General features: G+C 62.0%; 181 protein-coding genes, 3 pseudogenes and 2 riboswitches (1 of these 186 cut by a window edge). Of the genes and pseudogenes, 66 read left to right on the top strand and 118 right to left on the bottom strand.

Features of this window, described 5'->3' with window-relative positions:
• Together FIV39_RS13720 and FIV39_RS13715 are read right to left on the bottom strand one after the other, a co-directional pair.
• Positions 1–846 carry the 5' portion of a metallophosphoesterase gene (locus FIV39_RS13720; protein WP_390620699.1) on the bottom strand. It extends 129 nt beyond the left edge of the window, so only the first 846 of its 975 coding nucleotides appear in the window; the start codon lies at positions 844–846; the stop codon falls past the left edge of the window.
• The gene (locus FIV39_RS13715) at positions 843–1,733 is read right to left on the bottom strand and encodes an NAD(+) kinase (RefSeq protein ID WP_003217892.1); all 891 of its coding nucleotides are present in this window, start codon (positions 1,731–1,733) and stop codon (positions 843–845) included. Before FIV39_RS13715 ends, FIV39_RS13720 begins: the two co-directional genes overlap by 4 nt.
• A gap of 146 nt (positions 1,734–1,879) precedes the next feature.
• On the opposite strand from FIV39_RS13715, the gene FIV39_RS13710 reads away from it, so the two are divergent.
• Positions 1,880–2,830, top strand: a complete 951-nt coding sequence (locus FIV39_RS13710; protein ID WP_090405287.1) for a DUF1853 family protein — start codon at positions 1,880–1,882, stop codon at positions 2,828–2,830.
• Between the two features lie 122 nt (positions 2,831–2,952).
• Here FIV39_RS13710 and FIV39_RS13705 read toward each other — a convergent pair whose 3' ends face one another.
• The 4 genes from FIV39_RS13705 to cobW all read right to left on the bottom strand — a co-directional run bounded on the left by FIV39_RS13705 (position 2,953) and on the right by cobW (position 9,557).
• Positions 2,953–3,555: a vWA domain-containing protein gene (locus FIV39_RS13705; protein WP_090410029.1), complete on the bottom strand. Its 603-nt coding sequence runs from the start codon at positions 3,553–3,555 to the stop codon at positions 2,953–2,955.
• A gap of 53 nt (positions 3,556–3,608) precedes the next feature.
• Positions 3,609–4,607: an ATP-binding protein gene (locus FIV39_RS13700; RefSeq protein ID WP_090405290.1), complete on the bottom strand. Its 999-nt coding sequence runs from the start codon at positions 4,605–4,607 to the stop codon at positions 3,609–3,611.
• Positions 4,608–4,730: 123 nt separating this feature from the next.
• Entirely contained in the window at positions 4,731–8,492 is a 3,762-nt protein-coding gene (gene cobN, locus FIV39_RS13695; RefSeq protein ID WP_090405295.1) for a cobaltochelatase subunit CobN, read from the bottom strand.
• Positions 8,493–8,495: 3 nt separating this feature from the next.
• Complete coding sequence (gene cobW / locus FIV39_RS13690) at positions 8,496–9,557, bottom strand: cobalamin biosynthesis protein CobW (RefSeq protein WP_090405297.1); 1,062 nt, start codon at positions 9,555–9,557, stop codon at positions 8,496–8,498.
• Between the two features lie 93 nt (positions 9,558–9,650).
• Positions 9,651–9,850, bottom strand: a riboswitch (cobalamin riboswitch).
• A 42-nt stretch (positions 9,851–9,892) separates the two neighbouring features.
• Positions 9,893–10,097: riboswitch (cobalamin riboswitch) on the top strand.
• A gap of 97 nt (positions 10,098–10,194) precedes the next feature.
• Here cobW and FIV39_RS13685 point away from each other — a divergent pair.
• From FIV39_RS13685 to cobM, 4 genes are all read left to right on the top strand, one after another.
• Positions 10,195–10,383: a CbtB domain-containing protein gene (locus tag FIV39_RS13685; RefSeq protein ID WP_090405301.1), complete on the top strand. Its 189-nt coding sequence runs from the start codon at positions 10,195–10,197 to the stop codon at positions 10,381–10,383.
• 11 nt (positions 10,384–10,394) lie between these two features.
• Positions 10,395–11,099 (top strand): CbtA family protein, encoded by a 705-nt coding sequence (locus tag FIV39_RS13680; protein ID WP_090405305.1) that lies wholly within the window; start codon positions 10,395–10,397, stop codon positions 11,097–11,099.
• Positions 11,096–11,488, top strand: a complete 393-nt coding sequence (locus FIV39_RS13675; RefSeq protein WP_090405308.1) for a cobalamin biosynthesis protein — start codon at positions 11,096–11,098, stop codon at positions 11,486–11,488. The genes FIV39_RS13680 and FIV39_RS13675 overlap by 4 nt, the downstream gene beginning before the upstream one ends.
• A gap of 70 nt (positions 11,489–11,558) precedes the next feature.
• Positions 11,559–12,305 carry a precorrin-4 C(11)-methyltransferase gene (cobM, locus tag FIV39_RS13670; protein ID WP_090405312.1) on the top strand — a complete coding sequence of 249 codons (747 nt, stop codon included), beginning with the start codon at positions 11,559–11,561 and terminating at the stop codon, positions 12,303–12,305.
• Between the two features lie 776 nt (positions 12,306–13,081).
• On the opposite strand, the gene nfuA is transcribed toward cobM, so the two are convergent.
• Both nfuA and FIV39_RS13660 read right to left on the bottom strand, forming a co-directional pair.
• Positions 13,082–13,666 (bottom strand): Fe-S biogenesis protein NfuA, encoded by a 585-nt coding sequence (gene nfuA / locus FIV39_RS13665; protein ID WP_027606479.1) that lies wholly within the window; start codon positions 13,664–13,666, stop codon positions 13,082–13,084.
• 93 nt (positions 13,667–13,759) lie between these two features.
• Entirely contained in the window at positions 13,760–16,054 is a 2,295-nt protein-coding gene (locus FIV39_RS13660; RefSeq protein WP_090405315.1) for a fatty acid cis/trans isomerase, read from the bottom strand.
• 166 nt (positions 16,055–16,220) lie between these two features.
• Between FIV39_RS13660 and metH the strand changes: the two genes are divergently transcribed.
• Together metH and FIV39_RS13650 are read left to right on the top strand one after the other, a co-directional pair.
• Positions 16,221–19,931: a methionine synthase gene (gene metH, locus FIV39_RS13655; RefSeq protein WP_090405318.1), complete on the top strand. Its 3,711-nt coding sequence runs from the start codon at positions 16,221–16,223 to the stop codon at positions 19,929–19,931.
• A gap of 52 nt (positions 19,932–19,983) precedes the next feature.
• Positions 19,984–20,202: a DUF2970 domain-containing protein gene (locus FIV39_RS13650; RefSeq protein WP_090405321.1), complete on the top strand. Its 219-nt coding sequence runs from the start codon at positions 19,984–19,986 to the stop codon at positions 20,200–20,202.
• On the opposite strand, the gene FIV39_RS13645 is transcribed toward FIV39_RS13650, so the two are convergent.
• Complete coding sequence (locus tag FIV39_RS13645; RefSeq protein ID WP_090405324.1) at positions 20,199–21,266, bottom strand: ABC transporter substrate-binding protein; 1,068 nt, start codon at positions 21,264–21,266, stop codon at positions 20,199–20,201. The genes FIV39_RS13650 and FIV39_RS13645 overlap by 4 nt on opposite strands.
• A 422-nt stretch (positions 21,267–21,688) precedes the next feature.
• Between FIV39_RS13645 and FIV39_RS13640 the strand changes: the two genes are divergently transcribed.
• Together FIV39_RS13640 and FIV39_RS13635 are read left to right on the top strand one after the other, a co-directional pair.
• A complete protein-coding gene (locus FIV39_RS13640; protein WP_090405327.1) occupies positions 21,689–23,347 on the top strand; it encodes a nitrite/sulfite reductase in 1,659 nt (552 codons plus the stop codon).
• On the top strand, positions 23,331–23,825 hold the full coding sequence (locus tag FIV39_RS13635) for a DUF934 domain-containing protein (RefSeq protein WP_003235539.1): 495 nt from the start codon (positions 23,331–23,333) through the stop codon (positions 23,823–23,825). The genes FIV39_RS13640 and FIV39_RS13635 overlap by 17 nt, the downstream gene beginning before the upstream one ends.
• Before the next feature lie 538 nt (positions 23,826–24,363).
• Here FIV39_RS13635 and FIV39_RS13630 read toward each other — a convergent pair.
• Entirely contained in the window at positions 24,364–24,768 is a 405-nt protein-coding gene (locus FIV39_RS13630; protein ID WP_090405329.1) for a MerR family transcriptional regulator, read from the bottom strand.
• Between the two features lie 71 nt (positions 24,769–24,839).
• Between FIV39_RS13630 and FIV39_RS13625 the strand changes: the two genes are divergently transcribed.
• Both FIV39_RS13625 and poxB read left to right on the top strand, forming a co-directional pair.
• On the top strand, positions 24,840–26,072 hold the full coding sequence (locus tag FIV39_RS13625) for an NADH:flavin oxidoreductase/NADH oxidase family protein (protein ID WP_090405333.1): 1,233 nt from the start codon (positions 24,840–24,842) through the stop codon (positions 26,070–26,072).
• A 77-nt stretch (positions 26,073–26,149) separates the two neighbouring features.
• Positions 26,150–27,874: a ubiquinone-dependent pyruvate dehydrogenase gene (poxB, locus tag FIV39_RS13620; RefSeq protein ID WP_090405336.1), complete on the top strand. Its 1,725-nt coding sequence runs from the start codon at positions 26,150–26,152 to the stop codon at positions 27,872–27,874.
• A gap of 54 nt (positions 27,875–27,928) precedes the next feature.
• Here poxB and FIV39_RS13615 read toward each other — a convergent pair whose 3' ends face one another.
• Positions 27,929–28,486 (bottom strand): NADPH-dependent FMN reductase, encoded by a 558-nt coding sequence (locus tag FIV39_RS13615; RefSeq protein WP_090405338.1) that lies wholly within the window; start codon positions 28,484–28,486, stop codon positions 27,929–27,931.
• 226 nt (positions 28,487–28,712) lie between these two features.
• Here FIV39_RS13615 and FIV39_RS13610 point away from each other — a divergent pair, with 226 nt between their 5' ends.
• Positions 28,713–28,949, top strand: a complete 237-nt coding sequence (locus FIV39_RS13610) for a hypothetical protein (RefSeq protein ID WP_090405341.1) — start codon at positions 28,713–28,715, stop codon at positions 28,947–28,949.
• 63 nt (positions 28,950–29,012) lie between these two features.
• Here the strand turns inward: FIV39_RS13610 and FIV39_RS13605 are convergent, their stop codons facing one another.
• Complete coding sequence (locus tag FIV39_RS13605; RefSeq protein ID WP_090405344.1) at positions 29,013–29,357, bottom strand: hypothetical protein; 345 nt, start codon at positions 29,355–29,357, stop codon at positions 29,013–29,015.
• A gap of 182 nt (positions 29,358–29,539) precedes the next feature.
• On the opposite strand from FIV39_RS13605, the gene FIV39_RS13600 reads away from it, so the two are divergent.
• Positions 29,540–30,433, top strand: a complete 894-nt coding sequence (locus FIV39_RS13600; protein WP_090405347.1) for a LysR substrate-binding domain-containing protein — start codon at positions 29,540–29,542, stop codon at positions 30,431–30,433.
• Here FIV39_RS13600 and FIV39_RS13595 read toward each other — a convergent pair.
• The 5 genes from FIV39_RS13595 to FIV39_RS13575 all read right to left on the bottom strand — a co-directional run bounded on the left by FIV39_RS13595 (position 30,430) and on the right by FIV39_RS13575 (position 35,540).
• On the bottom strand, positions 30,430–31,011 hold the full coding sequence (locus FIV39_RS13595; RefSeq protein ID WP_090410031.1) for a GNAT family N-acetyltransferase: 582 nt from the start codon (positions 31,009–31,011) through the stop codon (positions 30,430–30,432). The genes FIV39_RS13600 and FIV39_RS13595 overlap by 4 nt on opposite strands.
• 8 nt (positions 31,012–31,019) lie before the next feature.
• The gene (locus tag FIV39_RS13590; RefSeq protein ID WP_090405350.1) at positions 31,020–33,275 is read right to left on the bottom strand and encodes an Orn/Lys/Arg family decarboxylase; all 2,256 of its coding nucleotides are present in this window, start codon (positions 33,273–33,275) and stop codon (positions 31,020–31,022) included.
• Positions 33,276–33,476: 201 nt separating this feature from the next.
• Complete coding sequence (gene dnaQ / locus FIV39_RS13585; protein ID WP_167361152.1) at positions 33,477–34,217, bottom strand: DNA polymerase III subunit epsilon; 741 nt, start codon at positions 34,215–34,217, stop codon at positions 33,477–33,479.
• A gap of 81 nt (positions 34,218–34,298) precedes the next feature.
• Positions 34,299–34,751 (bottom strand): ribonuclease HI, encoded by a 453-nt coding sequence (gene rnhA, locus FIV39_RS13580; RefSeq protein WP_003173571.1) that lies wholly within the window; start codon positions 34,749–34,751, stop codon positions 34,299–34,301.
• A gap of 30 nt (positions 34,752–34,781) precedes the next feature.
• Positions 34,782–35,540: a class I SAM-dependent methyltransferase gene (locus tag FIV39_RS13575; protein ID WP_090405355.1), complete on the bottom strand. Its 759-nt coding sequence runs from the start codon at positions 35,538–35,540 to the stop codon at positions 34,782–34,784.
• A gap of 65 nt (positions 35,541–35,605) precedes the next feature.
• On the opposite strand from FIV39_RS13575, the gene gloB reads away from it, so the two are divergent.
• From gloB to FIV39_RS13535, 8 genes are all read left to right on the top strand, one after another.
• Positions 35,606–36,373, top strand: a complete 768-nt coding sequence (gene gloB, locus FIV39_RS13570) for a hydroxyacylglutathione hydrolase (protein WP_090405358.1) — start codon at positions 35,606–35,608, stop codon at positions 36,371–36,373.
• 98 nt (positions 36,374–36,471) lie between these two features.
• Positions 36,472–37,884 carry a lytic transglycosylase domain-containing protein gene (locus tag FIV39_RS13565; RefSeq protein ID WP_090405361.1) on the top strand — a complete coding sequence of 471 codons (1,413 nt, stop codon included), beginning with the start codon at positions 36,472–36,474 and terminating at the stop codon, positions 37,882–37,884.
• Positions 37,885–38,094: 210 nt separating this feature from the next.
• Positions 38,095–39,924, top strand: a complete 1,830-nt coding sequence (locus tag FIV39_RS13560) for an extracellular solute-binding protein (RefSeq protein ID WP_090405364.1) — start codon at positions 38,095–38,097, stop codon at positions 39,922–39,924.
• On the top strand, positions 39,921–41,765 hold the full coding sequence (locus FIV39_RS13555; protein WP_090405368.1) for an extracellular solute-binding protein: 1,845 nt from the start codon (positions 39,921–39,923) through the stop codon (positions 41,763–41,765). Before FIV39_RS13560 ends, FIV39_RS13555 begins: the two co-directional genes overlap by 4 nt.
• On the top strand, positions 41,766–42,842 hold the full coding sequence (locus FIV39_RS13550) for a microcin C ABC transporter permease YejB (RefSeq protein WP_027606500.1): 1,077 nt from the start codon (positions 41,766–41,768) through the stop codon (positions 42,840–42,842). It begins immediately after the preceding gene.
• A 1-nt stretch (position 42,843) separates the two neighbouring features.
• Positions 42,844–43,863, top strand: a complete 1,020-nt coding sequence (locus FIV39_RS13545) for an ABC transporter permease (RefSeq protein ID WP_053134921.1) — start codon at positions 42,844–42,846, stop codon at positions 43,861–43,863.
• Between the two features lies 1 nt (position 43,864).
• Complete coding sequence (locus FIV39_RS13540) at positions 43,865–45,478, top strand: ABC transporter ATP-binding protein (protein ID WP_090405371.1); 1,614 nt, start codon at positions 43,865–43,867, stop codon at positions 45,476–45,478.
• Positions 45,479–45,619: 141 nt separating this feature from the next.
• Positions 45,620–46,507 carry an AraC family transcriptional regulator gene (locus FIV39_RS13535; RefSeq protein ID WP_090405374.1) on the top strand — a complete coding sequence of 296 codons (888 nt, stop codon included), beginning with the start codon at positions 45,620–45,622 and terminating at the stop codon, positions 46,505–46,507.
• On the opposite strand, the gene FIV39_RS13530 is transcribed toward FIV39_RS13535, so the two are convergent.
• Both FIV39_RS13530 and FIV39_RS13525 read right to left on the bottom strand, forming a co-directional pair.
• Positions 46,449–47,036 (bottom strand): LysE family translocator, encoded by a 588-nt coding sequence (locus FIV39_RS13530; protein WP_090405376.1) that lies wholly within the window; start codon positions 47,034–47,036, stop codon positions 46,449–46,451. The genes FIV39_RS13535 and FIV39_RS13530 overlap by 59 nt on opposite strands.
• Positions 47,037–47,134: 98 nt before the next feature.
• A complete protein-coding gene (locus FIV39_RS13525) occupies positions 47,135–48,019 on the bottom strand; it encodes an NAD(P)/FAD-dependent oxidoreductase (RefSeq protein ID WP_090405379.1) in 885 nt (294 codons plus the stop codon).
• Positions 48,020–48,163: 144 nt separating this feature from the next.
• Between FIV39_RS13525 and FIV39_RS13520 the strand changes: the two genes are divergently transcribed.
• Positions 48,164–48,601 carry an Rrf2 family transcriptional regulator gene (locus FIV39_RS13520; RefSeq protein ID WP_090405382.1) on the top strand — a complete coding sequence of 146 codons (438 nt, stop codon included), beginning with the start codon at positions 48,164–48,166 and terminating at the stop codon, positions 48,599–48,601.
• Here FIV39_RS13520 and FIV39_RS13515 read toward each other — a convergent pair.
• Together FIV39_RS13515 and FIV39_RS13510 are read right to left on the bottom strand one after the other, a co-directional pair.
• Entirely contained in the window at positions 48,598–49,227 is a 630-nt protein-coding gene (locus tag FIV39_RS13515) for a ribonuclease T2 family protein (protein WP_090405385.1), read from the bottom strand. The two genes, FIV39_RS13520 and FIV39_RS13515, sit on opposite strands and share 4 nt — an antisense overlap.
• A gap of 36 nt (positions 49,228–49,263) precedes the next feature.
• Positions 49,264–50,244: a Gfo/Idh/MocA family protein gene (locus FIV39_RS13510; protein ID WP_090405389.1), complete on the bottom strand. Its 981-nt coding sequence runs from the start codon at positions 50,242–50,244 to the stop codon at positions 49,264–49,266.
• A gap of 127 nt (positions 50,245–50,371) precedes the next feature.
• Between FIV39_RS13510 and FIV39_RS13505 the strand changes: the two genes are divergently transcribed.
• On the top strand, positions 50,372–50,734 hold the full coding sequence (locus tag FIV39_RS13505) for an NUDIX hydrolase (RefSeq protein ID WP_090405392.1): 363 nt from the start codon (positions 50,372–50,374) through the stop codon (positions 50,732–50,734).
• Between the two features lie 100 nt (positions 50,735–50,834).
• Here FIV39_RS13505 and FIV39_RS13500 read toward each other — a convergent pair whose 3' ends face one another.
• Genes FIV39_RS13500 through FIV39_RS13485 form a run of 4 tightly spaced genes read right to left on the bottom strand, consistent with a single transcriptional unit; the run spans position 50,835 to position 52,654 of the window.
• The gene (locus FIV39_RS13500; protein WP_090405396.1) at positions 50,835–51,308 is read right to left on the bottom strand and encodes a periplasmic heavy metal sensor; all 474 of its coding nucleotides are present in this window, start codon (positions 51,306–51,308) and stop codon (positions 50,835–50,837) included.
• Complete coding sequence (locus tag FIV39_RS13495) at positions 51,305–51,736, bottom strand: hypothetical protein (protein ID WP_090405398.1); 432 nt, start codon at positions 51,734–51,736, stop codon at positions 51,305–51,307. Before FIV39_RS13495 ends, FIV39_RS13500 begins: the two co-directional genes overlap by 4 nt.
• Positions 51,733–52,311: an RNA polymerase sigma factor gene (locus FIV39_RS13490; protein WP_090405401.1), complete on the bottom strand. Its 579-nt coding sequence runs from the start codon at positions 52,309–52,311 to the stop codon at positions 51,733–51,735. The genes FIV39_RS13495 and FIV39_RS13490 overlap by 4 nt, the downstream gene beginning before the upstream one ends.
• Positions 52,312–52,342: 31 nt before the next feature.
• Positions 52,343–52,654 carry a YXWGXW repeat-containing protein gene (locus FIV39_RS13485; protein ID WP_090405404.1) on the bottom strand — a complete coding sequence of 104 codons (312 nt, stop codon included), beginning with the start codon at positions 52,652–52,654 and terminating at the stop codon, positions 52,343–52,345.
• A 56-nt stretch (positions 52,655–52,710) separates the two neighbouring features.
• On the opposite strand from FIV39_RS13485, the gene FIV39_RS33420 reads away from it, so the two are divergent.
• The 3 genes from FIV39_RS33420 (at position 52,711) to FIV39_RS13480 (ending at position 53,433) form a co-directional block, all read left to right on the top strand.
• The gene (locus FIV39_RS33420; RefSeq protein ID WP_261384947.1) at positions 52,711–52,842 is read left to right on the top strand and encodes a hypothetical protein; all 132 of its coding nucleotides are present in this window, start codon (positions 52,711–52,713) and stop codon (positions 52,840–52,842) included.
• Between the two features lie 34 nt (positions 52,843–52,876).
• Positions 52,877–53,017: a hypothetical protein gene (locus tag FIV39_RS33010; RefSeq protein WP_167361120.1), complete on the top strand. Its 141-nt coding sequence runs from the start codon at positions 52,877–52,879 to the stop codon at positions 53,015–53,017.
• Between the two features lie 116 nt (positions 53,018–53,133).
• Positions 53,134–53,433, top strand: coding sequence for a hypothetical protein (locus FIV39_RS13480; protein ID WP_090405406.1), 300 nt, complete (start codon positions 53,134–53,136; stop codon positions 53,431–53,433).
• A 264-nt stretch (positions 53,434–53,697) separates the two neighbouring features.
• Here the strand turns inward: FIV39_RS13480 and FIV39_RS13475 are convergent, their stop codons facing one another.
• On the bottom strand, positions 53,698–53,958 hold the full coding sequence (locus FIV39_RS13475) for a hypothetical protein (protein WP_090405409.1): 261 nt from the start codon (positions 53,956–53,958) through the stop codon (positions 53,698–53,700).
• 93 nt (positions 53,959–54,051) lie between these two features.
• The gene (locus FIV39_RS13470; protein WP_090405411.1) at positions 54,052–55,119 is read right to left on the bottom strand and encodes an AbrB family transcriptional regulator; all 1,068 of its coding nucleotides are present in this window, start codon (positions 55,117–55,119) and stop codon (positions 54,052–54,054) included.
• A 109-nt stretch (positions 55,120–55,228) separates the two neighbouring features.
• On the opposite strand from FIV39_RS13470, the gene FIV39_RS13465 reads away from it, so the two are divergent.
• The gene (locus FIV39_RS13465; protein ID WP_090405414.1) at positions 55,229–56,128 is read left to right on the top strand and encodes a LysR family transcriptional regulator; all 900 of its coding nucleotides are present in this window, start codon (positions 55,229–55,231) and stop codon (positions 56,126–56,128) included.
• Between the two features lie 13 nt (positions 56,129–56,141).
• On the opposite strand, the gene FIV39_RS13460 is transcribed toward FIV39_RS13465, so the two are convergent.
• The gene (locus tag FIV39_RS13460; RefSeq protein WP_026136677.1) at positions 56,142–56,471 is read right to left on the bottom strand and encodes a hypothetical protein; all 330 of its coding nucleotides are present in this window, start codon (positions 56,469–56,471) and stop codon (positions 56,142–56,144) included.
• Between the two features lie 91 nt (positions 56,472–56,562).
• Positions 56,563–59,064, bottom strand: a complete 2,502-nt coding sequence (locus FIV39_RS13455) for a TonB-dependent siderophore receptor (RefSeq protein WP_090405417.1) — start codon at positions 59,062–59,064, stop codon at positions 56,563–56,565.
• A 253-nt stretch (positions 59,065–59,317) separates the two neighbouring features.
• Between FIV39_RS13455 and FIV39_RS13450 the strand changes: the two genes are divergently transcribed.
• Together FIV39_RS13450 and FIV39_RS13445 are read left to right on the top strand one after the other, a co-directional pair.
• Entirely contained in the window at positions 59,318–59,503 is a 186-nt protein-coding gene (locus FIV39_RS13450) for a hypothetical protein (protein ID WP_090405420.1), read from the top strand.
• Positions 59,504–59,505: 2 nt separating this feature from the next.
• On the top strand, positions 59,506–59,991 hold the full coding sequence (locus tag FIV39_RS13445; RefSeq protein WP_167361085.1) for a DUF6896 domain-containing protein: 486 nt from the start codon (positions 59,506–59,508) through the stop codon (positions 59,989–59,991).
• A gap of 38 nt (positions 59,992–60,029) precedes the next feature.
• Here the strand turns inward: FIV39_RS13445 and FIV39_RS13440 are convergent, their stop codons facing one another.
• Positions 60,030–60,467: a DUF3995 domain-containing protein gene (locus FIV39_RS13440; RefSeq protein ID WP_090405423.1), complete on the bottom strand. Its 438-nt coding sequence runs from the start codon at positions 60,465–60,467 to the stop codon at positions 60,030–60,032.
• Between the two features lie 92 nt (positions 60,468–60,559).
• On the opposite strand from FIV39_RS13440, the pseudogene FIV39_RS33415 reads away from it, so the two are divergent.
• Positions 60,560–60,785, top strand: a pseudogene (locus tag FIV39_RS33415) (DUF2946 family protein); the annotation flags it as partial.
• A 405-nt stretch (positions 60,786–61,190) separates the two neighbouring features.
• Here the strand turns inward: FIV39_RS33415 and FIV39_RS13430 are convergent.
• Positions 61,191–62,207 (bottom strand): ABC transporter substrate-binding protein, encoded by a 1,017-nt coding sequence (locus tag FIV39_RS13430; RefSeq protein ID WP_090405426.1) that lies wholly within the window; start codon positions 62,205–62,207, stop codon positions 61,191–61,193.
• A gap of 132 nt (positions 62,208–62,339) precedes the next feature.
• Complete coding sequence (locus FIV39_RS13425; protein WP_078048042.1) at positions 62,340–62,810, bottom strand: hypothetical protein; 471 nt, start codon at positions 62,808–62,810, stop codon at positions 62,340–62,342.
• 395 nt (positions 62,811–63,205) lie between these two features.
• Between FIV39_RS13425 and FIV39_RS13420 the strand changes: the two genes are divergently transcribed.
• The 3 genes from FIV39_RS13420 to FIV39_RS13410 all read left to right on the top strand — a co-directional run bounded on the left by FIV39_RS13420 (position 63,206) and on the right by FIV39_RS13410 (position 64,129).
• The gene (locus tag FIV39_RS13420) at positions 63,206–63,475 is read left to right on the top strand and encodes a hypothetical protein (RefSeq protein WP_090405429.1); all 270 of its coding nucleotides are present in this window, start codon (positions 63,206–63,208) and stop codon (positions 63,473–63,475) included.
• 114 nt (positions 63,476–63,589) lie between these two features.
• Entirely contained in the window at positions 63,590–63,820 is a 231-nt protein-coding gene (locus FIV39_RS13415) for a hypothetical protein (RefSeq protein WP_090405432.1), read from the top strand.
• Between the two features lie 72 nt (positions 63,821–63,892).
• Positions 63,893–64,129 (top strand): DUF2789 domain-containing protein, encoded by a 237-nt coding sequence (locus FIV39_RS13410; RefSeq protein WP_027606523.1) that lies wholly within the window; start codon positions 63,893–63,895, stop codon positions 64,127–64,129.
• A gap of 109 nt (positions 64,130–64,238) precedes the next feature.
• On the opposite strand, the gene FIV39_RS13405 is transcribed toward FIV39_RS13410, so the two are convergent.
• The 13 genes from FIV39_RS13405 to FIV39_RS13350 all read right to left on the bottom strand — a co-directional run bounded on the left by FIV39_RS13405 (position 64,239) and on the right by FIV39_RS13350 (position 79,546).
• Positions 64,239–65,471, bottom strand: coding sequence for a methyl-accepting chemotaxis protein (locus FIV39_RS13405; RefSeq protein WP_390620698.1), 1,233 nt, complete (start codon positions 65,469–65,471; stop codon positions 64,239–64,241).
• A gap of 546 nt (positions 65,472–66,017) precedes the next feature.
• On the bottom strand, positions 66,018–66,422 hold the full coding sequence (locus FIV39_RS13400; RefSeq protein ID WP_003191666.1) for a TraR/DksA family transcriptional regulator: 405 nt from the start codon (positions 66,420–66,422) through the stop codon (positions 66,018–66,020).
• Between the two features lie 325 nt (positions 66,423–66,747).
• Complete coding sequence (locus FIV39_RS13395) at positions 66,748–67,770, bottom strand: ABC transporter permease (protein ID WP_146371534.1); 1,023 nt, start codon at positions 67,768–67,770, stop codon at positions 66,748–66,750.
• Between the two features lie 58 nt (positions 67,771–67,828).
• Positions 67,829–69,382: a sugar ABC transporter ATP-binding protein gene (locus tag FIV39_RS13390; protein ID WP_090405439.1), complete on the bottom strand. Its 1,554-nt coding sequence runs from the start codon at positions 69,380–69,382 to the stop codon at positions 67,829–67,831.
• A 65-nt stretch (positions 69,383–69,447) separates the two neighbouring features.
• On the bottom strand, positions 69,448–70,383 hold the full coding sequence (locus FIV39_RS13385) for a sugar ABC transporter substrate-binding protein (protein ID WP_090405442.1): 936 nt from the start codon (positions 70,381–70,383) through the stop codon (positions 69,448–69,450).
• A gap of 48 nt (positions 70,384–70,431) precedes the next feature.
• On the bottom strand, positions 70,432–70,608 hold the full coding sequence (locus FIV39_RS33005) for a hypothetical protein (protein WP_167361121.1): 177 nt from the start codon (positions 70,606–70,608) through the stop codon (positions 70,432–70,434).
• Between the two features lie 127 nt (positions 70,609–70,735).
• Positions 70,736–71,764 carry a Gfo/Idh/MocA family protein gene (locus tag FIV39_RS13380; RefSeq protein ID WP_090405445.1) on the bottom strand — a complete coding sequence of 343 codons (1,029 nt, stop codon included), beginning with the start codon at positions 71,762–71,764 and terminating at the stop codon, positions 70,736–70,738.
• A gap of 154 nt (positions 71,765–71,918) precedes the next feature.
• A complete protein-coding gene (locus FIV39_RS13375) occupies positions 71,919–72,944 on the bottom strand; it encodes a Gfo/Idh/MocA family protein (protein WP_090405448.1) in 1,026 nt (341 codons plus the stop codon).
• Between the two features lie 19 nt (positions 72,945–72,963).
• Positions 72,964–74,895: a 3D-(3,5/4)-trihydroxycyclohexane-1,2-dione acylhydrolase (decyclizing) gene (iolD, locus tag FIV39_RS13370; RefSeq protein WP_090405451.1), complete on the bottom strand. Its 1,932-nt coding sequence runs from the start codon at positions 74,893–74,895 to the stop codon at positions 72,964–72,966.
• Positions 74,896–74,905: 10 nt separating this feature from the next.
• Positions 74,906–75,721: a TIM barrel protein gene (locus FIV39_RS13365; protein ID WP_090405454.1), complete on the bottom strand. Its 816-nt coding sequence runs from the start codon at positions 75,719–75,721 to the stop codon at positions 74,906–74,908.
• 23 nt (positions 75,722–75,744) lie between these two features.
• Complete coding sequence (iolB, locus tag FIV39_RS13360; RefSeq protein WP_090405457.1) at positions 75,745–76,533, bottom strand: 5-deoxy-glucuronate isomerase; 789 nt, start codon at positions 76,531–76,533, stop codon at positions 75,745–75,747.
• Complete coding sequence (gene iolE, locus FIV39_RS13355) at positions 76,530–77,423, bottom strand: myo-inosose-2 dehydratase (RefSeq protein WP_090405459.1); 894 nt, start codon at positions 77,421–77,423, stop codon at positions 76,530–76,532. Before iolE ends, iolB begins: the two co-directional genes overlap by 4 nt.
• Before the next feature lie 185 nt (positions 77,424–77,608).
• Positions 77,609–79,546: a bifunctional 5-dehydro-2-deoxygluconokinase/5-dehydro-2-deoxyphosphogluconate aldolase gene (locus FIV39_RS13350; protein WP_090405461.1), complete on the bottom strand. Its 1,938-nt coding sequence runs from the start codon at positions 79,544–79,546 to the stop codon at positions 77,609–77,611.
• A 283-nt stretch (positions 79,547–79,829) separates the two neighbouring features.
• On the opposite strand from FIV39_RS13350, the gene FIV39_RS13345 reads away from it, so the two are divergent.
• On the top strand, positions 79,830–80,738 hold the full coding sequence (locus FIV39_RS13345) for a MurR/RpiR family transcriptional regulator (protein ID WP_017136418.1): 909 nt from the start codon (positions 79,830–79,832) through the stop codon (positions 80,736–80,738).
• A gap of 224 nt (positions 80,739–80,962) precedes the next feature.
• On the opposite strand, the gene FIV39_RS13340 is transcribed toward FIV39_RS13345, so the two are convergent.
• Positions 80,963–81,868 carry a hypothetical protein gene (locus tag FIV39_RS13340; protein WP_090405464.1) on the bottom strand — a complete coding sequence of 302 codons (906 nt, stop codon included), beginning with the start codon at positions 81,866–81,868 and terminating at the stop codon, positions 80,963–80,965.
• Between the two features lie 882 nt (positions 81,869–82,750).
• Here FIV39_RS13340 and FIV39_RS13330 point away from each other — a divergent pair.
• Together FIV39_RS13330 and FIV39_RS13325 are read left to right on the top strand one after the other, a co-directional pair.
• Positions 82,751–83,434, top strand: a complete 684-nt coding sequence (locus FIV39_RS13330; protein WP_090405470.1) for a response regulator transcription factor — start codon at positions 82,751–82,753, stop codon at positions 83,432–83,434.
• Positions 83,412–84,806, top strand: a complete 1,395-nt coding sequence (locus FIV39_RS13325) for a sensor histidine kinase (RefSeq protein WP_090405473.1) — start codon at positions 83,412–83,414, stop codon at positions 84,804–84,806. The genes FIV39_RS13330 and FIV39_RS13325 overlap by 23 nt, the downstream gene beginning before the upstream one ends.
• Positions 84,807–84,900: 94 nt before the next feature.
• Here FIV39_RS13325 and FIV39_RS13320 read toward each other — a convergent pair whose 3' ends face one another.
• The 3 genes from FIV39_RS13320 to FIV39_RS13310 are packed head-to-tail and all read right to left on the bottom strand — an operon-like array spanning position 84,901 to position 87,163.
• Positions 84,901–85,317: an SRPBCC family protein gene (locus FIV39_RS13320; RefSeq protein ID WP_090405476.1), complete on the bottom strand. Its 417-nt coding sequence runs from the start codon at positions 85,315–85,317 to the stop codon at positions 84,901–84,903.
• Between the two features lie 28 nt (positions 85,318–85,345).
• Positions 85,346–86,143 carry an SDR family NAD(P)-dependent oxidoreductase gene (locus FIV39_RS13315; protein ID WP_090405479.1) on the bottom strand — a complete coding sequence of 266 codons (798 nt, stop codon included), beginning with the start codon at positions 86,141–86,143 and terminating at the stop codon, positions 85,346–85,348.
• Between the two features lie 15 nt (positions 86,144–86,158).
• Positions 86,159–87,163, bottom strand: coding sequence for an aldo/keto reductase (locus FIV39_RS13310; RefSeq protein ID WP_090405483.1), 1,005 nt, complete (start codon positions 87,161–87,163; stop codon positions 86,159–86,161).
• Between the two features lie 113 nt (positions 87,164–87,276).
• On the opposite strand from FIV39_RS13310, the gene FIV39_RS13305 reads away from it, so the two are divergent.
• Positions 87,277–88,170 carry a LysR substrate-binding domain-containing protein gene (locus FIV39_RS13305; protein WP_090405486.1) on the top strand — a complete coding sequence of 298 codons (894 nt, stop codon included), beginning with the start codon at positions 87,277–87,279 and terminating at the stop codon, positions 88,168–88,170.
• A 137-nt stretch (positions 88,171–88,307) separates the two neighbouring features.
• On the opposite strand, the gene FIV39_RS13300 is transcribed toward FIV39_RS13305, so the two are convergent.
• Genes FIV39_RS13300 through FIV39_RS13290 form a run of 3 tightly spaced genes read right to left on the bottom strand, consistent with a single transcriptional unit; the run spans position 88,308 to position 92,066 of the window.
• Entirely contained in the window at positions 88,308–89,600 is a 1,293-nt protein-coding gene (locus tag FIV39_RS13300) for an NAD(P)/FAD-dependent oxidoreductase (protein WP_090405489.1), read from the bottom strand.
• Positions 89,597–90,685: a polyamine ABC transporter substrate-binding protein gene (locus FIV39_RS13295; protein ID WP_090405491.1), complete on the bottom strand. Its 1,089-nt coding sequence runs from the start codon at positions 90,683–90,685 to the stop codon at positions 89,597–89,599. The genes FIV39_RS13300 and FIV39_RS13295 overlap by 4 nt, the downstream gene beginning before the upstream one ends.
• A 22-nt stretch (positions 90,686–90,707) precedes the next feature.
• Positions 90,708–92,066, bottom strand: a complete 1,359-nt coding sequence (locus tag FIV39_RS13290) for a glutamine synthetase family protein (RefSeq protein WP_090410033.1) — start codon at positions 92,064–92,066, stop codon at positions 90,708–90,710.
• A gap of 138 nt (positions 92,067–92,204) precedes the next feature.
• Here FIV39_RS13290 and FIV39_RS13285 point away from each other — a divergent pair, with 138 nt between their 5' ends.
• Complete coding sequence (locus tag FIV39_RS13285; protein WP_090405494.1) at positions 92,205–93,101, top strand: helix-turn-helix domain-containing protein; 897 nt, start codon at positions 92,205–92,207, stop codon at positions 93,099–93,101.
• A gap of 114 nt (positions 93,102–93,215) precedes the next feature.
• On the opposite strand, the gene FIV39_RS13280 is transcribed toward FIV39_RS13285, so the two are convergent.
• Genes FIV39_RS13280 through FIV39_RS13270 form a run of 3 tightly spaced genes read right to left on the bottom strand, consistent with a single transcriptional unit; the run spans position 93,216 to position 96,339 of the window.
• Positions 93,216–94,319 carry an acetoin dehydrogenase dihydrolipoyllysine-residue acetyltransferase subunit gene (locus FIV39_RS13280; protein WP_090405497.1) on the bottom strand — a complete coding sequence of 368 codons (1,104 nt, stop codon included), beginning with the start codon at positions 94,317–94,319 and terminating at the stop codon, positions 93,216–93,218.
• Complete coding sequence (locus FIV39_RS13275; RefSeq protein ID WP_027606544.1) at positions 94,316–95,335, bottom strand: alpha-ketoacid dehydrogenase subunit beta; 1,020 nt, start codon at positions 95,333–95,335, stop codon at positions 94,316–94,318. Before FIV39_RS13275 ends, FIV39_RS13280 begins: the two co-directional genes overlap by 4 nt.
• A gap of 26 nt (positions 95,336–95,361) precedes the next feature.
• The gene (locus FIV39_RS13270) at positions 95,362–96,339 is read right to left on the bottom strand and encodes a thiamine pyrophosphate-dependent dehydrogenase E1 component subunit alpha (RefSeq protein WP_065927960.1); all 978 of its coding nucleotides are present in this window, start codon (positions 96,337–96,339) and stop codon (positions 95,362–95,364) included.
• A gap of 309 nt (positions 96,340–96,648) precedes the next feature.
• Between FIV39_RS13270 and FIV39_RS13265 the strand changes: the two genes are divergently transcribed.
• The gene (locus FIV39_RS13265; RefSeq protein WP_090405502.1) at positions 96,649–98,508 is read left to right on the top strand and encodes a sigma-54-dependent Fis family transcriptional regulator; all 1,860 of its coding nucleotides are present in this window, start codon (positions 96,649–96,651) and stop codon (positions 98,506–98,508) included.
• A gap of 279 nt (positions 98,509–98,787) precedes the next feature.
• Here the strand turns inward: FIV39_RS13265 and FIV39_RS13260 are convergent, their stop codons facing one another.
• Positions 98,788–99,567 (bottom strand): acetoin reductase, encoded by a 780-nt coding sequence (locus FIV39_RS13260; protein ID WP_090405505.1) that lies wholly within the window; start codon positions 99,565–99,567, stop codon positions 98,788–98,790.
• A 191-nt stretch (positions 99,568–99,758) separates the two neighbouring features.
• Here FIV39_RS13260 and FIV39_RS13255 point away from each other — a divergent pair, with 191 nt between their 5' ends.
• Complete coding sequence (locus tag FIV39_RS13255; protein ID WP_090405508.1) at positions 99,759–101,906, top strand: TonB-dependent siderophore receptor; 2,148 nt, start codon at positions 99,759–99,761, stop codon at positions 101,904–101,906.
• Between the two features lie 230 nt (positions 101,907–102,136).
• On the opposite strand, the gene FIV39_RS13245 is transcribed toward FIV39_RS13255, so the two are convergent.
• Both FIV39_RS13245 and FIV39_RS13240 read right to left on the bottom strand, forming a co-directional pair.
• Positions 102,137–102,574 (bottom strand): carboxymuconolactone decarboxylase family protein, encoded by a 438-nt coding sequence (locus FIV39_RS13245; protein ID WP_090405511.1) that lies wholly within the window; start codon positions 102,572–102,574, stop codon positions 102,137–102,139.
• A 107-nt stretch (positions 102,575–102,681) separates the two neighbouring features.
• Positions 102,682–103,152 (bottom strand): Lrp/AsnC family transcriptional regulator, encoded by a 471-nt coding sequence (locus tag FIV39_RS13240; RefSeq protein ID WP_090405514.1) that lies wholly within the window; start codon positions 103,150–103,152, stop codon positions 102,682–102,684.
• A gap of 123 nt (positions 103,153–103,275) precedes the next feature.
• Here FIV39_RS13240 and FIV39_RS13235 point away from each other — a divergent pair, with 123 nt between their 5' ends.
• Positions 103,276–104,520: a methionine gamma-lyase gene (locus tag FIV39_RS13235; RefSeq protein ID WP_090405516.1), complete on the top strand. Its 1,245-nt coding sequence runs from the start codon at positions 103,276–103,278 to the stop codon at positions 104,518–104,520.
• 76 nt (positions 104,521–104,596) lie between these two features.
• On the opposite strand, the gene FIV39_RS13230 is transcribed toward FIV39_RS13235, so the two are convergent.
• The 23 genes from FIV39_RS13230 to pvdP form a co-directional block, all read right to left on the bottom strand.
• Positions 104,597–105,694, bottom strand: a complete 1,098-nt coding sequence (locus tag FIV39_RS13230) for an OmpA family protein (protein WP_090405519.1) — start codon at positions 105,692–105,694, stop codon at positions 104,597–104,599.
• A gap of 23 nt (positions 105,695–105,717) precedes the next feature.
• A complete protein-coding gene (gene tssE / locus FIV39_RS13225; protein WP_090405522.1) occupies positions 105,718–106,158 on the bottom strand; it encodes a type VI secretion system baseplate subunit TssE in 441 nt (146 codons plus the stop codon).
• A 3-nt stretch (positions 106,159–106,161) separates the two neighbouring features.
• Complete coding sequence (gene tssJ, locus FIV39_RS13220) at positions 106,162–106,698, bottom strand: type VI secretion system lipoprotein TssJ (protein ID WP_090405525.1); 537 nt, start codon at positions 106,696–106,698, stop codon at positions 106,162–106,164.
• On the bottom strand, positions 106,679–107,776 hold the full coding sequence (gene tssG / locus FIV39_RS13215) for a type VI secretion system baseplate subunit TssG (RefSeq protein ID WP_090405528.1): 1,098 nt from the start codon (positions 107,774–107,776) through the stop codon (positions 106,679–106,681). Before tssG ends, tssJ begins: the two co-directional genes overlap by 20 nt.
• Entirely contained in the window at positions 107,740–109,509 is a 1,770-nt protein-coding gene (gene tssF / locus FIV39_RS13210; RefSeq protein ID WP_090405530.1) for a type VI secretion system baseplate subunit TssF, read from the bottom strand. The genes tssG and tssF overlap by 37 nt, the downstream gene beginning before the upstream one ends.
• A gap of 24 nt (positions 109,510–109,533) precedes the next feature.
• Positions 109,534–111,120: a type VI secretion system protein TssA gene (gene tssA, locus FIV39_RS13205; protein ID WP_090405533.1), complete on the bottom strand. Its 1,587-nt coding sequence runs from the start codon at positions 111,118–111,120 to the stop codon at positions 109,534–109,536.
• A complete protein-coding gene (locus FIV39_RS13200; protein WP_244176354.1) occupies positions 111,117–114,473 on the bottom strand; it encodes an ImcF-related family protein in 3,357 nt (1,118 codons plus the stop codon). The genes tssA and FIV39_RS13200 overlap by 4 nt, the downstream gene beginning before the upstream one ends.
• The gene (locus tag FIV39_RS13195; protein WP_090410037.1) at positions 114,460–115,476 is read right to left on the bottom strand and encodes a hypothetical protein; all 1,017 of its coding nucleotides are present in this window, start codon (positions 115,474–115,476) and stop codon (positions 114,460–114,462) included. The genes FIV39_RS13200 and FIV39_RS13195 overlap by 14 nt, the downstream gene beginning before the upstream one ends.
• A gap of 107 nt (positions 115,477–115,583) precedes the next feature.
• Positions 115,584–115,847: a PAAR domain-containing protein gene (locus FIV39_RS13190; RefSeq protein ID WP_090405536.1), complete on the bottom strand. Its 264-nt coding sequence runs from the start codon at positions 115,845–115,847 to the stop codon at positions 115,584–115,586.
• The gene (locus FIV39_RS13185; RefSeq protein ID WP_090405539.1) at positions 115,847–118,192 is read right to left on the bottom strand and encodes a T6SS phospholipase effector Tle1-like catalytic domain-containing protein; all 2,346 of its coding nucleotides are present in this window, start codon (positions 118,190–118,192) and stop codon (positions 115,847–115,849) included. The genes FIV39_RS13190 and FIV39_RS13185 overlap by 1 nt, the downstream gene beginning before the upstream one ends.
• Complete coding sequence (locus FIV39_RS13180) at positions 118,180–118,689, bottom strand: DUF3304 domain-containing protein (RefSeq protein ID WP_090405547.1); 510 nt, start codon at positions 118,687–118,689, stop codon at positions 118,180–118,182. Before FIV39_RS13180 ends, FIV39_RS13185 begins: the two co-directional genes overlap by 13 nt.
• 133 nt (positions 118,690–118,822) lie before the next feature.
• The gene (locus tag FIV39_RS13175; protein ID WP_090410039.1) at positions 118,823–119,344 is read right to left on the bottom strand and encodes a DUF3304 domain-containing protein; all 522 of its coding nucleotides are present in this window, start codon (positions 119,342–119,344) and stop codon (positions 118,823–118,825) included.
• A gap of 55 nt (positions 119,345–119,399) precedes the next feature.
• Entirely contained in the window at positions 119,400–119,828 is a 429-nt protein-coding gene (locus FIV39_RS13170; RefSeq protein WP_143513887.1) for a YceK/YidQ family lipoprotein, read from the bottom strand.
• Positions 119,829–119,899: 71 nt separating this feature from the next.
• Positions 119,900–120,655 (bottom strand): DUF4123 domain-containing protein, encoded by a 756-nt coding sequence (locus tag FIV39_RS13165; protein ID WP_090405552.1) that lies wholly within the window; start codon positions 120,653–120,655, stop codon positions 119,900–119,902.
• A 9-nt stretch (positions 120,656–120,664) separates the two neighbouring features.
• Complete coding sequence (locus tag FIV39_RS13160) at positions 120,665–123,043, bottom strand: type VI secretion system Vgr family protein (protein WP_090405555.1); 2,379 nt, start codon at positions 123,041–123,043, stop codon at positions 120,665–120,667.
• A gap of 2 nt (positions 123,044–123,045) precedes the next feature.
• On the bottom strand, positions 123,046–125,712 hold the full coding sequence (gene tssH / locus FIV39_RS13155) for a type VI secretion system ATPase TssH (RefSeq protein WP_090405557.1): 2,667 nt from the start codon (positions 125,710–125,712) through the stop codon (positions 123,046–123,048).
• Between the two features lie 136 nt (positions 125,713–125,848).
• Positions 125,849–126,340: an Hcp family type VI secretion system effector gene (locus FIV39_RS13150; RefSeq protein WP_053135395.1), complete on the bottom strand. Its 492-nt coding sequence runs from the start codon at positions 126,338–126,340 to the stop codon at positions 125,849–125,851.
• A 23-nt stretch (positions 126,341–126,363) separates the two neighbouring features.
• Entirely contained in the window at positions 126,364–128,085 is a 1,722-nt protein-coding gene (locus FIV39_RS13145) for an OmpA family protein (protein ID WP_090405560.1), read from the bottom strand.
• A gap of 7 nt (positions 128,086–128,092) precedes the next feature.
• Positions 128,093–128,764 (bottom strand): type VI secretion system protein TssL, short form, encoded by a 672-nt coding sequence (tssL, locus tag FIV39_RS13140; RefSeq protein WP_090405563.1) that lies wholly within the window; start codon positions 128,762–128,764, stop codon positions 128,093–128,095.
• Entirely contained in the window at positions 128,761–130,116 is a 1,356-nt protein-coding gene (gene tssK / locus FIV39_RS13135; protein WP_090405566.1) for a type VI secretion system baseplate subunit TssK, read from the bottom strand. Before tssK ends, tssL begins: the two co-directional genes overlap by 4 nt.
• A gap of 23 nt (positions 130,117–130,139) precedes the next feature.
• On the bottom strand, positions 130,140–131,678 hold the full coding sequence (gene tssC, locus FIV39_RS13130) for a type VI secretion system contractile sheath large subunit (RefSeq protein ID WP_090405569.1): 1,539 nt from the start codon (positions 131,676–131,678) through the stop codon (positions 130,140–130,142).
• Positions 131,679–131,710: 32 nt separating this feature from the next.
• Positions 131,711–132,211 (bottom strand): type VI secretion system contractile sheath small subunit, encoded by a 501-nt coding sequence (tssB, locus tag FIV39_RS13125; protein ID WP_090405572.1) that lies wholly within the window; start codon positions 132,209–132,211, stop codon positions 131,711–131,713.
• A 541-nt stretch (positions 132,212–132,752) separates the two neighbouring features.
• Positions 132,753–134,384: a pyoverdine maturation tyrosinase PvdP gene (gene pvdP / locus FIV39_RS13120; RefSeq protein WP_090405575.1), complete on the bottom strand. Its 1,632-nt coding sequence runs from the start codon at positions 134,382–134,384 to the stop codon at positions 132,753–132,755.
• Between the two features lie 142 nt (positions 134,385–134,526).
• On the opposite strand from pvdP, the gene pvdM reads away from it, so the two are divergent.
• Genes pvdM through pvdO form a run of 3 tightly spaced genes read left to right on the top strand, consistent with a single transcriptional unit; the run spans position 134,527 to position 138,070 of the window.
• Positions 134,527–135,876: a pyoverdine-tailoring dipeptidase-like protein PvdM gene (gene pvdM, locus FIV39_RS13115; RefSeq protein ID WP_090405579.1), complete on the top strand. Its 1,350-nt coding sequence runs from the start codon at positions 134,527–134,529 to the stop codon at positions 135,874–135,876.
• 18 nt (positions 135,877–135,894) lie between these two features.
• Positions 135,895–137,166, top strand: coding sequence for a pyoverdine-tailoring periplasmic protein PvdN (pvdN, locus tag FIV39_RS13110; protein WP_090405582.1), 1,272 nt, complete (start codon positions 135,895–135,897; stop codon positions 137,164–137,166).
• Positions 137,167–137,197: 31 nt separating this feature from the next.
• Positions 137,198–138,070 (top strand): dihydropyoverdine dehydrogenase, encoded by an 873-nt coding sequence (gene pvdO, locus FIV39_RS13105; protein WP_090405586.1) that lies wholly within the window; start codon positions 137,198–137,200, stop codon positions 138,068–138,070.
• 122 nt (positions 138,071–138,192) lie between these two features.
• On the opposite strand, the gene FIV39_RS13100 is transcribed toward pvdO, so the two are convergent.
• Positions 138,193–139,023, bottom strand: coding sequence for a N(5)-hydroxyornithine transformylase PvdF (locus FIV39_RS13100; RefSeq protein WP_090405590.1), 831 nt, complete (start codon positions 139,021–139,023; stop codon positions 138,193–138,195).
• Between the two features lie 200 nt (positions 139,024–139,223).
• Between FIV39_RS13100 and FIV39_RS13095 the strand changes: the two genes are divergently transcribed.
• Both FIV39_RS13095 and FIV39_RS13090 read left to right on the top strand, forming a co-directional pair.
• Entirely contained in the window at positions 139,224–140,876 is a 1,653-nt protein-coding gene (locus tag FIV39_RS13095; protein WP_090405594.1) for a cyclic peptide export ABC transporter, read from the top strand.
• Positions 140,877–140,986: 110 nt separating this feature from the next.
• Positions 140,987–143,422, top strand: coding sequence for a TonB-dependent siderophore receptor (locus FIV39_RS13090; protein ID WP_090405597.1), 2,436 nt, complete (start codon positions 140,987–140,989; stop codon positions 143,420–143,422).
• 144 nt (positions 143,423–143,566) lie between these two features.
• Here the strand turns inward: FIV39_RS13090 and FIV39_RS13085 are convergent, their stop codons facing one another.
• The gene (locus tag FIV39_RS13085) at positions 143,567–155,416 is read right to left on the bottom strand and encodes a non-ribosomal peptide synthetase (protein ID WP_090405600.1); all 11,850 of its coding nucleotides are present in this window, start codon (positions 155,414–155,416) and stop codon (positions 143,567–143,569) included.
• 3 nt (positions 155,417–155,419) lie between these two features.
• On the bottom strand, positions 155,420–169,453 hold the full coding sequence (locus FIV39_RS13080) for a non-ribosomal peptide synthase/polyketide synthase (RefSeq protein ID WP_090405604.1): 14,034 nt from the start codon (positions 169,451–169,453) through the stop codon (positions 155,420–155,422).
• A gap of 256 nt (positions 169,454–169,709) precedes the next feature.
• Between FIV39_RS13080 and FIV39_RS13075 the strand changes: the two genes are divergently transcribed.
• Positions 169,710–169,916, top strand: coding sequence for a type II toxin-antitoxin system HicA family toxin (locus tag FIV39_RS13075; protein ID WP_090405607.1), 207 nt, complete (start codon positions 169,710–169,712; stop codon positions 169,914–169,916).
• The gene (locus FIV39_RS13070) at positions 169,913–170,263 is read left to right on the top strand and encodes a type II toxin-antitoxin system HicB family antitoxin (protein ID WP_090405610.1); all 351 of its coding nucleotides are present in this window, start codon (positions 169,913–169,915) and stop codon (positions 170,261–170,263) included. The genes FIV39_RS13075 and FIV39_RS13070 overlap by 4 nt, the downstream gene beginning before the upstream one ends.
• 38 nt (positions 170,264–170,301) lie before the next feature.
• Here FIV39_RS13070 and FIV39_RS13065 read toward each other — a convergent pair whose 3' ends face one another.
• From FIV39_RS13065 to FIV39_RS13055, 3 genes are all read right to left on the bottom strand, one after another.
• Complete coding sequence (locus tag FIV39_RS13065) at positions 170,302–171,474, bottom strand: MFS transporter (protein ID WP_090405613.1); 1,173 nt, start codon at positions 171,472–171,474, stop codon at positions 170,302–170,304.
• A 40-nt stretch (positions 171,475–171,514) separates the two neighbouring features.
• Complete coding sequence (locus FIV39_RS13060) at positions 171,515–172,870, bottom strand: MATE family efflux transporter (RefSeq protein ID WP_090405616.1); 1,356 nt, start codon at positions 172,868–172,870, stop codon at positions 171,515–171,517.
• 140 nt (positions 172,871–173,010) lie between these two features.
• Complete coding sequence (locus FIV39_RS13055) at positions 173,011–173,841, bottom strand: IclR family transcriptional regulator (RefSeq protein ID WP_090405618.1); 831 nt, start codon at positions 173,839–173,841, stop codon at positions 173,011–173,013.
• Between the two features lie 241 nt (positions 173,842–174,082).
• On the opposite strand from FIV39_RS13055, the gene FIV39_RS13050 reads away from it, so the two are divergent.
• The 7 genes from FIV39_RS13050 to FIV39_RS13020 are packed head-to-tail and all read left to right on the top strand — an operon-like array spanning position 174,083 to position 180,522.
• Positions 174,083–175,111 (top strand): ABC transporter ATP-binding protein, encoded by a 1,029-nt coding sequence (locus tag FIV39_RS13050; RefSeq protein ID WP_090405621.1) that lies wholly within the window; start codon positions 174,083–174,085, stop codon positions 175,109–175,111.
• Positions 175,108–175,953 (top strand): ABC transporter permease, encoded by an 846-nt coding sequence (locus FIV39_RS13045; protein ID WP_146371532.1) that lies wholly within the window; start codon positions 175,108–175,110, stop codon positions 175,951–175,953. Before FIV39_RS13050 ends, FIV39_RS13045 begins: the two co-directional genes overlap by 4 nt.
• A gap of 4 nt (positions 175,954–175,957) precedes the next feature.
• Positions 175,958–176,752: an ABC transporter permease gene (locus FIV39_RS13040; RefSeq protein ID WP_090405626.1), complete on the top strand. Its 795-nt coding sequence runs from the start codon at positions 175,958–175,960 to the stop codon at positions 176,750–176,752.
• The gene (locus FIV39_RS13035; protein WP_090405627.1) at positions 176,752–177,042 is read left to right on the top strand and encodes a (2Fe-2S)-binding protein; all 291 of its coding nucleotides are present in this window, start codon (positions 176,752–176,754) and stop codon (positions 177,040–177,042) included. The genes FIV39_RS13040 and FIV39_RS13035 overlap by 1 nt, the downstream gene beginning before the upstream one ends.
• Positions 177,039–178,382, top strand: coding sequence for an FAD/NAD(P)-dependent oxidoreductase (locus FIV39_RS13030; RefSeq protein ID WP_090405630.1), 1,344 nt, complete (start codon positions 177,039–177,041; stop codon positions 178,380–178,382). Before FIV39_RS13035 ends, FIV39_RS13030 begins: the two co-directional genes overlap by 4 nt.
• Positions 178,379–179,476 (top strand): NAD(P)/FAD-dependent oxidoreductase, encoded by a 1,098-nt coding sequence (locus FIV39_RS13025; RefSeq protein ID WP_090405632.1) that lies wholly within the window; start codon positions 178,379–178,381, stop codon positions 179,474–179,476. The genes FIV39_RS13030 and FIV39_RS13025 overlap by 4 nt, the downstream gene beginning before the upstream one ends.
• Positions 179,477–179,490: 14 nt before the next feature.
• Positions 179,491–180,522, top strand: coding sequence for an ABC transporter substrate-binding protein (locus FIV39_RS13020; RefSeq protein WP_090405636.1), 1,032 nt, complete (start codon positions 179,491–179,493; stop codon positions 180,520–180,522).
• 45 nt (positions 180,523–180,567) lie between these two features.
• Here FIV39_RS13020 and FIV39_RS13015 read toward each other — a convergent pair whose 3' ends face one another.
• Together FIV39_RS13015 and FIV39_RS13010 are read right to left on the bottom strand one after the other, a co-directional pair.
• A complete protein-coding gene (locus FIV39_RS13015; RefSeq protein ID WP_244176358.1) occupies positions 180,568–181,047 on the bottom strand; it encodes a hypothetical protein in 480 nt (159 codons plus the stop codon).
• Positions 181,044–181,967 carry an NAD synthetase gene (locus tag FIV39_RS13010; RefSeq protein ID WP_090405639.1) on the bottom strand — a complete coding sequence of 308 codons (924 nt, stop codon included), beginning with the start codon at positions 181,965–181,967 and terminating at the stop codon, positions 181,044–181,046. Before FIV39_RS13010 ends, FIV39_RS13015 begins: the two co-directional genes overlap by 4 nt.
• 185 nt (positions 181,968–182,152) lie before the next feature.
• Between FIV39_RS13010 and FIV39_RS13005 the strand changes: the two genes are divergently transcribed.
• On the top strand, positions 182,153–182,641 hold the full coding sequence (locus FIV39_RS13005) for an Hcp family type VI secretion system effector (RefSeq protein WP_090405643.1): 489 nt from the start codon (positions 182,153–182,155) through the stop codon (positions 182,639–182,641).
• On the opposite strand, the gene nadE is transcribed toward FIV39_RS13005, so the two are convergent.
• Genes nadE through FIV39_RS12990 form a run of 3 tightly spaced genes read right to left on the bottom strand, consistent with a single transcriptional unit; the run spans position 182,631 to position 185,321 of the window.
• Entirely contained in the window at positions 182,631–183,443 is an 813-nt protein-coding gene (gene nadE, locus FIV39_RS13000) for an ammonia-dependent NAD(+) synthetase (protein ID WP_090405645.1), read from the bottom strand. The genes FIV39_RS13005 and nadE overlap by 11 nt on opposite strands.
• 1 nt (position 183,444) lies before the next feature.
• The gene (gene pncB, locus FIV39_RS12995; RefSeq protein WP_090405648.1) at positions 183,445–184,662 is read right to left on the bottom strand and encodes a nicotinate phosphoribosyltransferase; all 1,218 of its coding nucleotides are present in this window, start codon (positions 184,660–184,662) and stop codon (positions 183,445–183,447) included.
• Between the two features lie 11 nt (positions 184,663–184,673).
• Positions 184,674–185,321, bottom strand: a complete 648-nt coding sequence (locus tag FIV39_RS12990; RefSeq protein ID WP_090405652.1) for a nicotinamidase — start codon at positions 185,319–185,321, stop codon at positions 184,674–184,676.
• 146 nt (positions 185,322–185,467) lie between these two features.
• Between FIV39_RS12990 and FIV39_RS12985 the strand changes: the two genes are divergently transcribed.
• Positions 185,468–186,160: an NUDIX hydrolase gene (locus FIV39_RS12985; protein ID WP_090405655.1), complete on the top strand. Its 693-nt coding sequence runs from the start codon at positions 185,468–185,470 to the stop codon at positions 186,158–186,160.
• A 139-nt stretch (positions 186,161–186,299) separates the two neighbouring features.
• Here the strand turns inward: FIV39_RS12985 and FIV39_RS12980 are convergent, their stop codons facing one another.
• Together FIV39_RS12980 and FIV39_RS12975 are read right to left on the bottom strand one after the other, a co-directional pair.
• On the bottom strand, positions 186,300–187,073 hold the full coding sequence (locus FIV39_RS12980; protein ID WP_090405658.1) for an L-iditol 2-dehydrogenase: 774 nt from the start codon (positions 187,071–187,073) through the stop codon (positions 186,300–186,302).
• A 21-nt stretch (positions 187,074–187,094) separates the two neighbouring features.
• On the bottom strand, positions 187,095–188,405 hold the full coding sequence (locus tag FIV39_RS12975) for an ABC transporter substrate-binding protein (RefSeq protein ID WP_090405661.1): 1,311 nt from the start codon (positions 188,403–188,405) through the stop codon (positions 187,095–187,097).
• A 211-nt stretch (positions 188,406–188,616) separates the two neighbouring features.
• Between FIV39_RS12975 and FIV39_RS12970 the strand changes: the two genes are divergently transcribed.
• The 3 genes from FIV39_RS12970 to FIV39_RS12960 all read left to right on the top strand — a co-directional run bounded on the left by FIV39_RS12970 (position 188,617) and on the right by FIV39_RS12960 (position 191,701).
• Positions 188,617–189,555 carry an AraC family transcriptional regulator gene (locus FIV39_RS12970; protein ID WP_090405664.1) on the top strand — a complete coding sequence of 313 codons (939 nt, stop codon included), beginning with the start codon at positions 188,617–188,619 and terminating at the stop codon, positions 189,553–189,555.
• Positions 189,556–189,710: 155 nt separating this feature from the next.
• Positions 189,711–190,658, top strand: coding sequence for a nucleoside-specific channel-forming protein Tsx (locus FIV39_RS12965; RefSeq protein ID WP_090405665.1), 948 nt, complete (start codon positions 189,711–189,713; stop codon positions 190,656–190,658).
• A gap of 14 nt (positions 190,659–190,672) precedes the next feature.
• Positions 190,673–191,701, top strand: a complete 1,029-nt coding sequence (locus tag FIV39_RS12960; protein ID WP_090405668.1) for a purine-nucleoside phosphorylase — start codon at positions 190,673–190,675, stop codon at positions 191,699–191,701.
• A 16-nt stretch (positions 191,702–191,717) separates the two neighbouring features.
• Here FIV39_RS12960 and FIV39_RS12955 read toward each other — a convergent pair whose 3' ends face one another.
• The 3 genes from FIV39_RS12955 to FIV39_RS12945 all read right to left on the bottom strand — a co-directional run bounded on the left by FIV39_RS12955 (position 191,718) and on the right by FIV39_RS12945 (position 193,727).
• The gene (locus tag FIV39_RS12955) at positions 191,718–192,677 is read right to left on the bottom strand and encodes a quinone oxidoreductase family protein (protein ID WP_090405671.1); all 960 of its coding nucleotides are present in this window, start codon (positions 192,675–192,677) and stop codon (positions 191,718–191,720) included.
• A 30-nt stretch (positions 192,678–192,707) separates the two neighbouring features.
• On the bottom strand, positions 192,708–192,881 hold the full coding sequence (locus tag FIV39_RS12950) for a DUF1427 family protein (protein WP_017849167.1): 174 nt from the start codon (positions 192,879–192,881) through the stop codon (positions 192,708–192,710).
• 69 nt (positions 192,882–192,950) lie between these two features.
• Entirely contained in the window at positions 192,951–193,727 is a 777-nt protein-coding gene (locus tag FIV39_RS12945) for an AraC family transcriptional regulator (protein WP_090405674.1), read from the bottom strand.
• Positions 193,728–193,843: 116 nt separating this feature from the next.
• Here FIV39_RS12945 and FIV39_RS12940 point away from each other — a divergent pair, with 116 nt between their 5' ends.
• Together FIV39_RS12940 and FIV39_RS12935 are read left to right on the top strand one after the other, a co-directional pair.
• On the top strand, positions 193,844–194,086 hold the full coding sequence (locus FIV39_RS12940) for a DUF6555 family protein (protein WP_090405677.1): 243 nt from the start codon (positions 193,844–193,846) through the stop codon (positions 194,084–194,086).
• Positions 194,087–194,102: 16 nt separating this feature from the next.
• Positions 194,103–194,366: a hypothetical protein gene (locus tag FIV39_RS12935; protein WP_090405680.1), complete on the top strand. Its 264-nt coding sequence runs from the start codon at positions 194,103–194,105 to the stop codon at positions 194,364–194,366.
• A gap of 61 nt (positions 194,367–194,427) precedes the next feature.
• On the opposite strand, the gene FIV39_RS12930 is transcribed toward FIV39_RS12935, so the two are convergent.
• From FIV39_RS12930 to FIV39_RS12920, 3 genes are all read right to left on the bottom strand, one after another.
• Positions 194,428–194,598: a metallothionein gene (locus FIV39_RS12930; protein WP_090405683.1), complete on the bottom strand. Its 171-nt coding sequence runs from the start codon at positions 194,596–194,598 to the stop codon at positions 194,428–194,430.
• Positions 194,599–194,686: 88 nt separating this feature from the next.
• Positions 194,687–195,139 (bottom strand): DMT family transporter, encoded by a 453-nt coding sequence (locus FIV39_RS12925; RefSeq protein WP_027607512.1) that lies wholly within the window; start codon positions 195,137–195,139, stop codon positions 194,687–194,689.
• A gap of 4 nt (positions 195,140–195,143) precedes the next feature.
• Complete coding sequence (locus tag FIV39_RS12920; RefSeq protein WP_090405685.1) at positions 195,144–195,632, bottom strand: DMT family transporter; 489 nt, start codon at positions 195,630–195,632, stop codon at positions 195,144–195,146.
• Between the two features lie 118 nt (positions 195,633–195,750).
• Between FIV39_RS12920 and FIV39_RS12915 the strand changes: the two genes are divergently transcribed.
• Positions 195,751–196,683: a LysR family transcriptional regulator gene (locus FIV39_RS12915; RefSeq protein ID WP_090410043.1), complete on the top strand. Its 933-nt coding sequence runs from the start codon at positions 195,751–195,753 to the stop codon at positions 196,681–196,683.
• 58 nt (positions 196,684–196,741) lie between these two features.
• A pseudogene (locus FIV39_RS33410) lies at positions 196,742–196,870 on the top strand (PIN domain nuclease); the annotation flags it as partial.
• Between the two features lies 1 nt (position 196,871).
• Here the strand turns inward: FIV39_RS33410 and FIV39_RS12905 are convergent.
• The gene (locus FIV39_RS12905; protein WP_090405688.1) at positions 196,872–198,191 is read right to left on the bottom strand and encodes an Nramp family divalent metal transporter; all 1,320 of its coding nucleotides are present in this window, start codon (positions 198,189–198,191) and stop codon (positions 196,872–196,874) included.
• A gap of 41 nt (positions 198,192–198,232) precedes the next feature.
• The gene (locus tag FIV39_RS12900) at positions 198,233–199,786 is read right to left on the bottom strand and encodes a DUF726 domain-containing protein (RefSeq protein WP_090405692.1); all 1,554 of its coding nucleotides are present in this window, start codon (positions 199,784–199,786) and stop codon (positions 198,233–198,235) included.
• Positions 199,787–200,101: 315 nt separating this feature from the next.
• Between FIV39_RS12900 and FIV39_RS12890 the strand changes: the two genes are divergently transcribed.
• Together FIV39_RS12890 and FIV39_RS12885 are read left to right on the top strand one after the other, a co-directional pair.
• On the top strand, positions 200,102–201,910 hold the full coding sequence (locus FIV39_RS12890; RefSeq protein ID WP_090405695.1) for a monovalent cation:proton antiporter-2 (CPA2) family protein: 1,809 nt from the start codon (positions 200,102–200,104) through the stop codon (positions 201,908–201,910).
• 72 nt (positions 201,911–201,982) lie between these two features.
• Complete coding sequence (locus tag FIV39_RS12885) at positions 201,983–202,537, top strand: DcrB/PsbP domain-containing protein (RefSeq protein WP_090405697.1); 555 nt, start codon at positions 201,983–201,985, stop codon at positions 202,535–202,537.
• Between the two features lie 131 nt (positions 202,538–202,668).
• Here FIV39_RS12885 and FIV39_RS12880 read toward each other — a convergent pair whose 3' ends face one another.
• The 16 genes and pseudogenes from FIV39_RS12880 to FIV39_RS12805 all read right to left on the bottom strand — a co-directional run.
• A complete protein-coding gene (locus FIV39_RS12880; protein ID WP_090405698.1) occupies positions 202,669–203,388 on the bottom strand; it encodes an alpha/beta hydrolase in 720 nt (239 codons plus the stop codon).
• An 11-nt stretch (positions 203,389–203,399) separates the two neighbouring features.
• Positions 203,400–204,155, bottom strand: coding sequence for a precorrin-6A synthase (deacetylating) (gene cobF, locus FIV39_RS12875; RefSeq protein ID WP_090405701.1), 756 nt, complete (start codon positions 204,153–204,155; stop codon positions 203,400–203,402).
• Between the two features lie 45 nt (positions 204,156–204,200).
• Positions 204,201–204,755: a histidine phosphatase family protein gene (locus tag FIV39_RS12870; RefSeq protein ID WP_090405702.1), complete on the bottom strand. Its 555-nt coding sequence runs from the start codon at positions 204,753–204,755 to the stop codon at positions 204,201–204,203.
• 118 nt (positions 204,756–204,873) lie between these two features.
• Positions 204,874–205,851: a LysR family transcriptional regulator gene (locus tag FIV39_RS12865; protein WP_090405705.1), complete on the bottom strand. Its 978-nt coding sequence runs from the start codon at positions 205,849–205,851 to the stop codon at positions 204,874–204,876.
• 51 nt (positions 205,852–205,902) lie between these two features.
• Complete coding sequence (locus FIV39_RS12860; protein WP_090405708.1) at positions 205,903–206,844, bottom strand: peptidylprolyl isomerase; 942 nt, start codon at positions 206,842–206,844, stop codon at positions 205,903–205,905.
• Positions 206,841–207,302, bottom strand: coding sequence for a YbjN domain-containing protein (locus tag FIV39_RS12855; protein WP_090405711.1), 462 nt, complete (start codon positions 207,300–207,302; stop codon positions 206,841–206,843). Before FIV39_RS12855 ends, FIV39_RS12860 begins: the two co-directional genes overlap by 4 nt.
• A 20-nt stretch (positions 207,303–207,322) precedes the next feature.
• Positions 207,323–207,949: a DNA repair protein gene (locus FIV39_RS12850; protein WP_090405714.1), complete on the bottom strand. Its 627-nt coding sequence runs from the start codon at positions 207,947–207,949 to the stop codon at positions 207,323–207,325.
• 18 nt (positions 207,950–207,967) lie between these two features.
• On the bottom strand, positions 207,968–209,668 hold the full coding sequence (locus tag FIV39_RS12845) for a putative porin (RefSeq protein WP_090405717.1): 1,701 nt from the start codon (positions 209,666–209,668) through the stop codon (positions 207,968–207,970).
• 55 nt (positions 209,669–209,723) lie between these two features.
• Complete coding sequence (locus tag FIV39_RS12840) at positions 209,724–210,428, bottom strand: energy transducer TonB family protein (protein ID WP_090405720.1); 705 nt, start codon at positions 210,426–210,428, stop codon at positions 209,724–209,726.
• 3 nt (positions 210,429–210,431) lie between these two features.
• The gene (locus FIV39_RS12835) at positions 210,432–210,857 is read right to left on the bottom strand and encodes an ExbD/TolR family protein (protein WP_010211136.1); all 426 of its coding nucleotides are present in this window, start codon (positions 210,855–210,857) and stop codon (positions 210,432–210,434) included.
• Positions 210,858–210,868: 11 nt separating this feature from the next.
• A complete protein-coding gene (locus tag FIV39_RS12830; RefSeq protein ID WP_090405723.1) occupies positions 210,869–212,668 on the bottom strand; it encodes a DUF2341 domain-containing protein in 1,800 nt (599 codons plus the stop codon).
• 24 nt (positions 212,669–212,692) lie between these two features.
• On the bottom strand, positions 212,693–214,282 hold the full coding sequence (locus tag FIV39_RS12825) for a ShlB/FhaC/HecB family hemolysin secretion/activation protein (protein ID WP_090405726.1): 1,590 nt from the start codon (positions 214,280–214,282) through the stop codon (positions 212,693–212,695).
• Positions 214,283–214,547: 265 nt separating this feature from the next.
• A pseudogene (locus FIV39_RS33915) lies at positions 214,548–214,644 on the bottom strand (transposase); the annotation flags it as partial.
• 1,558 nt (positions 214,645–216,202) lie between these two features.
• Positions 216,203–228,466, bottom strand: coding sequence for a filamentous haemagglutinin family protein (locus FIV39_RS12815; protein WP_090405735.1), 12,264 nt, complete (start codon positions 228,464–228,466; stop codon positions 216,203–216,205).
• A 205-nt stretch (positions 228,467–228,671) separates the two neighbouring features.
• Entirely contained in the window at positions 228,672–229,853 is a 1,182-nt protein-coding gene (locus FIV39_RS12810; protein ID WP_090405738.1) for a substrate-binding domain-containing protein, read from the bottom strand.
• Between the two features lie 474 nt (positions 229,854–230,327).
• Positions 230,328–230,686 (bottom strand): type II secretion system F family protein (locus FIV39_RS12805; RefSeq protein ID WP_186731524.1); only part of this gene is annotated, 359 nt, incomplete at its 5' end.

Here is a 230,686-nt window from a genome sequence, read left to right as displayed (position 1 = left end):
GTTCGGGCGGATCGGCGCCGGTTTGCCGCTGCGCCAGTAATGGCCGACGAACAGCAAGGGTTCGTCGGCGCCGTAGCGCAGCAGGGAGTTTTTTTCATGGGGCGACAATGGCGTGCGCGCCACCGGCTCCGGCAGTGCGTCGGGCTGGAATACGATGTCGCCGTAGGTCTTAGGGTCGTCTTCCCAGAACTTGGTGCGGAAGAACGAGCGCGTCAGGCCATCGCCACCGGTCAGCGTCAGGCCGTCCGGCAGGCGCATATCGGTGCCGCGCAACAGGCGGTCGAAGGCGTTGCAGGCAAAACTGCCGGGCACGGCGGCGGCCTGCAGGAAGTGCTGGTCGATGCAGCCATCCGGGAACGTCGCGCGCAGCGGCTGGATAAAGCCGTCGTCCCAGCACGCATGCACTACGCGGAAACGCCCGGCGTCGACAAACAGCGGCATGTCGTAGAACCAGCCGAGGAAGTCGTGCCAGTCGGCCGGGTGGTGCTCGAACTGGGTCAGGGTTTCGTGGATCAGGCGCTCATGCCGTGGGGTGTGCTCACGCACGAACTGCTTGCCACTGCCCGGCGGCGCCGGCGTGGCCCAGCCCAGGGCATTGAACTCGTGGTTACCCATGATGCACAGCGCCTGGCCGGCTTCGGCCATGTCGTGGACGATATGCAGCGCCTCACGAATGCGTGGGCCACGGTCGATGATGTCGCCGAGGAACACCGCCATGCGCGACGGATGGCGCCAGGTGCCGGCCTGCTTGTGGTAGCCCAACTGCTCGAGCAAGTGCTCAAGGGTATGAGCGCAACCGTGCACGTCACCAATCAGGTCGTAGCTACGCGCGGGATCGAGCATCAGTCGCCTCCACCCCCCAAGCGGCTGCCCCAGCCCAACTTGGTGCGGCACACTTCGTAGTAGTTGTGGTCCAGCGGGTGGATCAAGCGCAACTTCTGTGCTTTCTTGCTCACGGTGATGGTGTCACCGGGGGCGCAGGTGAAATGGTTCTGCCCGTCGCAGGAGACTTGCGGGTAGATCTGCATGTCTTTGGACACCACGATTTTCAGCTCACTGTTGCCATCGACCACAATCGGCCGGCTGGACAACATATGGGGGTACATCGGCACGATCACAATGGCATCGAGCTTGGGATGCATGATCGGGCCGCCGGCCGACAGCGCGTAGGCGGTGGAGCCGGTCGGCGTGGCGACGATCAGGCCGTCGGCCTTCTGGCTGCACACGAACTGGCCGTCGATATACAGCTCGAATTCGATCATCCGCGTGGATTTGCCTGGGTGCAGCACCACGTCATTGAGCGCATCGCCCTGGCCGATGGCTTCGCCGTGGCGGCGCACTTCGGCCTGCAGCAGGAAGCGGTTTTCCACCAGGTAATGGCCGTCGAGCACCTTGGCCACTTCGACTTCCAGCTCATCGGGGCGAATATCGGTGAGAAATCCCAGGCTGCCGCGGTTGATCCCCAGCACCGGCACGTTATGCCGCGCCAGGGCCCGGGCCGCGCCGAGCAGGCTGCCGTCGCCGCCGACCACGATGACCATGTCGCAGACTTCGCCGAGCATCTTGCGCGAGGAAGTTTGCAGGCCGTGGCCGGGGAGAATTTCGGCGATGGTGTCTTCGAGGATCACATGCAGGTGGCGTTCCAGCAGGAATTTTTTCAGCCGGCGGACGGTGTCCAACACCTGGGTACTGCCCAGGCGACCGATGATGCCGATATTGCGAAATTGCTCCATGGGGCTCCTGCGGGATTGGGGGTGTGGCAAAAAAGAAACGATTATGGGCGAAAGGCCGCGTCAGGCAAAATCCTTTGTCGCCGTGAAGCCTTGATGACAACGGTTCTCAGCCACCTGCGCCACGGTTAAAAGGCTATGCTCGGACCATGACTGTGTTCCCGGATTTGCACAACCTGCCCCGCCAACTGCGCCACCCCGAGGTGCGCGACTTGGCGTGGGTGATGCTTGCCCCGCCGATGCTCGCGCAGACGCCCTGGCCACAGCGCCACCCGCTGGCGGGCAGCGACTGGGTGCAGGCGCCCGAACGCCTGGAACACTGGCTGCGCGCACTCGACCGGGACAGCCGCGTCTTGCAGCATTGGCTGAGCCTGTCACGCACGCGGCGCCTGGGCTTGTACTACGAGCGTCTGTGGCAGTTCGCCGTGCAGCATGCGCCGGGCGTGGAACTGCTCGCCGCCAACCTGCCGATCCGCCGCGCCGGGCACACCCTGGGCGAGCTGGACATGCTGCTGCGCGACCGCGATGGCGTGCACCACCTGGAACTGGCGATCAAGCTCTATCTCGGCCCGCAGGACGGCGACGGCCAGGACACCGCGCAGTGGCTGGGCCCAGGCTGCCATGATCGGCTGGACCGCAAGCTGGCGCACCTGGCCCAGCATCAACTGCCGATTTCAGCGCGGGCGGAAAGCCGTGAAGTGTTGGCGGCCCTGGATATTCAGCAGTTTGACGCGCACCTATGGCTTGGCGGGTATTTGCTCTATCCGTGGCCTGGACTGGCCGAATCGCCCCACGGCGCCCATCCGCAGCATTTGCGTGGGCGCTGGTTGCATCAACGGGATTGGCAGGCGTTTGTCAGCGGCAGCGCGCCAGGCCGCTGGCAACCGTTACCCCGGCATGCGTGGCTGGCGCCGGCGCATTACCCGGCGGATGAAGTGTGGAGTGAAGAACAGATGCAGGCCTGGCTGGCAGACCTTGATCCGATGGCCCCCGCGCAGTTGCTCGTGCGCATGCTGCAGAACGGCGAGGACTGGGAGGAAGCCGAGCGGTTGTTCCTGGTGGCGGATCTTTGGCCGAATGTGCCGGGGGCTGGCGGATAGATCGTGTGGTGTATTGAGGGCCTCATCGGGGGCAAGCCCCCTCCCACACTGACCGCATTCAAAAGGGGTGTACTCGGTAAAATGTGGGAGGGGGCTTGCTCCCGATAGCGGCGGCACCGGCACTACAACTCATCGATATGCCGATAATCCAACTGCAACCCAGCCGCCAACGCCTGGGCGCGCCCCAACCTGATCGGCCCGCGCTCGATATCCACCAGCAACCCCGCACACGCCAATAACGGCAATCCGGCGATGTCCTTGAGCCGCCCATCCGTGATCACCAGCACGCGCTGCTGCTCAGCCGGATAACGCTTGCGTCGCGCCACCAGCCAATGCCCGGCCTCGGTCAGCGCCGCCAGCAACGGCGTACCACCGCCCGCGCCCAACTGATCCAGCCAGCCCGCCAGGCTTTTCGCCGCCTTGAGCCCCTGCACCTGCCATTTGGGCGACTGCCCGCTGGCCGTCAGCAATGCCATGCGTGCGCGCTGTCGGTAAGCATCATCAAACAGCTGCGCCAGCAAGCCCTTGGCATCGCTCAACGCCTGGTGCCGCCGAGTGGAGGCCGACGCGTCGACAATCACCAGCCACAACGCATGGGCCGAGCGGCTGCGCAGGTGATAGCGCAGGTCTTCACGGGCGTGCGGCCGACCGCCAAGCAAGGTGCCCGGCCAGTTGATCGAACCCTGCTGCGCACTGCGCGCCTTGCCCTGCCTGCCGTTGTCCAGTCGCCCCGCCTTGGGACGGGCATCCGCCCCCGCGTCAGGTCGGGGGCGAATGCCTAGGGCTTTTTTGGCCAGCTGGGCACATCTCGGCGCGTGCCTGTGGGCAGGGCCGGTGCGGGCATATCGCCCCATTGGCCTTGGCCGGGCGACGTGTCCGAGGGTTTCGGCGCCTGCCCCTGATTGGGTGGACTGGCCGGTGGGGATTGCTCCTGGCGACGGTGGCGCAAGGCAAAGTCCGCGACTGCTTCGATGTCTTCTTCGGCAATTTTATCCGCGCCCCGCCACGCCGCATGGGCGCGGGCGCCGCGCAGCCAGACCAGGTCAGCACGCAAACCGTCGACCCCTGCGGCGAAGCAACGCTCGGTGATCTGCGCCAAGGCCTGATCATCCAGCTCGATACTGTCCAGCCGCGCCCGCGCCTGGGTGCAGCGTTCGCGTAACGCCGCCTGCTGTTCGGCCCACTGCGTGCAGAAAGCGGCGGGGTCACTGTCGAAATCCAGGCGACGACGAATGATCTGCCCGCGCTCGGCAGGCACCGTCTGCCCGCCCAGCGCCACGTTGAAACCGAAACGGTCCAGCAGTTGCGGGCGCAACTCGCCCTCCTCCGGGTTCATTGTGCCGATCAGCACAAAGCGCGCCGAATGGCGATGGGAGATGCCGTCGCGTTCGATCAGGTTGGTGCCACTCGCTGCCACATCCAACAGCAGGTCCACCAGGTGATCGGGCAACAAGTTGACCTCATCCACATACAACACGCCACCGTCCGCCTTGGCCAGCACGCCAGGGGAAAACTGCGCGCGGCCTTCGCCCAGCGCGGCGTCGAGGTCCAGGGTCCCGACCAGACGCTCTTCGGTGGCGCCCAGCGGCAAGGTGACGAATTGCCCGCTGGCCAGCAGATCCGCCAGACCACGGGCCAGGGTGGATTTGGCCATGCCGCGCGGGCCTTCAATCAGCACGCCACCGATCTTCGGGTCGATGGCGGTCAGGCACAGCGCCAGTTTCAGGTCGTCGGCGCCGACCACGGCGGACAGCGGGAAATGGGGAATATCGGTCATCCGGTCTCTCTTTAAATTCTGCTGTACACGTAATCACCCTGTCATGAGCGGGCTTCTTGTGGCTGTGGCGAGCGGGCTTGCCACAACAAGTCCACTTGCCAAAACTGCTCCCTATCTCGTGCTCTAACTGTCTTCTTCTATATCCAGCAACAGGTTTTCCAGCGCCTCGCGATACGCCCCCGGTTCCTGCCACAGGCCTCGCTGCTGGGCCTCCAGCATGCGTTCGGTCATGTCGCGCAGCGCCGCGGGGTTGTGCTGCTGCACAAAGGCCCGGGTATCGGGGTCCAGGAGGTAGGCGTCGGCGAGCAATGCATATTGATGATCGTCAATCAGCTCCGTGGTGGCATCGAAGGCGAACAGATTGTCCACGGTCGCGGCCATTTCGAACGCACCTTTATAACCATGGCGCTTCACCCCTTCGATCCACTTGGGGTTGGCGGCGCGGGAACGGATCACCCGGTTCAGCTCTTCCTTCAAGGTGCGAATCCTCGGCAGGTCCGGCTGGCTGTGGTCGCCATGGTAGCTGGCGGCCTTGTCGCCGCTCAGGGTTTCCACGGCGGCGAGCATGCCGCCCTGGAACTGGTAGTAGTCGTTGGAGTCGAGCAGGTCGTGCTCGCGGTTATCCTGGTTCTGCAACACCGCCTGCACCTGGCTCAGGCGCTGGGCGAACTGCATGCGGGCGGCGGTGCCTTCATCGGAACCGCCATAGGCGTAGCCGCCCCAGTTCAGGTAGACCTCGGCCAAGTCCTCGCGGCTTTGCCACAGGCGCCCGTCAATGGCGCCCTGCACGCCCGCGCCATAGGCACCCGGCTTGGCCCCGAAAATACGCCAGCCGGCCTGTTTTGCCGCCGCTTCTTCATCGAGGCCGGATGCCTGCAACGCCGCGCGCTCACTGCGCACCTTGGCGGCCAGCGGGTTCATGTCGTCCGGCTCATCCAGGGCCGCCACCGCTTGCACCGCTGCGTCAAACAAGCGGATCAGGTTGGCGAACGCATCGCGGAAAAATCCAGACACTCGTAGCGTGACGTCCACACGCGGGCGGTCCAGCAGGCTGATCGGCAGGATTTCGAAGTCATCCACCCGTTGACTGCCCGTGGCCCACACCGGCCGTACGCCCATCAGCGCCATGGCCTGGGCGATGTCGTCGCCACCGGTACGCATGGTGGCCGTGCCCCACACCGACAGGCCGAGTTGGCGCAGGTGGTCGCCGTGGTCCTGCAAGTGCCGCTCAAGCATCAGGTTGGCCGACTGGAAGCCGATGCGCCACGCGGTGGTAGTGGGCAGGTTGCGCACGTCGACGGTGAAGAAATTGCGCCCGGTCGGCAGCACATCCAGGCGCCCCCGGCTCGGCGCGCCGCTTGGGCCGGCCGGCACAAAGCGCCCGCCGAGGGCATCCAGCAAGCCGCGCATTTCCGCCGGGCCGCAGGCATCCAGGCGCGGCGCGACCACAATGCGCAGGCTTTCGATCACCGCCTTCACATCCTCCCAGCCGGGCTCTTCCAGCTGTTCCAGCGGCCCTTCCAATGCCTGCTCGATGAGTCGCGCGGCGTACAGCTCAAGTCGCTCGCGAGTGTCCCCGGCGGTGCGCCACAACTGCGTATCGATGTTCTGCAACACCGCCGGGCGGCGGCCGGTCCACGGCTCGGCCAGGGCGCAGTCCAGCGGATCAAAGCCCAATTCGAAGGCTTTGGCCAACACGCGCAGCAGGCTCGATTGCGGGCCACGGCCATCGCCACGGGGGATGCGCAACAAGGCCAGCAAGGTGTCGATACGTAAGCGCCCCTGGGGCGACTCACCAAAGATATGCAAGCCGTCGCGGATCTGCGATTCCTTCAAGTCACACAGGTAAGTGTCCAGGCGCGGCAGCCAGACCGCCGCATCGACGTCGCCGCCCAGTTCAAGCTCTTGGTCGATACGGGTTTCGCGCACCAACTGGAGGATGTCTTTTTGCAGTTCGCGGGCCCGGCGTGGGTCGAGCAGTTGGGCTTCGTAGTATTCGTCCGCCAACAGCTCCAGATTTCGCAACGGGCCGTAGGTTTCGGCGCGGGTCAGCGGCGGCATCAGATGGTCGATGATCACCGCCTGGGTGCGCCGCTTGGCCTGGGCGCCCTCGCCCGGGTCGTTGACGATAAACGGGTAGATGTTCGGCAGCGGCCCCAGCAACGCATCCGGCCAGCAGTTTTCCGAGAGCCCAACGCCCTTGCCCGGCAGCCACTCCAGGTTGCCGTGCTTGCCCACATGGATCACGCCATGGGCGCCGTAGGTGTGGCGCAACCAGAAGTAGAACGCCAGGTAGCCATGGGGCGGCACCAGGTCCGGGTCGTGATACACCGCGCTGGCATCTACCTGGTAACCCCGGGCCGGCTGGATGCCGACGAAGGTCAGGCCCAGGCGCAGGCCGGCGATCATCAGGCGGCCGTCGCGGAACATCGGATCGTTATGCGGAGCGCCCCAACGCGCCAGCACCGCCTGCCGATTGGGCTCAGGCAAGCGCTTGAACATCGCTTCGTAGTCGTCCAGGCCGAGGCTTTGATGGCAGGGGCGCAGGTCGAGGCTGTCAAGATCGTTGGTGACGCCGCCGAGCAGGTCATGGATCAGCGCAGTGCCGCTTGCGGGCAGTTGAGCCGGCACCGGATAACCTTCGGCTTGCAGGGCACGCAGGATATTCAGCGCGGCAGCCGGGGTGTCCAGGCCCACGCCATTGCCGATGCGGCCGTCGCGGGTCGGGTAATTGGCGAGGATCAGGGCGATGCGTTTATCCGCATTCGGCACCCGCGCCAGTTCGACCCAACGGCGCGCCAGCTCGGCAACAAAATCCATGCGTTCGGGGGCTGCGCGGTAGCACACCACGTCCGACTGGCTGCGCTCGCTGCGCCAGGCCAGATCCTTGAAGCTGATCGGCCGGCTGATAATCCGCCCGTCCAACTCGGGCAAGGCAATGTGCATCGCCAGGTCGCGAGGGCCAAGGCCTTGCTCGCTGGCCTGCCAGCCTGGCTGGTTGTCCTGGGCGCAAATCGCCTGGATCACCGGGATATTGCGGCGAAATGGGCGCAAATGTGGGGCTTCGGGGCTGGATTGGGCAAACCCGGTGGTGTTCAGGATCACCGCCGCGCCGACCTCATCCAGCAGGTCCTCGACCACCGTCAGGCAGCCGGGTTCTTTCAAGCTGGCCACCGCCATCGGCAACGGATTAAGACCCGCCGCCTGCAAACGCTGGCAGAACACGTCGATAAAACCGGTATTGGCCGCCTGCAAGTGCGAGCGGTAGAACAGCACCGCCGCCACGGGCCAATCCGTGTGCCAATCCGTCTGCCAGTCATTGAGGCGAGGATTGGCTTTATGCGGGTGATAAATCGCCGTGCGCGGCAGGGTTTGCGGCTCGGCCCAGGCATAGTTACGCCCCAGGTAGGCGCTGGCCAGGCAGCGATAGAAGTCCAGGGCATTGCCCAAACCGCCCTGGCGCAGGAAGTGCCACAGGCGGTCGCGCTGTTCGGCATTCACCGTGCTCAGGCCGCTGAGTTCCGGGTCCGGGCGATCATCCCCCGGCACCAGGATCAGGGTGACGCCGCGCTCGGCCAGCGCCACCAGACGCTCGATGCCGTAGCGCCAGTAACCGATGCCGCCATGCAGCGAAATCAGGATGACCTTGGCGTGGCGCAGCACCTCATCCACATACAGGTCGACCGACGCGTGGTTCTGCACCTGCATCGGGTTGGCCAGGCGCAGGCTGGGGTAGTCCTCGGGCAACTGCTGGGCCGCTTCGGCCAGCAGCGCCAGGCTGGAATCGCCGCTGCACAGGATCACCAGCTCGGCGGGGGTTTGGCCAAGGTCGGCAATATTGTCGTCCGCGACGAAACCACCGGGCTGAGTCCTGAGCAGGTGCATGGGTTAAACGCTGAGGGCGGCGCGCAGTTGCGCTTCGAGGCCCGCCGCGTCCAGCTCCTGGCCGATCAGCACCAGCCGCGTGATGCGCGCTTCATCGGCGCCCCAGGCACGGTCGAAGTGCTTGTCGAAACGCGTGCCCACGCCCTGGATCAGCAGGCGCATCGGCTTGTTCGGGATGGCGGCGAAGCCCTTGACGCGCAGGATGCCGTGCTGAACCACCAACTGAGTCAGGGCATCGAGCAGCAGCGCCTCGTCGGCTTGGGGCAGGTCGATGGAGATCGAATCAAACGCGTCGTGATCGTGGTCGTCTTCACCTTCATGGTGATGATCGTGATGGCTGTGGCGAGCGTCGATGTGCTCCTCGGAGCCGGCACCCAAGCCGATCAGCACGTGCAGGGGCACGCGACCGCTGCTGGCTTCGATGACCTTCACCGCCGGCGGCAGCTCCTCGGCAACTTCCAGGCGTACACGGGCCAGGTCTTCGGCGCTGATCAGGTCGGATTTATTGAGGATCACCAGGTCGGCGCTGGCCAGTTGGTCGGCAAACAGCTCGTGCAGCGGCGATTCGTGGTCGAGGTTCGGGTCGAGTTTGCGCTGGGCATCGACCTGATCCGGGAACGCGGCGAAGGTGCCGGCGGCCACGGCCGGGCTGTCGACCACGGTGATGACCGCATCAACCGTGCAGGCGCTGCGGATTTCCGGCCATTGGAAGGCCTGTACCAAGGGTTTTGGCAGGGCCAGGCCCGAGGTTTCGATGAGGATATGGTCGAGGTCGCCGCGACGGGCGACCAGTTCGCGCATCACCGGGAAGAATTCTTCCTGCACGGTGCAGCACAGGCAGCCGTTGGCCAGCTCGTAAACACGGCCGTTGGCCTCTTCTTCGGTGCAACCGATGGAGCACTGCTTGAGGATCTCACCGTCGATGCCCAGCTCGCCGAACTCGTTGACGATCACCGCAATACGACGCCCCTGGGCGTTGTCGAGCATATGGCGCAGCAAGGTGGTTTTGCCCGAGCCGAGGAAGCCGGTAACGATGGTGACGGGAAGTTTGGCCAGTGTTTTCATCGGATGCCCTTTGGGGCGGGCATACGGGACGATAGGCCCTGCGACGGCGCGCAGCAGCAGATTTCGTCACCGGATCACCCCGCCCGGTTGAATTGGAAAATCGGTAGCGAGGCAGGTCTCCTGGCTTGGGGCTTGCGGGTCTTGCGACCGGCGCCGACTGCGCCTTCCCGCCGCAGTGGCAGTGGCGTGGCAGTCAGATAAACCCTTCACAGTTGCGGGGGCAGCCGCGGCTTGAACCGCGTTCCCTTCTTAGCTTCGGCCTGGGCCGAAGAACCTCGAAGGTGCAAGGCTACAGGGGCTTGCCGCATTTGACTACCGTCCCCGGCCCATGCTCTCCTACACATCTTGTTTCGGGTGCCCTTCACAGGGTGAAACGGGAAACCGGTGAATCATCGCGTGATGACGAGTCCGGTGCTGCCCCCGCAACGGTAAGCGAGTGAAGCGTCAGATCCACTGTGCCTGTAGGGCATGGGAAGGCGACGCTTTATAGACCCAGTGTCCCTCGCAAGCCCGGAGACCGGCCCGAATAACATCCAATAACAAACCCGCGGTGGGCGGGCGCTGTTAAAACCCTGCGTGCCTGGCTCGCGGGGTTTGCATGCGCTCGTTTCACCCTGATACCTGAAAGGGACGCGCCATGTCGATCATCAGCAGCACCTCGCACACCGCCAGCAGCTCCGCCACCCTCAGCCAACGCCTGGCCGCCGCCATCGGTGCGTCGATCCTCGGCGCGTGCCTGGTGTATTTCGCCGGCTTCTCGCACATCGAGGCGGTGCACAATGCGGCCCACGACACGCGCCACAGCGCCGCGTTCCCGTGCCACTGAGGCCTGCCGACATGATCAAGCGTATTGCGCAAACCGCAGGATTCACCGGCTTGCTGGCCGCCCTGTTGCTGACCCTGCTGCAAAGCTTCTGGGTCGCCCCGCTGATTCTGCAGGCGGAAACCTTTGAAAAAGCCCCGGCCGCGACCGAAGTCGTGCACGAGCACGCCGCTGGCGCCGCCGCGCACACCCACGATGCCGAAGCCTGGGAGCCGGAAGACGGTTGGCAGCGCGTGCTGTCGACCACCGGCGGCAACCTGGTAGTCGCCGTCGGTTTCGCCCTGATGCTCGCCGGCCTCTATACCCTGCGCGCCCCGACCCGCACGGCCCAGGGTTTGCTGTGGGGCCTGGCCGGTTACGCGACCTTTGTGCTGGCGCCCACCTTGGGCCTGCCGCCGGAGCTACCGGGCACTGCCGCCGCCGACCTGGCGCAACGGCAAATCTGGTGGATCGGCACCGCCGCCTCGACGGCTGCCGGAATTGCCTTGATCGTGTTTGGTCGCAACTGGCTGCTGAAAGTGTTGGGCGCGGCGATCCTGGTGGTGCCGCATGTGATCGGCGCGCCGCAGCCGGAAACCCATTCGATGCTGGCCCCGCAAGCCCTCGAAACGCAGTTCAAGATCGCTTCGCAGTTGACCAACGTGGCGTTCTGGCTGGCCCTCGGCCTGATCAGTGCCTGGCTGTTCCGCCGCAACCACGACGACCAATACTCGGCATGACCCTGGTAGTCGGCCTGGGCTGCCAGCGGGGTTGTGATGTAGACACCCTACTGGGCCTGTTTGACACCGCCCTCGCCGAGGGCGGGATCGAGCGCCAGCGTGTCACGGCGCTGGCCAGCATTGACCGTAAACGGGACGAGCCTGGGGTGCTCGCCCTGGCCCGCTTGCTCAATCTGCCATTGCAGTGCTTCAGCGCCGCACAACTGGCGGCGTATGAAGACCGGCTGAGCCACAAATCCACGGTCGCGTTTGCCCATACCGGCTGTTACGGCGTCGCCGAAAGTGCCGCCCTGGCCCTGGCCGAACAGCTCTGCGGCGGTCCTGCCCGCTTGCTGATCACCCGCCGGAAAACCGCCCAGGCCACCTTTGCATTGGCCTGCGCCGGCTAAAATCCCGATAATCGCCCTTCCCGATCATGAGCAATCTTCATGCTCGCCCGTTTTTTGACAGGAATTCTCCATGACCGTCTACTTCATCGGCGCCGGCCCCGGCGATCCGGAATTGATCACCGTCAAAGGCCAACGCCTGATCCGCAGTTGCCCGGTGATCATCTATGCCGGCTCGCTGGTGCCGGCGGCGGTGCTGGAAGGTCATCAGGCGCAACAGGTGGTCAACAGCGCCGAACTGCACCTGGAACAGATCATCGAACTGATCAAGAGCGCCCACGCCAACGGCCAGGATGTGGCCCGCGTGCACTCCGGCGACCCGAGCCTGTATGGCGCGATTGGCGAGCAGATCCGTTACTTGCGTGAGTTGGGCATCCCCTTCCAGATCATTCCCGGCGTTACGGCGGTGGCCGCCTGTGCAGCCTTGCTGGAGGCCGAACTGACCCTGCCGGACATCGCCCAAAGCGTGATCCTGACCCGCTACGCCGATAAGACCAGCATGCCGGCCGGCGAAGACTTCGACAGCCTGGCCCGGCATGGCACGACCATGGCGATTCACCTGGGGGTCAATCATCTGGAGAAGATTGTCGCCGAGCTGCTGCCGCACTATGGCGCGGACTGCCCGATTGCGGTGGTGCACCGGGCGACATGGCCGGATCAGGATTGGGCCGTCGGCACCCTCAGCGATATTGCCGACAAAGTCGCCGCCAAGGGCTTCCGGCGTACGGCGCTGATTGTGGTGGGCCGGGTGCTGGCGAGTGATAGTTTCAGTGAGTCTTCGTTGTATCGGGCGGGGCATGCGCACCTTTATCGATCTTGATTATTCACTTCAAAAAGTCACAGCAATACACTGATTTAAATTAAGAAATATAAAATATCTTGAAGGCGGGATTGCCCCCCCCATGGCGGTGCATCAGCCTACTCACGAGGCGACTGACATGCCGCTATCGGGGCATAGGTATCTACACATCTTGAGCCGAGCCCCCTGCGTAGATACCGTCTTATCCAGCACCGCGTAAAACCCCGTAGCAGCTGTCGAGCCCCGTCGAGGCTGCGTCGGCCGCGACTCGAGCTTGAATCGGCAGCGCGTCTGACGCAGCCTCGCTTGCGCTCGGCAGCTGCTACGGGAGGAGGCCTTGATGTGGATTGGCTTTCGTAGCTGTCGAGCCTTGGCGAGGCTGCGTTGGTGTTGTGTCAGACGCGCCGCAAACGCAGCCTCGCCAAGGCTCGACAGCTGCGCGTTATCCTACTGAAGTTGTGTAGATACTTATGGCTATCGGGGGCAAGCCCCCTCCCACATTTGACCTTCCTTGCCAGGGAGATAGCGTCAGCATTCGAATTTGATTTTTTAATTCACAATTCATCAACAACCCACTGATTTAACTGAATAAATAAAAATCAAAATGTGGGAGGGGGCTTGCCCCCGATGGCGACGTGTCAGCCTGCTCATGAGGCGACTGAGGCACCGCTATCGGGAGCAAGCCCCCTCCAAAACTTGATCTTCTTTGTTAGATAGACAGTGTAACTACTTGAATTTAAGAATAAAAAAACGGCGCTCACGGGCGCCGTTTTTTCTGTTCGCAGTGAACACCTTACTCAGTAGTAGGCGTTTTCTTTCTGCGTGTGGTCTGTCACGTCACGGACGCCCTTGAGCTCCGGAATACGCTCCAGCAGGGTCCGCTCGATGCCTTCACGCAGGGTCACGTCCGCCTGGCCACAGCCCTGGCAGCCGCCGCCGAACTTCAACACGGCAATGCCGTCATCGACGACGTCGATCAAGCTGACCTGACCGCCGTGGCTGGCGAGCCCCGGGTTGATCTCGGTTTGCAGGTAGTAGTTGATGCGCTCGTTGACCGGGCTGTCGGCGTTGACGTTCGGCACCTTGGCGTTGGGCGCCTTGATGGTCAACTGGCCGCCCATACGGTCGGTGGCGTAGTCGACCACGGCATCGTCCAGGAAGGCTTCGCTGAAGTTGTCGATATACGCAGTGAAGCTTTTCAGCCCCAGGGCGGTGTCTTCAGGTTTCTCTTCACCGGGCTTGCAGTAGGCAATGCACGTCTCGGCGTACTGGGTGCCAGGCTGGGTGATAAAGACGCGGATGCCGATACCCGGGGTGTTCTGCTTGGACAGCAGGTCAGCCAGGTAATCGTGGGCGGCGTCGGTAATGGTTATGGCAGTCATGGAAACTCCTCACAGGCTTGCCGGCAGTTTACGCCAAAATATTACGCAGGTACAAAGTCCTAGTAATTTTGTCGGAAAAGACTCTCGCTCCCGTCAGAGGTTTTCATAACGGTTCATATCCAGCACCCCCTCTTCCACTGGCGTGGTTTCGCGAATGTACTCGGACAAATCGTGGAAATACTGCCAGAACAACGGATGGCTACGGCGTATACCCCAGTGATCGACGATTTTCTCGAACTGCGCGGCGTCCTTGGCCTGCTCCATCTGCGCGACGAACGCCGGCACTTCCCGCGCCGGAATATTGAACATGAAGTTCGGGTAGCTGCTGAGCACGCCAGGGTAGATGGTCAGCGTGTCCAGGCCCGGCTGATAGCGGTAGGCCTCACCCAGCAAAAACGCAACGTTACTGTGAGCGCGGTTGCGCAGCAGGCTGTAGACCTCACGTTTGCCACTGCTGGTTTCGACGCGCAGCACCGTGGCTTCGGGTAACTGGTCGATCACCTTGAGCCCCGCCGCCGGGCGTGAGGTCAGGCGGCTGAGCGCCTGCTCCGCATCCTGCAACGCGGGCTCGATGCCATCACGCGAGCAATACGCCCCGGTGCAACGGTTGATCGGGTCCGGGCTGGCATTCAGGTCGCCGTAGCGGGTGAGCAACTGGTTGGCAAAGTCCCGCTTCGGGTCTTTTTCATCCAGATGCAGGCCGGTGGGCTTGTCGTTATCAATAGCCTCGTAGTCCAGCCACAGCTTGATCTTGCCGCTGTTCTGGTACCAATCGTCCAAAAAGGCGTCGCGGCTATCGGCCGGCATCAGGCGCAGGAAGTTCTGCTCGGCGCCGTTGCGGATCAGGTCGAAGTACAGCCGGGTCTGGGCCTGGTGCGACACGTTGCCAAACACATCGAAGTTGACCACCAACTGGTAATACGTGCGTTCGAGCAACGGAAAGTCGAACAACCACATCGTCTGCGGGACTTCACCGATCAGGCCTTTATTGACCGAGGCGCTGTCAAAGTGGCGAAAAATACTTAACAGCGCGTTGTCGTTGCCGGCCCATAGCGTCGACCAACTGGGCGCTGGCAGCTCGGCATAGCTGTCTCGCCGCAGCGCTTCGTACTGGTTGCGCTTATCGCGGTACTTGAGCCACAGGCTGAGCACACTGCCCACGTCGTCATTCTGCCCTGGCATCGCCAGCAACGGCGTGGTCTGGCCGCGATAGCGAGCATCGGTGATGTACAGGTCGTGCTCGGGCGCCTGGAACAACGCCCAGAAATTGTCGCGGATCACATCCGTGGCAATTTGCCCGCGGCACACCGGCCCGCGAATAAAGGTACGCACAAAGTACTCGGCGTTATCCAGCATGAACTGGTAGCGCGCCTGGGCGGGAATCGCCTCGAATGTCTCGAAAGGGTTGGCGCGGCGGCCGGGGCCGTAGCCCGGCAAGGCACTGACCTGCCAGTCACCGCTGTAGAACAAGGCTTTGACCCGCGCCATTTTCTCTGCGCTGAGGGGGTATGTGATGTGAGTCTTGTGGACGATCACCCCTTGTACGGGCCACAGGCGGTAGTACACGCGGGTGCCGGGATCGTCATTGGGACGACGGGTGTTGATCAGGTCAATCGGCTGGCCGCTGGGGGTACGCGAGCGCACCCACTGGAAGAAATGCCCCGGTTCACCGCCTTCGAAATACAGATGCGCAATAAACAAATGCTCGAACAGCCAACGGGCTACCAGGCTTTCCCGGGCGCCGGGGGCGTTGAACAGGTTTTCCCATTGCAGCACTTGCGCGGCTTCCTGGGCACTGGGGGCCACACCTTGCTCGTCAATCGGTGCACCGGAGGCCAGCCAGCGTTGCAGCGTCTGGTATTGCTGGTCGCTCAAGCCAGTTACAGCCAGAGGCATGCCCTCATTGGGGTGCGCACCGGCGTAAGCGTCGAACTCTCCCGGCAACGGGCACATATTCTCGCGGTTAAGACCCAGCACAATATCAGCTGGCAACTTGGCGTTGGGTTGCAACGGCGCGCGGCGATGACCGAGTTCGAGCATGCGCGCCATCAGCGCAGCCTGGCTGCCTTGGGCGTCGAGTACTGAGCTGAAGCCTTCGCGCTGCCAGGCAGCTTTGCCGAACGCGTCATAGAACAGGCGGGTCGGCTTGGTCGCCTGGCTGCGCTCCCCGTCGTACACCGGCACTTTGCTCGCCCCGCGCGCCGCGCCCTCGGCACTGCCCAGGTTCAGTTGGCAGGCCGAGTCGTAGCACGCATGGCAAGCCACACACTTTTCGGTGAAGATCGGTTGAATATCGCGGGTATAAGAGATCGCCGAGGCGGGACCTTCTGCCTGGGCAGTGCTGGCTATCAAGGCCAGGACGGCGCTGACAATAAGACGAAGTGACATGTATCCGGTCCCGATTGAATGCAGGCGATATGGAAGTGGCGGCGATTCTACCGGGCCACACCCCTCATCAACATGAGCGATATTCATGCAAAACCCGGACATGCCGCAAATCCGCACAGGTTTGTTATGATCCACGCCCTCCGTAATGCCTGACCAGAGTAGTCCCATGTCCGATCGTAGCGCTCGTCTGCAAGCCCTTCACCACGCTCTCAAGGAACGCATCCTGATCCTCGACGGCGGCATGGGCACGATGATCCAGAGCTATAAACTGGAAGAACACGACTACCGCGGCAAACGTTTCGCCGACTGGCCGAGCGACGTCAAGGGCAACAACGACCTGCTGGTGCTCACCCGCCCGGACGTGATTGGCGGGATCGAGAAGGCGTACCTGGATGCCGGTGCCGACATCCTCGAAACCAACACCTTCAACGCGACCCGCATCTCCATGGCCGACTATGGCATGGAAGAGCTGGCCTATGAACTGAATGTCGAAGGCGCCCGCCTGGCGCGCAAGATCGCCGATGCCAAGACCGCCGAGAACCCGGCCAAGCCGCGCTTCGTTGCTGGCGTCCTCGGCCCGACCAGCCGCACCTGCTCGCTGTCGCCCGATGTAAACAACCCCGGCTACCGCAACGTCACCTTCGATGAACTGGTGGAGAACTACACCGAGGCCACCAAGGGCCTGATCGAGGGCGGCGCCGACCTGATCCTGATCGAGACCATCTTCGACACCCTCAACGCCAAGGCCGCGATCTTCGCCGTGCAGGGGGTGTTCGAAGCGCTTGGCATCGAATTGCCGATCATGATCTCCGGCACCATCACCGACGCCTCCGGCCGTACCCTCTCGGGCCAGACCACTGAAGCCTTCTGGAACTCGGTCGCCCACGCCAAGCCGATTTCCGTGGGCCTGAACTGCGCCCTCGGCGCCAGCGAGCTGCGCCCGTACCTGGAAGAGTTGTCCAACAAGGCCAACACCCACGTGTCCGCGCACCCCAATGCCGGCCTGCCCAACGAATTCGGCGAATACGACGAGCTGCCATCGGAAACCGCCAAGGTCATCGAAGAATTCGCCCAGAGCGGCTTTCTGAACATCGTCGGCGGTTGCTGCGGCACCACACCGGGCCATATCGAAGCCATCGCCAAGGCCGTGGCCGGTTATGCGCCGCGCCCGATCCCGGACATCCCCAAGGCCTGCCGCCTGTCGGGCCTGGAGCCGTTCACGATTGATCGCAGCTCGTTGTTCGTCAACGTCGGCGAGCGCACCAACATCACCGGTTCTGCGCGTTTCGCCCGCCTGATCCGTGAAGACAACTACACCGAAGCCCTGGAAGTGGCCCTGCAACAGGTGGAAGCCGGCGCCCAGGTGATCGACATCAACATGGACGAGGGCATGCTCGATTCGAAGAAGGCCATGGTGACCTTCCTCAATCTGATTGCCGGCGAGCCGGACATCTCCCGCGTACCGATCATGATCGATTCCTCCAAGTGGGAAGTGATCGAAGCCGGCCTCAAGTGCATCCAGGGCAAGGGCATCGTCAACTCCATCAGCATGAAGGAAGGCGTCGAGCAGTTCATTCACCACGCCAAGCTGTGCAAGCGCTACGGCGCCGCCGTGGTCGTGATGGCCTTCGACGAAGCCGGCCAGGCCGACACCGAAGCGCGCAAGAAGGAAATCTGCAAGCGTTCCTACGACATCCTGGTCAATGAAGTCGGCTTTCCGCCGGAAGACATCATCTTCGACCCGAACATCTTCGCGGTCGCCACCGGTATTGAAGAACACAACAACTACGCCGTCGATTTCATCAACGCCTGCGCCTACATCCGCGACGAGCTGCCGTATGCGCTGACCTCCGGTGGCGTGTCCAACGTGTCGTTCTCGTTCCGCGGCAACAACCCGGTGCGCGAGGCGATCCACTCGGTGTTCCTGCTGTATGCGATCCGCAACGGCCTGACCATGGGTATCGTCAACGCCGGCCAGTTGGAGATCTACGACCAGATCCCGGCCGAGCTGCGCGATGCCGTTGAAGATGTAGTCCTCAACCGCACCCCGGAAGGCACCGACGCCCTCCTCGCCATCGCCGACAAGTACAAGGGCGATGGCAGCGTAAAAGAAGCCGAGACCGAGGAATGGCGCGGCTGGCCGGTCAACAAGCGCCTCGAGCACGCGCTGGTCAAGGGCATCACCACCCATATCGTCGAAGACACTGAAGAATCGCGGCAGTCGTTCGCGCGCCCGATCGAAGTGATCGAAGGCCCGTTGATGTCCGGTATGAACATCGTTGGCGACCTGTTCGGCGCCGGCAAGATGTTCCTGCCCCAGGTGGTGAAATCCGCCCGCGTAATGAAGCAGGCCGTGGCCCACTTGATCCCGTTCATCGAACTGGAAAAAGGCGACAAGCCGGAAGCCAAGGGCAAGATCCTGATGGCCACGGTGAAGGGCGACGTGCATGACATCGGCAAGAACATCGTTGGCGTGGTGCTCGGTTGCAACGGCTATGACATTGTCGACCTCGGCGTGATGGTGCCGGCCGAGAAGATCCTGCAGGTGGCCAAGGAGCAGAAGTGCGACATTATCGGGCTGTCCGGCCTGATCACACCGTCCCTGGACGAGATGGTGCATGTGGCCCGCGAGATGCAGCGCCAGGACTTCCACCTGCCGCTGATGATCGGTGGCGCGACCACCTCCAAGGCACACACGGCGGTGAAGATCGAGCCCAAGTACAGCAACGACGCGGTGATCTACGTCACCGACGCCTCCCGCGCGGTGGGCGTGGCCACGCAGCTGCTGTCCAAGGAATTGAAGGCCGGCTTCGTCGAGAAGACCCGCCTGGAATACATCGATGTCCGTGAGCGCACCTCCAACCGCAGTGCGCGCACCGAACGCCTGAGCTATCCGGCGGCCATCGCCAAGAAGCCGCAGTTCGACTGGAGCACCTACACGCCGGTCAAGCCAACCTTCACCGGTTCCAAAGTGCTGGACAATATCGACCTCAACGTTTTGGCCGAGTACATCGACTGGACCCCGTTCTTTATCTCCTGGGACCTGGCCGGCAAGTTCCCGCGCATCCTTACCGATGAAGTGGTGGGTGAAGCCGCCACCGCGCTGTACGCCGACGCCCGGGAAATGCTCAAGAAGCTGATCGACGAAAAACTCATCAGTGCCCGCGCGGTGTTCGGTTTCTGGCCGACCAACCAGGTGCAGGACGATGACCTGGAAGTCTACGGCGAAGACGGCCAGCCGATTGCCAAACTGCACCACCTGCGCCAGCAGATCATCAAGACCGACGGCAAGCCGAACTTCTCCCTGGCCGACTTCGTCGCGCCCAAGGACAGCGGCGTGACCGACTACATCGGTGGCTTCATCACCACCGCCGGCATCGGCGCCGAAGAAGTGGCCAAGGCCTACCAGGACGCAGGTGACGACTACAACTCGATCATGGTCAAGGCCCTGGCCGACCGCCTGGCCGAGGCCTGTGCCGAGTGGCTGCACCAGCAGGTGCGTAAAGAACACTGGGGTTACGCCAAGGACGAGCAACTGGACAACGAGGCGCTGATCAAGGAGCAATACAGCGGCATCCGCCCTGCCCCAGGTTACCCGGCGTGCCCGGATCACACCGAGAAAGCCCAGTTGTTCCAACTGCTCGACCCCGAGGCCCGCGAAATGCACGCCGGCCGCAGCGGTGTGTTCCTCACCGAACACTACGCAATGTTCCCGGCGGCGGCGGTCAGTGGCTGGTACTTTGCCCATCCGCAGGCGCAGTACTTTGCCGTGGGCAAGGTCGACAAGGACCAGGTGGCCAGCTACACCGCGCGTAAAGGCCAGGACCTGGCCGTGACCGAGCGCTGGCTGGCGCCGAACCTGGGTTACGACAACTAAGCCGGCCTGGATTGTCTATGCTGTCCCTCACACACCTTGTGTCGAGGGACGTATGGACGATCCAGCCAACAACAAGCCCCCTACCTTCTGGCAGATGCTCCACAGCGTGGTGGCCGCTGCATTTGGCGTGCAGAGCGGCAAGAATCGCGCCCGCGACTTTACCCATGGCAAGCCCAGTCATTTCGTGGTGCTGGGCATCCTGTTCACTGCCGTGTTTGCGTTGACCTTGTTTGGCATCGTCAAGCTGGTGCTGCACCTGGCCGGCGTCTAGCGGAGCAACAGCCGCAGGCTGAACGGGTAGCGATAGGACACGGGTTTGCCCTGGGCGGACAGTGCGCGAAAATTCACCGCGGGTGTCGGCCCCAACAAGCGCCGCGCCTGGCTGGCATCGATCAACTGGAACAACGCCAACTGACGGTCGCGCCCACCATAGGCGCCAATGTCCAGGCCTTTGGCATCATCATGGACCAACACCATGGCCCAGCCGCCGACGGTGAAATGCCCGGCGACCAGGCTCGATAAACGCCCCTCCAGGCGCGCCTGCAGAATTTCCGGCGAACTGTTGACCGCGCTGAACAGCACGTCCTTACCCGGTAACCGTCCACTGTCCTGCAACGCCTGCATGGCGCCCAACGCCATCTGATCACTGGCCGACCACACCAGCGCCGTCTGCGGGTAGCGCTTGAACAGTTGCGTCGCTTGCTCGAAGGCGCGCTCGCGGCTCCACTCACCGTAGACCAACTGACGCAGGCGCACCTCGGGATGCTCGGCCAGCGCCCGACGCATGCCCCGCTCACGCAATTGCGCAACCGGCGTGGTCTTGACGCCGGAAAAGGCCAACAGGTCGAGGGATTGACCCGGCGCAACCGGGCCGTGCTGGCGCAGCAAGTCGCGGAGCATCAGGTAGCCAGCCTCTTCATCGTCAGCGACCAGGCTGCCGATCAAACGGATGCCACTGCGGGTTCCCAGCAATTGCATCTGATCCGGGGTCAGCGCGCTGTTCACCACCAGTAGCTTGACGCCACTGCCCTCGGCCATGCGCAGGATCTGCGGCGCAACGTACTGCTCATTCGCCAGTACCAGGTAATCAGGCCGCTGACTGCCTTGCAGCACCTCACGCGCCTGGAGCAGTGTGTTGTCGGCATCGCGCTCGCCATAACGCACACGCAATTCCAGGCCGAGGTCCTTGGCGGCGGCCTGCATGAATTGCGTGTAGCTGACCCAGAAAGTTTCCGTCGACATGCCAGGATTGAGAAACACCACCGAGGTGGCATGGGCCATCACCCCATACGTCGATCCCAGCAACCAGACACACGTAATCAACACCTTCAACATGGATGCTTGAGCCTCGAAAATAGGCCGCCATGATAGTGGCAATGCCCAAACCAATCGAGGCTCAATCAACGTCCTTTATTGATGGCTGACCCAGAATACGGCGGTTCCCACCACCAGAATAATCAAGAACAGAATGGCCCAGGCATCCACGGTACTGTCAGGTTTACGAGCTTTGGTCGGATTGCTCATTGCATCGCCTCTTGTCGGTTTTATAGGTGATTGCACTCAAACACGCTCACAGTAAAGTTCACGATTGCCCGCATGACAAATGTGGGTATCACGATAACCTTTCTCATTAGTCATTTTGGTTATGTGCATATACTCAAACATCACTTTTGCGCATAAACGCAAACTGGTATCGTGCGCCGGCTCCGTTGGGAGTGCGCGGCCGTGCGCGCAGATTTGCCGAGAACAGGACCTATATGTACGTATACGACGAATACGATCAGCGCATCATCGAGGACCGCGTCAAGCAGTTCCGTGATCAGACCCGACGCTACCTAGCAGGTGAACTGAGCGAAGAAGAGTTCCGCCCTCTGCGCCTGCAAAATGGCCTTTATGTTCAGCGCTTTGCGCCGATGCTGCGGGTGGCCGTGCCTTATGGCCAACTGACTTCGCGCCAGACCCGCATGATGGCCAAGATTGCCCGCGACTTCGACAAAGGCTATGCCCACATCAGCACCCGCCAGAACGTACAGTTCAACTGGCCGGCGCTGGAAGATGTGCCGGACATCCTGGCTGAACTGGCCACCGTGCAGATGCACGCCATTCAGACCAGCGGTAACTGCCTGCGCAACGTGACCACCGACCAATTCGCCGGGGTTGCCGCCGACGAGCTGATCGACCCACGCCCGTGGTGTGAAATCGTCCGTCAGTGGACCACCTTCCACCCGGAATTCGCCTACCTGCCGCGCAAGTTCAAGATCGCCATCAATGGCTCGACCTCGGACCGTGCCGCCATCGAAGTGCACGACATCGGCCTGGAGCCGGTGTACAACGCGGCCGGCGAGCTGGGTTTCCGTGTACTGGTGGGTGGCGGCCTCGGCCGTACCCCGGTGGTGGGTGCATTCATCAACGAGTTCCTGCCGTGGCAGGACCTGTTGAGTTACCTCGACGCGATCCTGCGGGTCTATAACCGCTACGGCCGTCGTGACAACAAATACAAGGCCCGGATCAAAATCCTGGTCAAGGCGCTGACCCCTGAGGTGTTCGCCCAGAAAGTCGACGCCGAGATGGAACACCTGCGCGGCGGCCAGACCACCCTGACTGAAGCCGAAGTGCACCGTGTGGCCAAGCACTTCGTCGATCCTGAGTACAAGGCCCTGAACAATCAGGACGCCGAGTTGGCAGCGCTCGACCAGCAGCACCCAGGCTTCGCCCGCTGGCGCACCCGCAACACCCTGGCGCACAAAAAGCCGGGCTATGTGGCGGTGACCCTGTCGCTGAAACCGACCGGTGTTGCACCGGGCGACATCACCGACAAGCAGCTGGACGCCGTCGCCGACCTGGCCGAGCGCTACAGCTTCGGCCAGCTGCGTACCTCCCACGAGCAGAACATCATCCTTGCGGATGTTGAGCAGAGCCAACTGTTCACCCTGTGGGGCGAGCTGCGCGAAGGCGGTTTCGCCACGCCGAACATCGGCCTGTTGACCGACATCATCTGCTGCCCGGGCGGCGACTTCTGCTCCCTGGCCAACGCCAAGTCGATCCCGATTGCCGAATCGATCCAGCGCCGTTTCGACGACCTGGACTACCTGTTCGACATCGGCGAGCTGGACCTGAACATTTCCGGTTGCATGAACGCCTGTGGTCACCACCACGTCGGCCACATCGGCATCCTGGGCGTGGACAAGAAAGGCGAAGAATTCTACCAAGTGTCCCTGGGTGGCAGCGCCAGCCGCGATGCGAGCCTGGGCAAGATCCTTGGCCCATCCTTCGCCCAGGAAGCCATGCCTGAGGTGATCGGCAAGCTGATCGACGTGTACATCGAACAGCGCACCGAAGATGAGCGTTTCATCGACACCTACCAGCGCATCGGCATTGACCTGTTCAAGGAGCGCGTCTATGCAGCGAATCATTAAGAACAACGAAGTCCTCGACGAAACCTGGCACCTGCTGCCCAAGGACGCGAGCTTCGACGGCATTTCCAACTGTGACGACCTGATCGTGCCGCTGGCCCTGTGGCGCGAACATGGCCACGCGCTCAAGGCCCGTGACGGCGGCCTGGGTGTGTGGCTGGACGCCGATGAAGAAGCCGAGGAGATCGGTGCGGACGTGGAACACTTCCAGGTCATCGCCCTGAACTTCCCGGCCTTCACCGACGGTCGCAACTACTCCAACGCACGTTTGCTGCGTGACCGCTACGGTTACAAAGGCGAGCTGCGGGCGATTGGCGACGTGTTGCGCGACCAGTTGTTCTACCTGCGCCGTTGTGGGTTCGATGCCTTCGCCTTGCGCGCTGACAAGGACCCGTACGAAGCGCTGGAAAGCCTCAAGGACTTCTCGGTGACGTACCAGGCAGCTACGGATGAGCCGTTGCCGCTGTTCCGTCGTCGCTGAGTATCACATGCGGGGTGGGGGTTTGCTCCCGTGACGGCTCGGGAGCTGACGACTCTCTAACTGATGCCCCGCGCTAAATGTGGGAGGGGCGGTGCGACGATTCGACTTGCCCCCGATGGCGGCCTCTGGGCCGACCATGTGCTTGGGTTGGAATGAGTACATATCCGTTGCTGCGGTAACGGCTACTTAGGGTTCCGCTCTTACAGCGGGTCACTTTTGGAAGAGCGCCAAAAGTAACCAAAAACGCTTCGCCCCACCACTCGGCACCTCGCCCAGGCTCGGTGTGCCCGTAATCCGACAGTGATTTGGGGGGCCGCCGCCACGCGCCATCCATGGCGCGGGGCGGCTAAACCGGCATCCCTGCCGGTTTACCCCCCAAATCACTATCGAATTCCGGCCAGCGTGGTTTAACGGGGCGCCTGAGATCAAGATCTAAAGCAAGATCAAGGGCGGCTCGCTTCGCATCGTGGTTAGCTTTAGCGGCTACACAGTTGCGTAGATACCTTTGGATCTGCTTGCTCTGCAACTCGGCGCTTTTTCAGGCACCGGCCTTAATCGACGCCAGCACTTGCTTCTGCCCCATGGAGCACGGCACGCCTTCCGGCTGCGCCCGGACCGCCTCGATCACGCCCAGCAACTGCGCCTTGCTATGAGCCAACTGCGCCTGCATCGCCTCGATCTGCGTCACCTTGCGCTCCAGGGCCTCGATCAACTCCTCGCGCTTGTGCTCCCCCGGCGCGGGCATTAACGCCTTGAGTTCCTGCAAGGTAAACCCGGCCTGCTGTGCGCTCTGAATCAGTTGCAGCGTTTGCAGGGCATCGGGTGCATAGCGCCGATACCCATTGGCCTGGCGCCCTACCTGGCTGATCAGCCCCTCGGATTCATAGAAGCGGATACGCGACGCCGCCAACCCACTCTGCTTTGCCAGCTCACCAATATTCATCAAACCACCTGCTTGACATTAAAGTTAACTTTAAGCTTAGCCTGAGGCCTCCCCCGTTCCGGAGTCAACTCATGTCACCCTTTGAACCCTTGCAACTGCCCAATGGCCAGGTCCTCGCGAACCGCATCGCCAAGGCGGCTATGGAAGAGAATATGGCGGACGCCGATCAAGCGCCTTCCCGTGAACTGAAGCAGCTGTACACCGCCTGGGCAGACGGCGCGCCCGGCCTGCTGCTGACCGGCAACGTGATGGTCGACCGCCGCGCCATGACCGGTCCCGGCGGCGTTGCCCTCGAAGACGAACAGCATCTGGACAGCTTTCGCGAATGGGCCAACGTGGCCCGCGACAAGGGCGTCCACTTCTGGGTACAGCTCAGTCATCCGGGGCGCCAAACCATGGCCAACCTCGGCCAGCAGGCCCTGGCGCCCTCCGCGATTGCGCTGGACCTGGGCAGCTTTTCGAAGATGTTCGCCAAGCCCAGGGCGATGACCGAGGACGACATTCAAGACGTGATCAAACGCTTCGCCACCAGCGCGCGCCTGGCCGAGAAAGCCGGGTTCACCGGGGTGCAGATCCACGGCGCGCACGGCTATCTGCTCAGCCAGTTTCTCTCGCCGTTGAGCAACCACCGCACTGACCGCTGGGGTGGCTCGCTGGAGAACCGGGCGCGGCTGCTGCTGGAGGTGATCCATGCGGTTCGCGCCAGCGTCAGCCCGTCCTTTTGCGTCGCGGTAAAGCTCAACTCGGCCGACTTCCAGCGCGGTGGATTTGCAGAGGCCGATGCGTGTGCGGTGGTGAAGCTGCTCAACCCATTGCCCATCGACCTGCTGGAATTGTCCGGAGGCAGCTATGAATCACCGGCCATGCAAGGTGATGCGCGGGATGGTCGCACCCTGGCCCGTGAGGCGTACTTCCTGGAGTTTGCCAGGGAGCTGGCGACCATCGCCCAGATGCCGCTGATGGTCACCGGCGGCATTCGCCGCCTGCCGGTCGTGCAACAGGTACTGGACAGCGGCATCGCCATGGCCGGCATTGCCACCGCCCTCACCCTGGAACCGCAACTGATCAAACACTGGCACGAGGGCCGCGACCTCAACCCGCAACTCAAACCGATCAATTGGCAGCGCAAACCCTTGGCCGCTCTCGCCACCCTGGCCGTGGTGCGTGACCAGATGCGCCGCCTGAGCCGCGGCCGCTTGCACGATGCCAAGGTAGCACCGTGGCTGGCGCTGGTGCGCGACCAGTGGTTTATCGCCCGGCGCACCCGGCAATACCGCGCGTCCATGACGCAATCTTCACATTAAAGGCGGAGCATTCGCCGTGATCGAACTGTCCCCTATTGATCAGCAGTTTTTAACCTCACTGACGATTGGAGTTCTTCATGGCGAAAATCAACCTGGCCCAGCAATTGGCGACCACCCTTGAACAGGCGGGCATCAAGCGTATCTGGGGCCTGACCGGCGACAGCCTCAACGGCCTCACCGACGCCCTGCGCACCATGGACAGCATCGAGTGGATGCACGTGCGCCACGAAGAAGTCGCCGCGTTCGCTGCCGGGGCCGAAGCTGCAGCCACTGGCGAACTGACCGTATGCGCCGGCAGTTGCGGGCCGGGCAACCTGCACTTGATCAACGGCCTGTTCGACTGCCATCGCAACCATGTGCCGGTGCTGGCGATTGCGGCGCAAATCCCCTCCTCCGAGATCGGCCTGAACTACTTCCAGGAGACCCATCCCCAGGAACTGTTCAAAGAATGCAGCCACTTTATCGAGCTGGTCACCAACCCCGAGCAAATGCCCCACGTGCTGCACCGCGCCATGCGTTCGGCGATCCTCAACCGCGGCGTGGCGGTGGTGGTGATTCCGGGGGACGTGTCGTTGCTGGAAGTCGAGGACAAGCTCAAGCCCTGGCCTGCCCTCCACGCACCGCGCACCTTGCCGGCGGAACAGGACCTGCAGCGCCTCAGCCAAATGCTCGAAAGTAGCAAGAAGGTCACCCTGCTCTGCGGCAGCGGTTGCGCCGGTGCCCACGATCAAGTGGTGGCCCTGGCCGACACGCTGGGGGCGCCGGTGGTGCATGCCCTGCGCGGCAAGGAGCATGTGGAGTGGGATAACCCGTTCGATGTCGGCATGACCGGCCTGATCGGCTTCAGCTCCGGTTACCACGCCATGCTCGACTGCGACACGCTGATCATGCTCGGCACTGACTTTCCGTACCGCCAGTTCTACCCGACAGACGCCAAGATCATTCAGGTCGACCGCAACCCACAGGCCCTGGGCCGTCGCGCCACGCTGGACCTGGGCATCGCTGCGGATGTGGGCGAGACCATCGACGCACTGCTGCCGCGCCTGACCCGCAAGACCGACCGCAGCTTCCTCGACACCTCGCTGAAGCACTACGAAAAAGCCCGCCAAGGCCTGGACGACCTGGCGCAACCGTCGAAGGCCAACCGGCCGATCCACCCGCAATACGTGGCACGTTTGCTCAGCGAACTGGCGAACGAGGATGCGATCTTTACCGCCGACGTTGGCTCGCCGACCGTGTGGGCCGCGCGCTACCTGAAAATGAATGGCAAGCGCCGCCTGATTGGCTCGTTCAACCACGGCTCCATGGCCAACGCCATGCCCCAGGCGATTGGCGCGCAGGCGGCGTTTCCTGGGCGCCAGGTGATCTCGATGTCCGGCGACGGCGGGTTTGCCATGCTGATGGGGGATTTCATTTCACTGGCGCAGTTGAAATTGCCGGTAAAGGTGATCGTGTTCGATAACTCGTCCCTGGGCTTTGTCGCCATGGAAATGAAGGCTGCGGGCTATCTGGATGCCGGCACCGAGCTGAAAAACCCGGACTTCGCCGCCATGTCCAACGCCATGGGCATCCTCGGCATTCGCGTGGAGCAATCCGAAGACCTGGAACCGGCCCTGCGCCGCGCCCTGGCCCATGATGGCCCGGTGCTGGTGGATGTGGTGACGGCCACCCAGGAGCTGGTGATGCCGCCGAGCATCAAGCTGGAACAAGCCAAGGGCTTCAGCCTGTACATGCTCAAGGCGGTGATGAGTGGGCGTGGTGATGAAGTGATCGAGTTGGCGCGGACTAACTGGCTGCGCTGATCCAATACTGTGGGAGGGGCTTGCGCCCTCCCACAATGGACAATGAGTGCCGATTCAAGCGCTCTGTTTTTCTACCCATTTACCGTAGGCATCAATGAATGCCCGCAGGAATGGCCGGGTCTTTTCCGACACCTTGCCGGCGTCGTCGAACAGGCTGCCCGCACCGCCCACGTACGCTTCCGGCTGCTGCATGCACGGCACATCGAGGAACACCAGGGACTGGCGTAAATGGTGGTTGGCACCAAAACCGCCAACAGCGCCCGGCGATACACTGATGATCGCCCCCGGCTTGCCGCTCCAGGCGCTTTGGCCATAGGGACGGGAGCCTACGTCAATCGCATTCTTCAACGGTGCGGGTACGGAGCGGTTGTACTCCGGTGTCACAAACAACACCGCGTCGGATGAACGTACTTGCTGACGGAAAGTACTGTAGGCTGCGGGCGGTGATGCCCCGTCGATGTCCTCGTTGTAGAGCGGCAAATCGCCAATTTCCACAATGTTCAACTTCAGGTTGGCAGGGGCCAGCTCGGCCAATGCCAGGGCGACCTTGCGGTTGATCGAGTCTTTTCTCAAGCTGCCAACCAGAACGGCAATCGTGTAGACCTTGCTCATTGGGTTTCTCGACGTCTGACTAAGGAAGCTTGTAGTTATAAAGGCTTCGCAGCGCGTTCACCAGAAGGTTTTGATAATCCTCCAGACGTTTGGCCCGCGATTTGATGCGTAGGAACCGTCTGAAAATGTCAGCGAATAGTATTTTTTTTCAATAGGTAAACTCCGCCTCTTTATGACGGTCTATAGCACCGCATATCGAGTGTTTATCTCCAGAGGTTCTAAACAGATGGCAGCAGTACTAGTCGGACAGTTTCATGCCAGAGACGCAGAAGGACGCGTGTATTCGGTGCATGAGTTCCAGGAATCCAACCCGGCGCAAGGCGACCTGGCTGGCTCGGCAACCACCACCACCTACAAGCTGGCCATTGGCGACCGTGTAGAAAAACTGGAAGGCGATGAGTTCAAGCTGATCCAGTCGGGGACCATTATCGTCCGCGAATCGCAGACCACCCTCGCCTCATAAGCTTGATCGCCCGGGCGCACCTGCTCAGTCCTGGCCATTGACGGCATTGACTGAGCTGGGCGGTCACGGGTTGCGAATCTCCGTCACTTCCAGTCCCTGCCCGCCGTCCACCTGCTTGAGCGTCACCATCAACCTGCCCCGCTCGCCTTCCACCTCGTACATCAAGCGTTTATAACCCGGCGCATTGTAGCCAGGGTACGCCACCATCTGCTTGACCAGCGTCATACCCAGCACCGTGCCGACATGCTCGACTACCTGTTCCTGGGAAAGAATAAACGCTTCGAGTTCGAGGTTTTCCGGCGTGTTGTCGTCGTGATTGCTGAAGAGATAAGCCGCCGCGCCGCCAACGATCACGAGGATCGCGAGTTGCTTGGCCGTTATCCCGAAGAATATCGAGGGAATAGGCATTCGAGACCAGACCTGTTTTTGTTGTAAGTGCCGAGTACCCGGCATTGGTCGTTGATGATCAGACGAGCCATTCTAGTGAGGTCCTGGCTGAACGCCAGCGACATAGGCGACCCACATAGTCTTTTTTGCGCACGACGGCGCGCACCATTGAATCCCCACCGCGCTGCACATAGACTCCGGCCATGCGTTTACGTCATATCGAAGTGATTCAAGCCATCCTGCAGACCGGACACCTCGGCACCGCCGCCGAATGGTTGCAACTCCCCGTGGGCGAGGTAGACGCGGCACTCAAGGATGCCGAGCAGCAATTGGGCTTCATGCTGTTTGCCAGTGTGCGCGGGCGCTTGCAAGCGACGCGCGAGACCCTGGAGTTGCAGGCCGAAATCGCTCATGTGTACGAAGCCCTGGAACCGGTGCAACGCCTGGCCAGCCGCTTGAAACACCATCACGCTCCCGCGTTGCGCGCCCTGTGCACGCCGCCACTGGCCAACCAACTGCTGCCACAGAGCATTGCGCTGCTGCGTCGACGGTTCCAGGACACGCCGTGCAACCTGTCGAGCCAGCCGACCCGGGAAATCGTCCGCAGCCTGCTGCTGCACGAGGCCGACGTGGGCCTGAGCCTGCATGACCCGGAACACCCGCAAATCCACAGCACGGTGCTGGCCCAAGGCAAATTGCAATTGCTCGCGCCCCATGGCTGGCTCAAGCCCAAGCAGAAGTACATTGCGCTGCAAGACCTGGCCGGGCAGGCGATGATCGGGCTTGAAGGGCAAGACCCGCTCAGCCGCCTGCTGGACGCCAAGCTGCAAGCCCTGCGCCCGCTGCCAGTGGTGCAGACGCGAGTGCAAACCTACCAGATGATGCGCAGCATGGTGGAAGCCGGCGAAGGCCTGGCGATTGTCGACCCGTTCACTGCGTTTGGTGCGCGCGAGGCAGGTTTGGATGCATGCCCGGTGTCGCCGCCGATCATGGTCAGCCTGTACGCGCTGACCCTCAAGGATAGCGTGACTGCCCCTGCGCTGAATGCACTGCTGGAGATCGTCACGCAAAAGGCCCAAGGCCTGCTGGCGAGTTAAAACCGCTCGGCTTCGGTCTTGAACAACCGATACCAGAAAATCGCCACTTCACGGGTCTGCGGGTCGATGCCGCGATAACGCAGGTGGTCGATCCCGCCCATCACATAGCCGCAACGCTCATACAAGCGGCAGGCGCCGAGGTTGTTGTTCTGGGTTTCGAGCATCATGCCCGGCAGGTTTTTCTTGCGGCTCCAGAACTGCGCCACATCCAACAGCGACTTGGCCACCCCATGCCGGCGGGCGGGCAAGGCCACCGCCAGTTCGTCAACGTGGGCAAAGCCATTCCAATTAGTACTGACCACGATATGCCCGACGGCACGGTCGTCCAGGTAGGCCATGAAGATCGCACTGTCCGGTGCATCGCGGAAACTGGCGAACTCTTCCGGGTCGATGCCATAACACTTGCGGTAAGGCACGATGCGCTCCACGGGCCATTGATCGACTCGCTTGCCCATCTCCGGCACGCCATAGGCGTTGACCTCAAAGCTGAAATCATTACCCCATACGTAGGCGTCGAAGCCCTCGTCGGCGACCCGCACACTGAGCCCTGGATACTTCGGGTTCATTACAGCTTGCATAAACATCCTTAACCCTTGATGCAATCGACGGTGTAACAACGACCACTGCCGTCATCTTCGTGTTGTAACCCGTGAACATCGGCAACAAAACCGGGGAAACTGCTATCGAACGTCCGGGCAAACGCCAGGTAGTCGATGATCGACCGCGTCGACTCGGTAAAGCGCTCGCCCGGCATGATCAACGGAATGCCCGGCGGATAAGGCACCAGCATCACGGCTGCAATGCGTCCTGGCAAGACGTCTATGGACACAGCCTCCACTTCTCCCCTTACCAATTGGTCATAGGCGTCGGCCGGTTTCATCGCGATTTCCGGCAACACCGTGTACATGCGCTTGAGGTGCTTGGCGGTGGCGTTGCTGCGGTAACAGCTGTGCAATTGATCGCACAGGTCGCGCAAACCCAGGCCCTGATAACGCGCCGGGCCCTGGGCAAACACCGATGGCAAACAACTGGCGAGGCTGACATTCGCGTCGTAACTGCGCTTGAACTCCAGCAACTCGGTGAGCAAGGTACTCCATTTGCCTTTGGTGATGCCCATGGAAAACAACACGAGGAACGAATACAACCCGGTCTTTTCCACCACCAGCCCACGTTCCCAGAGGAATTTGCTGACCACGGCGGCGGGAATCCCACAATCGCTCAAGGCGCCGCCGGCAGTGAGGCCCGGCATTACCAGGGTCACTTTGATCGGGTCCAGTAGCACGTAGTCTTCGGCCACGTCACCAAAGCCGTGCCAGTCATCCTGCGGCTGCAACAGCCAATCCGCGGTGGCGACGCGGTCGATGCCCGCTACCGATGGCGGCTGCCAGATAGAGAACCACCAGTCTTCGGCGGCAATATGCTGACGCAGGTTGGCCAGGGCGCGGCGAAAACTCAGCGCCTCGTCGAACATTTCCTGCAGCAGCGAGCGCCCGGCCGGGCCTTCCATCATCGCCGAGGCTACGTCCAGCGAAGCGATGATGCTGTACTGCGGCGAGGTGGAGATATGCATCATGAAGGCTTCATTGAAACGGTCGCGATCCAGTTGGCGCGCGCCGCCGTCCTGCACGTGGATCATCGAGGCCTGGCTGAACGCCGCCAGCAGCTTGTGGGTGGAGTGGGTGGTGAACACCAGCGGGCTGTCCGGGGTACGCGAGGTGCCCATGCCGTAGCGCCCGGCAAAGAACTCGTGGAACGCCGCGTAGGCATACCAGGCCTCGTCGAAGTGCAGCACCTCGACACTGTTGCCCAATTGTTGCTTGATCAGCTCGGCGTTGTAGCACAGGCCGTCATAGGTGGAGTTGGTGACCACGGCCAGTTTCACCTTGGGTTGCCGGCCACGGGTCAAGGGACTGGCGTCGATCTTGGCGCGGATCGACGCGGGGCTGAACTCACTCAGGGGAATCGGACCGATGATACCCAGCTCATTGCGTTCCGGGCACAGGTACAGCGGGATGGCGCCGGTCATGATGATCGAATGCAACACCGACTTGTGGCAGTTGCGGTCCACCAGCACCAGGTCATCGCGGCCCACCATGGAATGCCAGACGATCTTGTTGGCGGTGGACGTGCCGTTGATCACGAAGAAGGTATGGTCAGCGCCGAAGTTGCGCGCGGCACGGGCCTCGGCTTCGGCCAGGGGCCCGGTGTGGTCCAGCAGCGAGCCCAACTCGGGCACCGACACCGACAAATCCGAGCGCAGGGTGTTTTCCCCGAAGAACTGGTGAAACGCCTGCCCCACCGGGCTTTTGCGATAGGCCACGCCACCGCCATGACCAGGGGTGTGCCAGGAATAATTGGAGTCGGCGGTGTGTTGCACCAGCGCTTTGAAAAAAGGCGGCAACAGCCCATCGAGGTAAGTACGGGCAGCACGGGCCACCTGGCGGGCGAGAAACGGCACGGTGTCCTCGAACAGGTAGAGAATGCCGCGCAGTTGGTTGAGTTCGCTCATGGCATCGGCCGGGGCGTTTTCCAGGGTGACCTGCTCGCCCAGGGCAAAGATCGGCAGGCTCGGCGCCCGCAGGCGTGCCAGGCGGATCAGCTCGACCATGTTTTGCAGCAGGTGGGTATTCTCACCGGCGCCTTCGGCGGCGATCAGCATGCACGCCAGGCCGTGATGGGTAGACGCCACCAACCGGCCTTCGGCGTAGTCCACGGCAGAAAAGATACTGAAGCCCTCTTGTTCCAACTCTCGGGCGATGCCTCTAACCCGGTCACCGGCAACGGTGTCGGCCTTGATGTCGCGGTGCACGATAAGAACGGGGAACTTCAGGTCTTTGTACATGAGGGCTTGTAGTCCTGAGGGCTATGCACTCAAGGGTAGAAGCTCGGGGACGATGACGCGAATGAAGATTTTGAAAGCTATGGAGATCAACTGTGAGAGGGGGCTTGCTCCCGATGACGGTATGTCAGCTCATAGTTGATTGGCTGATACACCGCTATCGGGGCAAGCCCCCTCCCACATTTTGATCGTACCCTCGCCGGGCTATTGCTGTGTTAACTGGGTCCATAACGCCGGCGCACCCGCCGACTTGGCGATGGCTTCCAAGCGCGCCACATGCTCGGCCATATCCTGCTCGCTGGCGCGGATGATGGTCGTGGGCTTGCGATCGGCCGGCAGGCGGCGGATTTCCGAAGGGCGGTTGCCCGAGCCTTCCGCCGAGCCACTGCCGTCGGAGGCATTCCCGGCCAGGGACAGGCTGGTCTGCCCGCCGGTCATGGTCAGGTAAACGTCGGCGAGAATCTCGGAGTCGAGCAAGGCACCGTGGAGTTCACGGCCGGAGTTGTCGACGCCATAACGCTTGCACAAGGCATCGAGGCTGTTGCGCTGGCCCGGATGACGCTCACGAGCCATCATCAAGGTGTCGAGGATCGAGCAGTGCTGGGAAATGTCCGCGCGATCCGTCTGCCCCATCAGGGCAAATTCGTTATTGATGAAGCCGACGTCGAACGCCGCGTTATGGATGATCAACTGGGCGCCGTTGATGAATTCGAAGAACTCATCGGCCACTTCGGCGAAACGCGGCTTGCCCTTGAGGAACTCGTCGGTGATGCCGTGGACGCCGATGGCGCCTTCGTCGCTGTCGCGGTCCGGTTGCAGGTAGACGTGGAAGTGACGACCGGTGAGGCGCCGACCCATGAGTTCGACACAGCCGATTTCAATGATCCGGTGGCCGTCGGTCACCGGCATGCCGGTGGTTTCGGTATCGAGTACAACAGATCGGATGGCCATCAGGGTTCAGCTCTCAACGGTGTGGTGTGCAGTGTGGTGTGAGTCAGGGGCGTGATGTTAACACGTGAGCCGGCATCAGCTCTGCTTGTAGCCCCGCACTTCGTCCACGCCTCTATTGGCAAGCTGGTCGGCGCGCTCGTTACCCGGGTGGCCGATGTGCCCGCGCACCCATTTCCAGGTGATGTCATGGCGGTTGCATTGCTCATCGAGCAATTGCCACAGGTCGGCATTCTTGACCGGCTCCTTGGCCGCGGTCTTCCAACCGCGCTTCTTCCAGTTGACCATCCACTCGTTGATGCCTTTCATCACGTATTGCGAGTCGGTCACCAGCAGCACGTTGCAGCGGCGCTTGAGCTCTTCCAGGCCGCGAATGGCGCCCATCAGTTCCATGCGGTTGTTGGTGGTGTTGGCTTCGCCGCCCCACAGTTCCTTCTCGACGCCTTTGCACACCAGCAAGGCGCCCCAGCCGCCGGGGCCCGGGTTGCCCTTGCAGGCGCCATCGGTGAAGAGTTCTACGCTGTCAGTCATCGGTTGCTCGGTCTGAAATCAAAAAAGGTTTTACGGTTCGCTTTGCTTGCGGTTGACCTTGGCCATTGGCATCGGCACCAGCTTGCCCATGGGCTGGCGCAGCACCTGGCGCACCGGCCGCAGGCCGACCACAATCTTGCGCGCCACTAATAAATAGAAGCCGCCACCCGACAATTGCCAAGCCCCTGCGCGGCGTTCCCAGCCGGCCAGGCGGCCCTGCCACTTGGCCGAGGCAAGCGGCGGACGATAGCACCCGAAGCGGCGTTTCTCCAGCGCGAAGCCCAGCAGGTTCAGCCAGTCCCCCACCCGTGATGGCGAGATGCAGCGCGCCTGGCGCAGGCCATCATGGGCGAACACATGGCGCAGGCCCCAACTGCTCCACGGGTTGATACCGATAATCAGCAAATGGCCACCAGGGCGCACGCTGCTCGCCGCTTCGCGCAGCAAACCGTGGGGCGACAGGCAGAAATCCAGGCCATGCTGCAACACCACCACATCCGCGGCGTGTTCACTCAAGGGCCATGCCTGTTCCTCGCAGACAATCTCCACCCCCGGCAACGGCGCGCCCAGGCGCACATTGCGTTGCACCTGGGGCGCGGCGGGTGGGGTCTGGGCCGACGGGCCGTAATGCACCAGGTAGCCGCCAAAGAAACGGCCCAACTCGTCTTCGAGCATGTGCCGTTCTTCATCCAGCAGAAATTGCCCGATGGGCCCGGACAGCCATTCACGGGCCGCGCTGATCAGGGCCAGCCACTCAGGATCGGCCTGGGCGAACGCTTTATCAGTCATTGCATTCTCCAACTCGCCTAGACGTTCTAAGATGCACCAATGTGTTCAGCTTGGCGAATCGAAGAATGATACAGATCAGTGCCCTGCCCGCCTTTACCGACAACTACATCTGGTTGTTGCAGGACCAGCAAACCCAACGTTGTGCCGTGGTCGATCCCGGCGATGCCGCGCCGGTACTGGCCTGGCTCAAGCAAAACCCGACGTGGACCCTCAGCGACATCCTGATCACCCACCATCACCACGATCATGTCGGTGGCGTCGAGCAACTCAAGCGTGTGACCGACGCCAAGGTGTATGGCCCGGCCAACGAGACGATCCCGGCGCGGGACATCGCCCTGCAGGATAACGACCGCATCAGCGTGCTGGGCTGGAACTTCGACGTCTATGCCGTGCCCGGCCATACCCTGGGCCATATCGCCTTCTATCACCAGGGCGTGCTGTTCTGTGGCGACACCCTGTTCGCCGCCGGCTGTGGTCGCCTGTTCGAAGGCACGCCGGAGCAGATGTACATCTCCCTCGAGCGCCTGGCCGCCCTGCCCGCCGACACCTTGGTGTACTGCACCCACGAATACACACAAAGTAACCTCAAGTTTGCCCAGGCGGTGGAACCGCAGAATACCGACATCTCCGAACGGGTGGAAAACGTCCGTCAACTGCGGGCCCGCGGCGAGATAACACTGCCTTCCAACCTGGCCCTGGAAAAGCGCACCAACCCCTTCCTGCGCACCTCTGAAACATCCGTTAAACAAAAAGCGGACGAACGGAATGGCCGCGACAACCGCTCTGGGGCCGAGGTGTTTGCTAGCTTGAGGGCGTGGAAAGATAAGTTCTAAGACGACGCAATCTGATACGTAATTTCTGAATGGTTGACCGGAACCAAAGCGCTTTCTAGAATCGCCCGACATTTTTGCCCGGAACTTACTTCCAGCCAATGTCGTCATCTATTCGTAAATCCAACCATTCAGACGCATTGACCCGCCTGGCTCAAGCTGTGGCGGTGGCTGTGTCCGCAACACTGGCGGGCTGCCAATCGACAAATTTCGCTGCACAATCCACCGTGCAACCCAAACCCAATCTTGCCGCCAAAATCAAGCAAAAACCCCTCTGGCTCTCGGAGAAACCCAGCCCTGAAGTCCCCCAGGACGTCTGGGAACGCATGCGCCGGGGCTTTCAATTGCAGGACAACGTGGGCGTTAACCCGCGCATCGAGCAACAGCGCCTGTGGTTCGCCAGCAACCCCTCCTTCCTGGAGAACGCCGGTGAACGCGGCAGCCTCTACATTCATTACATCGTCGAGCGCCTTGAAGAACGCAACATGCCCCTGGAGCTGGCGCTGCTGCCAGTGATCGAAAGTGCCTACAACCCGATGGCCTATTCGCGCAGCGATGCGGTCGGCTTGTGGCAGTTCATTCCCTCCACCGGGCGCTACTTCAACCTGCGCCAGACCCGCGCCTACGACGGCCGCCGCGACATCACCGCCTCCACCACCGCCGCCCTGGACTACCTGACCCGTCTGCACGACATGTTCAACGGCGACTGGTTGCTGGCCCTGGCTGCCTATAACGCCGGCGAAGGCACAGTGAGCCGGGCCATCGAGCGCAACGAGAAGCTTGGCCTGCCCACCGACTACTGGAACCTGCCCCTGCCCCAGGAAACCAAGGACTACGTGCCCAAGTTCCTGGCGTTGTCCCAGGTAGTGCTGGCCCCCGAGGCCTATGGCGTCAACCTGAACCCGATTGCCAACACGCCGTACTTCGAAGTGGTTGAAGTCAAGCAAAGCATGGACCTGTCACGGGTTGCCGCGCTGGCCGAGATCGACGAAGACGAACTGTTCCAGCTCAACCCGGCGCTCAAGCAACGCACCACCCTGGATGGCCCGCAGCACCTGCTGGTACCGAGCTCCAAGGCGCAATTGCTCACCAGCACTCTTTCGACGATGAAGCCGGAAGAGTTGCTGGCGATGCGCCCGAAAAAGCAGGTGTTCGACGAAGTTGAGACCGCACGGGTGGCCGGCCGTACCCGCAGCTACAAGGTGCGCAATGGCGACAACCTCACGCTGATCGCCAAGGCGAACAAGGTCGACGTGCACGACCTTCAGCGCTGGAACAAGCTCAACGGCCAGGCCCTCAAGGTCGGCCAGACCCTGGTGATGCAGGACACCCGCAAGCTGGTGGCCAAGGCCGACAGCAAGAAACCGGTGCAGTACAAGGTCAAGAAAGGCGATTCGCTGTACATCGTCGCCAAGCGCTTCAACGTCGAGATGCAACATCTCAAGCGTTGGAACCCGCGTACTGGCCAGGCGCTGAAGCCGGGGCAGATGCTGGTGGTTTCCGGGCCGCGCTAAGGCTTCAAGAACCCTGGAGAACCAATGTGGGAGGGGGCTTGCCCCCGATAGCAGTGTGTCAGCCACCACATTCACTGGCTGATACACCGCTATCGGGGGCAAGCCCCCTCCCACATTGGATCTACATCATCCCAACCAGCTTTTTCCAACCGGAACAAGCTGTTACTGTACCGATCATAAAGCCCAAGCCGCCTGGATCGGATCCCTTACTTGAAGCGTCCCCTCCTTCTATTAATAAGTCTGGCCTTGAGCTTTGGTGCGAACGCGACGATTACCGAGAGCCACGGTTATACGCAGTTCGGCACGCTCAAGTACCCGGCCAAATTCACCCACTTCGATTGGGTAAACCCTGCAGCGCCGAAAGGCGGGACCTTGCGGGTCATGGCATTTGGCACTTTCGATACCCTCAACCCCTACACGTTCAAGGGCTCAAGCCCGGTTTCCACGCCTAATTTCCTGCAATACGGCGTCAATGAGCTGAATGAGCCGTTGATGGTCGGCACCGGTCAGTACGCGCCGTCCGGCGATGAACCGACCTCCAGCTATGGGCTGATTGCCCAGTCGGTGGAATACAGCGAGGACCGCAGTTGGGTGGTGTTCAACCTGCGTCCGCAAGCGCGCTTCCATGATGGCAAGCCGATCACCGCGTATGACGTGGCGTTTTCCTATCGCACCCTGCTGACTGAAGGCCACCCGCAGTACCGCACCAACCTGCAGGAAGTGGCGCGGGTGGACATCCTCAACCGTCACCGCATCCGCTTTGTGTTCAAGCGCGCCGGCAACCCGTTGCTGATCCTGCGCCTGGGCGAGTTGCCGGTATTGCCCCAGCACTATTGGAAAAACCGCGACTTCAAGGCAACCACCTTCGAACCGCCCCTGGGCAGCGGGCCGTACCGCATCAGCAAAGTCACTCCAGGGCGCCAGTTGGTGTTCGAACGGGTCAAGGATTACTGGGGCAAGGACTTGCCGGTCAACCAGGGCTTCTATAACTACGACAAGGTCGAAGTGGAGTTCTACCGCGACAGCGACGTGGCCTTCGAAGCGTTCAAGGCCGGCGAGTTCGATATTTACATCGAACACCAGGCCAAGAACTGGGCCAATGGCTACAACTTCCCGGCGATCAACCGTGGCGAGGTGATCAAGGCGCAGATCGCCCACCAGATCCCGACCCAGAGCCAGGGCCTGTTCATGAACACGCGCCGGCCAACCTTCGGCCAGACCAAGGTGCGGGAAGCCCTGGGGCTGATGTTCGACTTCGAGTGGACCAACCGCACCCTGTTCAGCAGCGCCTACAAACGCACGCTCAGCTACTACCCCAACAGCGAATTCGCCGCGACCGGGGTTCCAACCGGCCATGAATGGCTGATGCTCTCCCCCTACCGCGAGCAGCTACCGCCCAACCTGTTTACCCAAGCCTTCAGCCTGCCCCAGACCGATGGGCGCGGCATCCCCCGCGAAACCCTGCGCCATGCCCTTACGCTGCTCGGCGAAGCCGGCTGGAAGTTGTCGGGCCAACGCCTGCTCAACAAGGACGGGCAACCGCTGCGCTTCGAGATCCTGCTGGTCAACCCGAACCTGGAGCGCATCCTGCAGCCCTATGTCGAGAACCTGATCAGCATCGGCATCGACGCGCGCCTGCGCACCGTCGACCGCGCGCAGTACAAGCAACGCCTGGATCAATTCGACTTCGACATGATCCTGATCACCCTCAACCAGACCTTGAGCCCCGGCCTCGAACAGTGGCAGTACTTCCACTCCAGCCAGGCCGCGATCAAGGGCAGCAAGAACTATGCGGGCATCGCCAATCCCATCGTCGATCACCTGCTCGAACAACTGCTGGCGGCGCAGACCCGCGAAGAACAACTGGCCGCCGGCCGCGCCCTGGACCGGGTGCTGCTGTGGCAGCACTACAGCATTCCCAACTGGTACCTCAACTATCATCGCCTGGCGTACCGTAACCGGTTCGCCTTTGTCACCACGCCGCCCTATAGCCTGGGCCTGAGTGCGTGGTGGCTGAAAGCTTCGGAGAAAGCCCAATGATGTATTTGCGCAACGCACTGCTCGGCAGCCTGCTGCTGTGCACCACGGCCCACGCCGCCCCGCAACACGCGCTGACGCTGTACAACGAGCCGCCGAAATACCCCGCCGACTTCAAGCACTTCGACTATGTCAACCCGGATGCGCCCAAGGGCGGCACCTTCCGCGAGTCGAGCATGGGCGGCTTCGACAGCCTCAACCCGTTTATCAGCAAGGGCGTGCCGGCCGACAATGTCAGCCTGATCTACGACACCCTGGCCATGCAGAGCCTGGACGAACCCATCACCGAATATGGCCTGGTCGCCGGCAAGATCGAAAAAGCCCCGGACAACAGCTGGGTACGTTTCTACCTGCGCCCCGAAGCGCGTTTCCACGACGGCCACCCGATCCGCGCCGAAGACGTGGTGTTCACCTTCCAGGAACTGATGAAGGAAGGCTCACCGATCTACCGCACCTACTACGCCGATGTCGATGAAGTGGTCGCCGAAGACCCGCTGCGGGTGCTGTTCAAGTTCAAGCGCACCAACAACCGCGAATTGCCGCTGATCCTCGGGCAACTGCCGGTGCTGCCCAAGCATTGGTGGGCCACGCGGGACTTCGCCAAGGGCAACCTGGAGGTGCCGCTGGGCAGCGGGCCGTACAAGGTGGCCGAGGTCAAGGCCGGGCGCATGATCCGCTACGAGCGGGTCAAGGACTACTGGGCCAAGGACCTGCCGATCACCAAGGGTTTCTACAATTTCGATAACCGCATCACCGACTACTACCGCGACAGCACCGTGTCCCTGGAAGCGTTGAAGGCCGGGCAGTTCGACTACTGGTTGGAATTCAGCGCCAAGAACTGGGCCAACGCCTACAACATTCCGGCCGTGACCGAGGGTCGCTTGATCAAGGAAGAAATCCCCAACGGCAACCCGACGGGCATGCAAGGTTTTGTGTTCAATACGCGCAAGGCGATGTTCCAGGACGTGCGCGTGCGCAAGGCCATCAGCCTGTTGCTGGATTTCGAGTGGAGCAACAAACAGCTGTTCAACGGCGCCTACACCCGCACCCGCAGTTACTTCGAAAACTCTGAAATGGCCGCCACCGGCCTGCCTGGCCCGGATGAGCTGAAGATCCTCGAGCCGCTGCGCGACAAGATCCCGGCCGAAGTCTTCACCCAGGCCTTCGAGCCGGCCAAGACCGACGGCAGCGGCATGATCCGCACCCAGCAGCGTGAGGCCTACCAACTGCTGCAGGAAGCCGGCTGGCGCATCGTCGACGACAAGATGGTCGACACCACGGGCAAACCGGTGACCATCGAGTTCCTGCTGGCACAGACCGAGTTCGAACGCATCCTGCTGCCCTTCAAGCGCAACCTGGCCGACCTCGGTATCGACCTGGTGATCCGCCGGGTGGACGTCTCGCAGTTCGTCAACCGTATCCGCTCGCGGGACTTCGACATGGTGGTGGGCAGCTTCCCGCAATCCACCTCGCCGGGTAACGAGCAGCGGGAATTCTGGAAGTCTTCCAGCGCCGACAAGCCCGGCAGCCGCAACTACATGGGCCTCAAGGACCCAGCGGTCGACCAACTGGTGGAAGAACTGATCGACGCCGACTCGCGCAAAAGCCTGATCGCCCATGCCAAGGCCCTGGACCGTGTGCTGCAGTTCGGCTACTACGTGATCCCCAACTGGCACATCAAGACCTTCCGCGTGGCGTACTGGGACCATCTCGGCCATCCGAAAACCCCGCCGCGCTATGACGTGGGCACCGCCACCTGGTGGGCAAAACCCAACGTAAAACCTGCCGTCACCTCAGACGCGAACACAAACACGAGCGCCGATCCGGCGAGCGGAGGCGATTAAATGCTGGCCTATATTGTTCGCCGCCTGTTGCTGATCATCCCGACACTGTTCGGGATCCTGCTGATCAACTTCATCATCATCCAGGCCGCCCCCGGTGGCCCGGTGGAACAGATGATCGCCAAGCTCGAAGGCTTTGAAGGTGCCACCAGCCGCATTGCCGGCGGCGGTGCCGAAGTCTCGGTGGCCGGTTCCAGCAGCTACCGTGGCGCCCAGGGCCTGGACCCGGCGCTGATCAAGGAAATCGAAAAGATGTACGGCTTTGACAAGTCGGCGCCGGAACGCTTGTGGATCATGGTCAAGAACTACGCCCGGCTGGATTTCGGCGACAGCTTCTTCCGTGACGCCAAGGTCATCGACCTGATCAAGGAGAAGATGCCGGTGTCCATCTCCCTGGGGTTATGGAGCACATTGATCATGTACCTGGTGTCGATCCCGCTGGGGATCGCCAAGGCCACGCGACACGGCAGCCACTTCGATGTATGGACCAGTTCGGCAATCATCGTCGGCTATGCGATCCCGGCGTTCCTGTTTGCGATCCTGCTGATCGTGGTGTTTGCCGGCGGCAGCTATTTCGATTGGTTCCCCTTGCGCGGGCTCACGTCCAACAACTTCGATGAGTTGAGCTGGGGCGGCAAGGTGCTCGACTACTTCTGGCACCTGGCGCTGCCCATCACCGCACTGGTGATCGGCAACTTCGCGACCATGACGCTGCTGACCAAAAACAGCTTTCTCGACGAGATCAACAAGCAATACGTGATCACCGCCAAGGCCAAGGGCCTGACCAACCACCGCGTGCTCTACGGCCATGTGTTCCGTAACGCGATGCTGCTGGTGATCGCCGGGTTCCCGTCGGCGTTCATCGGGATTTTCTTCACCGGCTCGTTGCTGGTGGAAGTGATCTTCTCCCTCGACGGCCTGGGCCTGATGAGCTTTGAAGCGGCGATCAACCGCGACTACCCGGTGGTGTTCGGCACGCTGTTTATCTTCACCCTGCTGGGGCTGGTGGTGAAACTCATCGGCGACCTCACCTACACCCTGGTCGATCCGCGTATCGACTTCGCCAGCCGGGAGCATTGAGATGAACCTGTCCCCCCTCAATCGCCGCCGGTTCGAGCGGTTCAAGGCCAACAAGCGCGGCTGGTGGTCGCTGTGGCTGTTCCTGATTTTGTTCGGGCTGAGCCTGGGCGCCGAGCTGATCGCCAACGACAAGCCACTGGCAGTGCACTACGACGGCGACTGGTATTTCCCGGCGCTCAAGCGCTACCCGGAAACCACCTTCGGCGGCGAATTCCCGCTGGAGGCCAACTATAAGAGCCCGTATATCCAGGAACTGCTCAAGGCCAAGGACGCCTGGACCTTGTGGGCGCCGATCCCGTTCAGCTACCAGAGCATCAACTACGACCTGAAGGTACCGGCTCCCGCGCCGCCTTCGAGCGTCAACCTGCTGGGCACCGACGACCAAGGCCGCGATGTGCTCGCGCGGGTGATCTATGGCTTCCGTGTGTCGGTGCTGTTTGCCCTGACGTTGACCGTGCTCAGCTCGATCATCGGCGTGATCGCCGGGGCCTTGCAGGGCTTCTATGGCGGCTGGGTCGACCTGGCCGGGCAGCGCTTCCTGGAAATCTGGTCCGGCTTGCCGGTGCTGTACCTGCTGATCATCCTTGCCAGCTTCGTGCAGCCCAACTTCTGGTGGCTGCTGGGGATCATGCTGCTGTTTTCCTGGATGAGCCTGGTGGATGTGGTGCGCGCCGAGTTCCTGCGCGGGCGCAACCTCGAATATGTGCGCGCGGCCAGGGCCCTGGGGATGCAGAACGGCGCGATCATGTTCCGCCATATCCTGCCCAATGCCATGGTCTCGACCATGACGTTCATGCCGTTCATCCTCACTGGCGCCATCGGCACCCTGACTGCCCTGGATTTCCTCGGCTTTGGCCTGCCGGCCGGTTCGCCTTCGCTGGGCGAGCTGGTGGCCCAGGGCAAATCCAACCTGCAAGCGCCCTGGCTGGGCATGAGCGCGTTTGCCGTGCTGGCAATCATGTTGAGTTTGCTGGTGTTTATCGGCGAGTCCGCTCGCGATGCCTTCGACCCGAGGAAATGAGATGAATCAGGACAATCTGATCGAAATCCGCGACCTCTCCGTCGAGTTCGTCACGGGCGAGCATCACCACCGCGTGGTCAACAACGTCAGCTTCGATATCAAGCGCGGCGAAACCCTGGCCCTGGTCGGCGAAAGCGGCTCCGGCAAATCGGTGACCGCGCACTCGATCCTGCGCCTTCTGCCCTACCCGCTCGCCCGGCACCCGTCCGGCACCATCGCCTATTCCGGGCAAGACCTACTGACCCTCAAGGAAAAGACCCTGCGGCATATTCGCGGCAACCGCATCGCGATGATCTTCCAGGAGCCGATGACCTCGTTGAACCCGCTGCACTGCATCGAAAAGCAGATCAACGAAGTGCTCGGCCTGCACAAGGGCCTGACCGGCAAGGTCGCGACCCGGCGCACGCTTGAACTGCTGGAACTGGTGGGCATCCCCGAGCCGCACAAACGGCTCAAGGCCCTGCCCCACGAACTGTCGGGCGGCCAGCGCCAGCGGGTGATGATCGCCATGGCCCTGGCCAATGAGCCGGAACTGTTGATCGCGGATGAGCCCACCACCGCCCTTGATGTCACTGTGCAGTTGAAGATCCTGGAACTGCTCAAGGAGTTGCAGGCGCGCTTGGGCATGGCCCTGCTGTTGATCAGCCATGACCTGAACCTGGTGCGGCGCATTGCTCACCGCGTGTGCGTGATGCAGCAAGGTTGCATCGTCGAGCAGGCGGAATGCGAGACGCTGTTCCAGTCGCCCCAGCACCCTTACACCCAGGAACTGCTGGCGGCGGAACCCAGCGGTGGGCCGGCCACCAACGAGGTCGGGCCGCCGTTGCTGGAAGTCGATGACCTGAAAGTCTGGTTCCCGATCAAGAAGGGTTTTTTGCGCAACACCGTCGATTACGTCAAGGCGGTGGACGGCATCAACTTCAGCCTGCCCCAGGGCCAGACGCTGGGCATCGTCGGCGAAAGCGGCTCGGGCAAATCCACCCTGGGCCTGGCGATCTTGCGCTTGATCGCCAGCAAGGGCGGGATCCGCTTTGAAGGCCAGCAACTGGACAAGCTGACCCAGCAACAGGTGCGCCCGTTACGCCGGGAAATGCAGGTGGTGTTCCAGGACCCGTTCGGCAGCCTGAGCCCACGCATGTGCGTCAGCGAGATCGTCGGCGAAGGCCTGCGCATTCACAAAATGGGCACGCCGGCCGAGCAGGAAGCGGCGATTATCGCGGCGCTCAAGGAGGTGGGCCTGGACCCGGAGTCCCGCCATCGCTACCCCCACGAATTTTCCGGCGGCCAACGCCAACGCATCGCCATCGCCCGCGCGCTGGTACTCAAGCCGCGCCTGATCCTGCTGGACGAACCGACCTCGGCGCTGGACCGCACGGTACAACGCCAGGTCGTGGAACTGCTGCGCAGCCTGCAGGCCAAGTACAACCTGACCTACCTGTTCATCAGCCATGACCTGGCGGTGGTGAAGGCGCTGAGTCACCAGTTGATGGTGGTCAAGCATGGACAGGTGGTGGAACAGGGCGATGCGCAGGCGATCTTTGCTGATCCGCAGCATGCGTATACGCGTCAACTGCTGGAAGCGGCCTTTCTGGTGCCGTGCCCAGAGCCCCTCTGAGCGATCAGCACGCCCACGTCCTGCGTGGGTGTGCCGCACAATCGGATCACTGCGTGCCCCCCTGCCAAGCCAACGGCTACACAAACGCCAGGGTCTGTGCAACGATCCGTTACTGATCTTGATTGCCCTGGAGTCGTGCCCATGACGCTGACCGACCTGTGCCCCGCCGCACCGCGCTTCTGGCGCGACGAGCGCCTGCCGTTCATCGAAGCGCGCACCATCGCCGACGGGCGCAAGGTCACTTATACCCGTCACGCCCATGAGCATTTTTCCATCGGCGCGATCACCACCGGGCGCAGCTATTACCTTTACGGCGCCGATACGTTCCTGATCAGCGCCGGCACCGTGGTACTGATGAACCCGGGCGATGTGCATGCCTGCAACCCTATCCACGACCAGCCATGGTCCTATCACATGCTCTACCTCGACACGCCCTGGCTGACCGAATTGCAGTACCAATTGGGCTTCAGCACCGACCAGGGTTATCGCGCTTTCAATACGCCGCATACCCGTGACCCACTGCTGTACAGCGGCTTGCTGGCGTTGTACCGGATGCTGGTGAATGAGCAGGCCGAGCTCCTGCAAAAGCAAAGCGCGTTGGTGAGTTACTTCAGCGAAGTCCAGCAGCGCCTGAACCCTTCACCCACACCAATGCGCGAGGTCAACCACAAGCTGGAACGGGCCGCCGAGTACATCCGTGTGCACTGCACCGAGGCGTTGAAACTCGAAGACATCTGCCTGGCCGCCGAGCTGTCGCCGTCGTACCTGATCCGCGCCTTCAAGCAGTATTACGGGCTGACGCCCCATGCCTTCCTGGTCAACCAGCGCATCCAGTTTGCCCGCACCCGGCTGCGCAATGGCGAGTTGATCGCCGATGTGGCTCTCGCTGCGGGATTTGCCGACCAGGCGCACTTCCAGCGCACCTTCAAACAGCATTTTGCCGCCACCCCAGGGCAATACCGCGAGGTGCTCAAGCCATCAGCAAATAACCCACACTGGCCACCAGCAACGCGGCCATTGAGCGGTTGAACAGGCGCACGCCCTGGGGATTGCCCAGGTAGCGGCGCAGAAAGGTCCCGGCATAGGCCCAGCACGCCACCGACACGTAGCAGATCACCAGGTAGAGGCTGGCAAACAACCAGATTTGCCGCGCGTCGCCATCGGCCGCAAACAAGCCCATGCCCGCCACACAAGCCAGCCAGGCCTTGGGGTTGAGCCATTGCATGATCGCGCCGTAGAGCATCGACGGCGCAGTTGCGGCGCCGTCCGCGTCCAACCGGCCGTCGTCCGCCGCCAGTTTCCAGGCCATGTACAGCAGGAAGGCGACCCCACCCCACTGGATCAACTGGGTCAGGATGGGCCAGCGCAGCAGCACCTCGTGCAGCCCCAGGCCGATCAGCACCAACAGCAAGGTAAAGCCAACAGCGGCGCCGAACACATGCTTCTGGCTGGCGACAAAACCGAAGCGTGCCCCTGAACTCAGGGCGACCACGTTGACCGGTCCCGGCGTGATGGATGTGGCCAGGGCGAAGGCGGCCATGGAAATGATCAAGCTCATTGCGGTTCCCTTTTTATGATGAGGCGTAAACAGGGTTCCACGGTATAAGGCCCACGCGCAGCGGTATTGAACAAAATGCCCCTGCGGCGGCAATGGCTTCACGCGTTGATCAACGAGAAATGTGCGCCCACCCCGGCGCGCACGCCCTCGCCCACGGCCAGCGCAACGGACCCGGCGGCGAGGGATGCATCACCACAGGCAAACACGCCAGGCACCGAGGTCTGGCGAGTGTCGTTGGTGTGCAGGTAAGGCCCGGTGGGGCCGTCGACCCATTCACAGCCCAGTTGTTCGGCCAACGGACTGATGCGCGTGCGGGACAGGGTGAAGATCCCGTCGAGCTTGAACACCCTGCCATCATCCAATTCCAGGTCGGCGCGCTCCCCGCTGATACGTCGCACGCCAGCGCTTTCCACGATGACCCCACGTCGGTCCAACTGCGCCTGTTGCTCGGCATCCGGGGTAAACACACCATTGGTGAACAAGGTGGTGGGCCCCCAGTCCGGCAGCATCAGCGCGTGGTGCATCGCCAGGGGTGAGGTGGCCAGGACGCCAATACGGCCTTGGTCCAGTTCATAGCCATGGCAGTAGGGACAATGGAACACTCGCGTACCCCAGCGCTCTTTCAAGCCTTCGACCGCCGGCAGTTCATCCACCACTCCGGTGGCGAGGATCAAGCGTCTGGCGTGAAACGTACCGCTATGTTCGGTGCGTACACTGAACCCCTCAACCGGCTGGTTGACCAGCACCGCACTGCCCTGCACCCACGTGACCGTCGGATACTCCATCAACTGGCTGCGCCCTTCGGCCGCAATGACCTCCGGCGCCTGGCCGTCCTGCCCGAGAAACCCGTGGGACGTGGCGGCAAACCGGTTGCGTCGCTGCCCCGCATCGATCACCAACACCTGGCGCCGCGCCCTTGCCAATTGCAGGCCCGCAGACAGGCCGGCATAGCTGCCGCCCACGATAATCACGTCGTACATCATGAAAGTAACTCCATGTTGTGTGCTCGCGGTTATCCGCGGGCTTTCACGACACACCATAAGTTACATAAAAATAGCCCGTCAAGAGTCTCGCAACTTTTCGAGTTACGAACGATACTTTCGACTGACCCAACCTGAGGCTGATTGATGAGAAACGACACGCGCCTGTCGCGCATGCTCCACGTACTGATCCATATGGGCCGTCATGAAGAACGCGCCACATCGGAGACCATCGCGCAGATGCTCGGCACCAACCCAGTGGTGGTGCGACGCACCCTGGGGTTGCTCAAGGAGAAAGGGTATGTGCGTTCGGAAAAGGGCCACCAGGGCGGCTGGAGCCTGGGCAAACCCTTGAGCGAAATCACTCTGCTGGACATTCACAATGCCCTGGGCACGCCTTCGATATTCGCCATCGGCCTGTCCACCGATCACCCCGAGTGCCTGGTGGAACAGGCGGTGAATGCCGCACTCACGGATGCCTTCGAACAAGCCCAGGCATTGCTGCTGAAACGCCTGGGCAAGGTCAGCCTGGCGCAGTTGGCCGAGGACTTTGACGAACGCTACCGCGTGGCAATGCTGCCTTAGCGCTGCGTGGGAATACGAATATCGCCCGCACGGCACTGGGTTTTGACACTGCGCGGGCAGCCGGCAAACGCCAGGTCCTTGGTCAGGCACACGCGCACTTCCGACAGCACCTTGCCTTTGCAGATCACCGCCAGGCCATGGTTGCCCATGCGCGGGTTGCTTTCGCGAAACAGCGCCTCGATCTCGCGGGCCTGCAACGACGACGGCGTGTTGAACGGTTGCAGTTGCGCCGGGATGGTGACTACGCCCAGCGCCGTATCGGTTTTCTCCAGGTACGCCAAGGGTTCCAGCCCGCTGCAGGTGCCGTGCTTGGCCCATTCGTGCTTGAGCAGCGAGCGCGTCGGGAACAGCGCCGCGCCCTTGTCCATCTCTTCACGGCTCAACGTAGATTGCGGCGCGCAGGTCGCCGGCCACCCTCCCCGCGCGTATTGCGGCCACAAGCCGTGCAGCACGAAGCCGTAACCCTTACCCGAACATTGTTCGTTGTTTGGGTGCGTCAGGCAAAAGGTCGGCGACCATGACAACGACAGCACATAAAAATCAAATTCCCCAGGCGTCCCTTGGTTACGCGGGGCCGCCACTGCGCTGGTGGCCAGCACCAGCCACATCATCATCCAGTACTTCATGTGTGTATTCCTTGAAAAAAACCAGGTATACCGCAACTACTCAGGATGGTTGGGGTTACGTTGCAACACCTTGTCCAGGACCCGATCGGTCTTCAACGCCTCGATCGCCAGCGAAGGATGCTCGGCTTCGCCGCGAATATGCGCGTTCATGGCCAATACGTGGTGCCACTGGATATGCGCGTGGCACGGCACCTCCAGCACCTCGTTGAACTCACCGTCGAGGCGCAGCGGCTGATCCTCGAACACCGAGAACTGGATGCGCCCACGGCTGCCGATCAACTCGACCAGATCCTCACGGCGGTCGGCTACAAAGTTCCAACAGCCCATGCCCAGCGCGCCCGAACTGAACGTCCAGCAGGCCGTCACGGCGTCCTCGGCCGCATAGCTTGCGGCCTGTCGTGCAGTAAAACCCGAGACCTCGACGATGTCCCCGGCCAGGTATTGGAACAGGTCAAATCCGTGGCTGGCCAGGTCGGCAAAGTAGCCGCCACCGGCGATGGTCGGGTTGGTGCGCCAGTTGGCGGCGCTGGCATCCTCGGCAGCCGGTGGCTTGCAGAGGGTCCAGGTCAGGTGGCGTAACGTGCCGATGCGCCCGTCCTGCAGCCACGCGCGCACTTGCTGGAAGCGCGGCAGCGAGCGCCGGTAGTAGGAGACAAACAGGTGCAGCCCGGCACGTTCGAAGGTGCGCTGCATCAACGCGCTCTGTTCGGCGTTCAGCGACATCGGTTTCTCGACGCAGCAATGCTTGCCGGCCGCCGCCACCATCAGGCTGTACTCCAGGTGACTGTCGGGCGGCGTGGCGATGTACACGGCGTCCACTTCAGGGTCGTTGATCAGTGCCTGGGCGTCGGTGTAGTAACGGGCAATCCCGTGACGTGATGCATAATCGCGCACGGCGTCCTCGCGACGCCCCATCACGGCCGCCAGCGCCGAACCTGGCGCTTTGTAGAAAGCGGGTCCACTCTTTAACTCAGTGACACTGCCACAACCAATCATGCCCCAACGTACGGTGCTCATCTGTTTTCCTCGTCCGTTTTCATCAATCCGGCAGTATCCACATCCCCACGCCGTTGTGCCATAACCACCTAGCATGACAATTGCATTACACTTTTATGACATTCATCCCACTGCGGGGGCACAGACGATGAAAATACGCGCAACGGTCATTTGCGAACACGAGGGGCATATCCTCTTCGTGCGCAAGGCCAGATCAAAATGGGCGCTGCCGGGCGGCAAGGTTGAACAGGGCGAACGCCCGGTCGGCGCCGCCGAACGGGAGCTGGAAGAGGAAACCGGGTTGAACGTGGATGGCCTGCTGTACTTGCAGGAGCTGAAGGCCCGCGACACCGTCCACCATGTGTTTGAAGCCTCGGTGGTGAATATCGCGGATGCACGGCCACTGAACGAGATCGTCGACTGCCAGTGGCACGCCTATGGCTCCTTGGACGATATTGACACTACCGACGCGACCCGCCATATCGTCAAATCCTTTCTACGTCGCCTGTAAATCCGCGCTCGGCCTGCTGTCGATTAATCCTGGTTTACCAAGCGCCTTTGGACTGCGTAGCGGTGCAGTCTTTTCAAACTAAGGGTTGGCGGCTCGCAGCTCAAGACCGAGGTTTGTTGCCTGCCGACTTTGCCTGCCCGCGCATGTACAAGGCCTCCACCAGCTTCTGCCGCTCATCCTGGGGCAAGTTGCCGGCGAACTGCGCCAGGGTGCTGTCGACCAGCGCCCGAAGGGCCATATCGGCCTCCCGTGCCTTGGCCAGCTCTGCCACCAATGCCTCACGGTCCAGGCTCGGCGCTTCCAATTGCTTGATCACACCCAACCGCGCTTCACGCCCGGCCATGATCAGCGGCTGGCTGTCGTCACGATTGTGGCGCAACAGTTGGCGCAGCTCCCTGCGCCGTTCGGGTGGCAGTTTGAACATGGCTTGACGCAGACCGTGCTGGTTGACGACCGCTTCGGCCGGTCTGGCGCTGACCATCCAGTGATAAAGGCCACCGCCTACGCCTCCGATCAAAAACACGTTGAGCAACACCGACACGAGCAACCACGGCTTGAGGGATCTGGCTGTCATTGCTCGGTTTCCTCGGCGTTGACGGTGAAGACGACTTCCGCGTCGCCTTGATCGAAGACGCTGGGCAGCACTTCGGAGGACAACATCGGCAGCGGCACGCTCATGGACGCCACCAGCATCCCGGTGACGATGCCGGCAATGCCCACGCTTACCAGGCCTGCGGGCGACAGCCAGCGGCCGTAACGCGACCAGAACGATCCAGGCAGCGCGGCTGACTGGCGGATCTGCCGGGCCAATGCCGGGTCGATGAATGCCAGTTGATGGCTGTCCAACTGGCCGTCAAGCCAACGTGCCTGCTGCAAGGCTTCGCGCGCATGCACATTGCCGCTGCGCAGCAAGGCCTGGGCGGTGGCCTGTTCAGCATCCGGCCAGCGACGCAGGTCCGCCCCATAGGCGTCGGCCAGGTAAGCAAAACGTTCGGGTGTCATGGTTTTCCCCTTCCTGGGCGGGCGAGCCCGGGTGTGTCGGCAAGTTGGCTGCGCAACTGGCGTCGGGCCCGCGACAGCAGGCTCTCCAGTGCCTCGACGCTGATATTCATCAGGGCTGCGGCGTCGATGTTCGACAGCTCCTGGTAGTACTGCAACACGATGGCTTCGCGCTGGCGTTCGGGCAAGGCCGCCAACGCGGCGGCCATGCGTGCACTGCGGTCCTGGGTTTCCAGTTGCTCCTCAGGCGATGGCGAGCTGTCTGCCACCTCCACCGCCTCTTCGTCGCTCAACGGACGTTCCTTGCGTCGGCGCAGGCGGTCGTGGCACAGGTTCAGCGCAACCCGGTGCAACCAGGTGTCGAAACGCGCCTCGCCACTGCGCCAGTTGGCGGCCTGGCGCCAGATACGCAGGAAGCTTTCCTGAGCCACGTCCTTGGCCTCATCGGCGTCCCCCAGGATCCGACTGGCGAGCGCCAGCAAACGCGGGAGTTTACGCGTCACCATTTCGTTGACGGCGGCAGGTTCGTTATTGCCGATACGCGCCAGCAGCTCAACGTCCGGATCAGTGTCTTTCAATCGGGCAGTTCTCAGGGCCAAGGGTCAGGGTTCAGCGGATCCAATGCCCTTCGCGCCAGTACCAGTTCGGGCCATGGGCTTCCCAATGGCCAGGCTCCCAGCGCGCATGACGCATGACTGGCTGCCAGTGGCCCGGTACCCAGCCATAACCGCGCCCTTCCCAACGCCAGTGGCCCCGGTCCCAGGCATACCCGGGGCGCTCGGCCGGGATCATTTCCACACGCTGCGGCGGCGGCGCCTGCTGGATGATGATTTCGGTCTGGGCAAAAGTCGGGGTGCTGACAAGCGCGGCGAGAGCCAGCGGAGCAAGCAAGACAAAACGCAATTTGGCCAGGGGTCTCATGGCAACTCCTTCATGCAACACGCGAAAGTGCAGGTTGCTGATGGGTTGAACGGCGCGTGCGCAAAAATCCGTCGCAGGCTGCGCAGATTTTTCAGCAGGGGGTCGAGACCAGTATTGCTCAAGGGCTGGCGGGGCTTGATGAAATGTTTGAAAGGATCGCGACGGATTTTCGCGGCTGGCCACGTTGAAGGATTAACCCAGGTCAACCCAAGAGGAAACACCATGTACCGTCGACTTACCCTGCTGGTTGCGGCTTTGCTGATCGTCAGCCTCAGCGGCTGCGTAATCGTGCCGGAGCACCGTCATTGCTGCTGGCGTTACTACGGCGCGCTGGATGCGCCAAGCCATGCTGTCAATAGCTAGCAGGCCGCCGAAATGCTCGCCCCCCGACCTCTCGTCTGCTGCCTTGGCAAGCACTTGACTCCCGCCGTTGATCACACAACACCATGGGCAATTAGCCATCATTCAAGCCGCCCACCATGAGTATCGACCCTCCGAGCCAGCCCGACAGCGATGTATACCGGACACTGCTGGAGTCGACCAAAGCCATCCCCTGGCGTATCGACTGGCAGAGCATGACCTTCAGCTATATCGGCCCGCAGATCGAACATGGCTTTTCAGCGGTATCCAACCTGCTGACCCTGAGCCTTGGCGTGGGTACGCGCATCGTCAAACCCGACAGCCCGATGCTGGGTTTTGTCGAAGATGTCGACACGTTGCTCTACCAGGCCAAACGCAACGGGCGAATGCGCGCAGAGTTTGCAGACGGGGAAGTTTGACGCGGGTCAAATCGCAGGCAAAAAAAATCCCAAGTAGCTGATGGAAACTTGGGATTTAAAAATGCATAAACCGTGGGAGGTGAACGCCCGGCTATAGTAACGAGTGTAAAAAGCTGTAACAAGAAAATTTTATATCCTTTCGTCGGATTAAAAGCGGTGTAAGTCCTTCAATAACCACATGTTTTTTAAGGTGGCGACGGATATAAGTGCCACTTTTTGGTGCAACTACCGTCGATATTTCCACTTATAAAAAAGGGTTATTAGTTAAGGCGGCATGACACTCTTCGACCCGTTCGCCCTCAATTGCTTGCAGGTATCGCGAAGTTCGAGGCCACCGGATGTGGCCACACTGGCGACTCGCTCAATCTGCTGGCAAAGTGCCAAACGCTCGGCCGCTTCTTCGCGCTGGCGATCCGCCTTGGCGTTGAGTTGCACGAAATAGCCCCCCAGCACCACCGCGACGCACAGCACGCCGACCGCGAGGAAGCGCAAGCTGGTGGGCGATGAGTGTTCTGGCTGGTGCATGATCCTGCGCGCCCTGCTCTATTTGCGTCGAAGTCAGCGATTGTATGCAAATAGAAACATAGGGTTTGTCATGGATTTGTAAAATGGCAGGAACTACAACGACGCCGGTTTCATCCCAAGTACCTCCTTCTGCGACGGTGTCCGCCCCAGCAAGCGATACAAAGGCAGGCACGCCGCCTGGATCAACAGCATGCGGATCACCTGCATCGCGGTCACCAGCGTCACTGCCAGGCCCAGGGCCTCGGCGGTCAGGCTCATCTCCGGCGCGCTGCCGGGCATCATGCCCAGGGCCAGCGACAGCCACGGCGTGCCCAGCCAGGTGCCGAGGCCCCACGCGGCGAGGGCCGTGGCAATTCCCGAACCCGCCAACAACAGCAACACCTTCAACAGAAACCCCGGCGCCCGCAGGAAAAAACTGCGGTCGAACGCGACACCCAGCGCACAGCCGATCAACAACTGGCCACTGCCACTGAGCCAGCCCGGCATGCTCATCGACAGGTTATTGCAGCCTACCCCCACCGCGCAGATCAGGAACGGTCCGAACGTCCACGGGTTGGGCAGTTTGCAGCGCTGGAACCCCAGGGCTGCCAGCCAACTCATCGCCAGGATGAACACCAGCCAGGGCCAGATCACCGGCAACGGCGCATGAACAGCCACCTGCGGCATCCCAAAGGTGGCGACAGCCGGCACCGCCAGCAGGATCAGCAGCAACCGAATGCTATGGGCCGCCGCGATAAACGACGTGTCCGCCTGACGCTGACGCCCCAGGTGCACCATCTCGGTGGAGTTGGCCGGCATCAAGGCGAAGAACGCCGTGCCGAACGAAACGCCCCAGCGATGCAGGATCAGTATCGAACCCAAGGCCAGCACCAGCGTCAGCATCACTGCCGATACGATCAGGCCAAGATGGGTCGCCACTTGCTGCATCACCGGCAGGGTGAAATGACAGCCGATGGCCACTGCCACGATCAGTTGTCCGATCTTGCGCCCATACGGCACTTCCGGCACTTCCGGCACCCACGCGCCGGCGCATCGGCTCAGCATGACGGCGACGAGGGAGCCAATCACCCAGGGCAACGGCCACCCCGCCCAACTGGCAATGCCGCCGCCCAAGGCGCCGATGATGAGGGTCAGGAGCCAATACTGGCGAAGGTTGAGCATGGTGGTGAACCCGGCATGGAGAAGAATGCCGACAGGTTATAGACTTGCCATCATCACAGAAAATATCCATTTGTGAATAAAATCATCACTCTTTGTTATGCGAGACCGTATGAATCTAAAAGCGCTGGCATACTGCGTCGAGATCGCCCGCCAAGGCAGCTTCACCAAGGCCGCGCAGGCGCTGCATGTGGCGCAACCGGCACTGAGCATGGCGGTCGGCCGGCTGGAAGAGGAACTGGGGGTCGCCCTGTTCAACCGCGCTACGCGGCAAATCAGCGTGACGGCCGAAGGCCAATTGTTCCTGACGCGCGCCGAGGCCTGCCTGGAAGGTTTGGCCGGTGCCCGTCGTGAACTGCAGGACCTGACTCAACTGCACAGCGGCGAGATCCGCGTCGGCGTGCCGCCCATGTACGGCATCCGCCATATTCCCGAACTGCTGATGCAATTTCGCGCGCGCTATCCCGGCATTGCCATGCATGTGGTGGAAGGCAGTGCCGATGACATCAGCGAACGCCTGGCCACACGGCAGATTGATGTGGCATTGCTGGAGTCGCGACGGGTTGACCCGGACTGGGAGTCGGTGCTGCTCGGCAGCGATGAGATGGTGTTGTGCATGCACGAACAGCATCCGCTGGCCGGGGCCTCCTCGATCCCGGCTGAGCGCTTGCAGCATGAGCCCATGCTGGTCTTCGATAACACCTTCCTGCAACGCCACCTGCTGGATGCCTTTTGCAGCCAGGCCCGCGTGCGTTTCAACATCGCCCTGGAAAGCAATTTCGTCCCGCTGGTGATTGCCGCCACCCGCAACGCAATGGGGCTTTCCACCCTGCTGCGTTCGGTGCAGGAGCAGGAATCCGGGCTCGTCGGTGTGTCCTTCGAACCCGCGCAATTCATGCACTTCAACCTGTGCTGGCGAGCCAGTGAATACTTGTCCCAGGCCAATCGGCGGTTCATTGAAACGGCAAAGGCGTATTTCCAGGAAGATGCCAGCTCGCCGCTGACGCGCTAAGCAGGCGGGTCGATCATTTGCGTGCCACTTTGTAGCGCACGCAATCCTGATAGAAACTCTGGCGAATCGCTTCGGGCTTGAGCCGTGAACGACTGTCATACGTCTGCTCGGTGATGCCCATGGCCATCATGCGCATCCAGGATTTATTGAACTTGATGGTCTGGATCTTCTGCCGCGCGGCGTACAACGACACCCCCGACAGCTTGAGCTCCTGGGCCCTGGCGGCCGTGCCGGCACCCCAACTGCACATGTACTTGTCACCCTCGCGCAGCTCCCGTGCCTGCACGGCAGCCGCGCCACCGGCCAGGGAGCAGGCGATCAGCATGATTCCAACAGTGCGCATTTGCTTCCTCACCTAACCACCTGAAAATAAAAGCGATTCTGGCGAGGATTCTGTTACAGGGGGGCCATTAAATTGCCTTATCGGCGTGCCATCACCACTGATAGGTCGCACTCGCCTGCACCGTGCGCTGCGAGCCATACCAGCACCACGAGTAGGAATAGCACGACGCGACATACTCTTTATTCGCCAGGTTGGTGGCGTTCAGGGCCAGGCGCAGGTTGTCCTTGAGGTTGGCGATGTTCGGGATGTCGTAGTGCACCGCCGCATCGAACAAGGTGTAGCCCGGCACCTTCAGGGTGTTGGCGGTATCGCCCCAAGACGAGCCGACATAACGCGCACCGGCGCCGGCACCGAAGCCCTTGAGGTTGCCATCATGGAAGGTGTAGTCAGCCCACGCCGAAGCTGTGTGGCGCGGTACTGCGTAGGTGGTAGTGCCCTCGGCGTTGATGGCCGGGCCTACGCCGATATCGCTGATGGGCGCATAACGCACGGTGTTATTCGACTTGCTGATGCGGTTATCCAGGTAGGCATAGGCCGCCGTGATGTCCAGGTTGTCGTTGAGGCTGGCCTTGCCTTCCAGCTCAAAACCACGGGATTGCACTTCGCCGTCCTGGCTCTGGCAGCGACCGCTGCCGCACAGGTGGGTGGGGTCCGGGTCGGTGGTGAGGACGTTGGTCTGGCGCAGGTCGAAGATCGCCGCCGTGATAAAGCTGTTACTGCCCGGCGGCTGGTACTTGATGCCGATTTCATACTGCTTGCCTTCGGTCGGCTTGAATACCGAACCGCCGTAACCGGTGCCCGACTGCGGGTTGAATGACTCCGCATAGCTGGCATACGGCGCCAGGCCATTATCGAAGAGATAGACCAGGCCAATACGCCCGGTAAAGGCCTTGCTGTCCAGGGAGGATTGGCTCTTGGCCCCGGTGCGCAGGGTCTTGGTGGTGCTGTCGGTGCTGGCCCAGTCATAACGACCGCCCAGCAACAGCACCCATTTGTCCCACTTCATCTGCTCTTGCAGGTACACGCCGGTTTGTTCGCTGCGCGACGTACCGTCGGTGGTGTACGCCGGTACCGGCACGGCCGCGCCATAGACCGGATTGAAAATATCCAGGGTCGGCCCGGCGGTATAGGTCCCTGAGCCCAACAGGGTATCGGTGCTGGTGTTCTGGTAGTCGAGCCCCATCAGCAAGGTGTGTTGCAGTGGGCCAGTGTCGAATTTGGCCTGCACCTGGTTGTCGAGGGTATAGGCATTCATGTCGACGTCACTGGCGATGGTGGAGCGGCGAATGGTGCGATAGTCCGTCATCAGGTAGTTGCTGTAGAGGCTGCGATAGCGCCCTTCGCTGCGCAAATAACGCGCGTTCTGGCGCACGGTCCACACATCGTTGAAGTGATGCTCGAAAGCCCAGCCGATGGAGTAGTACTCGCGATCGCTTTTCTCGAAGTTCTTTTCGCCATCATAAAAGTCCACATCGATGCTGCGCCCGGTCGGGCTGTGCAATACCGAGCCCCAGGCCGGCATCGAACCATAGGACGCGCCCTTCGGATCCTTCTGAAAATGCCCGAGCAAGGTCAGCGAGGTAGCGTCATCCGGCCGCCAGGTGAAGGCCGTGGACAGCGACTGGCGACGGGTTTCGGTGTGTTCGACCTGGCCATTGGCATCGTCGAAAAGCCCCGCGACCCGGTAGGAATAAACGCCCTGATCGTCAATCGGCCCGCTAAGGTCGAAGGTGGTGCGTTTCTTGTTGAAGGTGCCGTACTCCACGCCCACTTCATGGAACGGCGTATCCATCGGCCGCTTGCTGACCATATTGATCACCCCGCTCGGCGTGCCCTGCCCGTACAGCACCGAAGCCGGGCCGCGCAGCACTTCGACGCGCTCCAGGTCGAAGGCATCTTTTTGCGGCAACGCGTCACGGCTCGACGGCATGCGCAGGCCGTCCAGGTAAGTGGCCGGGGCAAAACCACGAATGGTCAGTTGGTCGAGGCGCGAAGCGGTGGCGCCGCGGGTTTCCGGGATGACCGCAGCGCTGTAGCGCAGAATCTGGTTGAGGCTCTCGGCGTTCTGCGCGCGCATCTGGTCTTTGGTGACGATGGAAATCGACTGCGGGGTTTCGATCAGCGCGGTATCGGTCTTGGTGCCCGACAAACTGCGGGTAGCCACATAACCGGCGACCGGCCCGGTGGGGCTTTCGGCCTGGTAGGCACCGCTGATGGTGGTGGCCTGCAGCTCCATCGCGCCGCCGTTATCCGGGAGGGCTTCCAGACGGTAGCGGTCGGCAGAGATCTTCAGCGCCTGCAGGCCGCTGCCGGCGAGCAACTGGGTCAGCGCCACATCGGTGGCGTATTGCCCGCTCAAGCCGTTGCTGCGTTTGCCGCGTGTCAGGCTCGCATCAAACGCCAATACCAGGCCCGCCTGCTCGGCCAGGCTATTGAGCGCCTGGCTCAAGTCACCGGCCGGAATCTGAAAGCGCCGTACAGCGCTGCTGCTTTCTTCGGCAAAGGCGGATTGAACATTCATCAACGGCACGGCGGCAAAAGCCAGCGCCACTGACAAGGCCAGTGGGTGCAAGGGACGAGCAAGGCGCGACATGGGAAATCCTGCGTAATAGAGGTTCTATTAACCATGACGGCCAGGTCGGGAAATCGGGCAAGGATGAGAGCAGTTTTTATTTGAGCGGTGTACTGCAATCGGTTGGAGCGCTTTTTTATGTAGCCCTTCAGGTTGGTTTTTCGCGGTTTTTTTCCTGACGGTGGTCAGCCCTTTCTGATTTTCCCCGCCGTTCATCCAGCCGCTTTTTACTGCGGCAGACTCCGACGCCTTGCCCTCTGCCGAGACGTCACGGATGACCCACGCTTCCCACATTGCCTCTATCGAACATGAGCTGGATGGCTTTCATCAGAGCCTGGTGACCTATCGCCAGCAGATGGGCGCCTGGTATTCGCGGGCGCTGGATTCGGTGAGCCATGCGGCGGATATGCCGTCGTTGCTGGGGATGGATCGGGTGTTGCGCGTGGGTCATGCTGGATGAGCATGGCAAGGGCTCACACCACTGCGCCGCTGGCGGGCACTATCAGGTGCGGGTGCAAGGCGGTGATAGGCCAAGACGATGAAAACCCAGACCCTGGAAAATTTGATAACCGAGTATTTAACGCAAGTAAAAAAGCGACAGACTTGCTTGAACAAGCATTTGGAACCAAAAACATTCTCAGGCTATGGCGCTCAAAAACGATCCCGCAACTCGACTCAGTCACAGACGACGTAACCTACGAGCTGCATGGGATTGGTTGCAGTGTTTATCTATCTGAAATATGTGTCGACTTTGATTACGGTCCAGGTGAACGGATCGACGGCTTCGGCTCTTGGAGGCTGTATATGTACGCATGTGAAGTACCACACAAGTACAAAAAACACACTAATAAAGAGTCTTTAGAACTTGAGTTCAGCGAGTACCTGAAGAAGGGGAAAGCCAGGAAGATCACCAGTTCCATGTCCAATTTATACTTCAAGCACCCTTGATTCTCGGCCTGAGACAAAGTGATCAGGCCTTCCCCTCATTAACCCCACGCCACCACCAACAACCCCACCCCCAACACCAAACACAACGGCGAATAAAACCACGTATCCAACCGCGCAAACCGTGACCCGCCGACCTTCTTGAAAAACCCCACCAATTCCGAATCCCCAATCGCCCTGGCAAACATCACCACGGCAATCGCGCTGATCCCCCATTGCAACGCCGCATGGGAGACCGCCGAGAAGTACAGCCCGGCCCGCAGGCAGACCAGCAGTGCAATCGCCACCAAGCCCATCGCCACCAAAAAGGTACCTAGCGCCGAAGGCTTGAACGCAGGGCGTGGCCCGCTGGCGAATTCGCCGGGCAGTTGGGGGATGGCGGCGAGGCTGCCGAGTTTGCCGCCGGCGGCCCAGTACAGGTGCACCATGCTGATGCAGGTAAAAACGCCGACGATCCATCGTGCGATGACAAAGCTCATGGCGGGTTCTCCCTAAAAGGTGCGAAACAGGATAGTCGCCCTGAGATTTTTTGCAGGCATTTCGTCGGCGGCTGATGGTAAAGCGCCGCCCCATGAAAATCGCCCGTGCCGACCGCTCGCTCGTTGCCTGGATGATTGCTGCGTCCTGTTCAATGTGTTCGCCTGCAGTATCGGTCACGGGCAGAGGGTGGGGGCGCAGCTCAATGGCATCGGCGGGCAGTGCTGCACCGTCGACCCGCGTACCCAAGCGCCCCAGCCGTCAACTCCACCGATGAGAGCCTGCCGACGCGGTCCAAGGCGTTCGTATGCCGAGTTTGCCCATGTGTCGCCGGCGTATTACCTGGGATCGCCACGGACGTTTGAGCTGGCGGTGCAAATCCAGTTCTAACCCTGCAATACAAACCAATGTGGGAGGGGGCTTGCTCCCGATAGCGGTGTATCAGCAGTAACACATCTGGCACTGCGCCACCGCCATCGGGGGCAAGCCCCCTCCCACAGTTTTGACCGCGTAGGGCCGCAACAACGTCGTCTCAGCATGGGTCCCGCTGATGCTTTTTGGTTGCAGTTCTGAAGCTGGGCTGACGGATGTACGCCGATCCAAATGTGGGAGGGGGCTTGCCCCCGATAAGGCAGTGTCAGTTGATGCAGCTATTACTGAACCACCGCCACCGGGAGCAAGCCCACACATTATTTTTGAACGCAACTCGGCAATAAGCTCCGTGCTTACTTCAGGCTGGCTTCGACCTTCTGCGCCACATCGTCCGTCAACCATGCCTTCCACACCTCAGGATGTTCCTTGAGGAACGCCTGGGCCACATCCCGGGGCGCGGTGTGATTCTCGCTCATGCTCGCCAGGGCTTTATTCAGCGGTTCGATCGGAAACTCGACCTTCTCGAAAAACTCGGCAATCTGCGGATGTTCCTTCTGGAACGGCGTGGACACGCCAATACTCAGCTTGGATGCCAACGACCGCGTAGGCTTCGGATCGGGGTTATCCGCATCCGTCAGGGTCTTCCAGGCCTCGGCATCAAACGGTGGCTCTTCCAGCTGGATCAACTTGTAGCGCCCCATCAATGGCGTGGGCGACCAGTAGTAGAACAACACCGGTTTGCCGCGACGGATGGACGAGGCAATTTCGGCATCCAGTGCAGCCCCCGAACCACTGCGGAAATTCACGTAGCTGTCGTCCAGGCCGTAGGCCTTGAGCTTCTGCTTGTTGACCACTTCCGAGGTCCAGCCGATGGGGCTGTTGAGGAAACGCCCCTTGCCTGGGGATTCCGGGTCCTTGAATACGTCCTTGTAGCGCGCCAGGTCCTTCACGCTCTTGAGGTCCGGCGCCAGGGGCTTGATGCCTTTGGCGGGATCGCCCTTGACCACATATTCCGGCACCCACCAACCTTCGGTGGCGCCTTTGACCGTATCGCCCAGGCCCACCACCTTGCCTTCGGCCTCGGCCTTGACCCACACCGGGCTGCGGCCGGCCCACTCTTCACCGATAACCTGGATGTCGTTCTTGGCCAGGGCGGTTTCCAGGGTGATGGTGGTACCGGGCAAGGTGTCGGTGGGCAAGTCGTAGCCCTTCTCGACGATGACCCGCAGTATTTCGGTGATCAGGCTGCCGCTTTCCCAGTTCAGATCGGCAAAGTGCACCGGCGCTTGCGCGGCTGAAACTGTCAGCGAAGCCACTGATAACGTCAGGGTCGTCAGCGATGCAGCCAACAGCGATCTCAATCCTTTCATGCCCTTGCACCTCGCGATGTCGCAGCAACAACGAACGGCTTTGCTGTCTATGCGCGAAGCCTCTGAATAGTTAAGTCAACTCAACTGTAGTAGAGGTTCCGGGAGATAGGAGATGTTCACAGTATGTACCGATTACTCACTGGCCTTGAACGTCACCAGCTCACCCTTGCGCCATTTGGCGGCCTTGCCGGTCACGGCCTTGAGGGTCTTGGTCAGGCCTTCCTGCAGTTGTTCATTGGCGGCAAACACCAGCATCACGCTGTGACCTTCCTTGAACACGATGCCCTGGCCCTCGGTCGAAGACACAAAGGCGTAGTCGCCCAAGCCATACACGGTCAACTTGATGTCGCGGAACTTGAGTTCGAACTTGCCACCTTCGCGGCTGGGCAATACCGCAGCACGGAAATGGTCGCCCACCTTGAGCTCCAAACGGGGTTTGTCATCCACAACCATTGCCGCCTCGGTATCGATTTCGGCGATGTAGATGCCTTCCGGCGTCTGCTCAGTGATGTAAACAAAACGGGATTGAAACTGCTTGACCAACTTTGCGCGCAAATCACCCAGCACGAACAACGCGTGCATATCCAGATTACTGACTGCCAAGGAAACGCCCCCACATCGAAAAGAGCACTGTCCGCCAGAGCGGGCAGCACAAAGAAACGGCCATATCGGCACGATCACACAACACATTCATAGAAAAACTGAAGAAGACCCCGTTGCTGCACCCAAAAGCCCCGGACAGGCATGCACGATGGGCCTTGCGCAGGGACATCAGGTATCGCAGGAGATCACAGGTTTAATAACCAGAGAATACCGGTCGACCCGCTTCAGAGAATAACACTATTAAAAACGCAGTTTCCGACAACTCATACAAACAAAAACACCTCGGCGTGGAACCAGACGCCGATTGCCGACGACAATACTAAAACAGCAACACGGGTCAAAACCACCTGTAACGCTGCTGGTGGGTCAACAAGATCGATCGACAGGAGCCGACCATGCAACGACGCCAATACGACGCTACCACGTCTTCCCGCACTCGCTCATCACGTCAGGACGAACGCCAATACTACTGCTTGAGCAGTCCCAACGGGTACCCCAATTCCGTTCTTTACCAAGTTGTGCCCGCCGGAAGAAACTTCTTCCATATCCGCGAAGTCACCAGTGGCAGGGTCAAAGGCTTTCGCAGCGACCACATCGAGGCCTGCGAACTGGCCAAGCGGCTGGAAGCCTCACTGCACCGCGGGATAGTTTCGTCACCCGGATGACTTTACTGCGCCGCCGTCCTTCAACAACTGCCATACTGGCCCGTCCATCGAAATTTGCCCCGCAGGGGCCAGGTTTCATCAGTGCAGTTAGTTACCTCGAAGGGAAGGCTATACGTGACGGAATTTGATATTGGCGAATTTTTCATCCATGGCGACGCAAGGGAAGTAGACGGTGAGTTTCAAGCAGTGATCGTGATGCGCGCCAAGCCACCGTTGACCACCGTCACCACGCACCAGGTGGAAAAAGACCGTTGGTTCAAGACGCTCGATACCGCCGCCAGCGCTGGAAGAGAATCCGCCCAGGCCCTCAAGACTGCAGTGGATTCAGGGGCACTGACCTCCTGACAATCCGATCGAACTCTACCGCGCCACAAGCCTCCCATGCATAACGATCCTGAAACCCGCACGGAGACTGACATGGATGCGCCAATACCTACACTCGAAACGTTATTTGAACAACTGGGCCTGGACTCAACACCCGAAGCTATCGACGCCTTCATTGTCGCGCACCCGCTGAGTGACGATGTGAAGTTGATCGACGCGCCGTTCTGGACGCCGCAACAGGCTCAGTTTCTCAAGGAAGAGCTGCGTGAGGACGCCGATTGGGCCATGGCGGTGGATGAGCTGAACCAGCGTTTGCATCAACCGCAGTAATCCACTCAATACCGGCTGCCTGACCGTAACAGGCGCAATAGCGCTTGCCAGGCAGCCTGGTATTTCCCAGCCGCTTCCCGGCTGGTGAATGCACAGGCAGCAACAATCCCTAGCGCGCGGCCTTAGCGCCTTCCGGCTTGTACCCCAGGCGCAAGCCACCCCAATGTCGCCCCCGGACCATGATCGGCACCGACAAGTCGTGCATCAACTCGCCGGTATCACGGGTGTAGGTCTGCAATAACACCGCTTGCTGGTGGCTGCCGCAACGGATCCCGGTGCGGTCATCGAACTTGCGCTTGGTGCGGTTCTGCACCGCGTCGACCTGGGGATCACCGGTCAGCGCCTGGGAAAACGCCTTGTTGTGCGTCGGCACATACCCCTGGGGCGTGCAGGCAATGGCAAACACCAAGCCTTCATGCCGAGGCAGCAGTGCTTCTTGAATCGCCGGCAACACCTGATCGGTGTAGCCGTCAAATCGCGTGTGGTACTTGCTCGGGCTGGTATTCGGGATCGGGGTGTAGCTGCGGTCGAACAAATCGTCCAGGCTGATGCGGTTTTGCTGCACGTCCGCCTCGAACTGCGCGGCAATGCGGCTGGCGCCTTCGCGGGCCAGGTCGTAGACACGCTGGTGATAGTCATCCAGGCCCACTTCGGCGAGGCGCTCGCTGATGGTTTCGGCCTGCCCTTCCATTTGCACGGCGGCCTCAGCCAATTGCCGCGTTTGCCGGTCGCTCACGTCCAGGTCGCTGCGCATCTGTTCCACGGCATGGAACAGGCTGTCGAGCTGGGCGCGATTGGTGTCGGCGCCCTGGGCGATCTCATTGACCTGCCCTTCCACATCCGCTGCCAGGCTGGCGATGCTGTGCAGGTGTTCGCCAGCGTTTTCCACCTGCTCGACGCCGGTGTTCAGGTCCGCCGATAGCTGGCGAATTTGTTCCACCACCTGGGCGGTGCGTTGCTGTATATCCGCAACCATCACCCCGACTTCCTCGGTGGCGGTGGCCGTACGCCCGGCCAGCCCGCGCACTTCATCGGCCACCACGGCAAACCCGCGCCCGTGCTCGCCAGCGCGCGCTGCTTCAATCGCGGCGTTAAGCGCCAGCAAGTTGGTCTGGCTGGCGATGGACTGGATCACCAAGGTCACGCGCTGAATTTCTTCGCTGCGCTGGCTCAAGGCTTCGATCAGCTCGCGGCTGGCATTGGCGCGCTGGCTGAGCTGGTGCATGCGGGTGATCGACAGGGCCAGCACTTCGCGGCCCTCGGTGCTGCGCTGGTGCGCCTGGCTGGCCGCGCCCAGGGCTTGACGGCTCAGTTGGGAGGTGACTTTTTCAGTGTCGATCATCACTTCGGCGCTGCTGACAATCTGCTTGGCCGCACTCAACTGCGACTGCACACGTGCCGCCAGTTGCTTGACCGAATAGGCCACGCCTGCCGCCGAAAGGGCGTTATGGCTGGTGGTATAGGAAAGATCGCGGGTCAGGTCGCCAATCGCATCGACGGCTTCGGACGGCGCGGTGCCGGCGGTGGCTTTTTTCAGGCGGGGCAGCCAGATCACCAGCAAGGCCAGTGGCAGGCAGAGGTATAGCGGCAAGCTGGCAAACGCCAGGCCCAGCAGGACCAACACCAGTGCGGCGCTCTGCAGAAGCGGCATCAACCAGCCGGGCAACCCGCGTACCACCGGTTGCGGTGGCACTGCTGCGCCCATCAGAGCTCCGTCTCCAGCCATCTTCGTTACCCCACTGCTTGTCATTATTGTCCCTGCATTAAACGCCACTATCGAGCCATTATCCATGGGCCTTTAGTGGGGTAGCTTGCAGCAGATCAATAGACGGGGTGTAACGGGTATTTCTCCGGGGGACCACTCAGGCGATCCCCCAGCTTCAGCGCATCAGGCTTGGCGCTGGTGCTTGTCGATCTGCTCGTGGCGCTCTTGCGCTTCGATGCAGTACTTGGTGGTAGGGCTGATCAGCAGGCGCTTGAGGCCGATAGGCTCGCCGCTGTCATCGCACCAGCCGAAGGAGTCTTCCTTGATGCGTTCCAGTGCACGCTCAAGCTGCGGCAGCATGCGCTGGTCGCGGTCGATGGCATTTACCAGCCAGGTGCGCTCTTCTTCCACGGAAGCGGCGTCGGCAGGGTCAGCCGGGGTATCCAGGCTTTCAATGGCGATACGGTTCTGTTCAATGCGCTCGTGGTGTTCCACTTTCATGTCTTGCAGCAGCTTCTCGAAAAAAGCGTGCTGTTCGGCATTCATGTAGTCATCCGCCGGCATCGCCAGCAACTTTTCCTTTGTCATTGATTTCTCTATAAAAAATACGTGCATTAAGGCGAATAAGGGAGCATTCCGGTCGACCTCTTCAGGTCTCGGAAAGGCGCCATCCATTCCAAGCGCCACCCGGCACTCAATTTACGAGGGGCGGCAGTCTAAGGCCGACTTGAGGGCACAGCAACTGAAATGACAGGCATTTTTTCCGATATAACCCCCAAAGGCACCAGGACGGGCTTGGCGAATGGTCATCGGAGTGCGTTTATAGCAGGAAAGTTCGTACAGCAGCTATAAGCCGCAGGCTGCAAGCGACAAGCTGTAGAGCTCATCGGACTTGCAGCTTGCAACTTGAAGCTCAGCGCTTGAGCTTGCGCTTGTTGCGATATTGGTCGATCACCACCGCCACCACGATGATCAGGCCCTTGATGATGTCCTGGATATACGCGTCCACCCCGACAAAGGTAAACCCGCTGGCCATCACCCCAAGGATCAGCGCGCCGATCACGGTGCCGGTGATGCGCCCTACCCCGCCCGCCAGGCTGGTGCCGCCGATTACCGCGGCGGCAATCGCATCCAGCTCATAAGACATGCCCATGCCCGCCTGGCCGGTGGCGGCGCGTGCCGAGGCCACCACGCCGGCCAGGCCTGCGAGCAACCCGGCAATGCTGTAGACGATGATCAAGTGACGCTTGACGTTGATCCCCGACGTGCGCGCCGCCTGCATATTGCCGCCGATGGCGTAGGTGTACTTGCCGTACTTGGTGTAGCGCAGGGCAATATGGAAGATCACTGCCACCACCAGGAAGATGATCACCGGCATCGCGCCATGACCGATGGCCGTGCACGAATCCGAGAGCATGCTCACCGGCTGGCCTTCGGTGTAGTAGCGCGCCAGGCCGCGGGCCGAGACCATCATGCCCAGGGTCGCGATAAACGGCGGGATACCGGTGACGGCGATGATGCTGCCGTTGATCGCCCCCGCCAGCAGCCCCACACCCAACCCCATCGCCACCGGAATCCACACCGGCAAGTCCGTCAGCGACGGGAACACCGCCCGTGAAAAGTCGGAGGTTTGCGCCAAACTGGCGGCGATCATCGCCGACAGCGCCAGCACCGAGCCCGAAGACAGGTCGATCCCCGTGGTAATGATCACCTGGGTCACCCCGATCGCCAGCAGGCCGATGATCGACACTTGCAGGATCATCAGCACCAGGCGCTGGGAGTTCATCAGGAAGCTCTGGTCACGCACGATCCAGCCGAACAATTCAAACACCAGGCCGATACCGATCAGCACCAGGAAGATGCTCAGCTCGGTGGGCAAGCGTCGACGGTGCTTGACCGGTGCCGTGGCAGGCTTGTTGTCTGTTATTGCGTTCATAGCCAATCACCTTCTTATTCTATGGCGCGGGCCAACCGCAGGCCCGCGCGGCTGTTCGTCAGTGGACTGCGGTCATACCGGAGGCCAGCTGCATGACTTTTTCCTGGGTCGCATCCGCACGGTCCAGGGTGCCCATCAGTTCGCCTTCGTGCATCACCATCACCCGGTCGCTCATGCCCAGCACTTCAGGCAGCTCGGAGGAAATCATGATCACCGCCATGCCTTCGCTGGCGAGGAAGGAGATCAAGCGATAGATCTCGGCCTTGGCCCCCACGTCGATGCCCCGGGTTGGCTCATCGAGAATCAGCAAGCGTGGGTTGGTCATCAACCAGCGCGCCAGCAAGGCTTTCTGCTGGTTGCCGCCGGACAAGGTGTCGATGCACTGCTCCAGGGACGGCGTCTTCACCCGCAGTTTCTTGCACATGTCCTCGCACAGGGCGCGCAGCGCTTTCTGTTGGATAAAACCGTTGCCCGAATAGTGCGGCAGCACGGCCATTTCCATGTTTTCCAGCACCGACAGGCAGGGGAACAGGCCGCTGAGCTTGCGGTCCTCGGTCAACAGCGCAAAGCCTTTTTCGATGGCCATGTGCGGGTCGCTGATGCGCACCGCCTCGCCATCCAGGGTGATCTGCCCACCGCTGCTGGGGGTGATGCCGAAAATGGTTTCCGCCACGTTGGTGCGCCCCGAGCCCATCAGCCCGGCGATGCCGAGGATCTCACCGGCATGCAGGTCGAACGACACGCCCTTGAACACGCCGTCAAGGCTCAGATCACGCACCGACAGCAGCAGCTCGCCGATGGGCGTCTCGCGCACCGGGAACAACTGGCTGAGTTCACGGCCCACCATCATCGAGATCAGGCTGTCACTGTTCATGCTGTCGGCGCGTTGCAGGCCGATGTACTGACCGTCGCGAAACACCGCCACTTCATCGGCGATGGCGAACACTTCGTTCATTTTGTGCGTAATGTAGACGATGCCTTTGCCCTGGGCCTTGAGGTCGGCAATGATCGAAAACAGGTGGGCCACTTCCTTGTCGGTAATGGCCGAGGTCGGCTCATCCATGATCAGGATGTCGGAGTCGTAGGACACGGCCTTGGCAATCTCGACCATCTGCCGTTCGGCGATGCTCAGGTTACCCACGTGCTCCTCGGGGTCCAGGTTGATGCGCAGGCGCGCCAGCAACTCGGCAGTGCAACGGTGCATTTCGCGGTGGCTGACCATGTGCAGGCTGTTGAGCTGCTCGCGGCCGATCCAGATATTCTCGGCGATGCTCATATGCGGCATCAGGTTGAGTTCCTGGTGGATCATCGCGATCCCGGCCTTCTGCGCCGCCAGCGGTGTCTCAAACACGATGGGCTTGCCGCGCAGGCGGATTTCACCGGCGTCGGGCTGGTAGATGCCGGCGATGATTTTCATCAAGGTCGACTTGCCCGCACCGTTCTCGCCCATCAGCGCCAGCACCGTGCCGGGGCGCACACGCAGTTGTACGTCGGCCAGGGCCACGACGCCGGGAAAACCTTTGCTGATGTTGACGATTTCCAACAGGTAGGGTTCGTCCAGCGGCAACGGCTGGATACCAGGTGGCTGCGAGACAGCGGCTTGAGCGAGCATAAGACGGTACTCCATCAGCAGGGCGAGCACGACCGCCCTGCCGGTTCATTGTTGTTATGTCAGGGCTACTTGAACTTGGCGACGTTTTCCGGAGTGATCAGCTGGAACGGGATGATCACGTTCTGCTCGACCGGCTCGTTCCTGGCCATCTTGCGCGCCGCTTCCACCGACCCTACGGCCTGGCCCTTGGCGTCCTGGAACGCGGAGGCGGCCATGTCACCCTTGGTGATCGCATTCAAGCCGTCCGGCGTACCGTCGACCCCCGCGATCAGCACACTGCCCTTTTCCTTGCCGGCCGATTTCAGCGCCATGGACGCGCCGATCGCCATCTCATCGTTGTTGGCCAACACCGCATTGAACTCGCGGCCTTGGGTCAGCCAGTCGTTGACCAGGGTCATGCCCTTGTCCCGCAGCCAGATGCCGGTCTGTTCCTGTTCGATCTTGATGTCCGGGTACTTGGCCAGGACTTCCTTCACGCCCTTGGTGCGGTTGGTCGTGGAGTTGTTCGCCAGGTCGCCCAGCAGGATCACGATCTTGCCCTTGCCGCCGAGTTTCTCAGCAATGTACTGCATTTGCAGCTTGCCGGCCTCGACGTCATCGGAGGTCACGGCCACTACGTCCTTGGGCAAGTCCTTCTGGTCGGGGCGACGGTTGACGAACACCAGCGGGATGCCCGCCTTGGTCGCGGCATTGATGATGTTCTTGGTGGAAGCAGTGTCGACCGGGTTGACGATGATGGCGTCGACTTTCTGGCTGATAAAGTTCTCGACCTGGCTCAGTTGCTTGACCACATCGGCGCGGGCGTCTTCGAACTGCAGCTGCACGCCGTCCCCCTTGGGATAGGACTTGGCTTGCTTGTCCATGTCTTCGCGCAGGTAAGTGAGGAAGGTGTCATCGAACGCGGACATGCTCACGCCGACCTTGATGTCGGCGGCGCTGGCAAAACCGCTGGCCAGCATCATGGATAAAGCCAGCGCGGTAAAACGGATCGGGGTCTTCATGAACGGTCTGTCTCCACTTTCTTGTTGGTTTTTTGGACGTTGCGTTTATCAGAGCTCGGTGGGCAGTCGTACGACCGGTGCGCCTGGAATGCAGCAGACCAGCGCGCCTTGGTTTTCGACGCACAGCACATTAAGGAAGGAGAAGTAGAACGGCCGGGCGCGGGGCAGATCGCGCGGCGTGTGGGCAGGGCGTAAAACTCGCAGTACAGCGTTGAAGATTTTCATCTGACGGTACCTGGTTGTTTTTGATCTTGTTTTTGTTGAGTCGCCCGAATCGAGTCCGAACGTACTGTATGCAACCTGGAAAAGACTTTATTGGAAAATAATTTCCATATCAACCTGTTTTAGAATTTTATTCTATTTTTGTTGAAACCACCTGCTGGCGCTCGGCGCTGAGGCGTGCGGCGTCCAATATACGCGTGGTTTCCAGCGCGTCATACGCGTCCACGGGCAACGGTCCCTGCCCTTGCACCGCCGCTTGCAACTGGCGATAGAACTGGGTCCAGCAGCCCTTCTCCGACGGCACACGCTCACGTTCCGGCCCTTGTTCAAACCAGCCCCAGCGGCGATGTTCTTCTGCGCCCCAGTGCTCGCCTTCGGTTTTCGGCGACTTGCCGGCCATCAGCGCTTCTTCCTGGCCATCCAGCCCGTCCACGGTGTAGCAACCCAAGGTGCCACTGACGCGAAAACGCGGGGCCTGGCTGTTCTGCAGGGCGTTGCCCCACAAATGGGAAACCACCCCGTTGGCGTGGGTCAGGGAGACGAAGAAGCCGTGGTCGAGGTTCGGGTATTCAGGGGTGAACTGTAGCTGCGCAAAGACCCGGTCCACCGGGCCGAACAGTTGCAGCGCCTGGTCCACCAGGTGGCTGCCCAGATCGCGCAACCAGCCGCCACCGCTGGCATTGCCGACGGCCTGCGGGCTGTAGCGCTCGACGCGGGATTCAAACCGAGTGATCTCACCCAAGGCGCCGGCGTCGATCAATTTGCGCAGGGTCAGGTAGTCCGAGTCCCAGCGCCGGTTCTGGTAGACGCTGAGCAACACCTCATGGCGCTCGGCGGCAGTGATCAGCGCCTGGGCCTGTTCGGCGTTGGCCGCGAAGGGTTTATCGCTGACCACCGCCAAACCGTGTTCGATGGCTTCCAGCACCAGCGCCGGGCGGCCCTTGAGGGTGGTGGAAATGACCAGGGCATCAACACCGGCTTCAACGATCTGGCCGATGCTGTCAAAGGCCTTCACACCTGGTAGATCGGTACTCAATTGCTGGCGGCGCTCGGGTGAGCGCGTCACCACGCCGACAAACGTCGCACCCGGCAAGGTTGCAATCAGCGGCGCATGAAAAAAGCGCCCTCCGTGGCCATAGCCGACTAGTCCAATTCGCATGACTCACTCCTTCTTTGAAGTGGAAACCGAGTCAACTGTGGGAGGGGGCTTGCCCCCGATGAGGGAGTGTCAGTGGATTCATCTATAACTGACACACTGTCATCGGGGGCAAGCCCCCTCCCACACTGACTGCATTCCACCTGTGGATTTGCGATCAGCCGTAAAAGTGCGGACGATCCGGCAAGCTCACCTTCACAATCTGCTCACTGCCCTGCGCTTCAATACACGCATCCGCCGCCACTGCCGCCGCAAAACCATCCCACGCCGACGGCCCGCCAACCTGCCCGGCGCGCACGCTATCGATAAACGCCTGCAACTCCACGTCATAGGCGCCGATAAAGCGGTCCTTCCAATCCATCAGGATCGCATTCGACAGCTTGGCCCCACTGCGCATCTGCACCTGGGACGGCTCCGGCAATTTGGCGATGCCGGTCTCCCCCACCACTTCGCACTGGATGTCGTAGCCGTACTGGCAGTTCACAAATACTTCCACATCGATACGAGTGCCCTTGGCGGTCTCCAGCAGCACGATCTGCGGGTCACGCAGGTGGGCCAGGGCCTTGCTGGTCTTGCGCGGGAACACCACCTGCACCGATACGTAGTCGTCGTTGAGCAGCCAGCGCAATACATCCAGCTCGTGGATCAGGGTGTCGGTAATCGCCATGTCGGTCTTGTAGTTCTCGCCCACCGTCGGGTTACGGTGCGCGCAGTGCAGCATCAACGGCTCGCCGATCTGGCCGCTGTCGATCACGGCCTTGAGGGCGCGATAACCTTCGTCATAAGGGCGCATAAAGCCGACTTGCACCAGGCGCTTGCCGTAAGCCACTTCGGCGTCGACGATCTTGCGGCAGCCTTCGGCCGTCACCGCCAGAGGCTTCTCACAGAACACCGGTTTGCCGGCAGCGATAGCGGCGAGCACGAATTCCTCGTGGCTCGGGCCCCAGGACGTGACCAGGATCGCCTCGACCTGTGGCGAGTTGATCAGCGCATGGCCATCCGGGTACACCTCGGCGTCCAGCTTCAACTCCGCGACCACCTTGGCGGCCTGCTCAAGGTTGATGTCGGTTACGGCCACCACCTGGCTGTTGAGCAAGGTCTGGCTGCAACGACGAATATGATCGCGGCCGATGGCGCCGGTACCGATCACACCTAACCGCAGTGAATTAGAAAGCAAAGACATACAAACGCTCCTCTTGTTATTAGTACTGCCGGGCCTTGGCCAGGTGCTCATTGAGTTTCTTCGCGGCGGCGTTGGTGCGTTCGCTGGTGGACACCTGCGCCACCCCCACCCGCCACCATGACAGGTAGCCGTGGACCATGGTCTTGGGCAGGACCTTGATGTCGATCAGGGTCGAGACGCTTTGCGTGCGCGCATCGGCCAGGGCCGCTTCCAGCTGTTCCACGCTGCTGACCTTGTAGGTCTTGCAGCCGTAAGCCGCGGCGCTCATGGCGAAATCCACCGGCACCAGGCCGCCGTCGAGCTTGCCGCTCTCGGGGTTGCGGTAGCGGAATTCGGTGCCGAAGCTGTCCATGCCATTGCCGATCTGCAAATTGTTGATGCAGCCAAAGGCCATGTTGTCGAGCAGCACCACGTTGATCTTGCGCCGCTCCTGGATCGAGGTGGCCAGCTCCGAGTGCAGCATCATGTAGGAGCCATCGCCGACCAGGGCGTAAACCTCCTTGGTCGGCTCGGCGAGCTTCACGCCGAGGGCGGCGTTGATCTCATAGCCCATGCACGAATAGCCGTACTCGACGTGGTAGGTGTTGACGCCCTTGCTGCGCCAGGCGCGCTGCAAGTCGCCGGGCAGGCTGCCGGCCGCGGCGACAATGATCGCGTCGTCGGCCAGGCGTTCGTTGAGTACGCCGAGCACGCGGCTCTGGGTCAGGCACGAGCCGGTCAGTTCGATGAATTCACGCAGCACGGCGCGGTCCAGGTGGTCGTCGACCTCAGGCACGAAATCATCGCCGTGGTATTCGACCTGATGCACACGGTCCACTTCGGCGTCCAGTTGCGCCTTGGCGTCGGCGATTTGCTCGCCCCAGCCGGAGCGGTAATCACCAAGGGCATCGGCCAGCGCTTCGAGGGCAACCTTGGCGTCGGCCAACACTTGCACGCCGTCGAGCTTCAAGGCGTCGCAGGGGCTGATATTGAGGTTGAGAAACTTCACCTCGGCATGCTTGAACAGCGATTTCGACGAGGTGGTGAAGTCGGTATAGCGGGTGCCGATACCGATGATCAGGTCGGCCTCGGGTGCCAGCAGGTTGGCGGCCAGGCAGCCGGTTTCACCGATACCGCCCACGTTCAGCGGATGGCTGGAGACCACCGCACTCTTGCCCGCCTGGGTTTCGGCGAAGGGAATGTCAAAACGCTCGGCAAAGGCTTGTAACGCGGCATTCGCACCGGAGTACTTCACGCCGCCACCGCAGATGATCAGCGGTTTGCGCTTGCCCCGGAAAGCGCCCAACGCATCGCCGATCATCGCGGCGGTGGCCGGGCGGCGGTCGATACGGTGCACACGTTTTTGCAGGAAGTAATCGGGGTAGTCCCAGGCTTCGGCCTGCACGTCCTGGGGCAGCGCCAGGGTCACCGCGCCGGTTTCGGCAGGATCGGTGAGCACGCGCATGGCGTGAATCGCCGCCGTCATCAACTGCTCGGGGCGGTTGATACGGTCCCAATACTTGCTCACGGAACGGAAGGCATCGTTGGTGCTGATGCTCAGGTCGTGGAACTGCTCGATCTGCTGCAACACCGGGTCGGGCTGGCGGCTGGCGTAGACATCGCCGGGCAACAACAGCAACGGGATACGGTTGGCGGTGGCGGTCGCCGCTGCGGTCAGCATATTCGCCGCGCCTGGGCCGACGGAGGCGGTGCACGCGTAGATCTTGCGGCGCAGGTGCTGCTTGGCAAAACCGATGGCAGCGTGGGCCATGCCCTGCTCATTACGGCCCTGATGCACCACCAGGTCGCCGCTGTCCTGCTCCAGCGCCTGGCCCAGGCCCAGCACGTTGCCGTGGCCAAAAATGGTGAACACGCCGGCAACGAACTTGCTCTGCACGCCATCGACTTCGATGTACTGGTTGTCCAAAAACTTCACCAGGGCCTGGGCCATGGTCAATCGGGTGGTGGTCATGTCGCGCCCCTTATCGTTTCTGCAGGTGGGCGATGCTTGCCCCCAAGGCCTGCCGGATATCCGCCATCGCGTGCACGCTCTCGGCAAACGGTTCGAACGACAGGTAGCCGCTGTAACCGCTGCTGAGCAAGGTGTCGATCTGCGCGGCATTGCCGAGGATATCGCCCTCGCCCACCAGCACGCGGTGGCCGTCGCGGATCGAATTGAGCGGCACCTGGGCATCTTCCACGCCGGAGATATGCACCAGCCCGGTCAGTTCCGGGAAGAACTCATGCTCGCTGGCGAGGTGGTGGTGGAAGGTGTCGTGCACCAGGCGGAACACATCCAGGCCGCCGATGGACTGGATCGCGTCCACCGCCACGCGCTTGCGGCGCATGGCGCATTCCTCAAAGCCCAGGGGCTCGATAAAACCGAGAATCCCGTACTCGCGCAGGATCGGCGCCAGCTCGCTCAACGCGGTGCGCAAACCGGCGGCACGCTGGGCTTCGTTGCGGGTGTCGCCGGGCTCATTGAACGGGCACATCACCACACCTTGCGCACCGCATTCACGGGCATAGGTGGCGAGTTCTATCGCCTGGGCACGGCGCTCGTCATTCCACACATCAAAGGGGTACAGCGCGTTGATCGACAGCACCGTGATGCCCTGCGCCACGCACAATTCGCGCACGCGGCTGGCCGGAGTGCCGTATTCGATCTGACGATCCTTGAGGTCGTTGCGAATCTCGATAGCATCGCACTTCAAGGCCACGGCCAGCTGGATGAAGTCCGGCAGGGACAGGTTGGGCGCAACCATACGGTTAAGGGCAAAGCGTAGAGGCGACTTCATTGTTGTTCTCCGTCCAAAACCGTTTAAAGGTCCAGCAACCAACTGTGCTGCGGGTCGTTGTGGAAATGCCAGGCGCGCTTGGGGCCGGCCATCACGTTCAGGTAATAAGACTCGTAGCCATACGGCACGCTGACCGGGTGATAGCCCTTGGGCACCACCACCAGGTCGCTGTTTTCCACGGCCATGGCCTGGTCGATGCTGCGGTCGTCGGTGTACACGCGCTGGAACACAAAGCCCTGGGGCGGGTTGATCTGGTGGTAGTAGGTCTCTTCAAGAAAGCTCTGGTGCGGCAGGTCATCGGTGTCGTGCTTGTGCGGCGGGTAGCTCGACGAATGCCCGGACGGCGTGCGCACCTCCACCACCAGCAGCGAATGAGCCGGGTCGGTATCCGGCAGGATGTCACACACGTAACGGGTGTTGGCGCCTTTGCCGCGTACGCTGCGCTTGCAGTGTTCGGGGCGGATCAGGCGTGGCTCGAAACCCGGCGCACCCGGCGCGGCGCAGACGGCAATCTGCACGTCGCTCAATGCGGTGACCTGGGCGTCGGTCCCCGGCGGCAGATACGCGGCGAACGGCGATTTGTCCTCGAACACCGACTGGCGATCACCAAGGTTCTGCCAGTTGAAGCCCTCACCTTCGATATTCACCCGCCCGCTCAGCAGCACCAGGCACAGCTCTTTATCACCGGCCGTCACCGGCAATGTCTCGCCGAGGCTCAACCGGTAGGCGGCAAAGCCTACGTATTCCAGACGGCCCTCTTCCAGGGCGACCATGGTTTGCCCACGTTTACTGCTCTTTACCAGCAAGCTCATTGTTTGGTCCTCTCGTTGAGAAGCGCACGCAACGTGTCATAACCCTTTTTTGCATAGACATAACTGGGCGCCACGGCCGGGTCCTGCTCGGCCTCCACCACCAGCCAGCCCGCGTATTTCGCGGCCAGCAGCACATCGAGCAACTCGGCAAAATTAATATCGCCGTCGCCGGGCACGGTGAAGGTGCCGTTGACGATGCAATCGGGGAAGCTCCACATCTGGTTGCGCGCCAGTTGCACCACGGCTTTGCGCACGTCCTTGAAATGCACATGGCAGACGCGGTCGATATGCTTGCGCAGCACCTCGATGGGTTCGCCGCCGCCCATGTAGCAGTGGCCCGAATCGAACAGCAGACCGACTTCCGGCCCGGTACGACGCATCAACTCGTCGATGTCCTGCGGGGATTCGACGTAGGCGCCCATATGATGGTGGTAGGCCAGGCGCACGCCCTGGGACAGGGTGAAACGCGCCAGCTCGGTAAGTTTGTCGGCGTAGTCCTGCCAGGCCTGTTCACTGTGGAAACGCGGGCGCTCGATCAGGCGAATGCGCGAGCCCTGGATCGAATCGGCCACCTCGCCGTACACCAGCACCTTGGCGCCGTTTTGTTTCAGCAGTTCGACATGGCCGGCGATGGCCTCGATTTCTTCAGCCACCGAGCGGCGGGCCAGACGGCTGGAGTACCAGCCGGAGACCAGCGCCAGGTCGTAGGGACGCAGGACGTCGCCGACGCCCTTGGCGTCCTTGGGGAATTTGCCGTTGAGCTCGAAACCTTCGTAGCCGATTTCCTTGCCTTCGCTCAGGGCGGTGCTCAGCGGGGTTTCACCGCCAAGGGCCGGAAGGTCGTCGTTGCTCCAGGAGATCGGGTTGATGCCAATTCGGATTGCGGGCATGGCTGCACCTTTATTATTTTCAGGTATCACTGAGATCTGCTTTCTGCTTTATGTGGGAGGGGGCTTGCTCCCGATAGCGGAGTGTCAGGCAACACTTCTGTAACTGCACCACCGCCATCGGGGGCAAGTCGAATCGTCGCACCGCCCCTCCCACATTGGATTGCATTTCAAATTTAGAGCTGGGTTTAGCCTCGGGCACTGCGCCAGGCGTTGATCAACTGCTCAAAGGTCGCCTGTACCTGCCGGATCAACGTCTCATCATCAATCTCCCCCGCCATCCACAAACGGCTCGGTTCCTGGAAGATCGTGCGGCCCACGGCAAACCCACGGCAGGTGCTGCTCTGGCCGGCCTGCTGGAAACCGGCGGCCAGGCATTCGGCCGAGGCATTCAGGCCCAGCAACACTACGCCACGGCAGTAGGGGTCGCGTTCCTGGATCAGTTCGTCGAGCTTTTTCCAGTCTTCGGCCGACTGCGCCTCGATCTTCCACCACGCCGGGTAGATACCCAGGTTGTACAGGCGCTTGAGGCTGCGGTAGAGCACGTCCGGGTAAGTGGACGGATGATCCTTGGGCGGGATGACTTCCAGCAGCAACTCATGGCCGCTGACCACCGAAGCCTCGTACACCGCCTTGAGCTGCGCTTCCTGTTCCAGGCGCAGCAACGGCTCATCGTCGGGATGGAACTGCACCAGGCACTTGATGATTTGCTCCTGGGGCCAGGCAATCAGGTTGCTGCCGATCGAACGACCATGTTCGAACGCCAGCGGCCGCGAGTTCTGCACCTCCACCGGGCGCGCGATCCACCAGCCACGACCGCTGGCGGCATTGAGCGCGTCCTGGCCGAAGCGCTGGTCGGCCAACAGGCCCACATCGGCCTCGACGCCCTGCTCGGCGAGCTTTTTCTCCACGCGTTCGATGGCCTGGATAAACAGCTGCTTGATCGCACTGATGCGGGTCAGGTCCTGGCCGCCGCGTTGCGCCAGGTCCACCAGTTGCCAGCGGTGATCGAAGGCAAAGATGAACAGCTGTTTCCACGCCTTGCGCGGCACCGTGACGCGGTGCAGGCGTTGCAGGGTCGCGTCCTGGTCAGGCCGGGTGATCGGCACCGGGCTGCTGAACAGGTAATCCAGCTCGGCAGGCGTCGGCATGGCCGGCGCACAGGCGTGGCGCGACACGACGAGACCACCGCAGGCATTGGCCAACTGGCTGCAACGCTCATCGCTGGCGTCATTGATCCAGCCGCTGAGGAAGCCCGACATAAAGGCATCGCCGGCACCCAGCACGTTAAGCACTTCAACCCGTACGCCCGGGTAGATGGCGCCCTCTTCCAGCCGCGCCGGGATCGCGCCGTGAATCACCGTGCAGCCTTGCGGGCCGAGCTTGACCACCAGGGTTGCCGGGGTCAGTTCACGCACGGTGCGCAAGGCGGTGAGCAGATCCTCGCTGCCGCCGGCGATCAGGAATTCTTCTTCGGTGCCGACGATCAGGTCGAAACGCGGCAGGATGTTCTGCACATGCTGGCTGACATTCTGGTCGGCGACAAAACGGGTTTCGCCGTCAGCCTTACCCGCCAGGCCCCACAACACCGGGCGATAGTCGATATCCAGCACGCGCTTGACGTTGTGTTTGGCCGCATAGTCCAGGGCCTGGATGCTGGCCTTGTACACGCCGTCCGTGGAGAAATGCGTGCCGGTGATCAGCAAGGCTTTGCTCGAGGCAATAAAGGCTTCGTCGACGTCTTCGGCGCGCAGGGCCATGTCGGCGCAGTTTTCGCGGTAGAACACCAACGGGAAGGTCTCGCGGTCCTTGAGGCCCAGCAGCACCATGGCGGTGAGGCGTTCCGGGTCGACCTTGATGCCGCTGACATCACAGCCCTCGCGGGCCAGGGATTCCACCAGGAAACGCCCCATGTGGTCGTCCCCCACCCGGCTCAACATCGCCGACTTGAGCCCCAGCCTGGCAGTGCCGAAAGCGATATTGGCGGAGGAACCGCCGAGGTATTTGGCGAAGCTGGACACGTCCTCAAGCCGCGCACCTACTTGCTGTGCGTAGAGGTCGACGCCCAGGCGCCCGAGGCAAATCAGATCCAATTGACGCCCACTGGCAAAACGAGTCTGGCCCATGCTGGCTCCTGTTATTTTTATCAGCCTGCGTTGTGCCGCCGTGGCGACGGCAAACGCTCTTGGTGGGAGCAGACTAGAACGTCCGGCGGCCGCAATCAATATTTATTCCAGAATTATTTTTAGTGGAATATTTTTTCCAATAAGCCGGCATAATGGCACACCAGCCCCGTGCATCGTTTCAGCAGGCCACGGCGGCCGTGATGCCGGGGTATTTTTTTACGCCTACCCTGTAGACTTGCGCCACCCATCAGCGCATCAGACGAACACGCCAGAAGGATTGCCCATGTCCCGCACCGATCCCGAGACCACCCTGGAAGACACTATCGCCAGCCCTCCGATCAATGCCGAGCGCCTGTTGCAGCTGATCACCGACGAATACGAAAGCCTGCCACGCCAACTCAAGCGCATCGCCAGCTACATGAGCCAGCAGAGCGACCGGATCATGGTCGACCGCATCAGCGACATCGCCCGCGAATGCGAAGTCCACCCCTCGGCGATCGTGCGGTTTTCCCAGCGTTTCGGCTTCAGTGGGTTCAGTGAAATGCAGGCGTTGTTTCGCGAGGCCTACACCCACAAGACCACACCGGTGCAGAACTACCAGCAGCGCATTCGCAGCATGATCGCCAACAAGTCGCAGAAAGCCAGCGGCGGCGACCTGGCCCGCGAGTGTGTCAACGCGACCCTGTCGGGTATCGAGCGCCTGGGGCTGGAGCTGGATGATGTGGCGTTTGAAAAAGCCGTCGACCTGGTGGTCAACGCCGACAATATCTACGTGGTCGGCGTGCGCCGTTCGTTCGCGGTGGCCGATTACCTGGTCTATAACCTGCAGCACACCAACAAACGTATTCACCTGATCTCAGGCCTGGGCGGCAGCTATCGCGAGCAGATGCGCAGCGTACGTGCCAATGACCTGGTGATCGCCATCAGCTTCACGCCCTACGGCAAAGAGACCCAGCACTGCCTGCGGATCGCCCAGCACCATCAGGCCAAGACCCTGATCATCACCGACAGCAACCTGTCGCCCCTGGCCAAGCGGGCCAACGCGGTGCTGTTGGTGAATGAAGGTTCGTCGTTTGCCTTCCGCTCGTTGAGCGCCACCTTGTGCCTGTGCCAGGCGTTGTTTATTGCGGTGGCGTATCGGTTGGAGTTGAAGGTGGACGAGATTCACGAGCAGGTCGGGTTCGACGACTGACTATCAAACCCCGCAGATCAAATGTGGGAGGGGGCTTGCCCCCGATAGCGGAGTGTCAGTCGACAGCAACATCAACTGATACACCGCTATCGGGAGCAAGCCCCCTCCCACAATGGACCAAGATAGGCCCGGGATCAGTGCATGAAAATTGCAATCAGGATGATCACCGGGATCGGCACGCCGAGGAACCACAGAAGTAATGAGCGCATGGTGTTCTCCTTGAATTAACGAACGTAGGTTTCGGTTTCGACGTACACCACGGCATCGCGGCGACGGCCACCAAAGGTCGCAGCGAAGCTGGCAAAGAAGGCGCCAATCAACAGTGCGACAAAGGTCCACAGCGAGGTATAGGCAGCGACTTTGGCGGCGGTATCAGCGGCTTGCCTGGCTTTGAGCTTGGCGTCTTCGATCGCTTTACGCGCGTCGCCGTAGACTTTGTCGATACGCGCTTCGGCATCCGCCTGGCTGAGGTTGGTGCGCTGGCTGATCAACTGGGCCAGGTAGGCACGGTCTTCAGCGGCGAGTTGGCCGTCATTGCTCAGGGTGCGGGTGAAGATGCGTGCTACCACGCCATGGGCAGCGTCATCACTGACGGCGACCGGGCGATCATCACGAAACAGGCTGTCGACGTAATAGTCAAAGTCGCCGCCGTTAACGCCTTTCGCGGCACTGCCCGCGGCTTGAGTGATACCGCTGGCCGCGCCCGCTGCCACGCTGGCACCGGCTTTCACACCACCGCTCACGACACTGCTGACCGAACCGACCACCAGCACGGCAGTGATCAGCGTGGCGACCGCCCAGGCCAGGAAACCATGGGCGGTGTCGCGAAAATACACCTCATCGCCGTGCATATTGGCCCACTTCACCCGCAACCGGCCGGCGATATAACCGCCCAGCCCGGACGCGACGATCTGGGTAAAGGCCAGCCAGATAATCGTGGAAATGCCAAGCCCCTTGGCGCTGATACCACTGTCGGCCCACGGCGACACCGCCGAAAAACCCAGGCCGAAGCCCAGCAATACCAGAATCAGCGACAATGCAGCCGCCGCAGCGGCCCCGGCAAAAATCGCCCCCCAGGAAACCCCGGAGAGCGTACTCGACTCTTGCAGTGTGGATGAGGATGTAATCATTGTTGTGGTGCTCCCGGCAGGAAAAATAGTGTTACAAGTCTCAAAAGGGACAGTGCAGGCAGCATGCCAGTCGCGCTGAAAATTAAATCCTTTTTATTTCAACAAGTTAAGTAAATTGAACTTGCCTAAACCATGCAACTTGCAAGAAATGATTGTTGCAGGCGGGCGTTATGCATTCCCTGTGGGAGGGGGCTTGCTCCCGATGGGGCCTCTGGGCCGACCAAGATGTTGGATCAGACCGAGTACATATCCGTTGCTGCGGTAACGGCGGCTATGGGTTCCGCCCTTACGGCGGCTCACTTTTGAACAGCGCAAAAGTAAGCAAAACGCTTCGCCCCACCACTCGGCACCTCGCCCAGGCTCGGTGTGCCCGTAATCCGACAGTGATTTGGGGGGCCGCCGCCACGCGCCATCCATGGCGCGGGGCGGCTAAACCGGCATCCCTGCCGGTTTACCCCCCAAATCACTATCGAATTCCGGCCAGCGTGGTTTAACGGGGCGCCTGAGATCAAGATCAAAAGCAAGATCAAGGGCGGCTCGCTTCGCATCGTGGTTACCGGGGGTGACTACACAACTTTGGCTCAACGCTGAACGCCCGGCAGATAGGGCTGTTGTGGCGAGCGGGCTTGTCCCGCGTTGGGCTGCGTAGCTGCCCCAGTAAAGAAGAACGCGGTGTATCAGACACTCTGTAGAGGCTGGTTTTGGGGCTGCTTCGCAGCCCAACGCGGGCGGTGCGACGATTCGACAAGCCCGCTCCCACACGACCGTTGTTCGTCATGAAATAGGTGTCTGGGCCTAGATGAAGTTTTATTTAGGAAGCGTTCAGCCATTTGTTGGCAAAATGCCCGTACTTCTAGTGTGAATCGCTCACCAGGTAATCCTATGACCCGCATTTTGACCATCGAGGATGACGCCGTAACGGCCCGCGAGATCGTCGCCGAGCTGAGTAGCCATGGACTGGACGTAGATTGGGTGGACAACGGCCGCGAAGGCCTGGTCCGCGCCGTGAGTGGTGATTACGATCTGATCACCCTCGACCGCATGCTGCCGGAGCTCGACGGCCTGGCCATCGTTACCACCCTGCGCACCATCGGCGTGTCGACGCCGATCCTGATGATCAGCGCCCTCTCCGATGTCGACGAGCGCGTGCGCGGCCTGCGCGCCGGGGGGGATGACTACCTCACCAAGCCCTTCGCCTCCGACGAAATGGCCGCCCGCGTCGAGGTGCTGCTGCGCCGTAAAAGCACGGTCAAGGAGTTCGAGACCGCGCTGCGCGTGGCCGACCTGGAAATCAACCTGATCAGCCGTGAAGCCAGCCGCGCCGAGCAGCCGCTGAGCCTGCTGCCCACCGAATACAAACTGCTGGAATTCCTGATGCGCAACACCGGGCAGATCCTGTCGCGGATGATGATCTTCGAGGAAGTCTGGGGTTATCACTTCGACCCGGGCACCAACCTGATCGACGTGCATATCGGCCGTCTGCGCAAGAAAATCGATCCACCGGGCCTCACGCCGCTGATCCGCACGGTACGAGGTTCCGGTTATGTCATTGCTGAACCCCTCTAAGGGCTGGCGCTCTTCCAGCAGCCGCTTGCTGGCGCTCTACAGTTCGTTGTTCGTGGCCTGGAGCTGCATTCTCATGGGGGTGCTGTATTACGAGGTGTCGGGTTACCTGAGCGATCTGTCGCGCCATTCCCTGATGCAGCGCCAGCACCTGTTCCAGCGCTTCGACGGCGAAGAACTGGTGGAAGCATTGACCACCAGCATGACCTTTGACATGAAGGGCGTGGACGCCTACGGCCTGTTCGATGAGCAATTCCGCCCCTTGAGCGGGCCGATCCGCGCGATCCCGCCCGACCTGCCGCTGGACGGCAAGATCCACGCCCTGGCCAACTGCGTCGACTCCGACGACCCCAAGCTGCCCAAGGACAGCTGCGACGCCGTCGCCACCCACACCGACGACGGCCGCTGGCTGGTGCTGGTGCGCGCCAACGGCTCGCTGTTCGGTGTGACGCGGATCATCTGGCATGCGCTGCTGTGGGCGCTGTCCCTGACGATTATCCCCGGCGCCGCCGGCTGGCATCTGTTACGCCGCCGCCCGCTGCGCCGGATTCGCGGGATCCAGGCCAGCGCCGAAGCCATCGTCGCCGGCGACCTCACCCACCGTTTGCCGCTGTCCAACCGGCGTGACGAACTGGACATGCTCGCCGCCATCGTCAACGCCATGCTCGACCGCATCGAAAAGCTGATGAACGAGGTCAAAGGCGTCTGCGACAACATCGCCCACGACCTGCGCACCCCTCTGACCCGCCTGCGTGCGCAGCTCTACCGCATCCGGCAGGAGGCCGAGCAGGACTCCGGCTACGCGGTGAAACTGGACGACGCAATCGCCGAGACCGACACCCTGATGGCGCGCTTTCGCGGGCTGCTGCGCATCTCCGAACTGGAAGACCACCAGCGCCGTTCCGGTTTCCTGGTTATGGACCCGCTGCCACTGCTGCGCGAGTTACACGACTTCTACCTGCCCCTGGCCGAAGAAGGCGAATTGCAGCTGCGCCTGGAAACCCCGGAGTCCCTGCCGTGGATCACCGGCGACCGCGCCCTGTTGTTCGAAGCCCTGTCCAACCTGCTGAGCAACTCCATCAAGTTCTCCCCGCCGGGCGGCGAAGTGATCCTGCGAGGGCTCAACGATGCCGGCAGCACGCGCATCGAAGTGCACGACTCCGGGCCCGGCATACCGCCGGCGGAACGCGATGCGGTGTTCCAGCGCTTTTATCGGGTGGATGAAGGCGACCAGCAAGGCGGGTTCGGGTTGGGCTTGTCGATCGTCGCGGCGATCATCAACCTGCATGGGTTCAGGTTGGAAGTCGGCACCAGCGAGCAAGGCGGAGCGCGCCTGATCCTGGAGTGTCGCCAGCAACTGATGCCCGAGGCCTGATCCATCAGCCAGTGAGGTCAAACGGTGGGAGGCGGCAAGTCGAATCGTCGCACCGCTCCTCCCACATTAATCTTGCATTGCCTGGTAGATCGGATCAGGCCGGGAAGTTCGCGCGCAACGCTTCCAGGCCGCCGCTGTATACACCGGCAAACAGCTCTTCCACCGCCGCCTCCGTCGTACCCGCCGCCGGGGTAAACACACCGGACCATGTCACCTTCGCCGACGACTCCGTCAGCGCCTCAACCTGCAACGTGGACAGGTACGCACTCACCGGAAACGGCGACTCTTCAATGGTGTAGCTGTAAGTACGCCCGACGTTATCGAAGGTCTGCAAACGCTCTACCACCACGCCACCGTCGGCGGTTTCCAGGTGACGCACACGCCCGCCTTCGCCGGGCTCGCTCTTGACGATCAGCGGCAGCCAATCAGGCAGGCTGTTGAAGCCGCCGACCAATTGCCAGACCTGATCGGCCGACACAGGGATTTCAATCACGCAAGAGGCTGTTGCCACGATAAATACTCCACACAATAAAAAGAATTCAGATCGCCATGCTGTCGACGACACCACCATCGACCCGCAACGCGGCACCGGTGGTGGCCGAAGACAAGGGTGAAGCAATGTACGCCACCAGGTTCGCCACTTCCTCCACATTCGCCGCACGCTGGATGATCGATGTGGGCCGCGCATTGCGCACAAACACATCGGCCTCGTCCCGCGCACTGCGTCCGGACTTGGCCGTGGCGTCCTTGAGCATCTGCTCCAGGCCGTCGGTAAACGTCGGGCCTGGCAGCACAGCATTCACCGTCACCCCTGTGCCCGCGAGGCGCTTGGCCAGGCCATGGGACACCGCCAGGTTGGCGCTTTTGGTCACGCCGTAGTTGATCATGTCCGCCGGTGTCGCCACGCCGGACTCCGATGACAGGAAAATCACTCGGCCCCAACCCTGCCCGACCATGCCCGGCACGTAATGCCGCGCCAGGCGCACGCCGGAGATCACATTGACCTCATAGAAGCGCGTCCACTCGCTGTCCGGGGCGTCGAAGAAATCCACAGCGTTGAAGATGCCCAGGTTGTTGACCAGGATGTCGGCGTGAGGTTCGGCGGCGAACAGCTTTTCGGCGCCTTCGGCCGTGCCAAGATCCGCCACCAACCCGCGCAGGTCGGCGCCCGGCACCGCCTGGCGAATGCTCGCCAGCGCATCGTCGACCTTGCCGGCTTCACGCCCGATCACCACCACGGTAGCGCCGGACTGCGCGAGGGCCTGGCTGATGCCCAGGCCGATGCCGGCGGTGCTGCCGGTGACGATGGCTACTTTTCCACTTACATCAATTTTCATCATGAACTCCTGGATTCAACGTGGCAGTGGTGCACGGTCCGAAATCAAGCGGGCATCGCGCAGGGCCTGCCAGAAGGCAGTGGGGATTTTTTCTGACAATGCCGCGACGTCTTCGGCAATCCGCCCCGGGCGACTGGCTCCCGGAATTACAGCAGCCACGGCGGGATGTGCCAGGGAAAATTGCAGCGCCGCCGCTTTCACGCTCACGCCGAATGCCTGGGCAATCGTCTTGATCTGCTCGACCTGGCTGATGATCGCCGGGCTGGCTTGCTGGTATTCGAAGTGTGCGCCACCGGCCAGGACGCCCGAACTGTAAGGGCCACCGACGACGATCTCGACGTTCTGCGCCAGGGCGGCGTCCATCAGGCGTTGCAGGGCACGCTCGTGGTCCAGCAGGGTGTAGCGGCCGGCCAGCAGGAAACCATCGGGTTGCGCCTCGCTCAGGTCCAGGGTCAGCTCACACGGCTCGACGCGGTTCACGCCCAGGCCCCAGGCCTTGATCACGCCCTCTTCACGCAGGCGGGTGAGCACTTTGAACGCGCCGGTACGAGCCTGGTTGAAGTATTCCAGCCACTGGTCGCCGTAGAAGTCCTGGGCAATGTCGTGAATCCACACGATGTCCAGGCGATCGGTTTGCAGGCGGTTCAGGCTGTCTTCAATCGAGCGCAGGGTGGCGTCGGCACTGTAGTCGTTGAGCATTTTGTTCGGGCGACCGTGTTCGAACACGCCGCTTTTCTCGCCAAGGTCGCGGGCGCTTTCTTCGACTTCGTCGAGAATCACTCGGCCGACTTTGGTGCTGAGCACAAAGTCATCGCGGTGGTATTGCGACAGGGACTGGCCCAGGCGGATTTCCGAGAGGCCTGAGCCGTAGAACGGCGCGGTGTCGAAGTAGCGCACACCGGCGTTCCAGGCGGCCTCGACGGTGGCCTGGGCTTCGTCTTCAGGAATGGCGCGGAACATGTTGCCCAGCGGTGCGGTGCCAAAGCCGAGTTGGCCTGGGAGTTTGTCTTTCAAGCTCATGGTGGATCCTCAAATGGGTAAGAGGTCGCTGTGACCGTTGAGCAGATCCTAGATTGCCTAGATCGGACCGTCCAAGACATACTGCGACGAACTTAAGTCCTGCGAGGTCTTACATGATCGATCTACGCCAACTGCGCTACTTCGAAGTGGTCGCCGAAGAAGAACACGTCGGCCGCGCCGCCGAGCGCCTGCACATCTCCCAGTCGCCCCTGAGCCGGCAGATCGCCCAGCTCGAAGAACGCCTGGGCCTGACCCTGTTCGAGCGCAGCCAGCAACGCATCCGCCTGACCCGTGATGGCCAGACCTTTCTCGCCGAAACCAAGGCGCTTTTGACCCATGCCAATCGCCTGGAGTCATTGGGCAAACGCCTGGGTCGAGGCGAAGAAGGCGGCCTATGCATCGGCTACATCGAAAACGCCATGCATGCCGGTGTGTTGCCCAACGCCCTGCGCGTGCTGCGCGACGACCGGCCCACCGTGCATATCAAGCTGTATAACTTGCCCTCCCTGGAACAACTGGAAGGCCTGCGCCAACGCAGCCTGGACATCGCCCTGGTGGGCGAGCCCCCGGCAACCGACGACCCGGACTTGACCGCCCTGCAAGTGCTGGACGACCCGATGCTGCTGGCCTTGCCCGAGCATCATCCCCTCGCCCAAAAAAAACACTTGCTGCCCGAACACCTGGCCGAGCAGCAATGGATCGGCGTGCAACGTAAACCCGGCGCCAACCCCGCCGATGACTTTGTCGCCGCCTGCATCCGCGCCGGTTTCACCCCGCAGATCCCCATGGAAGCCAGTGAGCCGTTTACCGCATTGGGGCTGGTGGCGTCCGGGTTGGGCGTGGCCATGGTGCAAAAGGGCTTGAGCCGCAACGCACCGCCCGGTGTGGTGTTGCGGGAGTTGCCGTGGTTGACCTACACCACACCGCTGTGGGCGGCGTGGCATCGGGTCAACTTGCGGCCGTTGGTAGAAACCTTCCGCAAGGTACTCACCGAACCCAAGGGCTGATGGAGCTCAAAAATGTGGGAGCGGGCTTGCTCGCGAATGCGGTGTATCAGCTACTCATGAGCTGACTGACATGACGCCTTCGCGAGCAAGCCCGCTCCCACATTTAGATCGTGGTGTATCAGGTAGATCTTAGTCGGCTAAACCAACTCCCGCAGGCGATACCACAACATCCCCAACGCCAACAGCGGCGACCGCAGCGCCTTGCCGCCCGGAAAGGTCATGTGCGGCACCTGGCTGAAAATATCCAGGCCCTTGCTGTGACCCGCATGAATACCTTCAGCCAGCAGCCGCGCGCACCAGTGAGTGACGTTTAATCCATGCCCGGAATAGCCCTGGGCGTAGTACACATTGGGGTACTGCTGCAGCCGCCCGACCTGCGGAAAACGGTTGGCGGTGATGCCGATCTTGCCGCCCCACTGGAACTCGATGGCGGTGTCGGCCAGTTGCGGGAACACCTTGAGCATCTTCGGCTGCATATAGGCGGCGATGTCTTGGGGATCGCGCCCCGAGTAATGGCAGGCGCCACCGAACAGCAGGCGGCGGTCGGCGGACAGCCGGTAGTAATCCAGGCCGACTTTCTGGTCGCACAGCGCCAGGTTCTGCGGGATCAACGCGTGGGCGACGTCTTCAGGCAGCGGCTCGGTGGCGATGATGTAGCTGCCCGCCGGGAGGACCTTGCCGCTCAGCCGCGGCTCCAGTTCTTCCAGATGGGCATTGCAGGCCAGCACCAGATTGGCGGCCCGCACCGTGCCGCCAGCGCAACGCACCTGCACCGTGTCGCCGTGAACCAGCTCCAGCACCTGGGTGTGTTCAAAGATCCGCACCCCCAGGGACTCGGCTAGCCGTGCCTCGCCAAGTACCAGGTTCAGCGGGTGCAAATGCCCGGAGCCCATGTCCACCAACGCGCCGGCATACTGCGTCGAATCCACCACTTCGCGGATGTCTTGCGGGCCCACCAGGCGAGTCTCATGGGCATAACCCAAGCGCGCCAGGCTGTCCTGCTCACCCTTGAAGGCGGCGAACTGCGCCGGGGTGTTGGCCAGCTCGGCAAACCCCCAGCGCAAGTCGCAGTCGATCCGGTGCTCGCGAATGCGTTCGCCCACCAGTGCCACCGACTCGATACCGGCGCGCTCCAGATAACGCACACCCTCCTCGCCGACGTATTTGGCAAACCCCGATACATTGTGGCCAATGCCACGAATCAACTGCCCACCGTTGCGCCCACTGGCGCCCCAGCCGATACGCCGGGCCTCCAGCAGGATCACCGAGAGCCCGCGCTGGGCCAGTTCGATAGCGGTGTTAACGCCGGTAAAACCACCGCCGATCACACACACATCGGCGCTCAGGTCGGCGCCCAGTGACGGACGCTCCGGCAGGGCATTCGCGGACGCGAGGTAGTAGGAACGCGCGTGGTCACTGGCCTGGATCATTTGTTGGTCTTCACTTTGCTCCAGGCGCGCGTCATCAGGCGCATGGTCGCCGGGGTGGGCGTGGTGGAAATATAGAGTTTGTCGAGCACGGCCTGGGATGGATACACCTCAGGGTTGTTCACCAGTTCCGGGTCCATGAACGCCTGGGCCGCCGGGTTGGCGTTGGCGTAACCGACCGAGGCGCTGACCTTGGCGATCACTTCAGGGTCGAGCAGGTAGTTGATAAAGGCATGGGCCTCTTTCGGGTTACTCGCATCGGCCGGAATGGCCAGCAGGTCGAACCACAGGTTGGAGCCTTCCTTGGGAATCGAGTAAGCGATGTTCACGCCGTTCTTGGCTTCCTTGGCACGGTTGGCGGCCTGGAACACATCGCCGGAATAGCCGAACGCCACGCAAATATTGCCGTTGGCCAGGTCCGAAATGTACTTGGAGGAATGGAAGTAGGTGATGTACGGCCGCAGGGTCAGCAGCTTGGCTTCAGCTTCCTGGTAGTCCTTGGGGTTCTCGCTGCTCGGGTCCTTGCCCATGTAGTTGAGGATCGCCGGGAACAGCTCATCCGCCGAGTCGAGGAAGGCCACGCCGCACTGGTTGAGCTTCTTGATGTTCTCCGGCTCGAACAGCACCGCCCATGAATCGATATGGTCGATGCCCAACACTTGCTTGACCTTGTCGACGTTATAACCGATGCCGTTGGTACCCCACAGGTACGGCACCGAGTGCGCATTGCCGGGGTCGTTTTTCTCCAACAGCTTGAGCAGCTTGGGGTCGAGGTTCTTGAAGTTGGGCAACTGCGCGCGGTCGAGCTTGAGGAATGCGCCGGCCTTTACCTGACGCGCCAGGAAGTGATTGGACGGCACCACCACGTCATAACCGGTGCGGCCGGCGAGCAACTTGCCCTCCAGGGTTTCGTTGGAGTCGAACACGTCATAGATCACCTTGATCGAGGTTGCGGCCTGGAAATCCGCCAGGGTGGTCTCACCGATGTAGTCGGTCCAGTTGTAGACGCTCACCGTCGGCGCGGCTTGGCCGGCACTGCTGAACGCGGCCACCAGGGCCAGCGGTAAAAGCTTGTTCACAAGACGCATATCGACACCCCTTTGGTTTTTTTTAGACGCTCAACAGCAGGAACTCACGCTCCCAGGAACTGATGACCCGCTTGAAATTTTCATGCTCGGCGCGCTTGACCGCGACGTAGCCGCGCACGAACTTGTCGCCCAGGTACTGCTTGACCGTGTCGCAGTCCTCCATCCGCGCCAGGGCGTCTTCGAGGGTGAACGGCAGGCGCAGGTTGCGGCGCTCATACGCGCGTCCTTCTACCGGGGCGCTGGGTTCGATCTGCTCGATCATGCCCAGGTAGCCACACAGCAGACTAGCGGCAATCGCCAGGTAAGGATTGGCATCGGCGCCCGGCAGGCGGTTTTCCACGCGCATCGCATCCGGGCTCGAGGTGGGCACGCGCAGGCCGACCGTGCGGTTTTCTTCGCCCCACTCCACGTTGACCGGCGCCGAGGTGTCCGGCAGGAAGCGGCGGAACGAATTCACGTTGGGGGCAAACATCGGCAGCAGCTTGGGGATGTACTTCTGCAGGCCGCCGATATGGTGCAGGAACAGCGGGCTCATCTTGCCGTCGGCGTCGACAAACACCGGCTTGCCCGTGGCGATCTCCACCACGCTCTGGTGCAGGTGCATGGCGCTGCCGGGCTCGTCGGCCACCGGCTTGGCCATGAAGGTGGCGGCCACGTTGTGCTTGAGCGCGGCTTCGCGCAGGGTGCGCTTGAACACGGTGATCTGGTCGGCCAGGTCGAGGGCATCGCCGTGACGGAAGTTGATTTCCATCTGCGCCGGCCCGTCTTCGTGGATCAGCGTGTCGAGGTCCAGGCCCTGGGCTTCGCACCAGTCATAGACGTCTTCGAACAGCGGGTCGAACTCGTTGGCGGCATCGATGGAGAACGACTGGCGCCCGGTTTCGGCACGCCCGGAGCGGCCAATCGGGGTTTTCAGCGGCAGGTCCGGGTCTTCGCAGCGCTGGGTCAGGTAGAACTCCATTTCCGGCGCGACAATCGGCTGCCAGCCTTGGTCGGTGTAGAGCTGCAGGACTTTCTTCAGCACGTTGCGCGGCGACAGTTCGATGGGGTTGCCGTGCTTGTCGAAGGTGTCGTGGATCACAATCGCGGTGGGCTCGATGGCCCACGGCACCACGTAGGTCGCGTTGGCCACTGGACGGCAGATCATGTCGATGTCGGCCGGGTCCAGCAGGTCGTAGTAGATCTCGTCGTCGACAAAGTCCCCGGTTACCGTTTGCAGCAACACACTTTCCGGCAGGCGCATGCCTCGCTCATGCAGGAACTTGTTGGTGGGCGCAATCTTGCCGCGTGCGATGCCAGTCAAATCACTGATCACGCATTCGACTTCGGTAATCTTGTGTTCTTTCAGCCAGGCGGACAGCTGATCGAAGGGGGCGTTCATAAGGACCTCGTCATGGGTTGGGTACTGCGCCGCCTTGTACTTGCGGCGCATTGAGGTCTATCTTGGGCCAGCCTCACCGAGGCATCTATCCACTTTGCACGCAGCACAACGCACCAATAGAGTGCGCACGGATCACCCATGACACAGGCAACCGCTTTGCGCGTACAGGCCTTCACCACCGGTGATGTGGCCGCCCAATGCAGTGCGACACCCGGATGGGTGCAGCAGTACCAGCAGATGTCCCCCGGGCATTTCGCCGGGCGCATCCGCTACCTCGACCTGCAAGGTGTCGAGGTCTACGAAGAGAGCATGAACACCCGCGTGGAGCAGCACTTCAACGCACCGCCGGGCGCGTTGGCATTCTGTTTCGATGGCAGCGACAACGCGCTGTACCTGCTCAATGGCGAAAGCCGCAACACCTGGATCACACCGGAAAACTATCGCGAGGTGGCGGTGGTGTTCGGGCCGCAATTCGTGCAGCGCCACGGCCTGGATGTGCAGACGCTGGAAGGCCTGTTCATGGCGCCGCTGACCTGCCAGCAGAACGCGCTGTTCAGCCGCTGGCTGAGTGGCACGCTGACGCGCTTGTCGACCTTGACCGACCCGATCAGCCGCGACGCCCTGACCCAGCAGTTGCTCGACGATTGCCTGTTCATCCTCGACAACGCCTGCGTGTGCCTGGACCGCAGTTCATTGCAGCGGCGCAGCGAAGAGCGCTTGTTGATGGCACGCATAGGCGAGTGGGCGGCGGATGCGCCGGACGAAACCGTCAACCTGTTGGAACTGGCCCGGATCGCCGGTGTGCCGTTGCGTCAGTTACAGCAAGGCTTCAAGACCTACACCGGGATGAGCCCGGCGCAGTGGTTGCGCATGCGCCGCTTGAACGGCGCACGGCGTGAGTTGCTGGGCAGTACCGGAACGACCGTGGCCGAAGTGGCGATGAACTGGTCGTTCTGGCATTTGGGGCGGTTCTCTAACAGCTATCGAGCATTGTTCAAGGAACTGCCCAGCGAAACCCTAAAGCACTCACTCTGAAATGCATTCAAAACTGTGGGAGGGGGCTTGCCCCCGATAGCGTTGGTTCAGTCAATGTCCTGGGACTGACACACTGCAATCGGGGGCAAGCCCCCTCCCACATTGAATTGCATTTCAAGGCTGGGATTTGAGGAAGGCTGCCATGAGTTGGTTAACCCGCTCCGCCGCTTCCAACTGCACCATATGCCCCTGCCCCGGCAATATCTCCACCTGGGCCTCCAACCCCTGGGCATGCCGCACCGGGATGATGGCATCGTCACTGCCCCAAATCACCAGACTCGGTTGCTGGCCTACTACGTTGCGCAAATCCAGGCGCTGGCGCCCACCTTCAAACAACTGGGCATTGAGCTGACGAAGCGCCTGGTCCACCCCTTCCAACCGCTTGAACTTGAGCATGTCCTCAAGCATCTGCCGCGTCACCAGCGCCGGGTCGCTGAACAGTTGCACCAGTTGCGGCTTGAGCGCGTTACGGTTATTGGCCTCGGCAAAGCCATGCAGGTAATCGCCATTGATGTCCGCCCCCAGACCGGCGCTGGCGATCAGGGTCAGCGAGGCAACGCGCGCCGGTGCCTGACGGGCGACCGTCAGGCTGACCAACCCGCCCATGGAGTGCCCGGCCAGGTGCACGCGGTCGAGCTTGAGGTGATCGAGAAAGGCCAGCACGGCCTGGCTCAGTTCCTCGGCGTCACCCGTTTGCAGGTACTTGCCCGACTCGCCATGCCCCGGCAGGTCCAGGGCGATCACCCGGCGCTCGGCGGCCAGGGCCGGTTGGTTGAACAGCCAGTTGTTCAAGTCGCCGCCAAAACCATGCACCAGCACCAGCGGCGTACCGCCCTCGCCCAGGTCGAGATAACGCAACAAACGCCCGCCCACCTCGACCTTCTGCGCACTCGGCCCGCTGGCTTCGGCTTCGGCGCTGCTGGAGACGAACCCGGCGTTGAAGCTTTCGATCACCGCATCGATCTCTTCTTCGCTGGCCTCACCGTCCACCACGACCCCCAGCAACGCGCCCACCGGCAAGGTCTCGTCGCTCAGCGCCAGCACGCGGCGCAACACGCCGCTGAAGGGCGCCTCGACACTGCTGGAGATCTTGTCGGTCTCCACGTCCAGCACTTCCTCGCCCTTCTCCACCCGGTCGCCGGGCTGCTTGAGCCAGACATCGATGCGACCTTCGGTCATCGACAGCCCCCACTTGGGCATGGTCAAGGTATGGATCATGCGGCGTTCCTCTTGTCGGCGATCTTCAGCACGGCGGCCTCGATCTTCGCGGCGTTGGGGATGTACAGGTCTTCCAGGGCATCGGAAAACGGCACCGGCGTGTGCGGCGCGGTGACCATCTCGATCGGCGCGCGCAGGAACGAGAAGCCCTGTTGGGCCACCAACGCACTGATGTCGGTGGCGATGGAACAACGCGGGTTGGACTCGTCGATCACCACCAGGCGCCCGGTTTTCTCCACGCTCTCGAGGATGCTGTCTTCGTCCAACGGGCTGGTGGTGCGCAGGTCCAGCACCTCACAGTCGATGCCCTGGCGCGCCAGGTTGGCGGCGGCTTCCAGGGCGATATGCACCATGCGCCCGTAGGTCACCAGGGTCACGTCGCGGCCTTCGCGCACAAAGTTGGCTTCGCCGAACGGCACGGTGTACAGCTCTTCCGGCACTTCGCCCTGCAGGCTGTAGAGCATCTTGTGTTCGAGGAAGATCACCGGGTCGTTGTCGCGGATCGCCTGGATCAACATGCCCTTGGCGTCATACGGCGTGGCCGGGCACACCACCTTGAGGCCGGGAATGTGCGTCCACATCGAGGTGAGCATCTGCGAATGCTGGGCCGCCGCGCGCAGACCGGCGCCGTACATGGCGCGCACCACCAGCGGCGTGGTGGTCTTGCCGCCGAACATGTAGCGAAACTTGGCGGCCTGGTTGAGCAACTGGTCGAGGCAGCAGCCGATAAAGTCGACGAACATCAATTCGCACACCGGGCGCATGCCACGGGTGGCGGCGCCGACGGCCATGCCGACATAGCCGACTTCGGACAAAGGCGCATCGAGTACCCGGTCTGGAAACTCCGGGTACAGGCCCTTGGTCACGCCGAGCACACCGCCCCAGGCGTCCTGCTCGCCGGGCGAACCGGTGCCGCCGGAGACGTCCTGGCCGATGATGAACACACTCTGGTCCCGGCGCATTTCCTGGGCCAGGGCTTCGTTGATTGCCTGCTGATAGCTGATTTTGCGAGCCATGAGATTCTCTCCGAGTCTTGTTGTTATTAGCGGTAGGCGACGTAGACATCACTGAGCAGGTCGGCGGCCTGGGGCTTGGGATCGGACTTGGCCAGGCGCACGGCGTCGTCGATCAACTGCGCGACCTCGCCGTCGATACGTTCGAACTGCGCGGCATCGAGCCAGCCTTCGGCATTGCAGCGCTGGCGGAACAGCGCGAGGCAGTCGTGGGACTCGCGCAGGTTCTTCACTTCATCCGGGCCGCGATAGGTTTGTGCATCGCCTTCGAAGTGGCCGTAGAAGCGACTCAGCTTGACTTCCACCAAGGTCGGTCCGTCGCCTTTGCGCGCACGCTCCACGGCCACGCCCAGCGCGGCGTGCACGGCGAAGAAATCATTGCCATCGACAATCACCCCCGGCATGCCAAAGCCCACCGCCCGTTCGGCAATGTCCTTACACGCCACCGACCAGCCGGAACCGGTGGCCTCGGCATAGCCGTTGTTTTCGGCGACGAACAGGCACGGCAGCTTCATGATCGACGCCAGGTTCATCGCCTCGAACACCGCGCCCTCGTTGGAACCACCGTCGCCGAAGAACGCCACGGCCACGCCCTGGCTGCCTTTGAGCTTGGAGGCCAGCGCAGCGCCTGCCGCCAACGGCGCACCGGCACCGACAATGCCATTGGCGCCGAGCATGCCCTTCTCCTGGTCGGCGATGTGCATGGAGCCGCCCTTGCCGCCGCACACGCCGGTTTTCTTGCCGTAGATCTCGGCCATCATGCCGAACACATCCACGCCCTTGGCGATGCAATGGCCATGACCACGGTGGTTGGAGGCGATGCAATCCTCATCGTTGAGGTGGGCCATCACCCCCGCTGCGCTGGCTTCCTGGCCGGCATACAGGTGCACGAAACCGGGGATCTCGCCGGTGGCGAACTCCACATGCAGGCGTTCTTCGAAATCACGGATGGTGCGCATCACGGTGTAGGCATGCAGCAATTGATCGGTGGACAGGTGAGTGGACATCTTGTTGTTCTCCAGGTTGTCTCGACACACAAAAGGCTGGCTGCGGCCAGCTGTAAGCGCTTCAGCACAGGCTGTGCCAAGGCGCACAAAAACCTGGCAAAGCCTTGACCCAGAGCAGTGCCGCACCGTTGTGCCGCTGCGCGATGCCAGCGCAGAATGAGACCCGGCATTGCACTGTGCAGGCGGCGTCTCAGGCAAATTGAGACGCTGCGTCTCAGCCCCGGCAGTTGGTCAGGCCAGCCTTGTCCGTCGACGCCCATGGGCGCTTAATGGCGGGCATAACAACAAAGATCGAGAACCGGAGGCCTTATGTTCGCCGCGAACTCCAGGGAACACGTCGACTGCGTCAGTCGCGTGGTCCGCAATGCCGATCGCCTGCCCCAGGCGCCGGTGCCGTCGCTGATTTTCGATTCATGGCGGCGCTCCATGGAGCAACACCACCTCGACCCCGGCTCGCTGCAGGGGCCCCGCATCCTCACCGAACCCTTGCTCAAGGAATGCCGCGAGCGCGCCGAACTGTTCATGCGCATCGCCAGCGAGGAAGTCGGGCAACTGCACCACCGGGTGCGCCACGCCGACTACTGCGTAATGCTCACCGACGCCCAGGGCCAGACCATCGACCACCGCGTCGACACCGCCATTCGCAACGACTGCCGCAAAGCCGGCCTGTACCTCGGCACCTGTTGGTCGGAAGCCGAGGAAGGCACCTGCGGCGTGGCCACGGTACTGACCAGCAAGGCCGCGGTGACCGTACACAAGCGCGACCACTTCCGCGCCGCCTTTATCAGCCTGACCTGCTCCGCCGCACCGATCTTCGACCCCCAGGGCAACCTGCTGGGCGTGATGGATGCCTCGGCGCTCAAATCCCCGGATGACCGGCGCAGCCAGCACTTGGTGCGGCAGATGGTGGCGCAGAGTGCGCAAGCCATCGAAAACGCCTTCTTCATGCACAGCGCCCGCGAGCACTGGGTGCTCCAGGCCCACAGCACACCGGGTTACGTAGACAGCCAGCCCGACCTGCTGCTGGCCTGGGACCAGGACGGGCGCCTGCACGCGCTGAACAGCAAGGCGCGCCAGGCCCTGCGCCGGCGTTTCGGCCAGGTGCCGGAGCATATCGGCGAAGTGTTCGACCTGGATGCGTTGCGCTCGGCCACGGATCAATCGACCCAACACCTGCAATGGCTGGGCGAGCCTGGCGTATTGCACGTGCGGGTCAACACCCCGCGACGCAAACCGGCGCGGCCCGCAGCGCACACCCAGGTCGACGCTCGGGTGGAAGAACACCTGCGCCTGGCCGTGCGCGTCAAGGACCGCAACCTGCCGGTACTGGTGCAGGGCGAAACCGGCGCTGGCAAGGAAGTGTTCGCCCGCCAACTGCACGAACGCAGCGCGCGGCGAACCGGGCCCTTTGTCGCGGTGAACTGCGCGGCGATCCCCGAGAACCTGATTGAAAGCGAGCTGTTCGGCTACGTCGCCGGGGCCTTTACCGGTGCGTCCAGCAAAGGCATGCCGGGGCTGTTGGTGCAGGCCGATGGCGGCACGTTGTTCCTCGATGAAATCGGCGATATGCCGCTGGCGCTACAGACGCGCCTGCTGCGGGTGATGGCCGAGGGTGAGGTCGCGCCCCTGGGCGGGGCCAAAACCCGCACGGTGGACATCCAGGTGATCTGCGCCAGCCACCGCGACCTGGCCGCGCTGGTCAGCGACGGACGCTTTCGCGAAGACCTGTACTTCCGCCTCGGCTGCGCCCGCTTCTGCCTGCCGCCGCTGCGCGAGCGCAGCGACAAGCTGGCGTTGATCAACCGGCTGGTGGAGCAGCAAGCACGCGGCAGCGGCGTCCCAGTGGGCATCGGCCAGGCCGCGCTGGAACGGCTGCTGGGCTATGCCTGGCCGGGCAATGTGCGCCAACTGCACCACACGCTGGCGTATGCCTGTGCCGTGTGTGAAGGCGGCACGATTCAGCTGGCGGACTTGCCGATTGAAGTACGCGGCGAACAGGTCGAGGCGCTGACCGAGCACAGCGTCAGCCCGGAGCGGCAGGTGGTGCTGGACGCATTGATCCGGCATCGCTGGAAGCCGTTGCCGACGGCGCAGGCGTTGGGCATTTCCCGAGCCACCCTATACCGCCGAGTCAACCAACTGGGCATCGACATGCCCGGCAAGCACTGACACAACGGGGGTCAACAATGTGGGAGGGGCGGTGCGACGATTCGACTTGCACCCGATAAGCATCGGGTATCTACACAACTTCAATAGAATAGTGCGTAGCAACTGTCGAGCCTTGGCGAGGCTGCGTCAGGCGCGCTGCCGATTCAGGCTCGAGGCGCGGCCGACGCAGCCTCGCTTGCGCTCGGCAGCTGCTACGGATTTGCGCGGTGTTGGATAAGGTGGTGCAAGTCGAATCGTCGCACCGCCCCTCCCACATTTAACACCGTAGGCCTTGGGAGATCAGCGATAAACCAGCCCGCCATCGATCAACGGTGCCTGCCCGGTCATATAATCCGCATCCGGCCCGGCCAGGTAGGCCACCAACCCCGCCACATCCTCCGGCGTTTCCGCCCGCCCCAAGGCAATCCCATCCACATACTTCTTATACGTCGCCCCTACTTCGGCGCCAGTAATCTCGGCCATGCGCTTGTCGATCTCCACCCACATGTCGGTGCCCACCACGCCCGGACAGTAGGCATTGACCGTGATCCCCGCACTCGCCAGTTCCTTGGCCGCCACCTGGGTCAAGGCCCGCACGGCAAACTTGGTGGCCGAGTACACGCCCAGCAGCGCAAAACCTTCATGGCCGGCAATGGAGCAGGCATTGATGATCTTGCCCTTCTGCTTGAGCGCCTTGAACTTATTGCCGGCGGCCTGGATGCCCCACAACACGCCCTGCACGTTGATACCCAGGGTACGCTCGACCTGTTCCGGGCTGACGTCCAGCAGCGAGTCGATCTGCGCGACCCCGGCGTTGTTGACGATGATGTCGAAGCCACCAAGGGTCTGATATGCATGCTCGACCGCCGCCACCACCTGGTCGCGCTTGGACACGTCGGCGATAAACACCGAGGCCTTGCGCCCGAGGGCCACGACTTCGGCGGCCACGGCTTCCAGCTTGGCGCCATTGATGTCGACCAGGGCGATGTCGGCACCGTCCTGTGCCAGGCGCAGGGCGATGGCCCGACCAATGCCCTGCCCCGCGCCGGTCACCAGCGCAACTTTTCCAGCGATACTCATGATGATCTCCTGCAACGATGAGAGAGCGTTGTCTATCGCAGGTGCCTGCACGGGCTGTCGAGGCGCAAAGGGTTTGGCGTAGGCGTTGAGACGCCCTGTCTCAGCGCACGCCCCCGTACCGGACGCTTGTAAAACCTGGCCGTTATGCCTAGCTTATGCGCCCCTCGCCCTGCGCTTTAAGGCCCTGCCCCATGGTTTTGCGTTTTCGTCCCGTCGTCAGTACACGTTTCGCTCTCGGCCTGCTGCTCAGCGGCGGTATCGGCAACAGTTGGGCGGCGCAGGTCGAACTGCCGGCGGTGCAGGTCCAGGGCCAGGACGAGTCCGGCTATCGCGCAGACACCGCCTCGGTCGGCGGCTTCAATGAGGCGCCGCTGCTGGACACTCCGGCCTCGATCACGGTGATCAACGCCGCCATGCTCAAGGACCAGCAAGCACGCCTGCTCAGTGAAGTGCTGCGCAACGACGCCTCGGTGGGCGACAGCTACGCGCCCATCGGCTACTACGAAAATTTCGTGGTGCGCGGCTTCTCGCTGAATGCGGCGAGCAGCTACAAGATCAACGGGCGCACCATCACCGGCGAGCAGAACGTCGCCCTGGAAAACAAGCAGCAAGTGGAAGTGCTCAAGGGCCTGGCCGGTTTGCAGAGCGGGATTTCCGAGCCCAGCGGCGTGATCAACTACGTGACCAAGCGCCCGGAGGATGTGCGCTCGGTGACGGTGTCCACCGATGACCGCGGCAGCGGCTATATCGCCACCGACGTCGGCGGCTGGTTTGGCAGCGAGCAGCAATTCGGCCTGCGCGCCAACGTCGCCCATGAAGACCTCAATTCCTATGTGGAGCACGCCAACGGCCAGCGCGATTTTGTGTCCCTGGCCTTCGACTGGAACATCAGCCCCGACGCCGTGCTGCAACTCGACGCGGAATACCAGAACAAGCAACAACGCTCGGTGCCGGGCTACCAGTTGCTGGGCGGCACCGAGGTGCCCAACGGCGCCTCGCCGAAAAAACTGCTGGGCCACCAGAGCGGTTCCAAGCAAGTCGGCATCGACGCGTTGAACCTCAACGGCCGGTTCGAATACCGCTTCAGCGACCAGTGGAAAGGCAGCGTCAGCGCCGCGCGCAGCAAGGTGGTGATCGATGACTACAGTTCGTTTGCCTGGGGCGGCGACACCAGCGGGGTCGGCAACCACTTCACGCCCGAAGGCAACTACGACGTCTACGACTACCGCAGCCCCGACGACACCCGACGTGACGATGAAGTCCAGGCGGCGATGACCGGCTTGTTCGACACCGCAGGCATCGGCCATGAACTGACCTTCGGCACCAGCGCATTTCGCCGGGTGATCGACAAGCGCAAGGCCGTCAACGAGTACATCGGCACGACCAATATCGACGATGATGCGCCGACGTTCACGCCCACCGACAAACCGTTGAACGACAGCCATCGCACCCTCGACAGCCGCCAGTACGGCCTGTTCGTCACCGACCGCATCCGCTTCAACGAGCAATGGCAAACCATCCTCGGCGGTCGCGAAGTGCGCCTGGATGAAAAAGCCTTCGACGGCGTCACGGGCGACCAGGCCCGCCATACCCAGCAATACGTGTTCCTGCCCCAGGCGGCATTGATCTACAAACCGGTGGAAAACATCTCGCTGTACACCAGCTACAGCAAAGGCCTGTCCCTGGGCGGCACCGCACCGTGGTTTGCGAGCAACGCCGATGAAACCCTGGCCCCGACCACCTCGCGGCAAATCGAAGCCGGGGTGAAATACGACTGGCGCCGCATCAGCTTCGCCGCCGCTGTGTTCCAGACGCGCCAGGCCTACCAGTACGCCAAGCCGGAGGGCCCCGGTGCCTTCACCTATGTGCAACAGGGCGAGCAGAAGAACACCGGCGTGGAACTGTCGGCCAACGGCTGGGCCACCGACCGCCTGCAGATTTCCACCAGCGTGGCGGCGATTCGTGCACGGGTGAACGGCAGCGGCACGCCGGAATACGAAGCGCACCAGGCGATCAACGTGCCCAAGCTGCGCGCCAGTGTGTACGCCGATTATGCGTTGCCGTGGGTGAATGGATTAGCCGTGCTCGGCGGCGTGCAATACAGCGCCAAGAAGTACGCCAACCGCAGCGGCAATGTGGAGGTGGGAGATTATGCGGTGGTCAACGTCGGCAGCCGCTACACCACCAAGGTCGACGGCTACGAGACGGTGTTCCGCCTGAGCGTCGACAACCTGTTCGACAAGCGCTACTGGCGCGACGCGGGCGAGTACATGGGCGATGACTATCTGTTCCAGGGCGCGCCACTGACGGCGCGCCTGAGTGCTTCGGTGAACTTCTGACACTTACCCCTGTGGAGAGGGAGGTCCCACTACCTCTTCGAAGTAGCGCTGTCGCGCAGCAAACTGGGACCTCTGTGGCGAGCGGGCTTGTCCCGCGTTGGGGTGCGAAGCGCCCCTGATAAAGACGAATGAGGGGTGTATCAGGCACTCCTCTGCACCTGTTTTTGGGGCTGCTGCGCAGCCCAACGCGGGACAAGCCCGCTCGCCACAAAGAGCCGTCTTCAACCTTCTTATTTAGGCATCTTGCGAAACCCTACCGCGAGGCGATTCCAGCTGTTGATGGTGGCGATGGCCACGCTCAGGTCGACTTGCTCCTGGGGGCTGAACTCGGCGGCGAGCGCCGTGAAGTCTGCGTCCGGCGCGAGGGTCTGGCTCAGCAGCGTCAGGCTCTCGGCCCAGGCCAATGCCGCGCGTTCACGCGGGGTGAAGAACGGCGTTTCGCGCCAGGCCGACAGGGTGTAAAGGCGACGCTCGGTCTCGCCGCCCTTGCGGGCATCGGCGGTATGCATGTCCAGGCAGAACGCACAGCCGTTGATCTGCGACACACGCAGGCGTATCAGTTCCAGCAGTGGCAGCTCGATGGAGAGTTTGCCGACGGCGGCTTCCAGGGCGAGCATGGCTTTCATGGCGTCTGGGGAAGCAGTGTAGAAATCGGTACGGGCTTGCATGAGGAACTCCGGAACGGTGGGAAGTGGTGGCTAGGTTAGCCACCGGGCCGTAGGGGAGAAATAGCCAATTGCGGGGAAGAACAGGTGACCAATGGAGCGGTGTGCGATCAACCCGGCAATGGAATCACCCGCAACGGCCTCACCGATTTATAGGAAAAACTCGAATAGATCTCCTTGACGCACGGCAGCGTCTGCAACACCTCCCGCGCAAACTCGCCGAACGACTCCAGGTCCTTCGCCACCACTTCCAGCAGAAAGTCATAGCGCCCCGATACGTTATGACACGCCACGATTTCCGGAATATCCAATAAGCGTTGCTCGAACGCCCGGGCGATTTCCTGGGTGTGGCTCTCCATCATGATGCTGACAAACGCCGTCACCCCATACCCCAGCGCCTTGGGCGAGAGGATCGCCTGGTAGCCGCTGATCACCCCGCTTTCCTCCAGGTTCCTGACCCGTCGCCAGCACGGTGAAGTGGTCAGGGACACGCGGTCGGCCAGCTCGGCCACGGTTAAACGGGCATTGCCTTGCAGGGCGTTTAATAACGCTTTGTCGGTGCGATCCAGCGTGACGGGCATGTTTTGCCTCTATTCATTGTTTTTAGTGTTTTTTCATCCCGGGACAGGGAATTTGTCGGCAAAGTTTGGAACATCCAGCCGTGATTATAAGCATAGCATTGTAGGAAATAAGGAGCGCCCGACATGAACAATAAACACACTGCATTCGGCTTTTCCACCCGTGCCATCCACCACGGCTACGACCCCAAGGACCACCATGGCGCGCTCGTGCCGCCGATCTACCTGTCGGCCACCTTTGCGTTCCCCACTGCCGAATACGGCGCCGCCTGTTTTGCCGGTGAGGCCAGCGGTCATTTCTATACGCGCATTTCCAACCCGACCCTGGCGCTCCTGGAATCACGCATGGCCACCCTGGAAAACGGCGAGGCAGCGGTAGCGTTCAGTTCCGGCATGGGCGCGATTGCCGCGACATTCTGGACCCTGCTGCGCCCAGGCGATGAGGTGATCGTCAGCCAGACGCTCTACGGCTGCACCTTCGCCCTGCTGCATCACGGTATCGGCGAGTTCGGCATCAAGGTGCGCCACGTCGACCTCACCGACCTGGCCGCCCTGCAAGCGGCGCTCAGCCCCGCCACCCGCATGATCTACTGCGAGACCCCGGCCAACCCCAACCTGCAACTGGTGGACATCGCCGCCGTGGCCGCCCTCGCCCATCAACAGCCGAACGTCACCGTGGTGGTCGATAACACCTACTGCACGCCTTACCTGCAACGTCCCCTGGAACTGGGCGCCGATGTGGTGGTGCACTCGGCCACCAAATACCTCAGCGGTCATGGCGACATCACCGCCGGTATTGCCGTCAGCAACCAGGCCCTGGCCCAGCGCATTCGCCTGCAAGGCCTCAAGGACTTGACCGGTGCGGTGATGTCGCCCCAGGACGCTTCGCTGTTGATGCGCGGCCTCAAGACCCTGGCCCTGCGCATGGACCGCCATTGCAGCAACGCCCAGGCCGTGGCCGAAGCCCTACAGGCGCATGCGGCCGTGGAGTGGGTGACGTATCCGGGGCTGCGCAGCTTCGCGCAATACGAATTGGCGGCGCGGCAGATGAGCCAGGCCGGCGGCATGATCGCCTTCGAACTCAAGGGCGGGATCGACACCGGTCGACGCTTCATGAATGCCCTCAAACTGTTCACCCGCGCCGTCAGCCTGGGCGACGCCGAGTCACTGGCCCAGCACCCGGCGAGCATGACCCATAGCACCTACACCCCTGAAGAACGCGCGCACCATGGCATCAGCGAAGGGCTGGTGCGTTTATCGGTCGGGCTTGAGGACGTTGCCGACCTGTTGGCAGACGTGCAGCAAGCGTTGGCCAAGTGCACCGGCGTCGTGCCACGCCAAACGGTGATGGCGGTACATGCCGCAAGATAAGGCTCAGGTTCGGGGTTGTCCTCTCCCACACGGGCACACTGCCGATCAACGAAAGAGGCAACTGGGAGAGTTCAATTCATTGCGCAGCCAATGTGACGTTTTCACACGCCCCGACCTGCGGCACCAGATGAATATCAACACGGCGGTTGGCCGCACGTCCTGCCTCTGTGCCATTGCTGGCGAGTGGCTGATTGGCCGCAAACCCCTGCACGGCAAAGCAACTGTCGGCAATGCTGCCCATGCGTTGCATCCAGTCGCGTACCGCAGAAGCTCGGGCGTGGGACAGAGCCAGGTTCTGCTCCACAGAGCCGGTGGCATCGGTATGCCCGGCAATAACGATCAGCCAGCCCGGTTGCGCCTTGATGCCGACCAGGGCATTGATCAACACCTTGGTCGAATCCGGTTTCAGCATTGCGCTGCCAGCATCGAACAGCGACAGGCTGTCCAGTCGCACCGGTTCAGGCAGGAGGATTTCACGGTCTGGAATCACCCACCACGCTCGCCAACCGATCCCCGCAAACAAGGCAACGCTAAGCCCCACGACTGAAAGCCACAGCACCCGACGATGCCGTCGCGGTTGCGTTTCAGGGGGTGGCAGGATCACGACAGGTGTCACCCATGCCGGAGCCATCACCCTCAACGGCACCGGCAGCGTTTCGCTGGATGAACAAAGCTGTTCCAAGCGAAGGCCGACCTGTTGTCGCAACGCCTGGAGTATCAGCAACGGACCGTGAGGCAACAAGCGCGCTCGCAACCTGGCCAACGCGGTGTGCAGTTGAGCCAGCACGGGACCGCTGTACGCCAGAATTGGCGCGCGGCGCAGCAACACCTGCAGTTGATCGAACAGCCACCCCAACAAGTCCAGACGCGTGGATTCCATTGGAGGCCATACGTGTGACCATTCGCTGGCAAGCGCCTCGATGAGTGCAACGCCTTGGGCCATCCCTTCCACGCCGTGGCGTTGGGCACACGCCAGGGTGTAAACGCACGCGGTCTGCAGGTCTGCGCCATTCTGCTCGAACAGCCTCAAGCACCATTGTTCGACCTGCACCCAATCCACATCCGGGCAGGCGGGATGGCTAAGCTTGGCCAACTCATTGCGCAAGGCCATGAACTCGCTGAAACCGCGCGGATCACCGCCGACTTGAATACGCATTTCAAACACTGTCGTCATCGGGTTTCCCTTCCGTTATCGGTTCAAGGCATGGACAGGTACTGTTGCTGCTTCAAGTGGCGCACCAGCACCTTGCCCTCGGGGCCCAGCGTGGTACCGAAGTTCACCCGTTGCCCATCTTTCAATTGCACGTCCAGGGCATATTCCAGATGCCCCGGCAGGGTCTGGGGCAGCAGTTCGATGGCCACCGCCGCCAGACGCGGTTCGTACCTGAGCAAGGTGGCGGTCATGGTGCTGATCAAGCCATGGGCCGTGGCGGGAAGACCTTGCAGGATCAGGCCCATGTCCGGCAGCCCGTAATCCGGTAGATGGCTAAGCGCGCCCGCGCGGCTGTTGAGGATGCGTTGCAAGTTGTCCAGCACGGACAGGGTGTGCTGGTCCTCCTCGCTGACGCGATGCAGCTCCAGCTCACCCTCAAAGTTCTGCAGCAGCATTTCGTAGAGTGAAGGATTCTTCTCGGTCATGACTCATTCCTTCGCCAGGGGCCGCAGAGTCAGGCGGCTGTCTCCCAGTTCGATCACCCGCGCCCGATCCGGGTCCAGGTCGTCACGCGCCAAGGTCAGACGCCACGTGTTCAGCCGAGTATCGGGGTTGCGGAACAAGGCCACCACCGTGACGAACTGCGCATCCTTGTCCATGGGCACATTCAGTTGCGCACCCTCCTGCGGTTTCACCACCACCGAGCGTTTGTCCAGCAACGCGCTCGCCAGCAGTTGATCGTCATCGCCCAGCAACCCTTCATAGGTCGCCAGCTCCACCGTCTTGTTGTCGCGCAGTTGGTAAACCCGGATCAAGGTCGGTACCGAAAACGCGCTCATGTCGGTGGCCTGGGTGTTCAGAGCCGTGCGCGCGCTTAAATCCAGGTGCAGGATTTTGACCTGCTTGTAGAAGATTGCTTTCGTGGTGGACGCCGCGCCGTCCGCCACGGTCTGGGCCAAGCCACAACCCGCGAGCGGCAGTGCGGTCGCCACCCACATCAATAACTTAAAAACGGTACGCGACATGCTGTGTCTCCCTGTTTCGGGGATTAATCGAAAGGCCCTGGTAGCGGCCGAGGTTGATCGTGAGGGTGTCGCCCTCCACCACCCGCCAGGCATCGCCGCCCAAGCCGAGGACAGCGGTCATGCCGAGCCGGACTGGCGCGTGCCCCAGTACCGGTACAGGCAGGCTGCGCACCGGCAACGACAGCTGCAGTTTCGCGGTGCAACGCCACCCCAGGTAAACGCGCAGCAGCACCAGCAAATCGCGGTGCAACTCGCCATCGGGAAGCCAGCCACGAGCTTGCCGGGTGTCGTCGGTATAGAGCATCAGGCGCAACTGGCTGTTGGCGTCCTGGCCGACGCAGCCCAGCGGCGTGCCCTGGGACAAGCTCACGGGACGTTGCCGGGAAAGACTGGCCGGGTGCGCCAACGCAATGCGCTGCGGCCAATGCCCAGTCACCTGCGCCTGGGTCTCAGGGGCCAGCAATTTGACCAGCGCCAGGATGCCTTCGGCGTTACGCGTGGGCAGGCGCATCACACTGAGCAAGGCCAGAAAACGCGAGACCGGCGTGGCCACCTGCCGGGCAGTGCCCGGAATGCCCAGGCCGATCAGGCCCAATAGGCATTGCGAAGTCGCGTCGGTACCACCGGCCTCGAACGTTGCCGGGTAGGAGTACTTGCGCCAGATCCGGTAAAGCTGAGTGAAAATCCGATGATTGAACATATCCAGGAAGGCTTCCAACGCTGCATGCCCTTCGCGACGTTGCGTGATGTCATCCAGAAACACCGTCGGCATCGGCGAGTCGACCCCGTACAAACCGAGCAGACGAGTGCGTACCGTCGCCGGACGCTCCGGGCGCGCCTCATCGGTTTCGATCGACTTCAACTCGCTGGCCGGAAACCCCATGCCTGGATCGGGCCGAAAGCGCACGGCATCATCGGCGGGGTGCGCAGTGCTGCCCAAAGGCGGATGCCCGGGTAAGGCCTGTTCCAACAGCTGGCAAAACCGGTACAGATTGGCCTCGGCCACTTGCGGCTGCAGGGCGCCCAGCAAACCGACGGCTTTCAGCCGGGAATACGCTGACTGTGGTTCTCGTTCCATCGCAGGCACTTTCCAGTAGGTTGCAGAATCAGCGTGAGCTGGGTGTACACATGAATGTCGGCATACAGCGCAAAGAAACGGTTGAGCATTTCGCCGAACAGGCTGATGTCGCCCTCCCCTGAAAAGCCATTGGCGTCCAGGGTGATTTCGATATCCACCCCGCGCAGCAAGAAGCCTTTTTCGAAACGCTGAACCAGGTGATGCCTGACCTCGACAATCGCGGCCAGGCGACGACGATTGAGCTCGCTGTCAGTCCAGTCATAGAGTGCGAGCGTCCCTCTCAGTACTTCGGCATCGCCCAGCATCGGCAGGAAATTCGACCCCAGGTGGCTGAGTACCCGCCAGTGAAAGCGGTCGCGGCTCGGCGGGTAACAGGGCAAGGTCGGTGCGCACAGGTTACGCACGCGCAAAGAGGCTTGAGTGGACTGCACCGCGGTATCGAGCATCGTGCTTTGCAGCGCCTTGCGCGGTAGCTGACCGTGAGTACCGGTCAGTCGCAACGACAGGTTTTCCTGCGCAAGCAAGCGGTCTTTGTCGAAGCCCTCGCCCCCCAGGATCAACCAGGTGTCATGCAAGCCATTCGCCGCGCGCTTCAGACGCGTATGGAAGTAACGTTCCGGCGCCTCATCGCGCAGCATGCCGCCCTTGTGGCGAAAGCTGGTGAACGGCACGTAGTCCTGGCGCTCGCCGTTTCTCGATGCAGTCACGCGGTCAACGGAATAGATCTCCATATGCCCGTCCTGCAAGCGCATGGGGCGCAGCAGGTAGTCGGTTTGCAACGGCACCAGGCTCAACGGGTCAGCCTCCAGCGGGAACAGGTTGATCACTGGCACGGTGTGCAGGCGAATATGCTCGCGGGTCAAGTCGAAGACAGAGGGCCAGGGTTCACGCAACACCACCTCCAGCTCAAACCAGTCAATGCCGGGAACAGGCTTCAATTGCTCCAAACCACACAGGGTCACGAACATGAATTTTTCGCGGAAGCTGAAATACTCCAGCAATAGCTGATAACCGCTGAAAGCGCTGTCACCCTTGGGCCACAGCCGGTCCTCTTCACCAAAACCCTTGGGTGCAAAATGCCCGCTGAATGGCTGGCGTTCGGTCTGGCCGGCCCAGCGCACATACAACGTCTGGGTGTTGAGAGTCAGCGCCTGATGCAATGCACTGGCCAGGGGCGCATCGGCATTCAGGTACAGAGGCAGGCGGCTGAGGTCGATCTCGCTCCAGTCAGTCAATGCTCCGCAGGCAAAGCGCAGGCGCAACACAGAGCGACCGTCCGGTTCGAAGTCCCGTCCAACCGAGGCCAGCGCCAACGGCCGCAGGATCAGATCCTGGGTGGTGGTGTAGCGGCAACGGGTGCGTTGTGGCCCGATGGGTTGCGACAGCACTTCAAAACCCTGGGCGATCAACTCGCTGCCTTTCATCTGCGCCAGTTCCGGTTCCAGCTCGACCACCGACAGCGACGGGATGGTGCGCAGGTAGTGCGGCCATAGCAGGCTGACCAGCCCTTCGGTCAGCTCCGGCAGATCATCGTCGAGTTTCTCCCGCAGGCGCCCCATCAGGAACGCGAAGCCTTCGAACAGGCGCTCCACATACGGGTCCTGCGCGCCTGGCTTGTCGAGGTTGAGCTGCGCGGCCCGGTCCGGGAACGCCTCTGCGAACTCCTTGCCGGCCTCGCGCAGGTAGCGCATTTCGGCGTCGAAGTAGTGCAGCGTCAAATTGTCCATGCTCACAGAAAAACTCCTGGTGTATGAGGGTTAGCCGCAGAGCACTGCGGCGCGTACCGGGTCGATGGCCACCAGTGACGCCAGCAAGGTTTCCATGCGCCGCGCCAGGGAGGGTTTGTCCGCGTCGTTGCGCTGGGCTTTCACCCGCAAGAGCTTGAGCAGGCGCGCCTTGACCTCGAAATTCAGCTCGGGCTCCCATTCGGCCAAGGCCTGGCGTTGCGCGGCGGCGTCCAGCTCCCCAAGCAGGTGGATGGCCAGGTCGCTCTTGCCATACTGTTCGGCCACCCGCGCCATCAGCAGACGCAGCAGCCAGCGTTGGCGACCAGTGTGGATACCGGGGCGTGCGGCCAGCCAGGCGAGCGCCTGATCCACGCCGTCGCTGTCCGCCTGGGCGATGGCCTCGCCTTCCAGCGACAGGACGTCGCCGTCGTCTGCAGCAGCAGTCACCGACGTGACGGGCAGCCACTGCTGGGGTTGGTTGCCGCTGACGTGCTGGCCGATCCATTCGCGGGTGGTTTCGTCGGCGAAAGGGCTACCGTCGCTCCAACACAACATCTCCAGCCCCGGCAGGCGTTCGAGAAACATGCCCAGGTCACGCTTGGCAATATCGGCCCAGCGGTCCTGGGGCGCGGGTTGTTTGCTCAAGGCCTGATACAGGTACCATTGCAGGTCCAGCCAGAAATGGTTCACCCCTTCGGCATAGATCCGCTCAACCTGATCGAGCAACTCCGTCCAGTTCTGTTGCAGGTACAACCGCTTGAGCTGTGCCCGATACTCACCCCTTGGCGGTGCCAGGCGCGTGTGGTTGTTTGCCTCTTGAGGCGGTGTTTGATGCACCGTGTCCCAGCGCAAGCTCTTCATCAGACGGTGCGCCGCCAGCCACCCCAAGGGTTGCTCGCGCAGGTAAACAGCCAAGGCCCGACCGCTGTCCAGCAGGTCGCGCCCGGACTTGATCGGCGTGACGGGCGATGCATTGGCTTGCATTGACGACTCGTGGCTGGCGGTGTTCTGCGGCACCAGTGCCTCCATCCCGCCGGACTGTGCCAGCCGCGCGGACAAGGCCGCATACAGCGGTTCCAGGTTCGGCCGCTGCGCCTGAGGCCACGTACTCAGCCCACGCTCAAGCCAGGCAAGCGCCGCAGCGGTGCGCTCGGCTTCGGCCTTGACCACCTCCGGGTACAGCAGCAGTGTGTCCAGCACCTTGCTGCTGGCCAACCACTCCAGGGCCATCTTGCGGCTTTGGGGCCGGGCAGGCAGCACCGCTTCGGCAAAGCGCTCAATCAACGCCGCCAGCAGGCTAAGGCCATCGGCCAACCCGACTTCGCCCTCCTTGTGCAAGCGCGCCCAAAGGTAGTAAGTGGCGACGCGCAAGTCCTTACAGGTGTGGATGAGCAGTTTCTGCGCCAGGTGGGCGACCTGCCCGGCATCGGCACCGGAGAGCTTGCTGACCTCTTCGCGCATGCGCTGGAAGTCATCGTCGTAACCGGGGTCTTCGCCGACGGGGAAATCGGCGCTGATGGGTTGCAGCCAGGGTTGCCAGTGGTCGGCCTGTTCGTGGGCGACGCAGAGTGCATCGCGGGTGCCGAGGCATCGGGTGATCAAGGTGTGCAGGCTCATTGGGAACTTCCATTTTGTGCAAAGGCTGCTTGGGTGTCGTGCTCGTTGAGGAATATCTGTTGCGGCAACTTGAAGCCCCTCAACTTGAGCAACGCCAACGGTCCCGCATCCAATTCCGTGCGCAGGTGCCAGGTCAGGTTCAAGCCATCCGGCGCCTTGAGCAGCAGGCGATAACGGCTGTGACCATCGTCCAACGGCGCGACCTGGGCGTTTTCCAGCCAGCGGATCAGGCCCCAGGTGCCGGGGTAGTCGCCAAACAAACGCTCGCCGGCCCGCACGCTGGTCCAGCTCAGGCTCACCCCGGGGTAGTCGCTGTGGCCCGGCCAGTGGAAGCGCTGCCAGCTTTCCTTCTGGTTGAAGTACTGATGCCGCTCGCCGTTGAGGATGAAGGTGGTCTGCACCACATCGCGCACGGCTTTGCCTTGCAGCTCGAAACTCAGCCCCATGCCGCCGTCGGTGTAGAGCACATCGGCGAGGTCGCTGAGTTGGTTGATGGCGCTGAGAAACTGCGGGTTGAAGCGCAGGCCCTGACTGTGGCGTGGATCGGCGACCCACTGGCGGCCTTCCTTGCGCAACACGCCGCTCAATTGCCGCTGTAGAAACTGCTCGATGCGCCCGGAATCCGCGCGGATCATCTGCCCCAACATCGGCAACGACGCGTCGCTGGCCGTGGCCGCAAACGGGTAGCGGCTGGCGAAGGCCGCGTCCCACTGGCTGACGATGGAGCGCTGCCACTGGCTGTTCAGGCCGGCAGCGGACGGTTGCAACACCCGCTGCCAGGCCTGCTCCAATGGCTGCACGAACAGCGTCTGCGCCGCCCCGCTCCACTGCGCGCCCAAACTGGCGGCCAGCAGGCTGCCGTAGGCCTGGGTGTCGGTGAGGTCGATACGGCGGCCTTGAAACACGGTTTGCGCCAGGGCCTGGGTCATTTCCAGCGGGTCGGCGGCGGTGCTGACTTGCTGGAGTTTTAAACGTACCCGTGTCACCCGGGTGAGGAAGGCCTGGAGGCTCAGGTCGTCGTTGTTGTTCTTGTCCAGCAGTGCCAACAGTGGGCCGAAGGTCGGATCCAGCGGGCCCTTAGGTTCGTGCACCGGAATGTTGTCCTGGTCGATCAGCTTTTGCGCGGACCTCACCAGCGAGTCGGCCAAGGCCTGGGGTCGAGTGCCGGCCTGGGCTTGATAGGCCACGGTATTCATCAGCGCGATCAGCGGCGATTGACGCGCATCGCTTATCAGCGTCAGTTGGTCGATTGACTCGTCAAGACTCGCGGCCGGCTGCCAGCGCAGGCTGTTGAGCAGGTCCAGCCAGGCGCTAGCGTAGTCCTGAAAGTAGCGCTCGGTTAGCCTTTCGCGAAGCTGGTCCGGGCTCAATCGGGTGTCGATGTCGCCGGGTTTGTCGCTGAGTACCCAGTCGATTTCCTCGCGGCGGGCGTCGGCGATGTCATCGATGGCTTGGCGAACCTGACCCTCCCAGGCCTGACGGGTGAAGACGCCGGGCACGCTGGCGTCGCTGGAAAACAGTGCAAAGGCATCGGTGTCGCCGACCAGTTGCTGCAGGTCCAGGGCCGGGTAGTGATTGGCGGTGTCATCGAGCAACTGTTGGTACAGGTTGGCCTCGGCATTACGCTGGCCCAGTTGGCCGAGCAGGACCTGCCGCACTTGCGCGACCAGCCGCGCATCGGGCTCGATGCGCCAGACGGGGTTGGCGGCCAGGTGTTCGCCATAGAACTGCCAAAGCGTGGGCGCCAAGGTTTGCCAGAGGCCCGGCGCTACACCTGGGCGGGAGGCTTCGACGTTGCCCAGGGTTTTGACCAGGAGCGTGGCATCGGTTTTGTCCGGACGGGCCAGCATCAGGTAGGCCTTGAGCTGATCGTAGGTCTGCCGGGCGCGTTCGGCACGCTCGGGATGGTCCGGTTGCAGTTTGACCAGCGCGTTGAGTTGCTGATGAAGCTGGGCGGCGGCCGGGTCGCGGATCAGGCGGTTGTTGGCCTCGACGTAGCGCGGCCACACCGTGTCCAGCAGCGCCGGGTTTTGATTCAGGCCGAAGCGCTGGTACCACGGCGCACCGTGTTGGACGCGGTCATCCAGGCGCGCTAATTCGTGGACCAGTTCGTTGAGGGCTTGGAGCTGTTCGTCCGCGTGGGAAGCGTGCTGCAACGCCTCAATTGAAGCGTGCACCTGTTGGATCTGCGCACGGTTGCTGATGAAAGACAGCAGCAGCCCTGCGCTCCAGAGCATGGCCAAACCGAGGGCCAGCGCGTAGCCGATGCGGGGCGCACTCCAGCCGAATCGACGCTGGTTGAGGGGCTTGTCATCGAGAACACCCTGCCAGGCAGCATCAACCGGCCAGAAATGTTCGGGCATGTTTTTGATCGGCAGCACCGGCAGACTGAACCACACCCCACGCAACGGCACCCCAGCGGCAAACTCGCCAGCCAGGGGCGCCAGGGTGTGACGCCAACGCGCAATGCCCTCGCCTTGCAGATCCCGCGACAGGCGCAGCAGGAAGTCATGGGTCATGACCGCGTTCATCTGCGCCAGGCCCTCGCGGCGCAAAGGCTCCAGTAAACGCGTCAGAGCGGTTTCCAAGACGGCTGCCGTAAAGCGCGCGGGCAATTGGCAACCGACCGGTTGCGCCTGACGGCCTGCCTGGTGCCATGGGCTGTCGCAGACCTGCCACAGGTGCAAAGGCAACTGCCAGCCAAGACGGTTGGCCAGGCTTTGCAACCGATGCACACCCGCGCCCATCGCGGCATCGTCGGCGACTTGGGTTTTGTTCAGCGCCCAGACCACGCCGTCCAACGCACGCCAGCGGCTCAGGCCTTTCCATTGTTCGGAGAATGATTGATCCAACGCCGCCTGGGCACTGCCGCCCCAGAGCAGGACGGTGCCTTGGCCTTCCAGCCAGAAGAGCTTGGTCAAGGTTGGGGCGAGGGCTTCGATTTCGGTGGGTTCGCCGATGACCAGTAGCAGGCGGGTTTTGTGGCGCCAGAAGAGGCCGTGGCGACGACGCAAATGGACGCGCAGCTTGCCTACCACTGATGCATCTGGCGATTTGGATGGGCTCACTGGCGGGGTCGGTACTTCAACGGCCAGACTCACCAGCCGCAGCGCCTGGCGAACCGCCAAACGGTCCCAGGCCAGCAGGATAACCGGGCAGAACCAGCAGAGTGCAAACCACACCCCCAAGCTCAACATCGCTAACCGCTTGATCGAAATCTTCGGCCAGCCCAGGTAACCGCTACACAAGTCATAGAGCAGAGCTCCCAGCAGCACCAGGAGCGTCATGATCAGCAAATAGCCCAATGCTACGCGCACCAAAGAGCCCTTTCCCACGTCCTTAATGTTTGCCATAAGGCATCGCCACTCCCATCGCTAATCGCTTGTTTCCATCCTGGCTCAGCCAACCACATGGCTGACCCGCCTCCCCTGCCTGCAGCAATGCCAGGGACATCCCGATAAACGGCGCCAGATCCGCCAGCACGCCCCATTGCCCAGCCAACTGATGCTCGACCGCCGACCAGCCGCCTGCCAAAAATCCTTGCTGGCTGGTGCTATCCAAGGCCAGGCAATGAGTCGGCGGTGCATCCAACGCCGCATAACGCTGCACCTGCGCGCACACCTCGGCGGGCGACTCGCTTGCCAGGTATTCACCACGATGCAACAACTGCCGCCCCTGCCAACTTACCCGCCAGGCAAAACCCGCCTCCCCTGGTAGATCTCCCTCTTCGGCGTGCGCCACCGACGCCACTCCGGCGCACAACAGCCAGTCGTTCTCGCCACGAAAATCGCGGTAGAAGGTATCGATCAGGTCATCCAGATCAGCCAGGTTGTGCAAGGGCAAACGCGCCTCAGGCAATGCCACTTCCGCACGGGCCAACGTCTCCACGAACGCGGCATGGCTGCTCTCATCCCCTACCCAGGCAATCGCCCGCAACTGCGGCCAACACTCCGACCGGTTCGGGAGTGCCAAGGTTAAACGCGCGAGATGCCTCGCCAGCGCAGGCTCACGCGCGGTGGTCAAGCTCAACGACAAGGGGCAACGCAACAGCGGCTGCGTAGTACCGGGTAGCGCCGAAGGGATCGCCAGCGGGAGGTCGCTCATCATGTTCAGGTAATGGGTTTGCACGTCGCCTGCCGGCCCCAGCAACACCACATCCTGCACCGGCAACCCCAGGCAACGTCGCCGCCACCACACCTCGGCAGCCGCTTGCCGTGTGCGCAAGTACACCTTGCGATTGAACAGTTCGATCTGCCACGCCAGTACGCGCAACGCCAACACCAGTGCCCAGCCCAGCGGCAGCACCGCACTCCAAAGCCACCGTTGTAAACTGGGTTGTTCATGGGGCCATAGCATCAGCAATACCACCGTTTGCAAGCCAAACAGCAGCCCGAACCCGAGCCACCAACGGCGCCAGCGTGGCTCGCCCGGCTCGATAAAATCTGGATACCCAGGGGGACGGTTCATGGCGCAACAATCATCGAGCTGGCCGACAGGCTGCTGACCAACTCGCAACCACAGGCGCAACGATGACCGTGCAGCGCCACCGGTTTGCCGTCCATGGTGGAACCTGAAGTGCCTTCGGCGATGTGGGTCATGCCATGCAGATTGCAGCGGGCTTGATCATCCACACAGGCCACCGGTTTACCGAAGGCCTCGTAGTGCCCTTCCAGGACTTCGCCACCAAAGGGCTGCAGTGCGTCACCCACGCGTACGAGAGGCAGCATCAGATCACCCCACCATCGAATTCGAACAAACTGCCGGCCTTGCGCAACATGGCGCTGGTCTGCTCGATGCGTTGCAGGTAATCATCCTGTGCAATCTGGCGTTTGAGCTCGGCCGCCACCTGACCCACATGCGCGGTTGGTTGCAGGAGTTGCTCGGCGCCCGGCAAGAATGGCAGCACCACGCCGCGTGCCTTGTCGATGACCTGATAACCGATGGTCGCCCCGCCGATAGCGACAGCCAACCCACCCAGCCCACCCGCCACGCCTTTTCGCTTGATACCGTATACCGTCGCCCCGGCCAGCATCGCCACACCCAGCACCCGGCCGGCCACCACCACTGGCGAGAGATCCCGACTGTTGTCGTTGCCGAAATAGGTCATGCGATAAAAGAAGTAACCCGCCCACATCTCCCGGGTTTTCAGTGTGTCGTACATGAACCATGCACGTGAGTCGTGTACCTGGTCATCGAACAACGCCACCAGCAAGGCCATATCGGGATCAGCACTGGGCGTGCCTTGGCTGTCACGGAACAGCTGCCCGCTGCGGCGCTTGCCCTCTGCGCTGAGGGCCGCGTGATCCTTGGCTTCATCATCCTCATTGAGCAGATAGACCGCATCGCGCAGCCACACATCGGTGACGGTGCCGGCCAGGCTGGTTTGCTCACGTTTCCTGCCCAGGTAATCAGACTTGAACTCAGCCGCGGCCTGGCTGAGCTGGGTCTGGTCGATCTGGGGTTCATAGATCGGTGGGCCGGGGAACTGAGGGTTAGTCACGCGTGCTTTTGCAGCGTTTACCTTGGTTTTTTCATATTGCTTGCGGTCATGATCTTGCCGGTAAGGCGCCGCCTCGTTGGCCTGGGTGAAGAATGGCTGGCGCTTGAAACTGTCGTCGTCATCTTGCTCGTCATTGACATAACGACCAATGCGCCAGCCCGTGATCCAACCCAGTTGATCGGCCAGGGTTTCTTCTACAGTGGTGTTGAGACGTTGCGGGGTGTACTCCCAAGCGGGTGTGCTGGTTGATTTGTCGGCGGCGATGTTTGGGAGGGTTTTGTTTCGCCAGGCGTTGAAGCGTTCGATTATGAGGGGGCTGATATCAAATTCCGTATTAGTCGCCTCAGACATAACGCGCCATAGCCGCTGAGTAAGCAGCGTCTTCGGCAATACGGCCTCAGGTACCTGCAACGGCGCACCCGCCGCAAAAGCAGCGGCATACAAATCATGTAGGGCAATCTGAGAAACCAACTCTTGGGTACCGCCACGGGCTTTACCCTGATCATTCTTCGGGTATCCGCCGCCCACGTCAGAATGTACGCCGGGGTAGACCACTTCATAAGTATTTTCCGGGTAGCTACCGTCCTCGTTACGGATAGAGTCCAACGGGAAACACGAGCGCTGCTCAAAGCCCGCGACAAAATGCCGACAACACTTGACCAGCTTCGGAAAACGCTGCGCATCCGGCAGCAACTGGCTGTCGTCAGCCCAATCCATATGCCCGGCAAAAAAAGGTGCCGCATGGGCAATGCCCACCGAGGCCACGGTGTCCAGTACGCCGAGAAACTCGACGCTGACGGGCAAGCCGATCAGGCTTTGCTCGGGCAGCGTTGCTCCAGGCGGGGTGTCGAACAACTGGCTCAACCAGGTCACAAAGGTACGGGCTTCGGCTGCTCCCCGTGAAAAGCCATACACAAACAGTTTGACGCCCAACACGCGAGGCTTGGCAAACTCCGTTTTGCCCTGCAACGTGGCTAAAAAACTGTTTATCGTCCGTCGGCGATTACCCCGCCCCAGCGCACTCATCAGCGGAGCCTTCCAGGTGCTCATGGCGTCGACCATGGTTTTGGCAACGGCGTTATCTATTTCTTTTTTATTGTTAAGTGCAAATGACAGTGCGCTGGCTACCTGCACCAATGCCCAATTGATGCGATCTTCACCTCCTGTTGCATATTGAAGCCCACTTTCGCTGTAGTCCAACTCGCCAATTTCAGGAAACGGGGTGCCGACACCTGGCATGTAATAAGAAAAATAACCGCATTTCTCTGCATTTCTACCTCTCAGCGATGCATGGAACAGCTTAGCGATATTGCTAGGGTGATTTTTCTTGGTGTCGTTATCTTCATTATTATTAGTACCATCAAAAAACAGACTAATGTGCAAGCTATGGCAACATTCAGAATGCCGCTTTTGCCCTCTTGCATTGACACCTTGACGAAAAAAATCCTCCTCAAAGGTTTGTTTTTTATAGTTATCAGAAACGTCCGATATTTTTGTCGAAAAACGGCCTTCCAATGGAAAATCTGGAGGCCCCCAAACATTATCATTTCTCTCTTTTTTTATTGTGGACATACAGAGGGCTCCTTCATCTCAAGAGGTTCTTTGATCGGATTATTGGGTGACCCATACCCCCAGCAAGAAGTGGTGACCTTAATCTGACTACAAACCAAAAAATGCACTTTTAAACCACAAGACTCAGTACCTGACCACTCAGGAATATCAACTACAACTTTATTACGCCGATAATTATCTTTGTGTTTAGCTTGAGCGGCTCGATAACCATCCGTTCCTAACGGGGGCCATTTTGAATATGCAAAAGGATCCGGATCAACCTCCCACTCGATATTGGCTTTTAACCCAGGCCGCCACTTAATCGGCATGCTGATGCAACAGGATCGCCCTCCACCCCCATCGGCCCTATAACCATTCACCGACAACCAGTTGATCCCATTCAATGTATGATTAACCGCCTGTATATTCCCACCCGCCATTTCATTATCGGCAGAAGAACATCCAAACAACGCCAGTCCAAAAAAGGCGTACACACCTCGCCTTAGTATTCTCATCATTATTAATTTCACAACCTGCAACCCCTTGAGTCAATGCAGACACGATAAAAAATGCCTATTCAAACTTCACTCTCATGCATCCTACAAAGCAGCCAAACATATCGACCAACCTATTTTTGAGTCGAACCAGCTCTTACTTAGGACATACGTCTGGCTCCTTCATATCGAGAGGTTCCTTGATAGGATTATTGGGCGAGCCATAACCCCAGCAAGAAGTTGTAACCTTGATTTGATTACAGACCAAAAAATGTACTTTCAAACCACAAGACTCAGTACCTGACCACTCTGGAATATCCACTGCAGTGCTATGGCGTTGAAACCGCCCCTCATGTTCAACCCATGCTTCTTCATCAAATCCATACTCTATTGTTTTTCGTTTTATTTTAGCAAAAGGATCCGGGTCAACCTCCCACTCGATATTGGCTTTCAACCCAGGCCGCCATTTAATCGGCATAACAATGCAGCATGAACTTCCCCCACCACCATGCGCCCTATAGCCATTGACCGAAAACCAATTAATTGCACCCAACGTGTGGTTAACTGCCCGTATATTCCCTGCCGCCATTTCATTATCGGCAGAGGAACATCCGAGTAACGACACTCCAAAAAAACCGTATAGGCTTCGCAACAGCATCCTTCTTATTGATAAACCCATAACCTGAAACCTCCGCTGCGCAAGAAAATTTATCGCACCTGTACGTTGCATCGCCTCACAACTGGTAATTACTTCCACCCGAACAGAACGACACATCAAGGTCCAACTTCCTGAGTTCGGCCTCATCCGGGCCACCCTCGTTGCGGCAATACTTATCGCGAAAATAACTATTGAGTTCCCGCTCCCATGCAAGTTTGTTTTGATGGTCGCTATACAGCATCACGGTATCGACCACAAAATCTGCCGGCATGCTGAGCACAGTAGCAAAAGGGCACACCACGCTTAGATAACAAAACATGGGGGTATAGTCGTAGCCACCGCGCCCCTTCAATGTCAGCAGCCGCCAGTCATATTGAACGCCGAGATAGTAATAGCCCGACTGCCCATAAGATTTAGACTGCTCACCTCGTTCCATGAGTGTTCCGCAGCCAGCAACAGTGGTTAGCAGGCCAAACAATATGATCAACGCCAACCGTTTAAGCACACCCACTTCTCGTCTGGAAAAGAATTCAGCATTCCGAATACGCTGTGTATCCGATGGTATGGATTTGAATCTCACAATCCCCCCCTTACGTATTCAGTTAAATCACCAAAATAATTGTCCTCATTTGCTTGCACGACAAACGCGAACAACGTGGCGAAACTTGACTCCTGGTTTGTTTCCAAGTGATCAAAATTCCCGCCCACCAGCAGGTTCTGCGCCTCACTAATACAACCGATCAAATCGCATTGCTGATCACTGAGGTCCATGGCCGAGCCAACTTGAACATGCTCCTCGTGCATCTGGCAGTTACCTTGCAGCCAATGCGGCTGTTCGTCCCTGTCCAGCCAGCCCCAATAGCTCGCGAGCCTCAAATATTCGGCGCGCTGCTCCTGCGTGAGGATCCGGTTCATTAACAACGGAAAGATGCGCGGGTCGTAATAGCGCAACAGACCCGCCTGACCACCCCACTTGATTTGCAAGAGGACTTGTAGAGCACGGCTCAGGGCATCAAACGATAACGGTGAGATCAGCACCAGCAAGCGAGCATCGGTGGCGCACTGGGTTATCAGCTCTTCAAACCAGGCTTTATGTTTCCACTGCGCAAGATCCAAGCGCATTAACAAAGGCGCCTGTTCCAGGAGTTTTTCTTCCGGCGTGCCGCTGAACAATGAGAACCATGGAACGTCTGGTCTCAGCATTTTCATCGCAGGGATAGCGCAGTTGTCCCAGGCGGTTTGGTCGAGCAATACGTCAACGTGTTGTATGCCGACTCTGGCACCTACCCGCTCGATCTGTTCTTGCCATTCTGTTGGCGTTGCCATCTTCATGCTCCCCTCTCAATCTTCGCGCATCAGTAAACCGGCGGCCTTGTTGCGCGCCCGTTCAAGGCACTCCTGACAGACCGACCGCGGTAATTCAGGCATCGGAAAACCCTGGCTCGCCGGTTTCTCCCAGACGTGCTGCCCCTTGAGGTTGAGCTGGCCGGGGCTATGGATATCGATGGCGCCACTGGCTGTAATGCGGATGTAACCCCCACCACACCCCAGGGTGATGCCCTTCTTGGCCGTCAATTGCAGGTGACCTTGCACGGTCTGCAGGGCGATATCGTGCTGGGCGATCAGCTTCATCACGTCGCCGTGGGATTCGATTTCCAGGGGGCCCTTTCCGGAAACCAGGCGCATGCCTTCTTGCTGGGCCAATAGCGAGATGGCCTGGTTCGCGTGTATAGACAGGCGTTCGGCAGCGGCCAGGTTGATCTCGTCGTCACTTTGCACGTAGAGCGCTTCACCGCTTTTGAGCAGCAGGCTCGCAGGCGTCACCGCGCCAATGCCGTTGGGAGCGCTGAGCAGCATGGCCGGAGCGCGCAAATCTTTTGCATCGGCCTGAAACTGGTCCAGGCCCTCGGTGTTGGGGCGGCGGCTGTGGTGGGCCTGGGCAATTGTCTGCCATTCGGCCAGCTGTGCTTTCGCACCTTGGACGAGGGCATTGGCCGGCTCCATGTTCAGTACATCACCCATGGCTTTCGCCTGTTCATCAGCACTGATAAACAAGCCCTTGCCCCCCCGAATCGCGCCCCAACCATCGGTGCGCAACTCAAACCCTTCCCCGCGCTTTTTCTTCTTGCCATCCACCAGATGCCCAAGATTCAGCTGACTCTTGCCACTGTGCTCGGTACTCAGCTTGACGTGCTCCTGCCCCCGCGTGTCGTCCATGCGCAGCTTGTTGTTCGCCGGGGTGCGCAGGACGTTGCGTTTGTAGTTGCGCAAGGTCACGTGGTCGACGTGCTGGCTGTCGTGCAGGGCGTGGGCGATGTAGGGGCGGTCGGGGTCGCCTTGTTCGAAGGCCACCGCCACTTCGGTGCCGGCAATCAGCGGCAGGTGCAGGCCGTGGGTGTCGCCGGCGTAGGGTCGGGCGAGGCGTAGCCAGAGGCTTTCTTGACCCAGCGTCCACGTGTCGCGATCGAACAGGAAACTCACCCGGTAGCGCCCCTCCAGGTCGATATTGGCGTAGGGGTCGTTGGCCAGGTTGCTGGTGACGCGGGCGGGGATACTGCCGGCGATCAGGGGTTTGTTCTTGAGCTCTGGACGAAAGCACACGCTTTCCGAATAGGGGATAGCCTCGAAGGTGGCGATGAAACTGCTGTCACGGGCGGCGGTGGTTGTGAGGCCGGTGATCACCGCTCCAGGTGTAAAAGCGTGGGGCGCGCCGCCGCTGACGTTGAGTACCTGGCCCGGCGCCAGGGTGGCGCTGCTGGTGATGCCGTTGAGTTGGGTCTGATCGTTGAGGTAGCGTTCGTGGCGCAGGCGCGCGTAGAAGTAGCCGCTTTCGCTGAGCAGGTCTTCGTCCTGATCCAGTCGGTCGCCGAGGGCGGTGTAGGGTTCGGCGTAGTGGTAGGCCTCGCCGTAGGTGGTTTTGGCGCCGCGGGTCTGGTCGATGTCGCCGCTCAGGTGCGCATGGACTTCGCGGTGGTGGTAGGCGCGAAAATGTACCTGTTGCTCGACCACCTGATGGTTCGATTGCAGGTGCCACACGCAGTCCTGGTCGCTGCTGCTGAGGCCGGATTGCGGGCGGTATGGCAGTTCGACGTTGAACTGGTAGAGGCGTTGATCGTCGCAAAATTCGACCACGTCAATGCGCAGGCGCTCGTCGCTGGTGAAGCGGTACCAGATGCCCACCTCGGCCAGCAGGCGGGTGATGAAAGCCAGGTCGCTTTCGCCGTATTGCATGACCTGTTCGCGCTTGGGGTAGTCGCGTTTGAGGCTGAAGAGAAAGTCCTGGCCTTCAAAGGCGTGGCGGCTGCGCAGGATGCTTTCGACGATCTGCGGCACCGATTGGTGCTGGTAGATGCGGAACTGGCGACCGCGCGCGAGCAGGGCCAGGCGTGGTTGCATGGTGATTGCATAACTGGCCTGGTCGTTGGAGCCGGACTGGCGCTTGAAGCGGGTGACCACACCATGCAGGGTGCGCAGGGGTTTGATGGGGGGTGGCGGCAAACCTAACAGGGGCAGCTTTTTCGGCGGGGCGTGCAGGCTGAAACGGGCGTCTTTACCGAGCAGGGTTTCGGCGGCGAGGTCGCGTTCGGTGCTGGTGAATTCGATGTGATAGGCGAAGGGTTCGCTTAGGCGTTCCTGGCCTTCGAAGGCCAGGACGTCAAGGTGGGCGTTGACGTTGTGAACGCTCAGGGTGTGTCGGCTGTGATCGAAGAAAGTCAGCATGTTCACACCTCCGAGGCGACGGACTGAACCGTGTCTTGAACATCGTCGAAGTGCAGGCTGATACCGTCATCGGCGCTATAACCGAGGCGCACGCGATAGGTGCGCTGCTGCGCGGCTCGACGCTCCAACAGTTGTTGGCTGAGTACCGGAAGGATCTGTTCGTTGAGCAGGCTGTCGATGTTGCGTGCGCCCGAGTCGGGCAGCAGGCAGGCGGCAACCAGCGCGTCATTCAGGGCGTCGTCGATCTGGCAATCGAGGCCGTAATGGCGTTGCAGGCGTTTGGCGACCTGGGCCAGCTTGATGGCCACGATGCGCTTGAGTGCATCGGCTTGCAGCGGGCGATAGATGAGGGTCTGAAAGCGTGCCAGCAGCGCCGGCTGGAAGTGGTCGAGCAGGATCGGCCGCAGCTGTTCGTGCAGCACGCTGTCCGATGCGTCGGGTTGCTCCTGCACACAGGTGTGCAGCAGGTCGCTGCCGAGGTTGGAGGTCATCAGAATGACGGTGTTGCGAAAGTCGATCTCGCGGCCTTCACCGTCGCGCATAAAGCCGCGATCAAAGACCTGATAAAACAGATTGAGCACGTCGCGATGAGCCTTTTCCACTTCGTCGAGCAGCACAACGCTGTAGGGCCGTTGGCGCACCGCTTCGGTTAAAACTCCGCCTTGGCCGTAGCCGACGTAGCCGGGTGGCGAGCCTTTGAGCTGGCTGACGGTGTGGGCTTCCTGGTACTCGGAAAAGTTGAGGGTGATCAGCGATTTTTCGCCACCGAACAGGCTGTCGGCCAGGGCCAGGGCTGTTTCGGTCTTGCCTACGCCACTGGTACCAACCAGCAGGAACACTCCTAGCGGCGCCTTGTCATCGGTAAGCCCGGTTTTGGCCGCACGCAGGCGCTGGGACATGGCGTTCAGTGCCGACGCCTGGCCAATAACGCGCGCCGCCAATTGCTGTTCCAGCATCAGCAGGTTGGCCTGCTCGTCCTTGAGCAGGCTGCCCAGCGGCACACCGGTCCAGTCGGCGATGACTTCCGCCACGCTGCGCGCGTCCACATCCAGCGACAGCAGCGGTTGTTTGCCCTGGATGTCGCCCAACTGCCGTTGCAGTTGCGCGCAGGTCTCGCGCTGCGGTGGCTGTGCCTGGCGCGCATCAATCAGTTGGTGAGTGAGGTCAAGTTCCTGTCGATATTGCTGTTCCAGATCGAGGGACTGCCGTTGCAAATCGGCGTGTTGGGCGGCTATCACCGTCAGGCGATCATCGGCCTCCTGGCCGCCCAGTCGCTGATCCTGTTCCAGCGCTTGGCCCTCCAGTTCCAGGGCCATTTGCCGGGCGCTCAGGCGGGTCAGTACCTGCGGCTCACAGTCCAGGCTCATGCGCACGCGGGCACTGGCGGTGTCCAGCAGGTCGACCGCTTTGTCGGGCAGTTGCCGACCGCTCAGGTAGCGTCGCGACAGGCTGACCGCAGCCTGCACCGCCGTATCCTGGATATGCACGCCGTGATGGATGGCGTAGCGCGCCTTGAGGCCTCGCAGCATCAGGCACGCATTAGTGTCATCCGGCTCATCGACCTTGACCCGTTGGAAGCGCCGTTCCAGGGCGGCATCGCGCTCGAAATACTGTTTGTATTCGCTCCAGGTGGTCGCGGCGATGGTGCGCAATTCACCACGGGCCAGGGCCGGCTTGAGCAGGTTGGCCGCATCGGCACCGCCGGCCTGGTTGCCGGCGCCGATCAGGGTATGGGCCTCATCGATAAACAACAGCACCGGTTTTTCGGATTGCTGTACGGCGTCGATCACGTTTTTCAGGCGTTGTTCGAATTCACCCTTAACCCCTGCCCCAGCTTGTAACAAGCCCAGGTCCAGGGTGCGCACACAGACCGATTTGAGGCTGTCCGGCACCTTGCCTTGGGCAATGTTCAGGGCCAAGCCTTCAACCAGTGCGGTTTTGCCGACGCCGGGATCCCCCACCAGGATCGGATTGTTCTTGCGTCGGCGGCTGAGGATGTCGATAACCTGGCGAATTTCGTCGTCGCGGCCAAATACCGGGTCGATCTGCCCTTGCGCCGCCTGCGCGGTGAGGTCGTGGGTGAATCTGTCCAACACAGCCAGCAACGCATCCTCCTGGCTGACGCCGGATGGGAGCATGGCGAGTTCACTGGAAGGTTCGGCGGCACTGCCTGATGGAACAGACGCTTGCGTCTCTGGACGCTCTTCGGATGTTTGATCCAACAGTGCCGCGAGACGCTGCAACTGCACCTGACTGAGGCTGAGCAGCGGCCACGCGGCTTCACACGCCAGCAGGCCCGGCGTTTCCATCAGCGCGCTCAAAAGGTGTACGGAGCGCAGGCTGTCGTTGTTGTCGTCCAGCGAGGCAAGCATCCAGGCATTTTTGATCAGTTGCTGCAGCGGCTCCGACAACTGCGGCTTGCTTTGCACGCTGTGGGGCAACTGATCGATGTGCTCCAGCAACCCGTACCACAGCGTCTCCAGATTCCACTCGTAACGACGCGCAATCACGGTCAGGTCACCGTCGCCCTGCCCCAGCAACTTGAGCAGCCAGTGCTCAATGGTGATCTGCGCATGTGCACGGTTCTGGCACAACGAAGCCGCCGCACTTAACGCCTGTGCGCAATAGGGGTTGAGACGGCGAAGCAAGCGGGTGGAATTCGGTGCCATACGGTTGCGTCCTTGTTCGAAGGGCTAGGTGAATGGGTTTTCAACTCGATGTGATTGGCTGAACGCCCGCGAACGGACGCTCAACCCAGCACACCGGGAGCCGGCAGGCGAAAACCCGCCTGCGGCTCCAAATGCATCAAGCGCTTTGGCGTTCATTCCAGGAATCGGAGTGAATGATGTTGCCGTCCTTGTAGGTCCAGGTGACCTTCTCGTAGCGCAACTCAATCTGTTCCAGGTGGTTGTGCTTCTCTTTGCTGGAGTCTTTGACGTCGTGCATTTTCGGCGCGACTTTCACCACCTTGACGTTTTCCAGCTTGGTGATGAAGTACTCGACTTCCTGCCCTGCATCGTCGATGCGGTACCACTTGAACTCGGCACTCTTGAGGGTCTGCCCGGTGGTCACCGCCTTGTAGAGGTAGGGACTGGATGCATCGATTTCCTTGGAGAACAGAAATGGGGTGTGAACCCGCGCGCCGGTCAACTTTCCGGTGTTGTTGTCGGTGGGGATGTACAGGCTGTGGTCCTGGGCGACCACCTCGATACTGCCCACACGCTTATCGACATTCACCGAACCTTTGATTTCGGCACCACCATCGTCTTGCAGCCAGAGGTAAACGGGAATTGCCATGTGAAGCTCCTTTTCTCGGAAATTTAAACGTCGCGGGATGCGACAGGGGGTTGTCTGTCCAGCCCAGGGCGGGAGAGCTCGCAGGCCCCCGTCTCCGGTACCAGACGGATATCGACGCGGCGATTGGCGGCACGCCCCGCCTCGGTGTCATTACTCGCAATCGGGAAGCTGGCGCCGAATCCGTGCACCGCAAAGCAGCTGGCAGGGATGCGCCCCATGTGTTGCATCCAGGCATGCACGGCGGCGGCACGAGCGTGGGAGAGCCGTAGGTTTTTTTTGCTATCTCCGGTGGCATCGGTATGCCCCGCGATAACGATCAGCCAGCCTGGCTGGGCCTTGATGTCGACCAGCGCTTTGATCAGGACGTGGGTCGAACCCGGTTTAAGCTGGGCACTGCCGGGAGCAAACAGTGACAGGCTATCTAGCCGCACTGCACTGGCGACCGGCTCGGGCATGACTGCCGGTGGCGGCTCACTGTGAGCGGCCAACACGGCATGGAGCGGCGCGCGCAGGCGTTCGCCGCGATACAGGCCCAAGCCAAAGGCCAGGGGCGCGCCGTGTCGGTAATAAGCGTCCAGACGCTGGGCGTGCTGACGGAGCACGCTCACAGCGTTTTCACGCCAAAGAAACTCACGCTGATTACGCTGGTTGGGCTGGGGGATAGCCGAATAGCGCCGCAGGTCGTCACTGACCTGGCGCGCCAATAAGGTGTTCTGCCAGGCAGAGCTGGCGAGCGCGATGACACCTGCGCCGGTGAACAACCAGAGCGCCATGAGGCTTGCGTGTTGCAGTGGGGTACGCCGCGGGCGGAGTGCAAGCAGGTTGAGCAAAGGGTCGGGGAATGGCAACCGCGCGCCCGTTGCCACCTGCCGGTCATCAGCCAATGCGACCTTGCCGCGCAACCATTGCTGCCATAGGTTTCCCGAGACAGCCTGAGGCAGCGCCGCCGCCAGCTTGACCGCACAGAGGGTTGCCAAGGGGCTGCGCGTGTTACGAATCACCAGGTGTGGCAGCACCGCTTCATGCAGCCAGGCCACGACACTGTTCAGCTGTATGCTCGCCTGCATCCGCACGGCCTGTAGGGGCAAGTCAGCAGTCTGCCGTTGCCACTCAGCCAAACCGACACATGCACCCGCATCACGGACACGGGTCTCGGCCTGGCCGTTGTTCCAACAGAACCAAGGCTCTTCACCCTGCTGGGTTTGCAGGTAGCTCATCAGCAACAGCGGCAGCGCAACGTCGCGCTTGCGCACCACGGCAAGCTGATGGCTGAAGGCACGCACCTGACCGGCGAGGACGGCGCTGTCACTGTGTGCACCTGGATTGACGATGAACATCACGCCCAGTTGCCCGGCCCAACCCGGCCGCAGGGCCAAAAGCGTCTCGGTGACGGCTGGTAGTTGCGCCACGTTCGGGACGCGCACATAGCAACCCGAGGCCGTAACACGCAGGGCCAACTGCTCGGCCGGAATCTCACCGAACAGACCTTCCAGGCTGTCTCCGCAGACCAGCACCACAGGGTGACGAAACAACGCTGCAGGTAAAGACAGGTTCTCGGCCAACCTGACCGACCCAAGCAGGCGCTCGGCCCGGCGGTTCAGCGATACCCAGGCCCATGCAACACAACACACCGCGATCAACACCCCAAGGACACGCACCCACAGAGCGAGCGGAATGATGACCAGTAGGGCGACGACCAGTACGCCCGCCCACAGGGACAGGATTCGATGCAAGTTGAAGGTCATCGTCCCATCACCCTTGATCAGGCATGAGCGAGGCAAGCGCATCGCTCAACAGGTGATCCAATCCCCACCCTGTCGCCGCAAGCAACAGGCCCATCGCCAGGATATGGATCAGCGGTGCGCGCAGCCACGACAGGCCGGCAACCCAGTCGCCACCCGCCTGGGTAACAACGCCATGGCTGACCTTGAGCGGTGTGACCCGCGCGGCAAGGGCAACCAGCAATTGCTCACGTTCAGGATCGCCCAGATCGCGGTAGCGCCCGCGAAAGCCCAGCATCAGTACCCGCTGAAATGCAGTCAGCACATGCCGATCAGGCGCCGGCCCGCGCAGCACTTCGCGTATGTCTTCATACAAAAACTCACCCGCTTGGTGGCGGTTGAAAAACTTGGCCTGCAACGGTTCGCTGGCCCAGGATGCCCGCGCATCATCGCCGGCGTAGGTCAGCACCGTCTCGTCGAGCAACGCACATTGCGCGTGGCTGATGTGATCGATGCTGCGTTGATCCAAGCCCGCCCGCTTGAGCTGCTGGCGCACTTGCTCCACTTGCCCTGTGCAAAGCTGCTCCAGCTCCCGGCTGCTGTGCACCGAGGCGCCCTGGCGCAACTCAACCACCAGCAGGTAGGTGTCCTGCAACAGTGCATCGATATCCGTGTCTGGTTCTTTGGACGGCGTCAATTTCATGAGCGCAGCACCGCAAACAGTTCAAGCTTGACGTCAACCAATGTGCTGGGGACGTAGAAAGCGCAAACGCCTTCGTCCAGCATTGCCTGTCCGCTGGCATGACCGAGATCGAGCGCGAAGTATTGATTTTCCAGGCGCAACGGAATCGCCGCCGGCACATGGCTCAGCGCCTGCAACGGCACTCCGTGGAGTGCCGCATTGACCAGGTAATTGACAGCATCGGGCGTGCCGATCTTGCACAGCCGTGGGAACTGGTCCTGCAACTGCGCAGCCGGGACTCGACAGCGCACCGACAGGTAGAAATCGGCACCATCGCGTTCGCGCAGGCGATGGTCATTCAGCGTGATCTGCCAGCGGTTGGCCCCCTTTTCCTCCAGCAGCAAAGCAATGACCCGCGACGGCAGGCTGGTCTCCAGCAAACGGGAAATGCTGTGCATTAACGGCGGGAATACGGCCTCCAAATGCGCATGCCGATACGACGGAATTTCGTCGATATCGTGTTCCAATGAAAACGTCAGCAGTCCGCCTGCCAGTTTGATCAAGACTTGATAGACATGCTCGGGATGCCGTGTGGGAAACGCCCGCAGATCCGCGAGTACCGGCTGATAGGTGTTCAAGGCATTCAGCAGCCAGAACAGCGAAACATCGGCCACGGCAAAGTCGGCCATGCGCTGATTGCTTTCCCGTCGCATGCCCATGAGCCGTTGCCGCTTGGCGGCCAATTGCGTCAACAGGTTGTCCAGTTGGTTCAACAGCCCAGAATGCGCGGCGAAGCTGAGCAATGGCGGTACGTAGCTGGGGTCAAGGCTCCAGGCGCCCTTCCCATCCCGCACCAGACGTGCGACCGGACAGGTTATGTAGTCTGCGTTGTCGTCAACGTGCAGGCGCAGGCTCAGCGCGTGTTCCAGCACGCCAATCGACTGCGTCTCGTCTGCGTAGATATCCTGGACCTGGCGCCAGTCCTGGCGATAACGGGTTGGCCGATCTGCTCTGTCGCCTTCAAACACGCAGTTGTTGCCGTTGGCTTGCTCCAGTGGCAAGGCCAATTGCAACGTCACGTCCTGCACATCATCGGTCAGCAGGTGCGCCAGTTCCAACGCGGGAGGGAGCCGATCCATGCATTCGGTGTCGACCCATGTGCCGTCGGGCATTCGCACACACAATCGAGTCGCCTTGAGCTTACCCAATCGCAAGGCATCCGGATCAAACTCCGCAGCCTGGACACCCCACGGGTGCACCCAGGTCAGTAGAGCGAGTTGGTCGTTGGCCCAAGCTTCGTAACGCGTCTGCTGTTGAAATTGCTGAGGCGACAGCAATGCTCCGGCGGCCCATAGAGGGCGATCGATTTTCATGACATCGTTTCCCTACGATTGAGTCAGGCTTTGGCCTTGGGCATCTGCGAAACCAGCGAAAGATTCACGTCCATACCCTCGACCTGGAAGTGCGGCACGGCGTACAACTTGACGCGGAAGAAACCCGGATTGTCCTCAATGTCTTCGACCGTCACCTTGGCATCGCGCAGAGGGTGCGAGGCCTGCAAATCATCGCCTGGGTCAGTCATCTCGGTGACCAGCCCGCCAATCCACTTGTTCAGTTCGAGTTCCAGCAAGCGACGGTCCTTGGTGGTGCCGATGTTTTCGCGCTGGATCAGCTTCAGGTAGTGGGCGATGCGTGAAAGCAGAAAGATGTAAGGCAGACGTGCGTTGATTCGACTGTTGGCGGTAGCGTCGGGCGTGTCGTACAGCGCCGGTTTCTGAGCGGAGTTGGCCGAGAAAAAACACGCATAGTCGCGGTTCTTGTAGTAAGAAAGCGGAATGAAGCCGAGGTTGGCGAATTCAAACTCACGGGTTTCCGGAATCATGACTTCGGAGGGGATCTTGACCTGATTGCCGGTGCCCAGGTCGTACAGGTGGATGGGTAGCTCAGTGACCGCGCCCCCAGACTGCGGCCCACGGATTTGCACGCACCAACCATTGGCGATGAAGCTCTTGACCATGTTGGCCGCAAACGCAAACGAAGCATTGGTCCACAGGTATTTGCCGTGGTCCGGCCCCTTGACGCTTTCGATGTAGTTGAAATTGCGTACCGGAACGGTGTCGGGCCCATAGGGCAAGCGCCCAAGGACACGTGGCATGGTCAGACCGATGTAACGTGCATCGTCACTGTCGCGGAACGACTTCCATTTGATGTATTCAGCCCGGTCAAAATAGTTGCCGATGTCTTTGATCGCGGCAACCTCCTCCATGGACTCTTTGCCGAAGAAGGCTGGCCCGACGGCGCCCACGAACGGCATATGTGCGGCGGCGGAAACTTTCGAAATGTTGCGCAGCAGCGCGATGTCCTGAGGGCTTCGGTCGAATTCATAGTTGGAGATAGCGGCTGCGATCGGCTCACCGCCAGGCGTGTCGTACTCCTGAGTGTAAGTGTGCAGGTACAAACCACTCTGGGCGATTTCCGGTGCGTCCTCGAAATCCTGCACCAGGTGATCTTTGCTGATATCCAGCAACTCGATGCGCACGTTTTGACGGAAATCCGTCTGATCAATCAGCGACTTCACACCGCGCCAGGTCGACTCGACGCGCTGGAAGTCCGGATGGTGCATGACCGCGTCGAGCTGACGGCTGATCTGCATGTCCAATGAGGCAATATGTTCGTCCAGCAGGACTTTATCCAAGCGCTCGACTTTTTGCGGCGATTGTTTAAGCAACTTTAAAAACACACTGACCGCTGCAGTCACCCGCTCATCGGCCGACACCTCAGACAACGCCTCAGCGTTTTGAAAAACTTCTATACCACCCAACTTTGCTATCGGGCTCAGATTGATCTTGTTAAACAATGCGCCATAAACACCACTGTACTGTTCAGATAATACGGTGGTACCGCGCGGTTGCTCGCTGGGGTTTTCTACGACCATAACGGAACTTCCCTTTGAAAAATCGAGTTAAATTAACGTGCTTCAGGCGCCAAGGCGGCCAACTCAGCTCGTAGTTCATCACTCAGGGCGTCATCTTTGAGAATGCGCTCTAACTCATGACGGAAGGTCACGTTATCCAGCAGGTTCGATTTGAGATCGCGCAACAGGTTGCGCATAGCCAACAGCGCACGCAGTTGCGGAATCTGCCGCGCTACCTGCTCGGGTTCAAAGTCCTTCATGCGCTGAAAGCTGAGCTCGACAGGGGTGTCAGATGCATCGTCGCTCAGGGTGTTAGGCACTGCGAGCTTCAGGCCTGGCGAGAAGTCAGCCAAAACGCTGTCAACGTTGTTTTTATTGATATTGACCTTGCCTCGCTCCGAAAGCGGGCGCTGCTCTTTGCCGTTGCTGTAGTCGCCCATCACCATCAGTTTCAAAGGCAGTTCGACTTTTTTCTGCGCCCCGCCGGTATGCAGGTCGAGTTTGATGTTAACCCTGGCCTTGGGTACTTCATTTTGGAAACTGCTTAAAGTCATAACCCCATCCATAGTCTTTCCAACAGCACTTAAGCCACCGGAGAAAATTAAGACTGGAATCTACCGGTACATAGACTCCTTTCTGGAGAAGCCAAAGCGCTACGCGACATGTGGCGATTCCTTCCTAATTAGAATGAAGTATCGCCGGCAATTTTTACCATCCCCCAAATCACGGCCGAGAGCTTTCCGCGACACTTTGGGGATATTTCCCACAAATCGCCCGGATTATAGCTCTTCCAATTTATATTTAATGTTTAAATTTCACGGTACGAATGTACTGTCAGAAACCTCTAAGAAAACTCGCAGAAGCCTGATAAAAACAAGGTCAGAGTTTGCAGACCTTAAAGACACAAAAGAATTCTCTTACATCTATAGTCGTCAAGTTCATAGATGTAAAAAGATCAAGAAGGAATAGATAAACACACCGGTCAGAGGGGGGGGGGGGGAAATAAAAACCTACAAAGTTGAATCAGGCAGCCGCAGATTATTCCCCCACCGCCACCCTTTCACATCGTAAAACTTGAAATCTGGCGCCAAACGCTCAAGCCTCTCGCGCCTTCACCTTCAAATGCCGCGCATACCAAGGCCGCTTCGGCACGCGCTTGAACAAGCCCAGCAGCGCGTCATCCTCGGCACCGAAGGTGATGCGCAATGCGAGCTTCATGGTCTCCGGGTCCATCTCCATCGACCGGCCCATCTGCAACCCCGGGGTGGTGCTGCAACCATGGGTGTCCGGGCCCAGCCAGGGGTCGCCGACTTCGACCCAGCGTCCCGTTGCGAACCAGGCCACGCCGTTGACTTCCAGGCGGCTGACTTCGCCGGGGTTGAAGCGTTCGTGGGCGCGGTACCAGTCTTCTATGCGGTCGTCGATCCAGCCGTGGAAGTGCCAGAACACCGGGTTTACGTGGGATGAAAACGGGTCGCCGAGGAAGTCGTTTTCGGCCGCGTACCAGCGCGCAGCAAAGTCTGCCGGGTCGCGGGCCAGGGGCACCGGGGCGCCGTTGGACGGGTCGCGGGGCACCGAGGCCCAGCGCATGTGCAACCAGTCGTGCAGGCCCAGTTCCATTTCCGAACCCAGTTGGCCCAGGGTGCGTTTGGCCAGGTAGCGCGGGTCGCGGTATTGGGATTCCCAGACCTGGAAGTTGCTGTGGTAAGTCTCGGCGGCCTTGATGTCGGCGACCCACTGGGTGTACTCGCTGTCATCCGGCTCCGACCAGGTGGGCGGCAGCGCGAAGCCGTCGTGGTTGTCGAAGTAACGCAGGAAGCCCAGGCGATCGCGTTCCAGCGCCGGTTGCGGTTCGGGGAATGCTGGCCACGAGGGCAAGTCCTGCATGGATCGCGCGGTGCCGAGCATATGGCGGTGCATGAAGAAGAAGTCGATGCCCGAACCGTTGCGGTCTTTGAGCTTGCCACGGGCGTCGCGCTCCTTGCCGCGCGGGCCGGGTTGCCAGCCGATGCCGCGCAGGGCGTCGCGTTTTGCTTCGGAGAGTTTGTGCCACTGGTCACGGGTGGCGTGCCATAGCTGGTGAAACAGGCGGTGCTCAGGAGCAATCAGCCAGGCCAGCAGGGTCGGGTTGAGGCCGATGCGTTGGCGGGCTTCGGGAAACAGCTGTTTGTGGGCGATGAAGCGGTGGTCGCGCTCGGTCAGGGCCAGGGGTCGATCCAGGTCGAGGATTTGCCCGCTGAGGGTGCCGCTGCCGGCATTGCCGAAGTCGGCCCAGACTTCATCGAGGGTCATCTTGAACTCATAGGCGGGCCTGCCGTCGAGCGCGTCGCGGTCGATCAGGCGCCAGTAGAGCAAGGCGCCCTCGCCCGTCAGCAGGTCACCGAGCACGCGGTAGCGCGGTTCGCCTTCGCCGCGCAGGTTGGCAGCGGTGTCCAGGTAGCCGCGCAGGCCACGGCCACGGGGGGCGATGTCGAGCAGCAGCTCCAGGCCTTGCACTGGCAAGCCCTTGAGGCCGGCGTCGCGGCCTTCCAGGCGCAGGCTCCACACCCCGCGCAAGGTGTTGGCCAAATGCTGCCCGGCGGTGTCGGCCAGGTCCACCGTGGCTTCGCCGGGGGTGATGGGCAATTCTTCTTCTCGCGTCAACTCGCGATGGGCATAAAAGGCGGCCGGCACAGCCGCGCCGGTCAGCGCCAGGCCTGCGATGAACCCACGTCGAGAGATGGTCATTGTCTACCTTAGGAAACGGCTTTATCAGAGCTAGAACGTTTGCAGGCCGGGGAAATTTACCGCACCGCTACCGGCGCCTAAATTTCCCCGCCCATCACTCGTTCTTCCCTGATAGCGAAGGCCTCAACTGACTGAGATGGCAATGACAAAACCACGTTCGAAAAAGGCGCTGTACATCGGCTTGCCGCTGGCACTGGCCATCGGTGCCGGCGCAGGCTTCCTGGCCTGGGATCATTGGTTCAAGGGCAATGCCGGCTACCCGCTGGCAGTGATCAAGCAGGCCAATGAAATGCAGGACCGCCTGCTGTCGTTCGACAGCCATATCACTGTCCCCATGGACTTCGGCACCGCCGGCAACGAGGCGGATAAGGACGGCAGCGGCCAGTTCGACCTGGTCAAGGCGGCACGCGGGCGCTTGTCTGGCGCAGCCCTGACGATTTTCGGCTGGCCGGAAATCTGGAATGGCCCCAACGCGCCGCACAAGCCCACTGACGGCTTTGTCGAGGAAGCACGCCACGAGCAGGAAGTGCGCTACAAGATCATCTCCGGCATGGTGCGTGATTTCCCCAACCAAGTCGGGATCGCCTATACGCCGGATGACTTTCGGCGCCTGCATGGCGAAGGCAAGTTCGCGATCTTTATCAGCATGCTCAACGCCTACCCACTGGGCAATGACCTGAATCAGCTGGACCTGTGGGCGGCACGCGGCATGCGCATGTTCGGCTTCAGTTATATCGGCAATAACGCCTGGTCCGACTCATCACGCCCGCTGCCGTTTTTCAATGACTCCACCGACGCGCTCGAAGGCCTGTCGGACATCGGCAAGCAGGCCGTGCATCGCCTCAATGACCTGGGGGTGATCATTGATGTGTCGCAGATGTCGACCAAGGCATTGGCGCAAGTCGCGCAACTGAGTCGCACGCCGATGGTGGCGTCCCACTCGGCACCGCGCGCATCGGTCGACATCCCGCGCAACCTCAGCGACAAGGAGCTGCAGTTGATCAAGAACAGCGGCGGCGTGGTGCAGGTGGTGGGCTTCCCCGCCTATATACGCCCCCTGAGCCAGCCGACCCAGGACAAGCTCAATATCCTGCGGGCGCGTTTCGACCTGCCGCCCTTGCCCAACCTGGCCATGGCCCTGATGCCGGGGGACGCAATCATCGCGGCATGGCCGGAACAGAAGTTCGGCCAGTACGCCCAGGGGCTGTACGGCATTCTTGAAGAAGAGCCCAAGGCCACGCTCAAGGACTGGGGCGACGCCGTCGACTACACCGTGCGCAAGATCGGTATCGATCACGTCGGCATCGCTTCGGACTTCAACGACGGAGGCGGCCTCGACGGCTGGAACAACGTCGGCGAAATCCGCAACGTCACCGCCGAACTGATCCAGCGCGGCTACTCCGAAGCCGACATCGCCAAGCTGTGGGGAGGCAACTTCCTGCGGGTCTGGGACCAGGTACAAAAAGCCGCCAAGCCCTTGGCCAACCGCTAATCACCTAGAAGCAAGTCCATGACCGACCGTCGTACGTTTCTCAAGCAGGCAGGGGTATTCGCCGCCAGCCTGCCATTGGGCGCTGCACGCCTCCCGCAAGCACTGGCTGCCAACACAACGGATGACCCATGGACGGGGTTCAAGCAGTTGTTCAACCAGGATCCGGATTACCTGCACTTCTCCAATTTCCTGGTGGCTTCGCACCCCAGGCCGGTGCGCGAAGCCATTGAGCGTTACCGCCTGCAGATTGACCGCAACCCAGGGCTCGCCATGGACTGGGACCGGGAGGAAACCTGGAAACGCGAAGGCCAGGTACGCGAGTGGGCCGGCCGCTACCTCAAGGCCACCCCGCCGCAGATCGCCCTCACCGGCAGCACCTCCGAAGGCTTGGCGATGATCTATGGCGGGCTCAAGGTGCGCCCGGACCAGGAAATCCTCACCACCGTGCATGAGCATTACGCCACCCAGAACGTGCTGGATTTTCGCGTGCTCAAGGAAGGCACCCAGGTACGCCGGATCACACTGTTCGAGCGTGCCAGCCAGGTCTCTGCCGACGAACTCTTGGGAAACATCCAGCGCAATATCCGCCCCAACACCCGCGTGCTGGGCATGACCTGGGTCCAGTCCGGCAGCGGTGTGAAACTGCCCATCGGCGAGATCGGCAAGCTGGTGGATGAGCACAACCGCAACCGCGACGACAAGGACCGCATGCTCTATGTGGTGGACGGCGTGCATGGTTTCGGCGTGGAAAACCTCGACTTCCCCGACATGCACTGCGACTTCTTTATCGCCGGCACCCACAAATGGATGTTCGGTCCGCGCGGCACCGGGCTGGTCTGCGCGCGCAACCCCGAAAACAAGTACGTCACACCCATGGTGCCGACCTTCTCCGAAGACAAGGACTTCGCCACCATCATGACCCCCGGCGGCTATCACGCCTTCGAGCATCGCTGGGCGGCGGATGAGGCCTTCAAGCTGCATTTGCAACTGGGCAAGGCACCGGTGCAGGCGCGCATCCATGCGCTGAACGCCGAACTCAAGGACCAGTTGCTGGCGCATCCGCGGATCGAACTGGTCACGCCGCGCAGCCGCGAACTGTCCGCAGGCTTTACCTTCTTCCGGGTCAAGGACCAGGACAGTGATGCGGTGGCGGCCTACCTGCAGAAAAACCGCGTGGTGATCGACGCGGTGGACCGCGATGTCGGCCCCGTAATCCGCACAGCACCCGGCCTGCTCAACAACACCGACGAAATCCAGCGCTTCATGACCCTGCTCAGCCAGCGGTTGTGACCCTCCTTTCCCCTTTGCACGCGAGGCCTACATGACTCCATTTCGACTCAAACCCCTGACGGCCCTGGCGTTGACCGCCCTGTGCGGCGCGCTGCTGCCAGGCCTGGCCCAGGCTGCCGCACCGCAACCGGGCAAAGTGTTCAAGGACTGCAAGGACTGCCCGGAAATGGTGGTACTGCCAGCGGGCACGTTCACCATGGGCACGCCGGAAGATGAAGTCGGCCGCGAGCCGGACGAAGGCCCGATGCATGACGTGACCTTCGCCAAGCCGTTCGCCATGAGCCGCTTCCAGATCACCGCCGGCGAATGGGACAGCTATATCCGCCAGACCGGCGTGAAGATCGCCGACGGCGACACCCGCCCCGGCCGCGAATGCATCGCCAGCAAGCCGCGCTACCCCCAGGGCCCGCGCCAGCCGGCAGTGTGCATGGACATGGACGACATCAAGAACTACGTGGCATGGCTGTCGAAAAAGACCGGCCAGCAGTACCACATGGTCAGCGAAGCCCAGCGCGAATACGCCGCGCGCGCCGGCTCCACCGGGCCATTCCCGTTCCCGTTCGACGAGGGCAAGGGCTACAGCATCGCCGAGCATGCCAACACCTACGGGCCGGCGGACGGGTACAGCTATTCTTCGCCGGTAGGCAGCTACCCGCCGAATGCGTTTGGCATGTACGACATGCATGGCAATGTCTATGAGCGGGTGGCCGACTGCGAGCACCCCAACTATGTCGGCGCACCGACGGATGGCAGCGCGTGGATGGAGCCGAACTGCGAGGGTTACCAGATTCGTGGCAATGACTGGGGCGAAGCGCCGGTGTTTTCACGCTCGGGCAACCGCAACAACATCTACCCGCAAACGCGGGGGGATTGGATTGGCTTCAGGGTAGTGCGCGATCTCTAAAGCTGACGGGATTTAATGTGGGAGGGGGCTTGCTCCCGATGGGGTGCGGCAGTCGACATCGCCATTGACTGATACTCCGTCATCGGGAGCAAGCCCCCTCCCACAGTCAAATCGTGCGCGGCTTAGACCCCCTTCTGCGCCAACAACTCCAAACCTTCATGCAGCGCCGGGAACAGGCTGTTGTTGAAGTTGTTCCAGCGCAGTTCGAGGATGGTGTCGTCCGGCGAGATCTCGGTCTTGAGTACGTCGTGGAACACCTCGCCGGAGTCGATGCCGTTGTCCACGTAGTGGAAGGAGGCGCCGGTCAGGTACAGCGGCTCGGATGGCGTGGTGGCCTTGGTCACCCAATCCGTAACCGTCAACCCACGCGCACCGTACAGCGCATTCCAGGTCGCATAGGCCCCACGGCGCTCGTAAGGCGATTCGATACGGGTGATACCGGGGTGAATGTTCATGATCCTACGGGCAAACGGCGCACCGGGGCGCACCAGCTCGTCCAGGATCACCAGCAGGCCGTCCAGCACCACAATATCGGCCTTCAATTCCACCAGCGTGTCATGCAGGCGGCGTTCGAAGTCCTGCTTGCCGGCGATATGCTCGGCGCTGCCCCGTGGCAGGCGGCGATAGGTGGACGGCACGCTCAACAGCAGGTCGTTGACCAGGTGGCCCTGCACCTGCAAGTCCGCCGGATAAAGCCACTGGCGCCCCGGTTTATAGGCAAACCCATAGTCGGCCACCAACTGCTGGTCGCGCGGGTTCTGCTCATCGTCGTCATACACCACGCCCACCAGGTTGTAGGCGTCGCCCAGGGACGTGTCGTTGAGCGATCCCACCAGAAACTCCAGCACCGATTTCATGTAGCGCTCGTGGTCCTTGTAGGCCACTGGCTGGCCGGCCTTATCGGCAGCGGCATTGCGCAGGGACCACACGTACACCAGATTCTTTTTCGTCATTGTTTCGCTCTCGCTGGATAGATCAGGCACGCGCCAATACGCGTGCGCCTACACCACAAGAACGAACCAGATGCCGGTCAATTTATCCACCAACCGCACCGCCGGGCACACCGAGCTAAATCGTCGCGCCAACACTTCGTTTGTCATGGGTAAGGGTCTGTGTGCCCAGCCCCCTCTTTTTCACTTTCCGGGAAGTACTTATGACCGACCCCAAGCGCGGCGCCTTCAACGGTTTGCTCGCACTGCTCAGGCCGTTTCGCACCATCGTGACGGTCTCCATCGCCCTGGGCATGGCGGGTGGCCTGGCCATCACGCTGTTGCTGGCGACGATCAACAATGCCCTGCACTCGCCACAAGGCATGACCCAGGGCGTGATCCTGACCTTTGCAGCCTTGTGCGTGCTGGCGCTGGTCAGCTCGATCATTTCCGACATCGGCACCAACTACGTCGGCCAGCGGATCATTGCCGCCCTGCGCAAAGACCTGGGTGAAAAGGTGCTGTCGGCGCCCATCGGGCAAATCGAGCGCTACCGCTCCCATCGACTGATCCCGGTGCTGACCCACGATGTCGACACCATCAGCGACTTCTCCTTCGCGTTCACGCCCTTGGCCATTGCCGCCACGGTGACGCTGGGCTGCCTGGGCTACCTGGCGTACCTGTCGGTGCCGATGTTCCTGATGATGGTCGTCGCCATTGTGATTGGCAGCGCCGTGCAGTTCATCGCCGGCGGCAAAGGTATCCAAGGCTTCGACCTGGCACGCAGCCATGAAGACGAATTGCAGCGTTATTACAACGCCATCGCGTCCGGCGCCAAGGAACTGCGCATGCATCGGCCACGACGCTTTCGCATGAACACCTACCGTATCCAGGTAACGGCGGACCGCATCAGCGATATTCAGGTGCGTTCGGTCAACATCTACATCCTCGCCAAGACCTTCGGCTCGATGCTGTTCTTCGTCGTCATCGGCCTGGCCCTGGCGATGCAGGCCTATAACCCGAACCCGGACCCGACCGTGATCACCGGCTTCGTGCTGGTGCTGTTGTACATGAAAGGCCCGCTGGAACACCTACTGGGTTACCTGCCCGTGGTGGGCAAGGCGAAGATTGCCTTCGGGCGTATCAGCGAGTTGTCGGAGCGCTTCTCCTCTCCTGAACCGCACCTGCTGATGGATGACAGCGAGGCGCCGACACCGATCGTCAACAGCCTGGAACTGCGAAACGTGAGCTACAGCCCACCGGCCGTGGAAGGCAGCGAGCCGTTTCACCTGGGGCCGATCAACCTGAGCATTGCCCAAGGCGACATCGTATTTATCGTCGGCGAAAACGGCAGTGGCAAGACCACGCTGATCAAACTGCTGCTGGGGCTCTACCCGCCGCAGTCAGGCGAAATCCTGCTCAACGGCGAGGCCGTGACCGACTCCGAGCGCGATGACTATCGCCAATTGTTCACCACGGTATTCGCCGACTACTACCTGTTCGACGACCTCGTCCAGGGCAGCGCCACCCAGTCACTGGACAGCGCTACTAAATACCTGGAACGCCTGGAGATCGCACACAAGGTCAGCGTCAAGGACGGCGTATTCAGCACCACCGACCTGTCAACCGGCCAGCGCAAGCGCCTGGCACTGGTCAACGCGTGGTTGGAGGAACGCCCGGTGCTGGTGTTCGACGAATGGGCCGCCGACCAGGACCCGGCCTTCCGCCGAATTTTCTATACCGAACTGCTGCCGGACCTCAAGCGCCTGGGCAAAACCATCATCGTGATCAGCCATGACGACCGTTATTTCGACATCGCCGATCAGCTCGTACGGCTGCGCGCCGGCCAGGTGGTGCACGAAATGGAGCCCGCATGAAATTTTCTTTTCCGGTTTTCCGAAATAGAAACGTCTCACTAGTGGTAATGAGAACCAACCTCAATAAATATTAAAATTTTCCCACTTAACACATAGAAGAGAAACCATCCATGTCAGCACGACTCGGTCTCAGCCCACTGAGCAAAGCGCTAACCAGGGCCCTGAACATCAACCTCCTGCCGAGTGCGCTTGCCCTTGCGGTATCGCTGCCGGTTGCCGGCTATGTGCAGGCACAGGAGATCGAGTTGGATATTCCGGCACAGGCACTGGGGAGTGCACTGCAGGAATTCGGCCGCCAGGCCAACCTGCAGGTGCTGTACAGCCCGACCGACGTAGCAGGAAAAAACAGCACTGCGATCAAAGGTAAACTGGATCCGCAGCAGGCGATCAACACCTTGCTGGCAGGCACTTCAACCACCCACAGCCTCAGTGGCAACGCGCTGACCGTTACCGCCACCGGCGCGTCCGCCGGGCTGGAATTGAGTCCGACCCAAGTGACCGGCAACGTGCTGGGCAACATCACCGAGGGCTCCGGCTCCTACACGCCGGGCACCATTGCCACGGCCACGCGGCTGACCCTGACCCCGCGGGAAACCCCACAGTCGATCACGGTGATTACCCGCCAACATATCGAGGACTTCGGCCTCAACAGCGTCGATGACGTGATGCGCCACACGCCTGGCATCACCGTATCGGCCTATGACACCGACCGTACCAACTATTACTCGCGTGGATTCTCGGTCAACAGTTTCCAGTACGACGGTATTCCGTCCACCGTGCGCAACGTCGGCTACTCGGCGGGGAACACCCTGAGCGACATGGCGATCTATGACCGCGTCGAAGTGCTCAAGGGTGCCACCGGCCTGCTCAACGGCGCCGGCTCCCTGGGCGCGACCATCAACTTGATCCGCAAGAAGCCGACGTCGGAATTCAAGGGCCATGTGCAATTGGGGGCCGGCTCCTGGGACAACTATCGCAGCGAAGTGGATGTGAGCGGCCCGTTGACCGACAGCGGCAATGTCCGGGGCCGTGCAGTGGCGGCGTACCAGGACAAAAAGTCCTTCATGGACCACTACTCGCGCAAGACCGAAACCTACTACGGCATTACCGAGTTCGACCTGTCACCCGACACCATGTTGACCGTCGGCTTCGACTATCAGGACAACACTCCAAAAGGCTCCAGCTGGTCCGGTTCGTTCCCGTTGGTCAACTCCAACGGCAGCATCAACAAGATGCCACGCTCCTATAACAACGGCGCCACCTGGAGTTCCTGGGAACAGAACACCCGCACCGCCTTTGCCATGCTTGAGCATGATATGGGTTACGGCTGGGTCACTAAATTCCAGCTCGACCACAAGATCAACAGCTACCATGCCGACCTCGGTTCGATCCAGTTTGTCCAGCCGGCAGCCGATGGCACCGCCGAGATTAACGGTCAGAAATACACCGGTGAAACCAAAAGCACTTCGGCCGACCTCTACGCCACCGGGCCTTTCAGCCTGTTCGGCCGCGAGCATGAACTGGTGGTAGGCGGCTCGATCGGCACGTCGCGTTGGCAAGGCAAGGGGTACTGGTCGCCGGAATGGCCAGGTGGCAACAAAGTCGATTTCTATAACTGGAATGGCCACATCGCCAAGCCGATCTACGGCCCTGCCCAACAATACATCGACGATACCATCCGCCAGACCGGCTACTACATGACCACACGTTTGAACGTGATGGATGACCTGCACGTAATCCTCGGTGGGCGCGTCGCCAACTACCACGTCACCGGTATCAACCCTTCCTACAAGGAAACCGGCCGGTTCGTGCCGTATGCCGGCGTGATCTACGACCTGAACGACAATCTCTCGGTGTACACCAGCTACACCGATATCTTCCAACCCCAGGAAAGCACGTACAAAGACCGCAACCAGACGTTGCTGGAACCGGACGAAGGCCAAAACTACGAGCTGGGCCTGAAGGGCGAGTTTCTCGACGGTCGCTTGAACACCAGCATTGCCTACTTCGAAGTGCATGAAGACAACCGTGCCATCCCGGACGATGCCTATAACAACCAGACTCCTTCCCCGCAAAACTATGCGTTCAAGAGCTCCAAGGCCGTCACCAAGGGTTACGAAGCAGAAATCTCAGGTGAGCTGGCGCCCGGCTGGCAAGTGCAAGGCGGTTACACCCACAAGATCGTGCGGGACGCAGACGACAAGAAGATCTCCACCTTCGAACCTGAGCACCAGGTCAACCTGAACACCACCTACAAACTCAAGGGCGACCTCGACAAGTTCACCATCGGTGGCGGCCTGCGCTGGCAGAGCAAGGGTTGGAATGAAATCTACAACTCGCAGCTCAACACCAACCAGGACATCACCCAGGAGTCCTATTGGCTGGTGGACTTGATGACCCGCTACCAGGTCACCAAGAACCTCTCGGCGACTGTCAACTTCAACAACATCTTCGACAAGTCCTACTACACCAACGTGGGCTTCTATAACTCGGCTGCCTACGGTGAGCCGCGCAACGTGATGTTCAGCACCCGCTGGGACTTCTGATGTGATGCCTTGATCGCCCTGGCGGCGATCAACCAAAAGCCCGATGGAAGCGCTGCTTTCATCGGGCTTTTTTGTGCCCCGCCCTCCCCTGTCGCGAGGGAGCTTGCCCCCTCGCCACAGGTTCAGTGTTCATCATTTGAGGTGTTATTCCATGGCGGCCACCAGGCTACGGATGAACTCGGCACTGTCGATGATCCCGTCGTGATCAGTCTCGATCACCACTGAACGCTCGATCCGCCCCTGAACAAGGGTGCTTGCCATGTGCTGCTCGATTAGGTCCTTGAACTGCCCGGCGCGGCTCATGGACGCCCACCAGCAACTGACCGGGGCCTTGATCTGCTTGAAGTCCGCCGCCGATAGACGCTCACTGAGCGCGCGATCGACCTCCCAGGAAATCTGCGCCTCATTGCCACGCAGCAACTCGTCCTTGATACCGGTAAAGGCGTCGCCCAGGGTCTGCTCGGCCCAGGCGATAAATCCTTGCCATTGCCCCGCTTCGTCTTGGGCATCGCGCTGGCATTGCTGCCAGGCCGCCTGAATCCGCTCGGCAAACGCCGGGAACATCACGCCCAACAAGGCCGCACGCCGCTCGTTCGCCGAGACCTCACGGTCATCCTCGGTGACGACCGCCTGCCAATAAGGCGTGAGCCACTGCGGCGGCGCGGAGTCGATCCAGCCGACAAACTCGACGTCGCGTCCCGCTTGTTCCAGCACGTAGGCCACTTCCATCGCCAGGTTGCCACCCAACGACCAGCCTGCCAGGCGGAAGGCGCCTTGGGGCTGGGCCAACAGGAGTTGCTCGGCGTAATCCTCGACCATGGCTTGCCATTCGGGCACCTCTGCCCCCTCCTCTGTCAACGCACGACAGATCACCCCGAACACCGGACGCTGCTCCCGAAGCGCGAGGGCAATCGCGGTGTAGCAATGCACCGAACCGAAGCTTGGGTGGAACATGAACAACGGCGTGCCTTCGGTCTGGCTGTTGAGCTTGACGATCAACGAGCTGCGCGCGTCGCCCTGCAGGCAGTTGACCTGGCCACGTACCGTCGGGTTAAGCATCAACTGGCTGACGGACAAGCCGACACCGCTGACTTTACGGATACGCTCCTTGAGCATCAGCACCAGCAAGGAGTGACCGCCCAACTCGAAGAAGTTGTCGTTCAGCCCTACGCGCTCGACACCGAGGACATCACGCCAGATCGCCGCGACCTGCTGCTCGATAGCGCTTTGCGGGGCCTGATACGCGCCTGCACCTTGCGCCTCCGGTTTAGGCAACGCCTTGCGGTCCAGCTTGCCATTGGGGCTCAGCGGCATCTGTGTCAACACCACCCACTGCGCCGGCACCATGTAGTCCGGCAACTGCGCCGCCAGGTGCATCGTCACCTGTGCTTTCCAATCCTCGCTCGGCGCCTGCAGCACCAGGTAGCCCACCAGGTGCGTGCCGTCCACGGCGAGCACCGCCGCTTCACGCACACACGCGTGCTCCAGCAGGCGGGCCTCGATTTCACCCAATTCGATGCGCAAGCCACGCAGCTTGACCTGGTGATCGATGCGCCCGGCGTACTCGATCACCCCATTGTCGCGATAGCGCGCCAGGTCTCCGGTGCGATACAAACGGATGCCACTGCCGAACGGATCGGTCACAAAGCGTTCGGCGGTCAGCGCCGGCCTACGGTGATAACCGCGCGCCAGGCCGACGCCGCCCAGATAAAGTTCACCCAACACACCAACGGGTGCCGGTTCCAGGTTGCCGTCCAATACGTAGCAGCCCAGGTTGGCGATCGGCCGACCAATCGGCACGGCGTCACGCCCTTCGTCGACGCAGGTCCAGTGGGTCACGTCGATTGCCGCTTCGGTCGGCCCATACAGGTTGTACAAACCGGCATGTGGCAGCTTGGCGAACACCCGTTGCTGGGCATCCACAGGCAGCGCCTCACCGCTGCACACAATGCGCTGAAGGCTGTGACAGGCGCCGACGCCGGCATCCTGCAAGAAGGCCTGGAGCATGGACGGCACAAAGTGCAACGTCGTGACTTGCTCGGCGTTGATCAGGCTCACCAGCCTGGCCGGATCACGATGGTCGCCCGGCGCTGCCACCACCAGGCGCGCGCCGGTTATCAACGGCCAGAAGAACTCCCACACCGACACGTCGAAACTGAACGGTGTCTTCTGCAAGACCGTATCACTGCCCTCCAGGCCATACGCCTGCTGCATCCAGCACAGCCGGTTGGTCAGCGCCGAATGGCGGTTACCCGCGCCTTTGGGTTGGCCCGTGGAGCCCGAGGTGTAGATCACATAGGCGAGGTTTTCGCCATCGACGGTGACCTGCGGATTCTGCTCGGCGTAGGCCTGCAACCACTCATCGCCCTGCTCCAGCACCAGGCTATGCAAGCCCGTTGGAATCGGCAGTTGCTCCAGCAAATGCGCCTGGGTCAACAACAGCTTCACGTCGCTGTCTTGCAGCATGTAGGCCAATCGATCGCGGGGGTATTCCGGGTCCAGCGGCACATAAGCGCCACCTGCCTTGAGTACCGCCAGCAGGCCAACGACCATTTCAATCGAACGCTCAACCGCCAGCCCCACGAGGACATCCGGCCCAACGCCGGCCGCCATCAGGCGATGCGCCAGGCGGTTTGCCCGACGGTTAAGCGCGGCGTAACTCAACACCTGCCCGGCGAATACCAGCGCCGGTGCGTCCGGCGTGCGCACCACCTGGGCTTCGATCAGCTGATGCACCGCGAGGTGCAGCGGGTAGTCCGTGGCCGTGGCGTTCCAGGCATGCAGGACCGTTTCGCGCTCGGAACTGGCCAGCGAAGGCAACGTTGCCAGACGCTGTGCGCCGTCCACTGCCAATGCCTGCAACACCTGCTGGAAGTGCTCGGCCAACCGTTCGATATGCGCCGCGCTGAATGCCTGGCGGTCATAATTGAACTCCAGGCCCAAGGTGTCTCCGATGCCCAGCAAAACGGTCAACGGATAGTGGGTTTGCTCCAGGCTGTGGACGGCGCCAAACGTGAGCCCCGAAGGTGCGCCCTGCTCCAGCGCTTCGGACACCGGGTAGTTCTCAAACACCAGAATGCTGTCGAACAGCGCCTCGCCACCCAACCCGGCCCAACGCTGGATCTCGAACAGCGGCGTATGCTCCTGCTCACGCAAGCGCACGTTCTGCGCCTGGATCTGCTGCAGCCACTGGCTGACCGTCATCTGTGCATCCGGCGTGGCCACGACGGGCAAGGTGTTGATGAACAGACCGACCTGTTGTTCGATACCGCGCAATTGCGCCGGACGGCCTGCCACGGTGGCGCCGAACGCCACAGTGGACTGCCCGGTGTGATGCTGCAACAGCAGCAGCCAGGCGCTTTGCACCAGCGTATTGAGGGTGACTTTATTGCGCTGGGCGAAGGCCTTGAGCTGAGCGGTCTGGCTGGCGTCGAGGTTCAGACGATGCTCGCCGTTGACGGCCAGCGCCTCGCTGTGCGCAGCCTGTAGGCCACGGGCCAGGCGGGTTGGCTCTTGCAGGTTGAGCAGTTGCTCTTTCCAGAATGCCTCGCTGACCGACTTGTCCTGTGCCTGCAGCCAGGCAATGTAATCGCGGTAACGCCCGATGGGCGCACGCAACGGTTCACCGGCGTAATGTTGCAACACCTCGCCAAACAACTGCGAACCACTCCAGCCGTCCATCAAGATGTGGTGGTTGGTGTAGATCAAGTGATAACGGGACGCCCCCGTACGGACCACCGTCAGGCTCAGCAACGGCGCCTGTTCCAGCACGAACCCCTGGGCCCGCGCCGACTCGGCCAGGCTATCGAGTGCCGCACTGCTGCCGGGCCGATCTTGCCAGTCCAGCTCGGCGAACGGCATGCGCATCTGCTTGTAGACCACCTGCAACGGCTGCTCAAGCTCGGTCTGCCAGAGAAAACCGCTGCGCAGGATCTCATGGCTGTCGACCGCCGCCTGCCAGGCCTGGCGGAAGCGCGGTACATCCAGGCCCTCGACATCGATGCGCATCTGGTTGATGTAGTCACCCGAGCCTTCGCCGTACAGCGATTGGAACAGCATGCCTTGCTGCATCGGCGACAGCGGGTAAACGTCTTCGATGTCAGCCACCGTCACCGGCAAGCTGTCCAGTTGCGCCTGGGACAGGCGCGCCAGCGGGAAGTCCGAAGGCGTGACACCCTGGTTGACACCACAGTGCTCGATCAACGTCTTGAGTTCCGCGGCGTAGTCATCCGCCAGGCGTTGTACGGTCGCCTCATCGAACATCTGCTGGCTGAAGCTCCAGTTCAACTTCAATTCGCCCGCGTAGACCTGGCCGTTGATTTCCAACCAGTTGCCCAGCGGTGCCTCGGCACCTTGTTCGGCACCACTGCCATCACCGGAGGGGACGAACAAGCCTTCTTGTTCGCCGCCGTCAAAACTGCCGTCGAATTGCCCCAGGTAGTTGAAGGTGATGCGTGGGCGCGGCAGTTCACTCAGGGCCTGTTGAGCCTCGGCACTCCCCAGGTAACGCAGGGCACCAAAGCCCAGGCCCTTGTCGGGAATCGCACGCAGCTGCTCCTTGATCTGCTTGAGGGAGCCGGCCAGCGAATCGGTCGGCACCAGCTTCACCGGGTAGAGGCTGGTGAACCAGCCGACGGTACGGGTCAGGTCGATCTCGTCGAACAGATCTTCACGGCCATGGCCTTCCAGGCGGATCAACATCGACGCGTCACCGGTCCAGCGCACAACGACGCGCGCCAGTGCGGTCAGCAACAGGTCATTGATCTGGGTGCGATAAGCACTGGGGGCGTCCTGCAATAGACGCCGCGTGAAGACCTGATCCAGATGAGTGGTCACGCTTAGCGCATGCCGGTTGCTCAAGCTGGCCTGTGGATCGGCCCCCGGCAGGCCGGTGGGGCTGCCTTGCAACTGCGCCTGCCACCAGGCCAATTCCTGCGCCAGTGCGGCGCTGCGTGCATAGGTTTGCAGACGCTCGGCCCACGCCCGGGTCGCGCTGGTCTTGGCGGGCAACACGACCGTGGCACCTTGGGCAAGTTGGCGGTAAGCCGTTTGCAGGTCTTCCAGCAGGATGCGCCAGGATACGCCGTCCACCACCAAGTGATGAATCACCAGCAGCAAGCGCTGAGAGCCGTCGGCCAGGTCGACGAGCACTGCACGCAGCAGCGGCCCTTCGCTCAGGTCGAGGCTACGCTGGGCTTCCTCACCCAGGGCCTCCAACTCTTCGACCGCATTCAAGGTGGTCTGCCACAGGACATGCTCGGCCTGATGCTGCTGCGGCCCGCGATACGCCGCGCTCCAGCCTGCCGCGCCCTGGACGAAACCGATGCGCAGGGCGTCGTGATGCACGATCAAGGCTTGCAGCGCCGCCACCAGCAGCGGCGCCTGCAACGCCTGGTGTGGCTGTAGCACCACCGACTGGTTCCAGTGGTGACGCTGGGGGATGTCATCGGCGAAAAACGCCTGCTGGACGGGCAGCAACAACAACTCGCCGGTCAATGCCGACTGATCCAGCACCACCGCGCCCTCGCCTTCCCGGGCCACGGCCGCCAGGCTCTGGACCGTCTGGTGCTGGAACAGATCCTTGGGCGTGAAGCGCACACTGGCCTGGCGGGCACGGCTGACCACCTGGATCGAGATGATCGAGTCACCGCCCAATTCGAAGAAGTTATCGTGCAAACCAACACGTGGCAGACGCAGCACGTCGGACCAGATCGCGGCGATCTTCTGCTCTAGCTCACTCTGCGGCGCCACGTACACCTGCTGCATCTGGCTGACATCCGGGCGCGGCAGGCCCTTGCGGTCAAGCTTGCCGTTCGGCGTCAGCGGCATGCGCTCAAGGAACATCAGGTGCGTGGGCACCATATAGTCCGGCAAGCGGGTTTTCAGGGCGCGGCGCAGAGCTTCGCGGCAGGTCGACTGCGCCACTGCGTCGTCGATCAGCAACGGGTCGAGCGGCACTACATAGGCGACAAGTTGCTTGCCGCTCGGCCCTTCCTGGGCCACCACCACGGTTTCGCCGACACTGTCCTGCTCGCGCAAGCGCGCTTCGATCTCGCCCAGTTCGATACGGAAGCCACGGATTTTCACCTGATGGTCGACGCGACCGAGGTAATCCACCACGCCATCCGGACGGCCACGGGTCAGGTCGCCGCTGCGATACACGCGGCAGCCAGGTTTACCGAACGGGTCCGGCACGAAGCGTTCGGCGGTCAGTGCCGGACGTTCCAGGTAACCGCGGGCCACGCCCTCGCCGCCCAAGTACAACTCGCCGGCGACGCCGATGGGTTGCAGGTTGAGTTGCGCGTCCAGCACGTAGCCGCTGCGGTTGCCCAGCAACGTACCGATTGGTGCGTAGACGGCACCGCATGGATCGCCCTTGCGGGCCTTCCACAGCAGCGGTGTGACCACGGTTTCCGTCGGGCCGTAGCCATTGAACAGGTAGGTCGGCTTGAGCGCGCGCCATGCCAGGTCGTAGCTGGCCTGGGCGACAGCATCACCGCCGAAGCAGTAGACCCGAACCTTCGGAGGGTTGCCGTCACGCTCGGCATGTTCGGCCAGTTGTTGCAGGTACACCGGCGGGAACACGGCCATGGTCACGTTGTGACGGTGCATCTGCTCGTAGGTGTACTCGGGCAGCCACAGGCTGTCGTCACGGATCAGCACGCTGGCGCCGTTGATCAGCGGGTGCATCCAGCCTTCGTGGGCGCCGTCGAAGGCGAACGACATGAAGTGCAGTTCGCAATCGGCCGGCGACGTTTCATAGCGCTCGCCGGTGGCGATGATGTGCGCCACCAACGGGCCATGGGAGACCGCCACGCCCTTGGGCAGGCCGGTGGAGCCGGAGGTGTAGATCACGTAGGCGAGGTTGTCGCCGTCCAGCGCCACCTCGGGTGCGCTGTCGTCGTTAGCGGACCAGGCTTGCGTCTGGTCCACGGCAAGGGCTTCCAGGCCGTCTGGAATCGGCAAGCGCTGTTGCACCGTCGAATGGGTCAACAGCAATCGGGCACGGCTGTCCTGCATCATGTACAGCAGGCGATCACGCGGGTACTCGATATCCAGAGGCACATACACGCCACCGGCTTTCATCACCGCCAGGAACGCCACCATGCTCTCGGCGCTGCGCGGCATGGCAATCGCCACGCGCACTTCGGGGCCGACGCCACGGGCGATCAACGCATGGGCCAGGCGATTGGCCTGGCGGTCCAGCTCGCCGTAAGTCAGCTGTTGCTCGCCAAATTTCACCGCCACCGCCTCGGGGGTTTCCCCGGCGCGGTCGGCCACCAACTCGTGAACCAGACGCTTGACCGAAAAACCTGCGGCGCTCTGGTTCCACAGTTGAAGGATCTGTTGCCGTTCGGCGTTGTCCATCAGGTTTAAGTGGCTGAGATTCTGCCGTGGGTCGGCAACCATGCCTTGCAACAGGTTCTGCCAGTGTCGCGCCATGCGTTGCACGGTACTGGCCTCAAACAGGTCCTGGGCATAGCCGAGCGTGGCCCAGATACCTTCGGTGGACTCCTGGATATCCAAGTCCAGGTCGAAATGCGCCGTCTTGCTTTCCCATTCCTGCCCTTCTACCGAAAGATTCGGCAGTTGCTGCTGAACCTGAGCCTGGCCCACGTCGGTCTGGTGGTTGAACATTACTTGGAACAACGGGTTGTGGCTCAGGCTGCGCTCGGGTTGCAGCGCTTCCACCAGTTGTTCGAAGGGCAGGTCCTGGTGGGCCTGGGCGTCCAGCGCCCGTTGCCGGGCCTGTTGCAACAGCTGTTCGACGCTCATCTGGCCATGGAGATCGGCCTTGAGCACCTGAGTGTTGACGAAGAAGCCGATCAGACGCTCGGTCTCGCTGCGATTGCGGTTGGCGATCGGCACCCCGACACGGATCTCTTCCTGGCCACTGTAGCGGTGCAGCAGCGTCTGGAACGAGGCCAATAGCAACATGAACAAAGTCACGTCCTGCTGCTTGGCCAGGGCCTTGAGGCCTTGGGTCAACGCGCCGGGCAGTTCGAATGCCAGGCGCGCGCCACGATGGCTTTGCACAGCCGGACGCGGGTGATCGAACGGCAACGCCAACACGCTCTGTTCACCGCCGAGCATGTCGCGCCAATACGCCAGTTGACGGGCCTTCTCGCCCGCCTCCATCCAGCTGCGCTGCCATACGGCGTAGTCGGCGTACTGAATCGGCAGCGCCGGCCATTGCAACACCTGTCCCTGGCTGTAGGCCGCATACAGTTGCACCAGCTCTTCAACCATCAGCTGCATCGACCAGCCATCGGACACGATGTGATGCTGCACCAATACCAGTACATGTTCATCAGCGGCGATGCGCAGCAACGAAACCCGCAGCAAAGGCCCTTGTTCCAGATTGAAGGGTTGGGCTATTTCGGCCTCGACCCGCGCCTTGAGCTGCGCTTCATGCACCTCGGCGTGCGCTATCTGCAACGACACCTGCGGTGAAATTATTTGAACCGTGCGGTCGCGCTCCTGGCGCAAATGGGTGCGCAGGCTTTCATGCCGAGCCAGCAAGGTATCGAAACTGCGTTGCAGTGCACCCAAGTCAAGCTGCCCTTTCAAACGCAAGGCGCTGGGGATGTGGTACGCGGCGCTTTGCGGCTCCAGTTGCCACAAAAACCACTGGCGCTCCTGGGCGTAGGACAGCGGCAACGGCTGGTCCCGCCCTACCGGCAACAGCGCGGGCGCGGTCGGTGCGCCTGGGTCCCGGGTTGCCAGTGCGGCGACAAACCCATCCAGGCGCGGCTGTTCGAACAGCAACTTGAGCGGCACTTCGAGCTTCAATGCCTGGCGAATGCGCGAGACCACTTGCATGGCCAGCAGTGAATGCCCGCCCAGTTCGAAGAAGTGATGGGTCAGGCCCACACGCTCGACGCCAAGAATATCGGCCCAGATCGCCGCAACCTGCTGTTGCCGTGGCGTAACCGGTGCCTGCCAGGCCTGTTGCACCGCGCTGCCATCGGGTTTGGGCAGCGCCTGGCGGTCAAGCTTGCCGTTGGGGTTCAACGGCATGCGGTCGAGGAAGATCAGGTGCGCAGGCACCATGTAATCGGGCAGTTGCTCACGCAAGGTGGCCTTGAGCGTTTCGCCCGCCGCAGCATGTTCCGCCGCGGACAACGGCTGGGCCGGTACGAGGTAGGCCACCAACTGGTTGTCGGCGGCCAGCAGGAAGGCTTCGCGCACCGCCTCCTGGGCCAACAGCAGCGCTTCGATCTCACCCAACTCGATACGGAAACCGCGGATTTTGACCTGATGGTCGACGCGACCGACATATTCGATCACCCCGTCGGCGCGATAACGTGCCAGGTCACCGGTGCGGTAAAGACGCTCGCCCAGGGTGCTGAACGGGTCGGCGACAAAACGTTCGGCAGTCAGGCTCGGGCGTTGCAGGTAATCACGGGCCAGGCCACTGGCACTGGCAATGTACAGCTCACCCACGGCACCAACCGGCAACAGGTTAAGGTCACGGTCCAACACATACAGGCCGCGCCCCGGCAACGCGCGGCCAATCGGGCTGGCCGTCGCGCCAATCACGGCGTTGTCATCGCTGCAATCGAGCACGCTGGACACCACCGTGGCCTCGGTCGGCCCGTAGGTATTGAGCAGGCGTACATGCCCCAACCCCGCGCGCCGCCACAGCACCGGGCCATCCGGCGGCATCGCTTCGCCGCCGATATGCACCTGGCGCAATGCGCCATAAGGCCGTGGCCCCGCTGCCAGGCAATCCTGCAGGAACAGTTTCCAATAGGCCGTGGGCAAGTCGGCCAGGGTGATGCCTTGGTCGATAATCTGCCGGTACAGGTCCGCGCCGTCCCACAACTGCGGCCCGCGCAACACGACCGTCGCGCCCAAGGTCAGGGCCGGGTACAGCTGCTCGACAAAGCCATCGAAGTTAAGGGTCGCGAACTGCAGTACGCGGTCGTCCGCGACCAGGCGCGAATACTCGGCCGCGATACCGGCGAATTCGCTCAATGCCGCATGGCTGATGGCAACGCCTTTTGGCTTGCCGGTGGAGCCGGAGGTGTAGATGACGTACGCCAGGTTGCGGGGATCGAACGCGGTAGGCGGGTTGTGCTCGGCACACTGCGCCAACTGCGCGTCGGCCAGGTCGATGTCCAGCGCCGTCAGATCTGCCGGCAATGGCAAGCGATCGCGCAGGTGGGATTGGGTCAATACCAGATGCACGCCACTGTCATCGAGCATATGCACCAGGCGTTCACGCGGGTATTCAGGGTCAAGCGGCACGTAGGCACCACCCGCCTTGAGCACCGCCAACAGGCTGACCACCATGGCAAAGGAGCGCTCGACCGCGATCCCCACCAGCACTTCCGGGCCTACGCCCTGGGCGATCAGGTAGTGTGCCAGGCGATTGGCCTGGCGGTTCAGTTCACCGTAGCTGAGCGTTTGGTCATCCAAGGCCAGCGCCTGGCGCGCCGGATGTTCGCGGGCCTGGGCCTCGAACAACTGGTGCACGCCGTGCGGTGCCGCGACGGTGGCGGGGGCATTCCAGTCCTTGAGCATCCGCTGTTGTTCGGATGCATCGAGCATCGACAGCGCGCAAAGACGGCTGCGTGGCGCACTCACTGCCGCCTGGAGCAGGTTCTGCCAATGCTGCGCCAAGCGTTCGATGGTTGCGCTTTCGAACAGGTCGGTGGCATAGGTCAGCGCCGCCCAGAGGCCTTCGGCGGACTCATGGGTGTCCAGGCTCAGGTCGAAATGCGTGGTCTGGCTTTCCCAATCCAGCTCCGCCACCCGCAGGCCGGGTAATTGCTGGCCATCGCGTCCGCCCTGAGCGTCGGTCTGGTGGTTGAACATCACTTGGAACAGCGGGTTATGGCTCAGGCTGCGCTCAGGTTGCAGCGCCACCACCAGTTGTTCAAACGGCAAGTCTTGGTGCGCCTGGGCTTCCAGGGAGCGGCGCTTGGCCAGTTGCAGCAGTTCGGCAAAGCTCATCTGCCCGTCAAGGTCGGCCTTGAGCACTTGGGTGTTGACGAAAAAGCCGATCAGCCGCTCGGTTTCCACGCGGTTGCGGTTGGCATTCGGCACGCCGATGCGGATGTCCGACTGGCCGCTGTAGCGAAACAGCAGGGTCTGGAACGAGGCCAGCAACAGCATGAACGGGGTTACGCCCTCTTGCTGGGCCAGGCGCTTGATACCAGCCACCAGGTCCGCCGGCAGATGCACCTGCAAGCTGGCGCCGCGATGGCTTTGCTGCGCCGGGCGCGGATGGTCTAGGGGTAATTCCAGCACCGGTTGCTCACCGCCCAGCAGGTCCTGCCAGTAGGCCAATTGACGGACCTTCTCCCCGGCCTCCATCCAGCTGCGCTGCCACAGCGCGTAGTCGGCGTAGTGGATCGGCAAGCCCGGCAGTTGCACATCCTGGCCTTGGCTGTGCGCGGCGTAGAACTGCACCAGTTCCTCGACCATGACCTGCATCGACCAGCCATCGGAAATGATGTGGTGCTGCACCATCACCAGCACATGCTCGTCTTCGGCCAATTGCAGCAAGGTCACGCGCAACAGCGGCCCCGCCTGCAAATCGAAAGGCCGGGCTATCTCAGCTTCGACGCGCGCCATCAATTGCTGCTCGTCGGCAACGTCCTGGCGTATCTCGATGCGCGCCTCAGTCGCTACGTTTTGCAGCAGGCGCTCGCCGTCCTGTACCAGGCGTGTGCGCAGGCTTTCATGGCGGGCCAGCAGGCTGTCGAACGCGCGTTGCAGCGCCGCCAGGTCCAGTCGGCCCTGCAAACGCAGTGCGCCGGGAATATGGTAAGTGGCGCTTTCCGGGTCCAGTTGCCAGAGAAACCACTGGCGCTCCTGGGCGTAGGACAACGGCAGCATCTGGCCGTCCTCGCGGATCGAGGCAATCGGCAGCTGGGCGAAGCTCATGCCCCGGCTTTGCAGGCGCTGGTAAAACTGCTGGCGCTGTTCCAGAGGCAGACGAAGAAAGCGCGAAACCAGATCGATATTAGGGTTGGAAAGCATGGGTCAAATCGCCTCTAGTTCGCTCAAAAAGTCACGAAGGTCATCAAAATCTTCCGCAGTGCCTGCGCGGAAGGTGGCTGCGGCCTGGACATAGGCGCGCAGCGTTTCGGTCTGGAACACTTCCACCAACGGCACTTCCAGGCCCAGTTCGGCCTGGACCCGCGTGGTGATCTGGATCGCCAGCAACGAGTGGCCGCCGACTTCGAAGAAGTTGTCGTTCAGGCCCACTTGCGGCAGGCGCAATACCTCGGCCCAGATCGCGGCAATCTTCTGTTCAAGCTCGGTTTCAGGGGCCACATAGGCCTGTTGCAGCAGGCTGGCGTCCGGTTGCGGCAGGCCCTTGCGGTCGAGCTTGCCGTTGGGGGTCAGCGGCATTTGCGCGAGGAACATGAAGTACGTCGGCACCATGTAATCCGGCAGGCGGGTTTTCAGTGCACGGCGCAGGTGGTCGCGCAACTCGGCTTCGTTGACCTGGCTCGCATCCGCCGGCACCACGTAGGCCACCAGTTGCTTGCCGGTCGGGCCTTCCTGGGCCACCACCACGGTTTCACCGACGTTGTCCTGCTCACGCAAGCGCGCTTCGATCTCACCCAGTTCGATACGGAAGCCACGGATTTTCACCTGATGGTCGACGCGACCGAGGTAATCCACCACGCCATCCGGACGGCCACGGGTCAGGTCGCCGCTGCGATACACGCGGCTGCCCGGTTTACCGAACGGGTCCGGCACGAAGCGTTCGGCGGTCAGTGCCGGGCGCTCCAGGTAACCGCGGGCCACGCCCTCGCCGCCCAAGTACAACTCGCCGGCGACGCCGATGGGTTGCAGGTTGAGTTGCGCGTCCAGCACGTAGCCGCTGCGGTTGCCCAGCAACGTGCCAATCGGGGCGTAGACGGCGCCGCATGGATCGCCTCGACGGGCTTTCCACAGCAGCGGCGTGACCACGGTTTCGGTCGGGCCGTAGCCGTTGAACAGGTAGGTCGGCTTGAGCGCGCGCCAGGCCAGGTCGTAGCTGGCCTGGGCGACAGCATCACCACCGAAGCAGTAGACCCGAACCTTCGGCGGGTTGCCGCCACGCTCGGCATGCTCGGCCAGCTGTTGCAGGTACACCGGAGGGAACACCGCCATGGTCACGTTGTGACGGTGCATCTGCTCGTAGGTGTACTCGGGCAGCCACAGGCTGTCGTCTCGGATCAGCACGCTGGCGCCATTGATCAGCGGGTGCATCCAGCCTTCGTGGGAACCGTCGAAGGCGAACGACATGAAGTGCAGTTCGCAATCGGCCGGCGACGTTTCATAACGCTCGCCAGTAGCAATGATGTGCGCCACCAACGGCCCATGGGACACCGCCACGCCCTTGGGCATGCCGGTGGATCCCGAGGTGTAGATCACGTAGGCGAGGTTGTCGCCGTCCAGTTTTACATCCGGCGCAGTGTCGCCGTAATCGGCCCATTGCTCGGTGCGATCAATCGCCAGGCTGTCCAGGCCTTCGGGGATCGGCAGTTGCTGCAAGGCACTGGTGTGGGTCAGCAGCAACTGCGCGCGGCTGTCCTGCATCATGTACAGCAGGCGATCACGCGGGTACTCGATATCCAGCGGCACATACACGCCACCGGCCTTCATCACCGCCAGGAACGCCACCATGCTCTCGGCGCTGCGCGGCATGGCGATCGCCACACGCACTTCCGGGCCGACGCCACGGGCGATCAGGGCATGGGCCAGGCGGTTGGCCTGGCGGTCCAGCTCGCCGTAGCTGAGGGTTTGCGCGTCGAACTTCACCGCCACCGCGTGCGGGTTTTCCCGGGCACGGTCGGCCACCCGCTCATGCACCAGCCGCTCGGCGCTGAAGCCCGCGTCGGTCTGGTTCCACAGCTGCAGGATGTGTCGTTGCTCATCCTGGCCCAGCAGGTTGAGTTGGCTGATGGGTTGCTGTGGGTCGGCAACCATCGCCTGCAACAGGTTTTGCCAGTGGCCGGCCATGCGCTCAATAGTGGCTGGGGCAAACAGATCGGTGGCGTAGCCCAGGGATGCACGCAGGGTCGCCTGGCTTTCCTCCACATCCAGTGCCAGGTCGAACTGGGCCACGCCTTCATCCCAGCTCAGCACCTCGACGTCCAATTCGGTGAGGCGCTGCAGGTGATTGGCTGCCGAGGTCACGCGATGGTTGAACATCACCTGGAACAGTGGGCTCAGGCTCATGCTGCGCTCGGGCTGCAACGCTTCTACCAGTTGCTCGAACGGCAGGTCCTGGTGGGCCTGGGCTTCGAGGGAACGTTGGCGTACCTGTTGCAGCAGTTGCACAACGCTCATCTGCCCATGGATATCGGCCTTGAGCACCTGGGTATTGACGAAGAAACCGATCAGCCCCTCGGTTTCCAGGCGATTGCGGTTGGCAATCGGCACCCCGATGCGCACGTCTTCCTGGCCGCTGTAGCGGTGCAGCAACGCCTGGTAGGACGCCAGCAGTACCATCGGCAACGTCACTCCCGCGCCCTGCGCCAGGCGCCGCAAACCGGCCAAGAGCTGCGGTTGCAACTCGATACCCAGGCGTGCGCCACGATGGCTTTGCAGGGCCGGGCGCAGGTAGTCGAAAGGCAATTCCAGCACCGGCTGCACGCCACCCAACTGTTCACGCCAGTAGGCCAGTTGACGGGCCTTCTCTCCCGCCTCCATCCATTGGCGCTGCCACACGGCATAGTCGGCGTACTGGATCGGCAAGGCCGGCAGGGCTGGCGTCTGCCCGTGGCTGAAGGCGGCGTACAGTTGCACCAGCTCCTCGACCATCAGTTGCATCGACCAGCCATCGGAGACGATGTGGTGCTGCACCAGCACCAGCACATGCTCATCCTCGGCCAGGCGCAGCAGCTGGGCGCGCAGCAACGGCCCGCGCAGCAGGTCGAATGGCTGCGCAACGATGTCAGCCACCCGTGCCTTGAGGCCAGCTTCATCGGTGTCGACCAGATCGATTTCAATCAGGCCCGAGTCTTCAATCACTTGGACCGTACCGGCGGCGTCCTGGCGCACATGGGTGCGCAGGCTTTCATGGCGTGCCAGCAAGGTGTCGAAGCTGCGTTGCAGCGCCGCCAGGTCCAACGGGCCTGTCAAACGCAGGGCGCTGGGGATGTGGTACGCGGCGCTTTGCGGGTCGAGTTGCCACAGGAACCATTGGCGTTCCTGGGCATACGACAGCGGCAACGGCTGGCTGCGATCGGCCTTGAGCAGCGCCGGCGCGACCACGCCCTCCTCGCCCAGGGCCACCACGAAGTCACCCAGCAACGGGTGTTCAAACAGGGTCTTGAGCGCCACTTCAAGCGCCAGTGCCTGGCGTACCCGCGATACCACCCGCGTGGCCAGCAGCGAATGCCCGCCCAGCTCGAAGAAGTGGTCGTCGAGGCCGACCTGGGGTACGCCCAGCACCTCGGACCAGATCGCCGCGACCTGTTGTTCGCGCGGGGTGACGGCGGCCACATGGCTTTTCAGCAACAGGCGGGTATCGACCTTGGGCAAGGCCTTGCGGTCGAGCTTGCCGTTGGGGGTCAAGGGCAGGCTATCGAGGAACATCAGGTGCGCCGGCACCATGTAGTCCGGCAGACGCTCACGCAAGGCCGCTGTGTAGGCTTGCGCCGGCTGTGCCGCAGACGTCACCAGGTAGGCGATCAAGCGGTCGTTGTCGGCCAGCACCACGGCTTCGCGAACACCTTCATGCTCGCGCAGGCAGGCTTCGATTTCGCCCAGCTCGATACGGAAACCGCGCACCTTGACCTGATGGTCGACCCGGCCGATGTACTCCACCACGCCGTCGGCACGGTAGCGTGCCAAGTCGCCGCTGCGGTACAGGCGCTCGCCCGGCGCGCCGTAAGGGTTGGGCACGAAACGTTCGGCGGTGAGGGCTGGACGCGCATGGTAGCCGCGCGCCAGGCCGACGCCGCCGATCAGCAGTTCACCGGCCGCGCCCAACGGGCATGGGCTGAGCCCGGCATTGAGGATGAACAACGCGGTGTTGGCGATCGGTCGCCCAACCAAAGGTTGCGCCTCCAGCAGACGATGAGCCGCCGACCAAATGGTGGTTTCGGTGGGACCATAGAGGTTCCACACCGGGCCTTGCAGGTCGAGCATGCGCTGGGCCAGGTCGGCTGGCAGCGCTTCGCCGCCACACAGGCACTTGATGCCGCGCAGCAGGTCGGCACGCGGGCTTTCCAGCAGCATGCGCCAGGTGGACGGCGTGGCTTGCAGCACGCTGGCGGATTGGGCGACGACCAGGTCGATTATCGCCTCCGGGTCGAGCGCCAGTTCCTGGCCGCTCAGCAGCACAGTGGCGCCAACTGTCAGCGGCACGTACAGCTCCAGGGCAAAGATGTCGAACGAGAATGTCGTCAGCGACAGCACCCGCGCCTGCGCGCCGATGTCCAGGGTGCCGGCCATGCCGCAGGTAAAGCTGCACAGCGCCTGGTGCGGCACCATCACGCCCTTGGGCTTGCCGGTGGAGCCGGAGGTGTAGATCACATAGGCCAGGTGTTGTGGCGTGACGCTGACCTGCGGATTGTGTTCGTCACCGCCGGTGTCCTCGACCAAAAGCACCTGCAGGCCTTGCGGTTGCACCAGGCGCCCGATCAGCGGCGACTGAGTCAACAGCACCTGGGCGCGGCTGTCTTCGAGCATGAACGCCAGGCGATCCGCCGGGAATTGCGGGTCCAGCGGCACGTAGGCGCCACCGGCCTTGAGGGTCGCAAGCAGGCCGACCACCATGTGCAGGGAACGCTCCACATGCACCGCCACCCGCACGTCCGGGCCGACGCCCGCCGCGATCAGGCGATGGGCCAGGCGGTTGGCGCGGCGATTGAGTTCGCTGTAGCGCACGACCTCGCCGTTGAAGTGCAGCGCGATGGCGTGCGGCTGTGCCAGGGCTTGCGCTTCGAACAACTGGTGAACACAGCACTCGCGCGGGTAATCGACGGTCGTGTGGTTCCAGTCTTCGACCATCTGCTGCCATTGCGTCGTGCTGAGCATCGCCAGCTCGTCCAGGGCCTGGGAGGCATCGTTGACCACTGCGCGCAGCAGGTTCTGCCAGTGCACGGCCAGGCGCTCCAGGGTGGCGGCGTCGAACAGGTCGGTGGCGTAGGTCAGAGATGCCCAAAGGCCGTCGACGGACTCCTCGGTTTCCAGGTTGAGGTCGAACTGGGTCGTGTGACCGGCCCAATCCACCGGCTGCAGATCCAGGCCAGGCAGTTGCACCGGACCGGCGCGCAGGTTGTCCTGGTGATTGAACATCACCTGGAACAACGGGTTATGGCTGAGGCTGCGTTCCGGTTGCAGCGCTTCCACCAGTTGTTCGAACGGCAAGTCCTGATGGGCCTGGGCCTCCAGGGCACGCTGCTTGACCTGGGCCAGCAACTGCTCGAAGGGCATCTGCCCGTGCAGGTCGGCCTGGAGCACCTGGGTGTTGACGAAGAAGCCAACCAGACGCTCGGTTTCCAGGCGATTACGGTTGGCGATCGGCACCCCGACACGGATCTCGGCCTGGCCGCTGTAGCGGTGTAGCAAAGTCTGGAACGACGCCAGCAGGAGCATGAACAAGGTCACGTCCTGGCGCTGGGCGAGCGCCTTGAGTTCGGCCACCAGGGCGTTGTCCAGGTGTACCCGCCGACGCGCACCCCGATGGCTTTGCACCGCCGGGCGCGGGTGGTCCAGGGGCAGTTCCAGCACCGCGTGTTCGGTGCCCAGGCGTGCACGCCAGTAATCGAGTTGGCGTTGTTTCTCCCCGGCCGCCATCCAATCGCGTTGCCACACGGCATAGTCGGCGTACTGGATCGGTAATGCCGGCAACGGCGCCTGGCCTTGATACAGCGCCAGCAACTCATCGACCATCACTTGCATCGACCAGCCGTCGGAGATGATGTGGTGCTGGGTGATCACCAGCACATGGTGCGCGGCCGTGATCTCCAGCAGCATGACGCGCATCAGCGGGCCGTTGAGCAGGTCGAACGGGCGTTGGATTTCTTGCGCGACCGCCTGCTCGATGGCCGAGTCATGCACCTGCTGGCGTTGGATCAGCATCGCCAGGCTTGGCTGGATGACCTGCCAGGTGTGCTCAGCCTCTTCCACGAAGGTGGTCCGCAATGGTTCATGGCGTTGCACCAGGGCCTGGAACGCGTGCTCCAGTGCCGGGATATCCAGCTCACCGCGCAGGTGCAATGCGGTGGGTACGTGATAGGCGGCGCTGCCGGGGTCCAGTTGCCAAAGGAACCATTGGCGTTCCTGGGCGAAGGACAGTGCCAGTGGCCGATCACGCCCCACCGCCACCATCGGCCTTGCAGTGCCGGCCTGCACACCTGCGCAGGCCGCCGCGAACGCTTCCAGCGTCGGTTGCTCGAACAACGCTCGCAACGGCACTTCCAGCTGGAGGTCGTGACGCACGCGGGAGATCACCTGAGTGGCCAGCAACGAATGCCCGCCGCGCTCGAAGAAATGGTCATCGAGCCCCACCTGCTCGACGTGCAATACCGCTTGCCAGATCGCCGCCAACTGCATGTGCAGCGGGCTTTGAGGAGCGCGGTAGGCCTGCCGCGCCTGGCTCAGGTCCGGCATCGGCAGCGCGCGGCGGTCAAGCTTGCCGTTGTTGTTCAACGGCAAGGCATCGAGCACCAGCCAATGACCCGGCACCATGTAGTCCGGCAAGGACTCGCGCAAGGCCGCCGCCAGCGCCTGGGTATCCAGTGGCTGGCCGTGGGCCGCGACCACGTACGCCACCAACTGCGTGCCGGTGGCGCTCGGCTGCGCAACGACGGCAGCTTCGCGCACCCCCGGCAGGGCTTGCAGGCTGGCCTCGATTTCGCCCATTTCGATACGGAACCCGCGAATCTTCACCTGATGGTCGATACGCCCCACGTACTCCAGGGCGCCCGCCTCGTTGTAACGGGCCAGGTCGCCACTGCGGTAGAGCCGCGCACCGGGCACCGCCGAAAACGGGTCCGGGAGTAAGCGCTCGGCGGTCAACGCCGGGCGGTCGAAGTAACGCTGGGCCAGGCCGAACTCGGCGCCGATGCACAGTTCGCCAACGCCCTCGGTGGCCAACAGCTCGAAGCCGCTGTCGAGTACGTACAGCGAGCGGCCAGCGATCGCCCGGCCAATCGGCACGCCGAACGCATCACTGGCATCCGCCAGTTGGCAGTCATGCACGCTGGACACCACGGTGGCCTCGGTCGGCCCGTAGGTGTTGACCAGGCGCACGCCGCCCAGGCCGGCTGCGTGCCAGGCGCGCAGCCCTTCCACCGACATGGCCTCGCCGCCCACATGCACCTGGCGCAGGTTGCCCAGGGCGCGACCATCGGCCGCGCACTCCTTGGCCAGCAGGTACCAGTAGGCCGCCGGCAAGTCAGCCAGGGTCACGCCCTGCTCGACAATTTCCCGCGCCAATTGGCCGGCATCCCACAGTTCATCGCCACGCATGATCAACGCGGCGCCCACACACAGCGGCGGGTAGCACTGCTCGACAAAGCCGTCGAAACTGAAGGTCGCGAACTGCAGCACGCGGTCCTCTGCACACAGTTGGCTGTAGACCTCGGCGCTGTCGCAGAATTGGCCGAGGGCCGCATGGTCGATGGCCACGCCCTTGGGTTGGCCGGTGGAACCCGAGGTGTAGATCACGTACGCCAGATCGGCAGCCGCAGCGTGGGTGAGTGGGTTGCTGGCAGGGTAGCCGGCCAGCTCTGTACCGGAGGCGGTGAAGTCCAGGCGGGCCAGCCCTTGCGGCAGCGGCAGGTCGGCCAGTAACCCGGTTTCGCTGAGCAACAGGTCCAGGCGGCTGTCCGCCAGCATGTAGGCCAGGCGGTCGGCGGGATAGTTCGGGTCGAGGGGCACATAGGCCGCGCCGCTTTTGAGCACGGCGAGCAGGCTGACGATCAGTTGCGGGCCGCGCCGCGACGCCAGGCCCACGCGCTGGCCCGGGCCCACGCCCAGCGCCAGCAGACGATGGGCAAGCCGATTGGCACGGTCATTGAGCTGGGCATAGCTCAAGCGTGCTTCGCCAGCCTGTACTGCCAGCGCATGCGGTGTGGCAGCGGCCTGGGCCGCGATGCGTTGGTGCACGCGCGACTGGCGTTGGGCCGCGCCCGGTGATTGGCTGAGGGCAAGCACGTCGCATTGTGCGGTGGCGTCAAGCAATTGCAGGTTGCCAAGCGGCGCCTGGGCATCGGTGAGCAACTGCACCAGCAGGTGGTGCAGGTTGGCGCTCAAGCGGGCGACCTGTTCAGCGCTGAAGCGGGCCCGATCGTAACTGAACTCCAGACGCAGGCTGGCCCCCAACTCAATGCCCAGGGTCAGCGGGTAATGGGTGCGTTCATGGTTGTGCATACGGCCAAACGTCAGGCCCGCGGGCGCGCCCTGCTTCAGGGCCTCGGCCACCGGGAAGTTTTCGAACACCAGCAAGGTGTCGAACAATGCGCCCTGCTGGCCGGCCCACCCCTGGATGTCGTACAGCGGCACATGCTCATGGTCGCGCAGGCCGAGATTCAGGGCTTGCAACTCGTTGAGCCATTGGGCCGCCGGTTGGGCTGGGGAAGGCGTACTGACGATGGGCAACGTGTTGATAAACAGGCCCAGTTGCTGCTCGATCCCCGGCAGCGGTGCCGAACGCCCGGCGACGGTGGCGCCGAAGGCCACGCAATCCTGACCGGTGTAGCGCTGCAGCAACAGGCTCCACGCCCCTTGCAGCACGGTATTGAGGGTGATTTTCTGGCGACGGGCGAACTCGCCGAGAGCCTGTGTGAACTCGCCCTCGAGGATCAATTGATGCTCAGCCGTGCCCATGCCATCGCCCGGCGCGCGCAGCGCTTGCGCGAGCAAGGTAGGTGTTTGCAACGGCGCCAGGGCGGCTTTCCAGAACGTCTCACCCGAGGCTTGCTGTTGCAGCCAGCCCAGGTAATCGCGGAACTGCCCCAGCGGCGCGGGCAAGGCCTGGCCGGCATAGTGGGCGAGGACTTCACCCAGCAACTGGGCGTTACTCCAGCCGTCCATAAGGATGTGGTGGCTGGTGAAGATCAGGTGCCAGGCGTTACCCGCACCCCGCACCAGCATCAGGCGAAACAGCGGCGCAGCATTGAGCGCGAAGCCCTTCTCGCGTTCAGCCTCGGCAAGCGCATCGAAGTCGGCATCGATGTCTTCGATCACGTGCAACTGCACGTCGACCTGACGCTGGATCACTTGATGCGCACTGTCCAGGCCCAGCCAGTGGAAGCTGCTGCGCAGGATGTCATGGCGGTCCAGTGCAGCCTGCCAGGCGCGGCCGAAAGCCAACAGGTCGAGGCCGTCGATATCCAGGCGCAACTGGTTGATGTACGCCTGGGCTTCTGGTTCGTAGAGGGTATGGAACAACATGCCCTGCTGCATCGGCGACAGCGGATAAAGATCGGCAATCGCCGGCCCCGCCACGGGCAACGCATCCAGTTGCTGTTGGGTCAAGCGGGCCAGCGGGAAGTCCGAAGGGGTAACCTGCCCTGCCGGGGTGGCTCGGCAATGCTCAATCAAGGCCTTGAGCTCTGCCGCGTAGTCATCCGCCAACTGCTGCACCGTCGACGCCTCGAACATCTCGCGGCTGAAGCCCCATTGCAGCGCCAGTTCACCGCCGTACACCTGCCCTTCGACCGTCAGCCAGTTGGCCAGCGGAGCCTCGGCATCCTGAGCCTGACCGCTGCCATGGGGGGCCGGAACAAACAGCGCGGACTCGTTGAACTGACGGTCGAACTGGCCCAGGTAGTTGAAGGTGATGCGTGGCGCGGCCAGGTTCGCCAAGGCTTCGCGGGCCGCAGGCGGGCCGAGGTAGCGCAGCAGGCCATAGCCGATACCTTTGGCGGGCACGGCGCGCAGTTGCTCCTTGACCGACTTGATCGCGGCCGACAGCTCGCCGTCGGCGTGCAGGCGCACCGGGAACAGGCTGGTGAACCAGCCCACGGTGCGGGTCAGGTCGACGCTGTCGAACAGGTCTTCGCGGCCATGGCCTTCCAGTTGGATCAGTGCGGCGTTCTGGCCGCTCCAGCGGCTGACCACGCGCGCCAGGGCCGTGAGCAACAGGTCGTTGACCTGGGTGCGGTAGGCCGCCGGTGCGTCCTGGAGCAGTTGACGGGTGTGTTCGGCATCAAGGCGGATTTCGAGCTTGCTGCCCAAGCGGTTTTGCAGGCCGCCGTGGGGGTTGTCGCACGGCAAGTCCGTGTCCATCGACTGTGCCTGCCAGTACGCCAACTGGTGGTCCAGCGTGCGGGCATGGGCTTGCAACTGTTCGGCCCACAGCTGATAGGCGCTGGTTTTGGCCGGCAACGATGCCTTGTGGTAAGCCTGTTGCAGGTCTTCCAGAACGATGCGCCAGGACACGCCATCGACCACCAGGTGATGGATCACCAGCAGCAGGCGCTGGCTGCCATCGGCCATGCTCACCAACGCGGCACGCAGCAGCGGGCCTTGCTCGAGGTCGAGGCTGCGCTGGGCCTCATCGCACAGCGCCGCCAGCTCATCGTCGCTGCTGGCGTGGGTTTGCCACAGGCCCGGCTCGGTGACTGGCGCGGCATAGTCTTGCTGCCAAGCGTCGGCCCGCTGCACAAAACGCAGGCGCAAGGCGTCGTGATGGTTGATCACCTGGGTCAGGGCGGCTTCCAGGCGTGCCGGTTCCAACAGCTCGCGCGGGGTCAACAGCAACGATTGGTTCCAGTGCTGACGCGCGGGGACCGCCTGGGCGAAAAAGCCTTGCTGCACCGGCGTCAGGATCACCTCGCCGCTGGCGGGGCCTTGGTCGATAACGCTGGCTTGCTCGAAGCTTGCCACCAACGCCAGGCTGCGCACGCTCTGGTACTGGAACAGGTCGCGCGGGCTGAGGCGAATCCCCGCCTGGCGCGCGCGGCTGACCACCTGGATGGAGATGATCGAGTCGCCGCCCAGCTCGAAAAAGTTGTCGTCCAGGCCGACCTGCTCGACGCCGAGCACATCGCGCCAGATCGCCGCCAGGGCTTTTTGCAGGGTATTTTCCGCAGCGACATACGCCTGTTGCGGCGCCGTATCGGGCACTGGCAGGGCTTTGCGGTCGAGCTTGCCGTTGGCGGTCACCGGCAGCTTGGCCAGGTGCACCATATGGGTCGGCACCATGTATTCCGGCAGACTGCTGAGCAGCCAGGCCTTGAGGTCGGTGGGCGCCTCGCCCTCCAGCACCAGATAGGCCACCAATTGCTTGCCGCCGTGTACCAGCACCACCGCCTCACGCACGCCTGGGTGCTGCATCAACCGCGTCTCGATTTCGCCCAGTTCTATGCGCAGCCCGCGCAGCTTGACCTGGTGGTCGAGGCGGCCAAGGTAGTCGATCACACCGTCGTCACGCTGGCGCACGCGGTCGCCGGTGCGGTACAGGCGCGCGCCGTCACCGAAGGGGCTGGGTACAAAACGTTCGGCGGTCAGCGCCGGACGGCGATGATAACTGCGCGCCAGGCCGGTGCCGCCCAGGTACAGCTCGCCGGACACGCCGGCAGGCACCGGGTTGAGCTGCGCATCGAGCACGTAGGTGCCGAGGTTGGCAATCGGACGGCCAATCGGCACGCTGTCACGGCCTTCATCGATGCAAGTCCAGTGGGTCACGTCGATGGCCGCTTCCGTCGGGCCGTAGAGGTTGAACAAACCGGCCTGGGGCAGCTTGGCGAACACTTGCAATTGCGCGTCCAGGGGCAAGGCTTCGCCGCTGCACACGATGCGCTTGAGGCTTACGCAGGCCTGCACGCCCGGCTCATGGATAAACGCCTGGAGCATCGACGGCACGAAGTGCAAGGTGGTGATCGCGTGCTCGCCGATGGTCGCGATCAGCCGCGCCGGCTCGCGGTGTTCGCCAGGGGCTGCAACCACCAGGCGGGCGCCGGTCATCAGCGGCCAGAAGAACTCCCACACCGACACGTCAAAGCTGAACGGGGTTTTCTGCAGCACCGCGTCACTGGCATCGAGGCCGTAGGCCTGCTGCATCCAGCACAGGCGATTGACCAGTGCGCGATGGCTGTTGCCGGCGCCCTTGGGCTTGCCGGTGGAGCCGGAGGTGTAGATCACATAGGCGAGGTTCAGCGCATGGATGTCGACCACGGGCGCTGCAACGCTGTAACCGTCGAGCCAGCCTGGCGCCTGGTCGAGGAGCATCACCCGGATGCCTTCGACAGGCAGCAGCGGCAGCAGGCTGTGCTGGCTGAGCAGCAGCTGGATGCCGCTGTCTTCGATCATGTAGGCCAGGCGTTCCTGGGGGTATTCGGGGTCGAGCGGGACATAGGCGCCGCCGGCCTTGAGAATGGCCAGCAGGCCGATGACCATTTCCACCGAACGTTCGACGCAGATCCCCACCAACGCATCGGGACCAACACCCTGTTCGCGCAAGGCATGGGCCAACTGGTTGGCACGGGCGTCGAGCTGGGCGTAGGTCAGCGTGACAGCACCGAACAGCAACGCCGGCGCATCAGGCGTGGCCCGGACCTGGTCTTCGATCAACTGATGTATGCCGCGCTCGGTCGGATACGCCTGCGCGGTCTGGTTCCAGGCGTTGACCACTGTGTGCAGGTCTTCGGCGGCCAGCATCGGCAACTCGCCGATGCGCTGTTCGCCATCGGCGACCATGGCCTGCAACAGGCTGATCCAGTGGCGTGCCATTCGCGCGATGGACGCCGCGTCGAACACGTCATTGGCGTAGGTCAGCGCGGCGTGCAGGGTGCCGGATTTTTCATAGGTGTCGAGCGTCAGGTCGAACTGGGTAGTGCGGCCTTGCCATTCCACCAAGGCCAGTTCCAGGCCGGAGGCGGTGCTGACCGATGCTATATCGGCCACCACCGGCTGATGGTTGTACATCACCTGGAACAGCGGCGTATGGCTGAGGCTGCGCTCGACTTTGAGGGCTTCCACCAGGCGCTCGAACGGCAATTCCTGATGAGCCTGGGCGCCGAGGGCGTGCTCCCGGATGCCTTGCAGCAACTCGCCAACGCGGGTTTGCCCGGTCAGTTCGGTGCGCAGTACCTGGGTGTTGACGAAGAACCCGATCAACCCTTCGACTTCACTGCGGTTACGGTTGGCAATCGGCACGCCGACGCGGATATCGCCCTGGCCGGTGTAGCGATGCAGCAACACATTGAAGGCGCCGAGCAGCAGCATGAACAGGGTGACGTTGTGCTGTTGCGCGCAGGTGCGCAACTGCGCGGCCAGCACCGGGTCAATCGCGAAGTTGTGGCGGGTGCCCTGATAGCTGGGCATGGCTGGGCGCGGGCGGTCCGTTGGCAGTTCCAGCACCGGGTGCTCATCCCCCAGGCGCGCCTGCCAGTATTCCAATTGACGGGCCTGCTCCCCCGCTTCCAGCCAGCGGCGCTGCCACAAGGCGTAGTCGCTGTACTGGATCGGCAGCGCCGGCAATTTCGCCGCTTCGTTGCGCTCGTGGGCGTCGTAAAAACGGATGAACTCGTCGATCAGCACGTTCATCGACCAGCCATCGGAGACGATATGGTGCAGGGTCAGCAGCAGCACGTGCTCCTGGGCATCGAGCTTGAGCAGTTGCACGCGCAGCAGCGGGCCGTGCTCGAGGTCGAACGGCAACAACGATTGGCGGGTGGCCGCGTCGTTGACGGCGTGCTCGCGTTCGGCCGGGGCCAACCTCGTTAGATCGAGCTGGTCAATGGCCAACGACGGCGCTACGGCGACCTGCATCAAGCGTTCATCGGCCTGGCGCTGGAACACCGTGCGCAGGGTTTCGTGCCGAGCCACCAGGCTGGCGAACGCCTGCTCCATGGCGCCAAGGTTCAGCGCGCCTTTGAGCCGCACGGCGCCCGGCAGATTGTAGGCGCCGCTGCTCGGGTCCAATTGCCACAGAAACCACATGCGCTGTTGCGCGTAGGACAGCGCCTGGCGGTCCTCCGCCTCCACGCCGGCCGGAATCGGAAACCGCGAAAAATCCACCCCTTCTTTCTGCAATGCCTGCAGGAACAGCTGGCGTTTTTCCAGGGGCAACCCGATAAACCGGCGAGCAAGTTTCAAGGAGTCTTCAGCATTCATTTGTTGGAGTCCGGAGCAATAGGCAGGAAGCACAAAGGCACGTCGTCCCTATAAAACGAACCGGAGAGGGAAAAATTAGCGGGGGATGGGCGGCGTAGAGCGAGCTGTCATCAGGGGTTACATCAATCCCCGGGAAAGACACACAAACCCCAGCTAGCATTGACGAACACCACTTTTTTGCAACTACATTTAGTTACACGCAGGGAACGCCGGGTCCAAAAATGAAAAGCTGCTCGCCAAATTGCTCAACGAGCAGATGGCATTTACCTGGCCAGAGCTCGTCACGCTGCTGCGTCGTCTTGGCTACACACAGATTGAGGGGGCTGGAAGCCGCGTCAAGTTCGACATCGGCGATCCGAGCACAATGATCACTTTGCACAAGCCTCATCCCGGCAACGAACTCAAACACTACATTCGGCGCCAGATCATCGAACAATTGAAATCAGGAGAACTGATTCAGTGAACAACCAACTGAAACACAATGGCTACATCGGCTCTATCGAAGCCAGCCTCGAAGACAACTGCCTGTTCGGCAAGATCCTGTTCATCAAGGCACTGGTGAGCTACGAAGGCAAAACCGTCGCCGAACTGGACGCTGCATTTCGCGAAGCTGTGGACGACTACCTCACTACCTGCCAGGCCCTTGGGCAAACACCGGAGAAGCCGTGCAAAGGCTCTTTTAACGTGCGGGTCGGCCACGACCTTCATCTTGCCGTCGCCCTTGAAGCGACACGTAAAAAGGTGACCCTGAACGACTTGACGCGCCAGGCGCTGAACGAATTCCTGCAACATCACCGAGCGGACTCCTGACCCGTGATTGGCTGACGTTTCATTGTGGGTTGTGACGCTCAACCCAACCGCCGATAGCCCAGTACCGCTGATCCCATCACCACCGCCCCCGCCGCCAGCGCCACCCAGAATCCGCTGGCGGCACCAAAATGGTCGATCATCCAGCCGGAGCTGGCGGCACCGATGGCCACGCCGATGCTCAGGCCGGTGATCAGCCAGGTCATACCCTCGGTCAGGCGGCTCGCGGGCACGATCTTTTCCACCAGGGCCATCGACACGATCAGGGTGGGGGCAAAGAACAGTCCGGAAATGAAGATCGCCACCGCCAGGCCCGGAATGTGGGTGACCAGCAGCAACGGCAAGGTGGTCAGCGCCGTGGCCACGCCGCAGAACAGGAACTGCCGGGGTAACGGCGCCTTCAGCTTGAGGGTGCCAAAGGCCAAGCCTGCCAGGCACGAACCGATGGCGTACACCGAGAGCACGATGCTTGCCGCCGCCGGCTGGCCCTGGTGCTGGGCAAAGGCCACGCTGACCACATCCACCACCCCCACGATCACCCCCATGGCCAGCAGCAGGATCATCAGGATCAGCACCGACGGTGAGGCGATCAGCCAGCCCCGATGGTGAGCGTGATGCTCATGCACCGGTGGTTCGGTCGCACGTTGCAGCACAAACGTGGTAACGCCAACCGCCAGCAGCAGCGCGGCCACCAGAGGCCCGGCTTCGGGGAACAGCACCACGCTCAAGCCCACCGAAATCGGTGGGCCGATGATGAAGCACACCTCATCCAGCACCGATTCCAAGGCGAATGCGGTCTGCAGTTTGGGCTGACCCCGGTACAGCTCGGTCCAGCGCGCCCGCACCATGGCTGACATATTCGGCATGCAGCCCGCCAGGGCAGCAAACAGGAACAACGTCCAGGTCGGCGCCTGCAACCGCGTGCACAGCAACAGCATCAGCAGCGCCCCGCCGCCTATCAAGGCGGCAATCGGCAGCACCCGGCCTTGGCTGTAGCGGTCCACCAACCGTGACACCTGCGGCGCGCAAAACGCCGTGGCCAGGGCGAACACCGCCGCCACCGATCCGGCCAGGCCATAGCCGCCGTGCACCTGGGAGAGCATGGTGATCAGGCCAATACCGGCCATGGACACCGGCATGCGCGCCAGCATGCCGGCCAATACGAAGGCCCGGGCACCGGGGACCTGGAACAACTCGGCGTAAGGGTTTGCCATGACTTAAACGTCTTCTGTCCTTAAATTGCGCATCCTTTTATCACACCAACCGCTTGATCTGCTTATGCCGCCACACCAACCGGTAATACGCAGTCTGCAAGCCCAGCATCGCCAGGTACGTCACCGGGAACGCCATCCAGACGCCTTCCAGGCCGAAATGCGCATTCAGCAGGTATGCCATCGGCAGCTCAACACACAGCACGCAGAAGATCGAAATCACCACCGGCATCAGCACCACGCCGCTGGCACGCATGATCCCGCCGATCACGGCCTGGAAGCCGAATACGAGGATGCTCCACAACATGATGTGCAGCAGGTGTTCGGCATTCACTCGCGCGGCGTCATCGGTGATGAACAACCCGAGCAACCAGTGGGACAACAAATAGCCCAGCACGATCAGGCCTCCGGTCAGGCAGGTATTGATCAACAGCCCGGTGCGCAGGATCGGCCCGATGCGCTCCAGGCGCCCGGCACCAATCGCCTGGGCGCCGAGGATCGAGGCGGTGATGGCGATCGACAGCGCCGGGAATTGCACGTAGTTGACGATCTGCGTCACCGCCCCATAGGCCGCCGTGGCCTGGGAACCGTGGCCATTGACCAAGGCAAGGATGACCAACTCCGACAGCGACAACACCACCATCTGTAGGCCAGTAGGCAAGCCGATGCGCAGGACTTTGCCGAGGATGACGCGGTCCAGGCGTAAGGCCGCGAGCAGTTCGCGATCCGGCGCCATCACATGGTTTTTATGGCGCAGGCGCAGGATCAGAAACAGCATCGCCGAAGCATTCCCCACCAGGCCTGCGTACACCGCGCTCTGGATACCCAGGGGCGGCAGACCGATCCAGCCGCGAATCAGCGCCGGGGTCAACAGCAGGCCGACCAGGGTCGAGACCATCAGTGCCAGCAACGGCGAAATGGTGTCGCTGACACCACGCAACAGTTGGGTGTAGAGGATAAATACCAGCAACAGCGGCATGATCAACATCATCATCTGGGCGTAGCCCACGGCATCGTCGAGCACATCCGCAGGTGTGCCCAAGGCCTGCAAGGCCGGGCGCGCAAACAGACTGCCCAGCACCGCTGCGATCAGGCCCACCAGTGCGCCGAGGGTCAGGGTGGCACCGGTAATCGCCTTGACCATCCCGGTTTCCTGGGCGCCCCAGGCCTGGCCGATCAGCACCGAGGCGCCCGCCCCCAGGCCGATCACCAGGGCAATAAAGAAAAACACGATGGGAAACATCCCCGACACTGCCGCCAACGCCTGGGTGCCGAGCATTTGCCCGACATAAATGCCGTTGAGGGTGCCGGAAAAGCTTTGCAGGAAGTTGGACAGCACCATCGGTGCCAGAAAGATCAGGTAGATCTGCCACAGCGGGCGTTGCACAGGGCTTTGCATGAAAAACGGGGCCTCGGAGAACTAAAGCGTCCGAGGGTTATACCGTAATTGGATCCGATCTTCCTGGGCTTTGCATGATCTATGGACCGCCATCCCGCGCTCGCCCCGAGCCCCATGAAGATCGAATGTGGAAAGGATCGTTACCCGCCGAAGGTTTGCGAAGGCCGGCGCAAGGTCGGATCAAACGGATTGATCCGCGGCCCGATCGCCGCCGCTTCGCGCTTGAGCAACTCCACCACCATTGGCAACCGGCTCGGTCCCAGCCGGTCGCTGATGGTCGCCACACTCAACGCCGCCACTGCATGCCCGTCCCGATTCAAAATCGGCACCGCCAACCCCGCCATGCCCTCCAGCACCCCGGTATTACGCGCCGCATAGCCCAGGGTGCGTACGTTCTCTACCTCCGAGCGCAGCAGCACTTCGTCGTACAGGTGGAAGTCCTTGAGCCGCGGCAGGTTGTAGCGGATCACCGTTTCGCGCTCTTCCTCCGGCAAAAACGCCAGGATCGCCAGGCTGCCCTGTCCCACACCCAGCGCCACGCGCCCGCCGATATCGCCGGTAAAGGTGCGGATCGGGTACGGGCCTTCGCTGCGGTCCAGGCAAATGGCATCGAAGCCGCTGCGCGCCAGCAGGAACAGCGAATCACCCAGTGACGCACTCAGGCGCAACAGGCTCGGCCGCACCAGGTCACGCAGGTTGCCGGTCTTGCCCGCGTTGGCCGCCAGGGCGAAGAACTCCAGGCTCAGGCGATAGCGTTTGCTGCGCGCGTCCTGCTCGACCATACCTTCGTCCATCAGGCTGCGCAGGAGGCGGTGGGTGGTGGGCTGGGACAACCCGACCTGTTGCGCGAGTTGGGTGACACGTTCCCCCCCTTCGGGCACCTCCCCCAAGGTCCGCAGCAACGCGAACAGGCGAGACACCCCGCCAGCCCCGACTTCCCTACCTGTTTCATTCCGCTCAGTGGAATCCATAACGCATAATCTCGCCCTAAATTCTGGTGAATGAATAAAACTGAAAATAGTAGTCCATTCAGTGAAATTCTGCCTTTCGCCCATCCTAGTCTTCGTCCTAATCTGCGTCCACAGGGGCGAAATGAACAACTAACGGCAGCCGACCAAGATCGAGCGCCAACGCACCCGCATTACCCTTTTCGCATCTGCCCAAAACAAAAAAGCGCGTTTCGACGCGACTCAAAAAAGGTGGAACGCAGACATGGCATTTCTCCAACTCAACGCCTTGAGCAAACGCTACGGCGCCGTCGACGCGGTGGTCGCCACGGACCTTGCAGTGGAAAAAGGCGAGTTCGTTTCCCTGCTCGGCCCCTCGGGCTGCGGCAAAACCACCACCCTGCAAATGATCGCCGGCTTCGTTGACGTGAGCGGCGGGCAAATCCTGCTCGACGGCCGCGACATCACCCACGCCAAACCCGCCAGCCGCGGCTTGGGCGTGGTGTTCCAAAGCTATGCGCTGTTCCCGCACATGAGTGTGCGCGACAACGTCGCCTTCGGCCTGAAGATGCGCAAAGTGCCAGCAGCCGAGATCGCCGCCAAGGTCAAGACCGTGCTCGACCTCGTACGCCTGGTCCCCCATGCAGAGCGCTACCCACGGGAATTGTCAGGCGGCCAACGCCAGCGCGTGGCCCTGGCTCGCGCCCTGGTGATCGAACCGCCAGTGCTGCTGCTGGATGAGCCGCTGTCGAATCTGGACGCCAACCTGCGCGAAGAGATGCAGTTCGAGATTCGCCGCATCCAGTGCGCCGTGGGCATCACCACCTTGATGGTCACCCACGACCAGGCCGAGGCACTGTCCATCAGCGACCGCGTGGTGGTGATGCAGGCCGGGCGCGTGACCCAGATCGATGCGCCGTACAAGCTCTACGAATACCCGCGCACCCGTTTCATCTCGGATTTCGTCGGCAAGGCCAACCTGCTGCCGGGCGACTACGACGCGCTCGGTATCCCGCAAGTACGCCACGAAAGCGGCGACGGCGAGCTGACGCTGAGCCTGCGCCCGGAAAAAATCAGCCTGGTGGACGCAGGTTTGGGTCGCCTGCAAGGCACGCTGCTTGATCGCTATTTCTTCGGCAGCCAATGGTTGTACCGCGTCCACACCCACCTCGGCGAAATCACCGTGGTGCGCAGCAATGACGGCAGCGCACCGCTGGGCAACGGCACAGCGGTCGGCCTGGACTGGCAAGCCGGGCTGCTGCGGGTGCTGGCAGCGGATGAGGTGCGCGCATGAGCCGGGGTTACTGGCTCTCGCTGCCAGCGCTGGTGCTGTTTGCTGGCCTGTTGATCCTGCCACTGGGCCTGACCCTGGTGCTGTCGTTCAACGTATTCGACTATCAGGTGGGGGTGAAGGCCGACGAATGGACCTTGGCCCATTACCTGTCGTTGTTCAGCGATTCTTACTTTTACGAGATCTTCTGGCGCACCTTCTGGATCAGCGCGCTGGTGACCCTGCTGTGTGTGGTGATCGGCGTGCCCGAGGCCTACATCCTCAGCCGCATGGGCACGCCCTGGCGCTCGATCTTCCTGATCCTGATTCTCACGCCGCTGCTGATTTCGGTGGTGGTGCGCGCCTTCGGCTGGAGCCTGCTGCTCGGCGCCGACGGCCTGGTGAACCAGGTAATCCAGACGCTCGGTGGGCGCTCGGTGAAGCTGCTGTATACGCCGTTCGCAGTGATTATCGCGCTGGTACACGTGATGCTGCCGTTCATGATCATTCCGGTGTGGACCTCCCTGCAAAAGCTTGACCCGTCAGCCGAACAAGCGGCGTTGTCGCTGGGTGCGAGCCAGGCGACGGTGATGCGCAAAATCGTGTTGCCCCAGGTCATGCCAGGCGTGCTGTCGGGCACCTTGATCGTGTTCGGTCTGGCCGCCAGCTCATTTGCGATTCCCGGCCTGCTCGGCGGGCGACGCCTGAAAATGGTCGCCACCGTGGTGTACGACCAGTACCTCTCGGAACTCAACTGGCCCATGGGCGCCACCATCGCGGTGGTGCTGCTGTTGGTCAATCTGCTGATCATGCTGAGCTGGAACCGCCTGCTCGAGAGCCGCTACAAAAAGTCACTGGGGGTTTAAGCGCATGTCCAGAAACGGTCCTTTGGCCCTCGGTTTCCATGGTGTGGTGGTGCTGTTCATGATGGCGCCGCTGGTGGTGGTGTGCCTGGTGGCGTTCACCCCGGAAAATACCTTGAGCCTGCCCACCTCCGGCTTCTCGTTGCGCTGGTTTCGCGCAGTGTTCGAGCGGGCCGACTTTATCCAGGCGTTTTATAACAGCCTGATCCTGGCCTTCACCGCCGCCACCTTGGCGACGCTGATTGCGGTGCCGGCGGCGTTGGCGATCAGTCGCTATCAGTTCCCCGGCCGCAACTTCTTCAGCGCCTTATTCCTGTCGCCGATCATCATCCCGCACCTGGTGCTGGGGGTGGCGATGCTGCGCCTGTTTGCGCTGATGGGGGTGAATGGCAGCTTTACCTGGTTGATGCTGGCGCATGTGGTGATCATCACGCCGTATGTGCTGCGCCTTGTCTTGGCGGCGGCGATCGGCATTGATCGCAGTGCCGAGCAAGCAGCCGAATCCCTCGGTGCCGGGCGCTTTACGCTGTTTCGCCGGATCACCCTGCCGATGATTTTGCCCGGTGTGGCCGGGGGCTGGTTGCTGGCGTTCATCAACAGTTTCGACGAAGTGACGCTGTCGATCTTTGTCAGCTCGCCGGCCACGCAAACGCTGCCGGTGCGCATGTATGTGTACGCCACCGAGTCCATCGACCCGATGATGGCGGCGGTCTCGGCGCTGGTGATCGCGCTGACGGCGGCGACCATGATTCTGCTCGACCGCGTCTACGGCCTGGACCGCGTACTGGTGGGGAAACATTGATGGCCTTGTTCAAACGATTGGCCGAAACCGAGCGCCCTGCCCTGGCCTTCACCCTCGACGGGCAACCGGCCACCGGCTTGCTCGGCGACACCCTGCTGACCGCCATACTGACCTGCGCCGAGCACCTGCGCGGCAGCGATTTCAGCGCCGAACGCCGTGCCGGGTTCTGCCTGATGGGCGCCTGCCAGGATTGCTGGGTGCGGCTGGCGGATGGGCACCGTGTGCGTGCCTGTTCGACGCTGCTTGAAGAAGGCCTGGCGATCAGCCGCGAACCGGGGCGCCAAGCATGAAGCCGGTCGTGATTGTGGGCGCCGGCCCAGCGGGAATCAGCGCGGCGCGTACCCTGCTCGACCATGGCATGCAGGCTTGCCTAGTGGATGAAAGCCTGCGCGGCGGTGGGCAGATTTATCGCCGCCAACCCTTGGGATTCCAGCGTACGGCCAAGCAGGTATACGGTTTTGAGGCCAGTAAGGCTGAAGCCGTGCACCGTACCCTGGATGAGTTGGCGCCGTTGATCGACTACCGGCCGCAAACCTTGGTGTGGAATGCCGAGGACAGTCGCCTGGATATGCTCAATAACGGCCGTGCCGAGAGCGTCGAGTATTCGCGGATTATCGTCGCCACCGGCGCCACCGACCGCATCCTGCCGGTACCGGGCTGGACCTTGCCCGGCGTCTACAGCCTGGGTGCGGCGCAAATTGCCTTGAAGTATCAGGGCTGCGCCATCGGCGAGCGCGTGGCGTTTTGTGGCAGCGGGCCGTTGCTGTACCTGGTGGCCTATCAGTACGCGAAGGCCGGGGCCAAGGTGGTGGCAGTGCTCGACAGCGCGCCGTTCAGTGCGCAGTGCCGTGCGTTGCCGGCGCTGCTCGGGCAACCGGCGACATTGGCCAAGGGCCTGTATTACCGCGCCTGGCTGAGCGCCCATGGGGTTGCTGTGCATCAAGGCGTGACGCTCCGGCAGATCGAGGGTGAACAGCGGGTCAGCGGTATTCGTTGGGATACGCAGGGTTTGGCCTGTGACGCCGTGGCCTTCGCCCATGCCCTTCGCAGCGAAACTCAACTGGCGGATCTGCTCGGCTGTGAATTTGAATGGAATGCCTTGAACCGTGCCTGGTTACCGCGACGGGACAGTACTGGGCGCAGCAGCCTCGAAGGCGTGTACCTGGCAGGTGACGGTGCCGGGATCATGGGCGCGGATGCCGCGCAGATGGCCGGCGAGCGGGCGGCGTTGGCGGTGCTGGAAGATGCGGGCGTGGCTATCGATCATCGCCGCCCCGCTGTGCTGGAGCAGCAATTGGCAGGCATCCAGCGCTTTCGCCAGGGTTTGGAAACGGCGTTCCCCTTCCCTGAAGACTGGGCGGCGCAGGCACCGGATGAATTGATTGTGTGCCGCTGTGAAGAAGTCAGCGTCGGCGATATACGCGCCGTGGTGGATGAAGGCCACTGGGAGATCAACCGGGTCAAGGCCCATTGCCGGGTCGGCATGGGGCGCTGCCAGGGCCGCATGTGCGGGCTGGCGGCGGCGGAAATAGTCGCTGAGCGCAGTGGTCGCGGGATTGAAAACGTCGGCCGCTTGCGTGGCCAGGCACCGATCAAGCCGCTGCCGTTTGGCGTGGAGGTGCAGCCATGATCGACGTCATCGTGTTGGGCGGTGGGATCGTCGGTGCTTCGGCGGCCTTGATGCTGGCGCAGAAAGGCCAGCGCGTGGCCCTGGTAGAGCGGGACTTTTGTGGCTCGCACTCCAGCGGCGTGAATTATGGCGGCGTCCGGCGCCAGGGTCGGCCGTTGCATCAGTTGCCGCTGTCGCAGCGCGCCCATCAGTTGTGGGCCGACTTGCCGGGTTTGATCGGTATCGATGGCGAATACGTGCGCTGCGGCCATCTGAAACTGGCGCGCAGTCATGGGGATTTCGCCGCGTTGCAGGCGTATGCCGAGCAAACCCGAGGCTTTGGCCTGGGCTTGCAGTTGCTTGATTACGCCGAACTGCGCGCACGTTTCCCCTGGGTCGGCGATATCGCGGTGGGCGCATCCCTGTGCCCCGAAGACGGCCACGCCAACCCACGCCTGGTCTCGCCCGCTTTCGCCCGTGCCGCGCAACGCCTTGGCGCATCGGTATACGAGCAGACCGAAGTGGTGCGAATCGAACATGACAGTCATCAATTCCAAGTGCACTGCGCCAATGGCCTGCACCTGCACGCACCCTGGTTATTGAACTGCGCCGGCGCCTGGGCCGGCACCCTCGCCGCCCGATTTGGCGAGCCGGTGCCGATCATGTCCGCGCACCCGGCAATGTTGGTCACCGAACCGCTGCCGGTGGTGATGAACGTGAGCACCGGTGTCGAAGGCGGCGGCATTTACGCACGGCAGGTGGCCCGGGGTAATTGCATCCTTGGCGGCGGTCGCGGCTTTGCCCTCGGCTCCCGACAGGCGCGGCCCGGGCAAGCGGCAGTGCTGGAGATCCTGCGCAATGCCGGCGAGCTGTACCCGTTTCTCAAGGGTGCCCAGGCGATTCGCACCTGGAGCGGCACCGAAGGTTACCTACCCGATCATGAACCGGTGATCGGCCCCAGCAGCACCCAACCGGGCTTGCTCCACGGTTTCGGCTTTGCCGGCGCAGGGTTCCAGCTCGGCCCCGCGGTCGGTGAAGCCCTGGCAGAGATCGTCTGCCACGGGGCCAGCCGCCAACCCATCGAAGCGTTTTCCATCCGTCGTTTCCAAGCCTGAGAGGAAAAACATCCATGAACACACGTATCGCGCTGTCCTGCTTGTCCCTCGCGTTGCTCGCTTCCACCGCCCACGCCGCGCCGACGCTTTACCTGGGCATGAACGGCGGCACCATGGAACGGGTGTACGCCGACAAGGTGCTGCCCGCGTTCGAAAAGGCCAATAACGTCAAGGTGGTGATCGTGCCCGGCACCTCGTCGGACATCCTCGCCAAGGTCCAGGCCAACAAAGACAACCCGCAGATGCATGTGATGTTCCTCGACGACGGCATCATGTACCGCGCCATCTCCATGGGTCTGTGCGAAAAACTGGCGCCAAGCCCGCCCCTGGCGCAGATCCCGGCCAAGGCGAAGATCAAGGATGAAGCCGTGGCCGTGACCCTGGGCGTCACCGGCCTGGGCTACAACGCCAAGATGTTCAAGGAGAAAGGCTGGGCCGCGCCGACCTCGTGGATGGACCTGGCTGACCCACGCTTCAAGGAAAAAGTGGTATTCCAGTCCCTGGCTTCCTCCACCTTCGGCCTGCACGGTTTCCTGATGTTCAACCGCTTGCAAGGCGGCGACGAAACCAACGTGGAGCCTGGTTTCAAGGCCTGGCCAAAAACCGTCGGCCCCAACGTGCTGGAATACATCGCCAGCTCGGCGAAGATCTCCGAGATGGTCCAGACCGACGAAGCCGCGATCTTCCCCCTCACCCCGACCCAGGTCGCCACCCAGAAACTGCTGGGCGTGCCAATGGAATATGCACAACCCAAGGAAGGCGCGGTGGTGCTCAACGTGGCCGAATGCGTGATAGCGCGCAATGACCAGCCAGAACTGGCACAGAAACTCGCCGCCTTCTTGCTGACCGCCGAGGCCCAGGCCCCGGCACTGGAAGAAGGCGACCAGATCCCGTCGAACCCCACCACACCAACCACCGACAAAACCCGTGCACGGGTGGAAGCGATGCAGGGGTATTTACAGACGGCGATTTCGATTGATTGGGACCAGGTGAACCAGGCACGGCCGGAGTGGAATGCGCGGTGGAGTCGGTCGATTGAGCGGTAGACTGGCATAGCGGTCACTCCCACGTGGTTGACGTGGGAGCTACTCTTACTTTGCACTCCGTTGCTTGGTTTTGAATGTATTGGAATTTTTTTTATAGATCGCTCTCACCGCATTCCGCTGAATGCGGATTTCAAACAATTTCTGCCGCATTTCTCGATGACGGTCAGTAGTGAGCAGAAGTAACCCCAGGAGGGGAAACACCACGCCTAAAGACAACGCCACGGCATGCGGGCGGTGTTGAATCGTTGATATCACTAGCATCAGGCAGAAAGCGAAATAGCCCACTAACAAACTAGCTGCCCATAGGCGCCCTCTCGCAATCATAAAATTGGCAAAGCCAAAAAAAAACGTCAGCGACAATAATCCCCAACCAGACAATTCAGTTCTCAGTGGCTGGCCAAGCTCGAGCAAATAGATTTCGTCAACCAGAACAGTCACCATTGCCGTTGAGAAGATAGCCATGAATATCGTGCCCATGAATACCGGAAAGTAACGCCTAAGAAAGCTAATAAGTGACTCATTCACTCTGCAATCTCCTCGTACAAACCAACTCCAATCGTCGTTGCACTTCCAACGTGACCATTTCGGTAACTCCCAGCCAAGCCCAAGACCCCTCCCAAAACATCTTTTAATTGGGTCAAAGTGGCATGACGAATTTGCTCGGAACTGTAACTCTTCGGCAGCCCCCTCGCGCGCTGCTTTAACTTGAGTATCTTGGCGGTCAAACTAGGGTCTCTCAGGTTCAACAGTTCATTGGTCAGTTTTTTGCGTTCTTGGCGTGTCAGACCTCTCAAGAGTTCATACCAACTTTTACCCAATGATTTCTTACTAGCTTTCAGCAGTCGCACCGTAGTCAACGTACTCGTGCCAATGCCTATAAGCGAAACGCCATCAAGTATCGGAGAAACAGTGTTGTACCAGCCGGAATCATCCATATGATCGTTTTCGGCCGGACGGAATTGTTCGTTGTAGGTTCTAACCGCCCCGATCACACATTGAGCAGAACTGGCAATTGCCGCAGAGACGCCCGCTGCAACGACAAAACTGCTGACTCCCGCTGTAAATGGAATCGCCACCGAGCCACTCAGCACAACAATCCAACCCAGCACTGCTGCCCCGCAAGACAACGACGCATTGATCGCCTCGAATACAAGCTGCGACTCTCGCGGCTCATGCTCCAACTGCCGCACAAAATCCAAGCGCGCCATCGAACTCGGCATCTCGCGCAAAATCACGCGTTTGGGCAACACACTGCAAATCGGTTGAAACTCACGCAAGGTCACCGGCCTCAACTGGGCGTCGAGGTAAACCACGCCTGCCCCGGCAATCGCCGGATCAGCGTCGATCACAGCAAACAGTCGACGCAGATCAATGCTGCTTTCTACCCGCTCACGGGTGGTGAGGTGGGCCTTGGGGAAACCGTCCTTCAATACGCTGGTAGTCATTCCTTTACTCCTGAATTCACAAGAGCGCAGAGCGTAAAGAATCAATATCCGCGAGGAATGTAGGAAGGTTTCCTTTTTTAAGACAGGCACTTCCCGATCTGGCCTCAGCGTCTTGTAGTCAATCCTGGGAATGGGAAAAGTACGCCCCGCGCCACTACCGGCGAACGATCAGACAAGGAGCGAATATGGCAACCGATATGTTTTTGAAGCTGGGAGATATCAAGGGCGAGTCCAGGGACCAGGCGCATCGGGATGAAATCGATATAACCCGCTGGGGCTGGAGCCTGTCCCAGTCTGGCTCCATGCACAGCGGCACGGGTGGCGGGGCCGGCAAGGTCAACATGGCGAATATCGCGATTGAAAAGGCCCTGGATAAATCCACGCCAAACCTGATGATGGCCTGTGCCACCGGCAAGCATTACCCCGAAGCCCGTATCGTGGTGCGCAAGGCTGGAGGCGACAGCAACGTGGAGTATCTGGTGATCACGTTGAAGGAAGTCATGGTTGCCACTTACGACACGCGTGCAGCGGCAACCAATGACGTACTCACGGAGGAAATCAGTCTTAACTTCGCCAAGGTTGAAGTCAGTTACCAGCCGCAGAAAGCCGATGGCGGAAAAGATGGCGGGCCAATCAGGTTCGGCTGGAACATTCGCGAAAATATCAAGCTGTAGGCACAACAGGCAGCGCCCGCTTGTGCGCTGTCTTGCTGTACGCCCCCTCAACAATCGCCCGCACCCGCTCACTCACCGGCTCGCCCATCAGGTACGCATCAATCTCTTCGTACGTGCAGCCATAAGCCTGTTCATCCAGCTTGCCCGGCGCCAGTTCTTCGAGGTCGGCAGTGGGCTGCTTGTGCACCAGCTTCGTCGGGGCCCCAAGGGCACTGGCCAACAGGCGCACCTGGGTCTTGGTCAGGCCCGACAGCGGTGCCAGGTCGCACGCGCCGTCGCCGAATTTGGTGAAGAACCCCATCAGCGCTTCGGCGCCATGGTCGGTGCCGACGACCAGGCCGTTGTGCAGGTTGGCCACGGCGTACTGGGCGATCATGCGGGTGCGGGCCTTGACGTTGCCTTTGATGAAGTCGACCTGGGCGGCACTGGCCTCGGTGGCGTTGAGGCTGGCCATCAGGCCGTCGACGCTGGCGGCGATGTTCAGGGTGTCGATGTGGTCCGGGGTGATGAAATCCAGCGAGGCCTGGGCGTCGCTCTCATCGGCCTGGGCCTTGTAGGGCAGGCGCATGGCGATAAAGCGCGCGGCGTAGTCCTCGGCGCGTAGCTGCTCCACTGCCCGTTGGCACAGGCGGCCGGCGGTGAGGGAATCGACGCCGCCGCTGATGCCCAGCACCAGGGCCTTGCAGCCTGACTGGCGCAAGGTGCTCTTGATGAAGTCGATGCGCCGTTGGATTTCCCGGGCCTCACCGCCCTTGACCAGGCGCCGATCAATATTGAGTTCCTGCGCGATACGTTCTTGCATGTCACACCTCCACGTTGCCGACATTGAATACCTTCGCCGCGTACTGCAAAAACGAGGGGTCTTCGCAGACGTTCTTCACCGGGTCATCGGAGAATTTCACTACCGGTTCGCCGTGTACGCGCACCAGCTTCATGACGATGCTCAGCGGCTCGACGCCTTCCACATCGCACGCCAGGCTGGTGCCCATGCCGAATCCGAACTTGGCCTTGCCACGGATGTGCCGCAGGATCGGCAGGCATTTTTCGAAGTTCAGGCCATCGGAGAACATCAGGTCCTTGGTCATCGGGTCGATGCCCAGCTGTTTGTAGCGAGCCAGCACCTTGTCGGCCCAGGCGATGGGGTCGCCGGAGTCCTGGCGCAGGCCGTCGTAGAGCTTGGCAAAGTACAGGTCGAAGTCCTTGAGGAAAAAGTCGGTGCTGATGGTGTCGGTCAAGGCAATGCCCAGGCGGCCGCGGTATTCACGCACCCAGTTTTCCAGGCCGGCGTTCTGGCTTTCGCGCAACCGCCCCAGTTGCTGGTGCACCATCATCCACTGGTGAGCCATGGTGCCGATCAGCGGCAGGTCGAATTCGTAGGCCAGGTGCGCATTGCTGGTGCCGACGAACTGGCCGGGGAAGTCGCGACGCATGATGTCCACCACTTCACGCTGGGCCTTGAACGACAGGCGCCGGCGGGTCGAAAAATCGGAGACGCGCAGGTCGGCCAACTCGTCGCGGCTGAGGTTTTTTTCCAGCCAGTCGAACTTCTGGTAGAGCTTGCGGGTGACGTCTTCCAGGCTCACGTCGGGGTATTTGTCGCGGTTGCGCAGCTCGCTGACCAGCGCCAGCACCGGTTGCTCGAACATGATGCAGTGCAGCATCGGCCCGACCACGCGGATGTTCAGTTGGCCGTCGACTTCGCTGACGTGGATATAGCGCAGGTTGAAACGGAACAGGCCGAGGAAGCGCTCGTAGTCGGGAGTCAGGTATTCGCGAAAGCGCGGGTTGAACAGAAAGCGCAGCTCGCCCTCGCGCATCTGCAGGTCGGCCATTTTCTCAAGCTCAGCGCGCAGTTCGGGAATCAGGTGGGCGAGTTTTTCCTTGGAGCGCACGATGAAGTTGTATTCCACATCGACATTCGGGTGCTGGTGCAAGACCGCCTGCATCATGGTGAAGGTGTAGTAGTCGGTGTCGAGCAAGCCCTGAATCACCGGGGCTTCGTAGTCGTAGGCACTTTCCATGGTGTATCTCCTTAGCGCGTGGCCATCGCGGCCAGTTCTTCGCGGGTGCGGCTGATGCCGGCACCGGCCTTGAGCAACTCATTGACGGCCTGTACGCCGCCCTCCTCGCTGATCCCCCGGCACGCCGGCAGGTGCAGGACCACCTCCAGGCCGGCCTTGAGCAGTTGCAAGGCGGTGGTCTTGACGCAGTAGTCCAGGGCCAGGCCGCCGACGATCACGCGACTGACGCCCTGGGCCTTGAGGTACTCGATCACGCCGGTAGAGAGTTTGTCGTGCAGGTCGTGATAGCAGGCGCCATAGGGGTGCAGGTCGGGTTCGACGCCCTTCCAGATGAAGTAGTCGTAGTCATAGGGCGTAGGCAATTCGTCGAGCAAGGTAAAGCCTTCGGTGCCCGGCACGCAGTGACTGACCCAGGTCACATCGGCGTGGGCCAGGCCGGTGGGCTGGAGCATCTCGCTGTGCTGCGTGACTACCCAGGGCGCGTGCGGGGTGTGGGCGTCCTTGCTGCCGACGCGGTGGCCGGCAAGGCTGGCCATGTAGTTGAGTTCGGCACCGATCTGGTCACCGCCGGCCACCGGCAACTCGTTGGGGCACAGCGGCGTGAAGCTCTTCTGGGCATCGACGTCAAATGAAGCAATGGCAGTTTTCGCGAGAGTCATGGCGGTTCTCCTGTGGCCTGGAAATAAAAGTACACGTCATGTACTTTCATTGCAAGAAACATTTATTTATCTATCATGACGCAGGTACATGACATATCTGTTCGATCCGTTAAACTGTGCCCCACCGCTGTTCAGAAGGACGTCACATGCCCCTTAGCCCCTACCTCCATACCGTCGACCTGTGTGTGCTGTGCTACTGCCGCGCCGCCGGGGAACTCAAGTTGTTGCTTAACAAGCGCGAAGCCGAGCCCTTCGCCGGGCATTGGGCGCTGCCGGGCGTAGTGGTGAATGGCGGCGTGCAAGATCTGAGCCTCCAGGACGCCGTGGAGCGCTTGCGCGCCAGCAGCAAGGTCGGTCTGGAGCTGGCCTGGAGTGAGCAAGTGGGCACGGTGGGCGATGCATTTCGTGATCCGCGCTGCTGGTCGTCGTCCACGTACTACCTGGCGATCGTCGCGGATGAGGTGGCGCCGAGTGAGCATCAAGGCTGGTTCCCGCTGAAGGCGGTGGCCGATGGCACTACCAAGTTGCCGTTCGACCACAACAGTATTGTCGCGGCTGTGCAGGAGCGTCTGTTTTCCAAGTCGCTGTACAGCAGCTTGCCGCTGATGTTCCTGGGCGATGAGTTCAGCGCGCCGGAGGCGACCACGATCTTTTCCCTGGTGCTGGAGCGGCCAGTGCTCAAGACCAGTATTCGCCAGCGCTTGATGAAGCTGATGGAGGCTGGATATTTGCGCGAGACCGGGCGCAAGAAACAGGGTGAAGGCGGCAGGCCCCAGGCGACGCTGGAGAATCTGAAGCCTGGGGCGGTTTACTTCTTTGATCGCAGTTTTGCCGACTAAGCACCCTTTTCAAGAACGATGACCTTCAAATGTGGGAGGGGGCTCGCTCCCGATAGCGGTGGATCAGTCTATACATGTACTGACTGTCACACTGCCATCGGGAGCAAGCCCCCTCCCACAGTTTTGATTGGGGTATGACTTAGTTCATCCAGTTGCCGCCGTCGACGTTGTAGGTCTGGGCCACCACATAATCAGCCTCCTTCGACGCCAGGAAGATCGCCATCCCGGTCAAATCCTCGGCCGTCCCCATCCGCCCAAACGGCACCTCGGCCCCCACCCGCCGCTTCTTCTCGCCAGGCGCCAGCCCCTCATGCCTGGCGAACAGCGCATCCACCCCGTCCCAATGCTCTCCATCCACCACGCCCGGGGCGATGGCGTTGACGTTGATGCCCTGCTTGATCAGGTTGAGCCCCGCCGATTGCGTGAGGCTGATCACTGCCGCCTTGGTCGCGCAGTAGATCGCCACCAACGGCTCGCCACGCCGCCCGGCCTGGCTGGCCATGTTGATGATCTTGCCGCCGTGGCCCTGGCTGATCATCTGCCGGGCGGCGGCTTGCAGGGTGAACAGCGTGCCGGCGACGTTGATCGAGAACAACCGATCAAAGCTGTCGCGGGTGATCTCGACGATAGGTGCCAGGTCGAACAGCGCCGCGTTGTTGACCAGAATGTCGAGCTTGCCGGCCTGGGCGACCACCGCAGCAATCGCGCTGTCGATGGAGGCCTGGTCGGTGACGTCCATCGCTACCGCGTAGGCCTGTGGGCCAAGCTCGGCGGCGGTTTCCCGGGCCCGCTGCAGGTTGATGTCGGCGATGGCGACGGTCGCGCCTTCATGGATATAGGCCTGGGCAAACGCGCGGCCAATCCCGCGCGCCGATCCAGTGATCAGCGCGCTCTTACCTTCGAGTCGTTTCATCAGGCATGTGTCCTTTGAATATTATTTGGGATAGCCGGCGCGTTTCATTTCGCGCTCGGTGGTTGACTGCGCCTGGAGCAGCGCCTGCTCAACCGACATGCCGCCCGTCAGCGCCGCCGAGAACAGTTTGCCGACGGACGTGCCGATGGCCTGGAACTCCGGGATGGTCACGTACTGGATGCCCACGTACGGCACGGGTTTGGCCGACGGGTGCGCGGGGTCGGCGTGCTGCATCATCTCCAGGGTCACTTGGGCAAACGGTGCGGCCTTGAGGTACGCCGCGCTGTAGGTGGACTGGCGGGTACCAGGCGGTACGTTGGTGATGCCTTCTTTATCGGCGACCAGCTGGATGTAGTCCTTGGACGTAGCCCAGGCAATAAAGGCCTTGGCGGCGTCCTTGTGCTGGGAGGTGGCCGGGATCGCCAGCGACCAGGCGTACAGCCAGGAGGATCCCTTGTCGGTCACTTCGGTGGGGGCTGCGGCGAAGCCTACGCTGTCAGCGACTTTGCTCTGGCTCTTGTCGGTGGTGAAGGAGCCGGCGACGCTGGCATCGACCCAGATCGCACATTTGCCGCTGTTGAACAGCGCCAGGGTTTCGTTGAAGCCGTTGCTGGACACACCCGGCGGGCCGTATTGCTTAAGGGTGTTGACGTAGAAGTTGGCCGCTGCCGTCCATTCGGGGCTGGTCAATTCCGGCTTCCATTGCTCATCGAACCAGCGCGCACCAAAGGCGTTGGCCATGGTGCTCAGCAGCGCGATGTTCTCGCCCCAACCGGCCTTTCCACGCAGGCACATGCCGTACTGGCCCTTGTCCTTGGCGGTGAGCTGGGCGGCGAATTCACCGAGCTGGGTCCAGGTCGGGTGCGCGGGCATGCTCAGACCGGCTTGCTTGAACAGGTCGGTGCGGTAGTAGGTGACGGTGCTTTCCCCGTAGAACGGCAGGGCATACAGGGTGTCGTTGACCGACAGGCCCTGGCGTACCGAGGGGAAAATATCATCGGCATCGTAATCGGCCGGCAGTTGGGTCAGCGGCTCCAGCCAGTGCTTGGCGCCCCACAGCGGGGTTTCGTAGGTGCCGATGGTGAGCACGTCGAACTGGCCGCCCTGGGTGGCGATGTCGGTGGTGAGGCGCTGGCGCAGCACGTTTTCTTCCAACACCACCCAGTTGAGCTGGATGTCCGGGTGCTGCTGCTCGAACACCTTGGACAAACGCTGCATGCGGATCATATCGCTGTTGTTGACGGTAGCGATGGTCACGGTGTCGGCAGCCTGGCTGGGCATGGCCAAGGCCAGGCCGGAAAGCAGGAACAACGCTTGCGGGAGCTTTAACATAGCGGTTTCCACCTGGTGTTTTTGTTGTTGAGGGCCGATTACAGCAGCTTGGGCCAGGCCCTCACAAACGCCTGGCGCATGCCTGGCTGATACTTTTTTAACCGCTGCATAGGGAGCAAAAAAGTATCAGTGCCGGGCGAAACCGGGGGTAGCGCTGGTATTGCCAACCCGCGTATTTTGAGGCGATTGCACCCATAGAAGAGGCATCACCATGCCCGTCAGTCGCGCCAAGCTGTTCGAACACCGACCCGCCGAGCTGGAGGTGATCTTGCCCGAGCCACAGCACTGCTTTCGCTGGTTCGAACACGACTACCCTTACGCGCTGGCGCGCTGGAACCACCACCCCGAATTTGAAATCCACCTGATCCGCCAGGGCAGCGGCAAGTTGGTGGCGGGCGACTATATCGGTGCGTTCAGTGCCGGGCATGTCGCGCTGATCGGCCCGGATCTGCCCCACGACTGGATCGGCGAACTGGCCCCCGACGAACACCTGGCTAACCGCGACGTGGTGCTGCAATTCGACGGCGCCGCCCTCCTCGCCCTGCGCCACACGCTGCCGGAGCTCGGCGACTTGCACGCGCTGTTCGAACAGGCCCGGCGCGGCCTGGAGTTCAGCGGCGACACCGCCGTGCAGGCTGCGCGCTTGATGGAAGCCGTCGGCAGCGCCCACGGCCTGCAACGGCTGATCCTGTTCCTGCAACTGCTCGACTGCCTGAAAAACGCCCCGGCGCAGCACGTAAAGGCCTTGGCCAGCCCCTGTTACGCACCGATCCTGGACGCCCGCAGCGCCGAGCGCATCAACAAGGCCTTCGACTACCTGATGCGTGAACTCACCGGCGACCTGCGCCTCTCGGTCATCGCCCAGCAACTGGATATGAGCGAACCGGGCTTCTCACGCTTCTTCAAGCGCAACACGGGCCATGGGTTTATCGACCTGATGCGCAAATTCCGCGTGCAACGCGCCTGCCGGTTATTGCTGCAAAGCGAGATGTCGGTGGCGGATATTTGTTTTGAAGTGGGCTACGCCAACCTGTCCAACTTCAACCGGCACTTTCGGATCGAGATGCACCAGACGCCCAGCGAATATCGCCGCGAAACGGCGATGCACCTGTTCAACCCCATCGAAAAAATGACACCCAGTCATTTCTGATCAAAAGGTCGATTAATTCAGATTTTTTCCATGGCATTCAAGCCATTGATCAAAGTTGGTACAGCCTGTGCAAACGTTTGCGGTACGAACTTGGCAGCCAAGTTCACCGCTACCCGATGAACCGGGTTCAAACCGCGTACGAATAGGGACTTTCAATGCACCCCACCTCTAGGCCCCGTGCTTGCTTTGGTGTTTCCTTGCTACTGGCCGCCGTTACGGGAGTACTCAGCGCACCCATTTTGGCGCAGGAAAAACCCGTCGATGACTCAGCACAGGGCGAAACCCTGAGCCCTGAAGCCAGCCCGGCAAAAAAAGGCGTCTATCTGTCGGAGTGGTTCAACCAGGACCTGACGCTGATCGGCAGCAAAGACATCAGCTTCGGCCCCAAGCCGCAGGATGATGTCTACCTTGAATACGAGTACTTCGGCCGCAAGGGGCCCTTCGAGTTGTACGGCTACATCGACGTGCCGAAGATCCTCGGCATCGGCAACAGTAACGACAAAGGCGCGTGGGACCATGGCTCGCCGGTCTTCATGGAGCACGAGCCGCGTATCTCCATCGACTACCTGGCCGGACGCAGCCTGGCCATCGGCCCATTCAAGGAATGGTATGTGGCGTTCGACTGGGTCTACGACCACGGCAGCAATAAAGCCAACCGCGCCAACACCCTGTACAGCGGCCTCGGCACAGACATCGACACCCACTCGCGGGTCAACCTGTCGGCGAACTTCTACGGGCGTTATCAATGGGAAAACTACGGTGCCAGCAATGAGTATTCCTGGGACGGCTACCGCGCACAGATGAAATACATCGTGCCCATCGGCAAGTTCGACAACGGTGCGTCGCTGACCTATATCGGTTTCACCAACTACGATTTCGGCTCGGACCTGCACAAGGACAACCCGGCGCGCACCGCCAACGCCCTGGTGGCGACCAACGTGCTGCTGTATTCCTTCACCCACCTGCGCTTTACCCTGGTCGGTCGTTATTTTCATAACGGCGGCAACTGGGAAGATGGCAGCGAGTTGAACTTCGGCGAGGGTAACTTCCGCGCCCGCTCCGACGGCTGGGGTTATTACGCCGGCGTGGGCTACCAATTCTGATCAAGGAGTATTAGATGAATACATTTACCCATCTCTCGCTGGCCGTCGGCCTGGCGCTGCTGCCCCACGTGGTGCTGGCTGACTCTGCTGCCCCCATCAAGCCCAAGGTGATGCTGATCACCATGTTCGCCCCCGAGGCGCAAACCTGGATCGACCGCCTGGAACTCAAGCAGGAAGTGCGCGTGCCGGGGCTGTCCGCCGAATACCCGGTGATCCGCTGCAACACCCGGGACGTGTGCCTGCTGGTGACCGGCATGGGCCAGACCAACGCCGCCGCGTCCACCCTGGCCCTGGCGTTGTCGCCCAAGTTCGACCTGCGCCAGAGCTATTTCCTGATCGCCGGGATTGCCGGCATCAGCCCCAAGCACGGCACCATCGGCACCGCCGCCTGGGCCCACTACCTGGTGGAATTCGGCACCCAGTGGGAGCTGGATTCGCGGGATGCACCCAAGGATTGGCCGACCGGCTATCTCGGCATCAACACCAAGGGGCCCAACGAAAAGCCGCCACTGGACTACAAGACCGAAGTGTTTGAGCTGAACCCCAAACTGCAGGCCAAGGCATTCGCCCTGTCGCACAAAGTCGAACTCACGGAAAGCAAGGAGTCCGCCGCCTGGCGCAAACACTACCCCGCCGCGCCCGCCAACCAGCCGCCACAAGTCACCCGCTGCGACACCCTGGCGGGCAATACCTGGTTCTCCGGCACGCGCCTGAGCGAACGCGCCGAGGTGTGGACCAAGTTGCTTACGGATAACAAAGGCGAGTACTGCACCACCCAACAGGAGGACAACTCCACCTACGAAGCCCTGCTGCGCGCCAGCCGTGAAGGGTTAGTGGATATCCAGCGCCTGGCCGTCGTACGTGCCGGATCGGACTTCGACCGCCCGTACCCTGGCTACAGCGAAGTGGACAACCTGCTCAAATACGCCGACCAGGGTGGGTTCGTACCGGCGCTGGAAAACCTGTACCGCACGGGTAACCCGCTGGTACAGGCGATCCTCAAGAACTGGTCGGCATGGGAGAAAGGCGTCCCAGAAGCCTAGTGCGGAGAGAAACGTGTCAAGGCAGCAAGATGATCTTGTCCGCACTGCCTTGATTCACGTCCTCATAGCACTGCACGCCATCGGCCAGCGCCACTTCGCGCAGGCCGGTCGGCAACGGCAGCAGGCCTTCATCGAAGAAACGCCCGAACTGCTCCAGCATTACCGCGCACTGTTCACAGTTGTAGAGCAATGAATTGATCCCCACCACCGAGCCGCCCTTGCGGTACAGGGCCAAGGCCGGCAGTTGTACATGGCCGTCCACCGGCGCGGCAATGATCGCGATGCGACCGAACGGCGCCAGGCCTGCCACGGCCGCCGGTAGCCAGAAACCGGTGGTGTCGAAGATCACATCGGCGCCGCCCTTGAACACCGCATTCACCTGCGCGCCCAGCGCTTCGGGCGTGCCCAAGGCAATCGCGTCGAACCCTTGCCCCTGCAACACCTCGACCTGGTCAGCCTTGCGCACCGCCGCCAACACCTGGGCACCCCGGATGTTCGCCAAGGCCAATGCCGCACTGCCCACCGCACCATTAGCGCCGATTACCAGTAACCGCGTGCCTTTGCCCACGCCACTGCGCTCCAGCGCATCCCAGGCAGTGGTGTACGGCACTCCCAGGCTGGCGGCCTGGGCAAAACTCAGGTGCGTAGGTTTGTGCGCGACGCCTTTGGCCGACACGGTGAGGTACTGGGCATGGGAACCGTCGGCGAAAAAGCCCAGGTCGCGACCGGTGCCCCAGACCTCCTGCCCCACCAACGCCTGCGGACCTTGCACGACCACGCCGGCAAAGTCGCGGCCCGGTATGCGCGGCACGGTGGTGTAGGGGAAACGCCCGAGTACGTTCTTCACGTCGCTGGGGTTGAGGCCCGCGGCCTTGATCTGTACCAGCACTTCATCGGCGGCCGGCACCGGCGTGGCGACGTCGACGAAGCCCAGGGCGGTGAGGTCGCCAGCGGCGGAAAATTGCAGTGCTTTCATGACCAGTATCCATCGAAGGGAGAAAAGGAATCAGGACAACCAACCGCTGACCAACTGCCGTCCCATGGGCCAGAGTTTTTCGCCGAGCAGCATGCCCATCAGGCCCACCAGCGCGATGGCGGGCGGTGCGGGCGAGCGGAAGTCCAGCGCGCCGTAGATCACGCCGACAAAGAGGCCAATGGCAAGGGAGATCAGGTAACTCATGGGGGCGGCGCCTGGTGATTTGATGGGCTTAGTGTAGGAAGCCCACCCCGGCAGCATCGGCCAAACGCTTCAGGATTTCGGCCAACTCACATACTGAGAAGGCGCCATCCCCAGTTCACGCCGGAACATGTCGCTGAAACTGCTCGGCGAATACCCCAGGGAACGCGCGATAGCGCTGACCGACTGCCCCTGGATCAACTCGGCCACCGCCGTGGCCAATTGCACCTGGCGGCGCCATTCGGCGAAGCCCATGCCCAAGTGGTGCTGGAACAACCGCGCCAAGGTGCGCACGCTGGCACCTGCCGCTTCAGCGTGCTGCTCGAAAGGAATCTCCAGGGACGGCGCCGCCATGACCGCTTGGCACGCGCTGATCAGCCGGCGATCGGCTTCCACCGGCATGGCGATACGGATCTGCGAGCGGCGTGCCCGGCGCAATTCCAGCAGGGCCAGGCCGACTACCGCGTCGTAATACCCCGCGTCACCGCTGTCGCCCTGCTCCACCAGCGTGACGATCAATTCGCGCAGCAGCCCACCGACCTCAATCACCTGCACCTGGCTGTCCAATGTCGCCGCCAAGGCCGGGCGCAAATAGATATTGCGCATCTGCAAATCCGACACCACACGGATCCCGTGCTCAACCCCCGGCGGCAGCCAGACGGCACGCTGGGGCGGTACCACCAGAGCCTCCCGAGGGGTCTCGACCCACATCACGCCGCTCATGGCATAGAGCAATTGGCCCCAGTCGTGGCTATGGGGTTCCACGTACAGGCCACGCGGGTACGTGCGTGCCAGGGGTTGCACGGGGACGGCGTGATCACTGAGATCGGGGGGTGCGGCCAGGGCCATGGGAAGCACATCTATGGGGAGTCAGCCGCCATGGTAATGACCACCGCCCGACAATCCGAGTGAATTTTTGCGGCCGTGGGCGATCACTTGCTTACACCACCAGGGTTGATGGGCCAATGAATAACGCAAAACTGTTTGTAATCGACTACAGCCTCCATGGCGAAGCCAAGTCATTCATTATTCGTCTGGAAAAGCTCGATGCCGCCGAAGCCTGGCATTGGGCAAGCTGTGACGCGGGCGTAGGCCGTATCGGCCGTTTTTCCCGCGAGCAGGTGAAGAAGACCAGCCAGGAACAGGCCGAGAAGTTCGGCATTACCAATGTGCAATGGCGCCGCTCGGATGCGCGCGCCCAGGCTTGATCAGGGAGAGATAACCATGGATTCAATCAACGGCAAGGCGCGCATCGACTACACGCGCGACACCTTGTTCGGGCCGCTGGCCAGGCATGTCGAGTGCCAGGTCAGCTTGCAGCACAAACCCGGCTGGCTGGTGCTGAAGGTATTCCAGCCCCTGCCGGACGATTTGCATGATGCGCAAACGGTAGTGTTAGCGTTGGAAGGCCGCCGAACCAGCGGTGTAGTGAAAGATAGCCAGCGCTTGTCCGACCACAGCCTGCGCCTGGAGCTGGAACCCCAATAGCCAGAACGTAACAGATCAGATGTGGGAGGGAGCAAGTCCACTCCCACAGCTTTAGCCACGCTCAGGCTTTAGCGGACTTGGCGCACTCGCACCCCGTCGCCGCCGCACAAGGCTCACCATGGGCATGGTGCTCGGCACAGCCCTGGCAGCAATAGCCTTTACCGTCCTTCATTACCGCATCAGCACCGAGCACACACTTGCAGTGTGGGCAGGCACAGGTTTGATCTGGCATGGTCAGACTCCTTTTTCATGGTCGTCCGGTGCGGCGACTGCCGGCACCTTAAGCAGTGACTGCCCGCTGTCGGCGATGGTTCAAACCATCAGTCAGTACGCGTATTGCTGCGGTACATAAAGACCAGCGCCAGCGCCAGGCACACCATCGCCAGGATGCGGCTGCTCGACAGTTCGACAGCCGGATTGCCCAGCCAACCGAAGTTATCAATCAGCATGCCCATGCCCAATTGCCCGGTGATCACGGCCACGGTCGCCACCGCCGTGCCGACCACCGGCACGGCGCCGACCATCACCATCATGTACACCACGCCGAACAGGGCGCCGGTCAATTGCCATTTGGGCACGTCGAGCAGGCTCACGGACTGGGCCGGTTCGAAGAAGAAAATCAACAACGCGGTAGTGAGCGCGCCGACCGCAAAGGTCAACAAACTGCTGCGCAACACGCCCACCGCCTGGCCGAGGCGACCATTGATCGCCGCCTGCACACTCAACACCGCACCGGCCGCAATCACCAGCACCAATAACAGAATCAGATTCATCGCCTTACCCTCGTGCAATCAGAACAAGTGCCACCACCATCAACGCCAGGGCTATCCAGCGTTCGCCATTGACCCGTTTGCGCGCGGTGCCGAACCAACCGAAATGGTCGATCAGCACGCTCTTGCCCACCTGCCCCGACAAAATCGCGATCATCGTCATCGCAATACCGATGTGCGGCGTGGCCAGGGTCAGCACCACCACGTACATCGGCCCCAGGAACCCACCGATCAACTGCCAGCGCGGCAGCTCGGACAGTGCCGGCCCCTTTTGCGGGCCGCTGAACAGCAGCAGCAAAAACAGAATCGCCGAGCCCACGCCGAAGATGCTCAAGGTTGCCCACAGGTGCCCCACTTGCACGCCCAGCGGCCCGAGCAACCCCGCCTCTACCGACAAGCCCATGCCGGCCAGGATCACCAGCGGCAACAACAGCAGCCGTAGGAGGTTTTTCTTCGGCGAGGCTTGCGCCACGGCCTCGATGGAGCTTGCTTGCATACATCACCTGCACGTCAACAAAGGATTGGATGACGCGCATTATCCGGTGGTCGTCCTGTGCGATAAATGGGAGCATACGGACAACACCTTTGCGCAAAACGCACAGCACGGAGACACGATGCAGGGTTTGAATGAATTGAGCTTCAAGGCGCTGCGCCTGTTCGTCGCGGTGCTGGATCACGGTAGTTTTTCTGAAGTGGCCCGCCGCGAGGGCCTGGCCCCCTCCTCGATTTCCCGGCAGATCCAGCTGATGGAACAGGCTCTCGGCCAGCAGTTGCTCTATCGTCACACCCGCGCGGTGAGCCCCACCGAGGCCGGGCGCCTGCTGGGGCGGCACGCGCGCTTGATGCTCGAACAACTGGAAGCCGCCGGCCAGGCCCTACAGGAACAGGAAAGCGAACCCAGCGGCCTGGTGCGCATCAACGCACCGATGGTGTTCGGCCAGCGTCACCTGTCACCGTGGCTGGGAGAGTTGTGCCGGCGCTACCCGAAGCTGCAACTGGACATCCAGCAAACCGACACCTTCGTCGACCCGCTGCAAGACGGCACCGACCTGCTGTTTCGGATCGGCGTGCTCAACGATTCCAGCATGCAGGCACGCATCTTCGCACCCCAGCGCTTTCGCCTCGCCGCCAGCCCCGCCTACCTGGCCCGGCATGGCACGCCCCAACATCCGGAAGAACTGGTCCACCACCAGTGCCTGGCCTACAAAGGCATCACCGGCCAGCAACGTTGGTTCTTCCGCAAGGGCCAGGGCGACTGGACGCCCTACAGCGTCAAGGGTCCGATCACCGGCAACCACGCCGACACCCTCACCCACGCCGCCGAACAAGGCCTGGGGCTGGTGGTGTTTCCGTCCTGGTTGATCGGCGAAGGCCTGCGCGCCGGCACCTTGCAGGCGGTACTGACGGAATATGAAGTGGCGACCACGCTTGAACCCCAGCAGATTGCGGCGTTGTGGCCGGGGAGCCGGCGCCTGTCGCTGAAGGTGCGCACGGTGATTGATTACTTTGTGGAGTGTTTTGGCACGGTGCCGTACTGGGATCAATGAGCGGCTGAGGAATTTTCCGAGTGGTAAAAGTAGGTTCGGTCTGATTTAACGGGCCACTATATTCAGCAAAGCCCGACGACTGATCGAGAATGCCGCCGAGATTTACGTCAGCGCAGCAACCTTCTGGGAAATGGTGATCAAGGTCGGCCTTGGAAAACTCGATGCAGACCTGGACGAAATCCGGGAACTCAGAACACCCACTTCCCAATCAACCATGCATTGGCTCCACTGATCAGCGCAAACAGAAACCACGCCAACACCCGCGTGTGCAGCCGATTGACGAACGGCCCCATGAGTTGCTTGTCGCCGGTCATGCGGATCAACGGGTACAACGCAAACGGCAGTTGCAGGCTGAGCACCACCTGGCTGAGGATCAGCAGCTTGCCAATGGCCTGGTCGCCCATCAGCCACACCCCCAGAAACGCCGGGATCAGTGCCAGCCCACGGGTGATCAGGCGGCGTTGCCAGCAGGGGATGCGCAGGTTGAGGTAACCCTCCATGATCACTTGCCCGGCGATGGTGCCGGTAAAGGTCGAGCTTTGCCCGGACGCCAGCAAGGCGATGCCGAACAGGATGCTGGCGAAAGCGCCGCCCACCAGTGGGTCGAGCAAGCGGTAGGCGTCCTGGATCTCGACCACCTCAGTGTGCCCCGTCTTGTAGAAGGCGGAGGCCGCAAGTATCAGGATCGCGGCGTTGACCAGCAGTGCCAGGGCCAGGGAGCCGATGGTGTCGATCCGCGCCAGCTTGACCGCATCCTGTTTGCTCGCGAGGTCTTTGCCGATCAGGCGAGTTTGCACGATCGAGCTGTGCAGGTAGAGGTTATGGGGCATCACCGTGGCGCCAAGAATACCGATGGCCAGGTACAACGGCGCGGCATCGCTGATGGCCGACAGGGATGGGGTGAAACCACTGAATACATCCGGCCAGTAAGGCTTGATCAGCACCAGTTCGATAAAGAAACACACGCCGATGGTCGCCACCAACGCCAGCATGATCGCTTCCAGGCGGCGAAAACCACGGTTTTGCAGGGCCAGAACCAACAGCGTATCGAAGGCGGTGATGACAATGCCGGTGGTCAGGGAAACCCCCAGCAGCAGGTGAAACGCCAGGGCGCAGCCGAGCACTTCGGCGAGGTCGGTGGCGATAATGGAGATTTCCGCCAGCACCCACTGGGTGCGTGCGGAGCGTTTGCTGTAGCGCTCACGGCACAGTTGCGCCAGGTCCTTGCCGGTGGCGATACCCAACCGCGAGCACAGGCACTGCACCGCCATCCCCGCCAGGCTGGCCAGCAGCACCACGAACAACAGGCTATAGCCATAGCGCGACCCGGCTTCGATGGCCGTGGCCCAGTTGCCCGGGTCCATGTAGCCGATGGAGATCAGCAGGCCGGGGCCGGCGAACATCAGGATGCGCTTGAAGAGCGACGCCTTGGGGTCAACGACGACGGAGCCAGCCACTTCCGGCGGGCAGAATGGAGCAGTAGCGATTTTCGGCAGGCTGAATTTCACGCGGTATCCCAGGCAAACACACTCGACAGGGGCTCAGCTTATCAGTCGGATGCAACGGTGCGCATCACCGTCTCCCGAGGCAGGTCAAACGCCTCCACCACCTGCACCACCAAGTCCATCTCCTGGTTCAAGGCTTCACGCTCCATGCGCTGGCGAATCACCCCGATCACCAGCACCGCCAGCGTGGTGATCGAATAGGCCGGGCCGGAAAACGCCCGTACACCGCTCACCAGCAGCATCGCCGCCGCCAATGCCTGGCCGACCACAGGGATTGCCGAAGCAGCCCCCCGGCGCAGGATAAACCCGGTCAACCCGGCCAGCGCCGTACCGCTCAACGCGGTAGTGGCGGAACGGCCGACATCGATACGATTGAACAGGCCCTGCTCCTTTTGCGCCGCCGCCTTGAGTTCAGCGTCGAATACCTGGCGGTCGGCGTTGCTGAGTTTGTCCTTGTACTGCTCGATCAGCGTTCCCGCGACCTGGGCTTCGAGGTCGGCCAGCGTGACCGTTTCAGTGGCCTGATCAAACTTGATCCCAAGGCGCCGGGCCACATCTTCGGCGATCCGGCGATAACTCACGCCATGGCCCCGGGCCAGGTTCATAAAGCTGTCGCCGCCCATGCGCTGTAGCTCAATGGCGAGCCTGAGCGGTTCGCGCACCGTGGCGTCAATCGATGCACTGTGCTTTTGCGCCATCAATTCGGCGAGGAACTTCAACTCATCCGGCCGCGCCTGCACCAGCGCAGCAAACAGGTCCGTGTCCTCTTCGGCAAAGCGTACCTCGCTGCTGCGCTGGTCGGAGCGGATCAGGCCGCGCCGCTCATGCAACAGGTCGGTGTACTGCACCACGGTCTGCAACTGCGGCCAGTAGGCGGCGTGATCGAAGGTGGCCAGGTGCACATTGGTGACCTTGGCCTTGAGCGCCGGCGTCACCGGGATCGCATACCGGCCGATGCACCGCTCGGTGTCCGGCTTCATGGCCAGGGCCCAGTCCTTGCTGGAATGGCAATTGATCACCCGCCCCTTGAGCGGCGCGCACACCTCATCCCAAGGGCTGGACGTACAGATCGCCCCGCCCATCAACAGCAGGTTGTCCAGCGGCAGTTCCCGTGCGGTTTCAGGGCTGGCCAGCAGGCTCTTGACCAGAATCCGCGCCCCCAGGGAATGACCGATCAGGTTGATACGCCGCACCTCCAGCGACTCGCCCTCCAGGTAGCTGGCCAGCTCCGGCAGCAAGCTCCTGGCCACTTCGTCCACCCGCGCCTCGACGCTTTTGTAGTGGTCGAGAAAATAGGCAATCGCCTTGCCCACGCCTACGGTCGCAGCACCGATGCTGCCGCCGCCCAGCATCGCGGTGATCACATCCTTGAAGGGCGCAAACAGGTTTTCCAGGAAATGCCCCGCCGGCCAGAACAGCATCAGGTTGGTCGAACCCTCGATACCCGCCAGTTGTTCCTTGAAATTGCCCAGCTGTTGCCGGTTAAAGAACGCCGAGTAACCGTGAACATAGAGATTGAGCACATCACCCTGAGGCTCGCCGCACAATACGAACGTGGGCTTGCGGGTGCGGTGCATTTCATCCCACTGGTGCTGCATGGGCCGGTGACTCCTGGTGACGAGGGACGGCGATAATAACAAAGGGAGGCCTGTAGAACGGTGAATCCTGACCGGCGTGGCGGTCGCGAAGGATCAGAACTGCGCCGCAGCCTTTGATTTGGCCAGGTAGCGCGCCGGCGAATCCCCCAGGTTGCGCCGGAACACGGAGGTGAATGCACAGGCCCCGAACCGCCTGCCGCCAAACACACCCTGGCGTCTTGTCCACTCAAACGCAGCAAAAAATACAATTTTCGAAAGGTAAAAAGCGCTCTAATACCCGCCTGTCGATTGGTTTTAAAGATCCTGGAGTTCGCAATGCCCCATGAAGGCAACCTGTTACAAGCAGCCGTGGTGTTCCTGCTCGCCGCCGTGCTGACCGTACCCCTGGCCAAACGCCTGCAATTGGGGGCGGTGCTCGGTTATCTGTTCGCTGGTGTGATCATCGGCCCATCCGTACTGGGCCTGATCGGTAACCCGCAAAGCGTCGCGCAGTTCTCCGAGTTGGGCGTGGTGTTGCTGCTGTTCATCATCGGCCTGGAACTGTCGCCCAAGCGTTTATGGGTGATGCGCAAGGCAGTGTTCGGCGTCGGCCTGGCCCAGGTACTGCTCACCGGTCTGGTGATGGGCGTAGTGGCGTTGTGGCTGTTTGGCCAGTCGTGGAACAGCGCAATCGTGCTCGGCCTTGGCCTGGCGCTGTCGTCCACCGCGTTTGGCCTGCAAAGCCTGGCCGAGCGCAAGGAGCTGAACCAGCCCCACGGGCGCCTGGCGTTTGCGATCCTGCTGTTCCAGGACATCGCCGCGATCCCGTTGATTGCCATGGTGCCGCTGCTGGCCGGCAGCGATCATCCGACCACTGAAGCCCAGGGTCTGCAACACGTCCTGCAGATCCTCGGCAGTATTGCCGTGGTGATCATCGGCGGACGCTACCTGCTGCGGCCGGTGTTTCGCATCGTCGCCAAGACCGGTCTGCGCGAAGTGTCCACCGCCACGGCCTTGCTGGTGGTGATCGGCACCGCCTGGTTGATGGAACTGGTGGGCGTGTCCATGGCCCTCGGCGCCTTCCTCGCCGGCCTGCTGCTGGCGGATTCGGAGTACCGCCACGAACTGGAATCCCAGATCGAGCCGTTCAAGGGCCTGCTGCTGGGGCTGTTCTTTATCAGCGTGGGCATGGGCGCCAACCTCAGCCTGCTGATCAGCTCGCCGCTGGTGGTGATCGGCCTGACCCTGCTGTTGATCGGCCTGAAGCTGCCGCTGCTGTACGCCGTGGGCCGCATGGTGGGCGATCTCAACCGCGAAAGCGCGCTGCGCCTGGGCGTGGTGCTGGCGGCGGGAGGTGAGTTCGCCTTTGTGGTCTTCAAGATCGGCCGCGACCAAGGCCTGTTCGAACCGCACCTCTACGACGTGCTGGTGCTGACCATCACCCTGTCCATGGCCGTCACGCCGCTGTTGCTGCTGGTGTGCCCGAAGCTGTTCAAGCCCAAGGTCAAGCCGGTGGAAGTACCGGAGGAATACCGCACTATCGAAAGCGATGCACCCCGTGTGGTGATCGCCGGCATGGGCCGTATGGGCCAGATCGTCGCGCGGATCCTGCGCGCGCAAAACATCTCGTTCATCGCCCTCGACACCTCGGTGGAAACCATCGAATTGACGCGCAGTTTCGGCGGTATGCCGGTGTTCTACGGCGATCCGCAGCGCCCGGAGATCCTGCATGCGGCCAAGGTCGACCAGGCGGAGTTCTTCGTGATCGCCATGGACGACCCGGAGATCAACATCAAGACCGCCGAACTGGTGCGCAACCTCTACCCGCACATGAAGATCATCGCCCGTGCGCGTAACCGCCAACACGTACACCGCCTGGTGGACCTGGACGCCTCACCGGTTCGCGAGACGTTCTACTCCAGCCTGGAAATGAGTCGCCGTACCCTGGTGGGCCTCGGGTTGAGCCAGGCCCAGGCCGATGCCCGCATCACCCGCTTCAAGAACCACGACCTGCAAGTGCTCGCCGCCCAGCACGCGGTGTACGACGATGCGGCCAAAGTGATGCAAACCGCCCAGGAAGCACGGGCGGAATTGGCGCGACTGTTTGAGATGGATCGACTTGAGGAAGAGTCCGACAAGGTGTGAGGCTAAGGGTGAACGACATTGCGAATTTTCTGACAGAATGTGCCGCAATTTCGTTCATCCTTGGAGCGCTTCATGGCCACGTTCACCAAGACCGCCATTCTGTTGGCCCTCGCGCTTACCGCCGGCAGCGTATACGCCGCCGCCAAGCCGACCACGCAAACCATCTCCACCTTGGGCGGTAAATTCAGCTTCAACCTGCCCAAAGCCTACGCCGCCGACACCCTGCCAGCCGGCAAGACCGAAGACGGCACTGCCGATACCCAAGGCACGATGTACGCCAACCAGACCACGAAAAGTGTGGTGATCGTCGCCGAAACCGTGCGTAACGACGGGGTAACCATCAAGGATAACGATCCACAGTTCCTCGACGGCGCCGTGGCCGGCTTCGTCAAGGACCAGAGCGCCGCCCTGCCCGACTTCAAGAAGCTGAGCGAGAAGAAACTGACCTTCAAGGGCCTGGGCCTGCGCCAGGTGGACAGCACCGCCACCCAGGGCGGCGGCAAGACCTTGAACTCCACGTTCCTCGGCGGCTCCGGCAACCACTTGCTGGTGATCCAGGCAATTTCGCGGGCCGATGATGCGAAGGGGCATGCAGAGCTGGTGAAGCAGATTACCGGCGGCAAATAACAAAGAGTCCTGACAACACCCATCAAATGTGGGAGGGGGCTTGCCCCCGATGGCGGTGGATCAGCTAATGAATCTGTTCACTGACACTGCGCCATCGGGAGCAAGCCCCCTCCCACCTTTGTTCAGCGCGCTCACTTCAAATTCGTTTCCAGCCACGCCTTCAAGTCCTGCACTTCCGCCTCACTGACCGTGTGGTTCATCCCCGGATAGCCATGAAACTCCGGCTTCAACCCAAGCCCCACCAACACCTCATGGGCCCGCGTCGCCAACGCATACGGCAGTGCCTGGTCCAGGGTGCCATGGCCGATAAAGATCGCCAGTTTGTTCAGGCGCTCATCCGGCTTCAGCTCAGCCTTGAGCACCGGCAGCACGCTGCCACTCAACGCCGCGATACCGCGCACCAACTGCGGGTCACGTAACGCCACCTCATACGACATGATCGCGCCCTGGCTGAACCCCACCAGGAACACCCGGTCAGGCTGGGTGTGATACTTGGCGGTGGCTTGGCCGACAAAGTCCTTGATCAGCTTGGCGCTGCTCTGCAAATCAGCGGTCACACCATCGTAGTCGCCGTCACCCGGCGTCTTGGTAAACCAGCGAAAACCATTCGGCTGCACCGGCGTCGGCGCGCGGGCCGACAGGTAGGTCCAGGTGGCCGGCAACGCGTCCTTGATGCCGAACAGGTCCTGCTCATTACTGCCGAACCCGTGCAGGAAAATCACCAGTGGCTCGTTGCGCGCATCGCCCTGGGTCTGTTCCAGGTACGCCAGCGGCAAATCGGTGTGCAACTCGGAATCAGCGTGGGCAACGCCGGCAACCAGGGTCAGCGCCAGGGCAAACAGTTTGAGCATGGGAAATGACCTCAGGGTTTGCGCAATAAATAGGTGTCCATAATCCAGCCATTCTCCAGGCGCGCGGCCTTGCGCACCCGTTCGATCTCTTCAGCCACGTCACTGACCTTACCGCTGATGAGGATCTCGTCTGGCGTGCCCAGGTAGGCACCCCAGTAAATATCCAGCTCCCGATCGGCCACCGTACGGTAGGAATCTTCCGCGTCGAGCATGACCACCAGGGTGTCGGCATCGCTGGCCTGCCCCGCCGCCAACCGCCGCCCGGTGGTGATCTCGATGGACTTGCCGATACGGTTCAACGCCACCTTATGCTGGGCGGCCAGGGCTTGCACGCTGGTGATGCCGGGAATCACCTCGAATTCAAAGGCGCAGCGGCCGCTGGCGAGGATCGCCTGCAGGATGCGAATGGTGCTGTCGTACAGCGCCGGGTCGCCCCAGGCCAGGAAAGCGCCGACTTCACCATCGGCCATTTCCTCGTTGATCATGCGCTCGAAGGTTGCCTGCTTGTCGCGGTTGAGGTCCTGCACGGCGGTGGTGTAGTCGATCTCACCGCGCACACGCTCGGGGCAGTCGGCCTCGACAAAGCGGTAGCCAGGCTCGGTGATGTAGGTCTCGCAGATCTCACGGCGCAGGTCGATCAGCTTGTCCTTGCTCTGGCCCTTGTCCATCAGGAAAAACACGTTGGTGCGGTTCAGCGCTTTCACGGCCTGCATCGTGATGTAGTCAGGGTTGCCGGCGCCAATGCCAATGATCAGGATGCGTTTCATGGGTTGCTCTCATTGCGGGGCGTGGATTTTGCCATGTTCACGCACTCAGGCGTGAGTTTCCAGGCGCAGGCGCCACACCGTGTTGAAGCGCAGCTCGGTAGCGGACAGCGGTTCGACGTCGATCCGGTAGAACATCGACAGCGGAAATTGCATCACGTGCAACATCGCCGCGCGGATCACAAAGGGATGGGTGATGGCCACTATGTGTCCGGGTTGGGTCTCGAGGGTTTTCATCCACTGCGCCACCCGTGTGCACACCTGATCGACCGATTCGCCGCCGTGAGGTGCGCTGGCACTGTCGGTCAGCCAGCCCTGTAACTCGTTGCTGTCAAGATGGCTGAGGTGCTGGCCTTTCCAGCGACCCAAATCGCCATCACGCAGGGCGTCTTCAATAACCGACTCACTGCCATACAACCCTGCCGTCTGCCGGGCGCGGGCCTCCGGTGCGCACAACAAACGGTTTTTTTTCGGGTAGCGATCGGCCAGTGATAACGCCGCGCCTTTCCAATCCATGGCAACGGACTCGTCATCAGCAAAGCGCCCCTGTTTTTGCAGGGGCGTTGCCGCATGGCAGATCAAGGTCAGGCGGGTGGCTTGCATGACAGGTCGCTGATACGCAGAGATCGAGGCCACCAAGACTGGCGCAGTTAACCCTATGACGCAACGCCTTCATTCCCACGCGAAACAGTGGAACAACCCTTGGCCGTCCACTGCCGCGCTAATCAAACCACTCCCGCCGCCCCTCGAACGTGCTGACGATCAACGCCACAATCATCTGCACCGCCTCGGGGTGGCGCACCTGGGCATTCACCGCCAGCCACACCTGGCGCTGCATGCTGTCGGCCAGCAACCCCGGCAACGCCACCAGTCCCCGGTCGAAGCTGCTCATGTAATGGGGCAGCAGACCGATACAGGCGCCGCAGCGGATCATCTCCAGCATCAGCGAATAGGCATGCACCTGCACCACCGCCGCCAGGCGCTGTTCCACCACCTGGTTCCACGGCTGCAGGGCGTTGACCTGAGCGTCCGGCTGCCATTGCACCAGCATGTAGTCATCCAGGTCTTCCACGCTGTCCGGGCGCGTGATCAGCCGTGAATAGCGCTTGGCGATATGCGGCAGGTACTGCAATCGCGCCAGCGCCCGTGGCGGTTCGGTGACAAAGCTCGGACCGGGCACCGGGCCATCGGTGTCCGATAGCCACAGCACCACATCCACGTCCACCGATTGCAGGGACAGTTGGCTGTCGATGGAGATGATCTCCAGGCGCACGCTGGCATTGCGGCGCAGCAAGGCGATCAGATCACGGCCGAGGATGTCGTGCAGGATCGGTTCGGCCACCGCCAGGCGAATCAGCGGCTGCTCCACCGCCGGCAGGCGCCGTTCATGGGCCAGGGCGATCAGTTGGGCCTGCAATTGCTGGCCGTCGCGGCTGAGCACCAGGCCGTTGCCCTGGTAGCTGAACAGCGAATGACGCAGGTGTTCTTCCAGCTGCGCCAGGCGCTTGCGCAGCAGCGTCGCCTTGACATTCAGGCTGCGCGCGGCCTGCATGAAACAGCCGCAGCGCGCACTCACCAGAAAGTAGTGCGCCACCTCCGGGTCGATCTCGGTGGCCAGGGCCAGCCAGGCACTGCGTGGCTCAGAGGGTGCACGATAAGCAGTGGGCCCTTGAGGGGCAGACGGTTCGAGAAATGCCATGGGAGACTCCCTGTCTTGTTGGTCTGTGCATCCAATGCGGGTTGACGCGCGTTACTCCAGCACTTTGTTCAACTCGGCGCCGTCGATACTCAAGGTCGCGGTATTGAGCATGCCTTCCAGGTAGGCCTTGGCGATCTGCTCCTGGCGCTGGGCACGCAGGGCCTGGGTCAGCCGCTCACGCAGTTCGTCCAGGGTGGCGGTACGCGCCGGCTGCTGGCCGATGAGCTTGAGCACATGGAACCCGGCCGGGCTTTGCACCACGTCGGAGACCGCACCGACCTTGAGCCGCGCCACCGCGCCGCGCACTTCCGGCACCAGTTGCTGCAACGGCTGCATCCCCGAGTCACCACCGCGCGCGGCGCTGTCGGGGTCCTGGGAAAACTGCGTGGCCAGGGCGGCAAAATCAGCCGGCGCGGCCTGGGCCTTGCGGCTCAGGTCCTGGGCCTGACGACGTACCGCGTCGAGGTTTTGCGGGTCATTCACCGCGAGGAAAATCTGGCTCACCCGGTACAACGGCGGCGTGACCCACTGCGCCTTGCCACTGTCGTAGGCCTGTTGCAGTTCGGCGGCGCTGGGGTAGTCGGCCGGCACCTGGCTGACCGACAGCATGTAGTCGCGAAACACAATCTGCTCGGTGGCGGCGCGGGTCTGCTGCTCCACCTCCGGGCGCTGGCGCCAACCCTGGGCGTCGGCCTGTTCGAGCACGGCCTTTTGCGCCAGCCTCGAGCGAATCCAGGTTTCCAGGGCGCCACGGTTGCCGCGCAGTTGCTCGCGGGATTCGGCCGGCAGGCTGGCCAGCACGCTTTTCAGCTCCGGCAGGTCGATCTGCTGATTGCCCAAACGTGCCACCGCTGGCCCGCTCGGCGCGGGATTGATCACCGGCGCCGGTTGCTGCGCCGCCACCGGGTCACTGCCCGGTCGCAGGCTCAAGCCCACCGCCACCACCAGCAAGGCCAGCGCACCCGCGCCGACCATCAGGGTTGGCTTTTTCACAGGACCGGTGCCTCTTCGCCCACCGCCGCGGCCTGCAACTGCGCGGCCTGCTGGCTGTACTCACGCAGGTAGACGATAAATTCCTGCAACAGGCGGTCCCACAACTCCAGCTGGCTGCGCAGGTGCGTGGCGCCAACCCCGGCCACCACCACGTCCATTTCCATCAGCAGGAACTCACCCTGCACCGACAACCGCGCAAAGCGCCGCGAGGCGTTCCATACCGGGGCCAGGCCTTCGGGCAACTCGCCCTGCACTCGCAGCGCGCAGCTGTAGGTGAAATCCACATAGCTGCCCTGCTCCGCCGCCGGGTTACCGAAGCGCACGGCGAAGCCGATGCCCTGGCTGGCGCTGAGCAATTGCACGATACCGTTCTGTTCGCTCTGGTTAACCCGGTAGCCGGCGTCCTGCAACAGTTCGGTGAGGCTCTGGACGGTGACGCTGGTAATCAATTCGCTCATGGTGATCTCTTCCTTGTCTATCAGTGATTGGCAGCTGCCTGGGGCGCATCAAAACGGCTCTTGTACAGATCGTCGCCAAAACCCTGGGCCAGTTCCTCGAACTTGACCCGTGCGCTGCTGGCGAAGGGCTGGCGAATGCTCATCACCTCGGCCACATCGATTTTTTCGTAGGCCGCGAGCAGTTGCTGGGCCACGCCGTACATCTGTTGATTCTTGACTGAACATTGCTGCACTTGTGTGTCACGTTCGCTTAAGGCCGCCTGCAAGCGCGCGCGCTCGGCTTCTTTACCCTTGGCCAGCACCAGCAGTTCGTCATAGGCCTTCTTGAATTTGCCGATCTGCTCGTTGCTCGCCGCCACCTGGGCTTGCGCCTGGCTGTGCAGGCTCTGTTGCTGGCCCGCCAATTGCTCGGCGGTGCCACGGGCTTTTTCCAGCTCGGCCGTCAGCTGCTTGATTTGCGCCTGGGCCTGCTTGGCCTGGTTTTCGGCGGCCAGCCGTGCGGCACTGGCCTGGGCCTGTTCGCTTTGCAGCGCCTGCAATTGCTGGGTGGTGCTGCGCAATTGCGTACGCAGGCGCTCCTCCATGCCTTCGGCCGAAGCGCCGGTGGTGACCAGCAGCAGTAACAGCGCGCAGATTCGCGTGTTCATGTGGCATCTCCCTGCGCATCAAAAGCGCGTGTTGAGTTCCAGTTGCATCACATCGACTTCGAACGGCTGGCCATACACTTCGGACGCGCTTAACCAACGCGCACTGGCGTAGATGTTCTTGTCGATACCGTAGTTGCCGCCGATGAAATAACCCTTGGCGTTGGTGCCGCCCAGGTGGAACGACGAGTCGTTGAAGCCGTCGGGCAAGGCGTCCGGCTGGATGTACTTGTAGCCGGCCAACACGTTCCAGTCGCCGCGCTTGCGCATTTCCAGGGCACTGCCGAGGGTGAACGAGACCATCAGCGCATTGCCGCCACTTTCAAACTGGCCATTGCTGTTGAGGTTGTTGACGATCTCGCCTTCGCTGCGCTTGAGCATCTCGCCCTTGTCGTAGGCCAGGTTGTGGATGAAGTTGGCCTGGCTGCGCAGCTTGAAGTCGCTCGGCAGTTCGCTGTCCCAGACCAGGTTGAGGTCCAGCACATCGAACTTGGACGCCAGGCCTACGTATTGCGGGTCGGGCGTGCGCACAGGATCAGCCGGGCTGGTGGTGTTGTTGCGCAGGTTGAATACGCTGTTGCCTTTTTGCATGAAGGCCACGCGTGTGCCGTCGGTGTCGCAACCTGCCGCGCCCTGCCAGGTGGAGCAAGGGCTGGAGCGCTCGCCTTCGATGTCCTGGAACTGGTAGTAGGCAGCGGCGAGCTTGAGACGGTTACTGCGGTTGATCTTCCAGTCGGCGCCAATCTGCCCGCCAAACAGCCATTTGGTCTCGCTGTCTTCCTTGTCGATGCCATTGGTGCTGGCGGTGTCGGAGGTGTACTCGACCGGGAAGGCGCCAAGGGTACCGAACAGGCCCCACTCGCTGTTGAGGCTGTGGTTGAAGATCGCGGCCACACCGTCGAAGTTGAGGTCGTTGGAATACATCATGTCGGTGGAGTAGAACGGGTTGCCAATGCGCCCGGCGGTCAACGTCATGTAGTCGGTGGTTTTCCAGCTCAGGTAACCCTGGTCGAGCCAGATGTCCTTTTTGCCAAAGCCGCCGCCCAGGGTCTGGGTGGTGGACACCGGGTTATTGTCGGAGCCGGTGGCGATACGAATGCCGGCGGTCCATTCCGGCGAGATCACCGCTTTCATGCCCAGGCGTGCCCGCAGGCGGAACAGGTTTTCGCGGTCCTCGCGGGTGTTGATCAGCGGCGGGAACTTGCTGTTGGAGTTTTTGTTGACGTCGTACGGGCCGGTGTCGTTGAGCTTGGCGTAGTCGGTGATGGTGTTGTCGTTGCGGCCGGAGAAGTAGCGCGACTCGTCGCGCAGACGGATATCGCCATCAAAGCTGATGCGCGAGATCCAGTCGGGGAAGGTATTGGGCTGCGCCCAGTTTTCCTGCTTGGCGGTGGACATGACTTCGGCTTTGACCTGGTCGCGAATCTGGTCGCGCACCGCCTGCGGCACGTACTGCACACGCACATCGCCGGGCGCGGTCGCCGGGCCGCTGGCAACCACCGGCGCAGCGTTGGCCTGGCGGGCCTGCTGGGCTTCTTTTTCGGCCTGGGCGATCAGCCCGTTGGCGGTGTCCTGGGTCAGCACACCTTGCTGCACCAGCAGGCGGATCAGGTTGATGGTGACGTTTTCCGAAGGCGCAACCGGGGCTGCCGCCGCTTGCCCGACCAGGGTCGCGATGACCATGCCAACCGCCAGGGTCAGTCGATTCACGGGGGAAATCATGTGTACGCAACTCCTGTAAAAACCGTTGATAAAAAGTCGTTGAAAACGTATGCGGTCAATCCGGGCGCCGGCCCTTGAGGGACAGGCGCATGGGCAGCGTCAGCGACGCCGGAGGTTTCTGGGTGGCGCGCGGCGCACGGACCAGTGCGAGCATCTGGGCGTCGGTGTCGGCATCCCCGCTGGACTTGGCCACTACGGCCTTGGTGACCTGGCCCTCGGCGCCCAACCACAGGTCGATCTGTATCGCAAAGGCCTTCTTGCGCAGCTCCGGGTCTTCGCGCATCAGGCGCTGATACGTACCGGCCAGGTACTGCTTGTACGTGCCGGTCCCCAGCCCGCCGCCGCCACTGCCGGCCATGCCGCCGCCCTTGCCGGCGCCGATGTTGAAGCCGTCATTGCCGGACTGCGCATCGCCGTCGATCTGCATCGGGTTGGCCAGGTCTTCATTCGGTGACGGCGGTGCTTCCTCGGCTGGCTTGACCGCTTCGGGCTCGGGGCTCGGCACCGGCTCCGGGACTTTCTCTTCAACCTGAGGCTCGGGCTCCTTGGGCTTTTCCGGTGGTGGCGGCGGCAGTGGCGGCAACGGGATAATCGTCGGCACCTTCGGCGCTTCACGGCGTACGCCACTCATGTCATTGGCCCACTGCCAGAGAAACCAGGCCGCCACGGCGCCCAGCAACAGGCCGGCGCCCCACTTCAACGGGCGCAACGGCGGTTTGTTCTTCACGGGCAATGGCGCGATCGGGATCTGTGCGGTCATGACTCAGCCCTGGCTCGGTTTGCCGGTGACCAGCCCGACCTGGGACAGCTCCAGCCGACGCAGCAGGTCGAGCACCTCGATGACCTTCTGGTACTGCACCATCGCGTCACCGCGCACGATCACCGGGAAGTCCGGGTTCAGCGCTTTCTCGATGCGCAGGCGTTCTTCCAGTTCGCCGAGGGTCACCGGGTAAGCGTCGAGAAACACCTGGCCGCCGTCGTTCACGGAAATGGCCTTGGTCTTGGCCTCCGACAGCGACACCGAGGCACTGGCCTTGGGCAGGTGAATCTGGATCCCAGAAACCTGGGCGGTGGCGGTGAGGATAAACATCACCAGCACCACCATCAGCACGTCCACCAGGGGTGTGATGTTGATGCTGTCGACGGCGGCATCATCGTCATCGTCGTGGGAGGCATTTACGGAAGCCATGGCGATTCTCCTCAGGCCGGAACCGATGCGTGATGGTCGCGGCGGTGCGCGGCTTCACTGTGCTGGCTCTCGCCGTGCATCTCCGCCAGGCGGGTGATGAACTCGTCGACGAACACGCGCATGTCGGCGCTGACTTCCTTGTTGCGCGTGATCAGGCGGTTGTAGCCAAACAACGCCGGGATCGCGACAAACAGGCCCATGGCCGTGGCCAGCAAGGCCGCCGCCATGCCTGGGGCGATGGCGTTGATGTTCACGTCGCCGGCCATGGCCGTGCCGAGGAACACCACCATGATCCCCAGCACCGTACCGAGCAGGCCTATGTACGGGCCGCCGGCGATGGCGTTGGACAGGGTCGACAACTTGGCACTCAGGGCCTGGTTCTCACGGGTGCGTACACCGTCCATGGAGCAACGGATCGCTTCGATGGTGGCCGCCGACACCGACGAGGTGTCGGCGCCCTGGGCACGGCGGGTACGGATCTCCTTGACCGCCACCAGGTACAGGCGCCACAGCGAAGAATGGCTCAGGCGCTCAGCCAACTGCGCGTCGTCGGCATACATCTCCAGGCGCGTGCCGATCTGGGCGAAGTGCTCGCGGAACACTTGGTTGGCACTGCTCAGACGGCTGACCTGGCGGTTCTTGCGCAGCATGATGACCCACGACTGGAACATCATCGCCACCAGCACCAGGATGATCACCCAGGCGTCCACCGGCACGGCGTTGAGCAAAAAGCCCAGGCTGCCGAAGCCCATGCCGGACTGTTCTTCATCCACGCCGTAGGCCACCAGTTTCGACTCGGCGCCCTGGGCACTCGCGTCAGCCAGCAACAGCGCGGCCGGGCGTGCCACCTTGGACAGGCGCAGCTCATCCATGGCCCCGGCGAACGGCAGGTGCGTGCTGCCGGCGTCCGGCAAGTCGGCGCCGACCGCCAACTGCGTATTGAACGCGGGCATGGCCACGGCGAGGTTGGCGGTTTCACGGCCATTCACATACAGCGTGACTTTTTCGCCCTCGGCGGTGAACGCCAGGTGCTGCCATTGGCCAGGGTTCAGCGGCTGGGTCGACACGACGCGCTGGCCGTCGATCTCCACAAACGGCGTGCCTTGGTTCAGGCCCAGCAACAGGCTGTGGGGGCCGTCACGCCGGGCCAACACGATTTGCTCGCCACTGGCCTGGTCCAGGCGCAGCCAGGCGCTGAAGGTGAAGGCAGCGCCGGCGGCGTGTTGCAGCGACGGGCTGGCCGGCAACATCAGCGGCTGGCCGCCGAACTGCAAGGCGCGGCCGATCACGCCGTCGATACTCGCGCCGGTGGCGTTCAGCGCCGTGTTGGCGTAGGCCGTGGTGTCGCGGGCCGGTGTGCCGTTGGCACCGTCAAAGTGGTAGAGCGCGGTGTAATTCGGATCAAACGTCAGTTGGCCATTGGCGGTGGCCGGGGCCTTCTGGTTGCCGTAGTACATCCAGATGTCCTGGCGCTGGCCGCCTTCGACCTTGGGCACATCGACCCAGATCAACGCCATGCCCATCAATGGGTCGAAGCTTTCGATCTGGTGATTGAACACGGTCTTGTCATCGGCACCCACAAAGCGCAGGTCGCTGCCGTCATCCTTGACCCCGTCAAAGGTAAAGTTGCCGGTGTGCAGGCGCACCAGCAACGCGGTGCGGCCCAGGGCCTGATTGATCGCGGCGCCTTGGGCGGTGGTGTCCACCGAAATCTGTTTGCGGTAGTGCCAATCGTCCTGCCACCAGGCATGGGCGGTGGCCGGGAGCGCGAAGCCCAGGCAGATCAACAGGCTCAGGAATAGGCGTTGCATGGGTGAAGTCTCCGGAAGAAAAAGTCAGAAAGTCGCCTGCACACTGAAGTGCAGTCGCGAGTCCTGTTTCTGGGTGTTCGGTCCATCGAGCAGCGGGTAACCCCAATCCAGGCTGCCGGACAACCACTTGCTCAAACTGGCACGGGTGCCAAGGCCGACACTGGCCAGGCTGTATTCATCTTCTTGCTCGGGCAGCGGGTCGTGCAGGCGCATGCGCGCGCCTTCGGCGAACGCATAGAAGCGCCACTCCTGCACATAACTGCCGAGGAACTTGGCCAGGGACGGCGTGCGCAGTTCCTGGGAGAGCAAATACCCCTCGTCCCCGGTGCGCTCGGCCGCCAGGTAACCGCGCACCGAGGTGGCGCCGCCGGCGGAATACTGCTCGTTGGACACCAGCGGCCCGGAGGCCAGCTGGAAAGCACCCTTGGAGGCCGACTGCCAATCGTTGGCGAAGGTGTAGGTGTAATTCAGGTCGCCCTTGAGCACGGCGAAACTGGCACTGGCCTTGTAGCGCTTGTAATCGAACTCTTCGGCGTCGCTGCCGTAGCCAAAGAATGCGCGGGTGCCGACGACCAGGTTCAAGCCCAGCCCCAGCTGGGATTGCTCGGTGTAGCGATAGCCGTTGTAGCCCAATGTGAACGGTGCGTACTTGAGCGGCACCTGGTCGCTGCTGGAGCCGAACTTCATCTGCTCGTCGAAGTCCTTGAAGTCGATCCCGAACGAGAACGAGTTGGCCCAGTTGCCCGCCGCCGGCAAGCTGTAGATGGCGGACACGCCGTAGGAGTGGCCCTTGCCCAACACGTTGCTGCCGCCGATGGTGGCGATGTTGCTGTCGGACTGGTAACCGGAGAACTGCAAGGTCCAGCGCTCATCCAGCGGCGCACTGTAGGAGCCCGACCAGACCTTGGCGTTGGCGGTGTCCTGGGGCGCGGTGAAGTAGGTCAGGGAAATGCTGTGGCCCAGTTGCCAGAGGTTGTCGTAGCCCAGGGTGGCGACCGAGCGCAGCTTCTCGGTGTCGGCGCTGTAATCGTTGTTCAGGCCGAGACTGGCGTGCCAGGGGTTCTGGTCTTCGACCTGCAGATCCACGTCCATGGTGCCGGGGCGCTGGCCTTCGCGTACCAGTGGCGTGACCTGCCGACCGGCACTGCGGTTGAGCCCGGCCAGTTGGGTTTGCACCGTGGTGAAATCCGGTACCGCGCCTTCCTTGAGCCCCGGCACTTCGTCGCGGATCTCCACCGGCGAGTAGTGCTTGGCGCCGACCACACGCACGCGGCCCACCTTGGTTTCGCTGACCTGCAGATAGACGATGCCGTCATCGACCTTCTGCTCCGGCAGCTCGACAAACACCGACTGATAGCCACGCGCCTGGTAGATCTTCTGCAACGCATCGCGCGCGCCTTCGATATCGTCCAGGGTCTTTTGCGGGCCGAGGAACGGGTACACCGCCTCCTCGATCGTCGCCGCATCGAGCACGGTATTGCCACGCACGAAGTACTCGTTGACGTCCACCTTGCGCGCCGGGGCTTGCTCGCCCTCTTCGGCCCACACCGGTTGCGCCAGGACGCCCAGCGTCAGGCAGCACAACGCCAGCGTTGATTTGAACAGATGCTCCACACCGCCCCCTAACTGTCTAAGATTTTGCGCCGTCGCCGATTGCACGGCGTCTGGCCTGCTCAATTGCTGCTGGTCGAAAGATGGCTGTGCCGCGCCAGCCAGGTGTGCAGCAAGGCGAAGTTCAGGGAGAACTCCGGCATGTGCAGCAAGGCGCCACAGAACACTTCACCGATGATGGTCTGGATCAACTGCACGGCCTGCGGGTTGTTCAACAGGCTGGCGATGTCGCGCTGCAGGACGTGGATGCTCCACACCTTCTGGTTCAGCTCCAGGCCGACGAACCAGCGAAACAGCAGGTTGTAGTTCAGTTGCTCGTGCAGCTGCTGTTCGCTGGGTACCGAATACAGCAGTTGCAGCAGCAGGATCTGCACCACGGTCCGCGGCGCGATCAACATGCCCGGCTCGACCTGGAGCAGGTCGCGATGCTGCTCGAGCACCTCTTCGATCTGCGGGCGCAACAACACCAGCGAATGCCCCGCCGGGATGTAGCTGGACACTTCCTTCAAGGCGCCCTGCCAATCGTCCTGGGAGACGATCCACACCCACGGCGCGCCGTAGCGGTACACCGAAACCGGCTTCTTGCGCGCGGCTTCGACGATCTTCGACAGGCGCTGATCGAGCTCTTGCATGCCTACTTTCGAGTAACGTTCCATAGTTCCCATTGCCCCACTCCTGGCGTCCCGCTGACGGCTGGGGAGGCGGCTTGTGGCGGCCTCCAGCGCGTTACATAGGCAAGACGGAAGTGGCTGTGAGCTACCGAACTTTTGTCATGAAAGCTTCATTTGGGATTGTGAGGGGGGCAATTTTTCTGGGGCGGCATGTGCGGCCCTGGAGCTGAGCGGAGTTGTGCCCGGTGTACTCGGTTGGAAATGTGGGAGGGGCGGTGCGACGATTCGACTTGCTCCGTGGTGGCTCGGGAGCTGACGACTCTCTAACGGGTGCCCCGGACCTAAATGTGGGAGGGGGCTTGCTCCCGATGGCGGCCTCTGGGCCGACCATTTGCTGGGGTTGGAATGAGTACATATCCGTTGCTGCGGTAACGGCCACTTAGGGTTCCGCTCTTACAGCGGGTCACTTTTGGAAGAGCGCCAAAAGTAACCAAAAACGCTTCGCCCCACCACTCGGCACCTCGCCCAGGCTCGGTGTGCCCGTAATCCGACAGTGATTTGGGGGGCCGCCGCCACGCGCCATCCATGGCGCGGGGCGGCTAAACCGGCATCCCTGCCGGTTTACCCCCCAAATCACTATCGAATTCCGGCCAGCGTGGTTAACGGGGCGCCTGAGATCAAGATCAAGAGCGGCTCGCTTCGCATCGTGGTTACGTTGGCTGCTACACAGCAGTGTAGATGGCGCTGACAACCCCAGTCGTATCGCGAGCTGTTGCTGTTGCTGTTGCTCTGTTTTTGATTTTGATCTTAGGCGCCCCGTTAACCACGCTGGCCGAACGCAGGCTTGAATCCGTGGGTAACCCGGCAGGACGCCGGGTTAGCCGTCCTGGGCCAGGGATGGCCCATGACGGCGGCCCACGGATTCAAGCCTGCGTTCGGGCATGCCGAGCCTAGGCGAGGCACCGAGTGGTGGGGCGAAGGCCTTTTGCTTACTTTTGGCTGGGCCGGCATTCCGGCCTCTCCAAAAGTGAGTCGCTGTAAGAGCGAAACCATAAGTGGCCGTTACAGCAGCAATGGATATGTACTCATTCCAACTCCAACAAATGGTCGGCCCAAAGGCCGCCATCGGGAGCAAGCCCCCTCCCACATTCCAGTCACGGGGCACCCGTTAGAGAGTCGTCGCACCTACAGTTTTAACCGAGTCCCCCCACAATACCGCTCGGCTATAAGCTCGCCACCCTTCTGCCTCCCCAAAAAAATGGGGCGATCACTGATCGCCCCGAACGGTACATCGAGAGGTCCTTCTGAAGCTCTACAAACTGATCTGCCTGCGTTCCTCATCCGTCAACCGCGCCCGCGCCTGTTCACTCAGCGGCCCCGCGCCCAGCACCTGCACCGGGCTGTTGGGGTTGTAGCTGGAGTTTTTCTGCTGCGGCTCCGGATCGCGCGGCAACGGCTCGCTGCCCAGGCTCAGCACCTCCACGGTCATGATCGACGGCCGGCCCTGTTTGGCCGCCGCCTGCTGGCTGCGCGCCGCGTCTTCTGCGGCCTGGGACGCTGCCGCCCCCGCCGCGCTGGCTGAACTCATGGCGCCAGTGTTGACTGTGGCCGACACCGGTACCCCGGACGACTTGCCCTGGGTCTGGATATTCGCCGCGTTCACCACCCGCAAGGCGGCGATGTTGACGTTGCCGGACACCCGAATGCCCGCCTCCCCCGCATCGATGGTGCCCATCGGTGCGATCAGGTCGATGTCCCCCGCCGGCACTTCCGGGATCGGGTTGAGCGTGGCGATCCCCGCACCGGTACTCGGCACCGACGGCGACAGGCTCACGTTGCCCCAGTTGTCATAGACGCGCTTGGGCGGTGTGTACACCACGGTGGTCTTGGAGCCGCGACCGGCGTTGATGTCACCCTGAGCGGTCCAGGCCATGATCGAGCCGCCGAAGGTGGTCATGATACGGCTCTGGCCAAGCAGGATGCTGCCCAGGGAGTACAGCTGGATATCTCCAGCGCCCTGGGTGATCACCCCAGCCGTGGACGGCGGTGCGGCGCCTTCGATGCCGAACGTCTGGCGGCCACCCGGCGTGAGCATCTGGATCGAGCCACCGAAGTTGGTGTGCACGCCCGCGCCGCCGAACATCGTGATGTCGCCTTTGTAGGTGATCGGGTTGCCGGCCACGTCGGTCTCGGGGAACAACCGGGCAATCGCGGCACGACCACGCACATAGCTGCCCTGGCGCACACTGCCGTCCTGGTTGTACTCACGGCCGGCGGCCTTGAGTTCGGCGAAGTACACGTCGCGGGCGAAGATCCGTTGTTGTTCGGCGGGCAGTTCAGCGTAGTAGGTACGGGCCTGTTCGCTGTCGCCGGCGAAGCCGAAGCGTTCGGTGAGCCAGGTAACCAGCTCGTTTTCGTAAGTCTTGGCCACCTTGGCGCCTTGCAGGGATTCACCCGGTTGCGCCAGGTTGGCGGGGTTCAGGTAGGCCTCGACAAAGCGGCGGTAATCCGGGCCATTGGGGCCCATGCCAGCTTGCATGACGATGCTTGCGCCAGGGCGGCTGTCGCCGGCCGCGACAGCACCCAGGCTGTTCACCGCGACTTTGTCTTCCATCTGAATGTTGCGCCCCGCCGTCAGTTCCAGGGTGCCGGGGCCGGCAACGTTGAAGCTGCTGTAGAGGATGTCGCGGCCGGCGCTGGCGATGGAGATATCGGTGGGGCTGTTGTGTACGAACAGGTTGCCGATGAAGGTGTATTGCCCCGTGTCCGTGACACCACCGCTGGCACCACTCAAGCGCGTGCCGCTGCCGACAATATCGCGCCCGGCCTGCATCCACACCGGGCCTGCGCCTTCGTAAAAGGTTTGCCCGAGCCGAGCGTCACCCGCTCCCGTGATCGTGAGGGCGCGCCCACTGTTGACGCCCAGCAGGTCCCCGCTCAGCGCATAGAAACGTGCAGGTTCCAGGGCGTCACCCCAGGCCATACTGACCGTGTTGGGGCCAAAGGCAAACAGCGGGGAAACCATGAAGGTGGCTTTGCTGCCATCGCTGGACAGATTACCGCTACCGCTTACCGGGATCTGATTGCTCAGGAAGCCGAGAAACGCCGGGTGCAAAATCGTCGCCAGGCTTTGCGGGGCTGCGCTGGAGCGGCTGATGGGCAGGTCGCCGCCGTAGATCGAGTCGCCGGCGAGCAGTTCCAGTTGCCCGTTGGCCGAAGGCGCCAGCACCATTGCCCTGAGCGGCGGCACCGTACTTGGGTCACCGCTTGATGCACGGCCGTAATACAGGCTGCCGCTGGCGGCGACGGCGCGCAAGGTGGCGGGATAGACGGCTGCCATGTCGGTGTCCAGCGTCTGGGTCAGGGGCGTGAGGTTGCCCCCGGCGGAAAACAGGTCCACCGCCGTGCGGTCGGTCCACAGACTGAACCAGCTGTGTCCAATCCCGTTGATGCCACCGCTCGCGTAGGCCAACGCGTTGACTTGCGGCGCGCGGCCCGGGTCGGCGACATCCTGCAACACCAGGTCACCGCGGGTGGCCAGACTGAAAGTAGCGTCACCCGGCAACAGGCTCAAACCACCAGCCGCCCTGGCGGACGTGGAACGCAGCGGATCGTAGGCGCGCACTTCGCTCGGGCTCTGGTAGCTGGCCTGGTTACCATACAGCAGCGTCAGGCTACCCAGAGCGCCGCCAGTGAGTTGTACATGCCCTCGCGTATTCACCAGTGCGCCATTGAGGTGGTCTGTGTTGATCTGGCTGGCTGGGTTTAACGCTCCGCCGACCCGCAGGTTCAGATCGCCGCCACCGGTCAGTTGGACGCTGCCATCGGTGGCGACGCGGCCGGTGCTGCCGACGGCCAATACCAGGCCTTGGCTGCGGGCGCTGACGTTCTGGGCTGTTGGCGACACAGGGCTGATGATCCCTGCATCGCCGCCGACATCAACATTGAGGTTGCCGCCACCCAAGGTGCCGAACCCGGTGAACCCGACCATCTGGTCCGACCGCTGGCTTGCCACATAGGAACCAAAATTGATCCACCAGGCGGTGGCTTGCGCCTGGCTGCCACTGAGGCCATTGCCCTGACGCCACAACCAGTTGCCGACGTTGGTTGAGTCCACACCGAGATCGCCTAACGGACGCCCGATGCTAATCAGCGACGGGCTGGTGATATTGCCAGTCAGGTTGCCACCCGCTTTAACCAGCAAATTGCCACCCATCTCCGGGTACCACGCGCGGTACAGGCTGTCAGTGCCACCATTGACCAGCTTTTCGTTCGCCCCTGCGTCCCCGAGAACCTTGTCATTGCTACCCAAGGCGCGCTTGAGATTATAGGGGGCGTTGGCGGAGGTGCCGGCGGATGCGCTGCCGGCAGTGTAGACACCGAACAGCGACTCCATGCTCAGGTTACCGGCGGCCAGCAGATCCAGATCCGCTGCACCGGTACGTATTACGCTGAAGCGGGTGCTGCTACCCGAAACCAGGGTATAGGCATCGCCTTGCGTGGAGCAGAACTCAGGAAAATCAGTACACACCTCCGGGTAGTTAATACCAGCAAAATCAATAGGCTGCCCCGTCATGCTGTCATCGCCAAACCAGCCGACGGACCCCTCTTCGGTCCAGACCACAGCTGCCTGTCCGTACATACCATAATGACTGTCCGCCAATCGCAGATTGCCGCTTACCGGATGCGGTTGCAGCAGGCGACTGTCGGCTGCCTCAGTGTCGGCCCCCGCAACCAGGCGAATCGACCACGACTGCGAACCCTCCTCCAGCATGGGTGCAATTGCCCAGTTCTTGCCTGGGTGGCCGGCGTCACGCAACGTCACCGACTCCACGCCGCCCGGCAGCTTCACGTCTGTCCCCGACGGCAACAGGGCGCCCCGGGGCAGCACTCGGCTGGCGGTCAGCGTCACCTTGGTGGCCAATGGCACGCCCTTGGGCCAGATCAAGCCGTCGACACTGGCTGACGTGCTCAACAGGCTGCCGGCATCCAGGACACTGCCGATGGCGAGGGTCTGGCTCTGAGTCAGCAACGTGCCCGCCGCGAACAGCACATTGCCCGAGGCATCCCGAACAGCCGCCGCCAACACCGTACCCGCCGGGAGTACCAACGGTTGTTTGAGCGTAGCCGCGACGGGCAATCGGGTGCCCGCCGGCAGAAACAGGGGGTTGGTCAGTACATCGAAATTAAGCGCAGCGCCCGCAGGGAACACAGTGCCCATCTCCAGGGTCACGCCGCTGCCCGGTACCACCACGGTGCCGCCGGTGTAGTCGATACCGGCGCGCAGCACCCAGCCATTGTCATCGTCGGTGGGCGGTGGCGCGGCAAAACCGTCGTTGATGCTGCCATAGATATTCAGGTCGCCACCGGCGCGCAGGGTCAGGCTGCCGGACTCGGTCTTGGCCGTTGATTTGAGGCTGGCGTAGCGATAGCTGGAGAGGTCCAGGTCGCCCTGCACCACCAGGTCGCCGTCCGGGGTTTTGCTGATGATCTCTACGCCGGGACGCAGATGGAAAACATCACCGTAAGTTGCGTTGTTCAAGCCGGCGAGCTTCTGCAGCAAGTTGCTGTTAACACGCGCGGCGTTGATGAAATTCGTATTTGCTGGATCGACGACTTTCGTGAGGTAGTCCTGATCAATCACTTGGTAGGGGCGCCCATTGGGCGTTTCATCGGTTTTGGTCGGGGCATCGTCGTAGGTTCTCATGCCGTTGAGCGCAATCGAACGCGCGCCCTGGATAGTCAACGGCCCACTGGCGTCGATGGCGATGTCATCGCCGCCCACGCGCGGCGCATTGAGCTCCAGCGTGCCACGGTTGCGCCCGTCATTGCCGGTCGCGGCCTCGGTGCCATGGCGCAGGTCGATGCGCGCGCCATTGGCCAGGGTCAACTGGCCTTGGCCAGAGCTGAGGACCACGATGGCGCGGTTGGGCGAGTCGATGATCTTGCCGTAGCTGTCCACGCGTAATTGCGTGCCATGGGCGTCCAGCACGGCGCTGCCGTCGAGGGTCAGGCCGTTTTTCGCGGCCAGGTTGATGCTGCCCACGCGCTCACCGCTGGCATCTACCAGGCCGGTCACGCGCAGGCTGCCGTTGTCGATCGAGACGTTGACGTTGTTGGCCTTGACGTCGTTGCCGATGGTCAGGTCGCCCTGCTTGAGCTGGAAGCTGCGCGCACCATAGACCTGGCCCTGATTGAGGCGCTGGTTGAGCGCGGCGAACTGGTCGCTCAGGGTGCCACTGGCAGCCAGCCGCTGGGCCTGGATTTCAACCGAACCGGCCAGATACGGCACCAGCGTGCCGCCAGCATCGTAGTAACCGCTGCTGCCGGCGACGATTTTGCCCGACAGGTCGACGATGCCCGCCGCGCCGTCCACGGCCACTGCGCGCAACCGGCCCGCCTGGTTGTGCTGCGCCGACAGGTCGATGGTCGAACCGGCCGCCTGCAGCACATTACCTGCGCGGCTTTCCAGCAGCACTTCACCTCCCGCGCTGTACTTGGTCAGGTCGTTGAAGGGGATGGAACGGCCTGCCACATCAATCGATGCGACGTCGGTCAGCACCACATCGCCACGGGCACCCAAGGTCACCTTGCCGCTGGGCAGTACCACGGCACTGGCCAGGCGCAGGCTGTCGCCCTGCAACGACAACTCGCCGCCGATACCGTCCACCTTGCCCACCGTGCCCTGCGAAGCGCTCACATCAATTGCACCACCAGCGGTAATACGGTTGACCGAACCGGCCTCACCGGTCATCAGCGGCGTGAGGATATTCAGGTTGCCGCCGCTGTAGGCAAAGCCCTTGATCGCATCAAACGCGCCCTGGCTCTGGTACACCGAGAGGCTGCCCTTGTGGTTGGCGGTGATGCGCTCACTAGCATTGAGGTTGACGTTGGCAAAGCCCAGGGCGAGGCGGTCGAAGGTCTTGGTCGTGCTCGGCTGGGCAAAATCCCCATAGCCGAATTCGATACGCTCGGCATTGATGTCCAGGCGCCCGCTGCCGCTACCGGCACCGCCGGTCACCGCCGCCACAGGCGGCGCGACGGCACCTTGCCAGATCAGGTTGGCGGTGTGGATAGTCGCCACGTCGTTCAAGCCGCCAGAGCCGTAGATCGCCGGCGTGGACAGCATCAGGTTGCTCAGCAACGACTTGCCGGTCACGGCGTCATAAGTGTCCAGGGTGGTGGTGCCGTAGAAGTTAAAGCTGTCACGCGCCGACAGTTGCAGGGTTTCCAGCGCCGGGGCGCCGAATTGGGTGTCACCGCGCAGCAGGCGTTCCAGCACTTGCTGGTTGAGGGTCATACCCACCGGCAGGCGATTGTTGGCGGCTGCAGCGGCCAGGGCTTCGGGGCTGCCGACGTTGATGCTGGACACGCCCAGGTTCAGGTGGCGGGTGCCATAGCGCACCTCATCGCCCATCTGCAGGGAGCTGTCGGTCAAGGTAACGATGCTGCCTTCGGAATACAGGGCTGTCTGGCCGCTGCAGGGCGCGCTGTTGCACACGCCTAACTGGATGCCCCCACTGATGACTTCGCCCAATGACGGCGCGGCGACTACGTTGAGCAAACCGTTGGACACCGCCAGCATGTTCCCCACGTTATAGACAAAACCGTCACGGGCGTCATAACTGGCCTTGCCACGGCCAATGGTGTTGATCGAGGCACCTTGCTCGACAACGATGCTTCCGATGCCGGTCAGCAGCAGCACTTCCGGCGCGGCCAGGTTGGCACCGTCGCGTAGAATAATGGAGCTGGTACTGCCGCTGGCGACGTTAATATAGTTGCCGGCCTGGCCGTAATTAACCACCGTCATCCCGCCGATCACCAGACGTGAAGCGCCCAGGGCATTCAAGCTTTGCGCGTGCACGCTGATACCGTCGAAACCACTGCTGGCGCCCTTGCCCGCCGCCACGATTTCGATGTCCCTTCCAACCCCCCCTTCTGTGTTGACCAACGCCACTGTGCCGCCGTAACCGCCGTCAGCGGCCTCGAAGCGACCGGTGCCCTGGAACGAAAAGGCCTGCGCACCTGCTCCCGGACGCAAAGCCAGTTTCAAGGTCTTGGCATCCACTGGCAGCAGGGCACGGGGCACGCCAAGCCTGGCCGCATCAGCCACGGCGAATTGGGCGTAACCGGTTTCGTTGTACTGTGAGTATCGGCGTAAGGTATCGGCGGAGGTCAGGATCACCTGGCTCGACAGGCTACTGCCGATGCCGGTATTGGCGATGGACAGGCGCCCGGTGCTGGCCCATGAGCCATTACGCAACGGTTGGGTCGAGCCATCGCCGCCGAGCCCCGCCAGCCCGTTGATCTCCACCCGGAACGCGCCCGGCATCAGCGCGTAGGTGGAAGGCATCAGGGTGTAGGTACCGGCTGCCAGCCCCGGCACACCGGCACCGATGCTGATTTGCTGGCCGATCAACGGATCTACCGCACCGCCTTCCGGCGCCACCGGCGCATAGCCGGGTTGCGCACCCGGCACAATCGCGTAGATCGGGTTGGTGCTCAGGCCCGGCAACACAAAACCGCCATTTGCGCCGAATTGCACCAACGGGTTAAGGCGCGCATCCGTAGAGCCGCCACGTCCGGAAATGAACCCAGCCCCGAGTAATTCGCCACCGCCGGACAAATCCACCGTTGCTTCCGGCTGCACCGCCACCGACTGCCCACCCAATACCATCCCGATATACAAACCACCGCCGTTATCCGTTGCGCCCTGGCCAACGAATGTGACTTTCTTGCCGTTGTACATATAGACCTGACCATCCACCGTGCCGCCGTAAGGCAGCACCAGGCCCTTGCCACTCACGGAGGTCAGGCTACCCGGCAACAGTTCAACCTTGCCCGACTTCAGGATGCCGACTTCGATCAGCCCCAGTGGCGCACGCACCACGCCGCCCTGGCGGATATTGGCACCGCCCAGTTGCAGGCGACCGAAGGCCGAATACGGTACAGCGGCTGTGGCGTCGCCGATGCGTTCGATACTCAATGTGCGCGTCGGGTCAAAACCCGAGTTCTCGTTCTGAAACCCCGCCAGCACGCGCGCCCCGACTTCCGTCGCGGGGTACAGCTGCGCGGCGCGCAGGGTCATGTCGCCGCTGGTCACCAGTTGCGTGCTGATGCCCTGTGAGATCACATTCGCATCGGCACCGGCCAGGAAGCGCAGGTCGCCTTGGCTGGTCAGTTGCACATTGTCGAACCCGCGACGCTCGACCGCGACCTGAGCGTTATTCGCCAGCGGCACGTTGCTCTTGTTGCCAAACACCACATTGCCGCGTACATCGATCAAGTTGGCGCTGGCACGCAACTGCGCCGCCGTTGTCAGCGGCGACGGATTGGGCAGCAGCGGCACCGCACGCACATAGGCTTCCTTACTGCTTTGCGCAGGCGCAAGAATGCCGGCCAGCAGCAAGTAAGGCGCCGACAGGCTGACCCGCGAATTGGCCGCCGCCCCCTCGCTGAGGTTGTAACTGGCGCTGTACAACCGCAGGCTTTGGCCCATGTTCAACGACACATCGCCGTCGAAACTCAGCAAGCCGTTGCTGAGCAGGGCCAGGTTGTCGAAACCGCCAGCGGTGATCTGGTCGACACCGAGACGGCCGTGACCGTACTCCAGGCTGGCGCCGGTCGGTAAGGCGCCAGGTTGATGGGTCTGGCTGAGTACCAGCTCGCGCACCTTGAGCACCCGGTCGTTCACCGCGTTTTTCGCGTAATAGGGGCTTTCCAGCGCCAGCGACAAGCTGCCGCCCGCCGCGCCGGCGCCCCCGGCACGCGCGACAAAGCTGCCGTCCAGGTACAGACCATTGTTGGACGCAAAACTGATGCTGCCGCCATTGCTGGCGACCGGCACACGACCCTGGCCTGGAACATCCAGCACCGCCTGGGCACCGGACGCCTCCAGGCGCGCGCCTTCGCGCACCACCACAAACACATCGCCGGCGCTGGCAATGCCGGTGGCCAGGTTGATATCACCACCGATGCTGATCTTGCCGCCATTGAGGACCTGGCCATACACGCTGCCTCGGTTGCTCACCGCCGTGACCGCGCGCGCTGCAACGTCGATCAGCGCGTTCTCGCCCACCCAGATCGAGCGGTCATGACCGGCGGCAATCGGCTGTTCCCAGGCCTGCGGCGCCAGGTTCAGGCCACCCAGGCTGACACTGCCGCCCCAGGCATTCAGGCTGCCGTTGAGGGTCAACTGGCCGACGCTGCGCAGGTTGATGCCCTGGCCGGGATCGACATTGATCACCGCGCCCTGGCCCACGGTCAGGGCGGTGGTCGCCAGTTGTGCGGCGGTGGAATCCTTGGAGCCGGCCGTCAACGTGAGGCTGGCACCGCGACGCTGGGTCAGAACGCCTTGGGTCGGGTTTTCCTGGTAGAGCGCCGGCGTCCAGCGCTCCAAGGCCGTGGCGGGGTCGCTGCCACTCGGCGCGGCCAGCGTCTGCTCGCCCAAACGGTAGACCGGCGTAGTGACATCCACCTGAGTGCCATTCGTGACGAGCAGCCCTTCGTTGCCGGTAATGTCATAGGCCGAGAAGCCCTTGTTGAAGAAATCGCCCGACAGTTGCACGGTACCGCCGTCGGGCGCGGTGGCGCTCTCGCCGATCTGTACCTTGCGCGCCTGCAACGCCAGGGTGCCGCCGCCATTGACACCATAGCCGCGAATCTCGCCGTCCAGCACCAAGGAGCCGAGCGCGCCCAACGTCACGTCGCCGCCCTTGCCGCCGGCGAGCTTGCCATCCACGCCGAGGGTGGCCCCGGAAGAAGCATCCACCACACTGCCGGTCGCCAGCTTCACGTTGCCGGTGCCGCGCAGCGATACCTTGCCACCGTTCACATACGCCACGCCTTCGCGGTTGTTCGGGTCCAGCATCAGGTTGTTCCAACGCCCGGTGGCGTCCAGCTTGACACCTGCCGCCACATCGGCCCGCCCGCTGCCCGCGAGGATCACATCCCCTACGGTATTGCCCGAATTGAGATTGACCTGATTGAGGATGTTGCCCGCATTGAGGGTGCCGCCATGGGCCGTGAGGTTGGCGTTGATATTGACCTCAGGCCCGAACAGGGTGATATCGCCGCCGTCCGCCACATTGAGCGCACCATTGACGGTGATCTGTTGCGTGACACCGACTTTGATCTGATTCGTCACACCGACTTTGATCGCCCCCAGTTGATAGCCATTGAGCTGATCACTGTCGAGCACCATCTTGCCCTGGCGATCCGCCGGCAATGCGGTGGTGAGGTCCAGGCCGTCGGCGATTTTCTGCGTGTTGCGGTCGATCAACACTTCATCGGCAGTGCCGGTCAGCGCATAACGCAGGGTGCCGGTGGTCTTGTTGTAGACCGGCGTGTACCCGCCAATGATCAACTGCGCCCGTTGGGCCATGGCCTTCTGGGATTGCTGGTAACCGTCGAGGTTGATGTTCGGCGCCTGGGTCTGGCGATCGCCCTGGAACACATCGCTGACCACCTGGCCTTCCAGCACCGCGCTGGTGGTGCCGACCACCAGCTTGCCCGCATCGCGGCCCACCGTGTAACCGCTCTCGAAACGGCGTTGCTTGGCGATCATCGGGTTGTAGTAGTAATCGGTCTGGCCCCAGCGCTTGCTGGTGTCTTCATAACCCTTGTAGAACCCGGAATAGAGAATATCCCCCGGCGCGTTGGACAGCTCATACAGGCGCCCGTCCGGGCCCTTGAGCCAGGTCTGCTGGATATACCCGGCCTGCACGTCCACGGTGCCGCCCGAGAGGTTGATCTGCGCGCCCTTTTGAGTCACCACATCCTTGCCGGTAAACGTCACGGTGCCGCCCTGGGCCATCCACTCACCCACCGAGTGGCCCTGGGTGCCAAGGTAACCACCGACTTCCAGCAGGCCGCCGGCGGTGTACCAGCGATCCGTTGCATAGCCGTTGGTGCCTGCGGGCACAAACACCAGATCGCGCAGGTCGACCCACACATCGTTGTTGATCAACTTCCCGTCTTCACGGTTGACCGGCGCGTCACGCTGCTCGTTGCCCTGTACGTTGATCTTGATGTTGTTGGACTCCATCGACACCTTGACGCCGACAGCCCCGGATACATCAATCATCGCCCCATCGCGCACCAGACTACGCCCGGCGGCACTGACCGCGACCTGCCCACCGGTGGCCAGGGTGATCGAGCCTTGCTGGAAATCCACGGTGCCGCCGCTGACGATCTCGATACGCGACTGGTCGGTACGGTCGGCCACCGCACTGAGGTTGTTGAACTGCCCGGTGATCAAGTTGGCGGGCATGCCGTCGAGCTTGATCAGGCCATTGCTTTGCTGGCTGTTCAGCGCAGTGCTGCCACTGCTGTCCAACAGGATCGAAGTGGTACTGCCCTCGCCCAGGGTCACACTGCCGGTGGTGTCGGTGGCGGAATTGAGCAAGTGGATCGTGCCACGGGTGTCCACCGACGTGCTGGCCAGGGCCACGCCATTTTGCTGCACCTGGTGCCCGGTCAGGGTGATGTCCCCGGTGGACGCCATGATCAGACCGTTGTTGCTGACCTTGCCGGCGCTGCTGCCAGCCTTGAGGCTGGTCGCCACTTCATTGCCGCGCGTGGTGGAGCGGTCGTTGCCAGTGGTACCGACACCCTTGCGGATGTAGAAGCTGTCGCCGGCGGCCAGGGTGGTCTGACCCTTGGCGGTGCTGATAGTACCGGCGTTGTCCACTTCCGCACCCAGCAACAAGGCATAGCCGCCCGCATCCGTCGAAGTGGCCGGGTTGTGGGTCTGGATCAGCGCACCGCGCTGCACCTCGACCTTGCCCGCCGCGTCGGTGAAGGTCGGCTGGGTGCCGTTACCATCCACGTAAATACCGCTCTGGGTGAACTGCTGGTCGGTGATGTTCGCAGCGGCGGCAACGAGGTTGCGTACGTTGACCTGGCTGGTGCCACTGAAGACCACGCCGTTGCGGTTCACGATCATCACCGTGCCGGCGCCGTTGATCTGGCCCTGGATTTCACTCGGTCGTGCATCGGGGTCGTTGACGCGGTTGAGCACCGCCCAACTGGACTGCTGCTGGAAATCCACCGTGGTGTTGCGCCCGACGTTAAACGTCTCCCAGTTGAGGATCGCCTTGTCGGCGGTCTGCTCGATACTCACCGTGGTCTTGCCACCGGACTGGGTTTGGGTCGGGCCCTTGGCGTTGGTCCAGCCCTGGGTCAGGCTGTTATCCACCTGCAGGCCGCCTTTGCCGAGGCCATCGGGAATCGTCGAGACCTGGCCGAACGCCGCCTGGCGTCCCGCCGCTTGCGCTGCCTGCTGCGCCGCAATCGCCGCGACGCTGGTGTTCAAGGTGCTGATGGAGCGCGCCAACTGCTGGTTGACCCGTGCCTGCTGGTTCAGCGAAGGAACCCCCGGCACCTGCCCGGCACTGATACGCGCCGCCGTCGCCGCCTGGCTCGCACCTTTCTCGGCAAACCAGCTGGAACTGAACGCCGTGGCCGCATGGGCATTGCCCGCCACCATCAACAAGGCAATGGCCTGGGCCAGGGGCTTGAGGCGCAGCACAGTTTCTTGGGCTTTCAGGTTAACCGGCGATTTGCAGCGGACCATCGGGGATCTTCCTTCTTTGTTATCACGCAGGGAGCAAGACAGGCTCACGTATGAGGGTTAGGCGGTTGGCGAGGGGCGGGACTGAACTTCTGTCATGCAAAGTTCATAAAGGCCTGATAGCGGATCGAAAACCCGTACAAACGCAAAAACCAGCAACGGCACAGGCCGTTGCTGATCAGGTGTTGCAGGTCGGTGAAAGCGTGGGTTACAGCGGACGACCTTTACCGTTGCAGACGTTGGTGTTGCCGATGCTCAGGGCGTTGCTGGCGGTCAGGAAGCTGCCGCGAATAGCCAGTTTCCAGTTGGATGGCAACGGTACGAACGCGTTGGCTTCGATAGCCGCATCGTTGTTCGCGGATGCGCCGTAGTGCTTGGTGAAGAACTCTCGCACTTGGCTGGTCTGGGTGGCGTCGGCGTAGCACTGGCTGAAGATCAGGTTGGTGAAGCCCAGGATCGGGTAGCCCGACGATGGGTAGGCCACTACACCGCCGCCCGTCGTTGCACCGAACACCGGCACCCAGGCGTCAGGGTTGCCACGCGCGGTTGTGGCAGGCAGCGGTACTGCGCTGATGGCGGCGGAGACGTTGGCGGCGGCTGGCGAAACGCCCAGGGTGTTGGTGGCGACGTTCTTGCCCACGCGAGCAACTTTGGTCGCGTCGTCCAGACCGGCCAACGTTGGCGCGGCGAAGTCAGGGCTCATGTAGGTGATCCCGCCGTCGGTGCCAGACAAGGTCGTCATCACACCTTGGCTACCCGTGGCGGAAACGGCGCCGGTAGGCAAGCCACCGGTGTAGCTGGTGCCGAAGGTGGTGGTGACGTTGAAGGTACCGGTTTCAGCCGTGCACTTGGCGTTGAGGAAGCGAGTGAACAGTTCGGTAGTGCCGCTGCTTTCGCTGCGGTAAACCAATTTGATCGCACCCGTACGACCAGAACCGGTGATGCCGCTCCAGTCAGCAATACGGCCCGAGAACACGCCGCACAACTCGTTGACGCTCAGGTCAACAGCCGCAGTGCCGCTTTTGTTGAAAGGGATGGCAACCGCGGTTCCAACCGAAGGTACTTGAATCAGTTTGCCCCAGCCCGGCTCTTTATCGGTAGCGTAGGTGGCCAGCTCTGTCGAGGTCAGCTTCGAATCACTACCGGCCCAGTGCACGTTCTTGGTGGTGTCAGTGCCGAACTGGATGTACTTGTTTTCCAGAAACGCGATTTTGCCTTTGCCGCTGCCCACACCGATATACGGGGCAAAACCGGCAGGCAATACTTCCGGCGTCAAATACAGTTTTTGCGGCAGGGTTGCGCCGCCACCATTGATGTCAGCCATAGCAGCCTGTGCCGAGCACAGTGCAGCGAGGGTCATGGATACCGCGAGAACGTTGCGCTTAAACATGAAGAATCTCCTTTCGTCGTGTTTGTACGTTGGGGTAGATGGCTCTTGCATGACGCCATGGCTTCGGTCCCAGGCCGTGTCTCGGGGGTGGCGAGGGGTGAGGCCATGGGTAGGAAATTTCGCAGTTTCCGATGACAGCAAAAGGAAAAAACCTCGGGAGGAAGGGCTTGATTTTTAAAAAGATTCTCGGGTGTTTTGGTCATGGTTTTGAGCGGTTTGGCGGCAGGTGACAGCGAGGTTTCAGTGAGGGTTTCGTCAAGGCGGCGCGGGCTGTGACACGGGGCCTGGATGTGACGGAATGAGGAACCCGAGGTTGGGGTCTGGCGATACCGGCCCGCCCCAACATCAACTGAACAGACAGGGTCCAATGTGGGAGGGGGCTTGCTCCCGATAGCGGTGGGTCAGTCAGCTCAGTGGTAGCTGATACACCGTCATCGGGAGCAAGCCCCCTCCCACATTGGTTTTTTGGTGTGTTCAGGTCACCAGTTGGTTGATCTCGATGATCGGCAACAGCACCGCCATCACAATCACCAGCACCACCGCGCCCATCACCACGATCATCAATGGCTCCAGCAACGCGGTCATGCCCATGGCCCGCCGTTCAATATCCCGCGACAACGTCTGCGCCGCCCGCTCCAGCATCGGTGGCAGCGAGCCGGTTTTTTCGCCGCTGGCGATCAGGTGGATCAGCACCGGCGGGAAGACCTTTTCCACCGCCAGTGCCGGGGCCAGGTTGACGCCTTCGCGCACCTTGGCCGTGGCATCGTTGACGCACTGGCTCAGGCGGTCGTTGGACAGGGTTTGCCGCGCCGCTTCCAGCGCGCGCAGCAACG

The organism is Pseudomonas grimontii (assembly GCF_007858185.1).
In the GTDB taxonomy this organism is placed as follows: Bacteria; Pseudomonadota; Gammaproteobacteria; order Pseudomonadales; family Pseudomonadaceae; genus Aquipseudomonas; species Aquipseudomonas grimontii.
Note: the sequence above shows the minus strand (reverse complement) of the source record. Positions and strands in the feature narration are given on the sequence as shown.

Coding starts and splice junctions, on each gene's coding strand:
- FIV39_RS13625 (WP_090405333.1), top strand. CDS start 24,840: ATGTCACCCTTTGAACCCTTGCAACTGCCCAATGGCCAGGTCCTCGCG.
- FIV39_RS13085 (WP_090405600.1), bottom strand. CDS start 155,416: ATGCTTTCCAACCCTAATATCGATCTGGTTTCGCGCTTTCTTCGTCTG.
- tssL (WP_090405563.1), bottom strand. CDS start 128,764: ATGAAATTGACGCCGTCCAAAGAACCAGACACGGATATCGATGCACTG.
- FIV39_RS12810 (WP_090405738.1), bottom strand. CDS start 229,853: ATGTTTAAGCGCAACGTTCTCGCGGTATCCATGACCCTCGCTGCACTG.
- FIV39_RS13680 (WP_090405305.1), top strand. CDS start 10,395: ATGATCAAGCGTATTGCGCAAACCGCAGGATTCACCGGCTTGCTGGCC.
- FIV39_RS12945 (WP_090405674.1), bottom strand. CDS start 193,727: ATGGCCCTGGCCGCACCCCCCGATCTCAGTGATCACGCCGTCCCCGTG.
- FIV39_RS13365 (WP_090405454.1), bottom strand. CDS start 75,721: ATGAAGTCGCCTCTACGCTTTGCCCTTAACCGTATGGTTGCGCCCAAC.
- FIV39_RS13600 (WP_090405347.1), top strand. CDS start 29,540: ATGCGTTTACGTCATATCGAAGTGATTCAAGCCATCCTGCAGACCGGA.
- tssB (WP_090405572.1), bottom strand. CDS start 132,211: ATGACTTTAAGCAGTTTCCAAAATGAAGTACCCAAGGCCAGGGTTAAC.
- FIV39_RS12940 (WP_090405677.1), top strand. CDS start 193,844: ATGAATAACGCAAAACTGTTTGTAATCGACTACAGCCTCCATGGCGAA.
- FIV39_RS13660 (WP_090405315.1), bottom strand. CDS start 16,054: ATGTCACTTCGTCTTATTGTCAGCGCCGTCCTGGCCTTGATAGCCAGC.
- FIV39_RS12920 (WP_090405685.1), bottom strand. CDS start 195,632: ATGCAAGCAAGCTCCATCGAGGCCGTGGCGCAAGCCTCGCCGAAGAAA.
- pvdO (WP_090405586.1), top strand. CDS start 137,198: ATGACTCCATTTCGACTCAAACCCCTGACGGCCCTGGCGTTGACCGCC.
- tssK (WP_090405566.1), bottom strand. CDS start 130,116: ATGAAAATCGATCGCCCTCTATGGGCCGCCGGAGCATTGCTGTCGCCT.
- FIV39_RS13505 (WP_090405392.1), top strand. CDS start 50,372: ATGAAAATACGCGCAACGGTCATTTGCGAACACGAGGGGCATATCCTC.
- FIV39_RS12950 (WP_017849167.1), bottom strand. CDS start 192,881: ATGAGTTACCTGATCTCCCTTGCCATTGGCCTCTTTGTCGGCGTGATC.
- FIV39_RS13235 (WP_090405516.1), top strand. CDS start 103,276: ATGAACAATAAACACACTGCATTCGGCTTTTCCACCCGTGCCATCCAC.
- FIV39_RS12865 (WP_090405705.1), bottom strand. CDS start 205,851: ATGGCATTTCTCGAACCGTCTGCCCCTCAAGGGCCCACTGCTTATCGT.
- FIV39_RS13260 (WP_090405505.1), bottom strand. CDS start 99,567: ATGAGTATCGCTGGAAAAGTTGCGCTGGTGACCGGCGCGGGGCAGGGC.
- FIV39_RS13330 (WP_090405470.1), top strand. CDS start 82,751: ATGACCCGCATTTTGACCATCGAGGATGACGCCGTAACGGCCCGCGAG.
- cobF (WP_090405701.1), bottom strand. CDS start 204,155: ATGAAACGCATCCTGATCATTGGCATTGGCGCCGGCAACCCTGACTAC.
- FIV39_RS13100 (WP_090405590.1), bottom strand. CDS start 139,023: ATGACGAAAAAGAATCTGGTGTACGTGTGGTCCCTGCGCAATGCCGCT.
- FIV39_RS13055 (WP_090405618.1), bottom strand. CDS start 173,841: ATGGATTCCACTGAGCGGAATGAAACAGGTAGGGAAGTCGGGGCTGGC.
- FIV39_RS13530 (WP_090405376.1), bottom strand. CDS start 47,036: ATGAGCTTGATCATTTCCATGGCCGCCTTCGCCCTGGCCACATCCATC.
- nadE (WP_090405645.1), bottom strand. CDS start 183,443: ATGCAAGAACGTATCGCGCAGGAACTCAATATTGATCGGCGCCTGGTC.
- FIV39_RS12975 (WP_090405661.1), bottom strand. CDS start 188,405: ATGTTAAAGCTCCCGCAAGCGTTGTTCCTGCTTTCCGGCCTGGCCTTG.
- iolD (WP_090405451.1), bottom strand. CDS start 74,895: ATGACCACCACCCGATTGACCATGGCCCAGGCCCTGGTGAAGTTTTTG.
- FIV39_RS13550 (WP_027606500.1), top strand. CDS start 41,766: ATGCTGGCCTATATTGTTCGCCGCCTGTTGCTGATCATCCCGACACTG.
- FIV39_RS12970 (WP_090405664.1), top strand. CDS start 188,617: ATGCCCGTCAGTCGCGCCAAGCTGTTCGAACACCGACCCGCCGAGCTG.
- nfuA (WP_027606479.1), bottom strand. CDS start 13,666: ATGACTGCCATAACCATTACCGACGCCGCCCACGATTACCTGGCTGAC.
- pvdN (WP_090405582.1), top strand. CDS start 135,895: ATGACCGACCGTCGTACGTTTCTCAAGCAGGCAGGGGTATTCGCCGCC.
- tssA (WP_090405533.1), bottom strand. CDS start 111,120: ATGAGCCTGCACACCTTGATCACCCGATGCCTCGGCACCCGCGATGCA.
- FIV39_RS13630 (WP_090405329.1), bottom strand. CDS start 24,768: ATGAATATTGGTGAGCTGGCAAAGCAGAGTGGGTTGGCGGCGTCGCGT.
- tssG (WP_090405528.1), bottom strand. CDS start 107,776: ATGGAACGAGAACCACAGTCAGCGTATTCCCGGCTGAAAGCCGTCGGT.
- FIV39_RS13500 (WP_090405396.1), bottom strand. CDS start 51,308: ATGACAGCCAGATCCCTCAAGCCGTGGTTGCTCGTGTCGGTGTTGCTC.
- FIV39_RS12885 (WP_090405697.1), top strand. CDS start 201,983: ATGGCCACGTTCACCAAGACCGCCATTCTGTTGGCCCTCGCGCTTACC.
- pncB (WP_090405648.1), bottom strand. CDS start 184,662: ATGGAAAGTGCCTACGACTACGAAGCCCCGGTGATTCAGGGCTTGCTC.
- FIV39_RS13300 (WP_090405489.1), bottom strand. CDS start 89,600: ATGATCCAGGCCAGTGACCACGCGCGTTCCTACTACCTCGCGTCCGCG.
- FIV39_RS13195 (WP_090410037.1), bottom strand. CDS start 115,476: ATGCTATGGCCCCATGAACAACCCAGTTTACAACGGTGGCTTTGGAGT.
- poxB (WP_090405336.1), top strand. CDS start 26,150: ATGGCGAAAATCAACCTGGCCCAGCAATTGGCGACCACCCTTGAACAG.
- FIV39_RS13380 (WP_090405445.1), bottom strand. CDS start 71,764: ATGCGAATTGGACTAGTCGGCTATGGCCACGGAGGGCGCTTTTTTCAT.
- FIV39_RS13145 (WP_090405560.1), bottom strand. CDS start 128,085: ATGACCTTCAACTTGCATCGAATCCTGTCCCTGTGGGCGGGCGTACTG.
- FIV39_RS13095 (WP_090405594.1), top strand. CDS start 139,224: ATGACCGACCCCAAGCGCGGCGCCTTCAACGGTTTGCTCGCACTGCTC.
- FIV39_RS13430 (WP_090405426.1), bottom strand. CDS start 62,207: ATGAAAGGATTGAGATCGCTGTTGGCTGCATCGCTGACGACCCTGACG.
- FIV39_RS13455 (WP_090405417.1), bottom strand. CDS start 59,064: ATGTCGCGCCTTGCTCGTCCCTTGCACCCACTGGCCTTGTCAGTGGCG.
- FIV39_RS13710 (WP_090405287.1), top strand. CDS start 1,880: ATGACTGTGTTCCCGGATTTGCACAACCTGCCCCGCCAACTGCGCCAC.
- FIV39_RS13050 (WP_090405621.1), top strand. CDS start 174,083: ATGGCATTTCTCCAACTCAACGCCTTGAGCAAACGCTACGGCGCCGTC.
- FIV39_RS12830 (WP_090405723.1), bottom strand. CDS start 212,668: ATGCAACGCCTATTCCTGAGCCTGTTGATCTGCCTGGGCTTCGCGCTC.
- FIV39_RS13395 (WP_146371534.1), bottom strand. CDS start 67,770: ATGAACGCAATAACAGACAACAAGCCTGCCACGGCACCGGTCAAGCAC.
- tssJ (WP_090405525.1), bottom strand. CDS start 106,698: ATGTCGCGTACCGTTTTTAAGTTATTGATGTGGGTGGCGACCGCACTG.
- FIV39_RS13190 (WP_090405536.1), bottom strand. CDS start 115,847: ATGCTGCCTCTCGTACGCGTGGGTGACGCACTGCAGCCCTTTGGTGGC.
- FIV39_RS13445 (WP_167361085.1), top strand. CDS start 59,506: ATGGCAAGGGCTCACACCACTGCGCCGCTGGCGGGCACTATCAGGTGC.
- FIV39_RS12990 (WP_090405652.1), bottom strand. CDS start 185,321: ATGACTCTCGCGAAAACTGCCATTGCTTCATTTGACGTCGATGCCCAG.
- FIV39_RS13460 (WP_026136677.1), bottom strand. CDS start 56,471: ATGCGCACTGTTGGAATCATGCTGATCGCCTGCTCCCTGGCCGGTGGC.
- FIV39_RS13185 (WP_090405539.1), bottom strand. CDS start 118,192: ATGTCCACAATAAAAAAAGAGAGAAATGATAATGTTTGGGGGCCTCCA.
- FIV39_RS13615 (WP_090405338.1), bottom strand. CDS start 28,486: ATGAGCAAGGTCTACACGATTGCCGTTCTGGTTGGCAGCTTGAGAAAA.
- FIV39_RS13565 (WP_090405361.1), top strand. CDS start 36,472: ATGTCGTCATCTATTCGTAAATCCAACCATTCAGACGCATTGACCCGC.
- metH (WP_090405318.1), top strand. CDS start 16,221: ATGTCCGATCGTAGCGCTCGTCTGCAAGCCCTTCACCACGCTCTCAAG.
- FIV39_RS13040 (WP_090405626.1), top strand. CDS start 175,958: ATGTCCAGAAACGGTCCTTTGGCCCTCGGTTTCCATGGTGTGGTGGTG.
- FIV39_RS13290 (WP_090410033.1), bottom strand. CDS start 92,066: ATGAACGCCCCCTTCGATCAGCTGTCCGCCTGGCTGAAAGAACACAAG.
- FIV39_RS13510 (WP_090405389.1), bottom strand. CDS start 50,244: ATGAGCACCGTACGTTGGGGCATGATTGGTTGTGGCAGTGTCACTGAG.
- rnhA (WP_003173571.1), bottom strand. CDS start 34,751: ATGACTGACAGCGTAGAACTCTTCACCGATGGCGCCTGCAAGGGCAAC.
- FIV39_RS13305 (WP_090405486.1), top strand. CDS start 87,277: ATGATCGATCTACGCCAACTGCGCTACTTCGAAGTGGTCGCCGAAGAA.
- pvdM (WP_090405579.1), top strand. CDS start 134,527: ATGACAAAACCACGTTCGAAAAAGGCGCTGTACATCGGCTTGCCGCTG.
- FIV39_RS13180 (WP_090405547.1), bottom strand. CDS start 118,689: ATGATGAGAATACTAAGGCGAGGTGTGTACGCCTTTTTTGGACTGGCG.
- FIV39_RS13275 (WP_027606544.1), bottom strand. CDS start 95,335: ATGGCTCGCAAAATCAGCTATCAGCAGGCAATCAACGAAGCCCTGGCC.
- FIV39_RS13165 (WP_090405552.1), bottom strand. CDS start 120,655: ATGAAGATGGCAACGCCAACAGAATGGCAAGAACAGATCGAGCGGGTA.
- FIV39_RS12985 (WP_090405655.1), top strand. CDS start 185,468: ATGCCCCTTAGCCCCTACCTCCATACCGTCGACCTGTGTGTGCTGTGC.
- FIV39_RS13315 (WP_090405479.1), bottom strand. CDS start 86,143: ATGAAAATTGATGTAAGTGGAAAAGTAGCCATCGTCACCGGCAGCACC.
- FIV39_RS13160 (WP_090405555.1), bottom strand. CDS start 123,043: ATGCTGACTTTCTTCGATCACAGCCGACACACCCTGAGCGTTCACAAC.
- FIV39_RS13255 (WP_090405508.1), top strand. CDS start 99,759: ATGGTTTTGCGTTTTCGTCCCGTCGTCAGTACACGTTTCGCTCTCGGC.
- FIV39_RS12835 (WP_010211136.1), bottom strand. CDS start 210,857: ATGGCTTCCGTAAATGCCTCCCACGACGATGACGATGATGCCGCCGTC.
- FIV39_RS13610 (WP_090405341.1), top strand. CDS start 28,713: ATGGCAGCAGTACTAGTCGGACAGTTTCATGCCAGAGACGCAGAAGGA.
- FIV39_RS13060 (WP_090405616.1), bottom strand. CDS start 172,870: ATGCAAAGCCCTGTGCAACGCCCGCTGTGGCAGATCTACCTGATCTTT.
- FIV39_RS12890 (WP_090405695.1), top strand. CDS start 200,102: ATGCCCCATGAAGGCAACCTGTTACAAGCAGCCGTGGTGTTCCTGCTC.
- tssE (WP_090405522.1), bottom strand. CDS start 106,158: ATGACCGAGAAGAATCCTTCACTCTACGAAATGCTGCTGCAGAACTTT.
- FIV39_RS13405 (WP_390620698.1), bottom strand. CDS start 65,471: ATGATCGACACTGAAAAAGTCACCTCCCAACTGAGCCGTCAAGCCCTG.
- FIV39_RS13025 (WP_090405632.1), top strand. CDS start 178,379: ATGATCGACGTCATCGTGTTGGGCGGTGGGATCGTCGGTGCTTCGGCG.
- FIV39_RS12845 (WP_090405717.1), bottom strand. CDS start 209,668: ATGATTTCCCCCGTGAATCGACTGACCCTGGCGGTTGGCATGGTCATC.
- cobW (WP_090405297.1), bottom strand. CDS start 9,557: ATGAAAACACTGGCCAAACTTCCCGTCACCATCGTTACCGGCTTCCTC.
- FIV39_RS13450 (WP_090405420.1), top strand. CDS start 59,318: ATGACCCACGCTTCCCACATTGCCTCTATCGAACATGAGCTGGATGGC.
- FIV39_RS13605 (WP_090405344.1), bottom strand. CDS start 29,357: ATGCCTATTCCCTCGATATTCTTCGGGATAACGGCCAAGCAACTCGCG.
- FIV39_RS33005 (WP_167361121.1), bottom strand. CDS start 70,608: ATGAAAATCTTCAACGCTGTACTGCGAGTTTTACGCCCTGCCCACACG.
- FIV39_RS13150 (WP_053135395.1), bottom strand. CDS start 126,340: ATGGCAATTCCCGTTTACCTCTGGCTGCAAGACGATGGTGGTGCCGAA.
- FIV39_RS12850 (WP_090405714.1), bottom strand. CDS start 207,949: ATGAACACGCGAATCTGCGCGCTGTTACTGCTGCTGGTCACCACCGGC.
- FIV39_RS12870 (WP_090405702.1), bottom strand. CDS start 204,755: ATGCAAGCCACCCGCCTGACCTTGATCTGCCATGCGGCAACGCCCCTG.
- FIV39_RS13385 (WP_090405442.1), bottom strand. CDS start 70,383: ATGAAGACCCCGATCCGTTTTACCGCGCTGGCTTTATCCATGATGCTG.
- FIV39_RS13685 (WP_090405301.1), top strand. CDS start 10,195: ATGTCGATCATCAGCAGCACCTCGCACACCGCCAGCAGCTCCGCCACC.
- FIV39_RS13420 (WP_090405429.1), top strand. CDS start 63,206: ATGCAACGACGCCAATACGACGCTACCACGTCTTCCCGCACTCGCTCA.
- FIV39_RS12980 (WP_090405658.1), bottom strand. CDS start 187,073: ATGAAACGACTCGAAGGTAAGAGCGCGCTGATCACTGGATCGGCGCGC.
- FIV39_RS13480 (WP_090405406.1), top strand. CDS start 53,134: ATGAGTATCGACCCTCCGAGCCAGCCCGACAGCGATGTATACCGGACA.
- FIV39_RS13030 (WP_090405630.1), top strand. CDS start 177,039: ATGAAGCCGGTCGTGATTGTGGGCGCCGGCCCAGCGGGAATCAGCGCG.
- FIV39_RS13700 (WP_090405290.1), bottom strand. CDS start 4,607: ATGACCGATATTCCCCATTTCCCGCTGTCCGCCGTGGTCGGCGCCGAC.
- FIV39_RS13280 (WP_090405497.1), bottom strand. CDS start 94,319: ATGATCCATACCTTGACCATGCCCAAGTGGGGGCTGTCGATGACCGAA.
- cobM (WP_090405312.1), top strand. CDS start 11,559: ATGACCGTCTACTTCATCGGCGCCGGCCCCGGCGATCCGGAATTGATC.
- FIV39_RS13010 (WP_090405639.1), bottom strand. CDS start 181,967: ATGACTACCAGCGTATTGAAGGACGGTTTCCCCAAGGCCCACCTCACC.
- gloB (WP_090405358.1), top strand. CDS start 35,606: ATGATACAGATCAGTGCCCTGCCCGCCTTTACCGACAACTACATCTGG.
- FIV39_RS13540 (WP_090405371.1), top strand. CDS start 43,865: ATGAATCAGGACAATCTGATCGAAATCCGCGACCTCTCCGTCGAGTTC.
- iolB (WP_090405457.1), bottom strand. CDS start 76,533: ATGAGCTTGCTGGTAAAGAGCAGTAAACGTGGGCAAACCATGGTCGCC.
- FIV39_RS13295 (WP_090405491.1), bottom strand. CDS start 90,685: ATGCGTCTTGTGAACAAGCTTTTACCGCTGGCCCTGGTGGCCGCGTTC.
- FIV39_RS12880 (WP_090405698.1), bottom strand. CDS start 203,388: ATGCTCAAACTGTTTGCCCTGGCGCTGACCCTGGTTGCCGGCGTTGCC.
- FIV39_RS13285 (WP_090405494.1), top strand. CDS start 92,205: ATGACACAGGCAACCGCTTTGCGCGTACAGGCCTTCACCACCGGTGAT.
- FIV39_RS13175 (WP_090410039.1), bottom strand. CDS start 119,344: ATGGGTTTATCAATAAGAAGGATGCTGTTGCGAAGCCTATACGGTTTT.
- FIV39_RS13495 (WP_090405398.1), bottom strand. CDS start 51,736: ATGACACCCGAACGTTTTGCTTACCTGGCCGACGCCTATGGGGCGGAC.
- FIV39_RS13645 (WP_090405324.1), bottom strand. CDS start 21,266: ATGTTGAAGGTGTTGATTACGTGTGTCTGGTTGCTGGGATCGACGTAT.
- FIV39_RS12930 (WP_090405683.1), bottom strand. CDS start 194,598: ATGCCAGATCAAACCTGTGCCTGCCCACACTGCAAGTGTGTGCTCGGT.
- FIV39_RS12900 (WP_090405692.1), bottom strand. CDS start 199,786: ATGCAGCACCAGTGGGATGAAATGCACCGCACCCGCAAGCCCACGTTC.
- FIV39_RS13310 (WP_090405483.1), bottom strand. CDS start 87,163: ATGAGCTTGAAAGACAAACTCCCAGGCCAACTCGGCTTTGGCACCGCA.
- FIV39_RS13325 (WP_090405473.1), top strand. CDS start 83,412: ATGTCATTGCTGAACCCCTCTAAGGGCTGGCGCTCTTCCAGCAGCCGC.
- FIV39_RS12925 (WP_027607512.1), bottom strand. CDS start 195,139: ATGAATCTGATTCTGTTATTGGTGCTGGTGATTGCGGCCGGTGCGGTG.
- FIV39_RS13675 (WP_090405308.1), top strand. CDS start 11,096: ATGACCCTGGTAGTCGGCCTGGGCTGCCAGCGGGGTTGTGATGTAGAC.
- FIV39_RS13475 (WP_090405409.1), bottom strand. CDS start 53,958: ATGCACCAGCCAGAACACTCATCGCCCACCAGCTTGCGCTTCCTCGCG.
- FIV39_RS13245 (WP_090405511.1), bottom strand. CDS start 102,574: ATGCAAGCCCGTACCGATTTCTACACTGCTTCCCCAGACGCCATGAAA.
- FIV39_RS13555 (WP_090405368.1), top strand. CDS start 39,921: ATGATGTATTTGCGCAACGCACTGCTCGGCAGCCTGCTGCTGTGCACC.
- FIV39_RS13520 (WP_090405382.1), top strand. CDS start 48,164: ATGAGAAACGACACGCGCCTGTCGCGCATGCTCCACGTACTGATCCAT.
- FIV39_RS13020 (WP_090405636.1), top strand. CDS start 179,491: ATGAACACACGTATCGCGCTGTCCTGCTTGTCCCTCGCGTTGCTCGCT.
- FIV39_RS13715 (WP_003217892.1), bottom strand. CDS start 1,733: ATGGAGCAATTTCGCAATATCGGCATCATCGGTCGCCTGGGCAGTACC.
- cobN (WP_090405295.1), bottom strand. CDS start 8,492: ATGCACCTGCTCAGGACTCAGCCCGGTGGTTTCGTCGCGGACGACAAT.
- FIV39_RS13200 (WP_244176354.1), bottom strand. CDS start 114,473: ATGGCAAACATTAAGGACGTGGGAAAGGGCTCTTTGGTGCGCGTAGCA.
- tssH (WP_090405557.1), bottom strand. CDS start 125,712: ATGGCACCGAATTCCACCCGCTTGCTTCGCCGTCTCAACCCCTATTGC.
- tssC (WP_090405569.1), bottom strand. CDS start 131,678: ATGGTCGTAGAAAACCCCAGCGAGCAACCGCGCGGTACCACCGTATTA.
- FIV39_RS13400 (WP_003191666.1), bottom strand. CDS start 66,422: ATGACAAAGGAAAAGTTGCTGGCGATGCCGGCGGATGACTACATGAAT.
- FIV39_RS12955 (WP_090405671.1), bottom strand. CDS start 192,677: ATGAAAGCACTGCAATTTTCCGCCGCTGGCGACCTCACCGCCCTGGGC.
- FIV39_RS13345 (WP_017136418.1), top strand. CDS start 79,830: ATGTCCCGCACCGATCCCGAGACCACCCTGGAAGACACTATCGCCAGC.
- FIV39_RS13515 (WP_090405385.1), bottom strand. CDS start 49,227: ATGAAGTACTGGATGATGATGTGGCTGGTGCTGGCCACCAGCGCAGTG.
- FIV39_RS13035 (WP_090405627.1), top strand. CDS start 176,752: ATGGCCTTGTTCAAACGATTGGCCGAAACCGAGCGCCCTGCCCTGGCC.
- FIV39_RS13350 (WP_090405461.1), bottom strand. CDS start 79,546: ATGGGCCAGACTCGTTTTGCCAGTGGGCGTCAATTGGATCTGATTTGC.
- FIV39_RS12915 (WP_090410043.1), top strand. CDS start 195,751: ATGCAGGGTTTGAATGAATTGAGCTTCAAGGCGCTGCGCCTGTTCGTC.
- FIV39_RS13270 (WP_065927960.1), bottom strand. CDS start 96,339: ATGTCCACTCACCTGTCCACCGATCAATTGCTGCATGCCTACACCGTG.
- FIV39_RS13265 (WP_090405502.1), top strand. CDS start 96,649: ATGTTCGCCGCGAACTCCAGGGAACACGTCGACTGCGTCAGTCGCGTG.
- FIV39_RS13240 (WP_090405514.1), bottom strand. CDS start 103,152: ATGCCCGTCACGCTGGATCGCACCGACAAAGCGTTATTAAACGCCCTG.
- FIV39_RS13575 (WP_090405355.1), bottom strand. CDS start 35,540: ATGACTGATAAAGCGTTCGCCCAGGCCGATCCTGAGTGGCTGGCCCTG.
- FIV39_RS13080 (WP_090405604.1), bottom strand. CDS start 169,453: ATGAATGCTGAAGACTCCTTGAAACTTGCTCGCCGGTTTATCGGGTTG.
- FIV39_RS13340 (WP_090405464.1), bottom strand. CDS start 81,868: ATGATTACATCCTCATCCACACTGCAAGAGTCGAGTACGCTCTCCGGG.
- FIV39_RS13485 (WP_090405404.1), bottom strand. CDS start 52,654: ATGAGACCCCTGGCCAAATTGCGTTTTGTCTTGCTTGCTCCGCTGGCT.
- FIV39_RS13375 (WP_090405448.1), bottom strand. CDS start 72,944: ATGTCTTTGCTTTCTAATTCACTGCGGTTAGGTGTGATCGGTACCGGC.
- FIV39_RS12855 (WP_090405711.1), bottom strand. CDS start 207,302: ATGAGCGAATTGATTACCAGCGTCACCGTCCAGAGCCTCACCGAACTG.
- pvdP (WP_090405575.1), bottom strand. CDS start 134,384: ATGACCATCTCTCGACGTGGGTTCATCGCAGGCCTGGCGCTGACCGGC.
- FIV39_RS13525 (WP_090405379.1), bottom strand. CDS start 48,019: ATGATGTACGACGTGATTATCGTGGGCGGCAGCTATGCCGGCCTGTCT.
- FIV39_RS12965 (WP_090405665.1), top strand. CDS start 189,711: ATGCACCCCACCTCTAGGCCCCGTGCTTGCTTTGGTGTTTCCTTGCTA.
- FIV39_RS13470 (WP_090405411.1), bottom strand. CDS start 55,119: ATGCTCAACCTTCGCCAGTATTGGCTCCTGACCCTCATCATCGGCGCC.
- FIV39_RS13410 (WP_027606523.1), top strand. CDS start 63,893: ATGGATGCGCCAATACCTACACTCGAAACGTTATTTGAACAACTGGGC.
- FIV39_RS13090 (WP_090405597.1), top strand. CDS start 140,987: ATGTCAGCACGACTCGGTCTCAGCCCACTGAGCAAAGCGCTAACCAGG.
- FIV39_RS13535 (WP_090405374.1), top strand. CDS start 45,620: ATGACGCTGACCGACCTGTGCCCCGCCGCACCGCGCTTCTGGCGCGAC.
- FIV39_RS12935 (WP_090405680.1), top strand. CDS start 194,103: ATGGATTCAATCAACGGCAAGGCGCGCATCGACTACACGCGCGACACC.
- FIV39_RS13590 (WP_090405350.1), bottom strand. CDS start 33,275: ATGTACAAAGACCTGAAGTTCCCCGTTCTTATCGTGCACCGCGACATC.
- FIV39_RS33010 (WP_167361120.1), top strand. CDS start 52,877: ATGTACCGTCGACTTACCCTGCTGGTTGCGGCTTTGCTGATCGTCAGC.
- FIV39_RS13045 (WP_146371532.1), top strand. CDS start 175,108: ATGAGCCGGGGTTACTGGCTCTCGCTGCCAGCGCTGGTGCTGTTTGCT.
- FIV39_RS12960 (WP_090405668.1), top strand. CDS start 190,673: ATGAATACATTTACCCATCTCTCGCTGGCCGTCGGCCTGGCGCTGCTG.
- FIV39_RS13230 (WP_090405519.1), bottom strand. CDS start 105,694: ATGACGACAGTGTTTGAAATGCGTATTCAAGTCGGCGGTGATCCGCGC.
- FIV39_RS13440 (WP_090405423.1), bottom strand. CDS start 60,467: ATGAGCTTTGTCATCGCACGATGGATCGTCGGCGTTTTTACCTGCATC.
- FIV39_RS13640 (WP_090405327.1), top strand. CDS start 21,689: ATGTACGTATACGACGAATACGATCAGCGCATCATCGAGGACCGCGTC.
- FIV39_RS13650 (WP_090405321.1), top strand. CDS start 19,984: ATGGACGATCCAGCCAACAACAAGCCCCCTACCTTCTGGCAGATGCTC.
- FIV39_RS13465 (WP_090405414.1), top strand. CDS start 55,229: ATGAATCTAAAAGCGCTGGCATACTGCGTCGAGATCGCCCGCCAAGGC.
- FIV39_RS13065 (WP_090405613.1), bottom strand. CDS start 171,474: ATGGCAAACCCTTACGCCGAGTTGTTCCAGGTCCCCGGTGCCCGGGCC.
- FIV39_RS12840 (WP_090405720.1), bottom strand. CDS start 210,428: ATGACCGCACAGATCCCGATCGCGCCATTGCCCGTGAAGAACAAACCG.
- FIV39_RS12815 (WP_090405735.1), bottom strand. CDS start 228,466: ATGGTCCGCTGCAAATCGCCGGTTAACCTGAAAGCCCAAGAAACTGTG.
- FIV39_RS13635 (WP_003235539.1), top strand. CDS start 23,331: ATGCAGCGAATCATTAAGAACAACGAAGTCCTCGACGAAACCTGGCAC.
- iolE (WP_090405459.1), bottom strand. CDS start 77,423: ATGCCCGCAATCCGAATTGGCATCAACCCGATCTCCTGGAGCAACGAC.
- FIV39_RS13005 (WP_090405643.1), top strand. CDS start 182,153: ATGGCAACCGATATGTTTTTGAAGCTGGGAGATATCAAGGGCGAGTCC.
- FIV39_RS13545 (WP_053134921.1), top strand. CDS start 42,844: ATGAACCTGTCCCCCCTCAATCGCCGCCGGTTCGAGCGGTTCAAGGCC.
- FIV39_RS13075 (WP_090405607.1), top strand. CDS start 169,710: ATGGCATTTACCTGGCCAGAGCTCGTCACGCTGCTGCGTCGTCTTGGC.
- FIV39_RS13390 (WP_090405439.1), bottom strand. CDS start 69,382: ATGCTCGCTCAAGCCGCTGTCTCGCAGCCACCTGGTATCCAGCCGTTG.
- FIV39_RS13595 (WP_090410031.1), bottom strand. CDS start 31,011: ATGCAAGCTGTAATGAACCCGAAGTATCCAGGGCTCAGTGTGCGGGTC.